Here is a 226,675-nt window from a genome sequence, read left to right as displayed (position 1 = left end):
GGCGTCCTCCACGAGACGGACGCGGGCCCGCTCGCACCGGGCGCGCACACGGTCCGCCTCGTCGCAACCGCCGAGCAGGGCCTGCGCTGGAGCTTCCGCATCGAGGCCGACACCGAGACCCGGGCCACCCCGCCCAGCGTCCACCAGCTGATCGGCATGGCCCCCTTCCAGGGCATCAGCATCGGCGTGGACCGCAAATCCCCCATCTCCTGGCCCCTCTACGAACGCCACCGCTCCTTCCGGTACGAAGGCCGCCTGCGTGCGGTGACGTACACCCCGGGAGCCCCGGGCCCGGACTCCCCGGAGGCGGTGGCCCAGGCACTGAAGGAGGCGGCAGCGGCATTCGAATGAGAGAGCACGAGTTCCAGCCCCGCCGGCGTTCGAGGAGCGGGGTCCGGGGCGGAGCCCCGGTTTCGGGAAGGGGCGGGTAGGGGACAAGGCCCGCCGCAGGCGCCCCCCCCAGAGATCGATTCGCGACGACCCCGGCCCAGGTCTAACGTCGGTGGGGTGAACGACCACGTTCACCCCACCGCACCAGCGGCACCGAACCCATGACCGGCTCCCACGCAACACCCACGCAAGCCACCGCACCCCCTCGGAGGGACCGCGGCGGCACCATAGCCCTGCTGGTCATCTGCTCGTGCCAACTGATGGTGGTCCTCGACATCACCATCGTGAACATCGCCCTCCCGCACATCCAGACATCCCTCGGCTTCTCCACCGAGAACCTGTCCTGGGTGATCAACGCCTACACCCTCACCTTCGGCGGCCTGCTGCTGCTCGGCGGACGGATCGGCGACATCCTCGGGCGGCGCCGGGTCTTCATGGCCGGCGTCGCCCTCTTCGTCATCGCCTCCCTGCTCGGCGGACTCGCCCAGGAATCCTGGCAGCTGCTCGCCGCCCGCTCCCTCCAGGGCGTCGGCGGCGCCATCGCATCGCCGACCGCGCTCGCCCTCATCACGACGACGTTCCACGAAGGCCCCGCCCGCAACAGGGCGTTCGGGGTGTTCGCGGCCGTCTCGGCGGGCGGCAGCGCCATCGGACTGCTCGCGGGAGGGGTGCTGGTCGAGTGGCTGGACTGGCGGTGGATCTTCTTCGTCAACGTGCCCATCGGCGCACTGATCGTGCTGGCGACCCGCCGCTACATCCAGGAGTCCGAACGCCACCCGGGCCACTTCGACATACTCGGCGCCCTGACGGCGACGCTCGGCATGGTGAGCCTCGTCTACGGGTTCATCCGCGCCTCCGAGGAGGGCTGGAGCGACACCCTCACCCTGATCGCGTTCGCCGCGGCGGTCGTCCTGCTCGGGCTGTTCATCGTCAACGAGAGCCGGTCCCGGCAGCCGATCACCCCGCTCTGGATGTTCCGCGACCGCAACCGCGCCGGCACCTACGGGATCATGCTGAGCCTCGCGGCGGCGATGTTCGGGATGTTCTTCTTCCTGACCCTGTTCGTGCAGAACATCCTCGGCTTCAGCCCGCTGCGCACCGGCCTCGCCTTCCTGCCGGTCAGCGTCATCATCGCGATCGGGGCCGGATTCACCTCGAAGCTGCTGCCGAGGTTCGGACCCAAGCCCTTCATGGTCACGGGCGCGGTCCTCGCGGCGATCGGGCTCGGCTGGCTCACCCAGACCGATGTCCACAGCTCGTACCTGGGCAGTCTGCTGGGGCCGGTGCTGGTGTTCGGGCTCGGCATGGGCCTGCAGTTCGTCTCACTGACGCTGATGGCACTCTCCGGTGTCGCGCCGCACGAATCGGGCGCGGCCTCCGGAATCCTCAACACCACGCAGCAGGTGGGCGGATCGCTCGGCCTCTCCATCCTGGTCACGGTCTTCGGTACGGCCAGCCGCAACGAGGCGACCGACCAGGTGCCCAAGTTCATGTCCGAGGCGACACCGGCGCAGCTCGCCCAGTTCCGGAAGACCGGACAGCTTCCCGGTCCCTGGGGCGACCAGGTCCTGGCATCGGGTGTGTCCACCGCGTTCCTGGCCGCAGCGGCCTTCGCCGTCGCCGCCGCGCTGATCGCGCTGTTCGTCATCCAGGTCCGCCCCTCGGACCTGGAACGGCTGCGCGGAAGCGGAAGCGGAAGCGGCCGGCCGGGCGAATGAAGACCCGGCCGACCGCACCCGCCCGACCGCTCCCGCGACCGGTCAGCCCTTGACGGTGAAGCCCGCCCGCAGCAGGTCGTCGTCGCGCGACGACGGACCGACGAGCAGTTCGAACGCCCCCGGCTCCACGACCCGGCGACCCTCGGCGTCCACCAGGGTGCACGCCGCCACCGGCAGCTCGATCACCACCTCGCGCGACTCGCCCGGCGCCAGCTGGATCTGCCGGTAGGTCTTGAGCTCCTTCTCCGCCCACGTCACGGACGTCACCAGGTCACTCACGTACGCCTGTACGGTCTCCAGCGCGGGGCGTCCGCCGGTGTTGCTCACGGTGACGCGTGCGCGCAGCGTGTCGCCTGCACCCAGGACGTCGGTCAGGACCTCCAGGTCCGTGTAGGCGACGGTCGTGTAGCTCAGGCCCTCGCCGAAGGCGAACGCGGGCCGCTGCGTCAGATCCGCGTACCGCGAACCATGCTGGCCGCGCAGCTGGTTGTAGTACGTGGGCTGCTGCCCGGCGTGGCGCGCGAAGGACACCGGCAGTCGGCCGGACGGCTCCACCAGGCCGAGGACCAGCTCGGCCACCGCGCGGCCGCCCTGCATGCCCGGGTTGAAGGCGTACACGATCGCCGAGGCGCGGTACGCGGACGGCGGCAGCACCAGCGGCTTGGAGGCGATGACCACCACGGTGAACGGCTTGCCCGTCGCGGCGAGCGCGTCCAGCAGCGCGACCTGGCCGCCGATCAGCTCCAGGGTCGCGGTCGAGCAGCCCTCACCGATCAGCTCGATGCGGTCGCCCACCACGGCGACGACATGGTCGGCGGCCTCGGCGGCGGCGACCGCCTCCGCGATCAGCTCCTCGGACGGCTCGCAGGGGACGACGATCTCGGGGCGCGGCTGCCCGTCCGGGAAGAACTCGCCCTCCGGGTCCGGGCCCACCGTCAGGATGTCGGCGCCGCGCGCGTGGGTGACGGTCCAGCCGGCGGGCACATGCTCCCGGAAGCCGTCGAGGACGGTACGGATCATGGCGCGCGGATGCCCGTCCGGCAGCCAGTCCGCCTGGCCGGAGGAGCCCGCCCAGTCCCCGAGCTGGGTCTGCGCGTCATCGGCGTTGGGGCCGATCACGGCGACCGTACGCGGCGCCGCGTCGGCCTCCGCGACCGCCCGGCCGTCCGCCCCGGCCGCGAAGCCGCCGTCGAGGGGCAGGGTGCCGTCGTTGGCCAGCAGGACCAGCGAGCGGCGGCCCGCTTCGAGGTTCAGCTCGGCGTGTTCGGCGCTGCCGATGACCGCCTGCTGCCGGGCCCGGTCGGGGTGGCGCGGGTTCTCGAAGAGGCCCAGCTCGAACTTGAGCGTGAGGATGCGGGCGACCGCCGCGTCGATGTCCGCCTCGTCGAGCCGCCCGGCCGCCACGGCCTGCTGCGCGCCCTCGAAGAAGTCGGGCGTGGTCATCACCATGTCGTTGCCGGCCCGGACCGCGGCGGCCGCCGCCTGGGTGTGGTCGGCGTACACCTTCTGCTCCCACACCATGCGCCCGACGTTGTCCCAGTCGGTCACCAGCGTGCCGGTGTACCCCCACTCGCCGCGCAGCACCTCGTTGAGCAGCCAGTTGTTGACGGTGACGGGGACGCCGTCCATCGACTGGTAGCCCAGCATGAACGTACGGCAGCCCTCCTTGGCGACCCGCTCGAACGGCGGCAGGAACCACGAACGCAGCTTGCGGCGCGAGATGTCGGCCTCGCTCGCGTCCCGGCCGCCCTGGGTCTCGGAGTAGCCCGCGAAGTGCTTGGCGCACGCCAGGATCGCCGTGGGGTCGTCCAGCCCGTCGCCCTGGTAGCCGCGCACCATGGCCGACGCCAGCTCGCCGATGAGGTGCGGGTCCTCGCCGAACGTCTCGCTGACCCGGCCCCAGCGCAGGTCCCGGGTGATGCACAGCACCGGCGAGAACGTCCAGTGCACGCCGGTCGCGGCCACCTCGACGGCCGTCGCCCGCGCCACCCGCTCCAGCAGCTCCGGGTCCCAGCTCGCGGCCATCCCCAGCTGCGTCGGGAAGATGGTGGCGCCCTCCCAGAAGGAGTGCCCGTGGATGCAGTCCTCGGCGACCAGGAGCGGGATGCCGAGGCGGGTGCGCCGGGTCAGCTCGGCGGCCTCCAGGACGCGTTCGGGCGAGGCGTGCAGGATCGAGCCCGCGTGCATGTCCTCGATGTGCTGCCGCACCCCGTCCTTGCCGTTCAGCTGGAGCATCTGGCCGACCTTCTCGGGCAGCGTCATCCGGCCCAGCAGGTCGGAGACGCGCTCCGGAATGGACAGGCGGGGGTCGAGATAGGGCAGGGAGGAGCCCACGGGAGTTCCTTTCACGACGTCGGCGACGTTCTCATCGTTCGGTACGCGGAGGCTGTGCGCTCCGGGCACCACCGTACGCCGAATACCGACCTAGTGGTAAGTAAGTAGGATGCAAACATACGCAGCGGTGCCTGCCGAGACGACCGGGGAGCGTGCGGAGTGACCGGCGACGAGCGGCGCGGATACGCGAAGGGCCGGGCCAAACGCGGGGAAATCCTCGATCAGGCCATGGCCATGTTCGGCGAGGCCGGCTACCGGGGCGCCTCGCTGCGGGTCATCGCCACCCGCTGCGGCATCTCACATCCCGGACTGCTGCACCACTTCCCGACCAAGGAATCCCTGCTGCTCGCCGTCCTGGAACACCGCGACGCCGTGGACGACCAATGGCTGGAGGCGGGCCGCCCCACCGGCGTCGACCGGCTGCGCCGGCTGGTCGGGCTCGCGGCGCTCAACGCGGAACGGCGCGGCATAGTCGAGCTGTTCTGCGTGCTGTCCGCCGAGGCCACTTCCGCCGACCACCCGGCCCACGCCTACTTCGTGGAGCGGTACCGCTGTTCGGTCCGGTCCACGGCGGTCTCGTACACGGAGGCGCGCGAGAAGGGCGTGCTCCGCGAGGGCATCGACCCGCGCGAGGCGGCGCAGCAGCTCATCGCGCTGATGGACGGACTCCAGACCCAGTGGCTGCTCAGCAACGGTGAGACCGATATGGCGGGGTGCTGTACGCGCATGTACAGGCGCAGTTGACGGTGCCGCTCTGAGTGCGGGCGGCAGGCGTCGCGAGACGGCTGCCCCGCACCTCTTTACGGGCTTGTCATGTGCCGGTAACTTCCGTGCTGCAAGAGATTGCAGCAACATTCCGGCTTGATTTACAAGCTCGCTCGGACCTTGAGGCGCGTCAGGGTCTCCGGCGGGACGGCACGGGCCCCACCTCCCGTGCCTCGGACGCCACGGCTTCGCCGCCGCCGTGGCCCTGCCCTGGAGACACCATGAAACGCAACGCCCACCGGTTGTTGAGACGCACCCTGGCGTCCGCCGCTGCCGCCGCCGCGGTGTGCGGGCTGCTCACCGCACTGCCGGACACCGGCCTCGAAGCGCAGCCCGTCGCGGCCTCCGACGCGACGACCACCGTCTTCTACTACACGAAGACCAAGAACTGGGCCGCCCACAACCTGCATTACGCCCCCGACGGCGGAACATGGACCACCGTGCCCGGCGTTGCCATGGAGGCCGCCTGTACGGACTGGGTCAAGAAGACCGTCCCGCTCTCCGGCGCCGGAGGCATCCAGGCGACCTTCAACAACGGCTCGGGCGTCTGGGACAACAACGGGGGCAAGAACTACGACCTGGGCAGCGGGAACATCACCGTCAAGGACGGGGTCGTCGCCCACAGCGACCCGTGCGCGGGCAGCGGCGACCCCGACCCGAGCCCCACCCCGTCCGACGCGGCGCACACCGCCTCGGTGTACTACTCCACCGCCACCGTCGGCTGGACCACCACCAACCTCCACTACCAGCCCGCCGGAGGCGCCTGGACGACCGTGCCCGGCGTCGGCATGGAGCCCGCCTGCACCGGCTGGGTGAAGAAGACGGTCGACCTCGGGACCGCGACCTCGATGAAGGCCGCGTTCAACAACGGCAACGGCGTCTGGGACAACAACAACGGCGGCGACTACACCATCCCGACCGGCCTCAGCACCGTGAAGGACCGCACCGTCGTCAAGGACGCCGGGGACCCGTGCGCCGCCGAACCCGCCGACACCGAGGCGCCCACCGTGCCGAGCGGAGTGACGGCGAAGGCCGACGGCGTCGCGGTCGTCCTGAGCTGGGAACCCTCCACCGACAACAACAAGGTGACGAGGTATCAGGTCACCCGTACGGGCGGCACCAAGGGCGGCGCCGTCACCGATGTGACCTCCACCGTGCTCTCCGAATCGGGCCTGGAGGAGCACACCGCCTACACCTACACCGTCAAGGCGATCGACGCGGCGGGCAACACCTCCGCCGCCTCCGCGCCCGCGAAGGCGACCACCGGCGCCACACCACCGGCGGCGGCCCAGGGCACACCCCTCGGCACCGACCCCCGCAAGGACCCGATCTACTTCGTCCTCACCGCCCGCTTCGACGACGGTGACACGAGCAACAACCGGGGCGGCAGCCAGGACGTCAAGTCCGGCAACGCGGCCAACAACGACCCCATGTTCCGGGGGACTTCAAGGGCCTGGTCAACAAGCTGGACTACATCAAGGGGCTCGGCTTCTCCGCCATCTGGATCACCCCGGTCGTCCTGAACCGGTCCGACTACGACTACCACGGCTACCACGGCTACGACTTCTACAAGGTCGACCCCCGCCTGGAGTCCGCCGGAGCCTCCTACCAGGACCTCATCAACGCCGCCCACGCCAAGGGCATCAAGATCTACCAGGACGTCGTCTACAACCACTCCTCGCGCTGGGGCGCCAAGGGCCTGTTCACGCCGACCGTCTACGGCGTCCGCGACACGCAGTGGAGCTGGTACTACGACGAGAAGAACGAGGGCTTCGCATACGACGGGCTCACCGTCGAGCCCAAGAGCGGCAAGTCCTACTACAACGGCGACCTGTGGTCCACCGCCGAACCCGCCGGCAACACCTGCCTCAACTGGGGCAAGCCCACCGGCGCCAAGTCCGCCGAGGGCTACACCATCTACAACTGCCAGTGGCCCAACCCCACATCGGGGATGTTCCCGAAGGAGTACTACCACACCTGCTGGCTCGGCAACTGGGAGGGCGAGGACTCCCGCTCCTGCTGGCTGCACGAGGACCTGGCCGACTTCGACACCGAGTCCGCACCGGTGCAGAACTACCTGATCGGCGCCTACGACAAGTACATCGACATGGGCGTGGACGGCTTCCGCATCGACACCGCCGTGCACATCCCGCGCACCACCTGGAACCGCCGTTTCCTGCCCGCCATCCAGGAACGGGTCACCCAGAAGTTCGGCGCCGAGGCCGCGAAGAACTTCCTCGTCTTCGGCGAAGTCGGCGCGTTCGTCAACGACAAGTGGAACCGCGGCTCGGTCAACCACTCGGCGCAGTTCTTCACCTGGAAGGAACGCAAGGAGTACGCCGCCGACGACGCCAAGGCCGCGCTGGAGATGTACGACTACGAGGAGCAGCTCGGCACCGGCAACCAGCCGACCTCCAGCAACGCGTTCCTGGACGGCAACAGCTACCACACCCCGGACCACAGCCGGTTCTCCGGCATGAACATCATCGACATGCGCATGCACATGAACTTCGGTGACGCCACCAACGCGTTCAACAACGGCAAGGACTCCGACGACTCCACCAACGACGCGACCTACAACGTCGTCTACGTCGACAGCCACGACTACGGGCCCAACAAGAGCGGCGAACGCTACGCGGGCGGCACCGACGCCTGGGCCGAGAACATGTCCCTGATGTGGACCTTCCGCGGCATCCCGACCCTCTACTACGGATCGGAGATCGAGTTCCAGGCCGGCAAGAAGATCGACTGCGGCCCCACCTGCCCCCTGGCCACCACCGGCCGCGCCTACTACGGCGACCACCTCGCGGGCAACGTCACCTCCTCGGAGTTCTCCCAGGTCGACTCCGCGTCCGGTGAGGTCGCGAACACCCTCGCCCAGCCCCTGGTGAAGCACCTCCAGCGGCTCAACCGGATCCGCCGCGCCGTACCCGCCCTCCAGATGGGCCAGTACTCCACGGAGGGCATCACCGGCCAGATGGCGTACAAGCGCCGCTACACCAGCGGTGCCACCGACAGCTTCGCCCTGGTCACCGTCACGGGCGGCGCCTCGTACACCGGCATCCCCAACGGCACCTACAAGGACGCCGTCACCGGTGACACCCGGGTCGTCAGCGACGGAAAGCTCACCGTCGACGCCCCGGGCAAGGGCAACATGCGGGTGTACGTGCTGAACGGCCCCGGAAAGATCGGCACCGCGGGCCCCTACCTCAAGTAGCCCCTACATGCGGGTGCCCCGCCGACCGGGGCACCCGCACACCGTCATACGCCCAGCAACCCCGCCCGGCCGATCATGGCCGTCGAGCCCGGAGCCGTACACGCGAAGGCACCCGACACCGCCCCCAGCCGGGCGCACTCGGCCGGCCCACGTCCGTCGAGCCTGCCGTACAGGAAACCGGTGACGAACGCGTCGCCCGCCCCGTTGCTGTCCACCACCGGCGCCGGCGGCACCACCGCCGGAATGCGCACCGGTTCGTCGCCGCCGTCGCGCGTGAGGAGGTACGCCCCCTCCGCGCCCGCCGTGGCCACCACGGCCCCGGCCCGGCCCTCGCGCAGGATCTCCCGCATCAGCGCGGGCGCCCGCTCGCCGGTCGTCGCCGCGCTGAAGAAGACCAGATCCGACCGGAGCGCGAACTCCCGCTGATGCTCGCTCAGTCCGTCCCAGTCGTGCAGATCCGTGGAGACCGGCACTCCCAGCGCCTCGATGTCGTCGTACAGGAACCGGGCGAAGTGCGTGATCGACAGATGGACGTGGCGGGCCCGGCGCAGGTGGGGCAGATAGAAGTCACGCGGCATCCGCAGATCCTCCGGGTCCCGGGCGTCGTAGAACGACATCCGCCGGCCCGTCGCGTCCACCAGGTTCACCGCGCGCCGGGTCCCGGCCGGCGAGATGACCGCGTGGAACTCCACACCGCCCTTCGCCAGGCGCTCGCGGACCTGCGCACCGAGCCAGTCGTCGCCGACGCAGTCCAGGAACGCCACGTCGAGCCCCAGCGCGCGGGCGCCGAGCGCCACATTGCCGCCGGTCTGGCCGGGCCACTCCCGGATCGGCCCGACCATGACGGAGTCCGCCGCCGGGACCGGCAGGGCGTCGACGCGGACGATCGTGTCCACCCCGCTGCCGCCGACCACCACGATGTCGTATTCCGTTGGCTGTTGGACCACTGAGCCCCCTCTCGCGTACCCGCCGCGCTCAGTATCGCCCACCCGCCCGGCCGCTCGACGCGCGCCCGGGGCACCCCCTGGCTAGGCTCGACCGGGGGCCGACGACCTGTTCCATGGAGGCTCACGCCATGATGCTGTTGCCCGAACCGCGCGATATCCCGCCGCGCCTCGCCACCGGCGCCTTCATCCTCAACTCCGGCCTGGGCAAGCTGAAGGCCGACGAGGGGACCGCCCAAGGGCTGCACGGTATGGCCAGCAACGCCTACCCGTTCCTCGGCAAGCTGGAACCTGCCCGGTTCACCCGGTTGCTCGCCTGGTCCGAGATCGCGGTCGGTGCCACCCTGCTGGCCCCGTTCGTGCCCACCCGGCTCGCCGGGCTCGCCCTCACCGGGTTCTCCGGCGGCCTCTTCGGGCTCTATCTGCGTACCCCCGGCATGCGGGAGCCCGGCAGCCTGCGGCCGACGCAGGACGGGATCGCGCTCGCCAAGGACTCCTGGATGCTGGGCATCGGCCTGGGCTTCCTCGGCGCCGGCGGCTACCGCGTACGCGCCACCGCGAAGTGCCGCACCCGGCGCGGGTGCTCGCGCTGACCGCACGCCGCCGTCACGCGTGGACCCGGGCGATCAGCAGCGCCACGTCGTCGTGGCCGTCCGGGTCCCGCAGCTCGCGCAGCAGCCGGTCGCACGTCGCGTCGAGCGAGGCGTCCGGAGTACGCAACAGCCCCAGCAGCTTCGCGAGGCGGCTGTCGATGTCGTCGTCCCGGGTCTCCACCAGGCCGTCCGTGTAGAGGACCAGCCGGTCGCCCGGGCCGAGCGGGACCGTGACATCGCTGAACGGCACCCCGCCCACCCCCAGCGGCGCCCCGGCCGGCAGGTCCAGGAGCACCGGCTCGCCGCCCTCCGGGATGAGCACCGGCGGCAGATGCCCTGCGGTGGACACCCGGCACCGCCCGGCGCCCGGGTCGTACGCGGCGTAGACACAGGTGGCGAACCACGGGTCGAGGCCGGCGGTGATCTCGTCCAGGTGCCGCAGCACCTCGGCGGGCTCCAGGGAGAGCCGGGACAGCGTCTGGGTGGCGGTGCGCAGCCGGCCCATCGTGGTGGCCGCGTTGATCCCGCTGCCCATCACATCGCCCACCACGAGGGCGGTCCCGTCGTCACGCAGCCCGATCACGTCGAACCAGTCCCCGCCGACCTCGTACCGCGAGGCGGCCGGCCGGTACCGGGACACCACGTCCAGGCCCACCGGGTCGTGATGGTTGCGCGGCAGCATGCTGCGCTGAAGCGTCAGCGCGGTCTCCTGCTGCTGCCGGTAGAGCCGGGCGTTGTCGATGCCGACCGCGGCCCGGGCCGCCAGCTCGGCGGCCAGCGCCTCGTCCTCCTCGGTGAACGGCAGCGGGTTGTCCGTCCGGATCAGGTCGATCGCCCCCAGCACCTCGCCCCGCGCGATCAGCGGCACCGCCAGATACGAGTGCGCACCGGCCTCGGCGAGCAGGGCGGCCGACCGCTCGTCGCGGGCCACCCGGGCCAGCTTCTCCGCGTCGAGACGGGGCACCCGCACCGGCCGGGCCGTCCGCACGCACCGGGTGACGAGGCGGTCGGCGCCGTAGCGGGCGGCCCGGCCCGGCGGGTCCGCCGCCTCCACCACGGGCGTCGGCCGGGCCGCGACGACGGCCAGGGCCTGGATGAGGAGCGGGCCGTCCGACGGTCCGGGGCGCCCCTTCAGGACGCTGTCCAGCACGTCCACCGCGGCGACGTCGGCGAGCTGCGGCACGGTGACCTCGGCCAGCTCCAGGGCCGTCTGCTCCAGGTCGAGCGTGGTCCCGATGCGCACCGATGCGTCCGCGATCAGCGCCAGGTGCTGCCGGGCCCGCTCCGCCTCGGCCGCCGCGCGGTACCGGTCGGTGACGTCGATCAGCGATACGGCGATGCCCAGCACCCGCCCCGCGGAGTCGTCCAGCCGGTACAGCGACACCGACCAGGCGCGGTCGCTGTCCGGTGCGGCGGGGGAGCGGCCGACCACCTGGCGCGACACCTGCGGGACACCGCTGTCCAGGACCTCCCGCGCGGCGGCCGCCAGGCCGTCGCGGCCCAGGAACGCCAGCGCCTCGCCCATCGGCCGTCCCAGGTGCTCGGCGGCGCTCATGCCGTCCATCCGTTCCAGCGCCGCGTTGGCGGACAGGAAGCGCAGATCCGGGTCCAGCACCGCGAGGCCGATCGGTGACTGGTCGACCAGGCCCACCGACAGCGCGAGGTCCCGCTCCGCCCGGCGCAGCACGTCCCCGTCGGCCGCGAGACCCAGCGCGTAGAAGCCGCCCCGGTCGTCCTGCAACCGCATGTTGCGGAACTCCAGCAGCCGCGTGGTGCCGTCCTTGTGCCGTACGGGGAAGACCCCGGCCCACGCCTCGCCGCTGCCCATCACCTCGCCGAACAGGCGCAGCACCAGCTCGAAGTGCTCCTCGTCGACCAGGACCCGGGCAGCGAACTCGCCCAGCGCCTCCTCGGCGGAGTACCCCAGGAGCCGTTCGGCCTGCGGGCTCCACAGGACGATGCGGCCCTGGGTGTCCAGAACGAGCGCCGCGACCCCGAGGACGTCGAGCAGACCGCTCTCGGACGACCGGCGCGCGCCCGCCCGGCGGGCCTCGCCCCAGCCGATCCGCATGTCATCAGTGCCGCCCACGGACGATCCTTCCCAGCCGTCACCGTGCCCGACGCAGGCCCGCCGTCTCCCATGATCGCCCCTGAGCCGCCGCCCCCGCAGCTTCGCGGAACGTGAAGAGGAAGCGAAGGAAGGGCCACCGGGGTTTCGCGGGCGAAATGCCGGTCACTCGCAGCGTACCGAGGCAAACGCGACGCACACGACCGTCAGGAGTGAGAGTCCATGGATAACTGGCGCATGCACGCGGCCTGCCGCGACGAGGACCCGGACCTGTTCTTCCCCATCGGAAGCACCGGCCCGGCGCTCGTCCAGGTCGAGGAGGCCAAGGCGGTGTGCCGACGCTGCCCCGTACAGCAGGAATGCCTGCGATGGGCCCTGGAGAACAACCAGGACTCCGGGGTGTGGGGCGGGCTCGGCGAGAACGAGCGCCGCGCCCTGAAGCGCCGCAACCGGCAGCGGACGCAACGCTCCGGATAAGGCAGGATGAAGCATGGACACCAAGGCTTGGATCATCGTCGGCGCGGCACTCGCGCTGCTCATGCTGGCCGTTGCCGGCATCCTCCTGGTGCGGGTGCTCAAGGCCAGGAAGCTGCTGGTGGATGCCGGTGTCCCGCTGCACAACAAGGCGCTGGTCTGGGCGGCGGTGCTGTACACCGTGTCGCCGGTCGACCTGCTGCCGGACCCGGTCTACCTCGATGACATCGGGTTCCTCCTGCTGGCCCTGCGCTCGCTGCACGCCGCGGCGCGGGCCGCAGGGGTGGGCGGCCGCCCGGAGCGCCCGGTCGAGTCCGGGCGCAACCTCGTTCCGTAACCCTTCGCGCACATTCCTGTGAACCCGGCGTGTCCTGATCGTTGACAGCTGGACGAGTACACGTCACTCTCCTGGGAGAGCGCTCTCCCAACCCGCCGCGGGACCCCCGTCCCGCACTCTTCCGCCAGGAGAGAATGTGCACAGAGCCGGTTCAGCCCTGCCCGCGAGACCCCGCGCGGGCACGCTGCTGATCACCCTTCTCGCCCTTGTCGCCTCATCGCTGGTCATACTGGCCGCGCCGGGCGCCCGGGCCGCGGAATCCCTGCTGTCGCAAGGGAAGACCGCCACCGCGTCCTCCTCCGAGGGCGCCGGCTACGCGGCCTCGGCCGCCGTGGACGGCAATCTCACCGGCACCCGCTGGGCCAGCCAGTGGAGCGATCCGCAGTGGCTCCAGGTGGACCTGGGCGCCACCGCGAGCCTCAGCAGGGTCGTCCTGACCTGGGAGTCCGCCTTCGGCAAGGCGTACGAGATCCAGGCATCCGACAACGGCTCCGACTGGCGCACCCTGAAGACCGTCACCAACGGCGACGGCGGCACCGACGACCTCGCGGTCAGCGGTTCCGGCCGCTACGTCAGGATGCACGGCACCGCCCGCGCCGGCGGCTACGGCTACTCCCTGTGGGAGTTCCAGGTGTACGGCACCACCGGCTCCACGAACCCGGACCCCGGCACCGGCGGGGCCGTCCGCGTCACCGGTTCGCAGGGCAACTGGCAGCTCACCGTCGGCGGCCAGCCGTACCAGGTCAAGGGACTGACCTGGGGCCCGTCGGTCAACGACGCGGCGCGCTACATGCCCGACCTGAAGTCCATGGGCGTCAACACCATCCGGACCTGGGGCACCGACGGCACCTCCAAGCCGCTGCTCGACGCCGCGGCGGCCAACGGTATCCGCGTCGTCAGCGGCTTCTGGCTGCAGCCCGGCGGCGGCCCCGGCAGCGGCGGCTGCGTCAACTACCTGACCGACGATGCCTACAAGTCCTCGTCGCTCACCGAATTCGCCAAGTGGGTGGACACGTACAAGAGCCACCCCGGTGTGCTCATGTGGAACGTCGGCAACGAGTCCGTGCTCGGCCTCCAGAACTGCTACAGCGGTGACGAGCTGGAGAAGCAGCGCAACGCGTACACCAGCTTCGTCAACGACGTCGCGAAGAAGATCCACACCATCGACCCGGACCACCCGGTGACGTCCACCGACGCCTGGACCGGTGCCTGGCCCTACTACAAGCGCAACGCCCCCGACCTGGACCTGTACTCGATGAACTCCTACGGAGACATCTGCGGGGTCCGCACCGCCTGGGAGTCCGGCGGCTACACCAAGCCCTACATCATCACCGAGGGCGGCCCGGCCGGTGAGTGGGAGGTCCCGGACGACGCCAACGGCATCCCGGACGAGCCCACCGACGTGCAGAAGGCCGAGGGCTACACCAAGGCGTGGAACTGCGTCACCGCCCACCAGGGTGTCGCGCTGGGCGCCACCTTCTTCCACTACGGGACCGAGCACGACTTCGGCGGCGTCTGGTTCAACGTGGTGCCGGACGGCAAGAAGCGGCTCTCCTACTACGCGCTCAAGAAGGCGTACAGCGGCTCCACCGCCGGTGACAACACCCCGCCCGTCATCAGCAACATGACGGTGCAGAACGCCGGTGGCGCCCCCGCGGGCAAGGAGTTCACCGTCCGCGCCGACGTCCGCGACCCGGACAACGACCCGGTCACCTACAAGATCTACCTGAGCGGCAACTACGCGACCGGTGACAAGGCCCTGGTGGAAGCCAACTGGCGGTCCACCGGAAACGGCACCTTCGCGGTGACCGCGCCCGCGCGGCTCGGTGTGTGGAAGGTGTACATCCAGGCCGAGGACGGGCACGGCAACGCCGGCATCGAGACCAAGTCGGTGAAGGTCGTGGTGCCCCCGGTCAGCGGCACCAACATCGCGCTCGGCCGCCCGGCCACCGCCTCCTCCGCCCAGGCCGGCAGCAGCGGTTGCCCCTGCACCGCGGCGATGGCGACCGACGGACGGCTGGACACCCGGTGGGCCAGCGACTGGAGCGACCCGCAGTCCATCCAGGTCGACCTGGGCGAGCGGAAGTCGTTCCGCCACCTCCAGCTGGTGTGGGACCCGGCGTACGCCAAGTCCTACGAGGTGCTGGTCTCGGACGACGGCAACTCCTGGCGGTCGGTGTACACCACGACCACCGGTGACGGGGACGCCGACGACCTCGACATCGCGCAGACCGCCCGCTACGTGAAGCTCAACCTCACCCAGCGGGGCACGGCGTGGGGCTACTCCCTCTGGGAGTTCGGCATCTACAGCTGACGACCGGGCGGGCACCGGCGGGCCTCCCCGCCGGTGCCCGCTCCGGCGCGTGTCGGTGGCCGCGCGGGGGAAGGCGAACGGCCATGGTTGAACGCATGAACGTCACCGACATCCTCACCGACGGATACTCCCGCATCCAGGAGACCGTGCACGCGGCCGTCGAGGGCCTGGCCCCCGACGACCTCCACGCCCGGCTCGACGACGGCGCCAACTCGATCGCCTGGCTCGTCTGGCATCTGACCCGCGTCCAGGACGACCACATCGCGGACGCGGCCGGCACCGAACAGCTCTGGACCGCCCAGGACTGGGCCGGCCGCTTCGACCTGCCCCTCCCCGCCGACGCCACCGGCTACGGACAGAGCAGCAAGGAGGTCGCGGCCGTCCGCGTGGGCTCGGCCGATCTGCTCCTCGGCTACTACGACGCCGTCCACGAGAACACGCTCGCCTACCTCCGCGGCCTGGACGGCCACGCGCTGGGCCGCGTCGTGGACGAGGGGTGGGACCCGCCGGTCACCCTGGGGGTGCGGCTGATCAGCGTCCTGTCGGACGACCTCCAGCACGCCGGTCAGGCCGCTTTCGTACGCGGAGTGCTCGAACGCCGCGCGTAGTGCCCCGGGCCCGTCCCCACGATCCGCTTGAAGTGGCGGGTCAGATGGGACTGGTCGTAGAACCCCGCCGACGCGGCGACCGCCGACGCCGGGACCCCGCGCAGCAGCAGCCTGCGCGCCAGGTCGACCCGTCGGCCCGTGACGTACTGGTGCGGTGCCATCCCGAACTCGCGGCTGAACGCCCGTACCAGATGGGCATGGTGGGCGTGCAGCCGCGCACCGGCCTCCTGGAGCGTGATGCCCTCGACGTACGTCGCGTCCAGCAGCTCCCGCAGCCGGTGCGCGAGTCTGCCGTCGTGGACGTACGGGACGGAGCCGACCCGGTCGCCCAGATGCTGTGCGAGCCGTTCCGCGACGAGGGCGAGCCGGCTCGCCGCCTCCAGCTCGTCACCCGGGTCCGCGAGCGTGCGGTGGAGGCGGTCGATACGGCTGCGCAGCGCCGGGTCGTGCAGCACCGGCCGGTCCACCGCCCGGCCGATCAGCCGTTCGTCCACCTGCCCGGTGTCCAGGTACAGCACGCGCTTGCGGAAGCCCCCGGGGGTGGCCGCCTCGCCGTTGTGCGGGACGTGCGGCGGCAGCAGCGTCACCGTGTGGGTGAGCACACCGTGTTCGTGGTGGTCCAGGTCGTAGCGCACCATGCCCTCGTCCACGACCAGCAGCGTCCAGGCGTCGTGCGTGTGCATGGGGTAGGCGTGGTCGGTGAAACGCGCGTGGAAGACCTCGGCGATCCCCTCCACGGGCGGCGACCACGCGGTGATCTCGGGACGTGCTGCGGCCATACGCCGATCGTACGCCGCGCCCCGGCGTGCAAAGTTCGTACAAGACCGGGCCCCGGGCGGCCCGGCAGGCTCGGGGCATGACAGCTGAGACCACCGCCCCCGCCCCCGTCCGCTTCGACACCAAGATCGCCGTGCTGCTCCGCGACGACCTGGAGACCTGGCAGCGGCTGAACGTCACCGCCTTCCTCGTCAGCGGCCTCTCCACAGCCGCCCCGGAACTGATCGGCGAGCCCTACACCGATGCGGACGACACCCCGTACCTCCCGATGTTCCGCCAGCCGGTCATGGTCTTCGAGGGTGCGAAGGAGATGCTCACCACCGCCCACACCCGTGCGGTCTCCCGGGGCGCCGCCCTGTCCGTCTTCACCTCGGACCTCTTCGCGACGGGCAACGACCGGGACAACCGCGCCGCGGTGCGCGCGGTGCACCGGGACGCGCTCGACCTGGTCGGGATCGCGGTGCACGGCCCCCGCAACGCGGTGGACAAGATCCTCAAGGGCGCGTCGATGCACCGGTGACGACGGCCGCGCCGCCCGCCCGAACGAGGGACGGCGCGGTGGTGTCACAGGGCGCGGTCCACGATGTACGGGAACAGCGTGAGCATCTCCTCCACGGCATCGGGCGCCGACGAAACGCTCTCCAGGCAGGCCCGCGCCCGCTCCAGATGACCGTGCGCCTCCGCCGTGGCGGCCGCCCGCCCGCCGGCCTCCTCCACCAGCGCGGCGGCCCGCCGCACCGACTCCTCGTCCAGCGGGCCGCCGCGCAGCAGCGCCGCCAGCTCCGTCGCGGCCGGGCCGCCGGCGGCGAGCGCGGCGAGCACCGGGAAGGTCTTCTTGCCGCGCCCGAGGTCCCCGTGCACCGGCTTGCCCGTGACCGCGGGATCGCCCCAGATGCCCAGCACATCGTCCGCCGCCTGGAACGCCACGCCCAGGTGGCGTCCCGCAGCGGCCAGCGCGTCGGCCTCCGTGCGCCCGGCGCCCCCGAGCAGGGCGCCCAGACCGGCGGCGCAGCCCAGCAGCGCACCGGTCTTGCGCTCGGCCATCAGCCGGTACTCCTGCGCCCGCACGGCGTCGGGACCGGTCCAGGGCCGCGACTCGAAGAGCAGGTCGTCGGCCTGGCCGTGCACCAGGTCGGTGAGGGTCCCGGCGAGCAGCCGCAGCGCCGGCGCGCACTGCCTGCCCGGCGCGTCGGTGAGGGTCCGCACCGCCTGGGCGAACAAGGCGTCCCCCGCAAGGACCGCCGGACCGGTTCCGTACGCCTTCCACGCGGTGGCCCGCCGCCTGCGCGTCTCGTCGCCGTCCATGATGTCGTCGTGGAGCAGGGAGAAGGTGTGGATCAGCTCGACGGCGACCGCTCCGGGGACCGCGTCCCGGGCCTCCGCCCCGACGGCCTCCGCGCCGAGCACGGCCAGTGCCTGGCGTACGCCCTTGCCGTGGGCGCCCGGCACGTCGTCGCCGTCCACCCCGTCCCATCCGAGCGAGAACGCGGTGATCTCGGCGTGCCACGGGTGCAGTTGGCGCACGGCCCGGGACAGGGCAGGGCGGACCAGGGCGCGGCAGCGGGCCAGGATGCGCGGTGCGGTCACCGGGGAGGCCGTCGGAGACGTCATCGCCCACCGCCCGCGTCCGCCGCCGTGTCCCCGGACCGCTCCACGCCCAGCTCGGTGTAGGCCCGGTCGACCATGTCCCGGGCGTTGAGCAGCCCGATCCGGTCGAGCGTGGCCCGCAGCGCGTCCAGGTCGGCGGCCGTCTCCCCGGCGTTCCGCCCGAGCCGGGCGAGCGACTTCACCAGCCCGAGCCGCGCCAGCGCCTCGCCCCGGGGCTCCGCCATCGCCCGGAACTCCTCCAGGGCCCCCGCGTAGCCCTGCCGGGCCTCCTCGTGGCGTCCGGCGCGGTAGAGCACGTTGGCGCGCATCTTGTGGTTGTACGCCAGGGCACTCGACAACTTCATCTCCCGGCAGGTGACCTCGGCCTCCGCCAGCAGCTCCAGCGCACGGTCGGCGTCGTTGTCCCGTACGGAGACGATGTCGGCGATGCCGCGCAGCGCCCAGGCCCGGCCCCTGCGGTCGTCGGCGTCACCGGCCAGCTGGGCCGCCTCCTCGAACATCGCCAGGGCGGTGTCGAAGGAACCGGTGTTGCGGTGGATCTGCGCGATGCCCTCCAGGGCCCACACGGTGTGGCGCGCCTCGCCGCGTGCCCGTGCCTCGGCGAGCAGTTGCTCGTGCAGCGCGGCGACGGTCCGGTAGTCGCCCTGGATGCGCCCGGTCTCCGCGAGACCGGCGAGCGAGTAGCCCCGGGCGACGACGTCCCCGCCCCTCTTGCCCAGGTCCGCCGCCAGGCCCAGGAGCCGGAACGCGAGCCGGAGCCGACCGCGCTGGCGGGCCAGCGTGCCGCCGCTCCACAGCGCCCAGGCCATCGCCCCGGCGTCGTCCGCCGAGCGCGCGGCGCGGTAACTCGCCTTCCAGGCGGAGTCGGCGTCCCGTACCTGGCCGAGCCTGCGGTGCGCCTCGGCCACGGCGAGACCCGCGCGGGCCACTTCCCGTGCGGAGCCGGAGCGTTCCGCCTCTTCCAAGTGGCGTACGCCCTCGGCGAGTACGTCGGTGAGCGACGCGTTCACGGACATCTTGGTGAGGGCGCCCTGGTATTCGGGCGCCAGTGCCTTGCTGTGCATGGAAGCCTTTCGCGCGGGCACGGGCGGCCTCGGCCATGACTATGCAGCGCATGTATACACATAGCGTATAGTTGGCCGGTTCTCCGGTCCGTGCTCAGGGGGGAGGGGCGAGGGTCGTCGTGTGTGCGGCGTGCCGCCTTGCTGTGGATCAAGACCGCGGATCGGCGCCCGGGGTTGCCTCGTGCCGGGAAAAGCCGTCCGGGCCCCGGCCGGGTGCGCCCGTGTCAGGCGGCCCGGCCGGTCAAGTGGCCGGTGAACCAGTCGCGCGCCCGCTCCGCGACCTCGTCCAGCGTGCCCGGCTCCTCGAAGAGGTGCGTGGCACCGGGGACGACGTCGAGGCGGCTCTCGCAGCGCAGCTCCGCCTGGGCCCGGCGGTTCAGGTCCAGCACCTGGGCGTCCCGGCCGCCCACCAGCAGCAGGGTGGGGGAGCGGACCTCGGTCAGGCGGGCCCCCGCCAGATCCGGCCGGCCGCCGCGCGAGACGACCGCCCCGATGCCCGTGTCCCGGCCCGCGCCCACGACGGCCGCCGCCTGGAGCGCGGCGGCCGCGCCCGTGCTGGCACCGAACACGCCGAGGGGCCCGGGCGCATGGCCCCGCACCCAGGCGGTGGCGTCCACCAGGCGGCCGGCGAGGGCCGAGATGTCGAAGACATGGCCGCCCTCCGCCTCCTCGTCCGCGGTGAGCAGGTCGAACAGCAGCGTGCCGAGGCCGGCCCGGTTCAGCGCCGCCGCGACCGACCGGTTGCGCGGGCTGTGCCGGCTGCTGCCGGAGCCGTGGGCGAACACCACGAGCGCCCCGGAGTCACCGGACGGGGTCAGGGTGCCGGGCAGATCGACCCCACCGGCCTCCACCAGGACGTCGCTGGTCAACCGGGGCCCGGTCTGCCGCGCGGCCCGGGCCAGCAGCGCGACGACCTCCTCGTCCGGCGTCTGCCCGAAGTCCCGGTACCACTCGCCCACCGCCGAGAACGCGGCCGGTGACGACAGGCAGACCAGCTCGTCCGCCTCCTTCCGCAGCCGGGCCGCGGCGGACGGCGGCGCGACCGGCACGGCCAGCACCACATGCGCGGCGCCCTGCGCCCGGGCCACCGCGCAGGCGGCGAGGGCGGTCGCGCCGGTGGCGATCCCGTCGTCCACGAGGACCACGGTGCGCCCGGCGAGCGGGACGCGCGGCCGCTCGCCCCGGAACTCCCGGGCGCGGCGGCGCAGTTCGGCCTTCTCCGCCTCCTGGACGGCCGCGATGTCGGAGTCCGACACACCGGCCCGGCGCACGATGTCGTCGCTGATGATCCGGACCCCGCCCTCCCCGATGGCCCCGAAGCCCAGTTCCGGGTGGCGCGGGACGCCCAGTTTGCGGACCACGATGACGTCGAGCGGGGCGCCGAGCTCCTGCGCGACACGGAAGGCCACCGGCACACCGCCGCGGGGGAGGCCCAGCACGACGGGATCGCTCTGCGCGAGGGGCCGGAGGGCTTCGGCGAGCCGCCGGCCCGCGTCGGTCCGGTCGGCGAACAGCACGGGACTCACCCCACATCGAGGACCACGCACGGCGGTCACCCGTCGGTTGCCGGGCGACGCACGTACCTCATTCCAATGAACCGCGCCCGCCGGGCCCAAGCAAATCGGCGGAAACGCGCGGAACCGTATGCGGGGCCGGGCACGCCGGAGCCCCCGCGCCTCAGCCGCCCTCGCCCCTCAGCGCCTCGATGAGGAGCAGCGCGATGTCGTCGCTGCCCGGCGTGACCTCCTTCGCGTACCGGACGAGGCTGTCGGCGACGGCCTCCATCGGGCGGCCGGTGTTCAGGCCGAACTGCTCGGCGAGCGCCGCCGTCGACCGGTCGATATCGGCGCCCGGCACCTCCACGAGCCCGTCCGTGTACAGCGCGAGCGCGGCGCCCGGCGGCAGCGGGATCTCGGTCGTCGGGTAGCGGGCGTCCCGGTCGACCCCGAGCAGCAGCCCGGGCGGCAGCCGCAGCACCTCCGTCTCCCCGCCGGGATGGCGCAGCAGCGGCGGTGGGTGACCGGCGGTGGCCAGCAGGGCGCGGTGGCCCGCCAGGTCCAGATGGACGTAGAGGCAGCTGGTGAACAGGTCGGCGTCGAGGTCGGCGAGCAGCCGGTTGGTGCGCGCCAGGACCTCGGCGGGCGGCGCGCCGGCCGAGGCGTGCACCGCCGTGCGCACCTGGCCCATCAGGGCGGCGGCCGTCACATTGTGGCCCTGTACGTCACCGATGGCCGCGGCGGCCGTGGTGGCGTCGAGCGGGATCACGTCGTAGAAGTCGCCGCCGATGCCCATGCCCCGGGTGGCGGGCAGATAGCGGGCGGCCACGTCGAGCCCGCCGATCCGGGGGAGCGTGTGGGGGAGCAGATGGGCTTGGAGACTGTGGGCCAGCTGCTCCTTGGTGTCGTACAGGCGGGCCCGGTCCAGGGCCTGGGCGATGAGCCCGGCGATCGAGGTGAGGAGGGCCCGTTCCTCCGGCTCGAAGGGGCGCGTGCGGTCGTAGCCGAACACCAGCGTGCCGACCGGGCGCCCGGAGGCGAACAGCGGCAGGAAGGCGCACGCGGCCAGGCCCTCCTGGAGGGACGCGGGCCGGAAGGCGCGCCGGAACTCGTCGAAGGTCCGGTAGAAGGCGGGCACGCCGGTGTTGAGCACCTGTGCCACGGGGGCGCCGGACGTCAGGGGCGCGCCCTCGAAGCACTCCATCAGCTCGTCGCCGAAGCCCCGGTGGCCCTCGATGCGCAGCCGCCCCTCCGCCACGGTCAGTACGGCGAGCGCCTGGATGCGGAACGCGGGCACCAGCTGTTCGGCGATCAGTTCGACCACGTCCTGGATGCCCACGGCCTCCGTGAGCGTCGCGGCCAGGTGCATCAGGTGGTAGAGCGCGACGGCGCGTCCCGGGGCGCTCGGCGATGCGGCGGCTCCCGTGGCCGTGGGGAGCGCCGGGGCGTGCGGCCCGCTGACGGGTGTGATGTACACGCTGATGCCGGAGGCGTCCGGGTACAGCCGGAACGACAGCCACTGGTCCGGCGGCCGCAGGGCCACGAAGGACATCGGCTCCCGGCTGATCATCGCGCCCCGGTACTGGTCCTCGAACAGCGGATCGGCCATCCAGCGCAGCGACTCCCACGGGAGCGTCCCCACCAGATCCTCCACGCGCCCGCCGACCAGTTCGGCGCCGGTCTCCGTGAGGAAGGTGATCCTGCCGTGCATGTCGAGGGTGCAGCAGCCGCCCGGCAGCCGGCCGAGGAAGTCCGCGGCGGCGACCGCCTCGGTGTGGGCGGGCGGCGGGGCGGTGACCGGGGGCAGCACCCGCGGTCCGGCGCCCGCCTTCACCGGGCGGCCCTGCTCCCGCGCCTCGTACAGCACCCGCGCCGCCTCGCCGCAGCAGTCGTGCACCGCCGCACGCTCCTGCGGCGTCAGCTGCGCCGGGTGCGAGCCGGGCCACAGCAGTACGAGACCGCCCAGCGCCTCCGCCCCGACGACCAGGGGCGCGGCGGCGAGCGCGAAGCGGTACGGCAGGACGAGCGCGGGGCGCGGATACCGCCTGGCCAGCTCCTCCTGGCTGCCGAGCCACACCAGGTGCCGGTCCTTCACCGCGTCCGACACCGGTATGGGCGCGGACAGCGGCACCCGCAGCCAGGGATCGGCGATCTCCGCCGGAATCCCGGCCAGCACGGCGAGCCGGAGCGTCGATTCGCCGGGTGGCAGCAGATAGAGCATGGCCACGGCGGCGCCCGTCTCGCGCACGGCACATGCCACCGCCTCGTCCAGACGCTCCTCCGCCGAGTCGATGGCGGGTCCGACATTGCCCATAAACGGACAATACGCCCGCACCCTGCCCCGGACACCGCGATGTCGTCCGTCCCGACGCGCTTCCTGCCTGTCAGCCCGCCGCCGCCTCCCGGCTGATCTGCTCGAACCGCGCCCCCATCTCCGCGGCCAGCGCCTGCGCGGCCGACAGGGGGCGGACCATCACCATGAGGTCGTCGATCAGGCCCTCCTCGTTCAGGTGCAGGAAGTCGCAACCGGTGATCTCCCGGTCGCCGACCTTCGCGGTGAAGACGAGCGCGTGGTCGCGCCCGTCCGGGCTCGCCATCTCCCGTACGTAGCGGAAGTCCCCGAACACCTCCGAGACGTGCCGCAGGATCGCGGCCGTGACCGGCTTCCCCGGATAGGGCTTGAACGCCACCGGGCTGGTGAAGACGACGTCATCGGCCAGCGCGGCCTCGACCGCCGCCAGATCGTGCGCCTCGACGGCCTTGCGGAAAGCGAGCATCCCGGTCTCCATAGTCAATTTGTTGAATAGGTGCGAACGACATTAATCACATGGGTGCTAGCGTGTCCAGATGTCCCTCAAGTACGCGGTCCTGGCAGCCCTGCTCGAAGGCGAGGCGTCCGGATACGACCTGGCGAAGGTCTTCGACGTCTCGGTGGCGAACTTCTGGTCGGCCACCCCCCAGCAGCTCTACCGGGAACTCGACCGGCTCGCCGAACACGGTCTGATCGAGGCGCGTGTGGTCGAGCAGGAGCGCCGGCCGAACAAGCGGCTCTTCACACTGACACCGGCCGGCCGCGACGCGCTCGGCGCTTTCACCGCCGAAGCGCCCCGGCCGACGGCCATCCGGGACGAACTGCTCGTGATGATCCAGGCCGTGGACATCGGCGACGCCGACGCGGTACGCGCTTCGGTCGAGGAGCGCATGGAGTGGGCGCGCGCCAAGCTCGCCCGCTACGAACGGCTGCGCCTGCGCCTGCTCGACGGCCGCGACGAGGCGGCGTTCCTCGCCGGGACCGACCGGGTCGGCCCCTATCTGACCCTGATGCGCGGCCGGTCCTTCGAGGAGGAGAACCTGCGCTGGGGCGGGCGCGTCCTGGAGATCCTGGAACTCCGTTCGCCGGCACCGGCGATGGGCGGCGCGGACGCGCTCTGAAGGCGTTGTCGGACCCCTCGGCTAGGGTCCCCGGCATGACTGATTTCGTACTGGTGGCAGGTGCCTGGCTGGACGAGACGGCGTGGGACGAGGTGGTGCCGGTGCTGCGCGCGGCCGGACACGGTGCCCATCCGCTGACCCTGTCCGGGCTCGGCGGCAAACGGGACCGTCCGGTCGGCCGGCAGACCCATGTGACCGACATCGTCGCGGAGGTGGAGCGCCTGGACCTGCGGGACGTGGTCCTGGTCGGCCACAGCTACTCCGGCATCCCCGTGGGACAGGCCGCCGAGCGCCTGGGCGACCGGCTGACCCGTGTCGTCTTCGTGGACGCCTCCGTCCCTGCCGACGGCGAGTCGTTCGTCTCCACCTGGTGGCAGGGGCCGGCCGAGCTCCAGGGGCAGCTCGACGCGAACGGCGGACTCTGGGCCGTACCGGAGGCCGAGGAGTTCGAGGGCCAGGAGCTGACCGGCGAGCAGATCGCACGGTTCCGGAAGGGCGCGACCCCGCACCCGGGCGCCGCCCTGGCCGACCCGGCCGTCCTGGACCGCCCGCTCGGCGAGCTGCCGGCGACCTACATCAAGTGCCTCCTCGACGGACCGGAACCGGCCGAGGCAGTGGCCCGGCTGCTGACGAGCGAGCGGTGGGAGCTGACCACCATGGACACCGGCCACTGGCCGATGTTCTCCCGCCCCGACGAACTGGCCGCGATCCTCGACAAGGCCGCCGCCACGTCCTGACCCGTGGGCGCTGTGGCCCGATCGGACGGCCCGGGCGCGCGCGTCCGGGCCGTCCGGGCTGCAATGGACGGGTGACCGCGCCTCCCGACGACTGCCTCGCGCGCAACGAGTGGGTCTGCGGCGCCTACCTCAGCAGCCGCCGCCACATCCTCTGGGAAGCCGCGCTGCAACACATCCAGCTGACCGCGGTCTCCGTGCTCATCGGCCTCGCCCTCGCCCTGCCGCTCGCCCTGGCCGCGCGCCGCTGGCAGTGGGCCGCCGGACCCGTCCTCGGCGTGACGACGATCCTCTACACGATCCCGTCGCTCGCCATGTTCTCCCTGCTGCTGCCGGTGTACGGGCTCTCAGCCTCGCTCGTCGTCGCGGGCCTCGTCCTCTACTCGCTGACCCTGCTCGTGCGCAACGTCCTCGCCGGGCTGCGCGCCGTCCCCGAGGAGACCCGGCAGGCGGCGCGGGGCATGGGCTACGGCCCCGTACGGCTGCTCGTCGCCGTCGAACTCCCGCTCGCCCTGCCCGCCGCGATGGCTGGGCTGCGCATCGCCACCGTCTCCGCGGTCTCCCTGGTCACCATCGGCGCGATCGTCGGCTACGGCGGGCTCGGCAACCTCATCTACGCCGGGATGAACACGTACTTCAAGGCCCAGGTGCTCACCGCGTCCGTCCTGTGCGTCGTCATCGCCGTCGCCGCCGACCTGCTCCTCCTGCTGCTGCAGCGCCTGCTCACCCCGTGGACGAGGAGCCGGTCATGAACACCCTGACGGACGCCTGGTCCTGGCTCACCACCTCCGCGCACTGGCAGGGCCAGGACGGCATCGGGGTCCGGCTCGGCCAGCACCTCTACCTCACCGCCGTCTGCCTGCTGATCAGCTGCCTCATCGCACTGCCCGTCGCCCTGCTCCTCGGCCACCTCGGCCGGGGCGGCGCGCTCGCCGTCAACATCTCCAACGTCGGGCGCGCCGTGCCCACGTTCGCCGTCCTGGTGCTCCTCCTGCTCACCCCGGTCGGCCGCTGGGGGGAGGGGCCCACGGTCGTCGCGCTCGTCCTCTTCGCCGTGCCCCCGCTGCTCACCAACGCGTACGTCGGCATGCGCGAGGTCGACCGGGACGTCGTCCGGGCCGCCCGGGGCATGGGCATGACGGGCCGCCAACTGCTCCTCCAGGTCGAGGTGCCGCTCGCCCTGCCCCTCATCATCACCGGGGTGCGCATCGCCGCCGTCCAGCTCGTCGCCACGGCCACCATCGCGGCCCTCGCTGGCGGCGGCGGGCTCGGCCGCATCATCACCGCCGGATTCAACCTCGCCTCCACCCCGCAGGTGGTCGCCGGAGCGGTCCTGGTCGCCGCGTTCGCGCTGGTCGTGGAGGGGGTCTTCGAGGCGGCCCAGCGGTTCGCGCCGCGCCGGTTCGGGCTGCGCGTGGCGGAGGCGACCGCATGAGGGCCGGACCCCGCGTCCGGGCGGGCCGCCCGCTCGCCGCGCTCCTGCTGCTCGCGGCCACCGCCTGCACCACCGGACCTGCGCTGGAGAACCAGGGCGCGGTCACCGCCCCGCCCGGCGACAGCAAGCACCTGACCATCGGTTCCGCGGGATTCACCGAGAGCGACCTCCTCGCCCAGATGTACGCCCTGCTGCTGGACCGCGCCGGATACTCCACCAAGATCATCTCCGTCACCAACCGGGAGATCTACGAACCCGCCCTGGAGAACGGCCAGATCGACGTCGTCCCCGAATACGCGGCCACCTTCGCCGACTGGCTCAACGCCAAGGAGCACGGCGCGGACGCCGCCCCCGTCGGCTCACCGGACCTCGCCGCCACGATGAAGGCCCTGCGCGCCCTCGCCGCACCGCGCGGACTCACCGTCCTCGACCCCGGCAAGGCGGTCGACCAGAACGCGTTCGCCGTCACCGCCGCCTACGCCCGCGAGCACCACCTGAAGACCCTCAGCGACCTCGGCCGCTCCGGCCTCCCGGTACGCCTCGCGGCCGGCGACGAGTGCGTCCAGCGCCCGTACTGCGCGCCCGGCCTGAAGAAGACGTACGGCATCGACATCACCTCCGTCGACCCGAAGGGCGTCGGCACCACGCAGGCCAAGCAGGCCGTCCAGAGCGGCCGCGACCAGATGGTGCTGACCACCACCACCGACGCAACGCTGGACGACTTCGGCCTCGTCATCCTCGCCGACGACAAGCACCTCCAGAACGCCGACTACCTCGTCCCCGTCGTCAACCGGGCCCGCGCGGGCGGCGCCGGGGTGCGCAAGGCCCTGGGCAAGCTGAACACCGTCCTGACCACCGCGGACCTGGCCCGGCTCAACGAACAGGTGGACAGCTGGCGCCGTCTCCCCGAGGACGTGGCCCGCGCCTATCTGCGCTCCGAACACCTCATCCCCGGTGAGAAGGGGTGAGCGCGGGAAGCGGCGCGCCGACCGATGAGTCCGGGCCGCCGCACCGGTCAACACATCGACAATCCCGGACAAGGCGGAGCGATGAGCACCCTGCGCGCAGTTCTCGAGAAGTACGTCCACGACGGATCGGTCCCCGGCGCCGTGGGCCTGGTGGCGCGCGGCGGACGCGTCGAAGTGGCGGCCGTGGGCGACGCCGGCACGGACGGCGGCGCCCCGATGGCCCGGGACTCGGTCTTCAGGATCGCCTCGCTCACCAAACCGGTCGTCGCCGCCGCGGCCATGCTGCTGATCGAGGACGGGCGGATCGCGCCGGACGACCCGGTCTCGTCCTGGCTGCCCGAGCTGGCGGCGCCCGTCGTCGTCCGCACCCCGGACGGCCCGGTGGACGACGTGGTCCCGGCGACACGCCCCATCACCCTGCTCGACCTCATGACCTCGCGCGCGGGGTACGGATTCCCGTCCGACTTCTCGCTGCCCGCCGCCCGTCTCCTGTTCAGCGAGCTGAAGCAGGGGGCGCCGCAGCCGCGCCGAGTCGCTGCCCCGGATGCCTGGATGGACACGCTCTCGCGCATCCCGCTGCTGGCCCAGCCGGGCCGGGAGTGGCTGTACAACACCTGCTCCGACATCCTGGGCGTGCTCATCGCCCGGGTCGCCGGGCAGCCGCTGCCGGATTTCCTCGCCGAGCGGATCTTCGGCCCCCTCGGCATGAACGACACCGGCTTCATGGTCCCGGCGGAGAAGCTCGACCGCTTCACCGCTCTGTACCGGCCCGGAGCGGACGGCGGAGTGGAGCTGATCGACGTCCCGGCCGGGCAGTGGAGCAGCATGCCGGACTTCCCGTCCGGGGCCGGCGGACTGGTCTCCACCGTGGACGACCTGCACACCTTCGCCCGCATGCTGCTCGGTGAGGGCGCGGTGGAGGGCCGGCGCCTCCTGTCACCCGCCTCCGTACGGCAGATGACGACGGACCACCTGACCCCCGCTCAGCGCGAGGCCAGCGGGCTGTTCACCGAGGGGCAGGGCTGGGGCTTCGGCGGCTCGGTGGACGTCGACACGACCGCCCCGTACAACGTGCCGGGGCGCTACGGCTGGGTGGGTGGCACCGGCACCACGGCACACATCGTCCCGGCCACCGGCACGGCCGCGATCATGCTCAGTCAGGTGGAGATGACCGGCCCCACCCCGCCGCCGCTGATGCGCGACTTCTGGCAGTACGCGGCGGACGCCTGACCGCCCCCGGCGCGCCCCTCAGGCGTCCGCCACCGAGTCGAACCGCACCTCGTCGCGCCCCACGCCCTGCGCGTCCGCGTCCACCGAACGGCGCAGGGCCTCGTGGAGCTTCGCCGGGGTCAGCACCCCGAGGAACCGCGCCCCGTCCAGCACCGCGATCCACCCCGCGTCCCGCTGAAGCATCTCGCTGAACGCCCGCTTCAGCGGCGCCCCCACCGGCACCCACGCGTCCATCCGGCGGGCCAGCTCACCCACCGTGCCCTCGTCCCCGGCGATCCGCAGCGCGTCCGCCGACACCCAGCCGTGCAGCTCGCCCGCCTCGTTCAGCACGACCGCCCAGCGCGCGCCGGCGGCGGCCAGCCGGGCCGCCGCCGCCCCGGCCGGCTCGTCGAGGCGGGCCAGCGGCGGCTGCTCCAGGTCGTCCGGCTCGATCGCGGTGACCGACAGCCGCTTCAGCCCCCGGTCCGCGCCGACGAACTCCGCCACATACGGGGTCGCGGGCGAGCCGAGCACCGCGCCCGGGGTGTCGAACTGCTCGATGCGCCCCTGCCCGTACACCGCGATCCGGTCACCCATCCGGACGGCCTCCTCGATGTCGTGGGTGACCATCAGGACCGTCTTCCTCACCCTCGACTGGAGCTTGAGGAATTCGTTCTGCAACCGCTCGCGCACCACGGGGTCCACCGCACCGAACGGCTCGTCCATCAGGAGCACCGGCGGGTCGGCCGCGAGGGCCCGCGCCACGCCGACGCGCTGGCGCTGGCCGCCGGAGAGCTGCGCCGGGTAGCGGGAGCCGTACACCGACGGATCGAGCCCCACCAGGTCCAGCAGCTCGGCCGCCCGCTCCCGGGCCCTGGACCGCTTCCAGCCCACCAGCGCCGGCACGGTCGCCGTGTTGTCGAGGACCGTCCGGTGCGGGAAGAGCCCCACCTGCTGGATGACGTAGCCGATGCCCCGCCGCAGCTTCACCGGATCGGTCTCCGCGATGTCCCGGCCGTCCACCAGGATGCGGCCCGAGGTCGGTTCGATCAGCCGGTTCACCATCATCATCGTGGTCGTCTTGCCGCAGCCCGAAGGGCCCACCAGGGTGACCAGTTCCCCCTCGGCGACCTCGAAGGACAGCGCGTCGACCGCGGTCGTGCCGTCCGGGTAGACCTTGCCGACCTGTTCGAACCGGATCATGAGAGCACGGTAGGAGCCCGGCGCCCCGGCCGCACACGGGCCGCGACCGTCCGGGGCACACCGGTGTGCTGAACTGTCCGGGAACCGTCCGATCCAGGAGCCCCCTTGAACAGCTACCGGCAGCCCGGTCTCGTCCTCACCGACCACCGCTTCACCGTCCCGCTCGACCACTCCGACCCCGGCGGTGAGCAGATCGAGGTCTTCGGCCGGGAGATCGTGGCCGCGTCCCGGGCCGGCCAGGAGCTGCCCTGGCTGCTGTATCTGGAGGGCGGTCCCGGCTTCGGCGCCCGGCGCTTCACCGGCGCCGAGGCGTGGCTCGGGCGGGCGGTGCGCGAATTCCGGGTGCTCCTGCTCGACCAGCGCGGCACCGGCCTGTCGACCCCGGCCAACCGGCAGACCCTCCCGCTGCGGGGCGGGCCGCGCGAGCAGGCCGACTACCTCGCGCACTTCCGCGCGGACAACATCGTGCGGGACTGCGAGTTCATCCGCCCGCAGCTGACCGGCGGCGCGCCCTGGACCGTGCTCGGCCAGTCCTTCGGCGGCTTCTGCGCCGTCCGCTATCTCTCGTCCGCCCCGGAGGGGCTGGCCACCGTCCTGATCACCGGCGGTCTGCCCTCCCTCGACGCCCACGCGGACGACGTCTACCGGGCCGCGTATCCCCGTATCGAACGGAAGGTCGCCGCGCACTACGCCCGCTACCCACAGGATGTCGAGCGCGCCCGGGAGATCACCGCTCACCTCGCGGAGCACCGCCCCGAGAGCGCCGGGCACCGGCTGACGCCCGAGAGCTTCCAGTCCCTCGGCATCATGCTCGGCGGCGGCAGCGGCAGCCACCAGCTGCACTACCTCCTGGAGAACGCCTTCGTCCGCACCCCGCACGGCACCGAGCTCTCCGACACCTTCCAGGAGGCCATGCGCGCCGCGACCTCCTTCGCCGGGCACCCCCTGTACGCCCTCATGCACGAGGCCATCTACGGCCAGGACGAGCGCCCCACGGACTGGGCCGCCGAGCGGGTCCGCGCCGAGTTCCCGCAGTTCGACGCCGCCACCGCCCTCGCGGGTGACGGACCGGTCCTGTTCACGGGCGAGTCCATCCACCCCTGGCACTTCGAGGTGGACCCCGCGCTGCGCCCGCTGCGCGAGACGGCCGCGCTCCTCGCCGCCCGCACCGACTGGGAGCCGCTGTACGACCCCGCGCGCTTGGCCGCCAACGACGTCCCGGTGGCCGCCGCCGTCTACCACGACGACATGTACGTGGACACCGCCCACGCACTGCGCACCGCCGCCGCGATCCGGGGGCTGCGCACCTGGGTGACCGACGAGTTCGAGCACGACGGGCTGCGCGCGGGCGGGCCCCGCGTGCTGGACCGGCTGCTCGCGCTGGTCCGCGACGAGGGCTGACCCGCGGCGTCCAGGGGCCGGCCGTACGGGACCGGCCCCGCGATGCCTCAGCCCTGGAGGGCGTCCAGCGTCGCGTTCAGGCTCGGCGCCGAGCGCGGCGCGCGGTTGTGCGGGAGCTTCGAGAGGGCCGCCGCCATCCCGCAGGTGTCGGTGACGGCGGAGAAGACGAGACCGGAGCCGACACCGGCGGACAGCCAGCGCGCGGCGGGATACCGGAGGCCCGCCAGCAGCCCGGCCACCACGAGCGAGCCGGCCGCCAGCCGGACCTGGCGCTCCATCGGCCAGGTGGCCCGCGCGCCCTCCGGACGCTCCAGGCCGTGGCCCTCGCTCGCCCAGGCGGAGGTGCCGCCGGTGAGCGTCGCCGCCTCGATGTCGGCCGCCGACAGGAGGTCGCAGGCGCGCGTCGAGCGGTTGCCGGAGGCGCAGACCACGAGCAGCGCGCCGCGGGCGGACGCGGACTTGAGCGCGGGCAGCGCCTCGTCGAGCCGGTCGAGCGGTATGTTCAGCGCCCCCGGTACGTGCCCCGCCGCGTACTCACCGGGTGCGCGTACGTCGATCACGGTGAACTCCGTGAGGCGGGCGGCCGCCTGGGCGGGGGAGAGGGATACGGGGCTGGTCACGAGCTGTGTTCCTTTCGTTCACCGGGGTACGGGACAGGTCTCGCGCTCTCCTGCCCCGGACCGCCAAGGATACCCCCCTGGGTATCGAAGCCCGTCGTGTCACGGGTCTCACCGTCGCCTTGCCCGTTAGCCTGCGGATATGACCGAGCAGCTGAAGCCCATGCCCGAGGACTGGCGGCGCGCGCTCGCCGTGGTCGCGCACCCCGACGACCTGGAGTACGGCTGCGCGGCAGCGGTGGCCGGCTGGACCGATGCCGGCCGCGAGGTCACGTATCTGCTCGCGACCAGGGGCGAGGCCGGTATCGACACCCTCGCACCCGAGAAGTGCGGGCCGTTGCGCGAGCGGGAGCAGCGCGCGAGCGCGGCGGCGGTCGGCGTCTCCCGCGTCGAGTTCCTGGATCACCACGACGGGGTGATCGAGTACGGCGTCCCGCTCCGCCGGGACATCGCGGCGGCCATCCGGCGGTACCGCCCCGAGCTGGTCATCACGCTCAACCACCGCGACACCTGGGGCGGTGTCGCATGGAACACGCCGGACCACCGCGCCGTCGGCCGCGCCACCCTCGACGCGGCGGCCGACGCGGGCAACCGCTGGATCTTCCCGGAGCTGGGGGAGCAGGGCCTCGAACCGTGGGACGGCGTGCGCTGGGTGGCCGTGGCGGGGTCGTCCACGCCCACCCACGCGGTGGACGCGACCGCTGGTCTGGAACGGTCGGTGCAGTCCCTCCTGGCCCACCGCACGTACATCGAAGTCCTCACGGACGAGGACCCCGAGACCTACTGCCGCAGCTTCCTCACCGGCAATGCCGAGGCCGCCGCCGAGCGCTTCGGCGGGCGTCCCGCCGTCACGTTCGAACTCTTCGCCCGGTAGTCGCGCACGGGCCAGTCGGCCGTAAAACCGCAGGTCCGCGCAGTGATGTTGTCCAGACCATTGACATGTCGGCGCCAGGATGTCGCATTCGGTCCCGTTGTGTTGCGCGACTTTGGTGTCTTGAGTGACCGATGGAGGACCTGTGACGCCTCGCCCGCCCCGCATCACCGCTCTCGCCGCCGCGGCGACCCTGCTCGCAGGCGGCATGCTCGCCGCCGGACCGGCCGCCCGGGCGGCCGACGCCCCGCCCGCACCGGCCAGGGCCCGGGACACACCCACGATCACCCCGACCCCGCAGTCCGCCGAGCCCCGCCCCGACCGGGTGACCGTCACCCCCACCGTCACCCTGATCGCCGGGGAGACCGCCGACGGACCCACGCTCGACGTGGTGGAGACGGCCCTGCGCAAGGCGGGCGCCCGGCACGTCGTCCGCGAGCGGCGGCCCGTCCCCGGCCGACTCACCGTGTACGCGGGTGACGCCGCCGCCCTCGCCGCGCAGAAGCTCGACGGGCCCGCCGAACTGCCCGCCGAGGGCTACGTCCTCGGGATCGGCGCCGACCGGATCGTCCTCGCCGGCAAGGACACCACCGGCACCTACTACGCCGCGCAGACCCTGCGCCAGGTCCTGCCGCACCGGGGGCACCCGGGCGGCAAGGTCGCCGGACTCGCCGTGCGCGACTGGCCCGGCACCGCGCTGCGCGGGGTCATCGAGGGCTTCTACGGCACCCCGTGGTCGCACGAGGCCCGCCTCGACCAGCTCGACTACTACGGCGAGCACAAGATGAACATCTACGTGTACTCGCCCAAGGACGACGACTACCTCCGGGCCAAGTGGCGCGACCCGTACCCCGCCGACCGGCTGGCGCAGATCAAGGACCTCGCCGACCGGGCGGCGCTGCGGCACGTCGAGTTCACCTACGCCCTCTCGCCCGGCCTCTCGGTGTGCTACAGCTCCGACGCGGACGTGAAGGCGCTCGTCGACAAGTTCCGGACGATGTGGGACATCGGCGTCCGCACCTTCGCGGTCCCGCTGGACGACATCAGCTACACCGACTGGAACTGCGAAGCCGACAAGGTGAAATGGGGGACCGGCGGTGGCGCGGCGGGCGCCGCCCAGGCCCATCTGCTCAACCGGGTCAACCAGGAGTTCATCGCCACCCACCCCGGCGCCCAGCCGCTCCAGATGGTCCCCACCGAGTACTACAACGTCAGCCCGTCGGCGTACAAGACGGCCCTGTCCGAACAGCTCGATCCCGATGTGCTCGTCGAGTGGACCGGTGTCGGGGTCGTCGCCCCCACCATGACCGTGGCTCAGGCGGACGCCGCCCGGAAGGTGTTCGGCCACCCGATCCTGACCTGGGACAACTACCCGGTCAACGACTACGCCACCGACCGCCTCCTGCTCGGCCCGTTCAACGGCCGAGAAAAGGGCCTCCCGGGGCGCCTGGCCGGCATCACCGCCAACCCGATGATCCAGTCGTACGCGTCGAAGCTCTCGCTGTACACCGTCGCGGACTACTCCTGGAACGACGCCGCCTACGACCCGCGCGAGTCCTGGGGCAAGGGCATCGAGGAGTACGCGGGCGGCGACGCCCGGACCGCGAAGGCGCTGCGGGCCTTCGCGGACGTCAACTACAGCTCCGCGCTCAACACCGCGAAGGCGCCCGAGCTGTCCGCCGCCATCGCCCGCTACTGGGAGTCCGGGGACGCGAGGCGGCTCGACTCCGTCCTGGCCTCGCTGGGCGCGGCCCCCGCCCGGCTGCGTGCGGCCCTCCCGGACCGGGGCTTCATCGCGGACTCCGGCCCCTGGCTCGACGTCACCGAGTCCTGGGCCACCGCCACACGCACCGCCCTGCGCATGGTCGAGGCCGCCCGCGCCGGGAAGGGCGCCCAGGCATGGAAGCTCCGGCAGCAGCTGCCCGCACAGGTGGAGCGCGCCGCCTCGTACACGTACACCGGGCTCGACGGGCGCAAGGTGCCGGTGCTGGTCGGCGACGGGCAGCTGGACGGGTTCACCGACGCCGCAACCGCCGAGTACGACCGGCTGCTCGGCGTGAGCGGCAGGCCCACGGCCTCGACCAGCCTGGGCACGTACCAGAGCAACACCGTCGCCCGGATGCTCGACGGCGACGCCTCCACGTACTTCTGGAGCGACGGCGCGCCCGCGGCCGGGGACCAGCTGACCGTCGACCTCGGCGAGCCCCGGGCCATCGGCTCCGTCACGCTCGCCATGGCCAAGCCGGGCAGCACCGACGACTACCTCCACGAAGGTGTCCTCGAATACTCGGCGGACGGCGAGAGCTGGCAGACGCTCGCGGACTTCTCCGGCGAGCCCGACGTCACGGCGGACCCGCCCGCCGGGACCAAGGCGCGCTATGTGCGGGCCCGGGCCACCGCCGGGCAGAGCAGCTGGGTGGTCGTCCGCGAATTCCAGGTCACGACCACGGACGGCGCGGTCACCGGCAACCCGCCCGCCGCCACCGGCTCCTCGCTCCGCGCGGCGGCCGACGGCGACCCGGGCACCGTGTACCGGGGCGCGCGGGCGGCCGGCAAGGGTGAGGCGCTGGAGGTGGACCTCGTCTCCGCGCGGCCGGTCGGCTCGGTGACGGTGCTGCGGCCGTCCGGCGCCGAAGGCACCGCCGACGTCCAGCTGCGCACGGCGGACGGCACCTGGCACACCGTGGGCGCGCTGCACGGCGCGTACACCGCCGTGGACACCGCCGGGCGCACCGCCGACGCGGTGCGGCTCGCCTGGAAGGCCGGATCGGTCGCGCCCCAGGTCGCCGAGGTGGTGGTGGGCGAGTAGCCCTCGCGTACGGCCGTGCGCCCGGCGCCCCCGCGTCCCTCGCGGACGGGCCGGGCGCACGGCCGTGTTCGGGACCGTTGTTCCGCAGGCTGTTCCCACGGGGACAAGCGACCGCTTAGTATGCGCCGGAGCAGTGGTAATGCCGACAGTGTTGTGGAGGCCCCTCATGCAGGCATGGCGAGTGCACCGGAACGGCGAGCCGAGCGAGGTGATGGAGCTGGAGGAGACGGACCGGCCGGTGCCCGGCGACGGGCAGGTGCTGGTCGAGGTGCTCGCGGCGAACATCAACTTCCCCGACGCGCTGCTCTGCCGCGGCCAGTACCAGGTACGGCCCCCGCTGCCGTTCACCCCGGGCGTCGAGATCTGCGGCCGCACCGAGGACGGGTGCCGGGTGCTCGCGACCCCCGCCCTGCCGCACGGCGGTCTCGCCCAGTACGTCGTCGCCGACGAGGCCGCCCTGCTGGACGCCCCGGAACCGCTGGACGATGCGGAGGCCGCGGCCCTGCACATCGGCTACCAGACCGGCTGGTTCGGGCTCCACCGGCGCGCACGGCTCAAGGCGGGGGAGACCCTGCTCGTGCACGCCGCCGCGGGCGGGGTGGGCAGCGCCGCCGTCCAGCTCGGCAAGGCCGCCGGTGCCACGGTCATCGGCGTCGTCGGCGGACCGGAGAAGGCGAAGACCGCCGCCGCGCTCGGCTGCGACCTGGTCATCGACCGGCGCACCGAGGACATCGTCGCCGCGGTCAAGGAGTTCACCGGCGGCCGGGGCGCCGACGTCGTCTACGACCCGGTCGGCGGCGACGCGTACGCCAAGTCCGTGAAGTGCATCGCCTTCGAGGGGCGCATCGTCGTCGTCGGCTTCGCCTCCGGCACCATTCCCACCCCCGGGCTCGACCACGCCCTCGTGAAGAACTACTCCGTCCTCGGCCTCCACTGGGGCCTCTACAACACCAAGGACCCGCAGGCCGTACGCGACTGCCACCGGGAGCTGACCCGGCTCGCCGCCGAAGGCGTCATCAAGCCGCTGATCAGCGAGCGCGTCCCGATGCGCGAGGCGGCGGCCGCCGTCCAGCGCGTCGCCGACGGCACCAGCACCGGCCGCATCGTCGTCCTCCCGTCAGGAGCCGCCCGATGACCGCACCCGACGCCGCCGAACTGCGCCGCCGCACCCGCGAACTGCTCGCCGCGCACCCTCCGGCCACCACCGGGCGCACCGACTTCCTGAAGGCGCGCTTCGACGCCGGACTCGCCTGGGTGCACTACCCGGCCGGGCTCGGCGGCCTGGACGCCCCGCGCTCCCTCCAGCCCGTGGTCGACGCCGAACTCGCCGCCGCGAACGCGCCCGACAACGACCCGCGCCGCATCGGTATCGGCCTCGGCATGGCCGCCCCGACCATCCTCGGCTTCGGCACCGACGAGCAGAAGCAGCGGTTCCTGCGGCCCCTGTGGGTGGGGGAGGAGGTCTGGTGCCAGCTCTTCAGCGAACCGGGCGCGGGCTCCGACCTCGCCGCCCTCGGCACGCGCGCCGTGCGCGACGGCGAGGACTGGGTGGTCGACGGGCAGAAGGTGTGGACCTCCAGCGCCCATCTCGCGCGCTGGGCGATTCTCATCGCCCGCACCGACCCCGACCTGCCCAAGCACCGCGGCATCAGCTACTTCATCTGCGACATGACCGACCCCGGCGTCGAGGTCCGGCCGCTCCGTCAGATCACCGGCGAGGCCGAGTTCAACGAGGTCTTCCTCACCGGAGTGCGCATCCCCGACAGCCACCGGCTCGGGCCCGTCGGTGAGGGCTGGAAGGTCGCCCAGACCACCCTCATGAACGAGCGCGTCTCCATCGGCGGCTCCCGCACCCCCCGCGAGGGCGGCATGATCGGCCCGGTCGCCAGGACCTGGCGCGAACGGCCCGAGCTGCGCACCCACGACCTGCACCAGCGCCTGCTCACGCTGTGGGTCGAGGCGGAGGTCGCCCGGCTCACCGGTGAACGCCTGCGCCAGCAACTCGTCGCAGGCCAGCCGGGGCCCGAGGGCTCCGGCATGAAGCTCGCCTTCGCCCGCCTCAACCAGGAGATCAGCGGCCTCGAAGTCGAACTCCTCGGCGACGAGGGCCTGCTGTACGGCGACTGGACCATGCGGCGGCCCGAACTGGTCGACTTCACCGGCCGCGACGCGGGCTACCGCTACCTCCGCTCCAAGGGCAACTCCATCGAGGGCGGTACGAGCGAGGTGCTGCTCAACATCGTCGCCGAGCGCGTACTCGGTCTGCCCTCCGAGCCCCGCAACGACAAGGACGTCGCCTGGAAGGACCTCTCCCGATGACCGCACAGCCCGAAGCCGGCCAGGCCCCCGACCTCCTCTACTCGGAGACCGAGGAGGACCTGCGCGCCGCCGTCCGCTCCCTGCTGGCGGACCGCGCCGACGCGCCGTCGGTGATCGCCCGCACCGAGTCCGACACGCCGTACGACCCGCAGCTGTGGAAGGCGCTCGCCACCGGCATCGGCGCCGCCGGCCTCCTCGTGCCCGAGGAGCTGGGCGGCCAGGGCGCCACGCACCGCGAGGCCGCCGTCGTCCTGGAGGAGCTGGGCCGCAGCGTCGCGGCCGCGCCGTTCCTGACCAGCTCCGTCGTCGCCACCGAGACGCTGCTCGCGCTCGGCGCGCAGGGCGGGCCGACTGCGGAACTGCTCTCCGGGCTCGCCGAGGGGCGGCAGGTCGCGGTGGTGGCCGTGCCGTTCGCGGCCTCTTCGGCCGACGCGGCGGGCGGGTACGCCTCGGCGGTGAACGCCTCACTGGGTGGGACGCTGGGCCCGGTGGCCGACGCGGCCGTGGCCGACGTGCTCCTGGTCCCCACCGCCGACGGGCTGTACGCCGTCGCCACCGACGCGCCCGGGGTGCGCGTCGAACCGCTCGTCGCGCTCGACCTCACCCGCCCCCTCGCCACCGTCACGCTCGACGGCGCCGCCGGAACCCGCCTCGCGGACGCCGGGGCCGGACGGCGCGCGGTGGACCGCGGGCTGCTCGCCGGTGCCGGGCTGCTCGCCTCCGAACAGCTGGGACTCGCCGAGTGGTGCCTCACCGAGACGGTGCGACACACCCGGGAGCGCCACCAGTTCAACCGCCCCATCGGCTCCTTCCAGGCGCTCAAGCACCGCATGGCGCAGCTCTGGCTGGAGGTGGTCTCGGCCCGGGCCGCCGCGCGGAACGCCGCCGATGCCCTGGCTACGGGCAGCCCCGACGCGCCGTTGGCCGTGGCCGTCGCACAGGCGTACTGCTCGAAGGTCGCGGTCCACGCCGCCGAGGAGTGCGTGCAGTTGCACGGCGGGATCGGGATGACGTGGGAGCACCCCGCGCACCTGTACCTGAAGCGGGCCAAGGCCGACGCCACCGCGTACGGCACGGCGGGACGCCACCGGGACACCGTCGCCGCGCTCATGGAGCTGCCGGCGCCCTGAGGTTTCGCCGCAGGGGGCGCGGGAACACCCCGCGCCTCCCTCAGCGATCCGCTCCTCTTCCCCGCTCAGGCGGCCTCGACCCAAGCCCTACCCGTTTGGCGGACACGCCGATGCGCCGGACGGCCCGCGGGCTGCGCCACACTGACGCCGAATGCCGCAAATCAGGCGCGGCGGAGGAGGTTGGCCATGGCAATTTCGATCTCAGTGGTGCTGCTTCTGCTGATTCTCGCGGTGGTCTTCCTCCGCAACGGCGGAATGAAGCTGTCGCACGCGCTGGTGTGCGGAATGCTCGGATTCCTTCTCGCGGGCACCAGCATGGCCCCCACGATCCAGGACGGCATCACGGCCACCGCCGACGTGGTCAGCGGCATCCGCCCCTGACCGCTCGCACGGCACACCTCGGTGACCGGTCCCGTATCCGTACGGGCCCGGTCACCGGTCATTCGGAGCCCGCAGCCTGTTCGGGGTCGAGTCGGAGTACGGGGACGGTCGCCGCCGAGCCCTGCCGGACCGCCTCCACGGCGGCCGCGTGCAGGGCGCGGCTCGCCTCCTCCGACGGACAGGGCACGGGGCTGCCCGCCATGGTGAACCAGTCGGCCGCGTCGGTGTACTGCACGGTGATCTGCGCCGTGCCCTCGGCCCAAGTGGTGTGGATGGTCAGGTCACCGGACAGCGGCCCGACCTCCTCGGTGAGCACGCCGCCGTGCCCCGAATACACTCCGCGTGTTGTCCAGGACGCCCAGGTCATGCTTTCAGGCTCGCACCAAAGCCGCCGGATCGCGACCCGCGTGACCAGGGAATTCGGACCGTCGTCGCATCTTCGCCCGGCGTGCACGAAATCCCCTCGAACCCCGGCGACACGCGGGACCGGGACGGGATGGCGGTCGATCGGGTGACACTGCCCGGTCATTCCACATGCCGGAGCCGCGCGGCGGTTAAGCATGCGGGCATGACATGTGACTCCCCCTCCAAGAACACCGGATTCCTCCGTGCCCACCGCGTACGCGCCGCGGGTGTCGCCTGCGTCGTGCTCAGCGCGGCCCTGCTGACCGGCTGCGGCCAGGACAGCGGCAGCACCTCCGCGAGCACGAAGACCTCGGAGGCGGCCCGCGCCGTGCCCGAGGCGACGACGAGCCCGTCCCCCACCGGGAGCGAGAGTGCCTCGCCGGGCCAGATGACGGAGGACCAGCAGGAACGCAAGGACCTGATCTCCGCCACCAAGGTCACCTATGACAAGGCCATCACCACGGCCGAGGGCGAGGTCAAGGGCGGCAAGCTCGTCGATCTCGAACTCAAGACCGCCGAGGACGCCGCAGACGACGACGAGAGCGCCAGCCCCTCTCCGACGGGCAGCCCCTCGCCCACCGGCAGCCCCTCGCCGACGGGCAGCGCCGCGGCCGGCGCCCCGCAGTGGGTCGCGACCGTCGCCGCCAAGACCGGGACCAAGCACAAGGTCCACATCGACGCGGTCTCCGGCAAGGTCCTCAGCTCGTCCGAGGACGCCGACCAGAGCACCTCGGACAAGGCCAAGACGGCCAAGCGGACCACCCAGGCCAAGCAGACCCCGCAGCAGGCGGCGAAGGCCGCCCTCGCGAAGCAGCAGGGTACGGTGACCGCCCTCGACCTGGACGACAACGACCAGGGCACGCTCGTCTGGAAGACCGACGTCGTGACGAAGGACTGGAAGAAGACGACCTTCGACATCGACGCGTCCAACGGCTCGGTCACCCACCAGGAGACCGACAACGACTGAGCACCCCCCGCTCCCGGCGCCCCCGGTCCGCACGGACCGGGGGCGCCGGCGTTCAGACGGACCGCACGGGCTCCTGCTCGCCCGCCGAGTCCGGCGAGGCGAACTGCGTCCGGTACAGCTCCTCGTACCGGCCCCCCGCCGCCAGCAGCGCGGTGTGCGTCCCCCGCTCCACCACCCGGCCCTCCTCGACGACCAGGATCAGATCCGCGGCCCGCACCGTGGACAGCCGGTGCGCGATCACCAGGGCGGTGCGCCCCTCGAGCGCCTCGGCCAGGGCCTCCTGCACGACCGCCTCGGAGGTGGAGTCGAGGTGCGCGGTCGCCTCGTCCAGGATGACCACCCGCTGCCGGGCCAGCAGCAGCCGGGCGATCGTCAGCCGCTGGCGCTCACCGCCGGAGAGCCGGTAGCCGCGCTCGCCCACGACCGTGTCGAGCCCGTCCGGCAGCGAGGCCACCAGGCCGTCGAGCCGGGAGCGCCGCAGCGCGTCCCAGATCTCGTCCTCGGTGGCGGCGGGCCTGGCCAGCAGAAGGTTGGCGCGCACCGAATCGTGGAAGAGGTGCCCGTCCTGGGTGACCATGCCGAGCGTGTCCCGGATCGAGTCGGCGGTCAGATCGCGTACATCGACGCCGTTGAGCCGTACCGCGCCCTCATCGGTGTCGTACAACCGGGGCAGCAGCTGGGCGATCGTCGACTTCCCGGCGCCCGACGAGCCGACCAGGGCGACCATCTGGCCGGGCTCGGCCCGGAACGAGACCTCGTGCAGCACCCGCGTACCGCCCCGGGAGTCCAGCGTCGCGACCTCCTCCAGCGAGGCGAGCGACACCTTGTCGGCCGACGGATAGCCGAAGGAGACCCCGTCGAACTCCACGGACACCGGCCCCTCGGGCACCGTACGGGCGTCCGGCCTCTCGGCGATCAGCGGCTTCAGGTCCAGGATCTCGAAGACCCGCTCGAAGCTCACCAGCGCGCTCATCACCTCGACCCGGGCACCGGCCAGCGCCGTCAGCGGGGCGTACAGCCGGGTGAGCAGCAGCGCCAGCGTCACGACCGCGCCCGGCTCCAGGCTGCCGCGCAGTGCGTAGTAGCCGCCCAGCCCGTAGACGAGGGCCAGGGCCAGCGCGGACACCAGGGTCAGCGCCGTGATGAACGTGGACTGCGCCATCGCCGTACGGATGCCGATGTCCCGCACGCGCCCCGCCCGCGCCGCGAACTCGGCGGACTCGTCGGCGGGCCGGCCGAAGAGCTTCACCAGGGTCGCGCCCGGCGCCGAGAACCGTTCGGTCATCTGCGTGCTCATCGCCGCGTTGTGCGCGGCCGCCTCACGCTGCATGCGCGCCATCCGCGAGCCCATCCGCCGGGCCGGCACGACGAACACCGGCAGCAGCACGAGCGCGAGCAGCGTGATCTGCCAGGAGATCGTCAGCATCACCGCGAGCGTCAGCACCAACGTCACCACATTGGAGACCACCCCGGACAGAGTGTTGCTGAACGCCCGCTGCGCGCCGATCACATCGTTGTTCAGCCGGCTCACCAGCGCCCCCGTCCGGGTCCGGGTGAAGAAGGCCACCGGCATCCGCTGCACATGGTCGAAGACCGCCGACCGCAGATCCAGGATCAGCCCCTCACCCAGCGTGGCCGACAGCAGCCGGGTGAGCAGTCCGAGCCCGGCCTCCGCCACGGCGATCACCGCGATCAGCAGGGCGAGACGGACGACCGTGCCGCTCTCCTTTCCCTGGTCGATCGCGTCGATCACCCGGCCCGCCAGCACCGGCGTCGCCACGGCCAGCAGCGCCGTGATCACGCTCAGCAGCAGAAAGCGGTAGAGCTGCCGTCGGCGGGGCCGGGCGAACGAGGCGATCCGGCGCACGGTGGCCCGGGAGAAGGGGCGGCGGTCCGCTTGCGCGTTGATCGTGCTGTGCAGCGACGACCACGCGGTGACTTCCATGCTCATACGGGTGCCTCCGGGGCAGAACGGATCGGTACGGCCCCGGCGGCCGGTGCGGACCGGGGGTGTGGAAGGAACGCTAGAAGCTCAAGCGAGCTTGAGGTCAAACGTGCGGTGCCCCGTGCGGGCCCGGCATCGGACCTGCGTAGAATCGGCCCCTGTTTCCGGCCGGACCACGGCAGACACGACCGATTGAGGCAGTACGACGTGAGTTTCACAGACAGTTCCGACGCACCCATCTACGCCGGTCTCGTGGAGGAGCACGGGGATGTGATGGCAGAGGTGCGCCGGGTGGCTGAAGAGACCATGCGGGAGGCCGACCGCGCCATCGACTTCAGCGATATCCGCAGGTCACCGGCGTACCGCTAGCCCACGAACCGTCCCGCCCCGGGCGTACGCCCGAGCGCTTCCGCACCCGCCGGTGCCCCCGGCCGGCCCGCGCCGACGGCCCGTCCGTCCTACCCGTCCGGCACATTCCGGTGGTGGTACGGGGATGTCTCGGACTGCGGACCCGGCTCTCCCGTCGGAGCATGGAACGAACAGGCGCCGACGACTTCGGGACGAAGGGAAGCCGGATGGGTGGTGAACGGCATGAGCCACCGACCGACGCGTTCGAGGCCGAGCTGGACCAGATCGAGGCGCTGAACCGGTTGCAGGCGCCGGGCCCCGACCCGGCGCTCCCCCGGGACCCGACCGGGGGACCCGGGGCGAGGGCACACCGGAAGAGGCCAGGCGCCGCGACTCGCTGCTGCTCTCGGCCGGACACGCGGTGGCCGCCGCCGACACCCTCGACGAGGCCCTGAGACTCGCCGCCGGCCTCTACGCCCCAGATTTCCCGCTGGACGGCCAGTGCGTCTTCGGCGTCGCCGAAGGCAACCTCACCGCTCTCGGACAGTACGGATTCCGGCCCGGTGGTGCGGGCCGCGGCTTCCGCATGCCCATGAACACCGGTTACCCGGCCGCCGAGGTGGCCCGCACCGGGCGCGCCGTCTACCTGGGGTCCACGGAGGAGTACCGCCGCCGCTTCCCGGCCACCTGGCACCTGTCCGCGCGCAAGGGCCGCGAGGCGTGGGCCTTCCTGCCGCTGGTGACCGCCGGCCGGGTCGTCGGGGTCTGGCTGGCGGCCTTCCGCACCCCCTGGACTTCACGGCGAGCGAGCGCGCCCTGCTCACCGTCACCGGACGCATGATCGCCCAGGTCCTCGAACGCGCCCGGGCGAGCCGCGCCGAACTGGAACTCTCCCGGGGACTGCGCCGCAGCATGCACACCGCTGGCGCGGCCCTGACCGGGCTCAGCGTCGCCACCCGCTACGTGCCGACCGGCGGCGGCCTCATGGTCGGCGGCGACTGGTACGACAGCATCGACCTGCCGAACGGCCGGATGGCCGTGGTGATCGGCGACGTCCAGGGCCACGACGTGCACGCTGCGGGGCTCATGGCCCAGCTGCGTACCGCTGTGCACGCGTACGCGGCCGAGGGGCACGGGCCCGACGCCGTCCTGGCACGCGCCTCCCGCTTCCTGACCACCCTGGACGAGGACCGCTTCGCGACCTGCCTGTACATCGAGGCCGACCCGTCCACCGGCGATCTGCACATCGCCCGCGCGGGCCACCCGCACCCCGTCCTGCGCATGCCGGACGGCACCTGCATGCTCAAGCACGTCAGCGGCGGGCTGCCGCTCGGGCTGATGCCCGGCGAGGAGGACTACCCCATCGACACCGTGCGCCTGCACGAGGGCGAGATCCTCATGCTGTGCACCGACGGGTTCATCGAGAACGGCGGCCACGACATGTACACCGGCTGGGTACGGGTGCGCGACGCGTTCTCGCCCGGCCCCGCCGACGACCTCGAGGGCATCGCCGACCGGCTCATGGCGGCCGTCCTCGACCCCGGCCCCGGCTCCCGGGAGGAGGCAGTCGCCCGCGACGGCGACGACATCGCCCTCCTGCTGCTGCGCCGCGACGCCATCCACGCCCGCGCCGAGGTCAGCCAGCGCCGGCTGATGCTCACCGTCGGCCAGGACCAGGGCGAGGGGCTGGCCGAGGCCCGCGCGGAGCTGAAGGCGCTGCTGCACGACTGGGCGCGCCCGGACCAGGTGGACACCGCCGTGCTCCTGGCCACCGAACTCCTGGGCAACGTCCTCGTGCACACCGACCAGGACGGCGCCCTCAACGCCACCGTCTCCGGGGAGACCGGCACCCGCCGGCTGCTGGTCGAGGTCATGGACCGCGGCGACGAACTGCCCCACCAGCGCACCCCCGGCGAGCTCGCCTCCTCGGGCCGCGGCCTGCTCCTGCTGGACATCCTGGCCGACCAGTGGGGCGTACGGCCCGAGCCGGAGGGGAAGACCGCCTGGTTCGCGCTGAACGAGGCCGCCCCGGCCGACGGCGGAGACATCCCGAGCATCTGAGACCGGGGCCCGGCTGGACAGGTCAGACGCTGTCGGCCGGCCGCTGCGCGAGCACCGCGCCAAGGAGCAGCCCGACGCCGATCGCGGTGACGAGGGTGACCAGCTCCGTGAGGTCGCGGAAGCCCTCGATCGCGTACCCGCCCGCCAGCGCCGTCAGTCCGCGCATCCCCAGCGAGCCCACCGTCAGCGTGAAGAAGCCCGGCAGCACCAGGACCAGCCGGGGCGGGCGCCCCGGACGGCGGGCCAGCCAGGTCGTGACCGCGCCGAGCACGACCGCCGCCGTGAACGTGCCGCCCACGTCGCCGAGCAGCTTCGTGAACCCCGTCTGCACGCCCACCGTCAGATACACGAGCACCAGGAGCATGCCCAGCAGCCGGGCGGGTACGGCGAAGGCCAGCAGGGCGCCCACGGTGAAGACGATCCAGCTCGCGAACAGCACCCAGCGCGGCAGGTCCGCCCCGGCCGCCACGTCGAACAGGTCCTGCCGCGGCCGGCCCGTGATGACCAGCCCCAGGATCACGCCCACATAGAGCTGGACCAGGAGCGCGACCGCGTACACCAGGCGCACGGCACCGGTCGTGAGGTGTCCGGCGGCCAGCTCGGCCGCTGCCGCGCTGAGGTAGTCACCGGGGACGAAGAAGAACAGCGCCGGAAGCATCAGCAGCACCGGCCCGCCGTGCGCGGGGGAGCGGGCGAACACCTCGAGCGCGAGCAGGGACACGGTCACCGCCGCGACCAGCGGCAGCACCTTCGCCAGCCGGGGCAGCCGGTCCGCCGCGACGGCCAGGCACGCCGAGAGCGTGGCGAGGACCGCCGTGCTCCCGACCTCGTACCAGGTCGGCTGCATCAGCGGCGCGAAGCCCACCGAGAACAGCACCACGCCCAGAAGCTTCGCCCACCAGGGGTACGGGGGAGCGGCGCGGGTGATCGTCGCGAGCCGGGCGCTCGCCCCGCGTACGTCCAGCCGGCCCGCCGTCACCTCGTCCAGGAGCGGCTTGAGCGCCACCACCCGGTCCATCCGGAAGACTTCCGGGAAGCCGCGCACCACGATGGCCGAACTGCGGCCGTGCGAGGTCACGGCGACCGTGGCGGCGTCGGGCAGCACCGCCACCGACGCGGTGCCGCCGAGGCCGCGGGCCGCCGCGGTGACGGACCGCTCGACCTGCTCCGCCCCCTCGCCGCTCGTCCCCAGCAGGAGCCGGGTCAGCCCGTCGAGGAAGCCGACGAGGGCGTCGTGCCCGTCGGCTTCCTCGACGGGCTCCGTTCCCGTCACCGCGTTCAGCGCGGCGCGCGGGCGAAGGCGTGGAGGAAGAGGGCCTCCACCTGGGCCATGTGCTCGATCTCCGTCGGGTCGACGCTCTCGTTGGGCGCGTGGATGAGGCACCGCGGCTCCTCGACGCCCATCAGGATGATCTCGGCCGACGGGCAGACCTCCGCGAGGACGTTGCAGAGCGGGATGGACCCGCCCTGGCCGAGGTACGCCATCGGCTTGCCGTACACCGTCCGCATCGCCTCGCCGAGCGCGCGGTACGCCGGACCGTCCGTCGCCGCGCGGAACGGCGCGCCGGACTGCTCCGGCTCCACCCCGACCCGTACGCCCCAGGGGGCAGCCCAGGTCAGATGGTCCGTCAGCGCGCGCCGGGCGGCGTCCGCGTCGGTGCCCGGCGGAATGCGCAGGCTCACCCGGGCCCGGGCGGTGGGCGGGACCGAGGCGGAGGAGCCCACCACGGGCGGGCAGTCGATGCCGAGGACGGTGACGGCCGGGCGGGCCCACAGCAGATCGGACACCGAGCCGGTGCCCGTGCCGGTGAGGGGCACGCCGTCGAGGACGCCCGCGTCCTCGCGGAACTGGTCCTCCTCGTAGCGCGCCCCCTCCCAGCTGCCCGAGGCGTCCAGGCCGCGTACGCGGGTGGCCCCGGTTTCGGGGTCGCGCAGGGTGGAAAGCAGCTGGATCAGCGCGGCCAGCGCGTCGGGGGCCGGGCCGCCGAACATCCCGGAGTGCACCTCGCCGGCCAGGGTGTCGACGGTGACCACGACGTTCACCACACCGCGCAGGGACGTGGTGGCGGTGCCCACGCCGACGGCCGCGTTCCCCGTGTCGCAGATCAGGAGGGCGTCGGCGGCGAACTCCTCGGGATGCGCGGCCGCGTACGCTTCGAGGCCGCCGGTGCCCTGTTCCTCCGAGCCCTCGGCGACGAACCTCAGCCCGACGGGGATGTCGTCGCCGAGCGCGCGCAGGGCGGTGAGGTGCATGACGATGTTGCCCTTGCAGTCGGCCGTGCCCCGCCCGTACCAGCGGCCGTCGCGCTCGGTCAGCGTGAAGGGCGGTGTGGTCCACGCGTCGTCGTCCAGCGGGGGCTGCACGTCGTAGTGGCAGTAGAGCAGTACGGTCGGCGCGCCGGGCGGGGGCGGGCGGTGCCCGATGACCGCGTTGCTGCCGTCCGGGGTCTTCGCGAGGCGTACGTCCTGGAGGCCGGCCTCGGTGAAGGCGTCGGCCACCCACTGCGCGGCCCGCTCGCACTCCTCGGGCGGGTACTGCCGGGGGTCGGCCACCGAGGGGATGGAGACCAGTTCGGTCAGGTCCGTCCGTGCGCGGGACATCAGGCCGGAGACGCGTCCGGCGAGTTCGTCGGTGGCCATCAGCGCCTCACTGTGTTCTCGGTCTTGAGGTCGGCGATCTTGTCCTCGATCTCGTCCAGCTTGTCCGGGCAGTAGATCTCGAGGATCTTCGCCTCCGCCCGGATCGTCTCCGTGTCGCCGATCACGGGGCGCATGCCGGGGCCGGTGGCGCCGTTGGAGATGTTCATCTTCCACAGCGCCGACTTGAGCGAGGAGCCGGGCTTCTCGCACACCTGGCCGCCGTCGTCGCCCAGCGTGCGCTTGATGGTGCCCACATCGGGCCGGGGATAGCCGGCCGCCTCGGCGGCGTCGGCCAGTTGCTCGGCCTTCTCCGTCGCCTTGTTGTTCGTCCTGACCTTCTCGTACCGGATGATGCCGACGACCACGAGCGCCACCAGGAGGACGATCGCGCCGATGTAGAGCCAGCGGTGCTCGGAGGCGAAGCGGGTCGGGCTCATGACGCGGCCTCCTCACCGGCCGCAGCCGTGCGCCAGCCGGGTTTGCGCAGTTTCAGGAACAGCCACGGGATCAGCAGCCCGAGGACGACGAGCCCGCCGCCGACGATGGCCACGTACACGCCGACGCTGCCGCCGCCGAACTGGGAGGGCGGCACGAAGCCGATGGCCAGGGCCGCGAGCGAGGCCAGCAGGCCGACCCCGCACAGCAGGCCGAGAGCGGGGACGCGGTAGCCGCGCGGGTGGTCCGGCTGGGTCTTTCGCAGCCGTACGGCCGCCACGAACATCAGCAGGTAGACGATGAGGTACACCTGCGTCGTGATGGTGGAGAAGATCCAGTAGACGCTCGACACGTTCGGGATCAGCGCGTACAGCAGCGCGATGACGGTGGTGACGATGCCCTGTGTGACCAGGATGTTCTGCTGGATGCCGTTCTTGTTGAGCCGCTGGAGATAGGGCGGCAGATAGCCCTCGCTGCGGGAGATCTCCAGCAGGCCCTTGGACGGCCCGGCCAGCCACGTCAGCATCCCGCCGAGCGCCGCCGACACCAGCATCACCGCGGCGATCGGCGTCATCCAGCCGACGTGGAAGTGCGCGAAGAACGCGTCGAACGCCTGCATCACACCGGCCGTCAGGCTCAGCTGGCTGGAGGGCACCACCCAGCTGATCGCGAGCGCCGGCAGGATGAAGATCAGCAGCACCAGACCCATCGCCAGGAACATCGACTTCGGGTACTCCTTCGCCGGATCGCGCAGCGACGAGACGTGCACGGCGTTCATCTCCATGCCGGAGTACGACAGGAAGTTGTTGACGATGAGCACCAGGCTGGCGAGCCCCGTCCACTGAGGGAGCAGATGCGCCGAGGTCATCGGTGCGGCGGAGCCGTTCCCCTGTCCGAGGAAGACGATGCCGAGCACGACCAGCACCGTGCCGGGGACCAGCGTGCCGATGACGAGCCCCAGGAGGACAGGCCCGCCAGGGCCTTGGTGCCCCGGGACGAGACCCAGACGCCGGTCCAGTAGAGCACCATGATCACGATCGCGGTGTACAGGCCGTTGGACGCGAGCGAGGGATCGATGACGTACGCGATCGTGGACGCCACGAACGCCAGGAGGCTCGGGTAGTAGAAGATCGTCATCGCGAACTGGCACCACACGGCGAGGAATCCGAGCGGCTTGGACAGCCCCTCGCTCACCCAGCGGTAGACGCCGCCGGGCCAGCCCGAGGCCAGCTCGGCCGAGACGAGCGCGGTCGGCAGCAGGAACACGACGGCCGGCAGGAGATAGAGGAAGACGCAGGCCAGCCCGTAGACCGCCATCGTCGGTGCGGCCCGCAGGCTCGCCACCGACGCCGTGGTCATCAGCGCGAGCGTCAGCCAGCTGATCCTCGGAGCCGCCGGCCGGTCTCTGGCGGCGGTGCGTGCCGAGTCCTTCGGCAGATCCGCCGGCATGTCCATCGCGCTCATCTGTACCTCCGGTCGCGACGCCACAGGTGTGTCCGGGACGCCAGCCTTGGCCGGTTCGGGCCCGTCCGCGCGCGGGGTCACCCGAACGGGTGGCCGATGCGGTGTTTGTCGGCGGCCGCCGCAGTGAAGTGGGCGTGCCGCAACCGTTGACAGCTCTCCCGGGAACTGGCTTCATGAGCAACGCCCTTGGGAGCGCTCCCACGCCTCCGGGGTCACGCACGCACCCCCGCACACCCGGCACCCCCACCGACGTGACGAAGGGAAAGTCCGTTGCGCTCGCTCACCCTCACCGCCCCGCGAAGGCGGTCCCGAAGACCAGGCCCACTCGGAGCCGTCGCCCTGGCACTCGCCGTCGGCGCCGGCCTGCTGCTGCCGCTGTCCCTGCCGGCCGGCGCGGCGGCCGCCCCCGCGTTCGATTACGGCGAGGCGCTGCAGAAGTCCGTCCTCTTCTACGAGGCCCAGCAGTCCGGAAAGCTGCCCGACACCAACCGCGTCTCCTGGCGCGGCGACTCCGCCCTGGACGACGGCAAGGACGCCGGCCTGGACCTGACAGGCGGCTGGTACGACGCCGGGGACCATGTGAAGTTCGGCCTCCCCATGGCCTACTCGGCCACCATGCTCGCCTGGGGCGGTACGGAGCAGAGGGCGGCGTACCAGGCGTCGGGCCAGCTGCCCTACCTGCGCAACAATCTGCGCTTCGTGGACGACTACCTCCTGAAGGCCCACCCCTCGCCCAACGTGCTGTACGGGCAGGTCGGCAACGGCGGCGACGACCACAAATGGTGGGGCCCCGCCGAGGTGATGCCCATGAAGCGCCCGGCGTACAAGATCGACGCCTCCTGCCCCGGCAGCGACCTGGCCGGCCAGACCGCCGCGGCCCTGGCCTCCTCCTCGATGGTCTTCTCCGACAGCGACCCGGCGTACGCGGCGAAGCTGATCACCCACGCGAAGCAGCTGTACACCTTCGCCGACACCTACCGGGGCAAGTACAGCGACTGCATCACCGACGCGCAGAGTTACTACAACTCCTGGAGCGGGTACAACGACGAACTCGTCTGGGGCGCCATCTGGTTGTACAAGGCGACCGGCGACACCACGTACCTCGCCAAGGCCGAGGCGTACTACGACAACCTCTCCACCGAGCCGCAGACCACCACCCGGTCCTACCGCTGGACGCTCTCCTGGGACGACACCTCCTACGGGGCCTACGTGCTGCTCGCCCAGCTGACGGGCAAGCAGAAGTACGTCGACGACGCGAACCGCTGGCTGGACTGGTGGACGGTCGGCGTCAACGGGCAGCGGGTGCCCTACTCACCCGGCGGCCAAGCCGTGCTGGACAGCTGGGGTTCCCTCAGATACGCCGCCAACACCGCCTTCGCCGCGCTGAGCTATTCCGACTGGCTGACCGGCGACGCCACCCGCAAGGCGCGCTACCACGACTTCGCGGTCCGCCAGATCGACTATGCGCTGGGCGACAACCCGCGCGGATCGAGCTACGTCGTCGGCTTCGGCGAGAACCCGCCGACCAAGCCGCACCACCGCACGGCCCACGGCTCGTGGACCGACCAGATGAACAACCCGGTGGAGAGCCGGCACACGTTGTACGGGGCGCTGGTGGGCGGTCCGAGCGCACCCAACGACTCGTACACCGACGACCGCGGCAACTACGTCAACAACGAGGTCGCCACCGACTACAACGCCGCCTTCACCGGAGCGCTGGCCCGGCTCTACGCGGAGTACGGCGGAGCCCCGCTCACCGGCTTCCCGCAGCCGGAGGAGCCGGACGGGCCGGAGATGTCCGTCCAGGCGTCGGTGAACGCGGCCGGAGCGAACTTCACCGAGATCAAGGCGTACCTGATCAACCGCTCCGCGTGGCCCGCCCGCGCGCTCACCGACGCCTCGGTCCGTTACTACTTCACGCTGGAGCCCGGCGTCGCACCCCGCGACATCAGCTTCACCACCAACTACAACCAGTGCGGCAAGGTGACGGGCCCGACGCATCTGGAGGGCGACGTCTACTACGCGACGGTGGACTGCTCGGGTACGGACATCGCACCGGCAGGCCAGTCCGCGTACCGCAAGGAAGTGCAGTTCCGGATCAGCTCGGCCGGCGCCTGGGACCCTGCGAACGACTGGTCCTACCCGTCGACGGCGACGACCCCGGGCGGCACGCCGGTCGACGCCCCGCACATGGTGCTCCTCGACGGGTCGGCGCCCCAGTGGGGGAGCGCACCGGACGGCACGGACCCCGGTCCGGACCCCGACCCCTCGACGACCCCCGACCCGACGACCACCCCCGATCCCACTCCGACGCCCGACCCGACGGACACGCCGGATCCCGAACCGGGGGCCTGCGATGTCACCTACCGGGTCAGCCAGGCGTGGGGCACTGGTTTCACCGCCGATGTGACGGTGAAGAACACCGGCTCGACGCCGCTGGACGGCTGGCAGCTGGCCTTCGACTTCCGGGGCGCCGAGAGCGTCAGCAACGCGTGGAACGCCACCGCCACGCAGAGCGGCACCCGGGTCACGGTCAAGAACGCCGGCCACAACGGCTCCGTCCCGGCGGGCGGCAGCGCCTCGTTCGGCTTCCAGGCGAACGGCGCGCCGGCGGCCGACCCGGACACCTTCACGCTCAACGGGAAGGAGTGCGACTGACGGCGCTCACCTGGGGCAGCTCCAGTGCCCCTTCACCCAGTGGGTGTCCCAGTGGCCGGGGACGTACACCTTGGTCCAGTGGCCCTTGACCCACTGGGTGTGGTGGGTCCAGTGACCGGGCTTCCAGTGCCCGTGCCGGTCGTAGTGTCCGGGGTGCCAGACCTTGTGGTCGGCGTAGTGGCCCTTGTGCCACTGCTTCGTCCAGTGGCCCTTGACCCACTGCTTCTGCCAGTGGCCCTGCTGCCAGGTGCAGTGGCCGTGGTGGTGGGTCGCGGCGGATACGGCGGCCGGTGCGGGGGCCGGGGCGGCCCCCGCCGCGCCGGCGGTCCCCAGGGCGGCTCCGCCGGCGAGCAGACCGGTCGCGGCGGCGCCCGCCAGCAGGCGGCGGACTCGGGTGGAAGCGGTCATCGGACGCACCTTCCTCCTGTTGGAACGGATCCCCGAGCCCAGTGAAGGGAAAAGCTACGAAGACATAAATATAGCCCGAATGGGGGAATATGGCCGTTCCGTCCGAAAGTGCCCGTTCACGACTCGGACGGCGTCCTGAGTGCCGCGTACGTCCCCGACACCGCCGCCAGCAGCATCACGCAGCCCGTGAAGACCAGCCCGGCGTCGCGCAGCCCCACCGCGGTCGCCAGTGCGCCCACACCCACCACCGGCAGGGAGATCCCGGTGTAGGCGACGACGAAGAACGCCGAGATCGTGCCGCCCCGGTGCTCGGCGGGGGCCGCCTCGCTCACGAGCGTCAGCGCGGCCCGGAAGGCGAGCCCCTGCCCGATGCCCCCGCAGACCGCGCCCAGGACGAGCAGCACCAGAGACTTCGCCAGCAACGACGACGCGACCAGCGCGAGCCCCACGATCAGCACGGCACAGCCCAGCGGCAGCGCGCGGCGCGCCCCGATGCGCGGGGCCAGCGACTGCCCGACCGTCGAGGCGCAGAACACCGAGAACACCACCGCGCCCGTCACCGCCAGGTTGTGCACGTCCAGCGTCTCGGCCGCGAAGCTGGGCGCGACCGCCGTGAACAGGCCGAGCAGCGCGAAACCGGCGAAGGCGGCCAGCGAGGCCGGCACGAACACGCCCTTCACCTCGGCGGGCACCCTGACACCCTGCGGTTCGAGCCGGGGCCACCGACGCGGCTCGGCCACCGTCTCCGCCAGCCGCCAGGTGATGACGCAGGCCGCGGCGACCAGACCCAGGTGCACCCAGAACGGCAGGGACAGCGGCCAGGGCGTGTACTCGGCCAGCACACCGGAGAGCAGCGGGCCGCAGCCGAGACCGCCCATGTTCGCGGCCGTCGCGGCGAACCCGGCGCGCGCCTTCTGCCCCGGGGACGCCAGCTCGATGACCGCCGCCGTCGCAGCACCGCTCAGCAGCCCGGCCGCGCCGCCGGACAGCACCCGCCCGGCGAAGAGCAGGGGCAGCCCGCTCTCCAGCAGGAAGCACCCCGCACTCGCGGCGGACAGCACCATGGCGGCCAGCAGTACCGGCCTGCGGCCCACCTTGTCCGAGTAGTTTCCCGCCACCAGGAGTACGGAGATGACCGCGACCGCGTACACCGCGAAGACCACGGTCACCATCAACTCGGAGAAGCCGATCTCCTTCTGGTAGAGCCCGTAGAGCGGGGTCGGCAGCGTGGTGCCGGCCATCCCGATGGCGAAGACCACCGCCGCTGCCAGGTATCCCGCGCGGCGCCCGCCCGTCCGTCCCGTATCCTCACGCACCATCACGCACGCCACTCTATGCAGCGGGCGGCCCCCGGTCAGGGCGACGGGCGCCGGCCCGCCGCAGCCCGAAAGAGAGCCACCATGAGGATCGCCGACGCGCAGGTCGTCGTCACCAGCCCCGGCCGCAACTTCGTGACGCTGAAACTGACGACGGACGAAGGAATCACCGGTCTCGGCGACGCCACGCTCAACGGCCGGGAACTCGCGGTCGTCAGCTACCTCACCGACCATGTGGTGCCCCTGCTCACCGGCCTGGACCCGCACCGGATCGAGGACACCTGGCAGTACCTCTACCGGGGCGCGTACTGGCGGCGCGGCCCGGTCACCATGGCCGCCATCGCCGCCGTCGACGTCGCCCTGTGGGACATCAAGGCGAAGGCCGCCGGGCTGCCCCTCTACCAGCTGCTCGGCGGCGCCTCCCGCGACCGCCTCGCCACCTACGGCCACGCCAACGGCCGCGACATCCCCGAACTCCTCGACTCCGTACGGCAGCGGCTGGCCGAGGGCTACCCCGCCGTCCGCATCCAGACGGGCATCCCCGGCCTCAAGGCCGTCTACGGCGTGCACACCACCGACGAGCAGGGCGAGCGCGTCCTCCACCAGCAGATCCGGCCCCTGGTCGAGGACTGGGACACGGACGCCTACCTGCGCCACACCCCCGCCGTGTTCGAGGCGGTACGCGCGGAGTTCGGCGCCGGGATACCGCTGCTCCACGACGCCCACCACCGCCTCACGCCCATTCAGGCGGCCCGGCTGGGCAAGGACCTGGAGCCGTACCGCCCGTTCTGGCTGGAGGACTGCACCCCCGCCGAGAACCAGGAGGCCCTGCGGCTCGTACGCCGCCACACCACCACGCCCCTCGCGCTCGGCGAGGTCTTCAACACGGTGTACGACTACCAGACGCTGATCACCGAGCAGCTGATCGACTACGTGCGCAGCGCGGTCACCCACTTCGGCGGGGTCACCCCGCTGCGCAAGCTCTTCGACTTCGCCGCCCAGTACCAGATCAAGAGCGCGATCCACGGCCCCGAGGACATCTCCCCGGTCGGGATGGCCGCCGCCGTCCACCTCGGCTTCGCCGTGCACAACTTCGGCATCCAGGAGTACTCGGGCCACAACGCCCTCACCGAGGAGGTGTTCCGGCACGCGTACACCTTCACCGACGGCTTCCTGCACCCCGGCGAGGCGCCCGGCATCGGTGTGGAGCTGGACGAGAAGCTCGCGGCGGCCCACCCGTACGAGCAGACCTATCTGCCCGTGAACCGGCTCCGGGACGGCACCGTCCACGACTGGTGAGCGTTGGTCGGGGTCCCGGGCGCCCGGGACCCCGACGCCGTCACGGGAACGCCGGCTGGAGGCCCGCGTACACCCCGTGGCGGCCCAGCAGCTCCTCGTGCGTGCCGACCTCCGCGACCCGCCCGCCCTCCATGACCACGATCCGGTCGGCGCCCTGGATGGTGGAGAGGCGGTGCGCGACGACGAAGACGGTCCGGCCGTGCACCAGTCGGGACAGCGCCTCCTGCACCAGCGCCTCGGAGCGGTTGTCCAGCGCCGAGGTCGCCTCGTCGAGCACCAGGACCCGCGGATCGCGGATCAGCGCCCGGGCGATCGCGAGCCGCTGCTTCTGGCCGCCCGAGAGCCGGGCGCCGCGCTCACCGACCACCGTGTCCAGGCCCTGGGGCAGCCGGCGGACGAACTCCATGGCGTTGGCGTCCTCCAGGGCGCTCAGCAGCGTCGCCTCGTCGGTGTGCCCGAGCCCGTACGTCACGTTGTCGCGGATGCTGCCCTCGAACAGGATCGACTCCTGCGGCACGACCGAGAGGAACCTCCGGTAGCTGCGCAGATCGAGCCCGGCCATGTCGGTGCCGTCCAGCAGGATGCGCCCCGCGGTGGGCCGGATGAACCCGATGAGCAGGTTGAGGACCGTCGACTTGCCCGCCCCCGACGCGCCCACCAGGGCGATCGTCTCGCCGGGCCGGGCGGAGAGCGTGAACCCGTCGACGGCGGGCCGCTCGTCCTCGTACGCGAAGGAGACGTCCTCGAAGCCGATGCGCCCGGTGACCCGCTCCACCTGTGCCTTGCCCGCGTTGTGCTCCAGGTCGGGTGCCTGGAGCACCTCGCCCGCCGAACGCACCGACTCGAGACCCTTGGTGAGGATGGGAGCGAGCCCGAGCAGCGTGGTCACCGAGCCGGTCAGGACGGTGAAGAAGGCGCTCAGCATGACGACGTCACCGGCGGTGACGTCCAGCCAGCCGTGGTATGCCACCAGCGCGGACCCGGTCAGGCAGAGCACGCCCAGCGTGTTGAGCAGGACCCAGGCCAGTGAGCCGAAGCGGCCGTTGAGCATGTCCAGGCGCAGACCGGCGGCGAACACCTGCCGCAGGGAGCCGTCCACACGCCCCAGCGCGGTCCGCTCCAGACCGTGGGCGCGGGTGATGGGGATGAGGGTGGTCATCTCGCCGACCCGGGAGGACAGCTGTTCCACCTCGCGCCGGAAGGACTCGTTGTGGCTGCGCAGCCTGCCCCTCAGCTTCATCACGAGGAACCCGGCGGCGGGGACGACGACGAGGAAGACGGGCAGGAACGAGGGGACCCGGACGCCGATGACGACGAGCCCGCCGACCAGGGTCACGACGGCCCCGAGCCCCATGTCGGCGCTCTGCTGCACCATCTGCTCGACGGCTTCGACGTCGCGTACCACCTTGGCCTGGAGCACGCTGGAGCTGACCCGGGCGTGGTAGCCGACGGACAGTTGCTGCATCCGGCGGCAGAGCGCGGAGCGCAGGGTGATGCCCATGCGGCGGATGCTGCCGCCGAGGCAGCGCACGTACCACTGATGGAGCGGGTAGTTGAGGACGAGGATGAACAGCAGGAGGCCGGTGGCCTTCCAGAGCTCCGACTCCGCGCCGTGCTGGACCACCACGTCCAGCACGGTGGCGGTGATCAGGGGGAGCAGCCATATGGGGCTGTGCTTCACGGTGAAGAGGACGACGGCGAGAGCCAGCCGCCCCCGGTCCGGGCGGAAGAGGAGCGCGAGGGTGCGGACCGGGTGTTCGCCGCGGTAGCGGTGGTCCAGGTGGTCGAAGGGTGCCAGGGATTCGGCGGAGGGTGGGGATACCGCTTTCTGCATGGCACCATCCCACCCCGCGACCGATGCCCGGGGCAACTGTGTTCCACGTAGGGGACAGGGGGCGTGCGGGGGTGCGGGAGCGGTCAGCGAACGGGGAGTTCGGCCGGCCGCGGCTCCGGTGCCGGTTCCTCCCCGCGCGGGCGTCCCACTGTGGCGATCGCGCTGGTGACGAGGCCGGCGAGCAGCCCCCAGAACGCCGAGCCGATGCCCAGCAGGGTCACGCCCGAAGCGGTGGCCAGGAAGGTGACGACGGCCGCCTCGCGCGACGCCTTGTCGGCGAGAGCGGTGGCCAGCGAGGACTCGATCGTCGCGAGGAGCCCGATCCCCGCGATCGCCATGACGAGTTCGTGCGGCATGGCCGTCAGCAGTGAGGCGACGGTCGCGCCGAGGAGCCCCACGCACAGATAGAAGAAGCCCGCCCACACCGCCGCCAGATAGCGCTTGTCCCGGTCCGGGTGCGCCTCGTCGCCCGTGCAGATCGCGGCCGTGATGGCGGCGAGGTTGAGCCCGAACGCCCCGAAGGGCGCCAGTACGGCGTTGGCCGCGCCCGTCCATGTCATCAGCGGGGACACCGGCACGTCGTAACCGGAACCGCGCAGCACGGCGACACCGGGGAGGTTCTGAGAGGCCATGGTCACGACGAACAGCGGCGCGCCGACGCTGACGAGCACCTTCCAGTCGAACTCGGGCGCGGTGAAGACCGGTGTGGCCAGGGAGAGCCGGACCTCGCCGGTCCGCCAGCCCCCGGTGAACAGCGTGGCCGCCACCCCCGCGGCCAGCGCCAGCAGCACCGCGTAACGCGGCAGCAGACGGCGGCCCAGCAGGTAGATCACGAACATCGGGAACGCGACCGCGAAGCTCCGGTGCATGGTGCTGAACAGGCCCGTGCCGAACCTCAGCAGCACCCCGGCGAGCAGTGCGGCGGCCAGCGGTACGGGGATGCGGTTCATCACCCGGGCGAACCAGCCCGTGACACCGCTCACCACGATGAGCAGCGCCGAGAAGATGAACGCGCCGACGGCCTGCGCCATGGAGACCCCGCTCAGCCCCGTCGTCAGCAGCGCCGCGCCGGGCGTCGACCAGGCGGTCACGACCGGTGCCCGGTGGCGCAGCGACAGACCGGCACAGGTGCAGGCGAGTCCGACGCCGAGCGCCAGCATCCAGGAGGAGATCTCGCGCGCGTCCGCCCCCGCCGCCTTGGCGGCGGTGAAGACCAGCGCGGCGGAGCTGGTGACCCCGACCATGACGGCGATCAGCCCGGCCGCCACGGCGGAGGGAGGTGCGGCTGAACGTATGCGGGTCAACGCGGACATGAGTGAGCCACTTCCGGGATGCTGCCGGGCGTTCCGTATACGGAACGTTCTGTTTGTGGAACACTAGAGACGCGGGCCGGTGCCCGTCAACCGGATGGGCGAGCGGGCGGACGGCGATGGGGCTGAACGAGGACGTGGGGCGCAGGCTGCGGGCCCTGCGCCACGGCATGGACGTCTCGCTCTCGGAGCTGTCGCGGCGCTCCGGGGTCGGCAAGGGCACGCTCTCGGAGCTGGAGAGCGGCCGGCGCAACCCCACGCTGGAGACCCTGTACGCCCTCACCACCGCCCTCGGCCGCCCCCTCAGCGCGGTCCTGAGCGACCCGCTGCCGGAGGGCGCACCCTCCGGGCAGCGGGCGGGCGTCTCCGGAAGCGCGGTGACCGCCGTGCTGATCGAGCGGTACGAGGACGGGGAAGCGGTCACCGACGTGTTCCGGGTGACCATCCGCGCCGGCGCGGTCCAGGAGTCGGAGGCCCATGTGCCGGGTACGTCCGAGAGCCTGATGGTCCTCGCCGGCACCGCCGTCGTCGGGCTGCCCGACGACCTCGGCACCGTCGGGCCCGGGGCCTCCGCCCGGTGGCGGGCCGACGTACCCCACGTCTACAGCGCGCCCGACGGCGATGTGCAGGGGATCCTCTTCGTGCGCTGCCCGGTCAGCCCGCGCCGAGGAGATTGACCAGGCGGATGTAGCGGACCCAGTCCCAGTGCGGACCCGGGTCGGTGTGGTCGGTGCCGGGGACCTCGACGTGTCCGAGGATGTGGGCCCGGTCCTTGGGAATGTTATGACGGTCGCAAATATTCGCCGTGAGCAGCGCCGACTGCTCGTACAGGGAGTCGGTGAAGTACGCGGGCTGGTCCACCCACCCCTCGTGCTCGATGCCGATGCTGCGGGTGTTGTAGTCCCAGTTCCCCGCGTGCCAGGCGACGTCCTTCTCCCGCACCATCTGGTTGACGTACCCGTCGCCCGAGCGCACCACATAGTGCGCGGAGACCTGCTTCGCCGGGTTCTGGAAGATGGACACCGTCTTGGAGAACGTCTCCTGGGTGACATGGATGATGACGTACTGGACGGGGTACGCCGAAGGGCGCGAAGAGGGCGTGTAGTTGGACGCCGAAGCGGGAACCCAGTGCGACGCCGGATAGTCCGTGGCACCCGTCGTCGCGGCGGCGGCGCGGACGGAGGCGGGCAGCAGCGCTCCCGCCGCCGCGACCGCGGCGCCCTGAAGGATTCTTCTGCGTTCCATGCGAACTCCTGTGGGGGTGGGACGGGCAGGGATACGGAAGGCGCGGCGCGGAGTGCGGGCCCCACCGTACGGGCGACACGCACGTCACGGAAGACGGCCGGTTCCCCAAATCCTGCCCATGCAAGGGGCGTTCAGGCGAAGCCGACACACCGTCAGACGCCCTGCGCCTCCGCCCAGGCGGCCGCCGGATCGTCGTCGGACGGACCCGCCGGGAACCACTGACCGCTCTCCCTCCGGTACGGATACCAGCGCCCGTCCGGTCCGTAGCGGAGCTGGAGGCCGCCGTCCGCCGAAGTCCAGCGGTTGCGCTCGGCCCGCAGCCGGGGCGCCTCGTCCTCCTCCCACGCCTCGGCCAGCCGGGTCCTGGCCCGGGCCAACGCCTCGCCGTCCAGGGGCCGGTCCTCGTCGAGCACGGCGAGCGCGGTCGCCCCACCGTACCGCCAGGCCGCGACCGCGGCGGGGAGCCCGGCGCGCGTCTTCCCCGCGCCGCTCGCCAAGCGGTGGACGATCCACGGCTCCGGTCGTGCTTCGGCGGCCAGCCTGACCGCGTCCTGGCGCGCCGTCAGCACCCCGGGCACCGGACGCCCTTCATGACCCGGCGCCAGCGCGTCGGCGAGCATCCGGTGCGCCCGGGCCGCCGCGTCCCGCGCCAGCATCTCCAGCGCCGTCGGGTCCACCCCCGCCTCGGGGTCCGTCTCCGTGTCGAGCGAAGGGGCGGCGCCCGGCTCCCCGGGAAGCTCCGGAGGCGCCGGCAGCGGGGTCCGGGCGGAGCCGGCGGCGTACGCCTGCTCCGCCGGCACGCCGGACACGCCCGGGTCCGGCGCCGGCTGCTCGGCCTCGGCCGTGACGTGCGGCGCCCCGGCCGTCGCCGCGATCCGCTCCTGGAGCCCGTCCAGCAGCATCCGTTCGCCGCGCCCCCGCATCAGCAGCAGCACGAACGGGTCCTGGTCCAGCAGCCGCGCCACCTGGTAGCAGAGGGCGGTGGTGTGCAAGCAGTGGTCCCACGCCTCACAGGTGCACCGCGGCTCCAGGTCGCCGATGCCCGGGAGCAGATCCATGCCGGCCGCCGCGGCGTCCTCCACCAGGTGCGGCGGCATCTCCCGGTCGAGCAGCGCCGCGATGTGCCCCGTCCGCTCGGTCGCCATGCCCAGGAAACGGTCCCACTCCTGCTCGTCCAGCTCCTGGAGCAGCACATCGCTGCGGTACGTGCTCCCGTCCCGCTCACGCACCACCGCCGTGATCCGGCCGGGCCGTACGGACACGGCACCGACCCCGCCCTCCCGGGCCACGCGCCGCCCCGCCTTCAGCTGCCGCAGGTCCAGCGCGGTGTCCTCCAGCGCCTTGAGCCACGCCTTTCCCCACCAGGAAGCGGCGAAACCGCGCCCGGGGGCCGGAGGCAGGGCGGCGAAGGTGCGCTCCTGCGCGGCCGCCCCGTCCTCCCGTCCGTCGCCGCCGTCGGCGAACTCCTCGGCCTCGTATCCGTCCGTCATCGCGTCCCCCCTCGAAGCGCCACCAGATCGGCCAGCTCCGCGTCGCTGAGCTCGGTCAGCGCGCTCTCACCGGACCCCAGCACCGCGTCGGCCAGCCCCTGTTTGCGGGCGAGCATGTCCGCGATCCGGTCCTCGATCGTGCCCTCGGCGATCAGCCGGTGGACCTGCACCGGCTGCGTCTGCCCGATCCGGTAGGCACGGTCGGTGGCCTGCGCCTCGACCGCCGGGTTCCACCAGCGGTCGAAGTGCACCACATGAGCGGCCCGCGTCAGGTTGAGCCCCGTGCCCGCGGCCTTCAGCGACAACAGGAAGACCGGTGCGTCGCCGGCCTGGAACCGGTTCACCATCTCCTCCCGCGCGGCCACCGGTGTGCCGCCGTGCAGGAACTGCGTGCCGATGCCCCGCGCCGCCAGATGCCGTTCGAGAAGCCGGGCCATTCCGACGTACTGCGTGAACACCAGGACCCCGGCCCCCTCCGCCACCATGGTGTCCAGGAGTTCGTCGAGCAGTTCCAGCTTCCCCGAGCGGCCGGCGATGCGTGGGTCGTCCTCCTTGAGGTACTGCGCCGGGTGGTTGCAGATCTGCTTGAGCGAGGTCAGCAGCTTCACCACCAGACCGCGCCTGGCCATGCCGTCGGCCTCGGCGATCGCCGCCAGCGTCTCCCGCACCACCGCCTCGTACAGCCCCGCCTGTTCGGGCGTCAGCGACACCGCCCGGTCCGTCTCCGTCTTCGGCGGCAGCTCCGGCGCGATGCCGGGGTCCGACTTGCGGCGGCGCAGCAGGAACGGCCGCACCAGCGCGCCCAGCCGCTCCGCCGCCGCCGGGTCCCCGCCCTCCACCGCCCGCGCGTACCGGGTGCGGAACGTGCCGAGCCGCCCCAGGAGCCCCGGTGTCGTCCAGTCGAGGATCGCCCACAGCTCGGAGAGGTTGTTCTCCACCGGGGTGCCGGTCAGCGCCACCCGCGCCCCGGCGCCGATGGTGCGCAGCGCGCGGGCCGTCGCCGAGTACGGGTTCTTCACATGCTGCGCCTCGTCCGCGACGACCATGCCCCATCGCACCGAGGCGAGCCTCGGAGCGTCCAGCCGCATCGTCCCGTACGTGGTGAGTACGAACCCGTCCTCCGCCAGGTCGTCCAGGGTGCGGGACGCGCCGTGGAAGCGGCGGACCGGGGTGTCGGGGGCGAACTTCCCGATCTCGCGCTGCCAGTTGCCCATCAGCGAGGTCGGGCAGACCACGAGCGTGGGCCCGGCACCGCCCTCCAGGGTCTGGCGGTGCAGGTGCAGCGCGATCAGGGTGATCGTCTTGCCGAGGCCCATGTCGTCGGCGAGGCAGCCACCGAGCCCGAGCGAGGTCATGGTGTGCAGCCAGTTCAGACCCCGGAGCTGATAGTCCCGCAGGGCCGCGGCAAGCGCGGCCGGCTGACCGACTGCCGGCACCTCGGCCCCGTCCTGCCCGGCCGGGTCGGCGACGCGCTCGCGCAGCCGCTCCAGCCAGCCGGTGGCCCGGACCTCGACCCGCCGGCCGTCCACCTCGGCGGAACCGGTCAGCGCCGCGCCCAGCGCGTCGATCGGGGTGACCTTGCGGTCCCGCGTCTCCCGGGCCCGCCGCGCCTCGTCCGGGTCGATGAGCACCCACTGGTCGCGCAGCCGCACCAGCGGACGGCCCGCCTCGGCCAGCCGGTCCAGCTCCTCGCGGCTGAGCTGCTGGTCGCCGAGGGCGAACCACCAGTTGAAGGTCAGCAGCGCGTCGGACGACAGCAGCGGCGCGGCCTCCGACGCGGTGCGCGCGAGACCCCGGGGCGCGCCGCCGTCCGCCTCCTCGTCGTCCGGTCCGATCACGGCGCGCGCCGTGAGCGTGCGGGCGCTCAGCTCCCTGGGCCAGTGCACCTGGACGCCCGTCGCGGCCAGCGCCCGAGCGGCGGGGCCGAGGAGCTCGGTGATCTCCTCGTCGGCGGGGTCCACCGCGTCCGGCACGGCCGCCGAGAGCAGCGGAGCGAGCGTCGGCCAGGCGCGGGCGGCCCGGCGCAGCATCAGCAGGGTGTCCATCCGGGCGCGCGGCCCGAACGCCTCCGCGGCCGGGCCACCGCCCGCCCACATCTCGGCGGCATCGGCCACCACGGCCGGGTCGCTGACGCTGTGGATCTGCGGCACCACGCGGAACGAGGGCCCGTCGCCCTCGTCGAGCCCCGCGACCTCCACGCGCAGCGACAGCCGGACACCCGCGTCATGTCCCGCCGCCACATCGGCGGCCCAGGCCCGGTGGCCGGGCAGATGCTGCGGCTCCCGCGCGGCGAAGGCCGGTCCGCCCGCGGCGAGCGGGGCGGCGGGGGTCCGGGGCAGGGAGTCGGCGACCGCGTCGAGGAACGCCCGTACCAGGCGCTCCGGTTCGGGCAGGAGCAGCGGCCGGGCCGCCGGGTCGACGGGCACGGCGTGGGCGGTGGGCGGCATGGAGGCGGCCAGGGTACGGACGCGCATCAGGTCGTCCGGGGTCAGCGGACCGGACCGCCAGCTGTCGTGGTCCGTCGCGCTCAGCCCCGGAAGGAGCAGGCCCCGGGCGGCGAACTGCAGGGCGAGCAGCCCCGCCGCGCCCCAGAACGCCACGGCCGCGGAGGCGTGAGCCGCCGACCGCGCACGGGTGAGCACGGGCAGCCCGTCCGCGACGGACAGCAGACGCCCCGGCACCTCGTACGGCAGGGCGTCGGGGCCCGTCACCGTCAGGGTGCCGGGCTCGCCGGGGCCTTCGGGCGGGGTGCTGCCGTCGGGGTGCCAGAAGGCGAGGCGGCCGGCGCGGGCGGGATCCGAGGGCAGGAAGACCACGGAACAGCCGGCGAGTGCGGAGATTTCGGAGAGGGAAGCGGAGGAGGGGCTGTGCACAGCGATGTCAGAGTCCTCAAATTTGACTAGCCGACCGAGGTCGCCGAGGGTACCTGAACCTTCGAACCGGCGGACCTCCACTGTGTGTGAGGTGCGTCACGCGGTGGTACGGGCGCCGTTCCCCGGTGCAGTCGGCCCCCCACCCCAGGAGGGTGCTGGCACCACCATGCCTCGGGTGGTGGCGCCATGGTTCCGAGCACTCCGTGAACCGTACGTTTCCTGAGGTCGGAGCGGATTCGAGACCGGAGACACCATGCCCCAGGCCACCCTTGCCGCAGCGGAATCGTCACCTGACGGCGCCCGAAGCCCCGGAAGCGACTTCGCGCCGCTGCTGCGTGACGTCAGGGCACAAGGACTCCTCGAACGGCGCACGGGCTGGTACGCCGTCGGCATCACCGTCAATCTGCTCGCCCTGGCGGCCGTGATCACCGGCATCGTCCTCCTGGGCAACACCTGGTGGGTGCTGCCGCTCGCCCTGCCCCTGGCGCTCCTCTGGGCCCGTACCGCCTTCGTGGGACACGACGCGGGGCACGCCCAGATAACCGGCAACCGCAAGGTGGGCCGCGTGATCGGCCTTCTCCACGGCAACCTGCTGCTCGGCATGAACGACGCGTGGTGGAACGACAAGCACGTACGCCACCACGCCAACCCCAACCACATCGACAAGGACCCCGACGTCGGCGTGGGCGCCCTGGTGTGGACCCAGAAGCAGGCCGCCCAGCGCGAGGGCTTCGCCCGCTGGCTCACCCGCAACCAGGCCAGGCTGTTCTTCCCGATGCTGCTCCTCGAAGGCATCGCCCTCAAGGTCTCCGGCTTCCAGTACCTGAAGCACCAGCCCCCGCGCGAGCGCGCCCTGTCCGGCCTCCTGCTCACCGCGCACCTCGGCCTCTACGCCGGCCTGCTCCTCGCCGTCATGTCCCCGGGGAAGGCGGTCGTCTTCGCGCTCCTGCACCACGCGCTGTTCGGACTCCACCTCGGCATGGCCTTCGCCCCGAACCACAAGGGCATGGAGATGCCCGACCCCGACGGGGACCGCTGGGACCACCTGCGGCGCCAGGTCCTCACCTCGCGCAACGTACGCGGAGCCGCCCTCACCGACTGGTTCCTCGGCGGCCTCAACTACCAGATCGAGCACCACCTCTTCCCGAGCATGCCCCGCCCGCACCTGCGCCTGGCCCAGCCCCTGGTCAAGGCCCACTGCCAGGCCGTCGGCCTGCCGTATACGGAGACCGGCCTCGCCGAGTCGTACCGGCAGGCGCTCACCCATATGCACGAGGTCGGTGCGCCGCTGCGGTGACCGGGCGCTGCCCGTACGAGGGAGCGGGAACCAGGAACCGATGAGGGCGCACGGACGTTCTCATCATCAGAGGCGGCCACGGGTCGCGGAGGAGGTACGGACGATGTCGAACAGCGCCAAGGTTGCCATCGGGGGAGTCGTCGTCGCGGTCGTCCTGATGCCGTTCATCGGGTTCTGGCTGTCCCTGCTCGTGCTCGTCGGAGTCCCCACGCTCGCGTATCTCGCCCTGGACCCCGGCCAGCGCCGACGGCTCCGTAGGATCACACGCAAGGAGATCGGCCGCTGAGGGCCGGACGCTGAGAGGGGTATCCGCCGTGAGTGGCACCGTGACCGCCGTCAGCAGGAACGAGACCTACAGCTTCACCAAGCCGAACCGTGACAGCGTCACCCTGCTCGCCGGCCTCGGCGTGGAGGGCGATGTGCACGCGGGGGTCACGGTCAAGCACCGCTCCCGGGTCGCGCAGGACCCCACCCAGCCGAATCTGCGCCAGGTGCACCTCATCCAGGAGGAGCTGTTCGAGGAGGTCCGCGTGCTGGGCTTCGAGGTGAAGCCCGGCGACCTCGGCGAGAACATTACGACCCGGGGCATCGATCTGCTGGCCCTGCCGGTCGGCACCCTGCTGCGTCTCGGTGACGAGGCCGTCGTCGAGGTGACCGGGCTGCGCAATCCGTGCATGCAGATCGACAACTTCCGCAGCGGCCTCCTCAAGCAGGTCGTCGGACGGGACGAGGCGGGCAACATCGTCCGCAAGGCCGGCATCATGAGCGTCGTCACGGTCGGCGGCGAGGTCGGGCCCGGAGACCGGGTGAGGATCGAGCTCCCCGCCGAACCGCACCGGCCGCTCGAACGCGTCTGATTCCGCCGGTGGTGGTCCCGCCCGCGGTCAGGACGGGCGTACGGCCATGGCGTCCAGGGCCTTGAGGAGACCGGGCAGTTCCGGCCCGCGCCTGACCGGCAGGATCTCGCCCGGGACCTCGTCCAGGAGCAGGAAGGCGATGTCGTCGGTCCTGGCCACCATCGACCAGCCGGGGCCGTCGGCCCGGATCATCCGGGCGTCCCCGGGCGCGAAGGAGGACCGGATGCGGCCCGGCGGCGGCGGATCCTCCAGATAGCCGCGCGCCTCGGCCAGCGCCAGCCGGATACCGGGGTGCGGGCCGGCGGTCTGCGGCCGTGGTGCGTCGTCCGTGGCGGAGTCGTCGTCGGCGTCGTCGTCCATCTGGTCGCGCCAGTCGGCCCACTGCGAGGCGATGGCGTCCGCGCCCATGCGGCGCTGGGCCGGCCCCCACACATCGGTGTCGGGAGGCGACAGGGGGGACCGCTCCTCCCCGTCCGCCTCCGGACCGGGTTCCGGGTCGTGCGGGGCCGGTACCCCCGGCGCGGCGACGGCCACGGCGAGCGGCCAGCCGGGGAGCGCGCCGACCACCGAGCCGTCGTCCGGCGACAGTTCGTACTCCATGCCGCAGTCCCACGACGCGATGGCCACCGCCACCAGGGACACGTCGTCCACGACGACGGTCCACCGGGCGCCGTCCGAGTCCTGGCCCAGGACCAGCCCGTACCCCTCGGCGTACGGTTCGAGGCCCAGTGCCTCGCAGGCCGCCGGATAGTCGTCGCCGAGCACACCGGGGAACTGCGCGGGCGTCAGCAGGACCGCGGTCAGCACATACAGCGCGTCGTCGTCGGCGACTGCCTCGTCCGTCCCGGTCACTGCGTTCTCCTCGTCCGTCATCGTTTCCGTCGGCGCACCCTAACCAGTGGGTAACCCCGCCGTCGAGGCCCTGACGAGCACGGATGTCCCGGAGAGCGGCCCCGGCTCAGGCCCCGGCTCAGGCTTCGGACAGGCCGAGCAGTTCCCGTGCCACGACCTGCGGCGATTCGTTCCGTTCCCGGGCCAGCGCGATCACCGCCCGGCAGGCCAGCTCGCTGACGCCGAAGGAGAGCTGCTCCGGCGACACCCAGCCGCTCGCCTCGTCCATCCGCTCCTCGTCGTCCTCGGCCGACGCCGCGACGAACACGGCCGCCGCCTCGAAGAGGTTGTGCTGCCTGCGCCCGGCCGCGGCGGGTGCTGTCGCCGGGCGGGCGGCCCTGCGGCCCGTGGCCACGGCTTTGCGCAGGACACCGAATATCGCGGTCATGGGAAACCCCGCCTTCCGTCAACACGTCAACACGTCAACGCGCGTGCGTCGCGCGTACTCACCGTCTTGCCCCCGGACGTAGGCTGGGACACTCGACCTGGACAAGGGGGACGGTGCGGTGAAGCGTTACGACCGGCTGAAGGAGATCCAACGCCTCGATCCGGAACGGGACTTCCTGGAGATCTACCGGATCACCGTCACCTACGAGTTCCCCTGGGACATCACCCGCGCCCTCGAACTCGCCCTCTACCGCACCTATGCGGTCCCCAGCATCGGCCGTCTCCTGTCCGAGACAGCGGAACTGACGGACCGTACGCAGAAACGGTACGACGACACCGCACTCCTCCTGGACACCGTCGTCGAGCACGGCTTCGACAGCGATCCGGGGCGCACCGCCCTCCGCCGGATCAACCGGATGCACGGTGCCTACGACATCAGCAACGACGACATGCGCTACGTCCTGTGCACCTTCGTCGTCACGCCGAAGCGGTGGCTCGACGCGTACGGCTGGCGCCAGCTCTGCGACCACGAACTGCGCGCGTTCGCCGCGTACTACAGGACGCTCGGCGCCCGCATGGGGATCAAGGACCTGCCGCAGACGTACGAGGACTTCGAGCGCACCCTGGACACCTATGAGGACGCGCACTTCGGCTGGGACCGGGGCGCGCGCTCGGTCTCCGACGCCACGCTGGACCTGATGGCCTCCTGGTATCCCCGCCCTCTCGCACCGCTCGTACGCGGCGCGAGCCTCGCGCTCCTGGACGACTCGCTGCTGCGCGCCTTCCGCTACGAGCGCCCGGCGCCCCTGGCGCGGAGCCTCACCCGGGGCGCGCTGCGGCTGCGCGCACGCGCCGTACGCCTGCTGCCGCCGCGCACCACACCGCACTACGCCCGGCAGAATCCCGAGATCAAGGGCTATCCGAACGGATACGAGGTGGCGGCCCTGGGAACGTTCCCCGCCCCCGGGGTGCGCGGCTGCCCGGTCCGCGATCTCGCGCCCTAAGCGCCCGGGCCGGTGCGGCGCAGTTGGGCCAGTTCCTCGTTCATCGCCTGCAGGAAGCGGATCACGACACGCAGCTCGTCGTCGGCGAACTGCCTGCGCGCCGCTTCCGTGCCCGCCGCCAGCGGCCTGAAGAAGTCACGGGCGACATGTTTCGCGGCGGCCGCGTAGTGAAGATGCACCACACGCCGGTCGCCGCTGTCCCGTACCCGGCGGATGTGCCCCGCGCGTTCCAGCCGGTCCAGACACGCCGTCACCGCCCCCGAGGTGAGGTTCAGCTGTTCACGCAGGCGCCCCGGTGTCATGGCGTGGTCGCCCTCGCCCCGGTCCGCGTCGAGGATGGCGACGAGGGCCTGCATGTCCGTCGGGTGCAGGCCCTGGGCCTGGGCGAATTCATGTGCGATGCGGTTGAACTCGCCGTTCATACGGCGCAGCAGCACAGCGAACGACTGGAGGCTCGTGGGCCCGTCGTCCGTGCCTCTGTCCGGGCTCTCGTCTGTGGTGCGCATGCCTCTACAGTAATATCTCTTGATCATTGAGATAATGAATGACCGAGAGACTTCGGGTCATGTGTGTCATGTGTCGATCCCTGAGGAAGCAATGAAGCCCCCACCGAGGCACCGCATCGTCCGCTGGCTCCTCCCCGTAGCGCTGCTCGTCGTCTGGCTCGGAATCGGCGGGGCACTCGGCCCGTACGCCGGAAAGCTCGGCGAGGTGGCGACCAACGACCGGGCGGCGTTCCTGCCGCGCAGCGCCGAGTCCACCCAGGTCGCGGACGAGCAGAAGGCGTTCCAGCGGTCCGGGACCGTGCCGGCGATCGTCGTCTGGACCGGCGACGACGGAGGACTCCCGGACGGCGCCCGCGCGTCCGCCACCCGTGCGCTGGCCTCCTTGTCCGGGAAGCCCGGAGTGGTCGGCACACCGTCGCCCGCGCTGCCGTCCGAGGACGGCGAGGCCCTGTCGGGCGTCGTACAGCTGCGCTCCGACCTCGGCGACGAACTCCCGGACACCCTGGACCGGGTGCGCGAGGCCGCCGGTTCGGTGGCGGGCACGAGCGCCGAGATCGCCGGCCCCGCGGCCACCCAGGCCGACCTCAAGGACGCGTTCGCCGGGATCGACGGGCTTCTGCTGGGGGTGGCGCTCGCCGCCGTCCTCGTGATCCTGCTGCTGGTCTACCGCAGTGTGCTGCTGCCCTTCCTGATCATCATCAGCGCCGTCTTCGCCCTCGCGCTGGCCTGCGCCATTGTCTACGTCCTCGCGGACAACGACGTCGTCCTCGTGGACGGCCAGGTCCAGGGCATCCTGTCGATCCTGGTGATCGGGGCGGCCACCGACTACGCGCTCCTGCTGACCGCGCGTTTCCGCGAGGAGCTGGCGGCCCACGGCGACCGTACGACAGCCGCCCGCGCGGCCCTCCGCCGCTCCTTCGGCGCCATCGTCGCGAGCGCCGCCACCGTGGCGCTGGGGCTGCTCGCGCTGCTGCTCAGCGACCTGACGAACAACCGGGCCCTGGGGCCGGTCGGCGCGATCGGCATCGTCTGCGCGGTGCTGAGCACGATGACCTTCCTGCCCGCCGTGCTGGTGCTGTGCGGACGGGCGGCTTACTGGCCGGCCAAGCCGCGCCCCGTGGACGAGGCGGCCGGCGGGCACGGGATCTGGCGCCGGGTCGCCGCACGCGTCGACGGGGCCCCGCGCAAGGTGTGGCTCTCCTGCGCGGTCCTCCTGGTCGCCTGTGCCGCGTTCGCCCCCACCCTGAAGTCGCACGGCGTCCCGCTGGACGAGATCTTCGTGAACGACGCCCCCTCCGTCTCCGCCCAGGCCACCCTGAGCAAGCACTTCCCGGGCGGCTCGGGGAATCCGGCCGTCGTGATCGCCGACGCCGACAGCGCCGACAAGGTGACCGCCGCCGCCGAGGCGACACCCGGGGTGGCCTCCGCCGCGCCCGTCACGGCGTCGGGCCGGCCCGGCAGGGGCAAGCCGCTCGTGGTCGACGGCCGCGTGCGCGTCGACGTCACCCTGAAGAACGCGGCGGACAGCGAAGCGGCGACGGAGACCGTCAAGCGGCTGCGTACCGCTGTGCACGCCGTACCCGGGGCGGACGCGCTCGTCGGCGGCTACACGGCACAGCAGTACGACACCCAGCGCACGGCCGAGCGTGACCGGGACATCATCGTTCCGGTGGTGCTCGTCATCATCCTGCTGATTCTCATGGGCCTGCTGCGGTCGGTCCTGGTGCCGGTGCTGCTGGTGGCCACCGTGGGCCTCAACTTCCTGGCGACGCTCGGGGTCTCGGCCCTGGTCTTCAAGCACGCCTTCGGTTTCAGCGGTACGGACGCCTCGGTGCCGCTGTACGGATTCGTCTTCCTGGTGGCCCTCGGCGTCGACTACAACATCTTCCTGATGTCGCGGGTGCGCGAGGAGGCGCTGGCGCACGGAGCGCGTCAGGGCATGCTGCGCGGCCTGGTGAGCACCGGAGGCGTCATCACATCGGCGGGCGTGGTGCTGGCGGCCACCTTTGCCGCGCTGATCGTGATCCCGCTCGCCTTCCTCGCGCAGATCGCGTTCATCGTGGCGTTCGGCGTCCTGCTGGACACGCTGGTGGTGCGCTCGCTGCTGGCGCCCGCGCTGGTCGTGGACATCGGGCCCAGGGCGTGGTGGCCGAGCGCCATCAGCCGTACCGCGCGGGAAGGGGAGCCGTCGCACTCCGGGTGACGGCGGCCCGGACGGAGCCGGCCCGGCCACCGCTGAGGCGGAGCCGGGCCGGTGGGGCGGTCACCTCAGACGTTCACGCCGAAGTCCTTCGCGATACCCGCCAGGCCGGAGGCGCAACCCTGGCCGACCGCGCGGAACTTCCACTCGCCGCCGTGCCGGTACAGCTCGCCGAACACCATCGCGGTCTCCGTCGAAGCGTCCTCGCTGAGGTCGTACCGGGCGAGCTCCACCCCGTTGGCCTGGTTCACGACGCGGATGAACGCGTTGCGCACCTGGCCGAAACTCTGCCCCCGGCTCTGCGCGTCATGGATGGAGACCGGGAAGACTATCTTCGCGACGTCGGCGGGGACCGCCGACAGGTTCACGTTGATGGACTCGTCGTCGCCGTCGCCCTCACCCGTCAGGTTGTCCCCGGTGTGCTGGACGGAACCGTCCGGGCTGTTGAGGTTGTTGTAGAAGACGAAGTGCAGGTCGGAGACCACCTTTCCGTGATCCGCGCACAGCAGCGCACTGGCGTCGAGGTCGTAGTCGGCCCCCGTCGTCGTGCGTACGTCCCAGCCCAGGCCGACCGTCACCGCGGTCAGGCCGGGCGCCTCCTTCGACAAGGAGACGTTGCCGCCCTTGGCCAGGGTCACACCCATGAACTTCCTCCAATGATCCAGTGGTTCACCGACCGCGGCCCGTACGTTCCAACCGGCCGCGGTCCGGCCGTCGCCCGGAACGGACGGCGGCTGTCCCTCACTCTTCAGGAAACGCGAGGATTTGCCCAGGGCGCGGATGGCGTCCGACACGATTCATCGCGGGGCGCGCGGGGAACACGCCCTGCGCCCCACCGGATTCCGGTGTCTTCCGGTCAATGTTTCCCGCGGCCCTGTGGGGAGAGGGGATCGGACTGACGATGGTCAGGTCCGGGGGCGCACGGAGCCACCGCACGTCACGACCAGAAAAACGCACAACTGCACGACCGTACGGGCGCCGCCGGGAGGCGGACCCGCGCGGCAGCCGTACGAACGGGGTGGCCCATGGCAAGCAGGAACAGAGCGACAGGGGCGGGGAGGAGGGGGAGCCGGCTGCGGCGGACAGCCGTGTCCGCGCTGTCCTTCCTCGTCCTGCTGGTCGCCGGGATCGGCTGGGGATATCTGAAACTCACCGGCAGCATCGACACGTTCAGCGCCGACGGCGTCTCCGGCGACCGGCCGCCAGGCTCCTCCGGCGGGCAGAACGTCCTCGTCATCGGATCGGACACCCGCTCGGGCAAGAACAAGGGGCTGGGCGGAGCCACCGGTGAGGTCGGCCGCTCGGACACCGTGCTCCTGCTGCATGTTTACGCCGATCGTAAACATGCGGTGGCCGTATCGGTTCCCCGTGACGCCATGGTCGACATCCCGGCCTGCCGCAAGCCCGACGGCAGTTGGACCGCCCCGCGCCACCACAGCCAGTTCAACGGGGCGTTCTCGGTGGGGGAGACCGTCGAGGGCAACCCGGCCTGCACCCAGAACACCGTCGAGCAGTTGACCGGACTGCGCGTCGACCACACCGTCGTCATCGACTTCGCGGGGTTCTCCGCGCTGACCTCCGCCGTCGGCGGAGTGCCCGTGTGCCTGCCGAACGACATCTATCAGCGCGACCTGAATCCCAAGCGCACGACCCGGGGCACCCTGGTCTTCGAGAAGGGCGCGCAGACGGTCTCCGGCCAACGCGCCCTCGACTACGTACGGCTGCGGCACGGCATCGGCGACGGCTCCGACATAGGCCGGATCAAGAGGCAGCAGGCGTTCATCGCCTCCCTGGTCAAGAAGATCAAGTCACGCGGCATGAACCCCACGACCCTTCTGCCGCTGGCCGACGCCGCCACCGACGCGATGACCGTCGACCCCGGGCTCGGCTCGGCCGACAAGCTGCTCGCCTTCGCCCTCTCGATGAAGAACATCGACCTGCACAACACCAAGTTCGTGACCGTTCCCTGGCGGTACGAGGGCGAGCGCGTCGCCGTCGTGGAGCCGGACGCCGACGCGCTGTGGGCCGCGCTGAAGGCCGACCGCCCCCTCGACGCCAAGGCGGGCGCCACCGCGTCCCCCAAGGCTTCGCGGTCTCCCGTATCGGGCGCGGGCATCCAGGTCTCCGTCTACAACGGCACGACGGTGCCCGGGCTCGCGGCCAAGGCGGCCGGGCTCCTGCGCGCGCAGGGCTTCACCGTCACCAATACGGCCACCGCCCAGGACCAGACCCGCTCCGCGACCGTCGTCGCGTACGGCCCCGGGCTGCGGGACGAGGCCCGCACCACGGCGGGGCTCTTCCCCGGCGCACGGATCACCGAGTCCGCCGACGCGGGAAGCGGCATCCAGGTCACCGTCGGCCAGGACTACGCGGACGGGCCGTCCGCCGCGCCCGACGCCGCGTCCGCCACGCCGGAGGTGCCGGCCGCGATCGCCGACGAGGCCCGGTCGGCGGACGACGACCCCTGCGAGAACCTCTCCTACGGCTGAGCGGAGGTGGCCGCTTCCCGCCCTGTGCGGGGAGCGGGGTGCTTGCCCCTGCGTGACCCGTGCGCAAGGCTTGCCACGAGCGAGGCACGGGGAACGCGTGAACGGGGAGGAAACAGAATGGCGATGGACAGGGGACTGGACTGGCTCCTGGACGATCTCACCCAGCGGGTCGCGCACATACGGCACGCCCTGGTGTTGTCGAACGACGGTCTGGTGACCGGTGCGAGCACCGGGCTCGCCCGTGAGGACGCCGAGCACCTGGCGGCCGTCTCGTCGGGGCTGCACAGCCTGGCCCGCGGCTCGGGCCGGCACTTCCGTGCCGGAAAGGCCCGGCAGACCATGGTGGAGTTCGACGAGGCGCTGCTCTTCGTGACGGCGGCGGGGGAAGGCAGTTGCCTGTGCGTGCTGAGTGAGGCGGAGTCGGACGTCGGTCAGGTGGCGTACGAGATGACGCTTCTGGTCAACCGGGTGGGACAGCACCTCGGCGTGGACTCACGTCAGGACGGGACCGGGGGAGTCAACCGGCTCTGACGCGCCTGATGTGCTCCGGCCGCCGCCGGGTCCGTGGAGTTATCCACAGGCTCGGCGGCGGTTGACTTTCCCGGCCTACTCTGGTTGCAGTGAGTAATCGAGAGTCGCGGGGGAGTGACGTCATGACAACGACGAATCAGCTGAACAGCGGGGTGTATGGGGCCGATTCACGCCCTACGGAGATGCCGGGGCCGGAGACCGTGCGTGACGAAACGGGCTGCACCTTCGGCGCGGCCCGCGCCGCTTCGGATCTCGGCCTCAAGCGCAACGAGTTCGAACTCGCCGTCTACCTGGGGGCGGTCCGGGTGCGGAGCGGACCGGACGGCCGGCCCAGGATCGACCACGAGGAGATCGCGCGCCTGCGGGCCCAGGACGGATTCCCCGGCGCTCTGCGCGAACGGGTGCGCACGGTAGGGACCGCCGAGGGGGCCCGACTGCTCGGGATCAGCCCGGCGCGGTTCACCCGGCTCGCCCGGGCCGGATGCCTCACACCCGTCGCCTTCTACCTCAACCGGTACCGGGCGGTGGTGTGGGTCTATCTCGCCCAGGAACTCGAAGCGCTGGCTTCCCGGTCGCCGGAGCTGTTGGTGGGCAACAGCCCGCCCTGGATGCGCGGCCGGCTGGACGCGGGGGCCGACTGGCGGCCGCGCAACTGGCGCTCCCGGCGGATCGAGCGCCTGCTCGCCCTCACCGACGACCCATGGGTGCGCGCGGCGATCGTCGCCCAGGGCCTGGATCCGGTCCAGTTGGCGGAGGTGGTGGACGACCCCTACGAGCGAGCCCACTTCACCAGGATCAGGCCGGAGGCGGTGTTCGGGCGACGAGGATCGGTGGCCGGCCGCGAGGCGATGGCGCGGCTGATGACCGCCGACGAGCCGGACGAGATCCTGTGGCGCCGTATCAGCCTGATCACGGAGCTGGACGCCGCCCGGGAGGCGCGGCCGGCGCCGCGACCGGGGGATGCGGTGGACGAGGCGCTTTCCGGTCCGCCTGTCTCGGTGCGGCCGCGTGAGCAGGGCGTGGCGGCGCTGCCCGCCGATCCTGCAGGGCCCGGACCGGGGCCCGTCGAACCCGGACCCGAGGCTTCCGGACCGGTGCCCGCGCTCGTCGGGCACGCCCGCCCCGAAGGCCCGCTGAGGCTGCTGGCCCGGCTGCGGGGGCGCGCGGCCCGGGGGTTGGGGCTCCGTCGACCCCGGCACGGCGGGCTGCCACGCGCGGTGCGGCCCGGCGGGGGTGGAGCGGGGCGCTCCGGATAACGGCTGGTGATCGCGGGTCCGGCCAGGCATCCTGAGCGGCATGTTGATCAGGGAAGCCACCCCGAGGACTGGCCCGCCATCTGGCCGTTCTTCCATGAAATCGTCGCCGCCGGCGAGACCTTCACCTACCCCCTCGACCTCCAGGAGGCGGACGCCGCCGACTGGTGGCTCCTGAAGCCACCCAACCGGACCGTGGTCGCGCTCGCCGACGACGGCACCGTCCTCGGCACGGCGAAGATGAACAAGAACCACATGGGCAACGGATCGCACATCGCCAGCGCCAGCTACATGGTCGACCCCCGGCACTCCGGGCGCGGTGTCGGACGCGCCCTGTGCGAGTACAGCATCGACTGGGCACGCACGGCCGGATACCGGGCCATGCAGTTCAACGCGGTGGTGGAGACCAACACCCACGCGGTGAAGCTGTACCGCTCGCTGGGCTTCGACATCCTGGGCACCCTGCCCGAGGGGTTCGACCACCCGGTCGAGGGCTTCGTGGGGCTGCACATCATGCACCGGCGGCTCTGAGGACAGGACGGGGCGCCGGGGACGAGCGGGCAGCGCCGGCCCGTGTCCGGCATGTCCCAACCGGCGATGGTGTGGGGGTGGTTGTGACGCGGATACGGCTGTGGGGCGGGTGCACACGGTGGGGAAGGGGGCAGTACTGTGCGCTGCACCGCCCATACGGGCGCGAAACATCTGCGGAGGAAATATCCATGACCATACCCAGGAGATCGTGGCGCGCAGCGGGAACTCTCGTCGCCGCCGCGGTGGTCGGCCTCTCCGGCGCGGTCCTCACCGCCGGTCCGGCCGCAGCTCACACCCCCACCTGGGACGTGACCTGTGACGAAGTGAGCCTGCACCTCACCCAGTACAACCCCGGTGTCACCAACGAGGTGACCGTCACCGTCGACGGCAACGCGCTGCTGCCGACGGAGAAGTTCGGCAAGGACTTCGAGAAGAAGCTCACGCTGCCGGAGCACGACCAGCCGCTGACGGTCTACCTGGTCGTCAAGGCCGGGGACGGCGACCAGTACTCGAAGGAAGACACCAAGCAGGCGCCGGTGTGCGAGGGCACCCCGCCGTCGAAGCCGACGCCGAGCCCGTCCGAGACGAAGCCGTCCGAGACACCCACCACGGCGTCCCCCAGCCCCACCGTCAAGCCGAGCGAGTCCGCTCCGTCGTCGTCCGCGCCCGCCGTGGCGACGCCGAGCCCCAGCTCGCCGGACCTGGCCGAGACCGGCTCCTCGTCCGCCACCCCGATCATCGGTGGCGCGGCGGTGGCCGTGCTGCTGGCCGGCGGCGGCATCATGTGGTCGGTGCGCAAGCGTCGCACCGCACAGCACTGACGTAGACCGCGCCGCCCGGACGCGTACAGCGAAGGGGCGGCGGGGCCGAGGGGCGTACCGTCACGCGCGACGTGGCGGTGCGCCCCTCACCGTTGTCCGCCCCCGCCTCGCGGGCCGCCCGAGGCGTGCCGGTGCACGGGGGGTGTGGTGGGAGGCGCGCTCGGACCGATCTCGCACCAGACCGCCTTGCCCTCACCCCGGGGCTCGATGCCCCAGCGCGTGGAGACGGCGTCGAGCAGCAGCAGCCCCCGGCCCGAGGTCGCGGTCTCGCCCGGTGACCGGCGGCGGGGCCATGCGCTGGAGCGGTCCTGCACCGAGAGCCGCACCCGGCGGACCGGCTCGGGCAGCACCTCCAGGGTCAGGACGGCCCCGCCCTCCGTGTGGAGCAGCACGTTCACCAGCAGCTCCCCGGTCACCAGCTCGGCGTCGTCGGCCAGTTCCGCCATGTCCCAGTCGGTCAGGGCCTGGCGCACGATGGTCCGCGCCTCGGACAGCCCTTCCGGGTCGGCCTGGTGGATGTACTGGTGGAGCCTCGGTGCCTTGGGCGACCCCGGGTCCGGGCTGCGGCGCAGCACCAGCAGGGCGACGTCGTCGCCGGAGCCCCACCGCTCCCACAGCCGGTCCGACAGATGGTCGGCCAGCGCCTCCGCACCCGCCGGCCCCGCGCTGACCTCGGTGATCAGGGTGCGCACCCCCGCGTCGATGTCGGCGCCCGGCTCCTCCACCAGCCCGTCGGTGTACAGGACCAGCGTCTCGCCCGGCACCAGGTCGAGCCGGGTCTCCGGATACTCCTCGTCGCCGAAGTCGGTCGAGATGCCCAGCGGCATGCCGCCACGCACCCGGGGGCTGCCGACCCGGCCGTCCATGTGCCGGATCAGCGGCCCGAAATGACCGGCCCGCACCACCCGCACGGTCCCGGTCGCCAGATCGACCTGAGCGTAGGCGCACGTCGCGAACCGGTCCGTGTCCAGCTCGGCGAGGAACCGCGAGGCACGGGCCAGCACCGTGGAGGGCGGATGCCCCTCGGCGGCGTACGCGCGCAACGCGATCCGGAGCTGCCCCATGATCGCGGCCGCGTGCGTGTCGTGTCCTTGGACATCGCCCACCACGATCCCGAACCGCCCCTTGGGCAGGGCGATCACGTCGTACCAGTCACCGCCGACCTGGCGGCCGCTCCACGCCGCGTGATAGCGGACCGCGATCTCGCCGCCCTCGACGTCGTGGATGCGGCGCGGCAGCATCGCGGATTGCAGCCCGGTCGCGAACTCGCGCTCCTCGTCGAACAGCTTGGCCCGCTGGAGGGACTGGGCCACGATCGCGGCGAGGCCGAGGCACAGATTGCGCTCGTCGGCCGTGAACGCGGTGCGCTGCCGGTAGAAGAGGGCCAGTCCGCCGAGCGTCCTCGCCTGGGCGACGAGCGGCAGATACGCCGCGGCCTGGAATCTCAGCCGGCCCACATGCGGCTCCAGCACCGGATAGCGCCGCGTCAGCGCCGCCAGCGAGCCGACGAAGCGCGGGCGCCCGCTGAGCACGGTGTCGGCCAGCGGATACGTCGGGTCGAGCCGACCCGAGCCCAGGTCGTCCAGGACCTCCAGGGACTCACCGCTCAGCGCGATGACGTTCAGCGCCGCGTTGTCCAGCAGCCCGAGCGCCAGCCCGTCCGCTCCCAGCCGCGCCAGCCCGCCGGGACCGGTCAGAGCGGCCGTCACATCGTCCACCGTCACCGCGCGCGACAAGGCACTCGTCGTACGTTCAACTATGTCGGTCTGCCGGCGTCGCCGTTTCTCCAGCTCCAGCACGAAGTCCGAATGGGTGACCTCGGCCGTCGCGTCCCGCACCAGACCGATGACCCGGAGCGCCTTCCCGTCCCCGCCGCGCAGGATGCGCCCCTGGACATGCGTCCACTGATCCCTGCCGTCCGCGAGCGGAATCCGGAAGTGGACGCTGTACGAGCTGCCCGCGCCGTTCAGCGCCTCCTCCGTCGCCACACCCAGACGGTCGCGCTCCTCCGGTTCCAGCAGCTCCGCCAGGGACTCCGGGCGCGCGTCGAACGCGGCAGGGTCCAGACCGAAGACCAGCAGGCCCGCCTCGTCCATATCCAGGGTCCAGGCATCGAGGTCCCAGTCGAAGCTGCCCGTCCGGTTCATGGCGAGCCGCTCCGCCGTGCCGGTCTCGCCGACCGGCGTCCTGCCCTCCGGCCGGCCGGGCGGGCCGGGAACGACCGGGGGCCGGTTCTGATCGGTCATTCCAGCTCCGAGGATCGTCCGGCGGGTCCGCCGTACGGCGTGCCTCAATTGTCCGGCGGGTCCGGCGCGCCTGCCACAGCGGAACCACCCCGCACCGCCCGCCCCACCGGGGCCCGCGCACAATGGCAGCGGAAGATCGTCCCCCGACCGGCGGACGGCACGGCACCCGGGCTGAGCGGAGCGCGCGCATGAACCACGAGGACCCCGTCCTGCTGCACACCGAAGGACGCGTCCGACACCTCACGCTCAACCGGCCCCGCGCCCTGAACGCGCTCGACCACGCCATGGTGCGGCTCATGGCCGACGCGCTCGACGCGGCCGGGAGCGACGAGGCCGTCGTCGCCGTGCTGCTCACCGGCGCGGGGGAGCGCGGCCTGTGCGCCGGCGGCGACATCCGTGCCGTCCGCGACGACGCCCTGGCCGGGGGCACCGCCTCGCTGGACTTCTGGCGGGACGAGTACCTGCTCAACGCACGGATCGCCCGCTTCCCCAAGCCGTACGTCGCCCTCATGGACGGCATCGTGATGGGCGGCGGCGTCGGGGTCTCCGCACACGGCTCCGTCCGGATCGTCACGGAGCGCTCCCGCATCGCCATGCCGGAGACCGGGATCGGCTTCGTCCCGGACGTCGGCGGAACGTATCTGCTGGGGGCCGCACCCGGCGAACTCGGTACGCATCTCGCGCTTACCGGCGAGGCGGTCGGGGCGGCCGACGCGCTGCTCTGCGGGCTCGCCGACCACTTCGTGCCCGCCGAAGGGCTCGCCGCCCTCGTCGCCGCGCTCGCCGAGTGCACGACCCCCGAGGCCGTCACCGCGACCGTCGAGGACCACGCCCGCCCCGCCCCCGGCGGCGAGCTGGCCGCCCACCGCGCCTGGATCGACTCCTGCTACGCGGCGGACACGGTCGAGGAGATCCTGGACCGCCTCGCCGGCCACGGGGACCCGGCCGCCGAACGCGCCGCGGCGACCATCCTGGCCAAGGCGCCCACCTCGCTCAAGGTGACGCTCGAAGCCGTGCGCCGGGCGCGCCGCCTCGGCGGGCTGGAAGCGGTCCTCGACCAGGAGTACCGCGTCTCGACCGCCGCCTTCGCCGGGCCCGACCTGGTGGAGGGCGTCCGCGCCCAGATCGTGGACAAGGACCGCGACCCCCGCTGGCACCCCGCCGAGCTCGCCCAGGTCACCGCCGAGGACGTGGCCCGCCACTTCGCGCCCCTCGGCGACCGCGAACTCGGCCTCGCACCGCTCCCCGTGAGCGGCTGAGGCACGACCGGCGGGACCGCCCCGGCGCTCTCCTCAGTGGCCGCTGCCCGTCAGACTCGGCCGGAGCGAGCCGACCAGTTCGAAGAACCGCGTCTCGTTGCCCGCGAACCCGGCTCGCCGGAGCGCCCCGTCGGCCTCCTCCATCGGTGACGTGAGCAACGGCAGGTACACCGGGGCGTCTTCCGGGTCGGAGAGGGCGGCCCGGGTGGCCTCCAGTAAACGGACATACGCCTGCGCTGCCGCGAGTTCGTCCTTGCGCATCTCAGCATCTCCAGGTCAGAGGTGTCGGACTCCACCAGCATCCCCCATGGGTCTGACAACGGCGGCCGGCGAGCGGCACGGCACGGCGACTATCGGCCGTCCGGCCGACCCGCCGGCGGCTCGACCTCCAGGAACCGGCGACCGCGCGGCCCCCGGTACAGCAGCGCGGTCCACCCCAACTCCCGTAGCGCCCCCACGCACCGGGGCAGCTCGCTCTCCTCCTCGTACGCCGCCCCGCTTCCGGCCGGCCCCAGCCACTCCACTCGCACCGTGCCCGGCGCCGCCCCCTCCGTCACCCGATAACCCTTCCCCGTGCGCTCCCCTGACGGGCCGACGGCCGAGGGGGGCAGCCCCGCAGCCTCCAGGGCCAGGGCCACGGCCCGTACCGGACGGTGCAGTTCCCACGGCGCGGGCACCGACTCCGGGTCGGACCTGCCGCTGTTCGCCAGCCGCCTGATCTGCACCAACCCGGCCCACGCCGACCGCACCGAAGCGGCGCGCGCCGCCGCGTCCCCGGGTGCCGGCGGGCCGTCCCCGGTCGCCGGTTCGAACCCGCTCTCCTCCTCGCCGCCCATCCGCGACGCCCTCCGTCCCGTCCCCGTACAGCACTGCTGCCAGTGTGCGCCGCCCCACCGACAACGGCCGACCGACGCGAAGCCGATAGGCTCCGGTGCTGCTCGTCAACATCGCGCTCCGAAGGATCCACCCCTGTGCCCGACACCGACCGGCCCTCCGGCACCGAACGACGGGGCGGCGACGGCCGTGACGCCCTGCGCGCCGACTGCGGCAGCTGCTTCGCCCTGTGCTGCGTCGCGCTGACGCTCACCCGCTCCGCCGACTTCGCCGTCAACAAGGCGGCGGGCACACCCTGCCGGAACCTTCAGGAAGATTTCCGCTGCGGCATCCACTCCCGGCTGCGCACCGAGGGGTTCCCCGGCTGCACCGTCTACGACTGCTTCGGGGCCGGTCAGAAGGTGTCGGTGGAGATCTTCGGCGGCCGGGACTGGCGCGCCGCACCGGAGACCGCGCAGCGGATGTTCGAGGTCTTCCCGGTCGTCCGGCAACTCCACGAACTGCTCTGGTACCTGACGGAGGCGGCCACCCTGGCCCCCGCCCGCTCCCTGCGCGGCGAGATCCGGCGCACCCTCGAAGCGACCGAAGCCCTGACCCGCCTCGACGCCGCCGCCCTGGCCGAGCTCGATGTGGCCGCCCACCGGGGCGAGGTCGCCGTGCTCCTCGGACGCGTGAGCGAACTCGTGCGCGCCACGGCCCCGGGCCGCAAGAAGCGCAGCCACCGGGGCGGCGACCTCATGGGCGCCCGGCTCGGGAAGGCGGACCTGCGGGGCGCCGATCTGCGCGGCGCCTACCTCATCGCGGCGGACCTCGGCGGCGCCGACCTGCGCCTCGCGGACCTCATCGGCGCGGACTTCCGGGACGCGGACCTGTCCGGCGCCGACCTCACCGGGGCGCTGTTCCTGACCCAGGCGCAGGTCAACGCGGCCCGGGGGAGCGGCACCACCCGGCTCCCGGCGTCGCTCGGCCGCCCCGCGCACTGGACGGCGTGATCCGTCAGGCGTCCGGGGACGAGGACTCCAGCGCCGCCTTGAGGCGTTCGAGCGTGGTGCGGATGTTCCGGCGCTGGAACACGGCGAAGGTGTGCCCCCGCGTGGCCACCCGGTCGAAGGCATTCGCCACGACGTCCGGCCAGGCGCGGCGGTCGTCCGTCCAGATCTCCGTGACCCGGGTGCCGCCCTCCACCGCCTCGAAGCGGTACTCCCATGTGGCGATCGGCCCGCGCAGCAACGGCCGCCGCGCACCGATCGCATGGACCCGGAACGCGAACCGCCGCCCCGGATCGGCCGCCGTCACCGTGCACCGTGTCGTCCAGCTCACCGGCCCCCGCTTGTTGCGGCCGTCGAAGACCATGCCGACGTACGCCTCCCGGCGCTCACCGCGCACCCGCGCGCCCAGGTTCTCCGGGCTCCAGCGGCCCATCGCCGTGGGATCGCTCAGCCGGGCGTACACCTCCAGCGGTCCGGTGTGCACGACGATGCTGTCCGACACGGACATGGTGCGGGGCATGGAGCACTTCCGTTCCGCGGCCGGCGGCGGTCACCAGCGGGCGTCGGACCGGCCGCACGGCCGACGGGCTCCCGCCCCCACACCTTACTGACCGGTCACATAGGATTCGGAGGCGGGGAGTGACGCATCCGGCAGCCGGGAAGAGAACGCCCCGCGGCCGTGGTTCGTTGCACAGACGTCGCATCCGGAACACGCCGACGACCGACCGAGGAGCCCGCACATGCCCAGCCGCACCGATCCCGACCGCACCGAGCCCGGCACCGCAGACCGCACCCGACTCGTCGAACTGCTGATGGAGCAGTTCCCGGACGTGCCGCGTGAGGCCGTCATCAAGGAGGACCTGCTGCGCGGCGGCGTCGCCTTCGACGAGTCCGCGCTCAGCGACAACGAGGGCGGCGACGTCAAGCCGAAGTCGTACTTCATCTTCTCCTTCGACCACGGCACCCTGCCCGAGCTGGGCGCGGCCGCCCTGCGCCGCCCGCCGGAGGAGATCGTGCTCACCGGCGGCCCGTACGAGCTGCGGCGCACCGTCGTCTCCGTGCGCGTCAACCCCGCCTCCCCGTACCGTGTCGCGGCGGACGCGGACGGGATGCTCGGGCTCTACCTCGACGGCAGGCGCATCTCCGACGTCGGGCTGCCGCCGATGCCCGACTACTACCGGCACACGCTCGCCAACGGGAAGTCCGTGATGGAGGTGGCCCCGACCATCCAGTGGGGCTACCTCGTCTACCTCACCGTCTTCCGCGTCTGCCAGTACTTCGGCGCGAAGGAGGAGTGCCAGTACTGCGACATCAACCACAACTGGCGCCAGCACAAGGCGGCGGGCCGCCCGTACACCGGGGTGAAGCCCGTCGAGGAGGTGCTGGAGGCGCTGGAGATCATCGACCGGTACGACACGGCGAAGACCTCCACCGCGTACACCCTCACCGGCGGCGCCATCACCTCGCACATCGGCGGCCGGGACGAGGCCGACTTCTACGGCCAGTACGCCAAGGCCATCGAGGAGCGTTTCCCGGGCCGCTGGATCGGGAAGGTCGTCGCCCAGGCCCTGCCCAAGGCAGACGTCCAGCGCTTCCACGACTACGGGGTGCAGATCTACCACCCCAACTACGAGGTGTGGGACCGGCGCCTCTTCGAGCTGTACTGCCCCGGCAAGGAGCGGTACGTCGGCCGTGACGAGTGGCACCGCCGCATCCTGGACTCCGCGGACGTCTTCGGCGCCCGCAACGTCATCCCGAACTTCGTGGCCGGTGTCGAGATGGCCGAGCCGTTCGGTTTCACCACGGTGAAGGAGGCCATCGACTCGACCACCGAGGGCCTGCGCTTCTTCATGTCGCACGGCATCACCCCGCGTTTCACCACCTGGTGCCCGGAGCCGACGACCCCGCTCGGCAAGACCAACCCGGACGGGGCGCCGCTGGAGTACCACATCCGGCTCCTGCAGTCCTACCGCGCGACGATGGAGGAGTTCGGGCTCACCTCGCCCCCCGGTTACGGCCCGCCCGGAGCGGGGAACGCGGTGTTCTCCGTCAGCTCCTTCATGGACAGCCTGCCGGCCGCCCCGGAGGACGCCCCCGCGGCGGAATGAGCGCTTACGCCTCCGAGGCGAGCTGCCGCACCACACGGGCGAAGCCCCGTACCAGTGCGGTGTCCGCGCCGTCCGCCCAGGCCAGGACCACGCGCAGTGGCTCGACATCGGTGAGCGGCACCCAGGACAGATCGGGGCGGGCGTAGTAGCGGGCCATGCTCTCGGGGGCGAAGCAGATCGCGGACCCCTGCGCCACCTGCTCCAGCATCTCCTCGACGTTGTCGTTGGTCGGCCCCCAGACCGGGGCCGACCCGTCGGGGCGCGGGTTGACGGCCCACCAGTCCACCCATTGCCGGGGCGCCCGCCGGGTCCACAGCAGGGGTTCGTCCTTGACATCGAGGATGGAGACGCCGTCGCGGGCCGCCAGCGGATGCGCCGTGGGCAGGCCGACGACGCGGGGCTCGCTGTGCACCGCCTCGTACGTCAGCCCGGTCAGGTCGTTGGGCAGCCAGACGAACGCCACGTCGGTGAGACCGTCCCGCAGCGCGTCGGCCTCCTGACCCCAGTCGTACCGCTTGGGCGCCACCCGCACCCCGGGATGGAGGCGGGCGAACTCCGCCCGCGCCCTGGTGGTCAGTTCGCCCGCCCCGCTCGCCTCGAACCCCACCCGCAGCACACCCGTCTCGCCCCGCGTGTGCCGCTCGGCCGCCGCGGTCACCCGCTCGGCCTGGCGTACGGTGAGCAGCGCCTCGGCGATCACATCGCGCCCCGCCGGGGTGGCCGAGACCCCGCCCGCGTGGCGGTCGAACAGCTTCACGCCGAGTTCCGCCTCCAGACTCTTGAGCGCGTACGAGAGAGCCGGCTGGCTGACGAAGAGCCTGCGGGCGGCCCGGCCCAGGTTCTCCTCCTCGGCTATCACCGTGAGGTAGTGCAGCTGGCGCAGTTCCATGGCGCGATCATAAGTCGTCTTTATCGCTCCGGAGAATCCATGTCTTGGACCGTTCATGGGCGCGGGTGACATAAATGGATCACCGCAACGCGCCGACAGAAAAACGGAGTTGGACATGAACACCGCACCCGCCACCCCCGCCCGCGACAAGGCCCAGGGCCGCGTCTGGCTGATCACCGGCGCCTCTTCCGGCTTCGGCCGGTCCATCGCCGAGGCCGCCCTCGCCGCCGGGGACACGGTCGTCGCCACGGCCCGCAGGCCCGAGGCGCTCGACGCCCTCGTCGCCGCACACCCCGACCGCGCGGTCGCCGTCCAACTCGACGTCACCGACACCGCCCGCATCGCCGACGTCGTCGCGGACACCGTGCTCTGGTACGGGCGGATCGACGTGCTCGTGAACAACGCGGGCATGGGGCTCGTCGGCGCGGTCGAGGAGACCACCGACCGAGAGCTGCGCGACCTCATGGACCTCCACTTCTTCGGTCCCGCGGCCCTGGTCCGGGCCGTGCTGCCGCACATGCGCCGCAACGGTTCGGGCGCCGTGGTCCAGATGAGCAGCATGGGCGGCCGGTTCACCTTCCCCGGCGTCGGCGGCTACTCCGCGACGAAGTTCGCCCTGGAAGGCCTGTCCGAGGCGCTGGCCGCCGAGGTGGCCCCGCACGGCATCAAGGTCCTGATCGTCGAACCCGGCTCCTTCCGTACCGGTTTCGCGGGGGGCGGCGCCCTGCGCCAGTCCGCGCCCCTCGACGCCTATGCGGACTCCGTCGGCCCGGTCCGCAGCGGCCTGCCCGAGTCGGACGGCAAGCAGGAGGGCGACCCGGCCAAGGCCGCCGCTGCCATCCTGACCGCGCTGGCCGCCGAGGACACCCCGCTGCGGCTGCCGCTCGGCAACGACGCGACGGACGCCGTGCTCGGCGCGCTCGACGCCTCCCGCGCCGAAACGCTCGCCTGGGAGAAGGTCAGCCGCTCCACCGGCTTCGACGACTGATATCCGCGCGCGTCACCCGCGCGTGTGTGCCGGAGCGCGCGCCCCGGCACACACGCGCATTCGTGCTTCCGGCGAGGGTGAAGGGCGGGCGGGAGGGGAAGGTAAGCGGAACAGAGCCAGCCATTTGTAAAGGCGGTGCCCATGCTGCACGGTGTCGATGTCAGCGCCCATCAGTCCTCGTTCGACACGGATGGACTGGACTTCGTCCTCATCAAGGCCACCGAGGGCCGTTCGTACGTCAATCCACGCCTGACCGACCAGACGAAACGGGCCCGCGACGCCGAATGCGTCGTCGGCTTCTACCACTTCCTGTGGCCCGGAAACATCACGGCGCAGGCCGAGTACTTCCTCAGCAAGGCGCCCGAGAAAGCCGGTGACCTGCTCGCCGTCGACTGGGAGCAGAACGGCGAGGGAACCCGGGCGAGCAACGCCGAGAAGGACCGCTTCATCCGCGAGGTCAAACGCCTGCGGCCGCACCACCGCGTCCTGCTCTACTGCAACCGCTACTTCTGGCTGAACCACGACACCACGTCGTACGCCGGGGACGGGCTCTGGATCGCCGACTACGTGAAGGCGGGCAAGCCGCGCATCAAGGCGACCTGGCGCATCCACCAGTACACCGACCAGCCGCTCGACAAGGACGTCGCCGACTTCTCCTCCCGCTCCGCCATGCGGGCCTGGGCGCGGAAGTGACGTCCACCGGCACCGGTCAGTAGGACTGCAACTCCACGAGATGCCCCTCGGGGTCGCGTACATGGGCGGTGCGCAACCCCGGTCCCCACTCCGGGCGGTCGGACGCGGGTGCGGTCAACTCGGCTCCGTGGCCTAGGCAGAGGGCCAGCCCCGCGTCGACGTCCGCCACGCGCAGGACGAACATCGACCGGTCCTGGGTCGGCGCCGGGTCCGCGGGCAGGTGCTCGGTACCGGCGACCGTCGCCATCGCACCCCGGTCGAACAGCACCAGCACGCCCTGGCCCTCGACGTCCCAGTGCGCGTACGGCCCCGACGCGTTGCCACTGGCCCGTACGGCACCGATCAGCTCCGGCAGCACGGCGTCGTAGAAGCGGAAGCAGTCGGCGAACCGGTCGACCAGCAAGCGGGGATGCAACGCGTCCACGGAATCTCCTTCGGTAGGTGCACACCCATCATGGGGTTGGCCCTACGATATACCTGATGAACGAAACCCCTCCCAGTCTCCTGGGTATGACGACCTACCTCATGTCCAAGACCGGCAAGACGGCGCGCGGCAGGCTCGCCGACCGGCTGGCCGAACGCGGGCTGAGGCTCTGGCACATGGCGGTCCTCGCCGCGCTCGCCGACTTCGGCCCCCATGTGCAGCGCGAACTCGCCGCGCGGCTCTCGATCGACCGCAGCGACGTCGTGAAGATCGTGGACGGGCTCGGCTCGTCCGGCCTGGTGGAGCGGGCCCGCGACACCGCCGACCGGCGACGCGTCACGGTCACCGTCACGCCGGCCGGCCGCGCCCTGCTGGAAAGCCTCAAGTCCGAGGCGCTGGCCGTGCAGGAGGACGTCCTCGCGCCTCTGACCTCCAGCGAACGCGCCCAGCTGACCGCCCTGTTGCTCCGCGTCCACGACGGCGCGCGGGAGACCGCCCCGGCACGGCCAGGTCGCTGACCCCTTCGAGGCGCCCGGTGCGGCAGAATTCCCCGGTGACCACACCCGCGGCCCAGCCGCCTCGTGACCGCGCGCTCGGGCGCGGCATCACCACCCTGATCCCGCAGGCCGCGCCCGCGACCCCGGCCGAACAGGCGGCGGCCGTACTGACGGCCATGCGGACCGTTCCGGTGCGCGTCGGCGTACTCCAGGCGGCGGTGGTGCTGTTGGAGGAGCGGGTACGCGCCACGGAGGACGAGGCGGAGCGGGCCGCCGCGGCGACCACCGTGGCCATGCTCCGCAGCGCCATCGGACAGGCCGGCTGACCGCCTCCCTGATCACTTCCGTCGAATTCCCTTCGCGCGGCCCCCGGAAGTGAGCCATCCTGATCACCGCTTCCGCCCGGGAGCGGTGATCGAAGGGCAGTTGGGGCGCGTTGACGAACAGCGGTGTGTACGAGACGGCAGGCGGTGCGGTACGCGGACGCGCACCGCACCAGGGCGTCGTCTCCGTCCTCGGAATCCCTTACGCCGAGCCGCCGTTCGGCGAGAACCGCTTCCGGGCCCCGCGCCCGCGCGCCCCGTGGCCCGGAGTCCGCGACTGCACGGAGTTCGGCCCCGTCCCTCCCCAGTCCGCCGAACTGCCGGGCGCCCCCACCTGGTCACCCGGTGACGAGGACGTGCTGAGCCTCAACGTCTGGACCCCCGCGACCGCCCCGGGCCCGCTGCCCGTGCTGGTCTGGATCCACGGCGGCGCCTACACCTTCGGATCGAGCGCCCAGCCGGACTTCGACGGTACGGCGCTGGCCCGCACCGGCCTCGTCGTCGTCACCCTCAACTACCGCGTCGGCTTCGAGGGCTTCGGCCAGGTCCCGGACGACACCGGCCCGCCCAACCGCGGCCTGCTCGACCAGATCGCCGCCGTCGAATGGGTCCGCGACAACATCGCCGCGTTCGGGGGAGACCCGGACAACGTCACCCTGGCCGGGCAGTCGGCCGGAGCGACGTCCGCGGTCTGCCTGATGGTGATGGACCGCGCGCACGGGCTCTTCCGGCGGGTGATCGCCCACAGCGCGGTCGGCCCCGTCTTCGCGCAGGAACTCGCCGAGCGGGTCACCGCCCGCGTCACCGCAGCCGCGGGGACCCCCGTGACCGGGGCCGCCCCGCAGGAACTGCTCGCGGCCTCGGACCGGGTCGTCGGGGACTATCGCGAGGACCCCGGCTCCGGGGCGCTGCACTGGGACCCGGTCATCTACGGACCGGTCGCCGACGGGGAGGTTCTGCGCGACGACCCGCTCGCCCTCGTCGCCGCCGGAGCGTCCCGGGATGCCGAACTGCTCGTCTGCCACACGACCGAGGAGTACTGGCTGATGGACGCCGTCGGCAGCGCCTGCCAGGTCCCCACGGACGAACGGTTGCGGCGCTTCGCCGCCGACTTCGGCCTGCCGTCCGGGCTCATCGACGGGTACCGCGCGCTCATGCCCGGCGCCGGACCGCACGAGCTCCACCTCGCGGTCTACGGGGACCTGATGTTCGGCGAGTACAGCAGCCGGCTCGTCGAGGCCCACACGGCGGCGGGCGGCCGCGCCTTCCTCTCCCGGTTCGACCGAAGGGGCGGGGGAGTGCGCGCCTGGCACTGCGCCGACGTGCCCTTCGCCTTCGGCAATGTGGACGACGAGCGCATCCGGTTCCTCATCGGAGGCGCCGCGCCGACGCCCGAGGACCGGGCCCTCGCGGACCGGATGACCTCGGCCTGGGCCGGGTTCGCCGCCACCGGCGACCCGGGCTGGGGGCCGGGCGCCGGCCACGGCAGGGTGTGGGGGACGCCGGACCGTGCGGCGGCCTCCGGGCACTGGCGGGACGGCGACGCGGTCCGGGCGCTGTGGGACACGTACACCTACCGCCCCGCCCGCTCCTGAGCGCCGGTTCACATCGGGGGCAGTTGCAGTGGTCCCCGGCCCTCGCGGACCTTGCCGATCTCCCGCAGTTCGCCCCGCAGGCGGCCGTGGAGGTCGGTGGTCGCCAACACGGCCCGGTCGCCCAGACACGACTTGTCCCCGTCGGGCTCCTCGCAGTAGAGGACGTACCCGGTGAGCCGGTCGACGGTCCCCGGCTCCAGGCGCCAGATCCACTCGTAGTCGCTCACCTGTACGCGGGGGTGGGCCGCCCGGAGCCGGTCCTCGACGGCGCTGTGGACGGCGGCGGCGAACTTCTGCCGTTCGGCGAACGGGCGGACGATGCGGGCGCTGCCCGACGCCGGGTCGACCCGCCCGTCCCTCGCCGCGTAGCCGACGCTGTAGTACGCGTGCGAGCCGAGGGCGGCGAGCAGCGGGGTGGCGCTCAGACGCATGGCCGTCGGTTGCGACTTCTTGCCGGTGGGCCGCTTCTCGGCGACGGCAGGGGCGACCAGGTTGACCGACGCGCCCTTCACCCCGGTCCCGTCCTTCCACTCCCGCGCGCATGCTCCGATGTCCTTGAGCAGCCCGGAGACCGTCGCGTTGGTGGGGGAGGCGGCGATCCAGGGCGCCCCGGTCTGCGGGTCGACGGCGATCACCTCGTGGCCGCAGCGCCGGAACGCGCCGAGGAGCATCCGCAGCGCCGCCGCCTCGCGACGGCCGCGCTCCACCGCCTCGTCCATCACGCCCCGGCAGTCATGGGTGTTGCAGGTCCCCGCGTCGGCGTCCACCCTCATCCGGACCACGGCGTCGGGATCGTCGGTCATCGCGAAGGTGATCTCCGAACCACTGGAGTGCGGGATCAGGGTGTGCGCCTCGATGACGCGGAGGGCGCCCGGGTAGTACTTCTCGGCCAGCTTCTCGGCGTACGCGCGGTCCTCCTTCGTCGTGGTCACCAGCCCGCACCCCGTGAGCGCGGCGGCGAGTCCGAATGCCAGTGCTCCGGCCATCCCGGCCGCCGTCCTGCGCCGTCTCGGCGATCCGCCCATCTCCGCCCGCCCCCTGCTCGTGCTCCGGCCCGTCAACGGCCGGACCTGCTTCTTCATCTGATGTGACGGTAGGACGGAGGCGCGCTCGGGGAATGAGTACCGCTACTCAGCGGGCGGCCCGTTCGGTCACCCATGTCATTGGCATGGACCTGCTAACGACTTCTCCGCTACAGTCCGGAACGGCACACTCTGAGAGCGCTCTCAAAGAGGCGCCTCGGACGCCTGCTGTTCCTCCCCCACCCAGCCGGAACAACAGAAGGGCCAAGACCTTGAGACGCTCCACAGCCTTGAGGACCGCACTCTCCGCCGTACTGCTCCTCGGAGCCTGGGCGGGCGCGGGCTTCCCCTCGGCCTCCGCCGCCGACACCCCCGCCGCCGCTCCCGCGCCCGCATCCGACGGCCTGCTCACCGCCATGCAGCGGGACCTCGGCCTGACCGCGAGCCAGGCCAAGGTGCGGCTCTCCCAGGAGAAGACCGCCACCGCCCTCCAGCCGAAGGCGCGCCACGCCGCCGGGGCGGCGTACGGCGGCTCCTGGTTCGACCCGGCGACCGGCGGCCTGACCGTCGCGGTCACCGACGCCGCACAGGCGGACGCCGTACGGGCCACGGGCGCCGCCGTGCGCATGGTGACCCACACCGAGAAGCGCCTCGACTCGGTCAAGGCGAAGCTGGACAAGCTGGACGCCCCGCAGGGCGTCAGCAGCTGGCACGTCGACCCCCGCACCAACTCGGTCGTCGTGGACGTCGTCGCGTCGCAGCGCACTGACAACGATGTCCAGGCGTTCGTACGGAAGGCCCGGGCGGCCGGTCCGGTCACCGTCGAGCAGACCACCGAGGCGCCCCGGACCTTCTCGGCCGGGACCGTCGGCGGCGACCCGTACTACACGGGCAACGTACGGTGCTCCATCGGCTTCTCCGTCTACGGCGGCTTCGTCACGGCCGGCCACTGCGGCCAGGCGGGTGCCGGGGTCAGCGGCTGGGACGGCTCCTTCATCGGCAACTTCCAGGGCTCGTCGTTCCCCGGCGACGACTACGCGTGGGTCAGCGTGGGCAACGGCTGGTGGACGGTCCCCGTCGTCCTCGGCTGGGGCACCGTCTCGGACCAGCTGGTCCGGGGCTCCAACGTGGCCCCGATCGGCGCCTCGATCTGCCGCTCCGGCTCCACCTCGCACTGGCACTGCGGCAATGTCCTCGCCACCAACGACACGGTCAACTACGCCCAGGGCGCGGTCTACCAGATGACCAAGACCAGCGTCTGCGCGGAGGGCGGCGACTCCGGCGGCTCCTTCATCAGCGGTGACCAGGCGCAAGGTGTCACCTCGGGTGGCTGGGGCAACTGCAGCTCCGGCGGCGAGACCTGGCACCAGCCGATCAACGAGATCCTGAACCGGTACGGGCTGACGCTCCACACCGCCTGACCGCGTTCCGCGCGACCCGGGGCCTGCCGAGCGGGACGGCGGGCCCCGGTGCGCGTGCGGGCCGGGCCGTCAGGCGAGCCGGAGGTCGATGAACGGCACGGTGTCGCCCGGGAGGACGTACCGCTCGGTCTCCACGAAACCGTTCCGCAACGCGAACCTCAGGCCCTCGGGGTTCGACTCCAGGACACATGTCTCGATGACCTCGGCACCGAGCCCCCGGGCCAGCTCGAGGCCGTGCGCGTACAGCTGCCCGCCGAATCCCCGGCCCCGGTGCTCGGGCAGGACGCGGGCGATCACGGTTCCCACCGGGTTGTCCGCGCCGGGCGGGCGCACCGTGGAACACCCCACGAGCACGTTCCCCGCGTACGCGACGCACAACCGGTTGCGCCCCGCGCGCTCCGTCACTTCCGCGAACGACAGGGGAGCCGTGGGGATGATGGCGTTGTGGACGAACTGCCAGTCCAGGAGCGAGGCGTCACTGTCCACCTGCTCGATACGGAGATCGGTCATCGCGCCAGGAAACCGGTCCCGAGGGACGCGCGTCAACCGAAAACGGACGCGGGGACGGGCCGACCGGATCCGGGTCACACCCCGGGCTCCCCGCGCACCTTCATGGGGCGGGAGAGACCCGAGGAGGCCCAAGTGACCACAGTGACCGGAGCCGGCTCCGTGCAGACCGGCGTCGTGCCTGCGCCCATCCGGCGGGTGCGTGAAGTGCCCGTATTCCGCAACCGCTTCGGCACGTTGTACAACGACGACGTCGTCGCCCCGTCCGGGGCCACCGGCCAGTACCTGCGGTGGCAGGCGCGTAAGGAAGGGGCCGTCGTCGTACCGGTCGGCCCGGCCGGGTACGCGTTCGTGTCCCACTACCGCTACCCGATCCAGGCCGCCTCGCTCGAATTCCCCCGGGGATCGAGCGAGGACGAGGAAGGGCTGGCGGCGGCCGCCGTCCGCGAACTGCGCGAGGAGACGGGGCTCGTCTGCGCGTCGCTGCGGCCCCTCGGCACCATCCACGCCGACACCGGCATCCTCGCCGCCCCGATCCGGGTGTACGCCGCCGAGGTGGACGTGGCGACCGCCGAGTCGGCGGAGCCCGAGGCGATGGAATCCCTCACCGAACCCGTCTGGGTCACGCCCGAGGACCTGCCGGGGTGGCTGGCCGAGGGACGTATCACCTGCGGCATCACCCTCGCGGCGCTCGCGCTCCTCCAGGCCCACCATCAGGCCGGGCGGTCCTGACGCCCTCACCTCGCCGCGGGCGGCCGGTCAGGCGGCCCAGGTCCCGCGCAGCGCGGCCGTGGCGAAGCCCGGCCCGTACGCGACGGTGATCCCCTCGGCACCGGCCGGCGGCGGTTCGGCGTGGGTGCGTTCGAGGATGCGGAGCACGGAGACACCGCCGAGGTTGCCCTCGTCGGCAAGGGTGGCGGCGGAGTGCCGGGTGCCGTGGGCGTCGAGGCCGAGGGCCGTCGCGGTGTCGCTGATGATGCGCGTACTGCCGGGATGGATGACCCCGAAGTCCACGGAGGACCGGCCGAGCCAGGTCAGCAGACCGGGCAGCACGTCGTCCGCCGCGCTCAGCGCCTCCTTCGTGCTGTCGAAGTGGAACCCGGCCGGATCGACGCGGCCGGCGTACCGGGTGAGGCTCTCCGGCAGGACGTGCTCGTAGGTGTCGGCCGGGGAGCCCACGCGGAGACCGGGGCCCAGCGGGGCGTCGGTGACGAGGGTCGCCGCCGCGCTGTCCCCGAACAGGACCTTGTAGATCATGTGCTCGACGGCGTCGTCCTGATGGTTGTACACGGCGGAGATGACCTCGGCGGCGACCACCAGGACGGTCGCCCCGGGTCTCGCGGCCAGCAGGTCGACGGCCCGGATCAGCGCCTGGGTGCCGCCCGCGCACGCCAGCGTCGTCAGCGCGATCCTGGAGACGTTCTGGCGCAGGCCCAGCCGGTTCATCAGGTGGATGTCCATGTTGGGCACGGACCAGCCGGTCGAATGCGTCGTGATGATCGCGTCCACATCGCCCGGACCCAGCCCGTACGCCCCGAGCACACCCCGTGCCGCCTGCTCCGCCATCTCCAGCGCGTCGGTGAACGCCGCCTCGGCCCGGGCCGTGACACCGGCGTCCCCCGACACCGTGGGCGCCGCCAGCGGCCGGGTGAAGTACCTGCTGCGCACGCCGGTGTTGGCCACGATGCGGAGGATCGCGGCGAGCCGCGGGTGGTCCTGGTGATGGGCGCGGATGTCGTCCGCGATCTCCCCGGTGGTCACTTTGTGGGCGGGGAACACGGTGGTGGGGCGGGCTATGTAGGCGGGCACGACATCCTCCGGCGGGCACGGTGCGGCGGCGATGTGGGGGTGGGCACAACCTAAGCCACAAACGGCCGTACCGCCCTGATCAGAGCACCGCGAAACCCTGGAGGGAAGCCCCTACGGAGCGCGCAGTACCGGCACGCGGGTGTGCGAGCGTCGCGCGCCCGCGTGGAAGACGAGAACGATCATGCGCGCGCCCGGAGCCGCCATGGGCTGAGCTGCGCACATCGTCACCCACCCCGGACCGTCGATGGCGTGCCGGATGGGGCGTTCGTCGCCGTCGGGGTGGATGTGCGCGCCGCCCGACTCCCAGATCGGCGCACACTGCGGGTCGGCCAGCACGTCCTTCTCCAGCCGGCGGAGCACCTCGTCGTCGGACCGGCTGGCGAGCGCCGCCCGCAGCTGCGGCACGACCAGCGGTGCCCAGGCGGTGTCCCAGTCGATGAGCATCTCGCGGCCCTGCGGTTCGAGGAGCATCCACCGCATGGTGTTCGTGGGCACCTCCCCGCCGGGGAACAGCCGCGCGAACTCGTCGTTGTGCGCGATCAGCTCCCAGGAGGCGTCGGTGATGTACGCGGGATGGGTCATCCCGTCGATGGCCTCCTGCCACACACCCGGCACCTCCTTGCCCGAGCGGGCGGTGAGCGGGCCCGGCGGGTCGCCTATTCCGGCGTACCGGCACAGCGACACCCACTCCTGCTCGTTGAGGGCGAAGAGCATCGCCACGTCACGGAGGAAACCGGTGTCCGGCCGCGGCCAGGCGCCGGACTCCAGCCGGCGGTAGGTGCCGGGGGTGCGGTGCAGCAACTGGTCGACCTGGTGCTGAGACAGGCCGGGTGCGCGGCGACCCTGGCGGGACGAACGGTGGAAACCGTGCCCGGTGGGGTCGATCAGTGCGCGACGGACTCTGAGCAGTGTCCGAAGTGCCGTCTTGTCCGTGTTGGTCATGCGATCAAATCCCCCGCGTATGGGCCCGGTTGCGCGGGCGTGAGCCTAATTGGCGCGACGTGGCTTAGCGCTAAAAACTGGACGTAGAAAACAGTCTGTTTACCTTCCATGCTGGAGCCCGTGAGGCAGCGGACCGCGGCTCTTCGGGGCGGTGGGCCCGCGCCTGACGCGCGGTCTTCCTGCTGTCCTCTCCTGGCAATGTTCGCAGCCGGAATTCCGCGCCCGTTCAGAACGGTGGCGGGAAGGGCTTGACCAGCAGACCGTATTTCGTCCCCCGGCGGGGCGGACTGCGCACCACGGTCCGCTGATCTGGCTCTTTCCGTCACCCACCTCGGTCTCCCGGGCCGAGGCGGGGCGGTACTCGGTGCGGTCGGCAGCCCCCCTGCCGGCCGCACCATTTTCGTCCCGGTGGGCACTGCTCCATCCGGAGCCGGCTCGTCCCCCCTCCAGTGCTCCGGTCCGGTGACACCGCTGCGGGCGTTCCGCTCGCCATCGGCCTCCGGATCCCCGTGACTACGGCCCCATCAGCGGCTTTCGCCGACATCCGGCGCGACGCGAAGTCGTTGCTCTCTGGTGGAGAGGGGTTTCGCCATGTAGCGTCACTGCCGGAAGTCGTGGTTCGCCGAAACCGCCCGTGCTCCGGCGCGGGCGCCTTGCTGTGCAGGGGGCGGACCAGGACGCCACTGGGACCGCGTGGTGCGGCTCCCGATATCGACTGAGAGGCACCGGCATGGCCAGCGGAACCGTCAAGTGGTTCAACGCCGAAAAGGGTTTCGGCTTCATCCAGCAGGACGGCGGCGGGCCGGACGTCTTCGCTCACTACTCGAACATCAACGCCTCCGGCTTCCGTGAGCTCCAGGAGGGCCAGGCGGTGACCTTCGACATCACGCAGGGCCAGAAGGGCCCGCAGGCGGAGAACATCACGGCCGCCTGACGCCGTAGTACCACCGTCCGGCCCCCGGGGAGCACGCTCCCCGGGGGCCGGACGTGTGTCACGGACTCGCGCGCCGCTCAGCCGGCCGCCGGAGGCTCGTCGCCCTCGGACGCGACCGGCGCGGTCGCGGTGTACATGGCCGTGCCCTTCTGGATTCCCTTGCCGACGACCCCGCGCTTCACCAGGGTCTCCAGGGTGTTGCGCACCACCTGCACCGATGTGCCGCGCTCCGGGTGCGCCTCGGTCAGATCCGCGTGCACCTCGCGCACCAGGCGCGGCTCGCCCAGGGGCATCAGGCCGCGGATGAGCTGGTGCAGGGGAGTGGCCGCGGCGGGGGCCGCCTTCCTGCCGCCGGTCCTGGCCCGGGACGGCCGCGCCTTCGCGCGCCCGGCGGGCCGGGGGCCCGGGACGGGGGTGCCGGCGGGGGCGTCACCTTCGGCCGGCTTCGCCCCGGTGCGCGGTGCGCGGCGCGGCCGTGGGGCGCCGTCTCTCCCGGCAGCGCGGCCTGCATCCCGGTCAGCCAGGTCTCGTCGGCCCTCAGCTGTTCCAGGCGGCCCCGCAGCCGTTCGATCTGCGCGGTGAGTTCCTTCTGCTCCGCACGGTTGTCGGTGAGATCGGTGGCGAATCGCTCGGCATACATCGTCCGCACGCTCTGCGACGCACTGTCCGCGTTGTTCATGGTGGTCCACGCTCCTCGGGCCGGGGGTTTGCTGTCGCACGCCCCCATTCACCACCCGGAAGGACGCGAAAGGTGCAATTTGTGCCCAAGATCCAGCCGAAGGGATGAACGCCCGGCCCGGGTCCGGGGTGATCTCGCCGGACGGGCCGCATAAGCGGGTCGGATTTCCCAACTCCGTTTGTGTGTACAGGTCTTGCATTGACGCATGCGTGTGCTGTTCATAACATCGCAACACCTGAAGCCGCGAATGACCGGATCTCGCCGATGACGAGACCGTTCGGCCGCCGCGGTATCCCCGTACCGCCGCGTCGCCCCGTCCCCCACATGCTCCACACGTCCCCATTGACCTGAAGCAACCGCACACCACGCCGCTCGGCGTGCGCGCCGAGGGAGTCGGATGAGTACCCAGGCCGTTCAGTCGTACCTGACGCATGGCCAGAAACGGCTGTGGTTCCTGCACCAGATGGACCCCGATGACGCCTCGTACAACATTCCGCTCGTCCTGCGCCTCTCCGGAGAGCTGTCCGAGCCCGCCCTCCGCGCGGCGTTCGACGCGGTGGCGGCCCGGCACGAGGCGCTGCGCACCCGCTTCCCCGCCGAGGACGGCGAACCGGCCGCACTGGTGGCCGCCCCGGCCCCGGTCGACGTCGAGTGCCGCGACCTGCGCGGTGAGCGGGACCGGCTCGAACCGCTGATCGCCGAGCGCACCAACCGCGCCTTCGACCTCGCCCGGGGCCCGCTGCTGCGCGTCGCCCTCTTCCGTACGGGAGACACCGAGCACGTCCTCTGCGTGGTCCTGCACCACATCGTCGCCGACGGCTGGTCCCTCAACGTCCTGCGCGACGAGCTGGCGGCGCACTACACCGCACACCTCCGGGGCGGGACCGCCCACCTGCCCGCCCTGCCCGCGCACCCGTACGGGCAGGAGCCGGACGCGGACGAGGCGCAGGCGCGCGAAGCCCTCGCCTACTGGCGGGAACGCCTGGACGGCGCACCTGCCCTGGAGCTGCCCCTCGACCGCCCCCGCCCCGAACACCCGTCGCCCGAGGGCGCCTTCCACACCCAGATCCTCACCGGCGCCGGACCGATGATCGACGCCCTGGCCCGGGCCCGGCGCTGCACCCCGTTCATGGTGCTGCTCGCCGCCTACCAGGCGACCCTGCACCGCCGCACCGGGCAACGCGACTTCTGCGTCGGCGTTCCCACGGCGGGCCGCTCGGGCCCCGACGCCGAACGGGCCATCGGCTACTTCTCGCGGACCCTGGTCCTGCGCTCCGACCTGACCGGGACGCCCACCTTCGCCGACCTGCTCCGCCGCGCCCGCACCACGGTGCTCGGCGCCTTCGCGCACGACCGCATCCCCTTCGAGGAACTGGCCGAATCCCTGCGCCTCGACCGGGACCCCGGGCGCACCCCGCTCTTCCAGACGATGCTCACCGTCCACACCCAGGACGCAGGGCTGCTCCGCGACGCGTCCTTCGCCGGTCTCGGCTGCACCGAACTGGACCCCGCCATGCGGGCCTGCAAGTTCGACCTCACCCTCGACGTGCGGCGGGACGGCGAGGACGTGGTCGCCGTCTTCGGCTACCGCACCGATCTGCTGGACGAGGAGTGGGTCGCCCGCCTCGCGCGCTGGTTCGAGACGCTGCTGCGCGCAGCGGCGGACGGCCCGGACACCCCGGTCCACCTCCTGCCGCTGCTGGACGAGGACGAGCGCGCCGCCCTGGACGCGGCCGGCCGGGGCCCCGCCCTGCCCGAGGGCCCGTCCACCGTGCACGAGGCCATCGCCAGGACCGTACGCGACCGCCCCGGCGGCGAGGCCCTGCGCGGGCGCGACGCCTCGCTCTCGTACGCCGGACTCTGGGACGGCGCGGGCGCGCTGGCCCGACGGCTGACCGCCGAGGGGGTGCGGCGCGGGGACACCGTCGGCGTGCTGCTGCCGCGCGGACCGCAGGCCGTCGTGGCCATGCTCGCCGCCTGGCGCGCCGGCGCCGCCTACCTTCCCCTGGACCCCGACTATCCGCCCGCCCGGATCGCGTACATGGTCGCCGACAGCGGCGCCCGCACCGTCCTGACCACCCGCGGCACCACATCGCCCGAGCCGCCCGGGAGCGTCCGGACGCTGTACGTGGAGGACGCGGACGACGCCGGTCCGGCGGGGGAGAGCCCCCTCGCGCCCCGCCCCGACGACCCCGCGTACCTCGTCTACACCTCCGGCTCGACCGGCAGACCGAAGGGTGTCCTCGTCCCGCACCGGGCGCTCGCCGAGCGGGTGCGCTGGATGCGCGAGGGGTACGGGATCACCGCCGAGGACCGGGTCCTGCACTGCGCCTCACTCAGCTTCGACACCTGCGCCGAGGAGCTGTTCCCCGCGCTGGCCGCCGGGGCCACCCTCGTCGTGGCCGACCCCGGCGCCCCCCTGCCCGACCAGCTGGCCGAGGACTTCGCCTCCGACGTCACCGTCATGGACCTGCCCACCCCGTACTGGCAGCACCTCGTCGGCGACCCGGACGTCGTCCCCTGGCCGGACGGGCTGCGGCTGCTGATCCTGGGCGCCGACCAGGTCCAGGCCGCCGCCGTCGAGGCCTGGCGCGAGCGGTTCGGCGACCGGGTCCGCCTCGTCAACTCCTACGGGCCCACCGAGACCACCGTCATCGCCACGACCGCCGATCTGGGCGACGCGGACGCCCGCGCCCGTCCGCCCATCGGCACCCCGATCGGCGGCGTCACCGCGACCGTGTGCGACGAGCACGGCGGCCCGGTCCCGCCCGGCACCCCCGGCGAACTCCTCATCGGCGGTACGGGGGTCACCTACGGCTACACCGGCCGGCCCGGCGCCACCGCGCGCGCCTTCGTCCCCGACCCGTACGGCCCGCCGGGCTCCCGCCGCTACCGGACCGGAGACCTCGTGCGCCGCCGGGCCGACGGCGCCCTGGAATTCCTGGGCAGAATCGACGGCCAGCTCAAGGTGCGCGGCTACCGCGTCGAGCCCGGCGAGACCGAGAGCGCGCTCCTCGCCCGGCCCGGGATCACCGAGGCGGTGGTCGTCGCCCACCGCGACACCCTGGTCGCCTACGTCGTCCCCGCAGCCGCGGGCCTCGATCCCGCCGCAGTGCGGAGCGCCGTGGGAGCGCTCCTACCGGCCCACCTCGTGCCCTCCGCCGTCCTCGTCCTGGACCGGCTGCCGCTCACCCCGAACGGCAAGCTGGACCGCGCCGCCCTGCCCGCGCCCGAGCAGCGCCCCGAACTCCGCGCGAGCCACCTGGCCCCGCGCACCGAGGCGGAGGAACTGGTCGCCGACATCTGGCGCGAGGTGCTGGACGTGGAACGGGTCGGTGCCCTGGACGACTTCTTCGACCTGGGCGGGCACTCGCTGCTCGCCACCCGGGTCATCGCCCGCGTCCGGGCCGCCGCCGACCTCACCGTCCCCCTGCGCACCCTCTTCACCCACCGCACGGTCGCCGCCTTCGCCGAGGCCGTGGAGGCCGCCCTGACGGCCGAGATCGACGCCCTGTCCGAGGAGGAGGCCGCCGCTCTCCTCGCCTCGGAGGGCGGCGCCCTGGAAGGAACCGGAACGCCGTCATGAGCGACACCACCACACCCCCGGCCGGGCTCTCCGACGCCAAGCGCGCCCTGCTCAGCCGCCGGCTCAAGGCCGGCCGCGCCGCCGCGTCCCGCCCGGTCGTCCCCCGGAGACCCGAGGGAGACGTGCCGCCGCTCTCCTTCGCGCAGGAACGCCTGTGGTTCATGGAGCAGTTCGCGCCCGGCACCGCCGCGTACAACATCCCCGTCGCACGCAGGCTGCGCGGCGAACTGGACCGGGAGGCGCTGGCCCACGCGCTGGACACCGTGACCGCCCGCCACGAGACGCTGCGCTCCCGCTATCCGGTGACCGACGACGGCCGCCCGGTGCTGGAGATCGCGGAGCCCGCGCCCGCGCCGCTGCCCTGCGTGGAGGCGCGGGACGAGGAGCACGCGGTCCGGCTCGTGGACGAGGCGGGGGCCGAGCCCTTCGACCTGGCCGCCGGTCCACTGCTGCGTACCCTGCTCGTACGCGTATCCGACCGGGACCACATCCTGCTGCTGGTCGTCCACCACAGCGTCAGCGACGGCTGGTCCAGCGAGATCCTGATCTTCGAGATCCTGCGCTGCTACGCGGCCCGCATCGCTGGTTCCGATGACCCGCTCCCCGAACTGCCCGTACGGTACGGGGACTTCGCCCAATGGCAGCGCGACCGGCTGAGCGGGGACGCGCTCGCGGCCGAAGTCGCCTACTGGGCGGACGAACTCGCCGGAGTGGAACCGCTCGTCCTGCCCACCGCCCGGCCCCGCCCGGCACGGCAGACCTTCGACGGGGCCGGCTACGGATTCCAGGTGGAGCGTGAACTCCTCGACCGGCTCGCCGCGCTCGGCAAGGCGCACGGCGCCACGATCCACATGGTGCTGCTCGCCGCCTTCCAGGAACTGCTGGCCCGGTTCAGCGGCCAGCGCGACTTCGCTGTCGGATCACCCGTCGCCGGCCGTCCCGAACCCGAACTGGAGGGCCTGGTCGGCATGTTCGTCAACGTCCTGGCCCTGCGCGCCAGGCTCGACGGCGACCCGACCTTCGCCGAGCTGCTGGAACGCACCCGCGAAACCTGCCTGGAGGCGTACGCGCACCAGGAGTTGCCGTTCGCGCAGCTGGTCACCGAACTGAACGTGGAACGCGATGTCTCCCGCTCCCCGGTCTTCCAGGCGGTGCTCGCCGTGCAGAACTACGCCACCGGGCGCCAGGCCACCGTCGGTCCGGGGCTCGATGTGGAGACCTACGGCCTGCGCGCCTCGGGTACCCGTTTCGATCTCGAACTGTTCCTGATGGAGTGGCCGGACGGGCTGCGCGGCGCCTTCAACTACAACACCGACCTCTTCGCCGAGGCGGACATCGCCCGGCTCGCCGCCCACCTCGACCGGCTGCTGCACGGGGTGGCCGACGAGCCCGACGTACCGCTGTCCGGACTCGACCTGCTCTCGGACGACGAACGCGCGCTGGAAACCGATGACTTCAACCGCACGGAGGTGCCGGTCCCGGCCGATGCCACCCTGGTCTCCCTCATCGCCGAGCAGATCGCGCGCACCCCCGGCGCCACCGCCGTGACGGCCGACGACCGCAGCCTCACCTACGCCGAACTGGACGCCGCCGCCGACCGCGTCGCCGCCCGGCTCCTCGCGGCGGGCACCGGCCCCGGGGACGTGGTCGCCGTCGGCGCGGAACGCTCCCTGGAACTGGTCACCGCGCTCCTCGGCGTCCTGCGGACCGGGGCCTGCTACACCCCGCTCGACACCGAGTATCCGCCCGAACGGCTCGCGTTCATGCTGGACGACAGCGGGGCGCGGGTGCTCCTGACCCAGCGGGGCATCCCCGTTCCCGACGGCTGCAAGGCCACCATCCTCCACCTCCAAGACGACGGCGACCTGACTTGCGGGAGCGCTCCCACGCCATCGCTGAATACTCCGGCACCCGACGACCCCGCCTACCTCATCTACACCTCCGGCTCCACCGGCCGCCCCAAGGGTGTGCCCAACACCCACCGCGCCATCGTCAACCGCCTGCTGTGGATGCAGCGGAGCTACCCCATCGGGCCCGAGGACTCCGTGCTCCAGAAGACGCCGGCCGGATTCGACGTCTCCGTCTGGGAGTTCTTCTGGCCCCTGATGACCGGCGCGCGCCTCGTGCTGGCCCGTCCCGGCGGCCAGAAGGACGCCGCCTACCTGACCGGGCTCATCCACTCCGCACCCGTGACCGTCGCCCACTTCGTCCCCTCGATGCTGCCGCTGTTCCTCGCCGATGAGGGGGCGGGGCGGTGCACGGCCCTGCGCCGTGTCGTGTGCAGCGGCGAGGCGCTGCCGCCCGACACGGCCCGCGCCTTCCGCGAGGCGCTGCCCGGCTGCGCCCTGGCCAACCTCTACGGGCCCACCGAAGCGGCGGTCGACGTGTCGGCCTGGGAGTGCGAGGGGCCGTTGGACGTGGTTCCCATCGGCTTCCCGGTCGACAACATCCGCCTCTACGTCCTCGACGCGGCACTGCGGCCGGTGCCGCCCGGCGCCCCCGGTGAGATCCACATCGCCGGGACCGGTGTCGCCCTCGGCTACCACCGCCGACCGGGGCTCACCGCGAGCCGGTTCGTCCCCGACCCGTACGGCCCGCCGGGAACGCGCCTCTACCGCACCGGCGACCTGGGCAGGCGCCGCCCCGACGGAGCCCTGGAACACCTCGGCCGCATCGACCAGCAGGTCAAGCTGCGCGGCCTGCGCATCGAACCCGGCGAGATCGAGTCGGCCCTGCGCGCCCTGCCCCGGGTGAGCGAGGCGGCCGTCGTCGTACGCGAGGACGCCCCGGGCGACAAGCGGCTCGCCGCCTACGTCGTGACCACCGGCGAGGAGCCCGCGCCCGACCCGCAGGAGCTGCGCACCGCCCTCAAGCAGGTGCTGCCCGACTACATGGTGCCCGCCTCCTTCACCGCACTGCCCGCCCTTCCTCTGACGCCCAACGGCAAGCTGGACCGCCGGGGGCTGCCCGCCCTGCGGATCCACCGGGCGACCGGCGCGACCCGTGCACCCGGGACTCCGGCGGAGCGGGTGCTCGCCGCGATCTGGTCCGATGTGCTCGGGCTGGACGAGGTCGGTGTGGACGAGGACTTCTTCGACCTCGGCGGGCACTCGCTGCTCGCCACCCAGGTCGTCGCCCGCGCCCGCAGACTGCTCCCGGAGGCGGGTGCCAGGCCGGTCAGCGTGATGGACCTGTTCACCTGCCGTACCGTCAGGGAGCTCGCCGCGCTCGCGGACACACCGGAGGACGCCCGGGGCCCCCGCAGACTGCTCCACCGCCTCACCCCGCAGGCCCCGGCCGGACGCCCGCGCGCCACCCTGGTCTGTGTCCCGTACGGCGGCGGCAGCGCGGTCGTGTACCAGCCGGTCGCCGATCTCCTGCCCGAGGGCTACGAGTTGTGGTCCGTCGCCATACCGGGCCATGACGTCGGAGTGACGGAGGAGCATCTGCCGTTCGGGGAACTCGCGGAGCGCCTGGCCGCCGAGATACGCGAACGGGTCCGGGGCCCGCTGATCGTGTACGGGCACTGCGGTGTCGGCACCGCGCTGGCCGTGGCGACCGCACGGCTGCTCGAAGCGTCGGGGCGTGACCTCGAAGCGGTGTACGCGGGTGCGCAGTTCCCCTTCGCCAAGCCGCGCGGACGGGTGCTCGGCGCCCTCTCGAAGGCGGCCTCGCTGGAGTCGCTGCTCGGCAACCGGGTGTACGTCAACTGGCTCACGGGCATGGGCGTCGACACCTCCCAGCTGGACCGGGAGCAGACCGAGTTCATCGTGGGCAACATGCGCCGCGACAGCCAGGCCGCCGAGGAGTACTTCACCGGGGCCATCGCGGACGTCGAGGCCGGCGCCCCCAGGCTGCGGGCCCCGCTGGTGTCGCTCGTCGGCGACCGCGACCCGGCCGCCGACTTCTACCAGGAGCGCTACCGGGAGTGGCTGCTCCTCGCGGAGCGCTCGGCGGTCGCGGTCATCGACCAGGGCGGCCACTTCTTCGTGAAGTACCGGGCCGCCGAGGTCGCCGAAGCGGTGACGAGCGTCCACGAGGCGGTCCGCGCGGAGACCACCGCGGCCCTGCCCGCGCGCTCGCCGGACGCGGCCTGGTGGTTCCACGCGGAGACCGGGCCGCCCGGAGACGACGAGGCGGGCGCGGCGGACGAGAGCCACACGAAGGATTCGGGCGCCCCGGCCCCGGGCGCCGCGCGCTTCCTGACCGTCGTGCTCGGGCAGTTGGGGTCGATCGTGGGTTCCGCGCTCACCGAGTTCGCCCTGCCCATCTGGATATTGCTGGAGACGGGCTCCCTCGCCCGGTTCGCGCTGTACTCCGTCGTGGCGATGCTGCCCGGCATCCTCGTCGGCCCGCTGGCCGGAGCCGTCGTGGACCGCTTCGACCGGCGCAAGGTCATGCTCGCGGGCGACCTCGCGGCAGGGCTCAGCCAGGTGGCCATGCTGTGCCTGCTGCTCGGCGGGGTGCTGGACACCTGGTATCTGTACGTGCTGCTCGGCGGCCTCTCGGTGGCGCTCACCTTTCAGCGCCTCGCGTACAGCTCGGCGATCCCGCAACTCGTCCCGAAGCGCTATCTCGGCCATGCCAACGGCATCGTGCAACTCGCCTTCGGCGCTGCTCAGTTCGTGGTGCCGCTCGTCGCGGTGGCGCTGATGGCGGGCATCGGTCTGCGCGGCATCCTGATCCTCGACATCGCGAGTTACGTCGTCGCGGTCGCCGTACTCGTCTGCGTGAGGTTCCCCCGCACCCTGCCCTGGACCCGCAGGGAACCGGTCGTCGAGGAGATCAAGCAGGGTTTCGCCTACACCTGGCGGCACCGGGGCTTCCGCTCGATGCTCCTGTGGTTCGCCGCGCTCAACCTCTTCCTGTCGCCGCTGTTCCTCCTCGTGACGCCCCTGGTGCTGTCCTTCGACACCCTGGACGGGGCGGCGGCGGTCGCCACGGCGGGCGGGGCAGGGGCCGTCGCGGGCGGGCTGATCATGGGGGTGTGGGGAGGGCCCCGCAGACACCGGGTGCGCGGGATGCTCGCGCTGGCCGGGGTGTTCGCGCTGGCCGGGGCGGTGACCGGGCTGCGCGCCGACCTCTGGGTGATCGGTGCCGGTGCCTTCGGGATGTCCTGCGCCATCGCCCTGGTCAACGGGGTGTACTCGACCATCGTCCAGGTGAAGGTCCCGCAGCGCTTCCACGGCCGCGTCTTCGCCCTGAACACCATGGTCGCCTGGTCCACCCTGCCCATCGGCCACGGACTCGTCGCACCCCTGGGCGCCCGGCTCTTCGATCCGTTGCTGGCCGACGACGGGGTGCTGGCCGACAGCGTCGGACGGGTGCTGGGCACGGGGCCGGGGCGCGGGATCGGGCTGATGTACCTGCTGTGCTGCCTGGTCATGCTGGCGCTGGTGGCCCTGGCCCTGCGACTGCCGGTCCTCGCCCGCTTCGACCGCGATGTGCCGGACGCCGAACCCGACGACCTCATCGGCCTCCGGGAACGCGCGGCCGCGCTCGCCGCCTCCGCGGGGACGACCGATGACCCGTGTCGCGCCCCCGGGCTCCCTGATCGAACTGCTGGTCCACCGCGCCGCCCTCCACCCGGACCGCGTTGCCCTCCGCAACGGCCCGCGCGCCCTGGACTTCGGCACCTGGCGCGACCGGGCCGCCGCCCTCGCCCACGGCCTCCTCGCCCGTGGCCTGCGCCCCGGCGACCCGGTCGGACTGCGCTACGGCAGTACGGGGTGGACCGACTACGCGGTCGCCTACTGCGGGGTGCAGTGGGCGGGCGGCATCGCCGTACCCCTGTCCGACCGGCTGGCCCCGGCCGCCGCCGCGCACATCGTCGAGGACAGCCGGTGCGCCGGAGTCCTGCACGGCGAGGGCGGGCCACCGCCCCGGCTGCCCGCAGGGGTGTGGCAGGCGACCGCGGCGGACACCGAGACCGGGGCGACCGGTGCCGTGGACGGGCTGCCGCTGCCCGACCCGGCCGCACCCGCGCAGTACCTCTACACCTCCGGCACCACCGGCCTCCCCAAGGGCGTCCGGGCCACCCACGCCAACCTCGCCCACGGCTGCACCCTGGACGAACGCCGCAGGCCCCTGCGCCACTCGCGCACCTTCCTGCACAGCTTCCCCATCGGCACGAACGCCGGGCAGACGATGCTCGTGAACTGCCTGGACACGGCGGCCACCGGGGTCGCGGCCCCGCAGTTCACCCCGCTGAGGTTCGCCCGGCTCATCGAGGAACATGCGGTCGGCAGCGTCTTCCTGGTGCCTGCCACCGCCATCGAACTGCTCGCGTCCACCGCCCTCGCCCGCCGCGACCTCGGCACGGTCAAGCTGGTCGGCTCGACGGCGGCGGCCCTGCCGCAACCCGTCGCGCTCCGGCTGTCCCAGGCGTTCCCCGGAGCGCAGATCGTCAACTACTACACGTCCACCGAGGCCGCCCCCGCCCAGATCACCCTGCTCTTCGACCCCGACCACCCCGACTCACCCGGCCGCCCCGCCGCACTCGACCACCTGCGCATCACCGACTCCGAAGGGCGCCCGGCGGCCCCCGGTGAACCCGGCGAGATATGGCTCCGCTCACCCACCGCGCCCCGCGCCTACCTGGGCGCCCCCGACGCGGACACCGAGGTCTTCCGGGGCCGCTGGGTGCGCATGGGGGACATCGGGCGGCTCGACGCGGACGGCTACCTCCACCTGCTCGACCGGGAGCGCGACGTCATCAAGTCCGGCGCCCACAAGGTGTCCACGATCCAGGTCGAGAACGCGCTGCACGCCCACCCGGACATCGCCGACGCCGCCGCCTTCGGCATCCCGCACCCCGTGCTGGGCAGCGTCGTCGCCGCCGTCGTCGTGCCCCGGCACGGCGAACCGGACACCACCCGGCTGCGGGCCTTCCTGCTCGACCGGCTCGCCGCGCACGAACTGCCGGCCCGGATCCTCTTCCGCCCTACCCTCCCCCGCAACGAGGGCGGCAAGGTCCTCAAACGCGAACTCCACCGGCTCCTGGACGACGAGGCGACCCCATGACCCCCTCCTTCGCATCACCGGCCCCGCTCGACCCGGCCCAGCACGGCCTCTGGGTCACCGAGCGGACGCTCGACACCGGTTCTGCCTACCACCTCGGCCTGGCCCTGCACTTCCGAGGGCCCCTGGACCCGGCGGCCCTGGCGGTGGCCTGGGCCGATCACGTACGGGCCACTCCCGTGCTCGCCGCCCGGACCGATCCCGCCGGGCCCGGCCTGGTCCCGGGCGAGGCACCGCCCCTGCGGCAGGTCACCGCAGCGCCCGACGACCTCGGCAAGCTCCGCGACGAGGAGACCGCCGCCCGCTTCGGGCCGGACGAGGCCCTGATACGCGCCACGCTGTTCACCACCGCCCCGGACCACCACCTGCTGCTCGTGGTCGCCCACCACCTCGTCTTCGACGGCGAGTCCAAGGACCTCCTGGTCACCGGGCTGGCCCAGGCATACCGGGCGGTGACGGGGGAGGGCCGGCCACCCTCGTCGGCCGGGGCGTCGGCACCCCCGCCGCCCGTCTCCGAAACGGCCGTCAAGGACGCGGCCCGCTTCTGGGCCGACCGCTGGCGCGACAGCCCCGCACCCGCGCTCCCCGGCCTCACCGCCCACCACGCAGACCCCGTCACCCCGGCCCCTGGCAGCGCGTGCGGCTTCCGGCGCGACGGGGAGTGGCACGCCCGCCTGGTGACCACCGCCGCGACGCTCGGCGTCACCCGCTTCGAACTCCTCACGGCGGCCTGGCACACCCTGCTGCTCCGCTACGGCAACACCGCCCCGGCCACCGCGATCGAACTCTCCACCCGCGTGCCCGGCGCGCCCCGGCAGACCGGCCTCCACGTCAACGAACTGCCCCTCTTCACCCACCCACGCCCGGACCTCACCTTCGCGGACTTCGCCCACGAGGTCCGGGCCGAGCTGCGCGCCCTCTACGCCCACCGCACCGTCCCCCTCAGCCGTGCGGTGCGCGGACTCACCCCGCGCACCGCGCTGTGCCCGGTCTCCCTCAGCTACCGGCGGCGCGACACCTCCCGGCCCGCCGACTTCGGCCCCGGCCTCGACGTACGCACCGAGTGGACCGGCTTCGCGCGCACCGCCCGGAACATCGCCCACCTCCAACTGGTCGACGGCCCCGACAGTTTGGAAGGCAGCCTCCAGTACCGCACCGCCGCCTTCGAGAGCGAGGCGCCCGCCTGCGTCCTGGACCACTTCCTCACCCTCCTCGACGGCGCCCTGGCCGCCCCGGACACCGCCCTCGGCCTGCTGCCGGTCCTGCCGCCCCGGGAACGCGCGACGCTGGTCGCCGACACCACCCGCGCCCCCGGCAACGCCCCCGCCACCCTGCCCGAACTGTTCGCCGCCCAGGCCGCCGCGACCCCGGACGCCGTCGCCGTCATCGAGGGCGACACCACCCTCACGTACGCCGAACTCGACGCGGCCGTCCGCCGACGCGCCCACCGGCTGCGCGCCCAGGGGGCCGGGCCCGGTGCCCTCGTCGGCATCGCACTGCCCCGCTCGGCCGCCCAACTCGTCGCCGTCCTCGGCACGCTCACCGCAGGGGCCGCCTACCTGCCGCTCGACCCGGAGCACCCGGCGGAGCGCCTGGCGTTCCTGCGTGCCGACTCCGGGATCACCCTGGAGACCGCCGCCGATCCGGGGCCCGAGGACCTGGACCGGCTCCCCGACGCCCCGTCGGCGCCCGCGCCGCCCGCCCGCACGGACCCCGCGTATGTGCTGTACACCTCCGGCTCCACCGGTGTGCCCAAGGGCGTCGAGGTGTCGCACGCGGCCCTCGCCAATCTCCTCGCCGCCCTGCGGGACACCACCGGCACGGGTTCCGGCAGCCGCTGGCTCGGGCTCACCTCGCTCTCCTTCGACATCTCCACCGTCGAACTCTTCCTGCCCCTGGTCACGGGCGGCACCGTCGTCCTCGTCCCCGAGGGCCGCCACCGCGACGGCACGGCACTCGCCGAACTCGTGGACCGGCACCGCCTCACCCACGTACAGGCCACCCCCAGCGGCTGGCGCACCCTGCTCGCCGCCGGGCTCCACGCACCGGAGCTGGTGGCCCTGACCGGGGGAGAGGCGCTGCCCGATGCCCTGGCCCGCGAACTGCACACCGCCGTCGGCCGGTTGGTCAACGTGTACGGGCCGACCGAGACGACGGTCTGGTCCACGGCCGCCGCGCTCGGACCCGACGACCCCGTCACCATCGGCCGCCCGCTGGCCAACACCCGCACCTACGTCCTGGACGCCCGCCTTCAGCCGCTGCCGCAGGGGCTGACCGGCGAGCTGTACATCGGCGGCGACGGCGTCGCGCACGGCTACCGGGGCCGCCCCGGCCTCACCGCCTCCCGCTTCGTCCCGGACCCGTACGGCCCGCCCGGCGCCCGCCTCTACCGCACGGGCGACCTCGTCCGGCTCACCGCCGACGGCCGCATCGCCTTCGCGGGCCGCTCCGACACCCAGGTGAAGGTGCGCGGCCACCGCATCGAACTCGGCGAGATCGACACCGCCCTCGGCAGCCACTCACAGGTCGCGCAGGCGGCGACGGTGCTGCGGGAGGCCCCGGACGGCGAGCCCGGACGGCTGGTCGCCTATGTGGTGCCCGCGCCCACCGGCGTACCGCCGACACCCGAAACCCTGCGCGATCACCTGGCCCGCCGGCTGCCGGCGGCGGCCCTGCCCGACGCGTACGTGACCCTCGACGCGATGCCGCTCACCCCCAACGGCAAACTCGACCGGTCCGCCCTGCCCGAACCACCGCGTGAACGGACCACCGGCGAAACCCCTGTCGCGGACGCGAGCGACGAAGGTGTCACCGGCACCGTCCTCGCCATCTGGCGCGACGTGCTCGATCTCGACGACCTCGGCCCCGACGAGGACCTGTTCGACCTCGGCGGCCACTCCCTGACCGTCACCGCCATCGCGGGCCGCATCCGCAAGGAGTACGGCGTGGCCGTGCCCTTCGACGTCTTCTTCGACAGCCCCACCGTCCACGGCGTCGCCGCATGCGTTGCCGCACTCATCGAGGAGAACCAGTGAACACACCCGCCCTCCGCTACCTGGTGGCGGTCAACGACGAGGAACAGCACGCCCTTTGGCCCGCCGGAACCCCCCTGCCCGCAGGCTGGCGGCCCGAGGGGTTCAGCGGCACGGAGGACGAGTGCATGGCCCATGTCGACCAGGTGTGGCCCGACATCAGGCCCCTGAGCCTGCGCCGCCGACTGGCCGGGGAGGACAGTTGAGCACCGCCCAGGACCCGGCAACCGATCCACGCGCACGGCTCGCCGGGCTCATCAGCGACGCCATGGACGGGCAGCTCGCCGCGGCCGACATCCTCACCGCCCGGGGCACCCTCACCGAACTCGGCGTCAGCTCCCTGGCGCTGCTCCGGCTCGCCGACACCCTGGAGGACGAGTACGGCATAGAACTCGACCTGGCCGACCCGGCGTTCTACCAGGAGAGCGTCGACAGCCTGGCGGCCCGGCTGGTGACAAGGTGAACGGCCTCGCCACCGCCCGCACCCTGCACATCCCCTTCGCGGGCGACCGGGCGGGCACGGCACCCCTCACCTGGGGCCAGCGGGCCATCTGGAACGCGATCCTGCGCACCGCGCCCAACGACATCTACTTCAACATCGGGCGCCTGCTCCCGCTGGGCGAACGCGGCCGGGTCACGGACCTGCCCCGGCTCGCCACCGCGCTCACGAACCTGATGGAACGTCACGAGGCGCTGCGCACAAGGTTGTACGACGGCGAGGACGGCGATCCCCGCCAGTCGCTCACCGACTGCGGCGCCCTGCCGGTCACCGTGGTGGACGAGCCCGACCCCGACCGGACCGAGGCCACCGCACGCGGCCTGCTGGACGAACTGACCGCCACCCGCTTCGACTACGTGCGGGAATGGCCACTGCGCGTCGGCGCCGTCTGCCACCGGGGCCGGGTCACGCACGCGGCGCTGGTCCTCTGCCACCTCGCGGCCGACGGCCACGCCGCCGAGCAGGTCGTGCGCGACCTGAGGCTGCTGGTGCGCCGGGGCTCGGCCGGGCGGCCCCCGCGCACCAACCCACTCGACCTCGCCCGGGACCAGCACACACCGGCCGGTGTACGCCGCAGCGAACGGGCCCTGGCTCGCTGGGAGTCCTTCTACCGGACCATGCCCCCGACGATGTTCCCCCGGCAGGCCGCCCCACCCCGCACACCCCGCTTCTGGAGCGGCCGACTGGTGTCCGAGGCGCTGATGAGGGCGACGGACACGCTCGCGGCCGCGCACCGGATCAGCGGATCGACCGTCCTGATGACCGCCCTGGCCGCCCTGGTCGCCGCCGAGGGGGGCCACCCGGCGGCGGCCATGATGCCCATCGTCGCCAACCGGGCCGCCGAGGACCGGCGCGATCTGGTGGCGATGCTGTCCCAGGACGCGCCGTTCCTGCTCGACACGGCCGGCGCCGAACGGTTCACGGACCTCCTGCCGGTGGCGTGGCGCGCCGCCCTGGCGGGCTACCGGGCCGCGTCCTACGACCCGGTCGCCTGGGAGGCCCTGCGCGAGCGCGTCGGCCGGGAGCGCGGCACCCCCGTACACCCGTACTGCTGCTACAACGACCAGCGGTTCTTCGTACGCCCGCCGGACGAGGGCCCGCCGCCCAGCGCGGCGGAGCTGCGCGCCGCACGGTCCCGTACGGAGTTCGGCTTCCCGGCCACCGAGGACAAGCTCGGCTGCCGGTACTGCGTCCACGTCACCGAGCAGGAGGGCATCCTCGCCGTCATGCTCACCGCCGACACCGCCTACCTCCCCCCGCCCAGGATCAGGGCACACCTGTGGGCACTGGAGGAGATGGTCGTCGCCTCCGCGTGCGGCGAGGCCCCGCTCCTCGCCGGACTCCCGGCGCTTCTTGCGCGCGCGGAAGCGGCGGCCTGACGGGTGAACGGCCCCCGCCTACGGCTGTCGCGGGCGGCGCCCCCACGCGGAGATCATCGGCGCGGTCGCGAGGTCGAGGCGGCCGGTCTCGACGTGTTCCAGATGGCGGTCGATCTCCTCGTCGGTGGCCAGCCCCGCCGCCACCAGGCGGCCCCGGATCTGCCGCACCGTCGCCGCCTCCAGGACCGTGCACGCCGGTGAGGTGATCGGGAAGTACGCGTCGGCCCGGACGTCGTCGAGACCCGACTCGCGCAGCAGCCGGGGCAGCGTCCTGCCGTACTCCAGGTCCGCGCCGCGCCCGGCCATCAGCGACCGGAAGCCCGAACGCAGCCGGTTGGCGAGCCGCTGCTCCGGCCCCGACTCGTCCGGGCACAGCAGCGGCTGCAACCCCGGATCCGCGTCCTCCAACAGCAGCACACCGCCCGGCCGCAGCGCCCCGACCATCCGGCGCAGCGCCTCCGCGCGGTCGGCGACGTGCACCAGGACCAGCCGCGCGTGCACCAGGTCGAAACCGCCCCCCGGCGGCGGGTCGGCGGCCACGTCGTGCTCCAGCACCTCGATCACCCCGCCGGCGATCCCCTCCGTCCACGACACATCGATGTCGGTGGCCACCACCGCCCCGTCCGGGCCCACCCGCTCGGCCAGACCGCGCGGCACGGACGGCCCGCCCGCACCGATCTCCCAGCACCGCATGCCGGGCCCGATGCCCAGCTGGTCGACATGGCGGAACGTCACCGGGTCGAAGAGTTCGGAGAGCGCGCCGAAGCGGATGCCCGCCTCCGACTGCCGGTTGTCCAGGAGATAGCCGTGATCGGATGTGTGCTGAGCCATGGCGTAATTCTGACAGCCTGGCCGGAAATGGCCGCATGGTCCCGGAAAACGGCTCGACAGGCGGGCACGCGCGACCGTGTGATGGTCCGGACCGCCCGCCGCACGCAGTGGGCCGAGGACAGGGAACCGCCGTTGGCATCCACGAGCGACCGCCCCGCGATCGACACCCCCCTGGTCAGGCGGCTGGTCGACAGCCAGTTCCCGCAATGGGCCGGACTGCCGCTGGAACGGCTGCCCCAGGCCGGCTCGGACCATGTGATCCACCGGCTCGGCCGCGAGCTCTCCGTACGGCTGCCGCGCTACGCCGGTGCCATTGGGCAGGCCCGCAAGGAGTTCACCTGGCTGCCCCGGCTCGCCCCGCACCTCCCGCTGGCCGTCCCCGAGCCGGTCGCGGTGGGGGAGCCGGACCTCGGATACCCGTGGCCCTGGGCGGTGACCCGCTGGCTGGACGGCGAGCCCGCCACCGTCGAGGCCCTGGGGGACTCGGAGGAAGCCGCCGTGGCCCTCGCCGGATTCCTGACGGCCCTGCGACGCTTCGAGCCCGGCGGCCTCCCGCTCACCCCCGACATCGACCGCACGGCGGACTCCCTGCACGGCCGGGACCGGGCCACGCGCGCGGCGATCGCCGCGCTGGGCGGCGTGTTCGACGCCGGGGCCCTGACGAAAGTGTGGGATGCGGCACTGGAGGCGCCCGCCTGGGACCGGCCCCCGGTCTGGGTGCACGGTGACTTCCACACCGGCAATCTGCTCACCCGCGACGGCCGCCTCAGCGCCGTCATCGACTTCGGCGGCTTCGGCCTCGGCGATCCGGCCTGCGACCTGATGATCGCCCACACCCTGCTGTCGGCGGGCAGCCGGGCCGCCTTCCGCGAGGCGCTCGGCCCGGACGACGCGACCTGGACGCGGGGACGCGGCTGGGCCTTGGCCACGGGGCTGAATGCCTACTCCTTCTACGGCGCCACCGACCCGCGCATCGCCGCGCAGACGACCCGGCAGATCCACGCGGCCCTGGAGCCTGTCTGACCATTCCCGGACCCGGTCGCCCGCGCGCGACACCGGCAGGCAGACTGGGGCCCGTGACGACGACACTGAGCAAGGGCGCCAACATGCCGGTTGCCGCATCCGCCGTCCGCGCCGTGCTGAGCTGGACGGCGGGGCCCGGTGTGCCCGACGTCGACGCCTCCGCGCTGGTGCTCGGCGCGGACGGGCGAGTCCGCTCGGACGGCGACTTCGTCTTCTACAACCAGCCCCGGCACGCCTCCGGGGCCGTCCGCCACCTCGGCAAACAGCCCGGCTCCGACACCCTGGAGGCCGATTTCGCCGCGCTGGGCGCCGATGTGGACCGGGTCGCCCTGTGCGCCTCGGCGGACGGCGGCACCTTCGGGCAGGTGCCCGGGCTCCATCTGCGGCTGCTGGACGCCCTGTCCGGCGCGGAACTGGCCCGGTTCGACATGGCGGCCGGCCCGGAGACCGCCTATGTGTGCGGGGAGCTGTACCGGCGGTCCGGCGGCTGGAAGTTCCGGGCCGTGGGCCAGGGGTACGCGAGCGGGCTCGCCGGCCTGGCGACGGACTTCGGCATCACCGTGGACGAGCCCCGCACCACACCGCCGCCCGCCGCTCCCGCTGCGCCGCGCCCCGGCAAGGGCGAGGAGCACCTGCCGGTCGACATGCGCAAGCGGCTCTCGCTGCGCAAACAGCAGGTGGCCGTCAGCCTGAGCAAGCACGGCCTGGACCGGCTGACCGCCCGGGTGATCCTCGTCCTCGACGCCTCCGGATCGATGAGCGGCCTCTACACACGCGGCACCGTCGCGGGCGTCACCGAACGCATGGCGGCCGTCGCCGCTCAGCTGGACGACGACGGCGAGATGCAGGCGTGGACCTTCGCCTCGAACCCGGCCCGGCTCCCGGACCTGACCATCGGCGAACTGCCCGAGTGGCTGCGGCTGCATGTGCGGGTCGGCCAGGTCGGCCTCTTCGGGCGGAAGAAGCCGCCGAAGGGACTGGTCCCCGGGCAGGTCGACATGCGCGCGGTCGGCATCCAGAACGAGGAGCAGAAGGTCATCGCCGAGGTCCGGGACTACGTGCGCTCCCATCCGGTGCCCGCACCCACACTCGTCCTGTTCTTCTCCGACGGCGGTGTGTACCGCAACGACGAGATCGAGCGCGAGCTGCGCGCGGCGGTCGAGGAGCCCGTCTTCTGGCAGTTCATCGGCCTCGGCCGGGCGCAGTACGGAGTGCTGGAGCGGTTCGACACCATGCCCGGCCGCCGGGTGGACAACGTCGGCTTCTTCGCCGTGGACGACATCGAGCAGGTCTCCGACCAGGAGCTGTACGACCGCCTCCTCTCGGAGTTCCCCTCCTGGCTGCGGGCCGCCCGGCAGGCCGGGATCCTGCGCTGAGCCGTACGGGTCATGAGCTGCCGGACGGCCGGGTTACGGCACCTGCGGCCGGGAGCCCCGGGCTTACGGTGGCGGCCGGCCACCCCCGGCTCACGGAAGGCACGTCCATGAAGATCACGGTCATCGGCGGTACCGGACTCATCGGCTCCCAGCTCGTGCCGAAGCTGCGCGAGGCCGGGCACACGGTGGAACCCGCCTCCCTGTCCACCGGTGTCGACCTGCTCACCGGCAAGGGCCTCGCCGACGCGCTCACCGACGCGGAGACGGTCGTCAACGTCACCAACTCGCCCACCTTCGACGCGGCGTCCCCCGACTTCTTCCGCACGACCATGGGCAACCTGCTGACGGCCGGTGAGCAGGCGGGCGTACGCCACCAGGTCGTGCTGTCCATCGTCGGAGTCGACCGGGTGCCCCAACTGGACTACTACCGGGCGAAGACGCTCCAGGAGGAGCTGCTGCGCAACGGGCCCACCGCGTACTCGATCGTGCGGGCCACGCAGTTCTTCGAGTTCGTCGACGCGATCATGTCGTGGACCTCCGACGAGGACACCGTCCGGCTCCCCGCCACACGCCTCCAGCCCATCGCGGCGGCCGACGTGGTCGCCGCCCTCGCGGCCACCGCCACCGCCGCGCCGCTCAACGGGACGCTCGACGTGGCCGGGCCCGACGTCTACGCCCTCGACGAGCTCGGGCGCCGCACGCTGGCCGCCCGGGGCGACCGCCGTACCGTCGTCACGGACGACCGGGCGGGCATGTTCGCGGCCGTGCAGGGCGACATGCTGATCGCGGGACCCGGGGCGAACATCGCCCCCACCTCGTACGAGGCATGGCTCGCCGCGACCCGGTGACACGGGAGGGCGGCCACAGGGTGCGGGCCGGAGCCCGCACCCTGTGGCCGCCCTCGTGCCGGCCGGTGTCTCAGGTGTTGTTGGCCAGAGCCAGCAGCCGGGTGGCGTCGCCGTTGAACCGGTCGCGGTCCACGGCTCCCGAAATGCCGCCCACCGAACCGGAGTCGGTGTACTGCCAGAACGTCCAGTACGGGAAGCCCTTCGGGATGGTCGGGCTCGCCGCGCTCGTCCAGTGCGCGGTGAACAGCGGGCTGCGCGCCGACATGCCGCTCCAGCCGCCCGTGCACGAGTTCCACCAGCTCGCGCTGGTGTAGATGACGACGTCGCGGCCCGTCTTGGCCTTGTACGTGTTGTAGAAGTCGAGGATCCACGACTGCATGGCGGAAGCCGACTTGCCGTAGCAGCCGCCCTCCAGGTCGAGCATCCCCGGAAGCGTCAGGTTGTCCCGCGACCACGCGCCACCGTGGCCGGCGAAGTAGGTGGCCTGGGCCGCTCCGCTGGACAGGTTGGGACGCGCGAAGTGGTACGCGCCCCGGATCACCTTCGCGTTGTAGGCGTTGAGGTAGTTGGCGTTGAAATTGGGGTCCTTGTACGTGGTGGACTCGGTGGCCTTGATGTAGGCGAACTTGATGCCCGCCGACTTCACCGACGACCAGTTGATCGAGCCCTGGTAGTGCGAGACGTCGATGCCGGGAAGCATCGTCGCCTGGATGGAGGCGCTGCTCTCCGGAGTGAGATCGACGTGCCGGTTGTCCGGGGCGAACGTGTCGCCGTCGGCGAGGTAGCCGGCACCCATGTACCCGTCACCGAGCGGGATGGACCCACTGGACGAGGCGGGCGGCTGCGGCGACGCCGAGGCCGGCACGGCGGTCACGGTGGGCACCGCCACCATGCCGAGGCCGACGGCTCCGAGGGCCACCAGCTTGCGGAGTGCGGGTCTGCGGCTGCGGATCGATAACACGGGAGCCTCCTGGGGTGAGCGGCACGAAGGGGGTCTACTCGCGTAGCACGTGGAGCGGTTCCGAGCGTAGCGGCGGGTGCGGGGGATGGCCTGTCACGGAGTGCGGGGGTGCCACTCGCTTGACGAGGGCACGACACGAGTGACGCATGAACTCCACTGTGTCGTAAAGGGTTTTGAATCGGCCTCTGTGGTCCAGTCCAGTGAAGAATCCGCCGAGCTGGGGCGACACCGCCAACCGGGTGAGAAGTTTCACTCCGCTGAAACCCCGGCGTGCGCCCGGCGGCCCGGGAGGCGGACACCACGGCCCCCCGCCGCGAGCAGCGCGACCGCGATATACACCGCCTGCTCGGGGATACGGAACCACAGCGGCGTCGCCGGATCATCGCCGAGCGGGACCTCCGCCACGGCGGCGTACACATTGGCGGGCAGCATCAGCACCAGCAGCACCGCCAGACCCAGGCCGGCCACGGGCCGCGTCTCCGTCCGTACGAGCCCGGCGGCCCCCAGGAGCTCCAGCAGCCCGGTCCCGTACACCACCAGGTGGGGGAGCGGTACGAACGGCGGAACCATCGCCGTCAGGTCGTCATGGCTGGGCATCACACCCCCGCCGTCCGGGACGAAGTGCGCCGCGCCGCTCGCCACGAAGAGCACCGCCAGACCGTGCACGACGGCGGCCCGCCACGTTGCGAACCGGCCGACACCCAGCGCGCCCAAGAGCCGGAACACCAGCGTCGGAACGGCGAGAAGCATGAGCGATTCGAACATCAGGTCCTCCGAGAACGGCGATCGGCACAGGCACACCGAGCCCGGCCGGCGGACGCCCGGCACGGCACGGGCACGACCGCCATGCTTCCCCGGCCGCACGGGCCGCGGCCCCAACCGGCCGCGCGGAGACGGCATTCGACACCGGCCTACACTGCCCGGATGGAATCGGTCACGCTGGACGCACTCGACCTGCGGCTCCTGCACGCCCTCCAAATCGACGGCCGGGCCCCCTTCAGCAGGATCGCCGCCGTGCTCGACGTCTCCGACCGCACCGTCGCCCGGCGCTTCGGCAAACTCCGGTCCGCCGGCATCGCCCGCATCGCCGGAGTGACCAACAGCCACCGCCTCGGCCACGCCGAATGGCTCGTCCGGCTGCGCGTACCGCCCGCCCGGAGCACCGCCCTCGCCCGCGCCCTGGCCCACCGCCCCGACACCGCCTGGGTGGCCGCGCTGTCGAGCGGCACCGAGATCGGCTGCGTCTTCCGCGTCGCGGGAGAGGGCCCAGCGCCGCTCGCCGCGCTCGGCCGCCTGCCGTACGTCGGCCACGTCGAGGCACACCGGGTGCTGCGCCCGATCATGGAACGGCGCTGGGCCGGCCGGAACCTGGCGCTGACCGACGACCAGATCGCCGCGCTCACGCCCGCGCCGACCGCCGACCCCGCGCCGGTGGAGCTGACCGACCTCGACCACCGGCTGCTGCCCGCCCTGGCCGCCGACGGCCGCGCGGCCTATCCGGACCTGGCCCGGCGGATCGGCTGGTCGGAATCCGCCGTACGCCGACGGCTGCACGAACTGCGCCGCATGGGCGTGCTCCAGCTCGACGTCGAGATCGACTCCGGCCTCTTCGGCTTCTCCGTGCAGTGCATGCTGCGGCTCTCCGTCGCGCCCGGCAGCCTCGCCCAGGTGGCCCGGGCCCTGGCGGAGGACACCGAAGCGGCGTTCGTCGGCACCATGACGGGTTCCCACAACCTGGTCGCCGTCGCCGTCTGCCGGGACGCATCGGCTCTGGACACGTACCTCACCGAACGCGTCGGCACCCTCGGCGGTGTCGAACGCGTGGAATCCGCCCTGGTCACCGCCTACTTCAAGCGGGCCGCCCCGGAGGGCTGAGGCCCGCGGCTCAGCGCTCCGGGGCCGAGCCCGTCAGCTCGGGCTCCAGACCCTCCGTCACCTCGCTGCGGCCCAGTCCGGATTCGGCGCGCCACGCCTCGAAGGCCCACGCGGTCCACGCCACCACGGCGAGCCCCAGCAGCCAGCCGCCGACCACATCACTGAACCAGTGGACACCCAGCGCGACCCTGGTGAAGCCGACACCGAGCACCGACAGCACCGCCACCGCCCAGCACACCACCCGGCCGCGCCGGGGCACCAGCGGCAGCAGGACCAGCAGCAGCACCGCGAACGTCGTCGTGGCGGTCATCGCGTGCCCCGACGGGAACGAGAAGCCGGGCGCCCGCGCCACCGGATCCTCCAGCGACGGCCTGGCCCGCTCGACCACCACCTTCACCAGCAGGCCCGTCAGCCCTCCGGCCACCGCCGTGACGGCGGACCAGGCCGCCAGCCGCCAGGCCCGCCGGTACAGCAGCCAGCCGGTCAGCAGCGCGACCGCGCAGCGCAGCGTCAGCGGGTCCCAGACCCAGTCCGACAGGAAGCGCAGCGCACTCGTCCAGGCCGGGTGGTCGAGCGCCGCCCGGTGCAGCCGGTCGGCCGCACCCGAGTCGACCGCCCGCAACGGCCGCCAGTGCCCCTCCACGAGGACCAGCACCAGCGCGAACGGCACCGCGCACACCGCCGCGACGGCGGCCGCACCGAGCAGGCGCACCCCGAACGCACGGTCGGTGGCCCGGCGTCGGTGCCGTCGCAGCAGGCGTGTGGTGGCTCGTACAACCATTCATGCTCCCGGATCGTCTTGAATCGGCCCGGGCCGGCGGGCGCGGGCAGCCTCCAGCTGCGCCGCGAAGGACAGCCCGAGGAACAGGGCTATGGAGGTCAGATACGCCCACAGCAGCAGCGACATGAACGCGCTCAGCGGGCCGTACACCGTGTCGAAGGAGCCGCTCAGGGAGAGGTACTGGCTCAGCAGATAGGTCAGCGCCGTCCACAGCACCAGGTACAGGGCCGCCCCGAAGGCCAGCCAGGTGTAGCCGGGCTGGTTGCGGCGCGGGGAGCGGCGGAAGATCGCGCTCGCCGACATCAGGGCCAGCAGCAGACCGATCGGCCAGCGGAGCAGGTCCCAGGTGAACCGCGCCGTGTCACTGAGGTGGTAGACCGTCGCGGCGGCCGTGACGAGGTCGCCTCCGACGACCATCAGGATGAACCCGAGGCCCAGCGGAATGCCGGCTGTCAGCGACATCACCAGGCCCCGGAAGTACTTCTGGTGGAACGGCCGGTCGCGCTCGACCCCGTATATCCGGTTGGCCCCGCGCTCTATCTGGCACATCGCCGTCGTCACGTTGACCAGCGAGAAGAGCAGGCCGAACCAGAGCGTGAGCTGAGAGCCCTCACCGGCCCGCCGGCGGCTGCGTTCGAGAGCGTCGTCCACCACCTCGGCGCTCGGCCCCGCCGCGATCCGATGGATCGTCAACTCCGCCAGCCTGCCCACGTCCTCGGTGTGCAGCGACGCCGAGAGACCGACGAAGGCGATCACCAGCGGTATCACCGCGAGGACCGTCTGCAGCGCGAGCGCCCGCGAGTGGCTGAAACCGTCCGCGTAACGGAAGCGTACGAACGAGTCGCGCACCAACGGCCAGCGGCCGTAGCGTCGCAGCGACGCCAGCGCCTCGTCCGCGGACAACTCGTCGCCCGCCATGTGACGGGTCTGCGGGACCCGCGTCGCCGTACCCATCACTCACCCCCCGACGGCAGCAGGACGGTGAGCGCCCCCGGACGCACCTCGGCCACGAGCCGGCGGCCCCGGTCGACCGGGTCGCCGTCCAGCTCCCTCGACTGCGGTGAGGCGAAACGGAGTTCGGCGCGCCGGAAGGTGAAGTACTCCACGGGCGTGTCGGTGGAGCCGCCCGGCTTCGGACGCCCGCGCAGCACCGCCCCGACGGCGCGCAGCCAGCCGGTCGGGCCGTGCGGGTCGAACACCGCGAGGTCCAGGAACCCGTCGTCCGGCTCGGCGGCCGGGACGAGCGTCGCCCCGCCCTGTACGTCCCCGATGTTGGCGAGCAGCACCATCCGCGCCGTACGGCGCAGCACCGGCCCGTCGTCCAGCTGGAACGACAGCGACATGCGCGGCGCCCGCAGACTGCGCAACCCGGCGACGACGTACGCGGGCCAGCCGATCGCGGCCTTCGCCGCACTGCCGGTGTTCTCCAGCATGGCGGCGTCCAGGCCCGCCCCGGACATCGCCGTGAAGTGGGTGGCGGGCAGGCCGTCGCCCTCGATCCGGCCGAGGTCGATCCGGCGCTCGCTGCCCGTCAGCGCGGCGGCCAGCGCTTCGGCGGGTGCCACCGGCAGGCCCAGGTTCCGGGCGAGCAGATTGCCCGTGCCGCACGGGACCACGGCCAGCGGAACGCCCGTCCCGGCCAGCCGGTCGGCCGCCGCCCGGATCGTCCCGTCGCCCCCGCACACCACGACGAGCGACGCGCCCTCGCGCACCGCTGCCGCCGCCTGACCGCCGCCGGGGTCGTCGGCGGTCGTCTCGACGAACTCCGCGGCGTGGCGCCCGTGTTGCTCAAGGACGAGCCGCAACGTCTCGCGCTGCTCCTCGTCGGCCACCGTCGGATTGACCACGACCACCGTGCGGCCCGCGATCCGCTCGGCACGCTCGGCGGCCGCGTCCTGGGCTATCTCCATCGCGTTCTTCGGGACCGGGGCGGGGCTCGTGCCCTCGGCCAGCAGGGCGCGGCCCGCCACCAGGAGGGAGAGGGCGCCATTCAGCATGCCGCCGAGCACATCGGTCGGGTGGTGCATCCCCCGGTAGAGCCTGGCGAGCCCCACGAGCAGCGGGATGAGCAGCAGCAGCCCGGCGAGCACCTTGTGGCGTCGGCTCCGGCCGCCGGGGAGGAGGGCCAGCACGGCGAGACCCGCGTAGAGGGCCGTCGCCGCCCCGGTGTGCCCGGAGGTGTAGCTCGCCGTCGGCGGAGACGCGTCGAGCCGGTCCACATCGGGCCGGTCGCGGTCCACGCATATCGTGATGATCAGGAACACCAGGGACTGGAGCGAGACGCCGACGGCGAGGAAGACGGCCTGCCGCCACCTCGGGAGCCGGGGGAGCACCACCAGGCCCAGGCAGACCAGCACGGTGATCGCGATGATCGTGAGGGTGTTGCCGGCCTCCGACGCCACGAACGACATGTCGGTCAGGGGGCCGGTGCGCAGGTGCTCGAACCCCTCATTGACCTCGTCCTCGACGCTCAGTGGCCAGATCGCGTGCCCGGGCCCTGTGATCAGGAGCCCGAGCCCCACCATCAGCGCCGCCTGCCCGACGGTGAGCGCGGCGAGGCGCAGCCCTGCCGTGCGGACGCCGGTCGTCAGGGCGGGGGAGCGGCCCGGACCGGCGGGGGCACGGGGCTCCGTCGGCCGGACGGGTCTATCCGGCTGGGTGGCAGACATGGGTTCCCCCCTGTTCGGCGATGGGGAAGGCTTCGGCCTTCCGGTGCACCGCCGTCTGCCCCGTAATCCGTCCCGCAGGCATCGAACGGGCGACGGCCACGGAATCGCAGGTGACCGGGTGTGACCGGAGAAGGCGCGGGTACGCGGAACGGCGTCCGGAGGAACGAGCAACCGCGAACAGGAGGACGGTCATGGCGGTGCCGAAAACGGGTCTGCTGGTGCTGGACTGCGCCGAACCGCAGGAGCTGGCGGACTTCTACGCCGCCCTCCTGGGCGCCGAGGTCCGTCCCGGCGCCGAGCTCGATGTCATCGAGGTGGTGGGCGCGGCCGGAATCCACCTCGCCATACGCATGGACCACGGCTACGCACCGCCGAGCTGGCCGAGGCCCGACGATTCGCAACAGGCCCATCTCCGCATCCTGGTCGCCCGCGAGGACATGGACGAGGCGGAACGGGAAGCGGTCGGCCTCGGCGCACGCCCCCTGGACACGAAGAACAACGGCGGCGCACGCGACACCCGCCTCTACTCCGATCCCGCCGGACACCCCTTCACGCTGGCCACGCGCTCCTAGCGCCGCCGGCACCGAACGCACCTACCTACGACTAGGAGTCCCCATGTCTTCCTCGATCGTCGAGACCGTCGATATCAAGGCCCCGGTCGCCGTGAGCTGGGCCCTGTGGAGCGACGTCGCCCGCTGGCCCTCCTTCCTGAGCCACGTCCGCCGCGTCGACCCGCTGGACGCGCGCCGGTTCGCCTGGCAGCTCTCCCTCCCCGGTGCCGACAAGGAGTTCGTCGCCGAACTCACCGAGGTGATCCCGGAGAACCGGATCGCCTGGAAGACCATCGAGGGCGTTCACCACGCCGGGGTCGTCACCTTCCACCGGCTGGACGACGAGTCGAGCCGGGTGGCCCTCCAGATCGAGTACGAGCCGCAGGGTTTCGTGGAGTACCTGGGCGCGCTCACCAGCCTGGACTCGGTGCTCGCCAATTACGACCTCGGTGAGTTCCAGAAGCTGGCCGAGCGGACCGCGCGGGGCGACTTCTGACGGTCCGCGCTCAGTCCACGGGGTGGCCCGGTGGAATGTCGATGGCACCGCTGACCGACAGGAACGGGAAACCCCCGTCCGCCGGGTGGCGCACCTCCTCCGGGGCGAGCAGATGCCCGATGTGGTCGCCGCCGCCGACGCGCCGCTCGACGCGGCCGACGAACCAGGCCGGCGCCTCGTCCAGCACCGGCACCCCGCCCGGACCGGGGTGCCAGGCGACCTGCGCGAACTTGTCCGTACGGTCGCCGGTCTCGCCGCCGAAGAGCCGGGCCAGCCGGTCCTGGTCGCGGCGGAGCAGATGGACGGCCAGCCGGTCGGCGCGGGCCGCGATGCGGCAGGTCCGGTTCAGCTCCGACAGCCACACCATGAAACGGGGCGGCCGCATCGAGCACTGCGACCCGAAGCCGACCAGGCAGCCGGCCCGCTCACCGTCCGCCGCGGCGGTCACGACATACATCGGGTAGTCCAGCGCGTCGGTGAACCGGTCGAATGGGTGCACGGCGGGTCGCTCCTTGCCGGGGTTTCGGGTCTCTGACGGCACCACCCCGCCGGTTCGCGAACCGGCGGGGTGGTGGTGCGACGTCACACGTTACCCAGAGACGTGGACGGCGGCTCAGGCCATCTCGGGCTGCGGCTCCAGCTTCGGAACGGCAGCCGCCTTCGGCTCCCAGCGCCGGTCGATCCGTACGTACGCGTAGATCACCGAGCACATGGCCAGGATGACCAGCGGTCCGAACACCCACGGGTGGTGGGCCATCTCCAGCGACAGATAGCGGTACGAGACCAGGAGCGCGGCGAAGACCGCGGTGCCGGAGGCGACCAGTCCGACGGCCGGCCGGTCCCAGCCGCGCTCCAGCGCGCGCATGCCCGTCTCGATCGTCAGCGTGAACACCACACCGGCGACGAGGTCCGCGCCGTAGTGGTAGCCGAAGCCCAGGGTCGCGGCGAGCGTGGCGACGAGCCAGAAGGTACCGGCGTACCGGAGGAACTTCGGGCCCTTGCGGGAGTGGATGAAGATCGCGGTGGCCCACGCGGTGTGCAGGCTGGGCATGCAGTTGCGCGGGGTGATCTCGTCGAACGGCATGTGGTGCGGGGTGCCGATCGGCACGGCCGTCTCGGGCCACATGTCGGCCACCGCCCAGTGGCCGCCGTCGGAGCCGAACGCGAAGATCGGGCCGACCACCGGGAAGATCATGTAGATCGCCGGGCCGAGCAGGCCGATCACCAGGAAGGTGCGCACCAGGTGGTGGCCGGGGAAGCGGCGGTCCCTGGCCACGTTGCGCAGCTGGTACACCGCGACACAGACCGCGGCGACCGCCAGCTGCGCGTAGACGGCGTTGAGGAAGTGGGCGCCGGCCGAGCCGGTCGCGTTCACCAGGCGGCCCACCACCCAGGACGGGTTGCCGAGCGCGTGGTCGGCGTTGGCCATGTACTGGTCGAGCACCTCGGGACGGGTCTTGGACGTGATGACCAGCCAGGTGTCACCGGTCTTCCGTCCCGCCACCAGCAGCAGTCCCAGCCCCACCCCTTCAGGAGCAGCATGCGCTCCTGGCCCGTGCGGCGGGTGAGGGCGATGACCGTGACACCCACGATCACCCACAGCGCGCCGTTGCCGAAGGGGTGACCCTCCTTGACCGGGGCATCGGCCACCCACCTGATCAAGGCGATCACGACGTCGATCCCCACGGCCGCACCGAGCGCGACGAACCGCTGCCGCCAGGTGAGGACCACCATCATCAGGCCCATGCTGGCGTACAGCAGGAAGCCCGATTTCGGGGCGATCACGACTTCTTGGACCTGGGTGGTGACCGGCCCCGGCAGTCCGTAGTGGCGTGCGGCGATCTCCAGCGCGACGAGGAACGCGAGTGTCACCACCGCCGCCGCGCCCCATAGGATCACTCGTGGCTCGCGCCATGCGGCGAAGGGTATTCGGCGGTTTGTTCGCGAAAACACCCGCGATGTCCTAGATATCAATTCTCTGGCCGATGTCCTGGGTTTTGGTCAAATAGGTCGCTTTTCATGCCACATGGCATGGTGTGCGGGCGATGAGGGTGGTCGCCGGGGCGGGATCATGCTAACCGAGGCGTTTCGACGGGTATTTCGGTGGTCGTGTCCGCGTTCGAAAGCGGGTGTTCCGAATGCGGTGTAGCCCGCCACGACGGGCGGGCTACGGTGCTCCCTTCCGGAGCGGGTCGTGCGGACGGGACGGTCAGGACAGCGTGCAGCTCACGGTCGGCACGGCGCCGGCGGCCGGTGTGCCCTGGAAGCCGAAGCTGGTGTGCGCTCCCGCCGCGAGCGCGCCGTTGTAACCGGTGCTGGTGACGGTGACGGAGGCGCCGCTCTGTGTATAGGACGCGTTCCACATGTTGGTGATCTTCTGGCTGCCGCCGTAGGTCCAGGTCAGCTTCCACGAGGTGGCCGGTGCCGTGCCGGTGTTGGTCACGGTGACGTCCACACCGAAGCCGCTGCCCCAGTCCCCGTTCACCGTGTAGACCGCCTTGCAGCCGGTGTTGCCGCCGGAGCCCGTGGTGGTGGCGGTGACGGACGCCGAGGGTGCGGAGGTGTTGCCCGCCGCGTCGCGGGCCCGGACGGTGTACGTGTACGAGGTGCCGGACGTCACACCGGTGTCGGTGAACGTGGTGCCGGTGGCGGTGCCGGCCTTGGTGGAGCCCCGGTACACGTCGTAGACGGTGACCCCGGTGTCGTCGGACGCGGCCTTCCACGACAAGGAGACGGAGGTGCCGGTGGTCCCGGTGACGGCGAGGCCCGTCGGGGCGGTGGGCGCCTGGGTGTCGCCATCACCGCCGCTGCCGCCGCCGTTGCCGAAGCCGGGCGCCTTGATGCTCGCCAGGTAGCCGTCCTTCACGGTGTCGACCGAGGTCCAGTCGTCCTTGAGGATGCCACCGGTGTCGCCGGAGTTCGGGTTCCACGACCAGAAGGTCCACGAGAAGCTGTCGCCCCCGTACTGGCTGGTGGGCCGCAGATAGTCGGCCAGGGCCTTCAGCCACTTCTGGTCGGTGGTGGACTGGAGCGTCGTACCGAACTCGCCCACCCAGACCGGGGCGATGTTCTGCTTGAAGATGTAGCCCCAGTACTTGTCCCAGACGCTGGGCATGTTGGCCGGGAACGAGGAGTCGGTGAACCAGGGCTGCTGGGCGACGCTGGTGGCGTAGTCGTGCGCCGAGTACACCACCTTGTGCGGCACGCTCAGCTCCACCGGATACTGCCCGACGCCCATCAGGTTGCCGCCCCACCAGCCGGACACCCCGTCGAAGGTCTGCACGCCCTCCACGAAGACCAGCAGGTCAGGGTTGGCGGACAGCACGGCGTTCCCGCCGCGCTGCGCCGCCAGCCGCCAGTCCTTCGTGGTGTCGCCGCAGCCCCAGCAGGCGGGGTCGTGGGGCTCGTTGTGCAGGTCGATGCCGACCACCGCGTCGTTGCCCGCGTACCGGGCGGCCAGCGACTTGAGGTGGGCGAGCCAGGTGGACTCGGGGACGGCCGAGGTGTACCAGAGCGCCGACTGGCCCGCCGAGTCCGGGCGGTGCCGGTCCAGGATGACCTTCATGCCGACGCTGCCCGCGTGGTCCACGATGCGGTCCATGACCTGGAGCGAGTTCAGGCCCGCCAGGTCGGTGTTCATCCCGGCGGAATAGTTGATGCTCGCCGGTTCGGTGCCGGCGAAGATGTCGTCGCTGTAGGGCAGCCGGATGGTGTTGTAACCCAGCGACCGCATCTGGTCGATCATGCTCTTGTAGTCGCGGGACCAGAGGCCGTGGGGCACGTAGTTGGCGGTCTCGAAGCCGAACCAGTTGATGCCAGCGATGCGGACCGGCTGGTTGCTCGCATCCAGGATCTGCCGCCCGCTGGTGTGCCAGTAGCCGGAGCCGGCGGCGGCCGCGGTCGCCTCGCCGGCGGACGCGGTGTGGACGCCGGCGAGGGGCAGGAGCAGGGCCGCCGAGGCGACGGCGACGGTTCTGGCGGCTCTTCGGAAGGTGCGGAGAGGGTGAAGCACGGTGCTGGTTCCTCTCTCGGAGGCGCGGTGCGGGGCACGGGTGGAGATGGGAGCGCTCCCATCTCGCGCCATAAAAGCGATAGAGCAATGAGCATGTCAATGGACGCGCGGCGTTCATGTGTTGAACGCGAGCGGAGTGCCGATCCGGAGGTGACTGCGGAGGGGGCTCGTGCTGCGGAAAGGGGTGGACGTACACCCCTCCGCGCTGCAAGGATATGTCACATGACGCATAATCATGCATTTCCAGCAGGTGGCGAACCGACCTGGCCCACCGGCTTCCGCGGGTACACCGGTCACGGCGGTCTGCGCGACTCCGGGGACGACATCTCGATCGTCGCCTCGGACCGGCCGGCGACCAGCGCCGCCGTGTTCACACGGAGCCTTTTCGCGGGCCCGGCCGTCCTGCTCAGCCGCAAGCACGCCGCAGGGCGCGGCCTCCGTGCCGTCACCACCCTGGCGCAGAACGCCAACGTCGCGACCGGTCGCCGGGGCGAGGAGAACGCCGCCGAGGTCGTCCGGCGTGTGGCCGGAATCCTCGGCGTCCCCGAAGGCGAAGTGCTCATCGGCTCCACCGGTGTCATCGGCCGCCCCCTGCCGATGTCCACCATCCTCCCGCACTTCGACAGGACCGCCGAGCGGGGCCTCGCCGCGTTCACGGCCGCGCCCCGGGACGTGGCCCGCGCGATGATGACCACCGACACCCGCCCCAAGACCGCCTCCCGCACCGTCGGGCGGGCGCGCCTCGTGGCCGTGGCGAAGGGCGTCGGCATGCTGGAGCCCGACATGGCCACGATGCTGGCCTACGTGTTCACCGACGCCGCGCTGTCACCGGCCGACCTGGACACCGCGCTGCGCGGAGCCGTGGACCGTACGTTCAACTGTCTGAGCGTCGACACCGACACCTCCACCTCCGACACCGTGGCCGTCATCGCCAACGGGGCGGCCGGACCGGTCGACCCCGCGCTGTTCGCCGAGGCGCTGGCCGACCTCTGCCTGGACCTCACCCTGCAACTGGCGAGCGACGGTGAGGGCGCCACCAAGCTCCTGCGCGTCACCGTGGGCGGCGCCCGCGACCACGCGCAGGCCAAGCGCGTCGCCAAGAGCGTGGTGAACTCGCCCCTGGTCAAGACCGCCGTCCACGGCGCGGACCCCAACTGGGGGCGGGTGCTCATGGCCATCGGCAAGTGCACCGACGAGACCGATATCGACCCGGCCCGCGTCACCGTGAAGTTCGGTGACACCGAGGTGTATCCCGAGGAGCCCGAGGTGGACACCCTCGGTCAACTCGTGGACCTCATGCGCGGGGACGAGGTGGACATCGCCGTCACCCTCGGCATCGGGACGGGCGAAGCGACCGTGTACGGCTGCGACTTGTCGGCCGACTACATCCGCGTCAACGCCGACTACACCAGCTGACCGAAGGCGGGCCGGCTCACACCCGTACGAAGCACCCCACGAGCACCGCCGACGAAACCACCAGCATGCCGAGGCAGTTCACCCAGAACGTCGTGTTCAGCGCCCGGGCGCGGATGTGTGCCGCGGCGGCAGCGAGGAAGTAGACCACGATCGCCGCGGTCGTCGTCATGGCCACACCGGGCACCCGGAAGCCGACGACGAGCCCCACGACCGAGGCGGTCTTGGCGGTGGTCAGCACCCACCACCACTCGCGCGGAAGCAGCACGCCCTCCAGGCAGTCCACGATGAACTTCGGCGGGCGCAGCATCATCGCCGCGTCACCGGCCTGGATGGCGAGCAGCACCACCACCGGCCATACGGGGGAGGGGAGTTCGAGTAGCGACACGGGTCAGTTCCCTTCCTGCGCGGTGACGAAGGCGGCGATCGTTCCGAGCCTCGCCGCGGTCTGCCGGGGTTCGGTCGTTCCGGCGGCGAGCAGCATCAGTTCGCCCAGATAGCCGGCGAACATCACCTGCGCCCCGAGCCGGGCGCGCGCCTCGTCCATCCCGTCGTTCACCATCGCGGCGGTCAGGTTGCCCTCGGAGAGCGTGCGGAGTGTGCCCAGGGCGGCGTTCTCCGGCCTGCCCCGGGCCAGGGTGCGGAAGTACGCCCTGGCCAGGTCGTCGTTCTCGGCGAACAGGGCCAGGAACGGGTCGAAGTAGTGCGTCAGATAGTCGACGGCGGGCGGTGCGGCCCCCGCTTCCACCGGCTCGGGCGGGGCCGGGATCCGGTCGGCGATGGCCTGGTCGTACACCAGGCTCAGCAGCGACTCCTTGTCTCCGACCGCCATGACCGCGCCCACCGAAACCTCGGCCTCCGACGCGATCTGACGCACCGTCGTGCTCTGGAACCCCCGCTCGTGGAAGAGCCGGGCGGCGGCCCGGACGATGCGGGCTGCGGTCCGCCGCTTCTGCTCCGCACGGGTTGAGTGAACGTGTTCACCGAACATGTTCATAATGTACGAGTACGGCTCCGCGCATGCAAGAGCCCCGGCCCGCGGGGTCGCGGACCGGGGCTCCGACGCCCTCCGTTACAGCTCGTCGCCGAACGCGTCGGCCAGCTCGCGGTACTCGGCCAGCGGCAGCCCCGTCCTGCCCTCGTCCGCCGTGACCACCTGGAGCGCCACATGGTCCGCGCCCGCGTCCACGTACGCACGCGTCCGCTCCTTCACCCGCTCGACGTCGCCCAGCGCGAAGAGGGCGTCCAGCAGACGGGCGCTGCCCCCGCCGTCGAAGTCGCCCTCCGTGAAGCCGAGGCGCAGCAGGTTCCCGGTGTAGTTCGGCAGCTTGAGGTACATCGCCAGCATCCCGCGCGCCGTGTCGCGGGCCCGGTCGAGATCGGTATCGAGCACCACGGACAGCTCGGGCGCCAGCAGCGCTTCCGGGCCGAGCGCCTGCCGCGCCTCCGCCGTGTGCGCGGCGCTGACCAGGTAGGGGTGCGCGCCCAGCGACCGGTCGGACGCCAGCTTCAGCATCTTGGGACCGAGCGCCGCCAGCAGCCGGTGCCCGGCGCCCACGGACGGGTCGGCGGCGTCCAGCGCGTCGAGGTACTCCACCATCGCGCTGTACGGCTTCGCGTACTGCGGGGCCAGCGCGTCGTGGCTGACACCCAGGCCGAGGACGAAGCGACCCCGGGCGCTCGCGTCGATCGCGGAGATCCGGGCCGCCACCTCCTCGGCGGTGTGGTCCCAGATGCTCAGGATGCCGGTCGCGACGGTGATGGTCCGGGTGGCGTCGACGAGTGCGGCGGCGTCGTCGGGCGAGGGGCTGCCGCCGAGCCACAGCGTCCCGTACCCCAGCTCCTCGATCTCGGCGGCCGCCTCCGCGATCGCCTTCCTGCCGTCGGCGTCCACCCGCGACGCGTGCAGGGCGCCGCTCCAGATGCCGATCCGGCCGAACGTCTCACGCTTGTCAGAAGTCATGCCGGGGACAACAGCGCTCGCCCCGCACTATTCCCGTGCCTGCCACGAACGGGAGCGCCGTCGCGCGACACGCCGTCAGGGGGCCATGCGCGGGGCCCATGTGGCTCAGTCGCCGCGTGTGCGGCGGCGGCGCCGGGGCAACTGGCGGATATTGGATGCCCTGCGGCTCCGCAGGACGCACCCGCCCGGACGAGGAGGTAGCTGCCGTGACGACCCCCGCCGCATCGGAGGGACCCGGAGACAGGGGACATCGCCCACCCGGGGGAGGGGACCGGGGGCCCGACCGGCGCGACGAGGCGGCGGCGCCCGGCGACTCCGGACTCGGCACCGTCACCACCGCCGTACCGGCCAGACTCGACCGGCTGCCGTGGTCGCGCTGGCACTGGATGATCGTCATCGGCCTCGGCACGGTGTGGATCCTCGACGGCCTCGAAGTCACGACGGTCGGCAACATCGCGAGCCGCCTCTCGGAGGACGGGTCCGGACTGGATATCACGTCCGCCCAGGTCACCGGGCTCGCCGCGGCTCTCTATGTGGCGGGTGCCTGTACGGGGGCGCTGTTCTTCGGCTGGCTCACCGACCGCTACGGCCGCAAGAAGCTGTTCATGGTGACGCTCGCGGTCTACCTCGCAGCCACCGCCATGACCGGTCTGTCGTTCAGCGCCTGGTGGTTCTTCCTCTTCCGCTTCCTCACCGGCTTCGGCATCGGCGGCGAGTACGCGGCGATCAACTCGGCCATCGACGAGCTCATCCCCTCGAAGTACCGGGGCCGGGTCGACCTCATCATCAACGGCAGCTACTGGCTGGGCGCGGTCGGCGGCGCGCTGCTGTCGATCGTCATGCTGAACACGGACATCTTCCCCAAGGACCTCGGCTGGCGCCTCACCTTCGCGCTCGGCGTCGTCCTGGGCCTGGTGATCCTCCTCGTACGCCGGCACGTCCCGGAGAGTCCGCGGTGGCAGTTCATCCACGGGCACGGCGACCAGGCCGACGAACTGGTCGACTCCGTCGAGCGGGAGATCGAGGAGGAGAAGCACGAGAAGCTGCCGCCGCCGGCCGGAGAGATCACGATCCACCAGCGCAAGAGCATCGGCTTCGGGCTCATCGCCAAGACCGTCTTCCACAGCTACCCGAAGCGCGCGGTGCTCGGCCTCTCCCTCTTCATCGGGCAGGCGTTCCTCTACAACGCGATCACCTTCGGGTTCGGTGCGATCCTCACGACGTTCTACGACGTGCAGAGCGGGCACACCGGCTACTACTTCGCGGTGATCGCGGCGGGCAACTTCGTCGGCCCGCTCGTGCTGGGCAAGCTGTTCGACACCATCGGACGGCGCGTCATGATCGCCACCACGTACATCTTGCCGGGCATCCTGCTCTTCATCACGGCCTGGCTGTTCGACCGGGGCTCGCTGACGGCCAACACCCTGACCGCGTGCTGGTGCGTGGTGCTGTTCTTCGCGTCGGCCGGTGCGAGCAGCGCGTATCTCACGGTCTCCGAGGTCTTCCCCATGGAGACCCGCGCGATGGCCATCGCCTTCTTCTACGCGATCGGCACCGCGGCCGGCGGGATCAGCGGCCCCCTGATCTTCGCCGACCTCACCGAGTCCGGCGTCCCCGGCGACACCGCCCTCGCGTTCTCCATCGGCGCGGCCCTGATGTGCGCGGCAGGACTGGTCGCCGCCTTCCTCGCGGTCGACGCGGAACAGCGCTCCCTGGAGGACATCGCCAAGCCCCTGTCCCAGACCTCGTAACGCCCCCGGGGCGTATCCCTCAGGCCGGACCCGGCGTCGCGGACGCGGGTCCGGCCGGTCCGTGCAGCAGCAGCCGGGTCAGCGTGTCGACGATCTCGCGTCGGAGACCTCCGGCAGCCCGGGCCCGACCGGGCCCACCTCGTCGCCGCCGTCCACCGCTCGGCGTTCCCGGGCTCACGGTTCACGGACGCGGGATGGCGCGCGATGGCCGAGGGGCCGCTGTTCACCGATGCCCGCTGCCTGATCGGGCGCGACGAGCGGGGCCACGGGAACTCGGCGCGTCGAGCGCGCTCGTCTGCACTCCGAGTGCCAACACGGGCGGCGGCGCCGCGTACGTGTCGGCGGACTTCGAGCGGCGACCCGAGATCCACGACCGGTTCCGGGCCGGCTGAGGCGGACGCCGCTCGCTGATCATGGACGGCGCTGTTCGGGGCACATGGCGGGCGACGACATTCGCGACCCGCCGAAGGAGACGCCGGTGCCGATACGCAGAACGAGAGGCGTCACACCCCGCCCCCGCGCCACGGGCGCGCTGCGGAGCCCCCTGCTCACCCTCGCCCTCGCCGGCGCCCTGATCGGCGCCGCGATCCTGCTGTTCGTCCGCTTCGCGCACTGGGCCGACGCCCATCCGGTCATCGCCGTGCTGCTGGCGCTGCTCGCCCTGCCCGTGCTCTACGTCCTGTTCCGGGCCATGCCCCGCGCCAGTGAGCTGCGCCGGGCGGCCCGCGCGGGCATGATCCCGCCGGTCGGGGAGGAACCCGCTCCAGAACCGGCTCCCACCCCGCAGGTCCTGCACATCCCCGCCGACGCGCACGACGGGCTCACCGCCGTACTCCCGCCGCCCGCCCCGGTCTTCACTCTTCCCGACTTCACCGCCCTCGACCCCGACGGCTTCGAGGCCGCCGTGGCCGCACTGTGCGAGCGGGACGGCTGCCGGGAGGTCGAAGTAGTGGGCGGAGCAGGCGACTTGGGCGCCGACGTCCTCGCCACGGCCCCGGACGGCCGCCGCGTCGTCGTGCAGTGCAAGCAGTACGGACCCGACCACAAGGTGGGCTCCCAGGACCTCCAGCGCTTCGGCGGCACCTGCTGGACGGTCCACGGCGCCCAGCTCGCCACCGTGGTGACGACCAGCGAGTTCACCGCGCCGGCCCTGGAGTACGCGGAGGCGTGCGGCATCCGCTGCGTGGACGGCACCGCACTCGCGGCCTGGGCGGAGGGCTCGGGCGCGGCCCCCTGGGGCCCGGCGATGCTGGACACCGCCTGAGGCTGTTCCGCCTGCTCGACCGCGTCTACCGGAGCGCGGCGCTGCCCTCGTAACCCGGCGGGATCACCGCCGGGGCCGAACTCCGGTCGAGGGGCACGCCACGGTGCCTACGGCAACGCGGTCCGCGCCTCCGGCCCTGCCTCGCCGTCCCCCTCGTCCCCGTCCGGCTCGCCCACACTGATCAGCCCCGTCTCGTACGCGACGATGACCGCCTGGACGCGGTCCCGCAGGCCGAGTTTGGCGAGGATGCGGGCGACGTGGGTCTTCACGGTCGTCTCGGCCAGGTGGAGGCGCGCCGCGAGTTCCGCGTTGCTCAGGCCCCGGGCGAGCAGGCACAGGACCTCCAGTTCGCGCGGGGTGAGCGCGGCGAGGTCGCGGTGCGGGGTGGCCGTGTCGCCGCCCCGCCGGGTGAACCGCTGAACGAGGCGGCGGGTGATGGCCGGGGCCAGGAGGGCGTCCCCGGTACGGACCGTGCGCACCGCCGCCGTCAGCTGCTCCGGCGTGACGTCCTTGAGCAGGAAGCCGCTGGCCCCGGCCGAGAGGGCCGCGTACACATAGCGGTCCAGGTCGAACGTGGTCAGGATGATGACGCGAGGCTGCCCGGCCGCCCCCGTGAGGATGCGGCGGGTGGCCTCCAGGCCGTCCATCTCGGGCATCCGGACATCCATCAGCACCACGTCCGGCCGGGTGCGGCGCACCGCGTCGACCGCCTCCGCGCCGTTCACGGCCTCGGCGACGACATCGATGCCGTCCGCGCCGAGGATCAGCCGGAAGCCGGTGCGTACCAGGGTCTGGTCGTCGGCGATGAGTACACGCGGGGCTCGGTCACGGCGTCTCCAGGGGGATCAGGGCCTCCACACGGTAACCGCCGCCCGGCAGCGGCCCGGTGCTCAGGGTGCCGTCGTGCACGGCCAGGCGCTCACGCAGTCCGATCAGGCCCCGGCCGCTCCCGGCCCCCGCGCCCGGGCGCCCGCCGGTGTCGGTGACCTCCACCCGCAGCCTGCGGGGCCCGTACGCGACGGACACCGCCGCCGAAGCGCCGGACGCGTGCTTCACCGTGTTCGTCAGGGCCTCCTGGACGACCCGGTACGCGGCGAGTTCGATCCCCGGCGGCAGCGGGCGGGCCCGCCCCGTCACCGCGAGCCCGACCGGCAGCCCGGTGTCCCGGACCCGCCCCACCAGCACCTCCAACTGGTCGAGCCCGGGCTGCGGCGCCGGCACCACAGCACCCGAGTCCGCCTCCCCGTCCTCGGCGGTCGCGGTCAACAGGCCCATCACATGCCGGAGTTCGGTCATCGCCGCCCGGCCGCCCGCCTCCACGGCGAGCAGCGCCTCACCGGCCAGCTCGGGCGAGGACTTCATGATCGTGCGGGCGGCACCCGCCTGGATGATCATCACGCTGACGTTGTGCGTGACGACATCGTGCAACTCACGGGCGATCCTGGCCCGTTCCTGCTCCACCGCGCGGCGCAGCGCCTCCTCCTGCTCGCGCTCCAGGACGGAGAGCCGCGCCCGCCCCTCGTCGGACCGCAGCTTCCACGTCCGCAGACCCACGGCGGCCACGGCCATCGGAATCAGGATCAGCAGCGCGATGTACTCGTTGGGGACGATCGGCGTCACCGAATTCCCGGAGGTCCCCACCAGCACCACCGACACCGGCAGCGCCACGAGCGTCGCCACCCGGTACGGGCTGTACACGGCCGCGCTGTACACCGCGATCACGAACGCGTAGAACGTCAGGCGCATCACGCTCTGCGGGGTCGCCAGCGTCGCGGCCGTCACCACGCACAGCACGGCCAGCGGGCAGCGGCGGCGCAGCACCAGGGCGCCCGAGGCGACGGCCGCGAGCGCCACCATGAAGGCCATCCCGCCCGTGCCGGACGGGCGTTCCAAGGCGTAGGCCGTGCCGCCGACCACCCGCACCACCACGTTGTCCGCGTTGTCCACGCCGTAGTACACGGTGGCGACGCCCAGGACCAGCGCCACCAGCACGTCGAACCACCGGGCACGCGCGGTGGGCCGGGGCGGCGGACCGCCCGCCCGTACCGCGTCCTCCCACATCCGGCCCAGCTTCGTACGTACATCCGTCACCGCTTCATTGTCCCGGCGGCGCGGACCCGGGGAGTCCGCCCCCGTACCCATTCCGGCGACGGGGCGTACATCGCCCGCCTACATCGCGAGGACGACGGGCGCGCCGCTCATCCCGGCGCCGGACCGAGAAGGGGGCCGGGCGGCCGACGCGCGCGGGCCCGGTCCGCTCCTAGCGTTCGCACCACCGAACGGCACATCACGAGGAGCACCACCATGACCAGCCCGCTGATCGAACTGCGCGAGGTGAGCCGTCGCTACGACGACGGACCGCCCGCCCTGCACGAGGCATCGCTCACCGTGCTGCCGGGGGAGGCCGTCGCGATCCTCGGCCCCTCCGGCAGCGGCAAGTCCACGCTCCTCAACCTCCTCGCCGGCCTCGACCGCCCCGACACCGGCACGGTCACCGTCGACGGCGTGCGCGTCGACCAGCTGGGCGAGGCCGCGTCCGCGCTGTACCGGCGCGCCCGGATCGGCATGGTCTTCCAGTTCTTCCACCTGCTGGACGACCTGACCGTCGCCGACAACGTCGCCCTGCCCGCCCGCCTCGCGGGCCTGCCCCGGGGCGAGGCGGCCCGCCGGGCCGCCGAACTCCTCCAACGGCTCGGCATCGACCGCCACGCCCGCGCCCACCCCGGCCGGCTCTCCGGCGGCCAGCGCCAGCGCGTCGCCGTGGCCCGGGCCCTGATGAACCGCCCGGCGCTGCTCCTGGCCGACGAGCCGACCGGAGCCCTGGACACCGCCGCCGGACAGGACGTCAGCCGACTGCTCACCGAACTCAACGCCGAGGGCCAGACCGTCGTCCTCGTCACCCACGACCTCGCGCTCGCCCGCTCCTGCACCCGCCGCACCATCCGCATCGCCGACGGCCGCATCACCCACGACCTGCCGTCACGGTCCGTCGCCCCGGAGGCCGCCCGATGAGCGCCCTCGGCCGGGTGGTGCGCTCCGGAGTGGCGCGGCGCCGCGTCCAGACCCTGGTCGTCGGACTCGCCACGATGATGGCCGTGGCCGCGTCCGTACTCGCCGGATCGCTGCTCGTGGTCTCCGGCGCCCCCTTCGACGACGCGTTCGCCCGACAGCACGGCGCCCACCTGTCCGTGCGGTTCGACGCGGACGAGGTGAGCGCCGCGCGGCTGGCGGAGACCGCGCACACCGAAGGCGTACACGCGGCGGCGGGCCCCTTCCGCACGGCCACGATCACCCCGCGCGCCGACGCCACCGGCCCCGGCTGGCCTCTCACCGTGACGGGCCGGGCGGACCCGGGCGGCGACGTGGACGAGGTGGCCCTGACCGAGGGACGCTGGGCCGCGCGCCCCGGCGAGATCGTCCTCTCCGCCGGCTCCTCCCTCTTCCCCGTCCTGGGCAAGGAGATCCGCTTCACCGGAGCGACCGGCGACCCCGCGCTGACCGTCGTCGGTGTCGCCCGCTCGGCCACCGGCACCTCCGACGCCTGGGTGGTCCCCGCCCAGATGCCGGCCCTGACCCCGCCCGGCACCGGCGGCTACCAGATGCTCTACCGCTTCACCGAGGCGGACACCGCCGCGCGGATCTCCGCGGGCGCCGCGCGCGTCAAGGCGTCCCTGCCCGCCGGGGCAGCCACCGGCGAGCAGTCCTGGCTGACCGTCAGGAGGAACGCCGAGCAGGACACCGCCCTGTACGTCCCCTTCCTCCTCGCGTTCGGCGCCCTGGGCCTGGTCATGTCCGTCCTCACCGTCGGCAACGTCGTCGCCTCCGCCGTCGGTACGGGGACACGCCGCATCGGCATCCTCAAGGCCGTCGGCTTCACCCCCGCCCAGGTCGTACGGGCTTACGTGGGCCAGGCGCTGATCCCCGCGTCCGCGGGGACCGTCCTCGGCATCGTCGCGGGACACCTGCTCGCCGTCCCCGTGATGGCCGAGACCGAAGAGGCGTACGGCACCTCGTCCCTGGCCGTCGCGCCCTGGGTCGACGCGGCGGTCGTCGCCGGGGCGCTCGGCCTCGTCTCGGCGACCGCGTGGGCCGCCGCCCGGCGGGCGGGCCGGCTGCGTACGGTCGACGCGCTCGCCGTGGGACGTGGCGCCTCGGCGGCGCGCGGCCGGTGGGCGGCCAGGGCCGCCGGACGCCTGCCGCTGCCGCAGCCCGTCGCGCTCGGCCTGGTCCGGCCGTTCGCCCGGCCCGCCCGCGCGCTGGCCATGGGCGCCGCGATCCTCTTCGGCACCGTCGCCGTCACGTTCACCGTGGGGATGGCCGCCTCGCTCGGCGAGGTGATGAAGGCCAAGGCGCACGACGCCGCCGACGTCGTCGTGCCCGCGCCGCTGCCGGACTTCGGGCCCCCGGGAGCCGACCGCCCCGCGCGGCGCGACCCGGCCGACCCGGCGGCCGTCGCGGCCGCGATCGAGGCGGCCCCGGGCACCGGGAAGCACTACAGCGCCGCCACGGTCCGCGCCACCGTGGACGGGCTCACCGGCACCACCGACGTCGTCGCCTTCACCGGCGACGCCTCCTGGGGCGGCTACACCATGGTCGCCGGCCGCTGGATCGCCCGGCCGGGCGAGGCCGCCGTCCCGTCCCCGTTCCTCACCGCCACCGGCACCCGCATCGGCGACACGCTCACCCTCGGCGGCCTGGGCGCACCCGTCACCGTACGGATCGTCGGCGAGGTCCTGGACCCGCGCAACGACGGCATGCAGGTCTTCACGGACGCGGCGACCCTCGATGCGGCCCACCCGGACCTGACGGAGACCAGCCACCACATCGCGGTCGCCCGGGGCACCGACGCGCACGCCTACGCCGACGCGCTCGACAAGACCCTGCGGCCCCTGGGCGCCACGGCCAGGGCGGGCGGGCTCGGCGCGGGCGGCGACATGGTCGCCACGCTCGACGCCCTGTCCGCGATCCTCACGCTGATGCTCGTCGCCGTCGCCGCGCTCGGCGTGCTCAACGGGGTGCTTCTCGACACCCGCGAGCGCGTCCGGGAGATCGGCATCCACAAGGCCCTCGGCATGACGCCCCGCCAGACCGTCGCCATGGTCCTCACCTCGGTCGCCGTCACGGGCCTCGCCGCGGGCTGCCTCGGCGTTCCGCTCGGCATCGCCCTGCACCGCCGCGTCCTGCCCGCGATGGGCGGCAGCGTGGGCCTGCGCCTCCCCGACTCCGTACTCGCGGTCTATCCCCCGGCCGGACTGCTCCCGCTCGTCCTCGGCGGCCTCGTCATCGCCGCCCTGGGCGCCCTGCTGCCCGCGGGCTGGGCCGCCAGGGCCCGTACGGCGGTGGCCTTGCGCACCGAGTAGCCGGCACGCCCGTCCCGCGAGCGGCCGGCCAAAGGCGTTGAGCGGGCGGATCAAGATCTGCCCGTACGGACGGCCGCACGCGGCGCGGGCCCTAGGAGACCCGCTCCCGCCGCCGGTCCAGGTGCCGGATCACCGGGGTCGCCGTCGCACCGTGCAGGAGCACGGAGACCAGCACCGTGAACGCCGTGACCGCCCACAGCTCGTCGGCGTACCGTGTGAACGGCCCTTCGCCGAGCGCGTACGCCAGGTAGAAGAGCGAGCCGATGCCCCGGATGCCGAACAGGGCCGTGACCGCCCGCTCGCGCGGCTCGGCCGGGAACCCGAGTTGGGCCGCGGCGCCGGCGGCCGGGCGGATCACCAGGATCAGCGCCAGGCCGAGGAGCGCGCCCTGCCACGGAAGGTCCGCCAGACCGTCGGCGACCAGATAGCCGCCCAGCAGGAACAGCAGCACGGCGGTCAGCAGCCGCTCGATCTGTTCGCTGAAACCGTGCAGCACCTGGTGGTAGCCGTGGCTGCGCTCGGCGCCCCGGATGGTGCACGCCGCGACGAACACCGCGAGGAACCCGTATCCGTGGAGCAGCTCGGTCAGCCCGTACGCGGTGAACGTGGCCCCGAGCGCGGTGAAGCCCTCCATCTGCTGCGAGAGGCGGGCGTGCCGGGAGCGGAAGAACAGCCGGCCGAGCAGCCGTCCCACGGCCACCCCCGCGACCAGTCCGACCACCGCCCGCATCAGCACATCGGCCAGCAGCCAGTGGCCGACCCACCCCGCCGACCAGCCGCCGCCCGCCGCGGCCAGCGCAACGGCGGCCAGCACGAACGGCATCGCGAGCCCGTCGTTGAGACCGGCCTCCGAGGTCAGCGTGAACCGGACCTCCTCCTCGTCCTCCTCGTCGTCCCCGCTGGTCGGCTCCCCGACCCGCACCTCCGCCGCCAGCACCGGATCGGTCGGCGCCAGCGCACCGGCCAGCAGCAGGGCCACCGCCGGCGGCCAGCCCATGAGCCACCCGCCGAGCAGCGCCACACCGCCGACGGTGAGCGGCAGGGCAAGCCCCAGGAAGCGCCAGGCACCCGCCCAGGTACGCCATCCGAAGGGCCGGTCGATCGCGAGCCCGGCCCCCATCAGCGAGACGATCACGCAGACTTCCGTCACATGCTCGACCCACACCCGGTCCCGCACGGGATCCACGACGGGCACACCGAGCGGCAGCAGGGCGATCGCCGCACCCGCCAGCAGGAACACCATGGGTATGGAGAACGGCCGTCGACGGACCAGTGGGGGAAGGACAGCGGCCATCAGGATGCCGATTCCCGCCGCCGCGTATATGCCGTGCACCAACGTCATCCGGTACCGCGTCCTCCATCGGGTCGGCCGCCGCCGGCCAGGCCGGCCTCGTATGCGGCGAGAGGAATCCCGGGTACCCGGCGGCCCGGCTCCCATACCCCCGGATGCATGGGCGCGGGCGCCGGGGCAACGTGAGGGACATGACGACGAAGCTCGGTGCCTTTGTGCTCGGTACGCCCGACCCCACCGCCCTGGCCGATTTCTACCGCGCCCTGCTGGGCTGGGAGGAGGCCGAACGGGACCCCGAGTGGGTCCGGCTGAGGGCTCCCGAACAGGAGCGCCCCAGCCTCAGCTTCCAGCTCGAGGCGGACCACACGCCTCCGGTGTGGCCGCAGCTCCCGGGCACCCAGCAGATGCAGGCGCACCTGGACCTGGAGGTGGACGACCTGGAGGCGGAGACCCGGCGGGCGTGTGCCCTGGGCGCGACACTGGAGGAACTCCAGCCGCAGAAGGACGTACGGGTCCTGCGCGACCCCCACGGCCACCCGTTCTGCCTGTTCCTGCCGGGCGCCTGACGTTCCGGCGACCCAGGGCCGTCACACACCGGCCGCCGGCGCCCCGGATCTCCCGGGACGCCGGCGGCCGGCTCCTTGCGCGGGGCGCGCCTCAGACGGGCACCGCCCCCGAGTGGTCCGCCCGGTCGGCGTCCGCGACCGAGGTGCCCCGGCTCAGCAGGGCGTCGGCGGTGCTCAGGGCGTCGCGCACGTCACTGACGCCCGTCATGACGCACAGGGTGTACGCGGTGTCCTCCCGTTGCCGGATGGTGTCCGGGGTGGAACGGCGCTCGTCCTCGATCACCGCGTCGGCATAACGGGACAGCGCGGCACGCAGATCTGCGGGCGTGGGAAGCAGCACAGCCAACTCCTCTACTGAACTGACCCTCCCGAGCCGATGGGGCGGCCGGGGCAGGGGCGTCGCTCACGACGATCATCGGATTCCCCGTCATACGCAGACCATTCCCACCGTTTTCGGCCGAAGAAGAATTCCCGCGCCACCCGTTGACAACGCCGCTACGGGGCACACGAGCCTCATGGCCGGGGCGGCCGCCCTGCGGATGTGGACACCCAACCCCGCACGGCAGGCCCCCCGGTCATCTGTCCGTCCAGGCCGACACGGCCTCGCCCGACGCCCCGGTGGCCACCGCGGTCCGGTCCTCGCACGGGTGGCCGAAGCGTGCCAGGCAGTGCCACACCTTCTTGACCGCCTGCGGATCGAAACGCCCCGCGCGCGCCGCCTCCCCGACGATACGGGGGTCGAGGACGCCGTCCACGGCGATGGCCGCGCCCAGCTCCACGTACTCCTGCCCCCGGTAACCGGGATGCCGGCGCAACTCGTCCACCGTGAGCCGGAACCCGGAGTGCCACTCCACCGGGCAGCCCAGGCGCCCGGCGGCGGCCTCCACATCGGTGCCCCGGTAGCAGGGGTCCAGGACCAGCGCCTCCGCATCGCGGGCCGGGCGCACCGGCCCGTGGACCTGCGCCTCGATGTAGTCGTCGAGCACGTCCCGCTCATCGGCCCGCGCGAGGGCGATCAGACCCAGGCGCGCGGCGACCCCGAAGTCCGTCGGTTCCAGGAAGCTGTCCGGATAGCAGAAGGTCGTACGCTCCAACGCCCCGGCGTCCAGCCGGAAGTGCGCGGAGCCGAACCTCGGCGCCCCGCCGACCGCGTACCGGCGGAAGTTCAACGCCCCGTAGACGGGCCGCTCCCCGGCCGCCGCGCCGTCGTACGCACCGCCGAAGATCCTGCTCTCCCACCGCCACCGGTCGCCGCCCGGATGCGCCGTGAGACCGCCGTTGCTCGTGCCGGTCACGAACTGCGAGGAGTAGACACCGGTCCCGGCCATCGCGTCCAGCATCGGCCTGCCGTCCAGCAGCCGGTCCGGGTGGAAGTTGAGGGTCACGCGCAGGGCCGGGTCCGCCGCAGGGCCCGAGGAGAGCGCCGCGACATGGGCGAGGGCGCGCCGCTGGAGCGTGGGCAAGGAGAGGGAGTCCATCCGCACAGTGTTCCCGCACGCGCCCGACGGGCGCACGGAGATATTCACCCCACAGCGGGCGGCGCGGTGCCGTTATGGTTTCTCCGCCGTGCCGCACGACCGACCGGGGGGCCTTCGTGAGTCCGACCGCACAGATACTGCCGCTCGTGGGCGTCGCCCTGGGCGCCGTCACCTCGTTCCTGGTGACCAGCGCCAACGAGCGTACGAGATGGCGCAGACAGCAGGCCGTCCGGTGGGACGAACCCCGGCTCACCGCCTACGCCGAATACGCCCACGCCGTCAAGGAACTGGCGGCGCGCTACCAGATGCTCGCCGCCGGCCGGGGGCTCACGACCGGCCCCATCCCGGTGGAGGCGACCCCCGAGGTCCTGGCCGAGATCGGGCAGTTGGAGTCGCGGCGCTCCGCGCTCTCCGAGACGCTCGGCCTGCTCGGCGAGACCGAGGCGAACACCGCGTCCAAGACCGTGGACCACTGCCTGTGGCGCCTCGAGGCCCTGGCCCGGGGCGTCCAGACCGCGGTCGAACAGGACTGGGACCAGGCGTACCGGCAGTTCCGGCAGGCGCGCGACCGCTTCGTCGACCGCGCGCGGGCCAGCCTGGGCGTGCCGGGGGCCGCCGCCCGCGCCGTGCCCTGGCCGGACGACTGGCGGCCCTCCGCCGGCTGAGCGGCACCGGCGCGTCGTGCGCTACCTTCCTGGGGATATGGACGACGACGCCGAGGCCGCCTTCACCGAGGCGCCCTTCATCGACCCGGAGTCGGACTACCCGTGCTGCTGGTTCTGCCCGGCACTGCGGCTGCCGCGCACCGGCTTCCTCGTCGCGGACCGGCCCAGCCGGGACTGGCCCTTCGACGCGGCGGACGGCTTCCGGTACACCGTGGACACCCGGACCCCGGTCTGCGTGCACCCCGGCCGCGTCGGCCTGGCGGCGGAGCGCACCGCCCGGACCTACGTGGACCCGCCGCTGCCGGACCCCGTGCGGGACGAGTCGGACGGGCGGGGGCGCCGGTGGTGGTGGCGGCTGCGGCGGCCCGCCTTCCGGGCCTCACCGGCGCGTCGGTAGCCTGGGGCGCCATGACGCGTGCCTGGCTGCTGCCGACCCTCTTCCTCGCCTCCGGAGCGGCCGTCGCCGCCGGGCTGATCGTCCGGGGGAGTACCCGCGAAGGCGTCATCCTTCTGGTGGCCTTCACGTTGCTCGCGGCCCTGAACTCGCCCCTGGTCTTCCCGAGGTCGCTCAGCGCGGCGGAGGCCCGACGCCGCAGCGCGGCCGACGGCCGGCCGATCGTCTTCTGGCGGCCCGGCTGCGCGTACTGCCTGCGGCTGCGGTTCCGGCTGCGCCGGCACGCCCGACGGCTGCACTGGGTCGACATCTGGCGCGACCCCGAGGCCGCCGCCGCGGTGCGGGCGGTCAACGACGGCAACGAGACCGTGCCGACCGTCTTCGTGGCGGGGCAGCCCCACACCAACCCGGACCCGGCGTGGGTACGCGCCCGGATCGCCCGGCCAGGCCGCTAGTCCTCCACGCGCAGCCCCAGCCGGTCCGCCACCGTCCCCAGGGCCGCACCCAGCGGGAGCCCGATCCGTGCGACGGCCTGGCCGTCGCCCCGGGTCGGCTCCCGGTTGACGATGAGCACCGGCTTCCCGGCCTGCGCCGCCTGCCGGACGAACCGGAGCCCGGACATCACCGTCAGCGAGGACCCCAGGACGAGCAGCGAGGATGCCGTACGGACCAGCTCGCGGCAGTGCTCGACCCGCGCCGGGGGCACCGACTCGCCGAAGAACACCACGTCCGGCTTGAGGACGCCGCCGCAGACCTCGCACGGCACCACCCGGAAGTCCCCGACCTGCTCGTCGGTGAGATCGGCGTCGCCGTCCGGATTGACCCCGGCGGCCACCGGCTGGAAACCGGGGTTCGCCTCTTCGAGCCGCCGGGCGACCTCGCGGCGCGCGACGAACGTCCCGCAGTTCAGACAGACGACCCGGTCCAGGCCGCCGTGGAGCTCCACCACGTCCTCGCTGCCGGCGGCCTGGTGCAGCCCGTCCACGTTCTGGGTGATCACCCCGGCGAGCGCGCCCCCGCGCCCGAACGCGGCGACCGCCCGGTGACCGGCGTTCGGAAGGGCCCGCCGGAACGTCTTCCAGCCGAGGTGGCTGCGCGCCCAGTACCGGCGGCGGGCCTGGGCGCCGGAGGTGAAGTCCTGGTACGTCATCGGGGTGTGCCGGCTCAGGCTGCCGCCCTCGCCCCGGTAGTCGGGGATGCCGGACTCCGTCGAGATCCCGGCCCCGCTCAGCACCAGCACACCGCCCCGGCCGAGCGCTTCGACGACGGGTTCCAGGTCGGTGGTGGCCGGGGGCAGCCCCGCGGTGGGGGTCCAGCTCAGAGTGGGGCGCATGCGCATGCGTCCAGGGTACGGAACCGGCCACCCACCGCCCCGGCGTCAGGACAGCAGCTCGATGTACCCGTCGGTGCCGTGGACGCGGATGCGCTGCCCGTCCCGGATGCGCCGCGTGGCGTGCTCGACGCCCACGACGGCCGGAAGACCGTACTCCCGGGCGATCACCGCGCCGTGCGTCATCAGCCCGCCCACCTCGGTCACCAGGCCGGCGATCCCGACGAACAGCGGTGACCAGCTGGGGTCCGTGAAGGTGGTGACCAGGATGTCGCCCGCTTCGAGATCCGCCTCGGCCACGTCCAGGATCACGCGGGCCCGCCCCTCGACGGTCCCGGCGGAGACCGGCAGCCCGTTCAGTGCGCCCTCCGGCACGTCGTCCCGCCGGTACGCCCCGTTCACCGCCTCGCCGTCCGAGGTGAGCACCCGGGGCGGGGTGAGCGCGCTGTACGCCCGGAACTCCTCCTTGCGCCGCCGGATCAGCCCCTGGTCCACCGTGCCGGAGCGCACGGCGTCACCGAACTCCTCGAAGGTGAGGTAGAACGCGTCCTCCCGGTCGGCCAGCACCCCGGCACCGGCCAGGCGGTCGGCCTCCCGCAGGAGGGCCTGCTTGTAGACGAAGTAGCGCTGGATGATGCCGTACTTCGGGTACTCGCGGTATCCGATGAAGGTCCGGACCCGGTCGATCATCCGCTTGGTCTCGTCGGCCTTGCGGTCCCCTTCCGGAAGGGCCCGCAGCCGTGCGAGGACGTCCCTCTCCTTCGCCAGGGCCTTCTGCCGCCCCTCCTCGAAGCGCCGCGCGGCCGTGCCCGGTCCGAAGAGGCGTACGTTGTCGAGGATCACCGGCACGAGCGCGCCGGGGCGCTCGCTCCAGCGCGGCCGGGTGATGTCGATCTCGCCGACGCACCGCATGCCGTACCGGTCGAGATACGCCTCGATGGCGGCGCGCGCCTCCGCCCCTCCGGCCACCTTCGCCAGCCCGTCCAGGAAGCCGTCGTCGTCCGCGACACCCCGCAGATACGCCACCGCCTCCGGATGCGGTCGGATCGCGTCGGCGACATCGAGGAGCGCGAGGCCCATCTCCGAGGTCACGTTGTCGGGGGCGGAGAGGGTGAGCGTGTCGGCGGCGTTCTTCTCGCCGAGCCATTCCAGCAGTTTCTCGTTGAGCCACCAGGTGGACTCCATGCCCGCCATGATCGCCTGGATGCTCACGGGGTCGCCGAGCACCCGCTTGTGCTCCTCGAAGGCCGCCGACAGGAAGTCGAACAGTGCCGGCCCCGAGTGCGTCCGGATGTCCCGTGCCAGGGCGGCGACGGACGCCTCGCTGCGCGCGATCAGCCCGGCGACGACGGCCGGGTCGGTCGCGATCGGGGCGGGCGCGCCGGTGGCCGGTGGCGCGGCGGGCGCCGGGTCCGGGAGCGTCGGGACGAAGCCGGGGTGTGCGAGGACGGTCTCCAGGGCGTCCCGGACCAGCGGGTCGCCCTTGCCCATCAGGTCGAGGAGCCCGGCCCGGACGGAGGGCGGGCCGAGGCGCCGGGTGACGTCCACGAACAGCCGCCCGCCGGCTTCCAGCATCGGAGCCATGGCCGTCAGCCGCCACATCGACAGGCCCAGGGGCTTCATCGCGTCGGTCATCATCTGCTGATGCCCGACGGAGACGTAGACGTGGTTGTCGTCGTCCGCCACCTCCGGAACGGGGAACAGCGTCGTGATCGGCCGGCTCTGGACGATCCGGAAACCGTCGTCGGACAGGCACCACTCGATGTCCTGCGGGCGGCCGAAGTGCGCCTCGATCCGCCGCCCGAGCCGGACGAGCCCGAGGACCTGTTCGTCCGTCAGCGCCGGCTCCTCCCGCCGCCGCGCGTCCACCGCGACCTCCCGCGTGCCCCCGCCCTCCAGCGCCTCGACGGCACGCTCCTTGGCGGCGATCGACCGGCTGGTGATCTCGCCGTCGCGCACGGTGAAGACGTCCGGGTTGACCAGGCCGGAGACCAGGGCCTCGCCCAGCCCGAAGCCGGCGTCCACCGTGGCGTCCCTGCGGTTGCCCGTCACCGGGTCGGCCGTGAAGAGGATGCCCGACGCCCGCGGGAACACCATCCGCTGCACGACGACGGCCATGTGCACGGTGCGGTGGTCGATGCCGCCCCGCCGCCGGTATGTCACGGCCCGCTCGGTGAACAGCGACGCCCAGCACCGGCCGATGTGCCGGAGCACCTGCTCCGGGCCCACGACGTTCAGATACGAGTCCTGCTGGCCCGCGAAGGAGGCCGTCGGCAGGTCCTCCGCCGTCGCGCTGGACCGTACGGCGTACGCGGCGTGCTCGCCGTGCCGGGCGAGCACTCCGGTGACCGCCGCCACCAGTTCCTCCGGCAGGGCAAGGCCCTCGACGGTCCGCCGGATGTCCGCGCTCAGGGTGCGCACGGCCTCCCGGTCGTCCGGGTCCACGTCCGCCAGCCGGTCGAGCTGTTCGGCGACCGCCGGTTCCGAGGCCACGACGTGCCGGTAGGCGTCCGTCGTGATGCAGAACCCGCCGGGCACCCGGACGCCCTCGATCCGCGACAGCGTGGCCAGATGCGCGCCCTTGCCGCCGACGGCCGCGACCGGCGCCCCGTCGGCCTCGTTCAGATCCCACACGTACCGCTCGCGCACGCAGCGTCCTCATTTCCGCAGGTCGGGGTGGTCAGGCCGATGATTCTGCGGCACCACCCGGCCCTTGCCGCAAGCCCCCCGGTGCGCTATAAGTTGGTTACGGCAGGGAGAGAGTTCTCCCTGCTTCCTGTTTTTGTACGCCCTGCTTCCTGTTTTCTACGCCGTGCCGGGCGCTCCGCCCGCCACCGGCGCGCGCCCCCGCCTCCTGATCGGGTCATGAAGCGGGCTTCCCCCTCCGCAGAAGCACCGGCCGCAGCCGGCTGTAACCGCGCACCGACACCGGGCGCAGTGGCCGCAGCGTGTACCCCGCCACCCCCGCCAGCTCCCCGGCGAGCGCGGTGTTGACCAGGACGGACGCGGGGCGGGCCACCGCCGTGAGCCGCGCCGCTATGTTGACCGCTGCCCCGTAGACGTCCCCGAAGCGGCCGATCACGGGGCCGTGGGCCAGCCCCGTCCGTACCTGCGGCAGCTTCGGATCGGCCTGGGCCCGGGCCGTCAGTTCCAGGCCGATCCCGGCGGCGTCGGCCGCCGACTCGCAGACGAAGAGCACCTCGTCGCCGATGGTCTTCACCACCTGGCCCCGGCCCTCGGCCACCACATCGCCGGTCGTGGCCTCGAACCGGTCGAGCACTCCCACCAGTTCGGCGCCGTCCAGACCACGGGTCATCCTGGTGTAGCCGACCATGTCGGTGAATCCCACCGCGCGCTCCCGGACATGCGCGCCGTCACCGGCCAGGGCGCCGTCCTCGCGCTCCTCGGTCAGCAAGTGCCCGGCATGCGCGACGAGATGGCGGCGCCAGACGTACCGCTGAAGGCGCTCGATCTCCGGCAGCAACGCCGCCATGTGCGCCAGGAGGGCGTCCCGGCCGGGCGAGGGCTCCGTGCCGCGCTCCATCCAGTCCCGCAGGGTGTCCACCTGCCAGTCGGCGAGCCGGGAGAGGTGGTGGCCGAGGGCCCGGGCCATCAGGGTCTCGCTGTGCTCGGTGATCAGCCCGGCCGCGATGAGGCGTTCCCCCGCGCGCAGGGCCTCCACATCGGCATCGGTGAACACCTCGGCGTCGTCGTCCACCGCCGGGAACCCGAGCGCGCGCCACACCCGTACGGCCCGCTCGAACTCCACCCCGGCGCGCGCCGCGACGTCCCGCCGCGTCCACACCCGGCCCCCGCCGAGCAGCACCTCCTCCACGGACGCGGGCCCGGCGCCTTCCGGCTCCCCGTTCATGTGGTGTGCACGATCAGGACGTCGAGGCCGGCCTTCCTGGCGACATCCGCCGGCACGGAGCCGAGGAGCCGCCCCGCGAGCGACCGCAGCCCCCGGTTGCCGACCACCAGGAGGTCGGCCGAGCACTTCCGGGCCGTCCGCACGAGCGAGGGCACCGGCTCACCCTCCACGGCGACCGTGCGCACCTGCGACGCTCCCTGGAGCCGGGCGCGGTCCCTCGCGGTCCTCAGCGTCTCCTCGGCGGGCGCCGAGCCCACCACCTGGTACGCCTCCGCACCCAACTGATCCTGAGCAGCGGCGAGTTCCGGTCCGCGCATGGGGGCGTACGCGCAGGTGACGACCAGCTCGGCGCCGCATACGGCGGCGAGGCGTGCGGCGGCCTCGACGGCGGCGTACGAGGACTCGGATCCGTCCGTGCCGACCAGCAGGGTCCGATAGGCGGTCAAGGCAAACTCCTTACTCCGAAGTAAACTTACTTCAGAGTAAGGTACGGGCCTCGTCACACCCGGGCAAGAGTGCGGCGGCTCAGCCCCCTGGAGGGGCCGTTCCTCGCCTGAGGACCTGAGGAACGGCCCGTCACACCGTCAGTGCGCCTACCACCAGGGCTTGTTGACGCCGAACGCCCGAGTCACCGTCTGCCTGGCCCTGCTGCCGTCACTCGCCGTGACCGTGGCGCGCAGCGTGGCGTACGAGGCACGGAGCGGCGCGATCAGCAGGGCGTGCGAGGGCTTCCCGTTCCGGCCGTCGGTGACCTTCACCGTGCGCCAGGTCCCGCCGTCGTCCCAGCTGACCTCCAGCTCGACGGGGCCGACCGTGGCCTCGGCGGCTCCCGGAGCCCGCTGCACCTTCAGGTCCACCGGCGTCGGGACGAGACTCAGCGCCCTCCCCGAGTCGTCCAGGCCGTACGGGGTGAAGCGGACGCCCATCAGGGGCAGGATCGTCCCGGCGCCGTCGTCGGTGTCCGAGTCGAACGACCACTCCGACCGCACCCGGGTGGACAGCGCGGCGTACGCCTGGTCACGGGTGATGTCCGCGCTCAGGGTGTACCGCCCGGGCCCGGCCGGGACGGTGACCGTCTTCCCACTGCCGATCGCGTTCCAGGTGCTCACCTGCTGCCCGTCCTCGGCCAGGATGAGGGTGCCGGTCGCGCTCCAGTCGGAGCCGCCGCGCGTGCCGTCGCCGTCGGCGAACCACGGCGTTCCGGCCCAGACCACGGAGTTGTTCACCCGGTACGCGGGCGCCGCCGGCAGCCCGGGCCCCACCACCGCGGCCGCGAAGTCCAGGCGGTGCACGGAGCGCCCGTCGAACTTCTCCGTCGAGGTGGCGAGGGACTGGCGGCCGGCGATCGTGGCCCGGTCCAGCCACTCACCCGGCGTCCGGTAGTCACGCACGATCGACGGGAAACGCACCGACTGGTCGATGAAGAGCGGAAGCAGCACATCGTCGTCCGGGGTCGCCGCCGAGGTGCCCGCCGCCGGAGCCCCCTGCGCGTTGAAGTGCTCGCGCACCTCGGTCAGGTCCTTGCGCTCGACCGAGAACGACGGCTTGGCCGGCACACCCGCGTCCCAGGTCCGCGCGACGTGGTAGAAGAACGGGCTGGGCGCCTGCGAGGACGCGCCCTCGGACGCGAACACCGCGAACGTACGGTACGTGGCGTCCTCGTCCGCGAACGGCGTCGCGTACAGCGACTCCCCGGCGCGCTCACCGGTGGTGACCACACTCAGCGTGTACGACCCCGTGCCGGCGGGCACGGCCAGCGCCGCCTGCACGGCCGTCGCCCGCGCCGCGTCGTCGTGCACATCGGCCCCCACCGGTACGGCGGTGCGCGCGTCCAGATCGACGTCGGTGTCGGCGAGCGGGGTGACCGACGTGACGGCCATGGTGGTCGAGCGCTCCGCACCGGCACCGCTCATGATCGTCATGCCGACCCAGTACTGGGCCTCGGGCACCGTCACCGTACCGGTGCCGGAGGTGATGCGGACCGGGTAGCGGTCACCGGTCCAGCGGTTCACCATCAGCGCCGAACCGGTCGCCGGAGTGCCGTCCCGCTGCTCCGCGTGGAGCGTGACCCGGTGGCTGGGCACGGCGCTGTCGACCGCGAGAATCGTACGGGTGAGGGGCTGCGCGCCCTTCGAAGCGGTGAGCACCGCGGACCACGGGCCATGGGGGAGCAGCGTGGCACGGGTGGTGACGGTGGCCGTGGCGCTGCCGTGCGCCGGGACCGTGACCTGGTCGCGGTCCACCGAGAACTGCTCCGCGTTGCCCGGCTGGGCGGTCGGCGACAGCGGCTTCTCGACGGCCAGGTCGAGCGTGGTGGCGCTGTCACCGGAGTTGGTGAAGGTGACGGTGTGCTCGGTGTCCCTGCCCGCCCCGCCCGCCCAGTCGGCGGTGGTCGTCGGATTCGCGGGGGAGGCGAGGACCGTCTGCCGCTCGGCGCGGGCCACGTCCACCCTGCCGGTGCCCTGCTGGTACGCGGAGCGCTTCGCGTTCGGTACCGCGCTGTTCATCAGTGCGGTCTTGATCTGCTCACCGCTCCAGTCCGGGTGCGCCTGGGCGACCAGCGCGGCGGAGCCCGCGACGTGCGGGGTGGCCATCGACGTACCGCTCTTGGCGGTGTGGCCGCCGCCCGCCTTCGCCGCCACGATCGCGACGCCGGGCGCGGTGAGGTCGGGCTTCACCGCGTTGTCGCCCGGGCGCGGGCCCCTGCTGGAGAAGGGGGCGAGTTCGTCCTCGGAGTCGACGGCGCCCACGGCCAGCGCGGCGTTCGCGATGGCGGGCGCGCCGACGGTGCCGGTGCCGAACTCGCCGTCGTTGCCCGCCGCGACCACGAAGAGCGTGCCGGTGCTCGCTGACAGGTCGTCGATGACCGCGATCGCCGGGTCCGTCTCGTCGGCGGGGCCGCCCAGGCTCAGGTTGACCACCTTGGCGTGCACGGTGTTGACCGCCCAGTCGATCCCGGCCAGCAGCGCGGAGGTCGGGCAGGTCCCGGTGCTGTCGCACACCTTGCCCACGGCGAGCGAGGCGTCCGGGGCGACACCCCGGTATGTGCCGTCCACCCCCGCGATGGTGGAGGCTACGTGCGTGCCGTGCCCGTTGTCGTCCTCCGCGCTGTCACCACCGAGGAAGTTCGCCGATACGGTCACCCGGCCGGCGAGGTCCGGATGGTCGGAGTCGTAACCGCTGTCGAGGACGGCGACCGTGACGCCCTTGCCGGTGTAGCCGTCGGCCCACGCCTGCGGGGCGTCGATCTGCGGCACGCTCTTGTCGAGGGCGACGCGCATCCGCCCGTCGAGCCAGAGCTTGGTCGCACCGCCCGCCAGCGAGCGCCCGGCGCCCTTGGTCAGGCGCTTCCAGGTGGCGGCCGCGTCCGCGCCGTCGTCCGGGTCGAGCGCGGTCAGGCCGAGCCGGTCGATGGCCCGTCCGGGCCGCGCCGCACCGCCGACGGCGTCCCGCGCCCTGCTCGCGGCGCCCTTGCCCCTGCCGTGCTGGACGATCACGCCCAGGGCGCCCCGGGCCGTGGCCCCCTGGACGCCGTAGCCCGCGTCCAGCAGGGCGCCGATGTCGAAGAGGCGGGGATCGACGCGTCCGGCGGCGAGCAGCGGCTCGGCGTCCTCCGGCACGACGCTGAGGTCGCCGTCGCCCACCGAAGCGGTGGTGAAGGAGACCCCCTCACGGCCGGCGGCCGGGGTGACCGTCGCCGAACGGAGATCCTTCCCGGCGCGTTCGACGGTCACCGAGTCACCGGTGGGCAACGGCACACTGAACGTGGTGACGGCGGCAGCCGCACGCGGGGCGGCGGCCGGGGCGGAGGGCCCCGCCGCGTGTGCGGAACCGACGGGTATGAGCGCCGCCACCAGACCGGCGGCAGCCGCGATGCATCTGACCTGCACGGAGAGAACCCCCAAGGATCACAGAAGCGGGAACGCCCTGATCCTGGCAGCGCCGCATCACTCAACGGCGCGTCTGGCGTGGCGACTTGACGACGCGTCGCAGACCCGCCACCGGCCCGGTCAGCCGTAGAGCGAAGCGGCCCCCGGGCTGCCGGCCGCGAAGCGCTGACCCGCGGCGATCTCCTCGGCGACCACCGACCACACCGACTCCTCGTCCCCGAAGGGCAGCGGGTCCACCGCGCTCGTCGTCCGCCGGATGTGCGCCACCTCGCGCTCCAGGCGCTCGAAGCCGGCTTCCTCGTCGGCGTCTGCACCGCCGAAGGCGAACTCCTCCAACAGCCGCTGGAATCGCAGGGTGACGTGGACGAGGGAGGAGGCATCGGTGTGCAGCGGCTGCGCCGTCTCCTCGTCCGGGTCGAAGGCGTACACCGTCCCGGAGTCCGGATCGAGCGCGAGGTGCGCGTTGAGCAGCCAGCCGATCACCGGCCACCCGCCCGCCTCCTCGTCGGCGTCGGCCACCTCTCGTACGAGGGGGAGGAGGCCCGACTCCGGATCGGGGCCCCGGAGCGAGAGCGTCCCGGTGGGCACGCCCACGGTTCGCAGAAGGCGGGCGCCCTCGGTGCGGGCGGCGTGGGGCGGAAACGCGGCGGCGGGCAGGGTGGCGATCCGGTCCTCGCCGAAGCGGGCGACGAGTTCGGTACGGGTGATGTCGAACAACACGGTGAGCACTCCGGAGTCGGCGGCGGGCAGGGGAACAGCATCGCCCAGGCCCGGTGACGGCAGAGCCCCGGCCCGGCGACGGCCGTTGGGGTAGGTTCCCGACCATGGCTGAACCGAGCTTCCCGCCCTGGCCGCCCGCGCCGATACACACCGCACGGCTCGTACTGCGCGCGTCCGAGAGCCGGGACCGCCCGGCCTTCGTCGAGCTGTTCGCGTCACCGGAGGTGAACACCTACCTCGGCGGCGCCCGCCCGCGTGACGAGTGCGAGCAAGCCCTGCCCGAGACGCCGGGGAGGCGGCCCGGACACTTCGTGATCGAGCGCGACGGGGCGATGATCGGCACCGTCGAACTCAAGCGACGCGACCTCGAACACCCGGACGCGGTCCGCCCCGACGCCGGGAAGGCCGAGCTGGGCTACCTGCTGCTGCCGGAGGCGTGGGGCCAGGGGTACGCCGCCGAAGCGTGCGCGGCGGTCCTCGACCGGTTCGCCGAGACCTGCCCCGGCGAACCCGTGGTGCTCTTCACCCAGACCGCCAACGCCCCCTCCATGCGCCTTGCCGAAAAGCTCGGCTTCACCGAGATCCACCGCTTCGAGGCGTGGGACGCCGAGCAGTGGATGGGCGTACGGCCCCCGGCCGCGTAACCCGTCGCACCACCGGTGTCAGGCGTCGAGCACCGCGGCGACCGCCTCGATCTCGACCAGCTGGTCCTGGTAACCCAGCACGGTGACGCCCATCAGCGTGCTGGGCACGTCATGGTCGCCGAAGGTGTCCCTGACCACCTGCCAGGCCGCCACCAGATCCTCCTGGCGGCTCGACGCCACGAGCACCCGGGTGCTGATGACGTCCCGGAGCGACGCGCCGGCGGCACGGAGGGCGACCTCCATGTTCTCGACGGCCTTGCTCGCCTGGCCCGCGTAGTCCCCGACGGCCGCCGTCGAACCGTCCTCGTTCAGCGGGCACGCCCCGGCGAGAAAGATCAGCCGGGACTCGGCGGGCGCCGTGGCCGCGTACGCGTACTCGGCGACATCGGACAGGGCGGCCGAGCGGATCAGGGTGACGGCGCGGGGCATGGTGCGGGTCCAATCGCGTAGAGAGCCGAACCCGCCCATCCTGCCAACGCGGCCCGCCCCCGTCTCCTTCTTTTCCACCACCCCGGCCTCTAGTGCGTCTCGCCCGCCGCCCACCGCAGCCCGCCCAGCAGGTGCGCGCGGAACGCCGGGTCCGTGTAGGCGGCCTCCGCATGTCCGAGGGACGTGTAGAACGAGCGGCCCGCGTCCGACTCCCGGCACCAGACCAGGGGTGGTCGGCCCCCATGCCCCCGCCCTCGTAACCGGTCTCCTCGATGGTCGCCAGGACGCGCACCCCAGGGAGGCGGCGCGGGTTGCTCCGGAAGTCGTACCACTCGTCGTTCCAGTCCCAGCGCGGCGGCAGATGGCGCGTCGACGGGTGCTCCGGGTCCTCGATGACCACGGTGCCGGGCTGGAAGGCGGGATGCCCGGCGAAGCGGGCCCCGACCAGTCCCCCGTAGTACGGCCAGTCGTACTCGGTGCACGCGGCGGAGTGGACGCCCAGGAAACCGCAGCCCTCGGCGAGCCGGCGGCGGAGCGCGTCCTGTCCGTCCGGCGTGAGCACGTCCCCGCTGGTGGACAGGAAGACCACCGCATCGCGCCCCGCCAGGGACGCGTCCGTGAAGACCGAGGGGTCCTCGGAGCACTCCACCTGGAACCCGTACTCCTCGCCCAGCTCGCGCAGGGCAGCCCGTCCGGCGGGGATCGAATCATGGCGGTAGGCCGAAGTGCGGGTGAAGACGAGAACGTCCGACAGGCGGCCGGTACGGGGCATGCTGCGACTCCGGGGTCCGGGGGGTGCACGAGGGCGACGGTCGACGTCAGTCTGCCCGCTGCGCCGGGCACCCCACGCGTACGTAGCGGTTGGGCAACCGTTCGAAGCCGCGGGTCCTCCCCGCCGGGGCGCGTCCCTAGACTCGCGGCATGAACAACCTCACATGCACCCACTGCGGAACCGTCGGCCTGCAGGAAGGCTTCATCGAGGACGCCGGCGAACACTCGCGCGGCTACGCCCGCTGGATCGAGGGCGCGCTGGAGCGCGGGGTCTTCGGCGGCGCCAAGCGCATGGGCCGGCCGCGCCGGCAGGTCGAGGCGTACCGCTGCCCGAAGTGCGGACACCTCGACCTGTTCGCCACCAACCACGTCTGAGCCCCGTCCGCCGGACGGCCCCGTTTCGGATACACCGACGATATGCGGCGGCTCGTAGCATGGCCGCATGCGTGTGCTGATCGTCGAGGACGAACCGTATATGGCGGAAGCCATCCGCGACGGTCTGCGTCTGGAGGCCATCGCGGCGGACATCGCGGGCGACGGCGACACCGCGCTCGAACTGCTGAGCGTCAACAGCTACGACATCGCCGTCCTGGACCGGGACATCCCCGGGCCCTCCGGCGACGAGATCGCCCAGGGCATCGTCGCCTCCGGGAGCGGCACGCCGATCCTCATGCTCACCGCCGCCGACCGCCTGGACGACAAGGCGTCCGGCTTCGGGCTCGGCGCCGACGACTACCTCACCAAGCCCTTCGCCATGCGGGAACTGGTCCTCAGGCTCCGGGCGCTCGACCGCAGACGCGCGCACAGCCGCCCGCCCGTGCGGGAGGTGGCGGGCCTGCGCCTGGACCCCTTCCGCCGCGAGACCTACCGCGACGGCCGGTACGTCGCGCTGACCCGTAAACAGTTCGCGGTGCTCGAAGTCCTCGTCGCCGCGGAAGGCGGTGTCGTCAGCGCCGAGGAACTCCTGCAACGGGCGTGGGACGAGAACGCCGACCCGTTCACCAATGCCGTACGCATCACCGTCTCCGCCCTGCGCAAGCGGCTCGGCGAGCCATGGATCATCGCCACCGTGCCGGGCGTCGGCTACCGCATCGACACCGCGCCCGCACCGGACGGCGAGGCGACCGGCCGTGGCTAGACAGCCCGGCATGAGCATCCGCCTCAAGCTCACCCTCAGCTACACCGGGTTCGTCCTGCTGGCCGGCATCCTGATGCTCGTCACCGGATGGCTGTTCCTGACGCGCTCACGGCACATCGGACTGGTCTTCGTGCCCGACTACCGACTCGCCGTCGCCCGCGACTTCGCCCCGCTGGCGGCCATGACCCTGTTGTTCCTGCTGGTGTTCGGTCTCGGCGGAGGATGGTTCCTGGCCGGACGCATGCTCGCCCCGCTCAACAGCATCACGCACGCCACCCGCACGGCCGCCGCCGGATCACTGTCCCACCGCATCCAACTCCCGGGCCGTCAGGACGAGTTCCGCGAGCTCGCCGACGCCTTCGACACGATGCTCGCCCAACTCGAAGCCCACGTCGGCGAACAGCGGAGATTCGCCGCCAACGCCTCCCATGAACTGCGCACCCCGCTCGCCGTGACGAAAGCCCTGCTCGACGTGGCCCGCGCCGACCCCGACCGCGCCACCGACCCGCTCATCGACCGCCTCCACACCGTCAACACCCGGGCCATCGACCTCACCGAGGCGCTGCTCCTGCTCAGCCGGGCCGACCGGCAGACCTTCACACGCGAGCACGTCGACCTCTCCCTCGTAGCGGAGGAAGCGACCGAAACGCTCCTGCCGCTCGCCGAGAAACACGGTGTCACCCTGGAGACCGCCGGCGACATCGCCCCCACGACCGGCTCGCCGGCCCTCCTGCTCCAGCTGACCACCAACCTCGTGCACAACGGGATCGTCCACAACCTGCCCGAACACGGCAGCGTACGGATCACCACCGAGGTGCGCCCGTACACCGTGGCCCTCACCGTCGAGAACACCGGCGAACCCGTGCCCCCGGGCCTCGTCCCCCGCCTCACCGAACCCTTCCAGCGCGGCACCGAGCGCGTCCACACAGACCACCCCGGCGCAGGGCTCGGACTGGCCATCGTCCGGTCCATCACCCACGCCCACCACGGCACGCTCACCCTCGCAGCGCGCCCCACCGGCGGACTGCGCGTCACGGTCGAACTGCCGGCCGGCGCCGCGCCACGGCCCTGAGCGCACCTATCGCCCGCGTATCGAAATACGCATACGCTCCGGCAACCGCCCCGCGTATTGGGTAGAGGCATGGACCAGAACACCGCACTGCCCACCTCGCCCCGTCGTGTACGAAGAGCCGTCCGCCTGGTCGTGCTCACCGCCCTCGGCGCCGCCGCGGCGGCCTTCGCCCCGTTCGTGCTGCGCATGTTCGTGGTGTCCGTGCCCATGGTCGTGCGCGGTGGCTGGTACGCCTGGTTCTGGACGTTCAACGGCGTGATGCTGACCATGGTGGCCGCGCTGCCGCTGTCCGCGCTGACCGTGTGGTTCCTGACGCGCAGGCGCAGGGCGGCGGGCCTCGATCCGGTCCGGGCACGGCGCGCCTCGCTGGCCGAGGTGGGCATGGTGCACGGGACGGTGCCGTGGGTGTGGCTCATCATGATGCCGGGGGCGCACGCGGGTGAGGTCCCCGGCCGCGTCAGCCTGGTCCCGCTGGTGGACCTGGTCACGATGGGGCCGCTCGGGCTGGCCGGCAATCTGCTGGTGTTCGCGGCGCTCGGCTTCTTCGCCCCGATGCGGTACGCCGCGCTGGCGTCGCTGCCGCGCGTTCTGGCGCTCGGGGCGGGCCTGTCCGCCCTGTTGGAAACCCTTCAGTACGTGCTCCGGCTGGACCGGGTCTCCTCGGTGGACGACGTCCTGGTCAACGCGACCGGCGCCGCCCTGGCCGCCCTCGCGTCCACCCGGTGGTGGCTGCCGCGCGAGGGGGCCGCGAAGTGACCGGCCGCCCGAACGCGCCCCGCACCCACCGGGCTTCGGCCCGGCGGCGCCCCCGGGCAGCCGTCACTCCGGTGCTGCTGGCCCTCGCCGCGGCCGCGCTCTGCCTGCTCGCCGGCCACGGACTGCCCGGCACGTCAGACCCGGCTGCGACGCCCGTCGCCGTCCACGGGGACACCCGCAGCGAGACCCCCGAGGCGACCGCCACTGCCTCCGTACCGGAGTCCGGACCCGGCACCTTCACCGTCGCGAGGGCCGACGCGCACCGCACCGGCGGGGGCCGGCCGTACCGGGTGGAGGTCGAGGACGACATGGGGGTGGACCCGGACGAGGCCGCCGAGCAGATCGCGGCGATCCTCGACGACGAACGGGGCTGGGCACACGGGGCCGGTGTCACCTTCCGGCAGGTCGCCGACGACAGCGCCACCCTGGTCATCCGCATCGCCACACCGGACACGGCCGACGCCATCTGCGCCACCGGCGGCCTGGACACCGAGGGCGAACTCAACTGCCGGGTGGGCCGGACGGTGGCCGTCAACCTCAAGCGCTGGCAGCTGGGCTCACCCGAGTTCGCCGGGCCGCCCGAGGAGTACCGGGCGCTGATCATCAACCACGAGGTCGGCCACTGGCTGGGCTACGGCCACCGCGAATGCCCCGGTCCAGGTCAACCGGCCCCGGTGATGATGCAGCAGATCAAGGGCCTGCACGGCTGCGTGTCGAACGCCTGGCCGTACGCGGCGGACGGCAGCTTCCTCGACGGCCCCAAGGTGCCCTGAGCCAACGGGAGTTCACGCATAGGCGGCCAGGAAGGCGCGGATGCCGCCGTCCGCGTAGCGGTCCAGGTCGGCGTCGGTGTGCTGCGCGCTGCCGTGGAACATCGCCTGGTTCACCGGGATCCACAGCAGCAGCCCGGAGAAGTGGTGGGCGGCCAGCAGCGGGTCCGGGGTCTTGAGGAGCCCTTGATCGGTGAGCCGGCGGAAGGTGTCCGCCAGCGTGGCGAGGACCCGCTCGAACCCCTCCTCGTACCAGGCCGCGCCGAGCTCCGGAAAGGTGTCGGCGTTGGCGATGATCAGGCGGCGCAACTGGATGACCTGGGGCCGGGTGAGACCCGTGAGGAACTGCCGGGCGAGCCGGGTCAGGTTCTCGCCGAGGGTTTCCGCGTCGGCGGGGATGTCGGCCACCAGGTTGACCAGGGCGTCGATGCGGTCCGTGGTGGCCAGCACGATGTCGGCGAACAGCTTCTCCTTGTCCGCGAAGTGCTTGTAGACGGTCTGCTTGGAGACCGCGGCCAGCTTCGCGATGTCGTCCATGCTCGTGCCCGCGTATCCCTTGTTCAGGAACACCTCGGTCGCGGCCTCCAGGATCGCCTGGTGCTTCCGCGCTGACCGGCTGTCCATCATCGGCTCCCTCTCCCTGTCCGCGTCTGCCTAGCCGAAGAGTACTGGACTGATCAGTACTCGTGTGAGTACTGTACCGTCCAGTTCCAGAACGCGGCTCGCCGCCGCCTGGAAATCGTGTCAACCATGCAGCTATGGGGGTATTTCGCATGAGCAGGACTGTGGACAAGGTCGTCTCCGCCGACGGCACGGCCATCGCCTTCGAGAAGCAGGGCACCGGCCCGGCCGTGGTGCTCGTCGGCGGCGCCTTGATGACCCGGGGCGCCTCCGCCGAACTCGCCGCACTGCTGGCCGAGCGCTTCACGGTGATCACGTACGACCGCCGGGGCCGGGGCGACAGCGGGGACGCCCCCGCGTACGAGGTGCGGCGCGAGATCGAGGACATCGACGCGCTCATCGAGGGGCCGGGCGGAGGTTCGGCGATGCTCTTCGGCATGTCCTCGGGTGCCGTACTCGCCCTGGAGGCGACGGCCCGGGGGAGTGCCGTACCGCGTCTCGCGCTGTACGAGCCGCCGTTCATCACGGACGGCAGCCGGTCGCCGCTGCCCGCCGATTACGTGGCGCACCTGACCGAGCTGACCGGCCGCCAGGCTTACGGGGACGCCGTCGCGTACTTCATGACGGCGGCGGTCGGCGTCCCCGGCGAGGTTGTCGCGGGCATGCGGCAGGCCCCGTTCTGGGCGGACATGGAAGCTGTCGCCCACACCCTTTCGTACGACGGCCGGATCATGGGCGACACCATGTCCGGCCGCCCGCTGCCGGTCGAGCGCTGGGCTTCGGTGACCGTGCCGGTGCTCGTCGGCAGCGGGGACCTGGGCGATCCGCACATGCTGACCGGTGCCCGCGAACTCGCGGCGACGGGCGACAACTTCACCCTCCGGGTCTTCCCGGGGGAGGAGCACAACATCGCGGCGCAGACCCTGGCACCGGCCCTCGCCGACTTCTTCGGTGGCGAACAGGCGCGCTGACCAGCACGCACGACCACCCTTCACCCTCACCGGAAGGAGCCACCGCATGACCGCACAGGCAAAGGGACCCGCCAGCTACTTCCCCTCCATCGAGAAGAAGTACGGCCGCCCCATCGACGAGTGGAAGAACCTGATCCGCGCGTCCGATCTGACCAAGCACATGGAACTCGTCGCCTGGCTCAAGGCCGAACACGGCCTGGGCCACGGCCACGCCAACGCCCTGGTCGCCCACACGCTGGCCGAGCAGGGCAGGTGAACGCGGCGCGCCCGCTCCTCGGACCGGGGAGCGGGCGCGCCGGAGTGGGGGAGAGCACTCACACCGGGTTGGGCGCACCGTCCCGGGTGGCCTCCTCGGCCGGGGCGGCGGCATGCAGCGCCGCTTCGACGCGGCGGTTGTTCGTCATGGAGGCGGTGACCGCCGTCATCGTCAGGAGCAGCGCGGCGGCGGTGTAGAGCGGGGTGCGGATGTCGTAAGCGGTCGCCAGCCAGCCGCCGATGAACGCGCCGAGGGGCGCCGCGCACATCGCGAGCATCCGGGAGGTCGACGCGACCCGGCCCATGAGGTGGCCCGGGACGATCGCCTGCCGGAGCGAGGGCCCGAGCACCATCGTGGCGCCCATGGCCGCCCCGCAGACGGCGAGCGCCAGCCCGGCCACGTACGGGTTCGAGGCGGAGGCCAGGCCCAGGATCGCCAGGCCCTCGACGGCGGCCGTGCAGGTCAGGGCGGTGCCGGTGCCGAGTCGCCGGCCCAGTTGCGAGGCGATGGCCGCGCCGAGCAGGCCGCCGGTGGCCTCCGCCGTGAGCAGCAGACCGAAGCCGTACGTGCCGATGCCTAGGCGGTCGTGGGCGAAGATGACGAGGACCGTCTCCACGGCGAGGAAGGCGATGTTCCCGACCGCGGGGCGCAGCGCGAGCCCCAGCAGCAAGGGGTTGCGGAAAACGTAGGACGCGCCGGCCCGGGCCTGCCCGAGCAGCGACTCGCGGGCCTCCGGCACGGGCCGGGGCATGGCGGGCAGCGTACGCACGAGCAGGGCGGAGACCGCGAAGGACACGGCGTCGGCGACCAGCGGAACCGCCCGCCCGAGCGCCAGCAGCGCGCTGCCCGCAGGCGGCCCGGCGAACCCGGACATCGCTGTCTGCGCCCCACGCAAGCGGGAGTTGGCGCGCTCCAGCTGCGCGGGGTCGCGGCTGAGCAGGTCCGGCAGGTAGGCCGTGGCGGCGGTGTCGAAGAAGAGCCCGCCGAGGCCGAGCAGGAACGCGACGGCCGCCAGCAGCGGAATGCTCAGCACATCGAGTCCGGCCGCCACCGCGGGTATCGCGAGCAGCACCGCCCGTGCCGTGTCCGCCACCCACATCGTGCGCCGGCGGTCCCAGCGGTCCACCAACGCACCGCCGAGGATCCCGAAGAGCAGCCACGGGAGCGTCCCGGCCGCCGTGACGACGGCCAGGGCGAGCGGGTCCCGCGTCAGGGTGAACGCGATCAGCGGCAGCGCGGCGTGCGTGATCCCGTCACCGAGCGAGGAGATCGTCTGAGCGGACCACAGCCGTCCGAATCCGGCCGGCAACTTCTTTGCACTGATCGTCACTTGGTGTCCTCCTCGGTCTGCCGGATCTGCGCGGGACGGAACAGCGCGAACACGAGCGAGGTGTCCGGCAGCGACGGATCGGACAGCTCCCGGTACTCGTCGGCCAGGGCCTGCAACCGCGCCCCCAGCTCCGCGAACTGCTCGTCGGTGAGCCGCAGATGCGCCATCCGCACCTGCCGCTCGCCGTCCGCCGGGGACGCCTCCAGGTCCGCCACCGCGTGCCGCATCAGCACATCCGGCCCTCCGTCGCCCGGATCCGGCAGCTCGATCGACCGGGCGGCCATCGCGTAATACCGCTCCATGACGCCCCGGACCTTGCGCGTCCGCACCACTTTCACCAGGCCGGCCCGTTCCAGGAGCCGGACGTGGTAGCTGGAACTTCCCTTCGCGAGGCCCACCCGCTCCGCGATCTGCGTGATCGTCGCGGGCTCGAAGCGGAGCACGGCCATGATCCGGTGGCGCGTCAGATTGGAGACCGCGCGCAGCTGCTCGTCGGTGGTGACATGAAACGTCTCGGGGACGTCGTCGGTTGGCATGCTCGCAATGGTCAACGTTTCTTGACCATTGCGCAAGGGGTTTCCGCGAGCAGGCGTCGAAAAGGCCCCGGGTGGCGGAAATCCGCACGGCCCGGGGCCTGTTGAAGGGGGTTACTCGCTCGCCGCGTCCTCCGGATCCCAGTGCAGCAGGTCGCCGGGCTGGCAGTCGAGCACCTCGCAGAGCGCGGCGAGCGTCGTGAAACGCACCGCCTTGGCGCGGCCGTTCTTGAGTACCGCCAGATTGGCGGGCGTGATCCCCACGCGCTCGGCCAGCTCGCCCACGGACATTTTCCGCCTCGCCAGCATCACGTCGATGTCGACGGTGATCGGCATCAGATCACCTCGCTCAACTCGGCCCGCATCCGCGCGGCCTGGGCGAGCAGCGCCCGCAGTACGAGCACGATGAGCGCGACCCCCAGGATGCCCACGCCCACCCCGGCCATGATGACGGTGACCCCCGGGTCGTCCCGCTGCCCCGGGGCGTTCACGGCCGTGACCGTGAACCACACGAGGGCCGCCGAGGTGATCGCGCCGATCACGCCGTCCACGTAACGGAAGGCGGCGTGCGAGAACACCGTGCCGCGCCGCGCCATCGCCACGAGCCGCCAGACGCAGACGGCGACGACCTGGACCGAGACCATCCCCAGGATCGTGAGCACGCGCATCGCCGTCAGTGGCATCGAGCCGTCCTCCGGATCGTTCCCGCTGATCAGTGCCCACGCCATGCCCACCTGTACGAAAAGAGTGCCGGCGCACACCACTACGAGCATGGCGCGCAGAGCGCCCACGGTCAGCCGTCCCATGATTCACCTTCCATCGATCAACGATGGAAAGCTATCGAAAAACGATAGGAGTGGCAAGGTGTGGATACGCACCGCCCTCAGCGGAAGGCGTCGGCGTGCTCCATGGCCCACTGCCGGAACGGCCTGGCCGGGGTGCCGGTGACGTGCCGGACGGTGTCGCGTACGGCCAGCAGTTCCTCGTTGGCGTCTCCGCCCATGACATCGAGCACCGCGTCCGCGTCCTTCTCCCCGACCGCGCCGGCCATCCACGGGCGGGCCTCCTGCCGGCCGATCTCCGTGAACGGCACCGGGCGCCCGATCGCCGCCGCGACGGCCCCCACCTGGCGCCGGGCCGGCATCGGCTCCGGACCGGTCAAGGCGTACGTGCGCCCGCGGTGGCCGGGCTCGGTGAGTGCGACCCGGGCCACCGACGCGATGTCCGCGGGGTGGATCGTGGGCAACCCGGTGTCCGCGAACGGCGTGCGGACGGTTTCCCCCGCGCGGATCGAGGCGGCCCACAGCAGCGCGTTCGAGGCGAACTGGGTCGGCCGCAGGACGGTCCACGCCATGCCGCTGTCCTTGAGCAGCTGCTCCACCGCCAGGTTCTCGGCGGCGGGGCCGAGGTGCGGGTGGGTCAGGGCGGTGATGGACGACACCAGCACGACGTGCTCCACGCCCGCCCGCCGCGCCGCCGCGATGATCTCCGCGTCCGGCCCCACGCGCGACGGCAGGAACAGAGACCGTGCCCCGGTCAGCGCGGGCTCCAGGGACTCCGGCACCGCGAGATCGCCCTCGACGGCCTCGACTCCGGCGGGGAACGCGGCCCGCGAGACATCACGCGTCAGCGCCCTCAGAGGGCCCGCCCCATGGGCGTACAGCTCCCTCAGTAAGGCGCTTCCGATGTTTCCGGTGGCTCCGGTCACAAGGATCATGGGGTGTGCTCCCGTCGTCAGGCGGTGGACTCGGGAACACGCTAGGAACTCAAGGGCGCTTCAGGTCAAGCAGGCGCCTCGCGGCACCTCACCGGTCAGCAGGCGGCCGCTTCCTCGACCGTGCCCCGTACGTACAGGACCGCGTCGAGCCCCGTGATCCGCAGCAGCCGCTGGAGATGGGGCCCGGCTCCCGCCACGCGCAGGGCGACCGACCGATGGGTGAGGATCAGCAGGTTCAGGAGCGACGAGTCCGCGAAGGTGATCCCCGACGCGTCCAGCACCACCTTCGGCTGCGTCCAGGCCGCCGTCGTCAGTGCCTCCTCGAGCCGCGCGATCGACTGCGCGTCGCAGGAGCCATGGGCCGCGACGACCCATACGCCGTGCCGCGCGTACTGCGTCACCACGGCCTGCGGCGGACCCGCCGAGGGTGCACTGCTTGCCCCGACGCCGCTGATGCGTGCTACCGGGACGGCTTCGCCGTACGACACCCCGAGCCTCCTGTGACTCTCACCATGTCAATGGATACACGAAAAGTATGTCATGTAGTTGAGGTCGGGCAAGGGGTCGCGCTTAGATGGAGGCATGTCTGGAGTACCCGAATCCCACACCGGATGGACGTTCATCACCAACCACGCGCGCGTACTGGCGACCATCGCCGAGGACCCGACCGTCCGGATCCGTGACATCGCCGCGCGCTGCCGGCTCACGGAGCGCGCGGTCCAGCGGATCATCGCCGACCTGGAACAGGACGGGTACCTCTCCCACACGCGAGAGGGCCGCGCCAACACGTACCGCATCGAACCGGACAAGGTGCTGCGCCACCCCGCCGAGGCCGGCCTGTCCGTGGCCTCGCTGCTCACCCTCCTCGTACAGGACGAGACGGACCGTGGCAGAGAGCCCGTGAAGGCGCCGTGAAGGTCGCGTATCAGGGTCGTGTCCGGACCGTAGAGGTGTAACTCTGCGTCACCTTCGCGGGGGGTGGGTCGATTGCCATCGAGGGCCGCCCTGCGCGATAGTTGCCGCTAGGCAATGCTTGTCCGTCCAGTTGGAAGGTGGTGCGGCTCGCCGCAGGCGGGTCCCCCTTCATGGCTCCTCCCCAGGGAACTCCCGTTACGAAAACCGACGAACGCCCGGCATCCGGCGCCTGGTCCACGGCCCCGTACCCGGTGATCGAGAGCGGTGCGAACGGGGCGCTGACCGGGCTGAACCCCGCGGCCTCCCGGCTTCTCCCGGCCGCACGACCGGGGAGCACGATGGCCGAAGCGGTCCCGGCCTGGCTCGCCCGGGCCGACCGGGAGCTGCGCGATCCGACGGCCCGCATGTCCACCGACCCCCGCGGGGAAACGGCTCCGCCGACGTCGGGGTGGATCGGCGGACGCAGCTACGAGGCGCACCCCGGCCACGGCGAGAACGGTGACGTGGTGTGGTGGCTGGTGGACGATACCGACCGCCGGCTCGCGGAAGAGGCACTGGCCACCGAACGTGAACGGACCGCGTTCCTCGCGGAGGCGTCCAACGTCCTGCTGGCCTCGTTGAACACCGACCGGTGCGTGTCCGCGACGGCCCGGCTCGCCTCCCAGTACCTCGCGGAGGCGGCGGTCGTCGTCTCCCCCGCGAAGGGGGACAACCTGCCGCTGGCCCACGCGGTCGGCGGCCAGGAACCCGTACGCGGACTCGTCGCGGCCGACCCGTGCGAGGTGCCGGGTCTGGACGAAGCGCTCCAGGGCTTCCCGCCCGTTCCCTCGCGCTGGATCGACCCCGCGTCGCTGCCGGCGTGGGTGATCCCCGAGGGGTACACCGGCACGATCACCTCGGTCGTCGTCGCACCCCTGCCCGGCCAGGGAGTCCCGGCGGGCGCCCTGGTCCTGCTGCGGAGCGGCGGCCAGTTCACCGAGGACGAGCAGACCGTCGCCCGGCTGTTCGCCGCGCGCGCCGGGGCCGCCCTGTCGGCCGCCCACCTCTACGCCGAGCAGAGCGCCATCACCCGCACCCTGATGCAGGACCTGCTGCCGCCCCGGCTGCACCGCGTCCACGGCGTCGAATTCGCCGGCGGCTACCGGCCCGCCGCCGCCCGGGAGCGCGTCGGGGGAGACTTCTACGACGTCCACCCGGCCGGCGCCGAAGAGGACGGCTCCGCGCTGGTGGTCCTGGGCGACGTGTGCGGCAAGGGACTGGACGCGGCCGTGCTCACCGGCAAGATCCGCAACACCCTCCAGGCGCTCATCCCCATGGCGGACGACCACCAGAAGGTGCTGCGGCTCCTCAACGACGCGCTCCTCAACTCCCACCACACCCGCTTCGCGACCATGGTCCTGGCCTCGGTCCGGCGCACGGACCACCAGGTGCGCCTGCGGCTCACGGCCGCCGGACATCCCGTACCGCTGGTGGTGCGGGCCGACGGCCGGGTCGAGGAGATCCGGACCCACGGCACCCTGGTCGGGGCGCTGCCCGACATCGAGTCCCGTACCGCCGAAACCGTCCTGCGGCCCGGCGAGACGTGCCTGCTCTACACCGACGGATTCACCGAGGCCCGGGGCGGCCCGCTCGGCGACGAGATGTTCGGCGAGGCGAGACTCAAGCGGGCGCTCTCGGAGTGCGCGGACATGCCCGGCGAGGCCGTGGTCGAGCGCATCCAGATGCTCGCCGCCCAGTGGGTGCGGGGCGGCGGCCACGACGACATGGCCGTCGTCGCGATTACCGCCCCCAGGACCACCCATCTCAGTGCGGTGGACGGGCACACCCGGGGCAGGTACACCGCATGACAGCCTGCCTCCCCGCACTGCCCGAACTGCGCGACCGCCTCATCGCCGCGGCCGCCCTGGACCGCGACGAGTTCGCCGCCACCGGACTCGTCACCGGCGCCCTCGACGACGGGGTGCCCGCCGAGACGGTGCTGCTGGACCTCATCGCCCCCGTACAGGCGACGGTCGGTACCGAGTGGGCGGCCAACCGCCTCACCGTGGCCCAGGAGCACGCCGCCAGCGCCATCGTGGAGCGGGTGATCACCGCGCTCGCCCACCACCCGGCCGCCCGCACCACACCCCGGTACGGGAAGGTCACCGTCGCCTGCGTGGAGCAGGAATGGCACTCCCTGCCCGCCCGCCTGCTGGCCGAGGTCCTCACCCTGCGGGGCTGGGAGGTCGACTTCCTGGGAGCCCAGGTCCCCACCCCCCATCTCGTCGCCCACCTCCACCACACCGGCGCGGACGTCGTCGCCCTCTCGTCCTCCCTCCCCACCCGGCTGCCCTCCGCCCACGCGGCGATCACCGCCTGCCAGTCCGTGGGAGTGCCCGTCCTCGTCGGAGGGGCGGCCTTCGGGCCCGACGGCCGCTTCGCGCGCCTGCTCGGCGCGAACGCCTGGGCCCCCGACGCCCGCACCGCCGCCGACCTGCTGGCCGCCGGCCTCGCCCCGCCCGCCCCCGCCGACGTACGGCAGCAGATCGACGACCTGCCGCACCTGGTCGACCAGGAGTACACGTTGGTCGCGCGCTCGCAGGGCCAACTGGTCAAGCAGGTGCTGACGCGACTGGACGACCGGTTCCCGGCCATGGCCACGTACACGGACGCGCAGCGCGAGCGCACCGCCGAGGACATCGCGCACATCGTGGAATTCCTCACCGTGGCCATCTACACCGACGATGACGAACTGTTCACCAGCTTCATCACATGGACCGCGGGCATCCTCACCGCCCGCCACGTCCCCGCCCACTCCCTGCGGCCCGTCCTGGACATCCTGGCGGCCGCGCTCAAGGACTTCCCCCGGGCCGTCCGGCCGCTGGAGCGGGCGAGAACCGTCCTGGCCGACGCCACCGCAGCACACCCCGGAGCACCCGCATGAGCGTCCCGTCCCTCAGTCTCACCGTCGAAACGGGCGAGGGAACCACCAGGCTGCGTCTCGCGGGCGTCCTCGACTACGACACCAGTGACGCCTTCGGCATACGCGCCACGGCATGCGTCGACGCGGACCCCAGGCCGGCCGAACTGCGCCTGGACTGCGCGAAGCTCCGGCTCTGCGACTCGATGGGGCTCGCCGTCCTGCTGATGATCCACCGGCGCACCGCCGCGCGCGGGATCACCCTCGTCCTGGACGACCCGCCGGCCTCCATGGAGCGGATGCTCCGGATCACCGGGACACGGCACCTCTTCGCACCGGGGGCCGGGGAGTCGAGGGGCCCGGACGAACTGAGCGAGACGACCGACTGAGAGCCCTGCCCCCGCGCCGGTCATGGCCGCGCGGGCAGCTCCATCAGCACCGTGATCCGTTTGCCGTCCGGAAGGACGCTGACGGAGACCCGGTCGGCGAGCAGCCGCACCAGCGGCCAGCCGTAGCCGCCGATCCTGGGCGCCTCCGCCCGCACCCGCGGCCCCGTCGCGGGCAGCTCGGCCGGGCTCTCGCTGCTGGCGTCGCCCACCACGATGCGCAGCCCGGCGCCCGTGATCTCCGCCTCGAACGCGGTCAGCCGGCCGCCGTGCCGGAACGCGTTCGTCACCAGCTCCGACGTCACCAGCAGCGTGTCGTCCACCACATGGGCCGGCCATGCGTCGAGCGCCGCCCCGAAACGCGCCGCCAGCAGCTCGGTCACGATGCCCCGCGCCGCCGCCGCGTTCCGCGGAACGGCCGAGAGCGCATCTTCCGCTTCCCCGCCCACTTCTACCGCCACCGGCACACGCCCCCGCCCCGGCCGGCCGACGCCCTCAGCACTGGAGCGCGGAATCGACGTCGTCCGCGAACCGGAACGCGCCGGCCGTACCCGTGACCTCGAAGAGCCTGCGCACACCGGAGTGCAGGGGACCGGCCAGGACGAGCGGCACGCCCGCCTTCACATGTTCCCGCAGACCCTCCAGCAGGGAGTGGAGCGCCGCGGAGTCGGCGAACGTCACCCCGGACAGGTCGACCACCGTACGCACGCCACCGTCCGCCACCGCGCCGGTCAGCGCCGCCGACAGGTCACCGCTGCCCGACCACCCGTCCAGGCTGCCCCGGACCCGGATCAGCACCACGTCGTCGGCCGTCTTCTCGGAACCGACTCCCCGCTCATCTTCCGCCATGAGCCGTATCCTCCTACGCCGCACGCCCGGACCGGCGCCCGGGGGTCCGAAGCCCTTCCGAACGGCTCCCGGAGCGTGCGCCGCCTCGTGCGCCGGGCGCCGCCGGACCCGGTCAGCGGAGAACCCCCACGCTCGCTGGAGCAGGTGATTCCGGCCCGGGCGCGTTCCGCCCACCCATGACATGGGCAATTTCCGACCAGCGGTCCTCACCGTTGGGAGGGACACCCCACATGACGAGTCACGCGACCGAAGCCGCACTCGAAAGCCTGCTGAACCGAGCGTTTCAGGCCACCCGCACCGGCGACCGCTGGACGACCGGGACCGACGAGGCATGGTGCCGCGTCGCCCCCCGTTCGGCGACCCGGCGCGACCAGGGCTGGAAGCTCCACCTGTCGGCAACGGCCGCCTCCGCACCGACGGTCCTCGTCAGGGCCCTGGACGTCCTGCTGCCGGACACCTCGGCGTTCAAGTTCGCCCGCTCCCTCGACCAGGTGAGCACCCTCAACTCCCGCGCCACGCCTCGGGGCAGCTCCGGAAAGTTCATCACCGTCTACCCGCGCTCGGACGCCGATGCGGTCCGCCTCGCCCGCGAACTGCACGCGGCGACGGCCGGACTCGTCGGCCCCCGCATCCTCTCCGACCAGCCCTACGCGCCGTACAGCGTGGTGCATTATCGCTACGGCGCCTTCACCGGGCGCCAACGCCTCTCGGATCAGGGCCTGTTGATCTGGTACATCGAGGACCCCGACGGCAACCCGGTGGAGGACGAGCGCAGCGGCCGCTACGCCCCGCCCCCGTGGGCCGTCTGCCCGTTCCCCGCCACGGTGCCCCTCCCGCCCCCGGCGGCGGAGGCGGCGAGCGGCCCGGTCCTGCTCGGCGGCCGCTTCGCGGTACGGGAGGCGATCCGGCACACCAACAAGGGCGGCGTCTACCGGGGCACCGATGTCTCCACCGGCGCGCCCGTGATCATCAAGGAGACCCGGCCCCATGTGGAGGGCGACGCCTCCGGGCGCGACGTCCGCGACTGGCTGCGCGCCGAGGCCCGGATGCTGGACAGGCTGAAGGGCACGGGGCTCGCCCCGGACGCCCTCGCCCTCTTCGAGCACGGCCGGCACCTGTTCCTGGCCCAGAGCGAGATCCCGGGCGTCAGCCTGCGGACCTGGGTCGCCGAGCGCTTCCGCGACCTCGGGGGCGGGGAGTACCGCCGCGAGGCACTGGCCCTGCTCGCCGGGCTCGTGGACCTCGTCGAGGCGGCCCACGCCCACGGCTGCGTCCTGCGCGACTTCACACCCGGCAACGTCATGGTCCGCCCCGACGGCGAACTGCGCCTCATCGACCTCGAACTCGCCGCCGAGGTCACCGGCTCCTGCCTGCCGACCCGGGTGGGCACCCCCGGCTTCAGCGCCCCCGAGCGCCTGAGGGACGCGCCCGTGTCCGTGACGGCCGACTACTACAGCCTCGGCGCCACCGCGTGCTTCGTCCTGACCGGCAAGGTGCCCAACCTGCTGCCCGAGGAGCCCGCCACCCGGACCGGTGAGGAACGGCTCGCCTCCTGGCTCGGCGCCTGTACCGGAGCCGCGAAGCCCCCGGACGCCGTGACGGAGATGATCACCGGGCTGATGAAGGACGAGCCCGCCGCCCGCTGGGACACCCGCCGGGCGCGCGAAGCCCTCCGCGCGCCGGACACCGCCCGCCCCACGCGTACCGCACCGGCACGGGCGGCCCGGGGCGAGGAGCTGGACGATGCCGTCGCCGGCCTCGTGAACCACCTGCTCGACACCGTGACCCCCGGGGACGACCGGCGCCTGTGGCCCGTGTCCACCGCGTCCGGCGAGACCAACCCGTGCACCGTGCAACAGGGAGCGGCCGGCCCCCTGGCCGCCCTGACGCGGTACTTCGAACTGACCGGGGACCCCCGCCTGCCCGAAGTCCTCGCGGCGGCCGGCCACTGGATCGCGGACCGCACCCGCCCCCGGACCATCCGCCCCGGCCTGCACTTCGGGGACCTCGGCACCGCCTGGGCGCTGTACGACACCGGCCGGGCCCTCGCCGACCAGGCGCTCATCGACCACGCGCTCACCCTCGCGCTGACCCCGCAGGAGCCCACGCTCCACCACGACATCACCCACGGCACCGCCGGCAGCGGCATGGCCGCCCTCCACCTCTGGCAGCGCACCGGAGACCCGCGCTTCGCCGCACTGGCCGAGGACGCGGCCGACCGGCTGGCGTCCGCCGCCCGGCGCGACCCGTCGGCGGTCAGCTGGCCGGTCCCCGCCGAAGCGGTCTCCGGCGAGGCCGGCAAGCAGTACCTGGGCTTCGCCCACGGCTCCGCCGGCATCGGCTGCTTCCTCCTGCTCAGCGCAGCCGCCTCCGGGCGCCAGGACCACCTGCGGCTCGCGCAGGAGGTCGGTGAACACCTCCTGCGCAGCGCCGTACGGATCGGCGAGGCGGCCCAGTGGCCCGCCCAGGCCGGCGACGAACCCACCGCCCCGTACTGGTGCCACGGCTCGGCCGGCATCGGCACGTTCCTCGTACGGCTCTGGCAGGCCACCGGCGACGACCGGTTCGGCGACCTCGCCCGCCGCAGCGCCCCGGCCGTCACCGAACGCGCCTCCCGCGCCCCGCTCTCCCAGTGCCACGGCCTCGCGGGCAACGGCGACTTCCTGCTCGACCTGAGCGCCGCCACGGGGGAGTCCGCCCACCACACCCTGGCCGAAGCGATGGGCCGCCTCGCCGTCACCGAAGGCGCCCGCCGCCACCGGCACCTGGTCTTCCCCAACGAGTACGGAGACGTCTCGACCAGCTGGAGCGACGGATCGGCCGGAATCCTGGCCTTCCTCCTCCGTCTCCGCCACCCGAGCTCCCGGCACTGGCTCGCCCAGCTGCCGGGCTGAGCGGCAGAGAACCTGCCGCCGAACCACAAGAAGAAGGAGAGAACCATGGAAAACCAGACCCAGGACCTCGAACTCCTCGCCCACCTCCACGCCCTCCCCGAGACCGACCCCGTCGGCGCCGAAGCGGGCTTCTCCGCCACGTGTGAGTGCGTCGGCCTGCTGACGGTCCTCAACACGGTCTGCATCGGCATCAGCTGCGCCTAGGACCGGCCCACCGTCCGGCCGGCGGCTGTCCCGGGACAGCCGCCGGCCGGACCCACCGGCGAACCAGAGCTGAGGACCGCACCATGCGACTTCACACCGGCGGCGAGGAAATCGCCCCCCAGCACACCCCCGCCACCCTCGGCCCGCCCGAGTACGCCATCAGCACCCGCGACCTGGCCAAGAGCTACCCCGGGCCCAAGGGCACCACCACGCACGCCGTGAGCGGCCTGGACCTGGACGTCCACCGCGGCGAGACCTTCGCCTTCCTCGGGCCCAACGGCGCCGGGAAGTCCACCACCATCGCCATGCTCTGCGCCCTGGCCCGCCCCACCGCCGGCCACGCCACCGTCGCGGGCGCCGACGTGCGCACCCAGCCCCACCAGGTACGGCAACGCGTCGGCATGCTGTTCCAGCAGAGCGCCCTCGACCCGGACCTGACACCCGAACAGAACCTCCGCATCCACGCCCGCCTCTACGGCCTGCGCCGCGCCCACGTCCACCGGCGCACCGCCGAAGTCCTGGAGGTGGCCGGACTCACCGACCGGCGCTCCTCTCCCGTACGCACCCTGTCGGGGGGCATGCGCCGCCGCCTGGAAATCGCCCGCCAGCTCCTGCACGCACCGGGCGTGCTGTTCCTGGACGAGCCCACCACCGGCCTCGACCCCCACGCCCGCGCACAGATCTGGGACCACCTGTACGCCCTCCGGGAGCGGAACGGAAGCACCCTCTTCATCACGACCCACCAGCTCGACGAGGCGGCCAACTGCGACCGCGTCGCCATCATCGACCGCGGCCGGCTGGTCGCCCAGGGCGCGCCCGGCGCACTCAAGGCCGCCATCGGCGACGACCGGGTCCTGCTCCGCACCGACCAGGACGAGCGCGCACACCGCGTCGTCCACCGCATGGTCCCGCGCGGGCACTCCGTCACCCGGCAGACCGACGGCATCTGCCTGCGGCTGCCCGACGGCAGCTCCTGGATTCCCCGCCTCTGCGCGACACTGGAGAGCCACGGCATCGCCGTCCGCGCCGCGTCCGCCACCCCGCCCACCCTCGACGACGTCTTCTTCCACCACACCGGCCGCAGCATCCACGGCACCCAGCACGGCGGTGGCCGATGACCGCACTCCCGCTCCACACGACCGGCACCGGGGAGAGCACCCGTCCGGCCCGGCTGCGGCACGAACTGCGCGCCGTACACGGCCTGATCCACCGGGACCTGCTCCGCCTGGCCGGCCAGCGCGCCCACACCGCGCTGATGCTGCTCCACCCCGTGCTGTACCTGCTGATCCTGGGCGGCGGGCTCGCCGCGCTCATCCCCGACTCCACGCTGGGCGTCGGCTATCAGACCTACCTGTTCCCCGGCATGCTGATGATGACGGTGCAGACCCCGGCCATCCTGGTCGGCATCCGCCTGATCACCGACCGCCGCAGCGGCTATCTGCGCGAACTCCTCATGGCCCCGGTCAGCCGGGCGACCCTGCTCCTGGGCAGCTGCGCCGGCGGCACCCTGGTCGCCACGATCCAGGGCGCCGTGCTGCTGAGCCTGGCCGGAGTCGTCGGCCTGCCCTACGACCCGCTCCTCCTGGCGCTGCTCCTCGCCGGCATGACCCTGATCTCCTTCACGATCACCGCCCTCGCCCTCACCCTGGCCGTGGGCCTGAGCAGACCCGAAACGTTCCACACGCTGCTCGGCGTCATGATGATGCCCCTGCTGTTCCTCTCCGGCGGCTTCTTCCCCCTTCAGGCGCTCCCGGGCTGGACCCACGCCCTGGCCGCCGTGAACCCGCTCGCCCACGGAGTCGACATGCTGCGCGGCAGCATCGCCCTGCGCGCCCCGGACGCGGCGGCCGCCGGCGGGATCACCTGGGCCGGCCACCCGGTCCCGCTCCCCGTGGAGGCCGCCCTGCTCCTGATCAGCGGCGCGGGGGCCCTGCTCTGGGCCGCCCGCCGGTTCGCACGGCAGGAGTGACAGGCCCTGGTCCGAACGGGTGGGTACGGCACCGGCCATGCGTGTTCTCTCCGTGACGCACGGGCCCGGCGTGAGGATGTCGGCGGAATGGGTGCACCGGTCAATCACGGCTGAGAGCGGGGACGTCGCATGGCGGATGCAAGGGGCTCGACAGCGCAACTCGGCGCGTGGGCGGAGATGCGGGACGCGATCACCACCCGAGCCGTGCTCGTCATGGTGGGCGTGCTGCTGCTCCAACTGGGCTTCGCCCTCTCGTACATGGGGGCGTTCCACGCTCCCGAGCCCCACCGCATCCCGATCACCCTGGTCGCCCCGCGCCCCGTGGAGGCCGATCTGGTCGCCCGGCTCAACTCACTGCCGGGCGACCCGGTGCACGTCACCGCCGTACAGGACCGCGCGCAGGCCAGGGCCCGGCTGCTGGAGCGCAAGACCGACGCCGCGCTGATCGTGGCGGTGACCGGGCGCACCGACACGCTGCTCGTCGCCTCGGCCGGCGGCCCCTCGGCGGCCGACGCCGCCGCGAAGGTCGTGGCGACCGTGGAGCGTACGCAGAACCGGGCGCTGACCGTACGCGACATCCACCCGCCCGCCGCGGGGACAGCCGGGGGCTGTCGTCGTTCTACCTGGTGCTCAGCTGGACGATCGGCGGGTACCTCGCCGCCTCGGCCCTGAACATGGCGGCCGGGTCCAAGCGGCCCACGCTCCGGCGCTCCATCGTGCGGCTCGCCGCGATGGTGCCCTACGCCTTCGTCTCCGGAATCGGCGGAGCCATCATCGTCGGCCCCGTGCTGCACTGCCTGCCGGGCGCCTTCTGGGAACTCGTCGGCATCGGGACCCTGGTCGTCTTCGCCTCCGGTGCCGTGGGCGTGGCGCTCCAGTCGCTGCTGGGCACGATCGGGCTCGGCCTGACCATCCTCATCTTCACGATCCTCGGCAACCCCAGCTCCGGCGGCGTCTACCCGGCCTCCCTGCTGCCGCCCTTCTGGGCCGCGATCGGCCAGGCCCTGCCACCCGGCGCCGGGACGACCGTCGTCCGGAACACGGTCTACTTCGACGGCAACAACACCACGGGCGCCCTGTGGATCCTCGGCGCCTGGGCGTTCGCCGGAATCGTCGTGGCCCTGGTGGCCGCCGCCCTGCGCGGCCGGCGGGGCCGTACGGAAACCCGTTGGGCGACCGCTGCGGCACCCTGCTAGATTCTTCCCGGCCGTGCGAAAGAACAAGGAGGTGGTACCCGTGAACGCAGTATCGACATGGGTGCTCCCCTCCGGGGTCACGGTCGGGCGATAGGCAGGTCGTCCGGGAGCGCCGTTCTGTGCACTCCCGAAAGGCACGACCATGCATTTCACTTCCGAGCAGCGCCTGGACGACGGCGTACTCGAACGCTCCTTCACCCTCGATGACATCTCGGGCATCCTCTGGACACCCGAGTCGGCGTCGGCGTCCGCACCCGTGCCGCTGATCCTCCTCGGTCACCCCACGCTCGGCCTGGACAGGATGTACCCGCGGCTGGTCGACCGGGCCCGGCACTCCGCGGCGGACGGCTTCGCCACGGCCGCCATCGAACTCCCCGGCTGCGGCGACCGGCCCCGGCTGCCGGCCCTCGACCGGGCCCGCGCCGACATGCGCCGGGCCCTGCAGGCGGGCGAACCGGTCACCGACGAGATCATCGACGCCGTCGTCCTCCCGCTGGTCGACCAGGCGGTCCCGGAGCTGCGGGCCGCCATGGACGCGATCCTGGAGCTCCCCGAGGTCACCGGCCCCGTCGGCTACTCGGGCGGTGTGATCTCCATCGGCGTCCGGCTCGCCGCGGTCGACCCGCGCATCGCGGCCGCCGGCCTCTTCGCCGGCAGCTTCATCCCGCGCTCCACGTACGACGAGGCCCGCCGGCTCACCATCCCGCTGCACGTCCTGTTGCAGTGGGACGACGAAGGGAACGACCGGCAGGCGGCGCTCGACCTGTTCGACGCCTTCGGCTCCGAGGAGAAGGCTCTGCACGCCAACATGGGCGGCCACACCGGCGTCCCGGCTTACGCGGGGGCCGCGGCGGCCCACTTCTTCACCCGGCACCTGAAGTAGGACCGCGGGGGCACGACCCGTCCCACCTCGCCGAACGACACACAGCTCCGGTGTCTAAGGTGTCTGCTGGACGGGCGTGCCCCCGCACGCGCGGACGGCAACGAAGAAATGAGGTGACGTGATGCTCCGCAACGGCTTGGAACCGTGGCACCTGCTCATCGTGGCGTTGGTGGTCATCATGGTGTTCGGCTCGAAGAAGCTCCCCGACATGGCGCGCTCCCTGGGCAAGTCGGCCCGCATTCTCAAGAGCGAGGCCAAGGCGATGAAGGCCGAGGCGGCGAGCCCGGATCCCGCCGCGCCGGGGCACTCGTAACACCCGCGCCGACAAGGGGCCGGGACAGCGGCGGACCATCCGCCGCTGTCCCGGCCCCTTCGCGTGTCCCGGGTCCCTAGCCGGCGCGCACGACGGCCTCGATGTGGCCGAGGTGGGCGGCCAGGATGTCCTCGAAAGCCGCCCGGTGGTCCGTCTGGAGGGGGCGGAGGTCACGGGCGAAGTGAGCCAGGGCGGGGAAGCGCTCGGGGTCGGCGCCCAGGACCGCCACCCGGAACAGCTCCTGGCCCTGCTCGCGCTCCTCCGGGGTGAGGGTGTCGGCGCCGGCCTCCGACGCGATCAGCGAGGCGATGAGGACCACGATCCGGTGGTAGCGGACCGGGATCTCCTCGTCGGGCAGGCCCGAGGCGCGCAGTGCCTGAAGGACCTCCTCCACGACGAGCCGTGAACCCGCTCCGCTCGACACGTAACGCGCCCAGACCGCGGCGAGCTGCGGTTGACGGCGGAAGGCGTCCCGCACGCGCAGGGCCAGGGCCGTCAGGCGCTGCTTCCAGTCGCCCTCGGGACGGTAGCCCTCCATGGCGGTCAGCAGGACCCGGTCGGCCACCGCGCGCAGCAGCTCGGTCTTGCTGCGGAAGTGCCGGTAGAGGCTCGACGAGTCGGTCCCGAGGACCGCCGCCAGTTTCCGCACGCTGAACGACTCGGTCGCGCTCGTGCGCAGCAGTTCAGCGGCCGCGTCCAGGATCTCTTCGCTCGTCCAACGCCTTCGGCCTGCCATGTCGCTCCTCTCACCGGCCTCCAGCCTAACCTATGCACTTGGTGTTGCACGCAGCGCGTGCATAATGGGGTGCATGAGCCTGCCGGGCAGCCCGGCAGGGGGTGGGCCGTCGTGTGCGACCGCCGGCCCCGGGGGCTACGAAGGGACGTACGACGTGACGAACCCACTGGATTCCACGGCACTGGACGCCGCCATCGAGAACGTGCACCGCGCGGGCATGCCGGGCCTGTTCGCCGAGGTCCGGCACGGCGACCGGGTCTGGCGCGGCGCCGCAGGGGTCGCCGACACCGCCACCGGCCGCCCCGTCGACGCCGGGATGCGCCACCGGGTCGGCAGCGTCACCAAGACGTTCACCGCCGCCGCGGTCCTGCGGCAGGCCGAGCGCGGCCGGATCGAACTCGACGCACCGGTCGGCCGCTACCTGCCGGACCTGGTGCCGGGGGAGAGGGGCGAGGCGATCACCGTACGGATGCTGCTCGACCACACCAGCGGCCTCGCCGAATACCTTCCGTACGCCTATCCCTCCCTCAAGGCGTTCCCCGTCATCGCCGAGACCGGCCCCGAGAGCCTGGACGACCACCGGTACACGCGGTGGGAACGGACGGATCTGATCGCCATGGGCGTCGACGCACCCGCCGCCGGCGCTCCGGGCAGTGCGCCGGGGCTGTACTCCAACACCAACTACCTGCTGCTCGCCGAACTCCTGGCGCAGGTGAGCGGCACCACGGCCGAGGAGTGCATCACCCGCGACGTCATCGAGCCCGCCGGGCTCACGGACACCGCGTTCCCCACCGGGCCGGAGATCGACGGACCGCACGCACGGCTCTACGAGGCCTGGTTCGGCAAGATCGACCCACCGCGTGACTACAGCGTCTTCGACATGTCCTGGACGGGCCCTTCGGCCTCCCTCATATCGACCGTCGCAGACCTCAACCTCTTCTACGCCCAGCTCCTGGCCGGAAAGATCATCACCCGGTCCTCACTGGACCGGATGCGGCGCACCAACCCGGTCATCTCCCAGGAAGGCCGGATCATCGAGTACGGTCTCGGGCTGCACCCGACGGAAGCACCGGGCCAGGACACCTTCTGGGGCCACGGGGGTACGGTCTGGGGCGGTGGCACCCTGGCCATGACCCGCGCCGACGGCCAACGGCAGATGACGGTGGCGGTCAATCTCCAGCGGTGGAACACCCTGGACGCCTCCGGCAGGCCGCAGCCCCACCCCATCGACGCCGCGCTGGAGGCCCTGTACCGGATCGCGATGTACGGCTGACCGGTCACCCGCACAGGTGGCGCGGACCGAGTGCGCGCAACTCGTCCAGCACAGGGCCCTTCCGGGCGGGGGCGTGAAGATCCGCAGGCGCTGGTCCACCGCCGGGGTGGCCGGCATTCACGAGGTGCTCGGTGTCACTCGAAGAACTTGAGGCTGAACCCGGTGTCGGTGTTGGGGCCGGGGACGTTGGCGCGGCTGTAGGTGGTGTTGCCCCACCAGCAGAAGGAGCCGGTGTACCAGTAGCGGTTCTCCCAGCTGTACGGGGTGCCCTTGGCCACCGCGTGGAACATCAGCGGGAACGTGGGCCCGGCCGGCGGACTGGTCGCGATGTCCCCGTCGAGCAGTACGAAGGTGTGGTGGCCCGGGCCGTTCACGTTCAGGGTGGGGTCCCAACCGGACATCATGGTCGCGCGGTTGGAGCCGAAGAGGCAGCCGTTGGACTTGTACCAGTCCCATACGTACGTCGGGTCGCCGCCCGCCCGGAGCCGCAGTTCCGCGATGCAGTACTGATCGCTCCAGCTGCCGTTGGCCGAGTAGGTGATGTGCAACTGCCCGTTCGGGTCCTTGATCGCTTCGGGGCCCTCGTTGATGAAGGGGTTGCCGACGACGCGCTCCCAGCTCTCCCTGGGCTGGGAGATGATGTACCGGGCACCCGCGGGGGTGGTCGGGCTGCTCATCCGTGCGATGTAGAGGTTCTGCTCGACGTTGGTGGTGCCGGCCCAGCCCGACCAGACGAACCAGCGCTGTCCGTTGAAGGTGAACATCGTGCCGTCGATCGCCCACTTGTCGTCGGGCAGGGCCAGCTTCGTCGCGGCGGTGTAGCCGGTGTCGGGACTGGCGGAGCTGATCACGTACATGCGGTGCGCGGCGCCCCGGCCGGCCGAGAAGTAGACGTAGTAGCGGCCGCCGTCCCGCACGATCTCCGGGGCCCAGATCTCACCGAGGTTTCCGGTGTCCGACCACACCTGCCGGGCCGGGGCCGAAGCCAGGCCGCCGGTCGAGGACGCCTGCCGGACATTGATCGCGGCACCGGTCGACTGGACCGAGATGTACGTACCGCCCACGCGCAGCACGCTGGGATCGGCGCCCCGGATGGCCGTCTGCCCGGCCTCGGCGGGCCGGGCGGAGGTGAGCGACATCGTGAGGGCCAGCAGCATGGACAGCGCGAAGGCTGCCACACCGGACATCCGGGAGAGTCTCATGGCTTCCCTTTCCCGTGCGGGGGTTCATGGGGGACGGACGGATTCCATGACCCTATCCACGGAGAGTCGTGTTCATGTCAAGAAGCTCGGCCCATCCCCGTAATCCTCGATGAGTCGGCTGATGACGCCGTGCAGCACATCCGCCCTGGCCCGGTCCTCCCGCTGTCCGCGCAGCGCGCGTTCCGCCGCCCGGAGCCTCTGCCACGCCTCCGGGCCCGCGTCCATGACCTCGTCCACCAGCGGCGAGGAGACCAGCGCCAGGCACTCGGCCAGCCGCAGCCGGGTGGCCGGGGCCGGCGGGCCCGAAGGGGGCTCGGCGAACCCGTCCGTCAGGTACCGCGCGGGATCGCGGAGGCGCCATCCGGCCACCGCCCCTTCGTGAACCAGGAGGTCCACATCGGGGGCGACCCCGAGCCGCGCGTCGGCTTCCCGGCCGAGGAGGCGGGCGTCCGCGAGGCAGCTCAGCGCGCGGGCCTCGGCGTCGCAGTGGAAGACCGTGGCCGGGGGCATGCCGAACTCCACGACGGCGTCCGCGCGGAGTCCGGCCGCCCGCGTCCGCGGCCCGTGATCCGGGGCCTCGGAGACGTACCGCGCGGGCACGAAGAACGTGAGGCTGCGCAGCTCGCGGCTGTCGCGGTCGAAGCGGACGTAATCGTCCTCCGACCACAGCCACCGCATGCTGCCGAATGTCTCCGGCAACTCCCTTTCGCGTCCCGCCGGGTCCGCGTACCCCGCGACGATCAGCTGGAGATCGCGGAAGTCGAAGCGGGGGGTGAACGGGAGGGGCATGCCCGTCGCCGTGGCGGCCATGCCGTCGCCGATGGTGACCTTCACCGTGGTCGTCGCCTCACTTGATGCGCCTCGCGGCCGGCAGGTGGCCGCCCTTGGTGTCGCGGATCTGCCCGTTCACGATGTCCTCGTGGGTCACCGGGGGCTGCGGGTCGTCCGGCGAGCCGCCCAGCGCCTTGGCCCCGGACTCGCCCTTCTTGCCGGAGGGGCCGTAGCCCGTGATGACGTCGCCGGCCCCGGCGCCGGGGCCCTTCGTCACCACGATGTCCTCGCCCTTCCGGAAGATGAGGTTCCCACGCTGTCCCTGGGAGAGGTACACCGCGTCCGGGGCCTTCAGGATCTCCGCCACGCGTTCGTCGCTGAAGTGGGGGTGGTAGTTGCTGGACTTGCGCACCTTGCCGTCCCCGGCTCGGTCGATGACGGTCTCCGCGGCCTTCACCGCCTTGGCGTCGGGGCACTTGGCGCCGGCGAGGAACCCGGCCCACACGGAGGGGTGGTGGTGCGCGACGGCGGTGGAGTGGAACAGCCCGGCCGGCACGGTGACGCCTCCGGAGCGGGCCGCCGCGCCCGAGGCGCGGGGCGCGCAGCCGCCTGCGTCACGCTCCTGACGCACCCGGTCGACCAGCTTCTTGACCTCGGTCCTGGCCAGGGCATAGGCGTTGATCAGGGTGTCGGCGCGGTACGGGATCCGGTACTGGACGAGCCGGCCGCCGCTGGCGCGGGAGCGGGCCCGTGCCTCGTTCTTCTTCTGCGCCTCGACCGAGGAGAAGGTGGGCCCGGCACCCGGGTTGGAGCAGGACAGGCTGCCCGAGACGGACGTTCCGGAGACCGCGAAGGAGCTCTGCGGACTGGTGCACCGGCCGGCGGACCTGCCGTCGATGCTGAAGGAGGCGGTCATCACCGCGGTGACCTTGCCGCTGACCAGGCGGCTCCTGGCGCTGGTGGTGATGTGTCCGGAAAAGCTGTTCTTCGCCGTGCAGCCACCGGAGCCGCACTTCACCGTGCCGCCGCTGCTGAGGGTCAGGTTGATGCCGCTGTCGGTGGCGTTCTTCAGCTCCTCCGTCTGCTTCTCCAGCGTGTCGAACATGGGGTCGACGGCGTCCTCGGCGACCGGCGCCAGGTCCAGCCCCTCGGAATCGCTCTCCGACAAGGGGCCGTCCGTCAACTCGGGGATCTCGGGCGGATCCTCGTCCTCGGAGCCCGCCCGCGCGGTGACGGTCGTCAGCCGGACCGGGGCCGCATCGGCCGAACCGCCGGACGACCCTCCGGAGCGCGCGGCACCGTACGACTCAAGACGCAGCACACGGTGGGGCTTCCGCTTCGTGACGAGCAGCCGGCCCGCCGAGGTGTCCACCGCGAGGGCCGGGGTGCCGTCGACGGCGGGCGGGGGCGCGGACCCGCTGGGGGCCGGTGTGCCCTCCAGCCGGTCGAGCGCCTTCGCGAGCGCGGTCGCCAGGTCGGGCGGGGCCGGCATGTGCCCGACCGTCTCCCGCGTGACGCTGTCGCTCTCGTCGGCGGCCGCCCACGCGCCGGAGACCGAGTCCTTCGCCCGGGTGAAGGTCCTGCCGCCGATGTGCAGAACCTCGCGGGCCAGTCCGGAGCTCCCGGCCTCCACGGCACCGAAGCGGCTGCCGGACGCGGTGACGGTGATGTCCCGCTTCACCGGGTCGTCGCCGGAGTCCCGGTACCGCAGACCGGGCGCGTCCGCCAGGGCGGCTACCGCCTGCCGGAACGGCGCCAAGTCCCGCTTGGCCACCGGCTCTTCCGACCCCGTCCCGCCGCCGTGCCAGACCAGCAGCCCGGCCACGAGCCCCGCGGCCAGCACCCCGATCCCGCCGAACAGCAGCAGCCGCTTGCGCCGCCGTGCGGGCGGCGGCTGCCCCGGCCCGTACTGCGGCGGACCGTACGGGTATTGCGGCGGGGGGCCGTAGGGCGAGCGCGGCGGCGGCACGGCCTGCGGTGGTCCGAAGGCCCCCGGCGGGGCGGCGTACGGTTCGGGCGGACCGAAGACCCCGGCCGGCGGGCTGTACGGGGCGCCCTGCGGCGGCCGGTCCGCCGGGGGCCGGTACGCGTCTTCGTGGTCCGTCATGAACTTCCCCCGTGGCTGGTCCGTGTTCCGCTGATCGCTACAGGAACAGTGTGAGGGCGACGCCCCCTGGCGCCACCGGAATTCGGACACCGGACCCGGGTCACGGCAGCCGGTCGACCAGCCCGTCGACGTACTCCGGAGTGAGCGGGCCCATGCCGAACAGGACGCGGCTGTACATCGGGGCCAGCACGTAGTCCAGCACGGTGAGCGCATCGGGTGCGGACTCGCCCCGCTCGTGGGCGCGGTCGAGCATGGACTGCAACTGCCGGACGCGCTCGGTCCGCAGGGCGTCGCGCGCCTGTACGCCCCGCTCGCCCGCGTTGGCCAGGGCGACCGCCAGGTGCAGGACCGCCGGCCCTTCCGGCCCGGTGATCTCACGGGCCACCTGGGAGGCGTACGTACGCAGGTCGCCGTCCAGACTCCCGGTGTCGGGCATGGGGGAGCGCGAGTTGAGGCGGTTGAGCGCCACGTCGCAGAGCAGGGCCTCCAGATCGCCCCACCTGCGGTAGATGCTGCTGTCGGCCACGCCCGCGCGGGCCGCCACCTCGCCGATGGTGAAGTTCCCGTAGCCGCGCTCGCTGATCAGCTCGGTGACGGCCTGATGCACCTGCGCGCCGACCCGGGCGCTGCGCCCACCCGGCCGCCGGGCTCGCTGTTCGTCCATGCGACCACTTTAACGCAGTCGCCACTTGCGTTTACGAACCAACCTCCCTTATGGTCGACTAACGCAGTCGCAGGCTGCGTTAGGAAGTGAGGGGATTTCCATCACTGCATCGCATGCGGCCGCAGACGGTCGGCCGAACCGCGCCGTGCTGCTCACGGTGACCTGCCTGGGCCAGTTCATGGTTCTGCTCGACAACACGATCGTGGGAGCGGCGCTGCCCGACATGCGGCACCGCCTGCACCTTCAACTCACGGGCCTGCAATGGATCGTCGACGCGTACGTCCTGCTGGTCGCCATGCTGCTGCTGTCCGGCGGCATCTTCGCCGACCGGTTCGGCCGCAAACGCGTCTTCCTGACCGGCGTCGCGGTGTTCACCGCCGCATCGGTGGTGTGCAGCCTGGCGCCCTCGCTCGGCTGGCTGATCGCCGGCCGGGTGCTCCAGGGCATCGGAGCCGCGGCGCTCAGCCCCGCCTCGCTCACCCTGCTCGCGGCGGCCTACCCCGCGCCGCAGGAACGCGTGAAGGCGATCGGGCTCTGGGCCGGGCTCAGCGGAGTCGGCCTGGCCGCGGGCCCGGTGGCCGGCGGCGTGCTGACCGACGCCTTCGGATGGCCGGCCATCTTCCTGGTCAACCTGCCCATCGGCGCGGCCCTCCTCCTGGTCGGCCTCCGCCATCTCGAGGAGGCCCGCAATCCGGACGCGCCCGCGATCGACATCCCAGGGACGGTGCTGTCCGTCCTGGGGGTGGGGGCGCTGACCTACGGGGTGATCGAGGGCGGGGCGCGCGGCTGGACGTCGCCGGTGATCCTCGGCAGCTTGGCCATCGCGGTGCTCCTCCTCGGCGCCTTCGTAGCCGTCGAAGCCCGCCGCCGGGCACCGATGCTGCCGCTGCGGCTGTTCCGGGAGCGCCTGTTCACCGTCTCCAACACCGCCATGGCCGTGGTGGGTTTCGCGCTCATGGGCTCGACGTTCTTCTTCTCCCAGTTCTTCGTGTACGTCCAGGGCAGCTCGATCCTGCGCGCGGGCCTGCAAACCCTGCCCGCCACCCTGGCCATGGTGATCGTCAGCCCGTACGCGGGAAGGCTCGCCGCCCGGCACGGCTTCCGCGTCGTGGTCACCGTCGGCCTGGCCCTGGCCGGCCTCGGACTCCTGGCCCTCGGCACGGTGCACGCCGACACGGGTTACGCGAATGTGTGGTGGCGGCTGGCGGTCGTGGGCATCGGCTTCGCCCTGACGATGTCCCCGCTGACCGGCGCCGCCATCCAGGCCGTCAGCCCGCAGGAAGGGGGCCTGGCCTCGGGCATCAGCAGCACCACCCGGCAGATCGGCGCGGTGCTCGGCGTGGCGGTCCTCGGAGCCGTGGTCCGCGCCAGGCAATCGGGCGGAGCCTCCTTCGAGACCGGCCTCGACAGCGCCTTCCTGGCCGCGGGTGCGCTCACTCTGGCCACCGCCGTGTTCACCGGCCTCCGGCTGACGAAGACGGGCGCTGTCGCGCCGGTACGGTCTACCGAGACGCCGAAGGCCACCGTCGCGGACAGCCTTTGAGAGGCCGCGCATACATCCCGGCCCCGCCAACGAGTACGAGCAAAGGAACCCCAGTGCACGACGCGACCCGGGTATCGATCGAAGAGCACACGGTGTCCGGCCCCGAGGCCGGACCGTACACCCTCACCGCGGGCCCGGACGGCGCCCTGTGGTTCACCCTCGTCCACAGCGGCCGGATCGGCCGCCTCGTCCCCGGAGAGGAACCGACGGAACACCGCCTCGACCCCGACAGCGGGCCGACCGTGATCACCCCCGGCCCCGACGGCGCCCTGTGGTTCACCGAGTACCGCGCCGACCGGATCGGCCGGATCACCACCGGCGGCGCGATCACCGAATGCGACCTACCCGGCTCCGGGTCCGGCCCGTTCGGCATCGCGGCGGGCCCGGACGGCGCGCTCTGGTTCACCGAGACCGCCACCGACCGCATCGGCCGCATCACCGTCGACGGCGACACCACCTCGTTCCCGCTCCCCGCCACCGGGGCGTTCCCGTCCGCGATCACCGCCGGGGACGACGGCGCGATGTGGTTCACCCTCAACCAGGGCAACGCCATCGGGCGGATCGGCATGGACGGCACGGTCGTCCTGCATCCCCTGCCGACGGAGGCGGCGGGCCCGGTCGGCATCGCGGCGGGCCACGGCGGGGCGCTGTGGTTCACCGAGATCGCCGCCGGTCAGATCGGCCGGATCACCCCCGACGGGCGGATCACGGAATTCCCGCTGCCCGACCGCGCCGCCCGGCCGCACGCCGTCACCGTCGACGGACAGGGCGCCGTGTGGTTCACCGAGTGGGGAGCCAACCGCGTCGCCACGATCACCCCGGACGGCCACGTCACCGCCCACAGCCTGCCCACCCCCGACTCGGAACCGCACGGCATCGCCCTCGGCCCCGACGGCGCCCTGTGGACCGCGCTGGAGACGGGCTCACTCGCCCGCATCGCCCCGTAGGACGCCGACGGGCCCCCGGCCGGGGGTGTTGGTGCAGCGGTGGTCGGCTGCGGGCTGCTCGAGCCGGCGCAGACGTGCAGCCCGCCCTATCAGGTACCGCTGCTCCGGCGTGCTGGTGGTCCGGGCGGCGGCGGCCCGGTACTCCTCGACGGCCGCCGGGATCTCGCCCGCGCGCTCCAGGAGATGGGCGCGCACGGCGTGCAGCCGGTGGTGGCCGCTGAGGGGACCGTCGCCGGAGTCGAGGGCGTCGAGAAGGGCGAGCCCGGCGGCGGGCCCTTCGCACATGGCCACGGCGACGGCGCGGTTGAGGGCGACCATGGGGTTGGCGCCGTCCGCCAGTTGATCCAGCAACGCGTACAGGGCGGCGATCTGCGGCCAGTCCGTGTCCTCGGCGCGGGCCGCGTCGTCGTGCAGGGCCGCGATGGCCGCCTGGAGGCGGTACTCGCCGGGGCGGCCCCGGCCCAGCGTGCTCGCGAGCAGGGCGGCACCCTCGCCGATGAGCCGCCGGTCCCAGCGGGTGCGGTCCTGCTCGGCCAGCGGGATCAGCTCGCCGCTCGGGCCGGTGCGGGCGGGCCGCCGGGCCTCGGTCAGCAGCATGAGCGCGAGCAGCGAAGCCGCCTCGCCCTCCGCGGGCAGGGCCCGGTGCACACCCCGGGCGAGCCGGATCGCCTCGGCCGCGAGATCCGCGCGGTGCAGCGCGGGGCCCCGGCTCGCGGTGTACCCCTCGTTGAACATCAGATACAGCACCCGCAGCACCGAACCGAGCCGCGACTCCCAGTCGGCCATGCCCGGTTCGGGTACGTCGAACGCCACACCGGACGTTTTGAGACGCTGCTTGGCACGGCTGATCCGCTGCGCCATGGTCGCCTCCGGGACGAGATACGCACCGGCGATCTCGGCGGTGGTCAGACCGCCGACCGCCCGAAGGCACAACGCGATGGCCGAGGCCGGGGTGAGCGCCGGGTGACAGCACATGAACAACAGCGTCAACGAGTCGTCCTGCCCGGCGGCGGCCCCGGCAGCCGGCTCCCGGGCGGCCTTCTCCTCCCGCTCCCGGCGCGCGCGTTCACTGCGTACATGGTCGGTGTGGCGGCGCAGCGCGACCTGGACCAGCCAGCCGAGCGGATGATCGGGCAACCCCTCCTCGGGCCACGTACCGGCCGCGGTGACCAGCGCCTCCTGCACCGCGTCCTCGCACGCCGCGAAGTCCCCGCGGCGCCGCACGAGCACGCCCAGGGCCTGCGGAGCGAGCGAGCGCAGCAGGTCCTCGACGCGCACCGGGTCATTCACGGGGCGCCCACCCGGCTCACAGCTCACCGTGCTCGTCGGCCATGACCCGCCGCACCTCGACCGGCTGCTGCGTGGGCACACCACCGGGGCCCGGGACGGCGGAGATACGGGCGGCGATCTCCAGCGCCCGCTCCTCCGACTCGACCTCGAAGACGTTGAAGCCGGCCAGGACCTCCTTGGACTCCGCGAACGGCCCGTCGGTCACCACCGGGGGCGCGACGCCGTCCGCACGCACCGTACGGGCCTGCCGAGGATCGTCCAGCGCCATGAACTGGACCAGCTCCCCGCTCTCGGTCAGCTCCTTGGTCAACAGGGCGTAGTAGTCGAAGTGGGCGGCGATGTCACCCGGCTGCCAGGTGTCCATCGGCTCCTCGAAGACCCCGCCGTCGTGGTTGACCAGCAGCATGAACTTCGCCATCACGTACTCCCGTTGTCAGTTGTCCGTGGATTCCGGAAAGGAGAAGTAGAGCGCGTCCGCGTAGAACGACGCGAAGTGCCGCTGCCAGTCGGCCCGTACGGAAGCGAGCCAGCTGTCGTTGCGGCCGGAGACCGCCGCCTCGGCGAGGGCGACGGCCTCGGGGACGTCGACGGACGCCAGCCGCCGCACGCTCTCCGCCGGGTCGTCGTCCGTCATCGAAACGATCTCGCCCGTTTCGAGCAGGAAGTACTTCGCCTCCTGCTTCTCCAGGTGGGCCGTGGTCCTGGCCACGCACTCGGCGAACTCGGTGTCGTCCTCCAGACCGTTGCCGACCGCGCGCAGGACGTCGCGGAGCAGCGCCGCCCCGGCGGCGTAATCCGCCGCGACACAGATCGGGTGGTTCCAGATCATGGACGGCACGACCGTCGTCCCGTGCCCCACCAGGAGCTTGTGCGCGAGCGGGATGTCCCAGTTGTGCTCGGATATGCAGCGGATCCGCTGCGGGATGTCCGCGTCGCTCGGAACCGAGTCGGCGGAGTAGAGATACGAACGATTCGCCATGGTGGCGACGCTAGCACCGGGGACCGACAGCGTCGTCGGACAACTCCCGCACAGCCGGAGGAGTCAGGGCATGATGACCCCATGAGCGCGCCTTCCGACGTCACCGTCACCCTCGTACGGGGAGACATCACCCGCCAGTCCGTCGACGCCGTCGTCAATGCCGCGAACTCCTCGCTGCTCGGCGGCGGAGGCGTGGACGGAGCCATCCACCGCCGGGGCGGCCCCGCGATCCTCGCCGCCTGCCGGGAACTGCGCGCCTCGCGGTACGGCAAGGGGCTGCGCCCGGGGCAGGCCGTCGCCACCACCGCCGGAAAGCTCGACGCCCGCTGGGTCGTGCACACGGTCGGCCCGGTGTGGAGCAGGAACGAGGACCGTTCGGCCCTGCTGGAGTCGTGCTACCGCGAATCCCTGCGCGTCGCGGCGGAACTCGGGGCGCGTACCGTCGCCTTCCCCGCGATCTCCACCGGCGTCTACGGCTGGCCCATGGACGACGGAGCCCGCATCGCCGTCCGCACCGTGCTGGCGGAGGCCGCGCCGCCCGTCGAAGAGGTGCGGTTCGTGCTCTTCGACGCGGACGCGTACGGGGAGTTCGAGGAGGCCCTGGCAGCGGCGAGGCCCTGAGAAAGCCCCGATCCGCGCCGGTGCCGGGAGTATGAAGCAGTCGTGAAGGCCCTGTGGAGCCGTTGTCGGTGGGGCCGCTTATGCTGCACCGAACGATCAAGCGGGACCAGGGGAGGGCGCGGCATGTTCGGCAAGCTGTTCGGCAGGGCTGAGGAGAGAACGGCGGCCGGCCCGCACGCGCTTCCCGCTCCGCACAAGCAGAACGGGATGTACACCCTGCGGGCCCTGGGGGACACCCGGGTCCTCGCCCTCGTGGGGGCGGCCCGCTTGGGGGACTGGGAGGCGGTCAAGGCGGCACTGGCACCCTTCGACCTCGGCCGCGACCACCAGATTCTGAACGAACTCGAAGAACTCGGCCGCCTGCAGACCTGGATCGGCCGAGCGGTCGAGGAGGACAAGGAGCACCGGGCGACCGCCCTGCTCATCTCGGGAGCCCGCCACATCCAATGGGGCTGGGAGGCGCGCACCGCCGCCCGTGCGTCCCAGGTGACGGAGCAGCAGTGGCGGGTCTTCCACAAGCGGCTCCGCATCGGTGAGGAGCAGCTGCTCGAAGCGGCCGAGCTGAGGCCCGAGTGGGTCACCCCGTGGCGCCGGCTCCTCACCTCGGGCCGCGGCATGTCCCTCGGCCCCGACATCACGGAGGCCCGGCGCGACGCGGCCCTGCGCCGCGCTCCGCTGGACCTGGAGACCCACATCGAATGGATCTCCCAGTTGCAGCCCCGCTGGGGCGGCGAACCGGGCCAGGCCCTGCGGTTCGCCCGCGACACGTACGCCGACGCGCCGGAAGGCGACCGGATCGGCTGCGTGATCCCCATGGCGCACATCGAGGACTGGGTCGAGTCGGACGAGACGGGCTGCCTGAAGACCGACGAGATACGGGAAGAGCTGCGCCGCGCCGCCGAGCACAGCATCCTCCACCCCGGCTACGAACGGCGCCCGGGCTGGCAGCACGACTTCAACATCTTCGCGATGGCCCTCTCGCTGGCAGGCGAGCGGCAGACGGCGAAGCGGGTCTTCCGCGCGCTCGACGGTGCCTTCACCAGCTGGCCGTGGGCCTATTTCGGCGACCCCGAGAAGCAGTTCGCCCGCCACCAGCGCCGCGCCTGACCGCCCACAGGCCCCTCCCATCCGCCCGCTCCTCCCTCTCCGGACTGCCTGATGACAGCACCCGACACCACCTCGCGACCCACCGGCGACGACCGCACCTTCCAGGTGGACCTGCGCGGTCTCGTCGACCTCCTCTCCCACCACCTCTACTCCAGCCCGCGCGTCTACCTGCGCGAACTCCTGCAGAACGCCGTGGACGCGCTGACCGCCCGGCACAGCCTCGAACCCGGCGCCACCGCCGACGCGTTCGGCATCCGCCTGTACGCCGACGGGGCCGTCGTCCGCGTCGAGGACGACGGCGTCGGCCTCACCGAGACCGACGTCCACGCCTTCCTCGCCACGATCGGCCGCAGCAGCAAGCGCGCCGAACGGATCGCCGAGCAGCGCGGCGACTTCATCGGCCAGTTCGGCATCGGACTCCTCTCCTGCTTCCTCGTCGCCGACGAGATCCACGTCCTCAGCCGCTCCGCCCGCACCCCCGGCGCACCCACCGTGGAGTGGCGGGGCCGCGGCGACGGCAGCTACACCGTCCGCACCCTGCCCGCCTCCGCCCGCCCGGAGCCCGGCACCACCGTCACGCTCACCCCGCGCTCCGACGCGGGCGAGTGGACCCGCCCGGCCCGGGTCGCCGCCCTGGCCCGGCACTTCGGCTCCCTGCTGCGCCACCCGGTGACGGTGGACGACGGCAAGGGCGGCCCGGCCGCGCGGATCAACCCGGAGCCCGGCCCCTGGGCCCGTAGCCACCCGACCCCGGGAGCCCGCTCCCGCGCCCTGGCCGCCTACGGCACCGAGGTCTTCGGGTTCGAGCCGCTGGACACCCTCGATCTCGACCTGCCCGCCGTCGGGCTCAAGGGCATCGCCTGCGTGCTGCCCGAGGCGGTGCCGACCGGCCGCCGCCACGGCCACCGCGTGCACGTCAAGGGCATGCTGCTGTCGGAGCAGGCCGAGGAGATCCTGCCGGACTGGGCGTTCTTCGTCCGTTGCGTGGTCGACGCGGAAAGCCTGCGCCCCACGGCCTCCCGGGAGTCCCTGTACGAGGACGACACCCTCGCCGCCGTCCGCGACGCCCTCGCCGCGAAGCTGCGCGACTGGATCGCCCGCATCGCCGCGAGCGACCCGGAGCTGCTCGCCCGCTTCCTGGGCGCCCACCACCTGGCCGTGAAGTCGCTCGCGGTGCACGACGACGAGATCCTGCGGATGCTGCTGCCGTGGATCCCGTTCGAGACCACCGACGGCTCCACCACCCTCGACGAGTTCGCCCGCACCCACCGCACCGTCCTCGTGACCTCCAGCGTGGAGGAGTTCCGGCAGGTCGCGGCCATCGCCTCCGCCGCCGGGCTCGGCGTCGTCAACGGCGGCTACACGTACGACAGGGAACTGGTCCACCGGCTGCCCGAGCTCCGGCCCGAGGTCAGCGTCGCCGACCTCGACCCGGCGACGCTCACCGCCCACCTGGACCCCGTCGACCGCGAGACGGAACTCGCGGCGGCGCCCTACCTCGCCCTGGCCCGCGACGCCCTCGCGGTCTTCGACTGCGACGTCGCCCTGCGCACCTTCCAGCCCGCCTCCGCCCCGGCCCTCCTCATCGACAGCCGCGACGCCCGGCACGAACGCACCCGCTCCCAGCTCGCCCGCGAGCAGCAGGGCGGACTGTGGGGCGACATCCTCGGCGCCCTGCGCCAGGAGGTCCCGCGCGCCCAGCTGATCCTCAACCAGCTCAACCCGCTGGTCCGCACCGCCACCTCCATCGACGAGCCGGAGCTGGCCCGGACCAGCGCCGAAGCCCTGTACGGGCAGGCCGCGATGCTGTCCCGGCGCCCGCTCAGGCCCGCCGAGACGAGCCTGATCAACCGCTCCTTCCTCGATCTCCTCGCCCACGCCCTCCGCAAGGACAGCTGACGATGCCGACCGCACCCCAGAACACCGACGAGCTGTACGACGCGCTCCAGGAGAACCAGCGGCGCCCCTACGGCCGTGCCCGCACCGTCGCCGCCGAGGAACTCGCGGAAGCCGCCGAGCGGTTCGAGGACCCCCTCGCCCTCGTCCGTGCGCTCTTCGAGCTCCAGGAGGCGTACACGTACGGCTCCGAGCCCCGCAAGTCGCCCGTCGTCTTCGCCCGTCTGCTCACCCTCTTCGACGAGCAGCCCGACGTGTTCACCGACCGGCTGCGCCATCTGCTGTTCTGGCGGTTCAAGTGGGTGGCGAACTCCCTGCGCGCGCTGCCCGAGATACCGCTGACCAGCCTGCGCCAGTGGCTCACCGAGATGCGCGGCCGGTACGAGAAGGCGGGCCTCGGCCTCCAGCCGTACTACGCGCAGACCTACCAGCTCGCCGCCCACACCGGCGAGGACACCGCCCCGCCTACGAGCTGTGGGCGGCCCGCACCCGCACCCCGTTCAGCGACTGCGAGGCCTGCGAGATCTGCGAACGGGCCCTGTACCACCTCGCCGCCGGCGACGACGCCCGCGCCCTGCGCACCTGGGAACCCGTCCTCGGCGGCAAGGAGAGCTGCCAGGAGGAGCCCGCCCGCTCCCTCTCGTACGCCCTGCTGCCCCTGCTGCGCACCGGTGACACCGACCGCGCCCGCGAACTGCACCTCGCCGGCTACCGGGGCTGCCGCCGCAACCCCTCGATGGCCGGGGAGGTGGGACGGCACCTGGAGTTCTGCGCCCTGACCGGCAACGAGGCCCGCGGGCTCGAACTGCTCGCCGAGAACCGCGTCCTGTTCTCCGAGGTGGACTCACCCCTGGACCAGTTCGACTTCCTCACCGGCGTGGAGGTCCTGCTGCGGCGCGTCGAGTCCCTCGGCCACGGTGAGCTGCCGGCCGCCGGATACCCGGGCCGCACCTGGACCGTGGCCGGACTGTGCGCCGAGGTCCGGGAGCGCGCCGACGACCTCGCCGCCCGCTTCGACGCCCGCAACGGCACCACGGCCCACGCCGACCGGCGCACGGCCCGCCTCGACCGCGCACCCCTGCTCGACGCGCTGGAACTGACCCTGCGCACCCGCGTCCTCGACGACCTGTCCCCGGCCGCCCCGGCCCCCGCACCCCCGCCCACCAGGCCCCCGCCGTCCCCGACACCGTCCCCGAGCTGATCGCCCGGGCCCGCGAACTGGACGAGCAGGGGCACCCCGACGCACAGCCCTGCTGGGACCGGCTGCGCACTCTGGTCGCCGCCCGCGACTACACCCACCCCGAGGACCCGGCGGTGGGCCCCTTCGCCAGGCTGCGCGCGGACCTGCTGTCCGACGAGGCCGCCGGTGCCGCCCACCGGGACGACGACGCGCAGGCCGCCGCCCTCTACGCGGAAGCCGCCGCCCTGTACGAAGCGGCCGAGCTGCCGGGTGAGGCGGCGGTCGTCCATGCCGCCGCCGCGCTCGCCAGGAGCGAGGCCGACTGCGAGGCCGCCGACGCCGAGGAGAAGGCCGAGGGGCTGACCGCCGGCCACGCGCACGTGGTCCGGCTGCACGAGGAGACGCCGGGGCTCACGCCGCGTCAGGAAGGCCGCCTGCTGCGCATGCGCGCCAGCGCGCTCTGCCTGCGCGCCCAGCTCACCGGGAAAGAGGAACACCTCGCGGCGGCAGCCGCCGAAGTGGAGCTGCTGCACACATACGCCACCCGGCACGACCTGTCGGCCCAGATATCCGGGGCCGTCCTGCTGCGGGCCGGCACCCACGCCCTCTCCGGCGACCTGCCCACCGCGCTCAGCGAGCTCGACGCACACCTCGACCGGCTGCGGCAGCACGGCCCCGCCTGGCATCTGCCGCGCACCCTCGGACTGCGTGGCCGGTTCCGGATGGGCGTCCGGGACGCGCAGGCCGCGTACGCGGAGCTGTCCGAGGGGATACGCGTGGCAGCCGAGTGGCCGGCCAGGGTCGCCGACACCGCCAATCTCCACGGCGACCTGGCCGAGGTGTGCATGCATGTGGGCCGCCCCGACGAGGCCCTGCGCCACCTGACGCGCTCCGCCGAACTGGACCTCCGGCACGGCAAGCGGACCGGCGCCTTCTGCACCTACAGCAACGCCGCCCAGCTCAGCCTGGACCTGGGCCGGGTCGAGGACGCCATCGCCCTCCTCGACTCCGTCCTGGCCGAACCGGACGTAGCCGCCGGAGAGCTGGACGACCGGCTCACGGCCCAACTGCGCCTGATCCGCGCCCGCGCCCTGCACGCGGGGGAGGACCTCAAGGCCGCCACGGCGGAGTTCGTCGCCCTCGCCGCCGAGTCGGCGGAGTGGGAAGACGACCCCGGGAGCCACGCCATGATCGCCGCGGAGACGGCCGTGCTCCTCGCCGAGGCCGGCGACTTCGACCGGGCCGCAGAGGCCGTCGGGCAGGCGCTCGCCGCCCACTCCCGCGCCCCGCGCTACGAGCAGCTGAGCAACGCGCTGCGCGAGATCGCCCGCCTCCAGGCCGAACAGCAGGGCGCCGACGGCCTCCCCGGCGCCCTCGCCCGCCTCGCGGACGCCGACCGGGTGGCCGACGAGGCCCGCGCCGCCGGGTACGAACCCCGCGGCCGCTCCCTGGAGACCGCCCTCGCCTACGAACACGGCCGGGTCAACGCCTACGCCGGAGAGTACGAGGACGCCCTGACCGCCTTGGAGAAGGCCCTCGGCGGGCTCGGGGAGCCGGGACCGGAGAACGCCGGCGAGTGGGCCGAGTGCGTCCGGCTCGCCGGCGTCGTGGAGGGCATCTACCTGGAGCGGACCACCCCCGCCCTCACCCGCCTCGACGCGGCGATCCCGCGCCTGACGGCCCTGGGCCGCACCGAGGAGACGGAGCCCCTGACCGCGCTGGCGGCCCGGCTGCGCGACGAGAAGTGACACCCCGAACTCACCGGAGCGCGGGCATCTTCACGAACGCCGCGGTGTGACCTCCACGGAGAGGTCGTTGTCGAGGGTGTAGTACGGGCGCACCGACACCCCGCCCAGCGTGGTGGCCGGGTAGACGAACACCGTCTTCCGGTCCGCGACATCGTCCAGCAGCCGGGCGACCCGCACCCGGGGCGCACCGGCGCGGGGCTGGACGAACACGTCCCAGACCGCCGGTGCGCCGCCCGCCCCGTCCGCCAGGAGGTCCGCGTAATCGACCGTGAACGAGAAGTCCCGGCCACCCTCGACGGCCAGTGCGCCCCGCGCCACGGCGGACCCTCGGCCGCGCCGCACCAGCGACACCTCCGCGCCCTCGCCGAGCCCGGCACCGTACAGCCGCGCCGACACCGTCATCGCGCCGGATCCGACGGTGATCCGGCCGGCCTCCGCGTGCGCGGCGCGCCGCCAGGCCCGTATGGCGAGCCGGCCGTCCTTGGTGGCGTACGGGATCCGGACCGCCAGGGGGGCGTCCCGTACAGCGCCCTCGCCCGGCATCAGCCCGCGCAGATCGCGCAGGCCGGGCAGCAACGGCACGCGCTCCTCGTCCGGCCCGGTCACGACATAGGCGTCCCAGCGGCCTTCCTCAAGGACGGCATCGGACTCCAGCACCGTCTGCCACTCGTTCCGCCCCGCAGGCTCCAGTACGAGAGAGCGGCCGGCCTCCGCCGCCCGCCCCTTCTTCGGGCGCGGCTGAAGCAACAGCCGCGGCTGCGCCGAGGCGGGCAGCGGCAGCCGGACGCGTACGAGCAGACGCCCTCCGTCCCGCACGGTCACCGCGCCACGAGGTTTCTCCGTCAGCCCGCTCACGCCGTCACCACTCATCGCCGGGCCTTCCGCGCGGCCCTCACGACCCTGCCGGCCGCGATGAGCATGGTGTCCCTGGCCGCGAAACCGCTGCTCGCCAGGGCGCGTCGCGTGCCGGTCACCGTCCGGCCCTCACGCCGGGCGGACAGCAGCTCCTCGAACAGCCGCTCCGCCCGGGCCACGACGGTCGCGGGGCCGTAACGCCGGGAATTCTCCAGCGCGTTACGCCCCATGCGGCGGCGCAGCTCGTCGTCGCGGACGAGGTCCAGCAGGGCGCCGGCCAACGCGTCCCGGTCTCCGACGGGCACCAGTCGGCCGTCCTCCCCGTCGGCGATGATCTCGCCGGGGCCGTACGGGCAGTCAGTGCTCACGACCGGCAAACCGCAGCGCATCGCCTCCACGATGGTCATGCCGAAGGACTCGAAATCCGAGGTCACCGCCGCGATCGACCCCTTGACCCACTCGGCCTCCATCGGGCTCGCGGCGCCCATCAGGAAGACGTTGTTGTACAACCCGAGCCGGTCGATGAGCGCGCGCAGCGGCTCCCGTTCCTCGCCCCGGCCGTAGATGCGCAACTGCCAGTCGGGATACGCCGCCGCGACCGCGGAGAAGGCATCGATCAGCAGGTCGAACCGCTTCACCGGCGCCAGCCGCCCGGCGGCGACCACGATGCGCCCCCTGCTGTCCGCCGGAGCGAGGGCCGGGGCGGGGACACTGTTGGGAAGCGCCTCCACCCGTACACCCGGCAGCCGCATCTTGCGCCGGTAGACGGCCGAGTCGGCCTCCGTGACAGGGGTGATCGCGTCCAGCCGCGGATACGCGCGGCGCAGCGCCCTGCGTAACCGCGGAGGGTGGTGGTCGAGCGCGAGATGCTCCTGCCCGACCCGCACCGACCGCGCCGGCGCGTGGAGCGCCAGGTGGACATTGAGCCCGGGGCGCGTCCCCACGACGACATCGGCGTCGAGCGAGGTCAGCGCCTTGCCGAGGCGTTCATCGGTGAGCGCGCTGTACTCGCCGTAGCGGTACTCGGAGGAGGGAAACACCTTCGCCGGTGCGAGGTGTCGCGGGTCGTCCTTCTCGTGCCGCAGATCCACCAGGGGGCGTAACCGCACCCGCGGATCGAGTGCGATGCTGGGCCGTTCCCTGTTCCGCAGCACGGAGATGATCTCCACATCGTGCCGATCGGCCAGTGCGCCTGCCAGGTTGAACGTGGTGGTGATCGTCCCTCCGATCGCGTACGCGTTGTGGATGAGGAATGAGATTCGCATGCAGTACAGGACGGTCGGCCCGTACGGAAGGTTGCCCGCACGACGGCCTGCCGTGCCCGGAACGGTCACTGGGGCCGGATCGGCTGCGTGAGGTTCACCGGGTTGCCGCCGCTGACCGATCCTCCCAGCGCCTCCACCCGCCCGAGCGTCGCGTCGACGTCGTGGGCGGTGAGGATGACTGGCGTCCTATCGGATTCGTCCGCCCGGCGCGGCCCGGGACAGCCCCTTCCAGGCGCCCGGTGCACTGCTCACCGGGCCCGCGGCCGGGGCGGGCGGTGGAGTGGCGGTGGGGGCCGCGTAGGGCCGTAGCGGGGCGTTCCGGCTGTTGGCGCACATGGGGTGACCTGGTCTTTTGTCGTTGGGGCTCCTAGGGTCGGACGTGATCGAAAGGGGGCCCGGATGGACCGGACCGTGCGTACCGTCGAGGATGTTCTCGCACTCCTGGACGAGTTGTTCGTCTCCGAAGACGGGAGCGGCCCGTTGGCGGCCGGGGACGGAAAGGAATTCTGGGACCGGTTCTACGCCGACAGGTCGAAACCCGTCCCGTTCTTCCCGGCGAAGCCGGACGAGAGCCTGGCCGGCTACCTCGATCAGGGCCTGGTCGCGCCCGGGGGGCGGGCCCTGGATCTGGGATGCGGGGCCGGGCGCAACGCCTTGTACCTGGCTTCGCGGGGCTTCGAGGTGGACGCCGTGGACCTCTCCCCGGTGGCCCTCGCCTGGGCCCGGGAGCGCGCGGCCGACGCGGGGGCGGAAGCCCGCTTCGTGTGCGGCGACGTGTTCACCCTGGCGGCCACGGAGCTGAGCGGACCGTACGACCTGGTCGTGGACTCGGGATGCTTCCACCACCTGCCACCGCACCGCAGGGTGAGCTATCTCGACCTGCTCGACCGTGTCCTGGCCCCGGGCGGCCACCTCGCTCTGACCTGCTTCGCGGCCGGTGAGGACGGAATGGGCTCCGAGGTCGCCGACGCGGACCTGTACCGCCAACGGCGGCTGCACGGCGGCCTCGCCTACACCCCTGAATCGCTGCGCCGGATCTTCTCCGACCTCGTGGAGGTCGAACTGCGTCGCATGCGGGTCGAGCCTCCCGAGTCGCCCCTGTTCGGCGCGGGCTTCCTGTGGACGGCCCTGTTCCGTACTGCCTAGCGCCCAACCACGTTGACCGGCTCCGGCGGCTGGTGCTTGGGTCGGTACGTGGACAGCATCTCCGGCAACAGGCGGTTCTGGAATCAGATCAGCGGCGCCTACCAGCAGAAACACGACGCGCGGATCGGCGCGACGCCCCGCCTGTGGGGCACGTACGCGATCCCCGACACGCACCTGCGGGTGCTGGGCGACGTCACCGGCAAGCGCGTCCTGGAACTCGGCTGCGGCGCCGGCCAGTGGTCCAGGGCGCTCGCCGCCGAGGGGGCCTCGGTGGTCGGGTTCGACCTGTCCGAAGAGCAACTCGCCGCGGCGGCGCGCGCGATGGGGACGGCGCGCTACCCGCTGGTGCAGGGCGCCGCCGAGCACCTCCCGTTCGCCGCCGGCAGCTTCGACCTGGTGTTCTGCGACTACGGCGGGCTCAGCTGGGCACCCCCGCACCTGGCCGTACCGCAGGCCGCGCGCGTACTGCGGCGCGGTGGGCGTTTGGTGTTCAACGTGGCCAGCCCCTGGTTCGAAGCCTGCTACGACGAAGCCGCCGGCCGCGCGACGACGACGCTGCGACAGGACTACTTCGGCCTGGACACCATCGACGAGGACCAGGGAGCGGTCAGCTACCAGCTCACCTACGGCGACTGGATCAGGGTCCTGCGCGGCGCGGGTCTTGTCATCGACGACCTCATCGAACCACGACCGGCCCCCGAAGCGGCCAACGGCTACAACAAGACCGACCCACCCGACTGGGCCCACCACTGGCCGGCGGAAGCGCTCTGGGTGACCCACAAACCGTAATCCCCACCGCAGCCTCCGCGTCGGGCCAGGACCGCATCCCAGGCCGGGAGTTCGGAGGCGGTGACATTGCTGCGGATGCCCGGGTCCGCCCGCCGGGCCGGGACAGCTGACTGCCCGTCTCGCCCCAGGCATCCACGGGCAGCACCCGGTCCCGGTGACCTTCACTCCGGGGAAGATCCCCTCTTCCCCCGCGTGGCCCCAGAAGCGTGGCTCCGCAGAGCATCCGCCCTCACGGCGGAGTCGCCAGGCAGCAAGGAGAACAGAACGAGGTCGACCCGGCCGTCGTGCACGAAGCCCGCATTGCGCAGGATGCCTTCGCGGCGGAATCCGGCGCTGATGGCGACCTTCTGAGACGAGATGTTGCCGGTGGCGGCTCGTAGCTCCAGCCGCTGGAACTGCTGCTCCGTCAGAAGCCACCGCGCCACTGCCCGCGTAGCTTCAGTCGCGAAGCCCTTTCCGCGAGCCCATGGAGAGATCCAGTATCCGACCTCGCTCGTACGGGCCCGCCAATCGGTCTTCTTCAGGCCGACGGTGCCCATGAGCCGTCCGGTGGGCAAGTCGGTGACGGCGAAGTGGATGCCGTCACCGGATTCACGGAGGGCCGGGGCCACTGTCGTGCACCAGGAGGTGGCGTCGTCCAGGGTGTAGGGCTGGGGGAGTGGCAGCCACTGCTGGATGAGCGAATCCGAGCAACTTGCCTGGGTGTCGGGGATGTCGCTGCTGCCGAACGGGCGAAGGAGCAGCCGTTCGGTATGCAGCACCGTCTCGGGAAACATGTCCCTCCGGGGTATCGACACGCCGGGGCTCGATCGATCGGGGCCCTTCCGTCACAAGCACCGTAACGCCCCGTCGAACGGGCCGGCCGTCCCCTCGGCGGCGTGCGAGGGGTGTCCCCGTGACGCTACTGGACGGTAATCTTCGGATCCGTCCGCGACCCGGGGGAGTGGCATGGACGCCGTCACCGAGCACCAGAGGACCCGCGACGCCCCGCCGCGCCCCTACGACTGCCGGATGCGGGCGGGCGGCCGCAGACCCTGGCCGGCCATGCGCCGCGGGCAACTCGTCGCCAGTCCCTGATCAGCCTTCGACGCACCATGTACACCTCCGAGCGAAAGCGGACCGACACCACCATGACCGAGAACACCGGTGAACCCATGGACCGGAGTGCGACCGGCACGTCGAGCGGTGCGGTGTGGCTCAAAGGGGCCCTGCTGGACATCGCGTCGGTGGTGCGCCCGGACCGCGGCCCGACGGTCGTCCGCGAGTGGAGTGACTCCGTACGGCTCCTCGACCCCGAACCGGTGGGATTCCGCTCGCTGTTCCTCATCGGGATGAGCTGGGACGGCCGCCCCGCGCTTTCGAAGTTCGGCGCGACCTTGACCGCCTTCACAGAGGCGGGCTGGGACGTACACCCAGACGCGACGGACCAGGACGGGGAGAGTTGGGCGACGGCCCGGCACGAGCAGTTCGAGGTGAGGGTGTACGAAGGCAGCGGGACCGGGCTCGTGACGCTCACCGGGTGGACGCCCGTGGTGTACCCCGAACTCCGGCTCGGGCAACCGCCCTTCACGCGCAGCACGGCCGGTGGTGTCCTCTGCTACGACTGCCACGGCTGGGGTGTGTGCCTGACCTGCGAGGGCCGCCCGTACGAGAGGCGTGACCAACGATGCTGGTGCATCGCGAACAACGCCGGTCCCGGCAAGTGCGTGGAGTGCGCGGGCAGGGGACTCCGCAGTCCCGCGACCGTGCCGTGGTGGCGGCCGCAGCACCCGCTGCACGGTGCGGATATGGACTGCGCGGCGCCCGAAGCGGGGCACGCAACCGCCTTGTCCGCTCTCTCGGACGTCGCTCAACGGGCCTGCGTCTGCGGAGAGTTCCGCTGCTCCTGGCGCAACGTCCTCGAGGAGGAGGGCGGCCGCCTCCTCGCCCGCTTCGTGGGCGCCTGCCAGGGGTGCGACGTACGGCGCACCCATACGTTCACACTCGCCCGGTCTTGACCACGGTCCCGGCGGGACCGTCACACGCCAAGTTCCTCACACAGCTCGACGTACGCGTCAAGGTATTCCGGGTTGTGCCGGAACCCGGTCAGGCCGATCACCTCGAACTCATCCATCGTGCCGGTCGCCCGTACGCCGAGGGCGGCCAGCGCTTGATTGATGGATGCCCGCTCGGGCGTCAACCGCTCCTCACCGTCGAACGCGACAGCACCCTGGTCACCGACCCCGCCGAAGTAGTTCGTCTCGATGATCGCGAACCGCCGCCTGTCCGTAACCGTCACCTCGCAGACGAGGTCACGCAGCACCGCTTCTGTCGGAAACACGAGGGAAAGGCCCTCGGGCAGATCGAGCAACGCACTGTTTCCGCGCTTCGCCGCCCAGTACGCGGAGAAGTAGTGGTTGATCGGAAACACGCTGACGCCCTCATGAACGAGCACGGCCCGAAGGCCCACGGAGTGGGCCTTCGACGCATCGACCTGCCCGGCTACGACGAGTGCACAGATCTCATGAGACATGCCCGCATGCTACGGCTTCGATCTCGATGAGCATGTCCGGATCGGACAGCGCGCTGACCTCCGCCAGCAAGCTGGTCGGCCGGCAGCCCACGGCCGCGAGTCCGTCCAGGAGCACGTCGTAATGCGCCTTGCACGAAGCGAGGTCGGTGGTGACGATCCGGATCTGCACCACGTCGCCCATCGTCATCCCCGCCTCTGCCACGGTTTCACCCAACCGCCGCAGCGTCAGCCGCATCTGACCGGCCATGTCACCGCGGTGGGCGATGCGGCCGTCGTCGTCCCGGGCTTCGTGTCCGGAGAGGAACAGCCAACTGCGTGGTTCGTCCACGCGGACGGCTCGGTTGTACATCAGCCGCTCGCCCACCATGCGTGGGCCGATCTCATGGGTGGTCATGCCGTTCCCTATACCGGGGTGGACGCCGGTTCAATCAGCGCGGCCGCGTCCAGTCCGCGAGACCACGGCGACCCGGGGGTGTACGGGCGTACGCTCCCTCTGCTATGAATATCGACCAAGTGGTAAGTATTTGATTCCGATGGCGCCGCGGGCAGCCCAATCGAAAGGACCGGGCGTGGAGAGCATCACGAAGAACCGGCAGTCTCCCGACGTACTGCGCGCCATGATCGAGCGCGCCTACGGGCCCGGGCAGGTCCCCACGGGGGAGGGCTGGGCCGACGAGCTGGGGCACGGCTGGTTCAACGTGGCCTACCGCATCCGGCTGCGCGACGGTGCCGACGTCGTCCTGAAGATCGCCCCGCCACCGCACATCGAGGTGATGACCTACGAACGCGGCGCCATGTCGATCGAGCTGAACACGCTGGACCTCATACGCACCCAGACCTCGGTGCCGGTCCCCGAAGTGCACTTCGCCGACCGGAGCCGCGAACTGTGCGACGCCGACTACTTCTTCATGCCGTACATCGACGCCGACAACCTCGGCATCGTCTCCGGTGAACTGCCCGCCGCCGAGCGCGACGCCTTCATGGCACAGCTCGGCGCGGCCAACCGCGAGATCAACTCCATCGGCGGCCCCGGCTTCGGTCCGCTCGCCGGTCCGCACGACACCAGCTGGCGGCGCGTGTTCACCGGCATCGTCGAGGACGTGCTGACCGACGGCGAACGGCGCGGTGTCGACATCGGCTGGGACTACGACACCGTGCGCGCCGTGATCACCGAGCACGCCGCAAGCCTCGACGAAGTGACCGAACCCCGCCTGGTCGAGTGGGACCTGTGGGACAGCAACGTCATGGTCCGCGACGGCCGCATCGCCTGCGTCATCGACCACGAACGCGCCTTCTACGGAGACCCGCTGATCGAGGCGGGCTTCACCGGCACCCAGCTGTCCGCCTTCGGCGACCCGGCACCCTTCATGCGCGGCTACGGCCACCCGGAACTCACCGCCACCCAGCAGGTGCGCCGCCGCCTGTACTGCCTCCACCTCATGCTGATCATGGTCATCGAGACCGTGTACCGAGGCCACACCGACACCAAGCAGTACGACTTCGCCCGCCCCCTCCTCGACGAAGCGATGGCACTGCTCGGCCGCACCCGCCGATGACACCCCGGCCCACCACCCCCGCACCCGCCGACCACACCACCCGCCTCGGCACCGAACCGGTGGGCCGACTGCTCTGGCGAGCCTGCACCCAGACCACCGCCGCCGTCGGCGTCTACGGCATCTACGCCCTGACCAACGCCTGGTTCGTCGGCCACGGCGTGGGCGACACCGCGATGGCCGCGGTCAACCTGGCCGCCCCGCTCCTCCTGCTGCTCGGCGCGGTGTCCACCACCGTCGGCGCCGGTGGCGCCTCGCTGATCTCCCGCGCCCTGGGCGCGGGGGACCGGCAGGCCGCCGCCCGCGCGGCGGGCAACTCCTTCACCCTCTTCTGGTCCTGTGCCGCGGCCACCACCGTGCTCGGCCTGACCTTCCTCGACCCCCTCCTCGCCCTGCTGGGGGCCCACGGCGAGCTACGGGACAGCGCACGCCCCTACGCCGTCGTGCTGCTGTGCGGGGCACTCGTCTCCACCGGCTTCTCCAGCCTGGTGCGCGCCGAGGGGCGGATGGGCTACTCGACCCTCCTGTGGCTCGTCCCCGTCGCCGTCCAGATCACGCTCGACCCCCTGCTGATCTTCGGGCTCGGCATGGGGGTACGCGGCGCCGCCCTCGGCACCGTCGGCGGCCAGGCCGTCTCCGCGGCGATGAGCCTCTGGTTCTTCTTCGGCCGGAGCGACCGCCCCTACCGCGTCGCCCCGCGCGACCTGTTGCCCCACGGTCCGACCCTGCGGGCCCTCCTCGGCATCGGCCTGCCCTCGTTCCTGGCCGGAACGGGCGTCACCCTCCTGGCCGTCCTCGTCAACGCCACCCTCGCCGCCACCGGGTCCGCCGTCGCGCTGGCCGCGTACGCCGTCTGCGCCCGCCTGCAAACCTTCGCGATGATGCCCCACACCGGCATCAGCCAGGGCCTTCAGCCCATCGCCGGCTACAACACCGGCCGCGGCCTGACCAGCCGGGCCCTGCGCGCGCGCAACCTCGCGCTGCTCGCCTCCCTGCTCTACGGACTGCTCACCGCGGCCGTTCTCGCCCTGCTGGCCGAACCCCTCGCCGGCCTCTTCCTCCACGACCCCGCCGCCGTCACCACCGCCGGCCGGGCCCTGCGGATCATCGCCCTGGGCCTGACCGTCGCCGGGATCGGGCCCCTGGTGGCGGCCTACTCCCAGTCCCTCGGCCGCCCGGCGCCCGCCTACCTGATGTCCATCGGCACCCTGCTCCTGGTCAAGGTCCCCCTGATCGTCGCCCTCGGCCGACTGGGCACCGGCGGCGTCTGGGCGGGACTGGCCACCGGCGAACTGGCCACCGCCGCCGTCGCCCTGGTACTTCTCCGGCGGCTGAGCCCCCCTACTCCAACGGCTCCTTGAGGAGCTGCTGCACGAACGCCCGCAGGACCCCGGCCATGTCCACCTCATCAGGACTCGTCAGCCACTGCACCTGCAACCCGTCCATCAGCGCCACGAGGCCCACGGCCGCGGTCCGGGCATCGACCCCGTCCCGCAACGCACCCTGCACGGCCAGCTCCTCCAGCGCGCGGTGCGCATAGGAGCGGACCATCTCGTAGTGCCGCTCGAAGTAGCCGTGCGCCGGATGATCCCCGGGGGTCGCCTCGGCCGCCAGCCGTACGTACAACTCGACCATCCCCGCATGACCGGCGTTGCGGCCGGCCAGGTCCAGCAGATGCAGCATCGCGTCCCGGGGCGAGGACACCACCGGCGCGCTCCGCGCGGCCTCCTCCTCGTCCCGCCGCTCCAGCACCGCGGCCAACAACGCCTCACGGCTGGGGAAGTAGTACATCAACCCCACATGACTGATCCCGGCCCGCTTCGCGATCTCCCGCAACGAGGCACCGCGATACCCCACATCCCCGTACACCTCGGCCGCCGTCGCCACGATCTGCTCCCGACGCGCACGCCCCTTCGCGTAACCGCCCGAGGACCCGGACCCCTTGGACTCACCAGCAGACATGCGCCCATCATCGCAGCAGAGGGGGAGGGGCGGCGCCCAGCCGGTGCACCGGCTGGGCGCCGCCCCTCCCCGAGGAACCCTGCCTCGGCGTCAGCCGCGCGCGAACCTCAGCGTCACCAGCTCGAACGGCCGCAAAGACAACCGCACGCCCTCCTCGTCGCTCTCCGGTGCCGGGGCGTCGGACAGCGGTCGCTCCAGCAGGTCCGTCGCCACGGCACCGGAGGCGCGGAAGCCGGTGGTCAGGGTGGTCTTCGCCCGGCCGCCCGTCGACTCGTAGAGCCGTACGACGACGTCGCCGCTGCCGTCGTCCGCCAGCTTGACCGCGCTCACCACGACCGCGTCGTTGCCGACGGCCACCAGCGGCGCCACCTCGTGCTCACCGGTGATCCGGCGCTCCGGCAGGTTGACCCGGAAGCCCTCGCGGACCGCGTCGCCGACCGCCGCGCCGGGCACCAGCGCGTGCCGGAAGCGGTGCACGCCCTGGTCGGTCTCCGGGTCGGGGAAGCGCGGCGCGCGCAGCAGGGAGACCCGCACGGTGGTGGTCGTCCCGGCGTCCGACTCCCGGACGGTGCGCGTGACGTCGTGACCGTACGTCGAGTCGTTGACGAGGGCGACGCCCCAGCCCGGCTCCTCCAGGTGGACGAAGCGGTGGTTGCACGCCTCGAACTTGGCCGCCTCCCAGCTGGTGTTCGTGTGCGTCGGCCGGTAGAAGTGCCCGAACTGGGTCTCGGAGGCGTACCGCTCGGCGTGCACGTCCAGCGGGAACGCGGCCTTGAGGAACTTCTCCGTCTCGTGCCAGTCCACCTCGGTGTCGATGTCGAGCCGCTTGGCGCCCGGCTCAAGCGTGAGCAGCTGGGTCACCTTCGAGTCCCCGAAGCCGCGTACGACTCGCACGCCGCCGGCCACCGGGGCCAGCTCGTCCACATCCGTCAGGTCCGTGACCGTGTTGCGGTAGAACGCGTCGACGTCCCACGCGTCCCACATGTTCGGGAAGTCGGGGTGGATCTGGAGGAGGTTCGCGGCCGCGCCCGGTGCCACTGTCTCCCGGTCCGCGGCGATGTCGTACGCCGAGACGACCAGGCCCCGCCCGTCGATCTCCACCCGGAGCAGGCCGTTGTCGAGCACAAAGCCGCCGCCCTCGCGCGGGGCGGGCTCGGTGGTCTCGGCCGTCGCGGCGACGGCCGCCGCTCCGGCGGGAACGCCGTCGCGCGCATGCGGCGCGGCGTTGAACACGAGGGCCCGCCCGCCCGCCGGGTCACCGGCCAGCGCACGCTGCGCGGCATCGATGATGCCGGTCAGCTCCCCGGCGACGGCCGCGTACGTCTTCTCCGCCTCACGGTGCACCCAGGCGATCGAGGAGCCGGGCAGGATGTCGTGGAACTGGTGCAGCAGCACCGTCTTCCAGATCCGGTCCAGCTGCTCGTACGGGTAGGCGAAGCCGGCCCGCACGGCGGCGGTGGCGGCCCACAGCTCGGCCTCGCGGAGCAGGTGTTCGCTGCGACGGTTGCCCTGCTTGGTCTTCGCCTGGCTGGTGAGTGTCGCGCGGTGCAGCTCCAGGTAGAGCTCGCCGACCCAGACCGGAGGGTTGGCGTACTCCGCCTCGGCCTTGGTGAAGAACTCCGTGGGCGTCTCCCACGTCACCGTCGCCGAGCCCTCCAGGCTGCGCAGCCGGGCCGCCTTGGCGATCATCTCGCGGGTCGTGCCGCCGCCCCCGTCGCCCCAGCCGGTCGGTGCGAGGGAGTGCTGGGCGACGCCCTTGTCCTTGAAGTTCGTCGCCGCGTGGGCGATCTCGCTGCCCTTCATCGAGCAGTTGTACGTGTCGACGGGCGGGAAGTGCGTGAAGATCCGGGTGCCGTCGATGCCCTCCCAGTTGAAGGTGTGGTGCGGGAACTTGTTGGTCTGGCTCCACGAGATCTTCTGCGTGAGCAGCCACTTGGAGCCCGCCGCCTTGATGATCTGCGGCAGACCGGCCGCGAACCCGAACGTGTCCGGCAGCCACGCCTCGTCGTTCTCGATGCCGAACTCGTCGAGGAAGAACCGCTTGCCGTGCACGAACTGCCGGGCCATCGCCTCGGACCCCGGCATGTTCGTGTCGGACTCGACCCACATGCCGCCGGACGGCACGAACCGGCCCTCCGCGACCGCCGCCTTGACCTTCGCGTAGACCTCGGGCGGTGCTCCTTGATCCAGGCGAACTGCTGGGCCTGCGACATCGCGAAGACGAAGTCCGGCTCGTCCTCCAGCAGGGCGGTCATGTTGGACGTCGTACGGGCCACCTTGCGGACCGTCTCGCGCAGCGGCCACAGCCAGGCGGAGTCGATGTGGGCGTGGCCGACCGCGCTGATGCGGTGGGCGGAGGGCGCGGCGGGCGTCGCGAGGACATCGGCCAGCTCCGCGCGGGCGGCGGCGGCCGTCCCTGCCACGTCCTGGAGGTCGACCGCGTCCAGCGCCCGGCCGACGGCACGCAGGACGTCCCAGCGGCGGGCGCCCTCCACGGGCAGCTCCTGCATCAGCTCACCCAGCACCTCCAGGTCCTGCACCAGGTTCCACACGTCCTCGTCGAAGACGGCGAGGTCCATCCGGGCCAGCGTGTACTGCGGCTCGCTGCCGGCGGTCTCCTTGTCACCCAGCTGCGTCGGCAGGAAGGGGTGGTAGTCGAGGATCACCGGGTTGGACGCCGCCTCGATGTGCAGCAGCACCTCCTCGCCGCCCGCCACCGGGGCGCCCACCCGCACCCACTGGTTGCGCGGATTGAGGCCCTTCACCGGCGTGCCGTCCGGGCGGTAGACGAGGCCCTCGCACTGGAAGCCCGGCATGTTCTCGTCGAAGCCGAGGTCGAGCAGCGCCTCCACGGTCCGGCCCGCCCACGCCTCCGGCACGGTGCCGGAGACCTTGAACCAGGAGGTGCCCCACGGAGCGCCCCACCGGTCGCCGACCGCGATCGGCTCGGTGGGCCCGGCCAGGCCCTCGGCGACGGGGACCGGCTCGCCCGGCGCGTTCCAGACGGCGACGTCCAAGGGGACGGACTCCGGGTAGACGGCGGGCCGGATGCGCTCGTCGAGGACGCGCTTGAGACGGGCTTCGACCAGGCTGCGGTCGTCGTGCATGAGGGTGACTCCGTTGTAGGTGGTGGGTCGGGTGGGGGTGGTTACCAGCGGTGCGCGGTGGAAGCGGCGCCGGAAGTCGTGTACAGCTCGCCCACGGCCCTGACCTGGAAACGAGCGGCTTTCTCGCCCGGTTCCCGGCGCAGGCCGGGCACGAGGAACGCGGTGGAGGCGGTGGCGCCCAGGAAGCGCCGGGTGCCGTCGGGCAGGACGCGGTGCAGTTCGTAGTGGCGCGGGGCACCGGGCGCCCGGTGCCAGCGCAGACGCAGGTCCGTGCCGTCGGCGCCCAGGGACGCCCCGGTGACACGCAGTCCGGTCGGCGCGGCGGTCGTCTCGGCCCGGTCGCGTACGGCCAGCGCACCCAGTCGCCAGCGCACCGGACCGGCCGCGGTCAGGCGCACCCCGAGCGCGCGCACCGTACCGGACAGGGAGTTCAGCCGGAGCGTGGAGGTGGTCCACCCGCTGCCGCCCGCCCGGAGTTCGCCCGCCGGGATGTACGTGTACGCGACCGGGTCGCCCGCCCGGTCCGGCTCGCGCAGGGCGACGGCCAGCTCGACGGTGACCGGACCGGAGCCCGCGTCCGCGCGGTGGGTCAGCTCCACGACCGTGCGCCGCGACAGCGGCAGCCGGGTGCGGTGGAGTTCCACGGTGACCGGGGCGTCGATGTCCCCGGCGACCAGCAGGCTGCTGCCCCCGCGCCAGGCGTCCTCGAAGTCGAAGCCCACGGACGGGCGTCGGCCCTCGGTACGGACGACCCAGCGGCGGCCCGGCAGCCGGTCCTGCACCCCGAGATGGTTCCACTCCGCGTCCGAGGCCACCCGGCCGTTCTCGTACCAGCGCACACCGTGGCCGGTGTTGAACGTGGTGGCGAACGGCAGCCGGTCCACCGTCGAGCGGTCGGCCACCGCCGTCGCGGGAGCCCGCCAGGGGTCCGTACGGTCCGGCCGGGCCGGATCAAGCGACCGCCCGGACCAGAACCGCTGGTCGGCGGCGTGGAACTGAGCGGGAGTACGGTCCTCCGGCAGGTGGCTGCGGGTCCACTCCGGCCGGTAGAAGCCGTAGCCCACGGTGTGCGGGCGGTCCGCCGGAATGATCGCGTCCCAGTCGACCGAGGCGTTCCAGCCGTCGGACTCGACATCGACACCCGCCCACAGGTCGTAGCGGCTGCGCCCGACGGCCTCGGCGTTCTCGGCGGAGGAGGCGAGCGTCCCGGGCGTCCAGCGGAAGTCCACGAACATCGAGTCCCCCTCCCGGAACAGCGCGGCGTTCTCGGCGTTGAGCGCGCCCTGCCAGCCGACCTCGCCCTTCACCGTCATCGCGTCGTACCAGGTGATCCGCAGCCCCGCCGCGTCGCTGCGCGCCCGGAGGTCGGTGACGAAGGCGAGCATCTCGGCGCCGAGCGCGGCGTCCCCGCCCTCGGTCTCGGCGTTGAGGAACCAGCCGTCGAAGCCGTGCGCCATGGCCGCCTCCACCAGCTTCGCGGCCAGCGGGAAGCGCCCTGCCGCGTCGCGCTGCACCAGGTCCCGGGTCCACCGAAGGTCGCCGCCGTGGTGCACGGGCGGCAGGAACACGGTGCCGAGGACGGGCACGCCGTGCCGGTGGGCCGCGTCCACGACCGGGGCGTTCGGCGCCAGGATCAGGCCCTCCCCGGCCGAGCCGCCCCAGAAGACCAGTTCGTCGATGTACGCCCAGTGGTTCATGGCGTAGTAGTCGGCGGTGGCCGAGCCCTGCGACGGGTTGCCCGCGGTGTTCCCGAAGGCCACCAGGGAAGTGATCCGCGCCTGGTCGGTCCGGGCCGTGGTGTTGGCCGGGGCCGGGGTGAAGCGGTCGGCGAGCGGCACGGACGCGGTGTTGAACGGCAGATCGGGATCGGTTTCGGGGCGCCACGCCTTCAGGCTGCGCCAGACGATGCCGTCGCCGGGCGTACCGGCGGGCAGCGAGTCGGGGAACCAGTACGAGGCGCAGGGCCGGTCAGTGGCAGGGGCCGCCGCGTGGGCGGTCGTGGTGAGGCCGGGCGTCAGGAGGGCGGCGGCGGTTCCGGCTCCGGCGAGGACCACCGTGCGGCGGCTGGGGGCGGACGGGTGGCGCTGGATCATGGTGTGCTCCGTATCGTGCGCGGTTCGATTCCGGTGCGGTGCGGGGTGACGTGGGCTCAGCGGACCTCTTCGGGCGTGACGACCTTCGTGATGCCCCGGGCGGCCAAGTGGTCCGGGTCGTCGGCACGGCTCGCGAGGACGGTGGTGGGGCGGACGCCGTCGGCGGTGAGCCGGGCGAACGCTTCGAAGACCGCGCCGCCGGGGGCGCAGACGGAGCGGTGGGGCGCGGTCTCGTCGTCGCCCGTGTCCACGACGAGGGCGGTGGTCCGGGGCGCGGGCCGGTGGGTGCGCCCGCGCCACTCCTCGACGATGCGGGCGATGGTCCGGCCGGCCGGCTTGACCTGGCGGTCGTTGGTGAGCAGCCCGAGGCTGTACTCCAGCTCCGGGAAGTCGGCCAGCGAGCGCGACACGTCGTGGGAGCACCACCAGGTGACGCCCCACACGTCCTCGCAGTCCAGGGCGTTGGCGACGGTCGCCTCGGTGAACGCGGCGGCGTGCTCGGCGGGGATCAGCGGGGCGGGCGCGCCGACCTCCTGGAGCCAGACCGGCCGGTGCGGGTCGAGCGCCCACGCCTTGGAGAGTTCGATGAGGTAGGCGGCGTGGTGCTCGGTGGCGGTGCCGGTACGGCCGTGGCGCTGGGCGGTGCCGTTGAAGACCCAGGAGTGCACGGCGGTGACGGCGCCCTTGCGCGCCGCGTGCGCCGGGGTGAAGGCGTGGTCGTCCTGGTACCAGGCGGCGTCGTACTCGGCGTGCAGGTGGAGCTTGCCCGGCGCCCCCTCCTCGCAGGCATCCAGCATCCGGGTCAGCCAGGCGTCGGCCTGCTCGGGCGTGATGCGGTCCGGGTCGGGGTGCGGGTCGCCGGAGAACTGGTTGATCTCGTTGCCGAGGGTCATCCCGATGAAGTGCGGCCGGTCGGCGAGGGCGGCGGCCAGGGTGCGCAGGTACTCGGCCTGCCCGGCGAGGACGTCCGGGTCGGTGAAGAGGTTGCGCCGGTGCCACGTACCGGTCCAGGCGGGCAGGAAGTCGAAGCTCGACAGGTGGCCCTGGAGCCCGTCCACGTTGACGTCGAGGCCGCGTTCGGCGGCGGCGTCGGCGAGCTGCACGAGCTGCTCGACGGCGCGCGGGCGGATCAGGGTGCGGTTGGGCTGGAAGAGCGGCCAGAGCGGGAAGACCCGGATGTGGTCGAGCCCGAGGCCGGCGATCGAGTCCAGGTCGGCGCGTACGGCGTCGAGGTCGAAGTCCAGCCAGTGGTGGAACCAGTCCTGGCTGGGCGTGTAGTTGGCGCCGAAACGCAAGGGGGAGGTGCTCATACGGAACAGGAGTCCTGGTTCTAGTGGTGCGTGGGGGCGGCCGGTTCAGCCCTTGACGGCGCCTTCGCCGACGCCCCGGAAGAAGAAGCGCTGCAACCCCGCGAAGAGGATGATGAGCGGCAGCACGGCGATGATCGTGCCCGCCGCGACGAGCCGTTCGTCGTTGGCGAAGGTGCCGTGCAGGTAGTTCAGGCCGATGGTCAGGGTGAAGTTCTCCGGATCGCTGAGGACGATCAGCGGCCACAGGAAGTCGTCCCAGGAGCCCATGAAGGCGAAGATCGCGACGACGGCGAGGGTGCCCTTGACGGAGGGCAGCGCGATCCGCAGGAAGCGCTGCCAGACGTTGGCCCCGTCCACGAACGCCGCTTCCTCGATCTCCACGGGCAGGTTCAGGAACGCGTTGCGCATCAGCAGCACGTTCATCGCGCCGACCGACCCCGGCAGCAGCACGCCGAGCAGGGTGTTGTTCAGCCCCAGGTCACGCATGGTGGTGAACTGGGCGATGATGATGCCCTCCACGGGTACGAGCATGGCGAGGATGAACGCCAGCGTCGCGGCCCTGCGCCCCCGGTAGCGGAGCCTCGCCAGGGCGTACCCGGCGAGCGCCGAGCCGACGCAGTTGGTGACCACGTTGGCGGAGGCGACCTTGAGCGAGTTCAGCGCGTAGTCCCAGACCGGGATCGTGTCGGCGACCCGGCTGTAGTTGTCCAGCGTCGGATCGCTGGGGAAGAACTTCGGCGGAGAGCTGAAGATGTCCTCGTTCGGGCCCTTCAGCGAGGTCGACAGCTGCCACAGGAACGGCCCGACGGTCAGGGCCAGGACCGCCAGCAGCAGCACGTACCGCAGCACGAGCTGCCAGACGGGGACGCGCCGGCCCTCGGCGTCGGTGGTCTTCAGGAAGCTCACGCGTCCTCCTTGCGGTCGGCGCGCAGCACCAGGAGCATCAGGCCGACGGTGACGACGAAGATGACGACCGAGATAGCGGAGGCGTAACCGACCCGCCCGCTCAGCCCGGTTCCGACCCGCTGGACGAGCATCACCAGGGTGGTGTCCTCACCGGCCGGTCCACCCGACGGGCCGGCCATCAGATAGACCTCGGAGAACACCTTGAAGGCGGAGACCGAGGAGAGGGCCGCGACCAGCACCATCGTGGAGCGGATGGCCGGCACGGTGACCGTGAAGAAGCGGCGTACGACCCCGGCGCCGTCCACGGACGCGGCCTCGTGCAGCTCCCTCGGCACGTTCGCCAGGGCGGCCAGATAGATGATCATGTAGTAGCCGAGGCCCTTCCAGACCGTAACCGTCATCGCGCTGCCCAGCAGCAGCCACTGGTCGCTCAGGAAGCCGACCTTGCCGATGCCGACGGCCTCCAGGACCGCGTTGATCAGCCCGCGGTCGTCCAGCATCCACACCCAGATCAGACCGACGACCACGATGGACGCGACGACCGGGGTGTAGAAGGCCGAACGGAAGAAGGTGATGCCCGGAATGTGCCGCTGGACGAGCATCGCCAGCAGCAGGGGCAGGACGACGAGCGCGGGGACGACGCCGACGACGTACAGCACGCTGTTGCGCAGGCCGGTCCAGAACATCTCGTCGTGCAGCAGCTCCCGGAAGTTCGCCAGGCCGACGAACGAGCCGGGGACCAGCGTCCGCCGGTCGGTGAAGGAGTTCACCAGCGTGCTGAAGAACGGATAGAGGCTGAAGGCGCCGACCACGATCAGGCCGGGCGCGGCGAACAGCCAGGGGCTGAGGGGCAGATGGCGGCGGATCCGGCCGGAGGGCCGGTCCGCCGCGGCGGTGGGGGAGGGGGAGTTCACGAGAGGGCTCAGCTCTGCTGCAACAGCCGGTCACACGCCTTGACAGCGTTGTCAAGAGCTTCCTTGGGGCTCTGCTTCCCTTGCAGTGCCTTGGCTATCTGGTTGCGCAGCTCGGTCTTCATCTGCTCGCTGAACAGCACCGGGGTGTAATTGACGGCCGTCTTCAGGGACTTGGCGGCGGCGACCCGGACGCGGGTCTCGTCCGTCCCGTCCTCCTTGGTGAAGTACGGGTCGTCGAGCGAGCCGGCGGTGCTCGGGAAGATGGCGACCTGCTTGGCGAACTCCATCTGGCGGGTCGCGTCGGTCACGAAGTGGGCGAAGGCCACGGCGGCGGGCTTGCGCTTGGACTGCGCGTTCACCATGACGCCCATGACGTACATGTTGGCCTTGCCGGTGCTGCTGACCTGGTCGGTGATCCCGATGTTCTTGTAGAGGCTCGGGGCCTGCTTCTTGAAGTTGGCCAGGTCGAGCGCGCTGCCCGGGTTCATCGCCACGGACTCGGTGAGGAACTTGTGGCCCGAGGACTCGGGGGTAGCGGTCAGCGCCTGCGGGTCGAGTGCCTTGGCGTCGTACAACTCCTTGTAGTGCGTGAGGAGTTCGACGCCCTTCGCGTCATTGAAGGCGAAGCCCGTGCCCTCCTTGTTCATCAGCTGACCGCCGTACCGGCCGAAGTCCTCGATGGTGGGGACGTTGGCGAGCGTGGCGACCTTGCCGTGGCTCTTCTCCGCCAGCTTCAGACCGTCCGCGAAGACCTCGTCGTAGGTGGTCGGCGGCTTCTGCGGGTCGAGTCCGGCGTCCTTGAACAGCCGCTTGTTGTAGAACATCGGGCCGGTGTTGAGGTACCAGGGGAAGGCGTACGTGCCCTCCGTGCCGGGTATCTGGTGGCTCTTCCAGGCGCCGTCCAGGTACTCCTTGCGGTACTTCGGTGCGGCCTTGTCGAGGTCGAGCGCGAGGCCGGCCTTGGCCAGCGGAGCCACCAGGTCGGGGGAGACGTTGACGACGTCGGGCAGAGTGCCGCCCGCCGCGTCCGCGCTGATCTTGTCCGCGTAGCCCTCGCCGGGGCGGTCGACCCACTTGACCTCGGTGCCCGGGTACTTCTTCTCGAAGTCCGCGATCACCCCGTTGAAGTAGTCCTTGAAGTTTGCCTGGAGGTTCCAGGTCTGGAAGGTGATCTTCCCTTCGACCTTGCCCGAGGCGTCGGACGAGTCCGAGCCGGATCCCCCGCCGCACGCGCTCAGCGGCAGGACGGTGGCGAGGACGGCGGCAGCGGCGACTGCTCTGCGGGAGATGTGCACGGTGAACGGCTCCTTTGCTCGGACCAGGCGCGCGAACGGTGGCCCCGGGGTCCCTGACCCGGCGGGCCGCGTTCGCCCGACAGACCCTGCAATGTGTCGGTGCTCAAAGTCAATACATTCACCGGAACGTAATCTCTGAACCCGGCATCAGTGCAGGTCAGGGCTTTGTGATCGGCTATTGACGCGGGCTTACTAATGCGCTTTAGATGGACATTGCTCAAGCGCTTTAGTCCTCCAGGGCCGGGGCGCTCGACCAATACGCGGGGAAGCTCTACGATGCCCTCGGGCGAGCGAACCCGACGGCCCGTCAGTACCCCATGCGCGGCAGGAAGTGAGGCACGGGTGGCTCCGAAGCGGCCGACCATGAAGGACATCGCCCAACGGGCCGGTGTCTCGGAGAGCGCCGTATCCTTCGCGCTCAACGACCGGCCCGGTGTCTCCGAGGTCACCCGAGCCCGGGTGCGGCGCGTCGCCGAACAGCTGGGCTGGCGCCCGAGCGCCGCCGCCCGAGCCCTCTCCGGCGAGGGCTCGGCCACCGTCGGCCTCGTCGTGGCGCGTCCGGCGGCCAACCTCGGGGTGGACTCCTTCTTCCTCCAGCTGATCTCCGGCATCCAGGAAGTACTGTCCGAGCGCCATCTCGGCCTGCTGTTCCAGGTGGTGGACGACGTGGCGGACGAGTGCGGCGTCTACCGCCGCTGGTGGGCCGAGCACCGCGTCGACGGCGTACTCGTCGTGGACCCGCGCACGGACGACCCCCGCGTCGCCCTCCTCGACGAACTCGGCCTGCCCGGCGTCGTCATCGGCGCTCTCCCCGGCACCGACACGGGTCCCCACCCCGGCCTCTCCCAGGTCCGCGCCGACGACGCCGGCGCGATGGCCGCGATCGTGGGCCGTCTGCACGAGCTGGGGCACCGCCGCATCGTGCACATCGCCGGCCTGCCCTCACTCGCGCACACGGACCGCCGCATCCGCTCCCTGCGCCTGGAGGCCGACCGGCGCGGCCTGACCGGGGCGCACTCGGCGACCACGGACTACTCCGACACCGAGGGCGCCGCCGCCACCCGCCGCGTTCTGGAGCGCGACGACCCGCCGACGGCACTCATCTACGACAACGACGTGATGGCGGCCGCCGGGGTGGCCGTGGCGGCGGGTCTCGGGGTCCGGGTCCCGGACGATGTGTCGGTGGTGTCCTGGGAGGACTCCGCGCTGTGCCGGCTCACCGCCCCGTGGCTCACCGCGCTCTCCAGGGACCCGGTCGCCTTCGGCCGCCTCGCGGCACGAGAACTCACGACCCTGCTCGACGGCGGCGCGCCCCGCACCGTACAGGTGCCCCTGCCCGACCTCATCGAACGCGGCAGCACGGCGCCCGTATCGCCGTCGACGCACGCCGCGAGCGGAGGACCCGGAAATGGGGTGCGGCCGGCTGTGCCGAGGTGATAGCCAAGCGATGTGACAAACCGTCTTGAATATTCTGACCTGCTGCGCCTGATCGACGAGCGGTCGGCCGCCTTCCGGAACGCGGTTGCCGCCGCACCCGGCCTTGACGCGCCGGTGCCGTCCTGCCCCGGGTGGACGCTGTTCGATCTGGTGCGGCACCTGGGGGCGGGCCAGCGCTGGTGGGCCGCGATCGTCGCCGCGGGCCGGGCCGAGGCTCCGCCGGCCAAGGACCCCGTCCACGCGCCGGGCGAGCCCAACGCGCTGCTGGCCTGGTACGCCGAGTCGAATGAACTGCTGCTCAGCGCGCTGCGCGAGGCCGGCCCGGAACGTGCGTGCTGGACGTGGTGGAGGGCGGGTGTGTCACCGGCCAATGCCTGGGGCGTCGCCCGGCGCCGGGTGCACGAAGTGCTGGTGCACACCTACGACGCCCAGCTCGCCGCCGGAGCCGTGCAGCCGATGCCCGCCGACCTCGCGGTCGACGGCGTCGCCGAGTTCCTCGACACCTGCAACTCCACCCCGGCGCCCTGGCCGCACGAGCCCGCCACCATCCACTACCACGCCACCGAAGGCCGCTCCTGGCTCCTCACCCTGGACGGCACCGGCGCCTGGCCCGCACCCCTCGCCGACGACGCCGCGCCCGCCTCCGCCTCGGCCACCGGCACGGCCGAGCAACTGCTCCTCTTCGTCTGGGGCCGCCTCACGCTGAGCGACCTGAAGACCGAGGGCGACCTACGGGTCTTCGAGCACCTGATCGCCTGGGAACCCGAGGAGTAGCCGGCGCACGCCACCGGCGGCACGGAACGCGTGCGGGCTACCCGAGCGGGAACGAGTGATGCGTGTACGAGAACTTTGCCACCAGCACGGTGGACACCGGCGACGCTTCCATCTTCGTCCGTCACGGGGGAGAAGGCCCTCCCCTTCTCCTGCTGCACGGCCATCCGCGCACATCGGCGACCTGGCACAAGGTCGCGCCGCTCCTCGTCCGACGCGGCTTCTCCGTCATCTGCCCCGACCTGCGGGGCTACGGTCGCTCCCGCGGTCCGGCGCCCTCTCCTGACCACGCCCCGCACTCCAAGCGGGCGGTGGCCGGGGACCTGGTCGAGGTCATGCGAGCGCTCGGGCACCAACACTTCGGGCTCGTGGGGCATGACCGGGGAGCCGCGGTGGCGCTCCGGCTGGTGCTGGATCATCCGTCCGCGGTGACCCGGGTGGCGTTCCTGGACGGCCTGCCCCTGAGCGAACACCTGGCACGCGCGGACGCCCGCTTCGCCACCGCGTGGTGGCACTGGTTCTTCTTCGCCCAGCCGGAGATCCCCGAACGCGTCATCAACGCCGACCCCGACGCCTGGTACCACGGCGACCCCTCGGTCATGGGGCAGGCGAACCACGACGAGTGGCGGGCGGCCACCAGGAACCCGGATGTCGTGCGCGCCATGCTGGAGGACTACCGCGCCGGGCTGACCATCGACCGGCGCCACGAGGAGTCTGACCGGGCACGCGGTGCCCGGATCGGATGCCCCACCCTCGTGCTGTGGTCGCTCCGGGACGACCTGGAGGACTTGTACGGCGACCCGCGCGACATCTGGCGCGACTGGGCCGACGACATCCGGGGCCACGGCATCGACGCCGGCCACCATGTGGCCGAGGAGGCTCCCGGCCCGCTCTCAACGGCCCTGGGCGACTTCTTCGACCAGGGCCGCTGATCCGTCACCAGACCGTATGCCCGGAGGACACCCGGTCGGCGCTGTCGGCGAGGGCCAGCCGGACGACCAGCCGTTTCCCGACCGGCTCCCTGCGGACCTCGAAGCTCTGGCAGACCATGAGCACGACCTCCAGGCCGTGCCGCCCGATGCGCGTCGGGTCGGCCGGTGAAGCGGCGGGGAGCACGGCGCCGGTGTCCCACATGCTGATAGTGAGCACGGCACCGTCGGATTCCAGGTCGAGCAGGCACGGCCCGGGGGCGTACTTGCAGACGTTGGTGGCCAGTTCACTGACGACGAGCTGGGCGACGTCCACCGCCCGGTCGGAAGCGGCCCACCCGCGCAGTACCTGTGCTTCGGAGAGGAAGCCGCGTACGAACTCGCGGGCCCGGGCGATCTCACCGGAAGCCATCTCGTACGCGGCGCTCCGGCGCAGGGTGTTCTCCCCGCCGAACTCCTGGTCGACGCCGTCGTGAAGCTGCTGCTGTTCCATGGATCCCCCGTACGGCAAACTGATTTTTCCGGCTCTCAGCCCGCTACCCCGGCATACGTATTTCACGCCACCCTCACCGAGTGATCGGCACCACGGCCGCAGGGGGGCCGGTCAACCCTCCTGGTTCGCCAGTGGCGGGCGGAAGCAGGCGATGACCATCTTGCCGTCGGCGCAGGGGCGGGTCTCCCAGTCGTCGGCCAGGGCGTCGACGAGGAACATGCCCCGTCCGCCCGGCCGGTCGGGGCTGGGCGGACGCGGTGTGGGCAGCGTGGTCGACGAGTCGTGGACGGCGACGTGCAGACAGTGCTCGTCCCAGGTCATCACCAACTGCGCACTGCTGTCGGCATGTACGTGGGCGTTGGTGACCAGCTCCGAGACGGTCAGCAGCACATCGTCGACCACCTCTGAGGCGTCGTCGGCCCACGGCAGTGTCTTCAGATGGTCACGCGCCCATTCCCGCGCGATCCTCACTTCGCTGTGGAGCGGCAGCGATCGCGCCCAGCCCACTGCACGCAGTGATTCCCCCATGATGTTCCCTTCATCGGTCCGGTGGCTACGCCTCGCGTGTACCCCCGGCCGAAGCGCTGACGCGGCACGGTCCTCGACCGGCGAAAACCTTCCGTCCGAATCCGCGGAAACGACCGGACCGCCGGAGCCGATAGCGCCCCGGAGGCGACGCATCCGGTCACTCACCGCCACCGGGGCAGCGACGCCCCAGGAGATCGCGGTCAGCGCGTCGGCGGAACGAACTCGGGCTGGTCGAGCAACCGCAACCAGCTCCCGTCGGGCTGGCGCCTGACGACCTGCGCCCGTGCCCCGGCCCCGTCCCCGGGCGGGGTCGAGGTGAGGGCAATGTCGCCGCTGACCAGCGTCGGCAGCGGCTGCTCCGGCTCGAAGTGGGGCCGGTTGGCCAGCACCTTCTCCCAGAGGGCACGGATCGCGTCGCGCCCGACCGTCTGCGCACCGGGCGGGTAGGCCATCACCGCGTCCTCCTCGTACAGCGCGGCGACCCCGGCCGCGTCACCGGCATTGGACCGCTCGACGAACAGGCGGGTGATGTCCTCGGGCCGCATAGCCTTCTCGTACTCCGGCATGGGTTCCTCCTCGCATGGGGTTCCGGCACTTCCCAGCGTGATCGCCCGCCTTCCAGAAGTCCAACAGATGGTTCTTCTGCAAACTAGAATGTGCAGGCATGGAACTGAGACAGCTGGAGTACTTCGTCGCAGTCGCCGAAGAGCAGAACTTCACCCGCGCCGCCGAGCGGGTGCACATCAGCCAGTCGGGCGTCAGCGCCCAGATCCGCCAACTCGAACGAGAACTCGGGGCGGAGCTGTTCGACCGGACGGCCCGCACGGTCACCCTCACCGTCGCGGGGAAGGCCGCGCTCGAACACGCCCGCGCCGCGCTCGCCTCAGCGGGAGCGGTCGGCCGGTCGGTGGACGAGGTGACCGACCTGGTACGGGGCCGGCTCACCGTCGGCATGGTCGTCGGCTGCACCCTCACCCCGCTCTTCGAAGCGCTCGCCGCCTTCCACGACGCCCATCCCGGCGTGGAGCTGGCACTGCTGGAGGACAGCTCCGACCGGCTCACCGAAGGGGTACGAACCGGCGTACTCGACCTGGCGCTCATCGGGACAGCGACAGCCGCCCCCGACGGGCTGCACGCGCTGACGATCATCAGCGAACGGCTCGTCGCGGCAGTCCCCGCCGGGCACCCTCTGGCCGAACAGCGGCGGGTCGTCCTGAGAGACCTGGTCGCCCACCCCCTCGTATGCATGCCGCCCGGCACCGGCCTGCGCGCCGTACTCGACCAGGCATGCGCCGCCCAGCACCTCCGCCCTTCGATCGCGATGCAGGCCGGCGCCGCGGACGCCATCGCGGACCTCGCCGCCCGCGGCCTCGGCGTGGCCGTCCTCAGCGAATCGATGGCCGCGTCCCACCGCGACCGCCTCACCGCCCGCACGATCGACGACGTTGGGACACCGGCACTCCTCGCCCTGATCTGGAAGAGCGCACACAACCCCGCGATACGGGAACTGCTCGCGCACAGCCGAAAAGCCTTCACCGGTTCCCACGGCAGGGAATAGCCGAGAATCAGAGCGCCGCGACTGGGTACCCGATCTTTGCAGCCGCTCGCATACAGCAAAGGACGGAATCATCGTGACATCAGAAGAAGGCCAACGGGCTCAACGATTCTGCAAGGCGTGCGGTACGCCCGCCGGCGACGAGAAGCTGTGCGAAAAGTGCGGAGCCGTGCTGGGAATGCCCGACGCGGTGGGTCTGGTGGACGACGAGGCAGCAGTGGCGCGGCGCGTCTTCGAGGAAAGGAACCGGTAGTCACATGACCAGTTTCGTCATCACCGTTCCCGGCACCTTCGGCGTCGACATCACGGACTCCACGAAGTCCACCCTGGAGAGTGCACTGGCTTCGCAGCACACGGATGTGAGCGAGAGCGAAGGATTGGACCTGCTCACGCTCAACGAAGACGGCACCTTCTCCGTCCGTCTGGAAGTAGAAGCGCCGGACCGCTATGAGGCCGAACTCAATGCCAGCAGGATTCTCACCGCGGCCTTGAAAAAGGCAGGAATCGAAGAATCCGACGCCCCCCTCGGCCCACCCGCGGTAACCGGAATCGACAGCGACATCTGAGCCCCGGGCGGAGGCCGCCGGTGCTCTCAGGTGCCCGCCACGCGCGCTCCCAGCACCGGCAGCAGCCGCAGCTTCTCGTCGTCCGCCGAACCCGGAGTGGCGGTGTATACCAGCAGCGTCTGGTTCTGCTCCGGGTCCAGCAGGACTTGGCACTGAAGGGTGAGAACGCCCAGCTCGGGGTGGCGTACCAACTTGGGATCCACACGCGGTACGTCGATCTCGTGTGCGCTCCACAGGCCGGCGAACTCCGGGCTGCGCTCCAGCAGGAGGTCGCGCAGGTGCTCCGCGCGACCGCCCGCACCCTGCCGCGAGTAGGCGGCGCGCAGACCGGAGGTGAAGAAACGGCTGTGGAGCGGATGGTCCTCCTCCGGATACAGCAGCCGGGCGCGGGGATCGGTGAACCACCGGTAGGTGAGGCTTCGTTCAGGCCCGGTGAATCGCGTCTGGTCGCCGAGCAGCGCGATGGCCGCCGGTGTCTGGGCGAGGGTCTCCGCCACATCGCTGACGACCTGCGCCGGGGTGTCGTCCAGCCGCCCGAGGATGCGCATCAGACCGGGCGTGATGTGGTCCGAGCGGAGGTTGCCCGGCCGGGAGGGGGTGTTGTGCCCGGCGATACGGAACAGATGGTCGCGCTCCGCGAGGGAGAGGCGCAGACCGCGGGCCATGGCGGCGAGCATCGGCTCCGAGGGCTGCGGCCCGCGCTGCTGCTCCAGCCGGCTGTAGTAGTCGGTGGACATCCCGCTCAGCGTCGCCGCCTCCTCCCGGCGCAGACCCCGGGTACGGCGGCGCGGCCCGCGAGGCAGTCCCACGTCCTCCGGTTGCAGGGCTTCGCGCCGGGTGCGCAGGAAGTCCGCGAGTTGAGCTCGATCCACGGTTCCAGTCTCCCTCGTGGCCCCGGTGGCTGACATCCGGGGCGTGGTGGTGGAGGTGTACGGGCCCGGGCGGGCCGCGTGCTTCAGAGCAGCATGCCGCCCGACGCCTCGATGCGCTGCCCGGTGATCCAGGTGGTGCCCTCTGCGAGCAGCGCGGCAGCGGCGGCGCCGATGTCGTCGGGCTCACCGGGGCGTCCCATCGCGGTGACACCGCTCAGCATGGAGCGCATGCCCTCGTCGTCGCGGACCCCGCCGCCCCCGAAGTCGGTGCCGGTGGCGCCCGGTGCGAGGGCGTTGACCGCGATGCCGCGCGGCCCCAGTTCCTTGGCGAGGTAACGGGTGAGGATCTCCACGGCACCCTTGGCCGCGGCGTACGCGGCGGTCGGCGCGGCGATGAAGCGGGTCAGACCGGTGGAGACGTTGAGGATGCGGCCACCGTCCTTGATCAGGGGCAGCAGGGCCTGGGTGAGGAAGAAGACGCCCTTGACGTGGACGTCCATCAGCCCGTCGAACTGCTCCTCGGTGGTCTCCTCGAACGGCGCGTGGACGCCGTGGCCGGCGTTGTTGACGAGAATGTCGAGGTCGTCGCGGCCCCACTCCCGGGCCAGCGTCTGACGCACCTGCGCGGTGAACGCGGGGAACTCGGCGATGTCCCCGGTGTCCAGTCGCAGGGCGATCGCCGTACGGCCCAGCTTCCTGGCCTCCTCGACGACGGCCTCGGCCTCGTCGGCGTGCGAGCGGTAGGTGAGGATCAGGTCGGTGCCGGCCTCGGCGAGGTGCAGGGCGGTGCTGCGGCCGAGGCCCCGGTTGGCGCCGGTGATCAGGGCGATGCGGGGCATGGTGGCTCCATTCGGTTCGAGGCGGGCGAACCGGCCGGTCCGCCGCTGTTCTCAACGATCGCGCGCCCCGGGGCCCGGATGAAGGCCGCAATTATCCAGGGATCGCCAATCCCTGCTTCAGCGTCTCCGACCGGGAGCACGGCCGGTCAGGGCAGTTGGCCGAAGGCATGGTCGGCATCGGCCACGGCCTCGGGGTGGACGTCGCGGGCGGACCGGCCGTCGGCGATCTTCTTCCAGTTGGCCCGGGCGAGTACCCGTTGGACCGCGAGTATCTGGGCGGCCAGCAGCCGTGCCCGGATGCCTTCGCCGAGGGCGTCCGCCAGCGCCTCTTCGTCCTCGAGCTGGTACCGCGTGAGCCGTCCCGCCAGGCTCGGCGTGGTGAAGACCAGCCGATGGAACGCCACCACCTCGGGGTGATCGCTCAGGCCGGTGACGGGGTCGTGCCGATCGAGGGCGGCCAGGAAGTGCAGGTGCAGCGCCGTCACCGGCTCGGTGCCGGGGCCGCGGTCGCGCACGACGCGGGCAGCCTCGCCTTGGTGGTCCGCGAACCGGTGCAGCACCAGGTCTTCCTTCGTGGGGAAGTACCGGAAGAGGGTCGGCTTGGAGATCTCGGCCGCCGCGGCGATGTCGTTGACCGAGACGCTGTCGAAGCCACGCTCCAGGAACAGCGAGACGGCGGCATCGCCGATGGCGTCACGCGTCCGCTCCTTCTTGCGGGCCCGCAGCCCCGTCGACTCGCTCATGTGACCACCGTAACACTTGTTACCAAGTTGCTTTTGTAACTGGGTAACGCTTTCATGGGCGGCATGAATCAGACAGACATTCCTCCCGTACTCGTCACCGGCGCGACGGGCCGGGTAGGCCGCGTCGTGGTCAATGAGCTCCTAGACGCGGGCGTGCCGGTCCGTGCCCTCATCCGCCGCCCTGAGGCGGCGGCGACGCTGCCGGCGAACGTCGAGGTCCACATCGGTGACCTCACCGTGCCCGAGTCGCTCGATCCCGCGTTGAAGGGCGCCGGTGCGGTCCTCCTCGTCTGGACCGCACCGCCCCGGACTGCAGAGGCGGTCATCGAGCGGCTGGCAGCCCACGTACGGCGGATCGTCTTCCTCTCCTCCCCGCACCGGACTCCGCACCCCTTCTTCCAGCAGCCCAACCCCATGGCGGTGCTGCACGCCGACATCGAGCGGCACATCGCGGCCACCGGACTGGAGTCGACGATCCTCCGGCCGGGGATGTTCGCTTCGAACGCGCTGGCCTGGTGGGCCCCCGCAATCCGGGCCGGCCAGGCCGTCCGGTGGCCGTACGGCGCCGCTGAGTCGGCACCGGTCGACGACCGCGACATCGCAGCCGTCGCAGCGCGAACGCTCTATCAGGACGCATACGTCGGAGGCGACTACGTGCTCACGGGCCCCGAATCGCTGACCCAGGCCACGCAGCTGGACGTCATCGGTGACGCCCTGGGCCGCCGGATCGCATTCGAGGAGATGACACCGGACGAGTTCCGACGCCTTTGCGCGGGTACGGTGCCCGACTCGGCCGTCGACATGCTGCTCGCCGCGTGGAGCGCGGCGGTCGGGCAGCCCGCGTACATCACCACGGCGGTGGCCGACATCCTCGGGAGGCAGCCACGAACCTTGCGTCAGTGGGCAGCCGACCACGCCACCGAGTTCACGCAGGGCCCGTAACCACGACGGCGGCCACGCCGCAGCCCACCGCCCGGTCAGGCCGGGTATCGGCCCGAGCGCGTGGGCGCGCATCGGACCGTCGGCTCCGGATCCGCCGACGGCGCGAGCCATTACGAGGCGGCCCCGGCGGTCGGCGCCGGGACCGCCCACTCCAGGCCTGCGCTACGCGAGCTTCCGGTCCGTGATCGTCCGCAGGGCGCTCGTCCCGGCACGATCCGCCCGGGCCTGTTCCAGGCGCAGCCGCGCCGACCGGCCCCGGAAGGTCAGCGTCATGATCTGGTTGCCGAACCAGGGACCCCCGGTCCTGCGCCAGCTCACCGCCGGCGGCGCGCAGCGTCCGTGCCGGGCGATGCGCCGGCCGAGGGCCCGTGCCAGGGCGCTCCAGCCGAAGCGGAAGCCGAGGCGCATCGAGAGCGGCACGGAGTTGTGGACGGGCGAGCAGGTCAGCTGGGCCACCCGCGCGTCGGGCGCACGCCCCGGCCAGGACGGCTCGGCGATGTAGGCGTGGTGCACGTCGCCCGACAGCACGCTCACCGTCGCGGGCGCCTCCGGTCCCGTACCGGCCTCGGCGATCAGGTCGCCCAGCGCTTCGAAGGAGGAGGGGAAGGCGGCCCAGTGCTCCAGGTCGGCCCCGCGCCGGATCCGTTCCCCGCGCTCGGCCCAGCGCTCGCCGCGCTCGCCGCCGCACATCGCGGCGTTCCAGGCTTCGACGTCGTGCACCAGGTGGGGCAGCAGCCAGGGCAGGGAGGTGCCTATCAGCAGGTGGTCGTACGAGCCCCGCTCGTCCAGGATCTGCTCGCGCACCCAGGCGGCCTCCTCCGGGTCGAGCATCGAGCGGCGGTCCTCCGCCAGGACGCGGGCCGCGCGGGAGTCCACCATCAGCAGCCGGGTGCGGCCGAAGTCGCGCCGGTAGCTCCAGCGGACGGAGGCCGCATCGGCGTCGGCCCGGGTGGCGAACGCGCGCAGGTCGGCGGTGCCGTCGGATGCCTCGCGGACGGCCGCGTACAGCGGGTCGGCGGCCAGCTCGGCCGGAGAGAGGTTGCCCAGCTGCTGGTACACCCAGTAGGACATGAGCCCGCTCAGCAGCCGCTCCTGCCACCAGTCGGTGGCGCGCATGTCGGTGAGCCAGGCGGCGGAGGTGTTCCAGTCGTCGATGACGTCGTGGTCGTCGAAGATCATGCAGCTCGGCACGGTGGACAGCAGCCAGCGCACCTCCGGGTCGAGCCAGGACTCGAAGTAGAGGCGGGTGTACTCCTCGTAGTCGGCGACCTGGTCGCCGGGCGGTTCGTCCAGGTCGCGGCGGTCGCCGATCCAGCGGCGGGTGGCTTCGGACACCTCGTCGGCGTACACCTGGTCGCCGAGCAGCAGCAGGACGTCGGGGCGGTCGCCCTCGGGGTCGGCCGCCATCCGGGCGGCGAGGGTGTCCAGGGCGTCCGGGCCCACCGGGTCCTTGCCGCCGGCCGGAGGCGCGGCCCAGCGGCAGGAGCCGAAGGCGACGTGCAGCCCGTCGTCGTCGGTGGGCGTGGCGATCACCGAGGGCGGGAAGGGCGAGTCGGGCGGCGGCCACACGCTCGCACCGTCGAGGAGTACCTCGTACGGCGTCGACGTGCCGGGGGTCAGACCTTCCACCGGGACCAGGGCGTAGTGGTGGCCGCCCACGAGGAAGGTGCCGGCCGTGCCCCGAGCACCGTCGGCGCAGCGCACCTCGGCTGAGCAGGGGCCACTCGTCTCGACCCAGACCGTCGCGCACGAACCGTCGGTGTACCTCAGCAGTGGCCCCAGGCGCAGTCCCGCCATGATGATCCTCTCCTTCGTCGCCCCGTACGGTACGGGGCGACGAAGGCTGGTGGGAGGGCCGGGGCCGAACGGACGGCGGACAGCCGGCGTCAGCAGCTCGCGAGGTAGCCCAGCGGGGCAGACTTCTCCGCCGAGCCGACCGAGAGGCCGTAGGAGTACTTCACCTGCACCCAGGCGCGCA

At 72.4% G+C, this 226,675-nt stretch carries 204 protein-coding genes and 10 pseudogenes (1 of these 214 only partly in view); 112 read left to right on the top strand and 102 right to left on the bottom strand.

Annotated elements, in window-relative coordinates:
- Positions 1-351, top strand: the final stretch of a protein-coding gene (locus NEH16_RS01600) for an arylsulfatase (RefSeq protein ID WP_265538586.1). The gene continues 1,965 nt to the left of window position 1, outside the view; 351 of the gene's 2,316 nt are visible here — the last part of the coding sequence; its start codon lies off the left edge, out of view; it ends in the stop codon at positions 349-351.
- A 200-nt stretch (positions 352-551) separates the two neighbouring features.
- Positions 552-2,108, top strand: a complete 1,557-nt coding sequence (locus NEH16_RS01595) for an MFS transporter (RefSeq protein ID WP_265538585.1) — start codon at positions 552-554, stop codon at positions 2,106-2,108.
- A gap of 42 nt (positions 2,109-2,150) precedes the next feature.
- Here NEH16_RS01595 and NEH16_RS01590 read toward each other — a convergent pair whose 3' ends face one another.
- Positions 2,151-4,442, bottom strand: coding sequence for a glycoside hydrolase family 3 N-terminal domain-containing protein (locus NEH16_RS01590; RefSeq protein ID WP_265538584.1), 2,292 nt, complete (start codon positions 4,440-4,442; stop codon positions 2,151-2,153).
- 159 nt (positions 4,443-4,601) lie between these two features.
- Here NEH16_RS01590 and NEH16_RS01585 point away from each other — a divergent pair.
- Both NEH16_RS01585 and NEH16_RS01580 read left to right on the top strand, forming a co-directional pair.
- Positions 4,602-5,200 (top strand): annotated as a pseudogene (locus NEH16_RS01585) (TetR/AcrR family transcriptional regulator).
- A 228-nt stretch (positions 5,201-5,428) separates the two neighbouring features.
- Positions 5,429-8,424: pseudogene (locus NEH16_RS01580) on the top strand (carbohydrate binding domain-containing protein).
- Between the two features lie 44 nt (positions 8,425-8,468).
- Here NEH16_RS01580 and NEH16_RS01575 read toward each other — a convergent pair.
- A complete protein-coding gene (locus tag NEH16_RS01575) occupies positions 8,469-9,371 on the bottom strand; it encodes a carbohydrate kinase family protein (protein ID WP_265538583.1) in 903 nt (300 codons plus the stop codon).
- A 128-nt stretch (positions 9,372-9,499) separates the two neighbouring features.
- Here NEH16_RS01575 and NEH16_RS01570 point away from each other — a divergent pair, with 128 nt between their 5' ends.
- Complete coding sequence (locus NEH16_RS01570) at positions 9,500-9,961, top strand: hypothetical protein (protein ID WP_265538582.1); 462 nt, start codon at positions 9,500-9,502, stop codon at positions 9,959-9,961.
- A gap of 13 nt (positions 9,962-9,974) precedes the next feature.
- Here the strand turns inward: NEH16_RS01570 and NEH16_RS01565 are convergent, their stop codons facing one another.
- On the bottom strand, positions 9,975-12,032 hold the full coding sequence (locus tag NEH16_RS01565) for a SpoIIE family protein phosphatase (RefSeq protein ID WP_073967077.1): 2,058 nt from the start codon (positions 12,030-12,032) through the stop codon (positions 9,975-9,977).
- Between the two features lie 219 nt (positions 12,033-12,251).
- Here NEH16_RS01565 and NEH16_RS01560 point away from each other — a divergent pair, with 219 nt between their 5' ends.
- The 4 genes from NEH16_RS01560 to NEH16_RS01545 all read left to right on the top strand — a co-directional run bounded on the left by NEH16_RS01560 (position 12,252) and on the right by NEH16_RS01545 (position 15,762).
- On the top strand, positions 12,252-12,506 hold the full coding sequence (locus NEH16_RS01560) for a WhiB family transcriptional regulator (protein WP_073967076.1): 255 nt from the start codon (positions 12,252-12,254) through the stop codon (positions 12,504-12,506).
- A gap of 13 nt (positions 12,507-12,519) precedes the next feature.
- The gene (locus NEH16_RS01555) at positions 12,520-12,840 is read left to right on the top strand and encodes a YkvA family protein (RefSeq protein WP_265538581.1); all 321 of its coding nucleotides are present in this window, start codon (positions 12,520-12,522) and stop codon (positions 12,838-12,840) included.
- Between the two features lie 136 nt (positions 12,841-12,976).
- Positions 12,977-15,154, top strand: coding sequence for a discoidin domain-containing protein (locus tag NEH16_RS01550; protein ID WP_265538580.1), 2,178 nt, complete (start codon positions 12,977-12,979; stop codon positions 15,152-15,154).
- A gap of 95 nt (positions 15,155-15,249) precedes the next feature.
- The gene (locus NEH16_RS01545) at positions 15,250-15,762 is read left to right on the top strand and encodes a mycothiol transferase (protein WP_073967073.1); all 513 of its coding nucleotides are present in this window, start codon (positions 15,250-15,252) and stop codon (positions 15,760-15,762) included.
- Here NEH16_RS01545 and NEH16_RS01540 read toward each other — a convergent pair.
- Positions 15,720-16,541: an AraC family transcriptional regulator gene (locus NEH16_RS01540; RefSeq protein WP_265538579.1), complete on the bottom strand. Its 822-nt coding sequence runs from the start codon at positions 16,539-16,541 to the stop codon at positions 15,720-15,722. The genes NEH16_RS01545 and NEH16_RS01540 overlap by 43 nt on opposite strands.
- Positions 16,542-16,618: 77 nt before the next feature.
- Here NEH16_RS01540 and NEH16_RS01535 point away from each other — a divergent pair, with 77 nt between their 5' ends.
- On the top strand, positions 16,619-17,059 hold the full coding sequence (locus NEH16_RS01535; RefSeq protein ID WP_073967071.1) for a DUF2000 domain-containing protein: 441 nt from the start codon (positions 16,619-16,621) through the stop codon (positions 17,057-17,059).
- A 44-nt stretch (positions 17,060-17,103) separates the two neighbouring features.
- Here NEH16_RS01535 and NEH16_RS01530 read toward each other — a convergent pair whose 3' ends face one another.
- The 5 genes from NEH16_RS01530 to NEH16_RS01510 form a co-directional block, all read right to left on the bottom strand.
- Positions 17,104-18,150, bottom strand: coding sequence for a polyprenyl synthetase family protein (locus NEH16_RS01530; RefSeq protein WP_265538578.1), 1,047 nt, complete (start codon positions 18,148-18,150; stop codon positions 17,104-17,106).
- Entirely contained in the window at positions 18,147-19,211 is a 1,065-nt protein-coding gene (locus NEH16_RS01525; RefSeq protein ID WP_265538577.1) for a tetratricopeptide repeat protein, read from the bottom strand. The genes NEH16_RS01530 and NEH16_RS01525 overlap by 4 nt, the downstream gene beginning before the upstream one ends.
- Before the next feature lie 224 nt (positions 19,212-19,435).
- The gene (locus tag NEH16_RS01520; RefSeq protein ID WP_265538576.1) at positions 19,436-20,728 is read right to left on the bottom strand and encodes a phosphoribosyltransferase; all 1,293 of its coding nucleotides are present in this window, start codon (positions 20,726-20,728) and stop codon (positions 19,436-19,438) included.
- 160 nt (positions 20,729-20,888) lie between these two features.
- On the bottom strand, positions 20,889-23,021 hold the full coding sequence (locus NEH16_RS01515) for a SpoIIE family protein phosphatase (RefSeq protein ID WP_265538575.1): 2,133 nt from the start codon (positions 23,019-23,021) through the stop codon (positions 20,889-20,891).
- Positions 23,022-23,091: 70 nt separating this feature from the next.
- Positions 23,092-23,484, bottom strand: coding sequence for a nuclear transport factor 2 family protein (locus NEH16_RS01510; protein ID WP_265538574.1), 393 nt, complete (start codon positions 23,482-23,484; stop codon positions 23,092-23,094).
- A gap of 70 nt (positions 23,485-23,554) precedes the next feature.
- Here NEH16_RS01510 and NEH16_RS01505 point away from each other — a divergent pair, with 70 nt between their 5' ends.
- From NEH16_RS01505 to NEH16_RS01480, 6 genes are all read left to right on the top strand, one after another.
- Entirely contained in the window at positions 23,555-24,139 is a 585-nt protein-coding gene (locus NEH16_RS01505; RefSeq protein WP_265538573.1) for a PadR family transcriptional regulator, read from the top strand.
- A gap of 35 nt (positions 24,140-24,174) precedes the next feature.
- Positions 24,175-24,876 (top strand): alpha/beta fold hydrolase, encoded by a 702-nt coding sequence (locus NEH16_RS01500; RefSeq protein WP_265538572.1) that lies wholly within the window; start codon positions 24,175-24,177, stop codon positions 24,874-24,876.
- Positions 24,877-24,947: 71 nt separating this feature from the next.
- A complete protein-coding gene (locus tag NEH16_RS01495; protein ID WP_265538571.1) occupies positions 24,948-25,625 on the top strand; it encodes an ABC transporter permease in 678 nt (225 codons plus the stop codon).
- Positions 25,622-26,308, top strand: a complete 687-nt coding sequence (locus NEH16_RS01490) for an ABC transporter permease (protein WP_265538570.1) — start codon at positions 25,622-25,624, stop codon at positions 26,306-26,308. The genes NEH16_RS01495 and NEH16_RS01490 overlap by 4 nt, the downstream gene beginning before the upstream one ends.
- Positions 26,305-27,276 carry an ABC transporter substrate-binding protein gene (locus tag NEH16_RS01485; protein WP_265538569.1) on the top strand — a complete coding sequence of 324 codons (972 nt, stop codon included), beginning with the start codon at positions 26,305-26,307 and terminating at the stop codon, positions 27,274-27,276. Before NEH16_RS01490 ends, NEH16_RS01485 begins: the two co-directional genes overlap by 4 nt.
- Positions 27,277-27,357: 81 nt before the next feature.
- The gene (locus NEH16_RS01480; protein ID WP_265538568.1) at positions 27,358-28,506 is read left to right on the top strand and encodes a serine hydrolase domain-containing protein; all 1,149 of its coding nucleotides are present in this window, start codon (positions 27,358-27,360) and stop codon (positions 28,504-28,506) included.
- Positions 28,507-28,524: 18 nt separating this feature from the next.
- On the opposite strand, the gene NEH16_RS01475 is transcribed toward NEH16_RS01480, so the two are convergent.
- On the bottom strand, positions 28,525-29,688 hold the full coding sequence (locus NEH16_RS01475; protein ID WP_265538567.1) for an ABC transporter ATP-binding protein: 1,164 nt from the start codon (positions 29,686-29,688) through the stop codon (positions 28,525-28,527).
- A gap of 105 nt (positions 29,689-29,793) precedes the next feature.
- On the opposite strand from NEH16_RS01475, the gene NEH16_RS01470 reads away from it, so the two are divergent.
- On the top strand, positions 29,794-31,089 hold the full coding sequence (locus NEH16_RS01470) for an alpha/beta fold hydrolase (protein WP_265538566.1): 1,296 nt from the start codon (positions 29,794-29,796) through the stop codon (positions 31,087-31,089).
- Between the two features lie 47 nt (positions 31,090-31,136).
- Here NEH16_RS01470 and NEH16_RS01465 read toward each other — a convergent pair whose 3' ends face one another.
- Positions 31,137-31,709, bottom strand: coding sequence for a rhodanese-like domain-containing protein (locus NEH16_RS01465; protein ID WP_265538565.1), 573 nt, complete (start codon positions 31,707-31,709; stop codon positions 31,137-31,139).
- Positions 31,710-31,848: 139 nt separating this feature from the next.
- On the opposite strand from NEH16_RS01465, the gene NEH16_RS01460 reads away from it, so the two are divergent.
- The 6 genes from NEH16_RS01460 to NEH16_RS01435 all read left to right on the top strand — a co-directional run bounded on the left by NEH16_RS01460 (position 31,849) and on the right by NEH16_RS01435 (position 39,216).
- A complete protein-coding gene (locus tag NEH16_RS01460; RefSeq protein ID WP_265538564.1) occupies positions 31,849-32,580 on the top strand; it encodes a PIG-L deacetylase family protein in 732 nt (243 codons plus the stop codon).
- 142 nt (positions 32,581-32,722) lie between these two features.
- Entirely contained in the window at positions 32,723-35,386 is a 2,664-nt protein-coding gene (locus tag NEH16_RS01455) for a beta-N-acetylglucosaminidase domain-containing protein (RefSeq protein ID WP_265538563.1), read from the top strand.
- 166 nt (positions 35,387-35,552) lie between these two features.
- The gene (locus NEH16_RS01450) at positions 35,553-36,521 is read left to right on the top strand and encodes an NADPH:quinone oxidoreductase family protein (protein WP_265538562.1); all 969 of its coding nucleotides are present in this window, start codon (positions 35,553-35,555) and stop codon (positions 36,519-36,521) included.
- On the top strand, positions 36,518-37,705 hold the full coding sequence (locus NEH16_RS01445) for an acyl-CoA dehydrogenase family protein (protein ID WP_265538561.1): 1,188 nt from the start codon (positions 36,518-36,520) through the stop codon (positions 37,703-37,705). The genes NEH16_RS01450 and NEH16_RS01445 overlap by 4 nt, the downstream gene beginning before the upstream one ends.
- Positions 37,702-38,835: an acyl-CoA dehydrogenase family protein gene (locus tag NEH16_RS01440; RefSeq protein ID WP_265538560.1), complete on the top strand. Its 1,134-nt coding sequence runs from the start codon at positions 37,702-37,704 to the stop codon at positions 38,833-38,835. The genes NEH16_RS01445 and NEH16_RS01440 overlap by 4 nt, the downstream gene beginning before the upstream one ends.
- Positions 38,836-39,021: 186 nt before the next feature.
- On the top strand, positions 39,022-39,216 hold the full coding sequence (locus NEH16_RS01435) for a hypothetical protein (RefSeq protein ID WP_026171777.1): 195 nt from the start codon (positions 39,022-39,024) through the stop codon (positions 39,214-39,216).
- A gap of 58 nt (positions 39,217-39,274) precedes the next feature.
- Here the strand turns inward: NEH16_RS01435 and NEH16_RS01430 are convergent, their stop codons facing one another.
- Positions 39,275-39,583 (bottom strand): hypothetical protein, encoded by a 309-nt coding sequence (locus NEH16_RS01430; protein WP_265538559.1) that lies wholly within the window; start codon positions 39,581-39,583, stop codon positions 39,275-39,277.
- Positions 39,584-39,784: 201 nt separating this feature from the next.
- Between NEH16_RS01430 and NEH16_RS01425 the strand changes: the two genes are divergently transcribed.
- Entirely contained in the window at positions 39,785-40,588 is an 804-nt protein-coding gene (locus NEH16_RS01425) for a PepSY domain-containing protein (RefSeq protein WP_265538558.1), read from the top strand.
- A gap of 52 nt (positions 40,589-40,640) precedes the next feature.
- On the opposite strand, the gene NEH16_RS01420 is transcribed toward NEH16_RS01425, so the two are convergent.
- Positions 40,641-42,539: an ABC transporter ATP-binding protein gene (locus NEH16_RS01420; RefSeq protein ID WP_265538557.1), complete on the bottom strand. Its 1,899-nt coding sequence runs from the start codon at positions 42,537-42,539 to the stop codon at positions 40,641-40,643.
- 201 nt (positions 42,540-42,740) lie between these two features.
- Between NEH16_RS01420 and NEH16_RS01415 the strand changes: the two genes are divergently transcribed.
- From NEH16_RS01415 to NEH16_RS01405, 3 genes are all read left to right on the top strand, one after another.
- A complete protein-coding gene (locus NEH16_RS01415; RefSeq protein ID WP_164629374.1) occupies positions 42,741-42,902 on the top strand; it encodes a hypothetical protein in 162 nt (53 codons plus the stop codon).
- Positions 42,903-43,302: 400 nt separating this feature from the next.
- Positions 43,303-43,722: a GAF domain-containing protein gene (locus tag NEH16_RS01410; RefSeq protein WP_265538556.1), complete on the top strand. Its 420-nt coding sequence runs from the start codon at positions 43,303-43,305 to the stop codon at positions 43,720-43,722.
- On the top strand, positions 43,719-44,942 hold the full coding sequence (locus NEH16_RS01405) for an ATP-binding SpoIIE family protein phosphatase (RefSeq protein ID WP_265538555.1): 1,224 nt from the start codon (positions 43,719-43,721) through the stop codon (positions 44,940-44,942). Before NEH16_RS01410 ends, NEH16_RS01405 begins: the two co-directional genes overlap by 4 nt.
- Positions 44,943-44,964: 22 nt before the next feature.
- Here the strand turns inward: NEH16_RS01405 and NEH16_RS01400 are convergent, their stop codons facing one another.
- The 4 genes and pseudogenes from NEH16_RS01400 to NEH16_RS01385 form a co-directional block, all read right to left on the bottom strand.
- A complete protein-coding gene (locus NEH16_RS01400; RefSeq protein ID WP_265538554.1) occupies positions 44,965-46,215 on the bottom strand; it encodes a threonine/serine ThrE exporter family protein in 1,251 nt (416 codons plus the stop codon).
- A gap of 5 nt (positions 46,216-46,220) precedes the next feature.
- A complete protein-coding gene (locus NEH16_RS01395; RefSeq protein ID WP_265538553.1) occupies positions 46,221-47,582 on the bottom strand; it encodes a dipeptidase in 1,362 nt (453 codons plus the stop codon).
- Positions 47,582-48,019, bottom strand: a complete 438-nt coding sequence (locus NEH16_RS01390) for a hypothetical protein (RefSeq protein ID WP_073967045.1) — start codon at positions 48,017-48,019, stop codon at positions 47,582-47,584. Before NEH16_RS01390 ends, NEH16_RS01395 begins: the two co-directional genes overlap by 1 nt.
- Positions 48,016-49,481 (bottom strand): annotated as a pseudogene (locus NEH16_RS01385) (APC family permease). Before NEH16_RS01385 ends, NEH16_RS01390 begins: the two are co-directional and overlap by 4 nt.
- 270 nt (positions 49,482-49,751) lie before the next feature.
- On the opposite strand from NEH16_RS01385, the gene NEH16_RS01380 reads away from it, so the two are divergent.
- Entirely contained in the window at positions 49,752-52,139 is a 2,388-nt protein-coding gene (locus NEH16_RS01380; protein WP_265538552.1) for a glycoside hydrolase family 9 protein, read from the top strand.
- 6 nt (positions 52,140-52,145) lie between these two features.
- Here the strand turns inward: NEH16_RS01380 and NEH16_RS01375 are convergent, their stop codons facing one another.
- On the bottom strand, positions 52,146-52,547 hold the full coding sequence (locus tag NEH16_RS01375; protein ID WP_265538551.1) for a hypothetical protein: 402 nt from the start codon (positions 52,545-52,547) through the stop codon (positions 52,146-52,148).
- A 116-nt stretch (positions 52,548-52,663) separates the two neighbouring features.
- The gene (locus NEH16_RS01370; RefSeq protein ID WP_265547025.1) at positions 52,664-53,866 is read right to left on the bottom strand and encodes an MFS transporter; all 1,203 of its coding nucleotides are present in this window, start codon (positions 53,864-53,866) and stop codon (positions 52,664-52,666) included.
- 81 nt (positions 53,867-53,947) lie between these two features.
- Here NEH16_RS01370 and manD point away from each other — a divergent pair, with 81 nt between their 5' ends.
- A complete protein-coding gene (gene manD, locus NEH16_RS01365) occupies positions 53,948-55,162 on the top strand; it encodes a D-mannonate dehydratase ManD (protein ID WP_073967040.1) in 1,215 nt (404 codons plus the stop codon).
- Positions 55,163-55,202: 40 nt separating this feature from the next.
- On the opposite strand, the gene NEH16_RS01360 is transcribed toward manD, so the two are convergent.
- Together NEH16_RS01360 and NEH16_RS01355 are read right to left on the bottom strand one after the other, a co-directional pair.
- The gene (locus tag NEH16_RS01360; RefSeq protein WP_265538550.1) at positions 55,203-56,996 is read right to left on the bottom strand and encodes an ABC transporter ATP-binding protein; all 1,794 of its coding nucleotides are present in this window, start codon (positions 56,994-56,996) and stop codon (positions 55,203-55,205) included.
- A gap of 83 nt (positions 56,997-57,079) precedes the next feature.
- Entirely contained in the window at positions 57,080-58,309 is a 1,230-nt protein-coding gene (locus NEH16_RS01355) for a benzoate/H(+) symporter BenE family transporter (RefSeq protein WP_265538549.1), read from the bottom strand.
- A gap of 116 nt (positions 58,310-58,425) precedes the next feature.
- On the opposite strand from NEH16_RS01355, the gene NEH16_RS01350 reads away from it, so the two are divergent.
- Complete coding sequence (locus NEH16_RS01350; protein WP_265538548.1) at positions 58,426-58,983, top strand: helix-turn-helix domain-containing protein; 558 nt, start codon at positions 58,426-58,428, stop codon at positions 58,981-58,983.
- Here the strand turns inward: NEH16_RS01350 and NEH16_RS01345 are convergent.
- The 3 genes from NEH16_RS01345 to NEH16_RS01335 form a co-directional block, all read right to left on the bottom strand.
- The gene (locus NEH16_RS01345; protein ID WP_073967036.1) at positions 58,961-59,551 is read right to left on the bottom strand and encodes an N-acetylmuramoyl-L-alanine amidase; all 591 of its coding nucleotides are present in this window, start codon (positions 59,549-59,551) and stop codon (positions 58,961-58,963) included. The genes NEH16_RS01350 and NEH16_RS01345 overlap by 23 nt on opposite strands.
- A gap of 152 nt (positions 59,552-59,703) precedes the next feature.
- Positions 59,704-61,041 (bottom strand): SWF or SNF family helicase, encoded by a 1,338-nt coding sequence (locus NEH16_RS01340; protein ID WP_265538547.1) that lies wholly within the window; start codon positions 61,039-61,041, stop codon positions 59,704-59,706.
- A complete protein-coding gene (locus NEH16_RS01335; protein ID WP_265538546.1) occupies positions 61,038-63,914 on the bottom strand; it encodes a DEAD/DEAH box helicase in 2,877 nt (958 codons plus the stop codon). The genes NEH16_RS01340 and NEH16_RS01335 overlap by 4 nt, the downstream gene beginning before the upstream one ends.
- Before the next feature lie 253 nt (positions 63,915-64,167).
- Between NEH16_RS01335 and NEH16_RS01330 the strand changes: the two genes are divergently transcribed.
- The 3 genes from NEH16_RS01330 to NEH16_RS01320 all read left to right on the top strand — a co-directional run bounded on the left by NEH16_RS01330 (position 64,168) and on the right by NEH16_RS01320 (position 66,068).
- Positions 64,168-65,211, top strand: a complete 1,044-nt coding sequence (locus NEH16_RS01330) for an acyl-CoA desaturase (RefSeq protein WP_265538545.1) — start codon at positions 64,168-64,170, stop codon at positions 65,209-65,211.
- A 103-nt stretch (positions 65,212-65,314) separates the two neighbouring features.
- Positions 65,315-65,497, top strand: a complete 183-nt coding sequence (locus NEH16_RS01325; RefSeq protein ID WP_073967032.1) for a hypothetical protein — start codon at positions 65,315-65,317, stop codon at positions 65,495-65,497.
- Between the two features lie 28 nt (positions 65,498-65,525).
- Complete coding sequence (locus tag NEH16_RS01320) at positions 65,526-66,068, top strand: MOSC domain-containing protein (protein ID WP_265538544.1); 543 nt, start codon at positions 65,526-65,528, stop codon at positions 66,066-66,068.
- Positions 66,069-66,095: 27 nt separating this feature from the next.
- Here NEH16_RS01320 and NEH16_RS01315 read toward each other — a convergent pair whose 3' ends face one another.
- Together NEH16_RS01315 and NEH16_RS01310 are read right to left on the bottom strand one after the other, a co-directional pair.
- Positions 66,096-66,920 carry a hypothetical protein gene (locus NEH16_RS01315; protein WP_265538543.1) on the bottom strand — a complete coding sequence of 275 codons (825 nt, stop codon included), beginning with the start codon at positions 66,918-66,920 and terminating at the stop codon, positions 66,096-66,098.
- A gap of 118 nt (positions 66,921-67,038) precedes the next feature.
- Positions 67,039-67,347, bottom strand: a complete 309-nt coding sequence (locus tag NEH16_RS01310) for a hypothetical protein (protein WP_265538542.1) — start codon at positions 67,345-67,347, stop codon at positions 67,039-67,041.
- Positions 67,348-67,465: 118 nt separating this feature from the next.
- Between NEH16_RS01310 and NEH16_RS01305 the strand changes: the two genes are divergently transcribed.
- The gene (locus NEH16_RS01305; protein ID WP_265538541.1) at positions 67,466-68,350 is read left to right on the top strand and encodes an oxygenase MpaB family protein; all 885 of its coding nucleotides are present in this window, start codon (positions 67,466-67,468) and stop codon (positions 68,348-68,350) included.
- Here the strand turns inward: NEH16_RS01305 and NEH16_RS01300 are convergent.
- Positions 68,347-68,856: a MarR family winged helix-turn-helix transcriptional regulator gene (locus tag NEH16_RS01300; RefSeq protein ID WP_073967028.1), complete on the bottom strand. Its 510-nt coding sequence runs from the start codon at positions 68,854-68,856 to the stop codon at positions 68,347-68,349. The genes NEH16_RS01305 and NEH16_RS01300 overlap by 4 nt on opposite strands.
- A 91-nt stretch (positions 68,857-68,947) precedes the next feature.
- Between NEH16_RS01300 and NEH16_RS01295 the strand changes: the two genes are divergently transcribed.
- Complete coding sequence (locus NEH16_RS01295) at positions 68,948-71,059, top strand: MMPL family transporter (RefSeq protein ID WP_265538540.1); 2,112 nt, start codon at positions 68,948-68,950, stop codon at positions 71,057-71,059.
- A 65-nt stretch (positions 71,060-71,124) separates the two neighbouring features.
- Here NEH16_RS01295 and NEH16_RS01290 read toward each other — a convergent pair whose 3' ends face one another.
- On the bottom strand, positions 71,125-71,700 hold the full coding sequence (locus NEH16_RS01290) for a TerD family protein (protein WP_265538539.1): 576 nt from the start codon (positions 71,698-71,700) through the stop codon (positions 71,125-71,127).
- A 444-nt stretch (positions 71,701-72,144) separates the two neighbouring features.
- On the opposite strand from NEH16_RS01290, the gene NEH16_RS01285 reads away from it, so the two are divergent.
- The 5 genes and pseudogenes from NEH16_RS01285 to NEH16_RS01265 all read left to right on the top strand — a co-directional run bounded on the left by NEH16_RS01285 (position 72,145) and on the right by NEH16_RS01265 (position 76,681).
- Complete coding sequence (locus NEH16_RS01285; protein ID WP_308286031.1) at positions 72,145-73,545, top strand: LCP family protein; 1,401 nt, start codon at positions 72,145-72,147, stop codon at positions 73,543-73,545.
- A gap of 117 nt (positions 73,546-73,662) precedes the next feature.
- Positions 73,663-74,076, top strand: coding sequence for a roadblock/LC7 domain-containing protein (locus tag NEH16_RS01280; protein WP_073967023.1), 414 nt, complete (start codon positions 73,663-73,665; stop codon positions 74,074-74,076).
- A gap of 122 nt (positions 74,077-74,198) precedes the next feature.
- A complete protein-coding gene (locus NEH16_RS01275) occupies positions 74,199-75,332 on the top strand; it encodes a DUF6397 family protein (protein ID WP_265538537.1) in 1,134 nt (377 codons plus the stop codon).
- 40 nt (positions 75,333-75,372) lie between these two features.
- A pseudogene (locus NEH16_RS01270) lies at positions 75,373-75,860 on the top strand (N-acetyltransferase family protein).
- A gap of 188 nt (positions 75,861-76,048) precedes the next feature.
- Positions 76,049-76,681: an LAETG motif-containing sortase-dependent surface protein gene (locus NEH16_RS01265; RefSeq protein ID WP_265538536.1), complete on the top strand. Its 633-nt coding sequence runs from the start codon at positions 76,049-76,051 to the stop codon at positions 76,679-76,681.
- Positions 76,682-76,767: 86 nt separating this feature from the next.
- Here the strand turns inward: NEH16_RS01265 and NEH16_RS01260 are convergent, their stop codons facing one another.
- A complete protein-coding gene (locus NEH16_RS01260) occupies positions 76,768-78,927 on the bottom strand; it encodes a SpoIIE family protein phosphatase (RefSeq protein ID WP_265538535.1) in 2,160 nt (719 codons plus the stop codon).
- A 188-nt stretch (positions 78,928-79,115) separates the two neighbouring features.
- Between NEH16_RS01260 and NEH16_RS01255 the strand changes: the two genes are divergently transcribed.
- Positions 79,116-80,186, top strand: coding sequence for an enoyl-CoA hydratase/isomerase family protein (locus tag NEH16_RS01255; RefSeq protein ID WP_265538534.1), 1,071 nt, complete (start codon positions 79,116-79,118; stop codon positions 80,184-80,186).
- Between the two features lie 33 nt (positions 80,187-80,219).
- Here the strand turns inward: NEH16_RS01255 and NEH16_RS01250 are convergent, their stop codons facing one another.
- Positions 80,220-80,447, bottom strand: coding sequence for a hypothetical protein (locus NEH16_RS01250; RefSeq protein ID WP_265538533.1), 228 nt, complete (start codon positions 80,445-80,447; stop codon positions 80,220-80,222).
- Positions 80,448-80,536: 89 nt separating this feature from the next.
- Positions 80,537-81,022, bottom strand: a complete 486-nt coding sequence (locus tag NEH16_RS01245) for a hypothetical protein (protein WP_265538532.1) — start codon at positions 81,020-81,022, stop codon at positions 80,537-80,539.
- Positions 81,023-81,157: 135 nt separating this feature from the next.
- On the opposite strand from NEH16_RS01245, the gene NEH16_RS01240 reads away from it, so the two are divergent.
- Positions 81,158-82,012 carry a pentapeptide repeat-containing protein gene (locus tag NEH16_RS01240; RefSeq protein ID WP_265538531.1) on the top strand — a complete coding sequence of 285 codons (855 nt, stop codon included), beginning with the start codon at positions 81,158-81,160 and terminating at the stop codon, positions 82,010-82,012.
- 4 nt (positions 82,013-82,016) lie between these two features.
- On the opposite strand, the gene NEH16_RS01235 is transcribed toward NEH16_RS01240, so the two are convergent.
- A complete protein-coding gene (locus tag NEH16_RS01235; RefSeq protein WP_265538530.1) occupies positions 82,017-82,529 on the bottom strand; it encodes an SRPBCC family protein in 513 nt (170 codons plus the stop codon).
- A gap of 220 nt (positions 82,530-82,749) precedes the next feature.
- Between NEH16_RS01235 and NEH16_RS01230 the strand changes: the two genes are divergently transcribed.
- Entirely contained in the window at positions 82,750-84,117 is a 1,368-nt protein-coding gene (locus tag NEH16_RS01230) for a radical SAM protein (protein ID WP_265538529.1), read from the top strand.
- A gap of 4 nt (positions 84,118-84,121) precedes the next feature.
- On the opposite strand, the gene NEH16_RS01225 is transcribed toward NEH16_RS01230, so the two are convergent.
- Positions 84,122-85,006: a LysR family transcriptional regulator gene (locus NEH16_RS01225; RefSeq protein ID WP_265538528.1), complete on the bottom strand. Its 885-nt coding sequence runs from the start codon at positions 85,004-85,006 to the stop codon at positions 84,122-84,124.
- Between the two features lie 115 nt (positions 85,007-85,121).
- Here NEH16_RS01225 and NEH16_RS01220 point away from each other — a divergent pair, with 115 nt between their 5' ends.
- Together NEH16_RS01220 and NEH16_RS01215 are read left to right on the top strand one after the other, a co-directional pair.
- Positions 85,122-85,994 carry an oxidoreductase gene (locus NEH16_RS01220; protein WP_265538527.1) on the top strand — a complete coding sequence of 291 codons (873 nt, stop codon included), beginning with the start codon at positions 85,122-85,124 and terminating at the stop codon, positions 85,992-85,994.
- A gap of 141 nt (positions 85,995-86,135) precedes the next feature.
- Positions 86,136-86,687, top strand: a complete 552-nt coding sequence (locus NEH16_RS01215; RefSeq protein ID WP_265538526.1) for a glycoside hydrolase family 25 protein — start codon at positions 86,136-86,138, stop codon at positions 86,685-86,687.
- A gap of 16 nt (positions 86,688-86,703) precedes the next feature.
- Here the strand turns inward: NEH16_RS01215 and NEH16_RS01210 are convergent, their stop codons facing one another.
- Positions 86,704-87,111, bottom strand: a complete 408-nt coding sequence (locus tag NEH16_RS01210) for a VOC family protein (protein ID WP_265538525.1) — start codon at positions 87,109-87,111, stop codon at positions 86,704-86,706.
- A gap of 56 nt (positions 87,112-87,167) precedes the next feature.
- On the opposite strand from NEH16_RS01210, the gene NEH16_RS01205 reads away from it, so the two are divergent.
- The 3 genes from NEH16_RS01205 (at position 87,168) to NEH16_RS01195 (ending at position 89,526) form a co-directional block, all read left to right on the top strand.
- On the top strand, positions 87,168-87,629 hold the full coding sequence (locus NEH16_RS01205; protein ID WP_265538524.1) for a MarR family winged helix-turn-helix transcriptional regulator: 462 nt from the start codon (positions 87,168-87,170) through the stop codon (positions 87,627-87,629).
- A 35-nt stretch (positions 87,630-87,664) separates the two neighbouring features.
- Entirely contained in the window at positions 87,665-87,934 is a 270-nt protein-coding gene (locus tag NEH16_RS01200) for a hypothetical protein (RefSeq protein WP_073967007.1), read from the top strand.
- 125 nt (positions 87,935-88,059) lie between these two features.
- Positions 88,060-89,526, top strand: coding sequence for a carboxylesterase/lipase family protein (locus tag NEH16_RS01195; RefSeq protein ID WP_265538523.1), 1,467 nt, complete (start codon positions 88,060-88,062; stop codon positions 89,524-89,526).
- 8 nt (positions 89,527-89,534) lie between these two features.
- Here the strand turns inward: NEH16_RS01195 and NEH16_RS01190 are convergent, their stop codons facing one another.
- Positions 89,535-90,608, bottom strand: coding sequence for an SCO7460 family lipoprotein (locus NEH16_RS01190; protein WP_374215685.1), 1,074 nt, complete (start codon positions 90,606-90,608; stop codon positions 89,535-89,537).
- A 212-nt stretch (positions 90,609-90,820) separates the two neighbouring features.
- Between NEH16_RS01190 and NEH16_RS01185 the strand changes: the two genes are divergently transcribed.
- Positions 90,821-91,969 (top strand): S1 family peptidase, encoded by a 1,149-nt coding sequence (locus NEH16_RS01185; protein WP_199879131.1) that lies wholly within the window; start codon positions 90,821-90,823, stop codon positions 91,967-91,969.
- A gap of 69 nt (positions 91,970-92,038) precedes the next feature.
- Here the strand turns inward: NEH16_RS01185 and NEH16_RS01180 are convergent, their stop codons facing one another.
- On the bottom strand, positions 92,039-92,479 hold the full coding sequence (locus NEH16_RS01180) for a GNAT family N-acetyltransferase (protein ID WP_265538522.1): 441 nt from the start codon (positions 92,477-92,479) through the stop codon (positions 92,039-92,041).
- A 132-nt stretch (positions 92,480-92,611) separates the two neighbouring features.
- Here NEH16_RS01180 and NEH16_RS01175 point away from each other — a divergent pair, with 132 nt between their 5' ends.
- Positions 92,612-93,208, top strand: coding sequence for an NUDIX hydrolase (locus NEH16_RS01175; RefSeq protein ID WP_265538521.1), 597 nt, complete (start codon positions 92,612-92,614; stop codon positions 93,206-93,208).
- A 27-nt stretch (positions 93,209-93,235) separates the two neighbouring features.
- Here the strand turns inward: NEH16_RS01175 and NEH16_RS01170 are convergent, their stop codons facing one another.
- Together NEH16_RS01170 and NEH16_RS01165 are read right to left on the bottom strand one after the other, a co-directional pair.
- Entirely contained in the window at positions 93,236-94,285 is a 1,050-nt protein-coding gene (locus NEH16_RS01170; RefSeq protein WP_265538520.1) for a PhlD, read from the bottom strand.
- A gap of 111 nt (positions 94,286-94,396) precedes the next feature.
- Positions 94,397-95,227 carry a helix-turn-helix domain-containing protein gene (locus NEH16_RS01165; protein ID WP_073967001.1) on the bottom strand — a complete coding sequence of 277 codons (831 nt, stop codon included), beginning with the start codon at positions 95,225-95,227 and terminating at the stop codon, positions 94,397-94,399.
- 730 nt (positions 95,228-95,957) lie between these two features.
- Here NEH16_RS01165 and NEH16_RS01160 point away from each other — a divergent pair.
- Positions 95,958-96,161, top strand: a complete 204-nt coding sequence (locus NEH16_RS01160; RefSeq protein ID WP_018104984.1) for a cold-shock protein — start codon at positions 95,958-95,960, stop codon at positions 96,159-96,161.
- 77 nt (positions 96,162-96,238) lie between these two features.
- Here NEH16_RS01160 and NEH16_RS01155 read toward each other — a convergent pair whose 3' ends face one another.
- Positions 96,239-96,454 (bottom strand): hypothetical protein, encoded by a 216-nt coding sequence (locus NEH16_RS01155; protein ID WP_265538519.1) that lies wholly within the window; start codon positions 96,452-96,454, stop codon positions 96,239-96,241.
- Complete coding sequence (locus tag NEH16_RS01150; RefSeq protein WP_265538518.1) at positions 96,454-96,840, bottom strand: hypothetical protein; 387 nt, start codon at positions 96,838-96,840, stop codon at positions 96,454-96,456. Before NEH16_RS01150 ends, NEH16_RS01155 begins: the two co-directional genes overlap by 1 nt.
- 397 nt (positions 96,841-97,237) lie before the next feature.
- Here NEH16_RS01150 and NEH16_RS01145 point away from each other — a divergent pair, with 397 nt between their 5' ends.
- From NEH16_RS01145 to NEH16_RS01115, 7 genes and pseudogenes are all read left to right on the top strand, one after another.
- Positions 97,238-100,426, top strand: a complete 3,189-nt coding sequence (locus tag NEH16_RS01145) for an amino acid adenylation domain-containing protein (protein ID WP_265538517.1) — start codon at positions 97,238-97,240, stop codon at positions 100,424-100,426.
- Positions 100,423-105,606, top strand: a pseudogene (locus tag NEH16_RS01140) (amino acid adenylation domain-containing protein); the annotation flags it as partial. The gene NEH16_RS01145 and the pseudogene NEH16_RS01140, both read left to right, overlap by 4 nt.
- A gap of 343 nt (positions 105,607-105,949) precedes the next feature.
- Positions 105,950-107,449 carry a class I adenylate-forming enzyme family protein gene (locus NEH16_RS01135; RefSeq protein WP_265547022.1) on the top strand — a complete coding sequence of 500 codons (1,500 nt, stop codon included), beginning with the start codon at positions 105,950-105,952 and terminating at the stop codon, positions 107,447-107,449.
- Positions 107,446-110,481: a non-ribosomal peptide synthetase gene (locus NEH16_RS01130; RefSeq protein WP_265538516.1), complete on the top strand. Its 3,036-nt coding sequence runs from the start codon at positions 107,446-107,448 to the stop codon at positions 110,479-110,481. Before NEH16_RS01135 ends, NEH16_RS01130 begins: the two co-directional genes overlap by 4 nt.
- Positions 110,478-110,684: an MbtH family protein gene (locus NEH16_RS01125; protein ID WP_242442133.1), complete on the top strand. Its 207-nt coding sequence runs from the start codon at positions 110,478-110,480 to the stop codon at positions 110,682-110,684. The genes NEH16_RS01130 and NEH16_RS01125 overlap by 4 nt, the downstream gene beginning before the upstream one ends.
- The gene (locus NEH16_RS01120; RefSeq protein ID WP_265538515.1) at positions 110,681-110,941 is read left to right on the top strand and encodes an acyl carrier protein; all 261 of its coding nucleotides are present in this window, start codon (positions 110,681-110,683) and stop codon (positions 110,939-110,941) included. The genes NEH16_RS01125 and NEH16_RS01120 overlap by 4 nt, the downstream gene beginning before the upstream one ends.
- Positions 110,938-112,356 carry a condensation domain-containing protein gene (locus NEH16_RS01115; RefSeq protein ID WP_265538514.1) on the top strand — a complete coding sequence of 473 codons (1,419 nt, stop codon included), beginning with the start codon at positions 110,938-110,940 and terminating at the stop codon, positions 112,354-112,356. The genes NEH16_RS01120 and NEH16_RS01115 overlap by 4 nt, the downstream gene beginning before the upstream one ends.
- Before the next feature lie 18 nt (positions 112,357-112,374).
- Here the strand turns inward: NEH16_RS01115 and NEH16_RS01110 are convergent, their stop codons facing one another.
- Positions 112,375-113,187 carry a class I SAM-dependent methyltransferase gene (locus NEH16_RS01110; protein ID WP_265538513.1) on the bottom strand — a complete coding sequence of 271 codons (813 nt, stop codon included), beginning with the start codon at positions 113,185-113,187 and terminating at the stop codon, positions 112,375-112,377.
- An 81-nt stretch (positions 113,188-113,268) separates the two neighbouring features.
- Here NEH16_RS01110 and NEH16_RS01105 point away from each other — a divergent pair, with 81 nt between their 5' ends.
- From NEH16_RS01105 to NEH16_RS01095, 3 genes are all read left to right on the top strand, one after another.
- Positions 113,269-114,210, top strand: a complete 942-nt coding sequence (locus NEH16_RS01105) for an aminoglycoside phosphotransferase family protein (protein WP_265538512.1) — start codon at positions 113,269-113,271, stop codon at positions 114,208-114,210.
- Between the two features lie 65 nt (positions 114,211-114,275).
- Positions 114,276-115,586 (top strand): VWA domain-containing protein, encoded by a 1,311-nt coding sequence (locus NEH16_RS01100; RefSeq protein WP_265547021.1) that lies wholly within the window; start codon positions 114,276-114,278, stop codon positions 115,584-115,586.
- Positions 115,587-115,693: 107 nt separating this feature from the next.
- The gene (locus NEH16_RS01095) at positions 115,694-116,434 is read left to right on the top strand and encodes an SDR family oxidoreductase (RefSeq protein WP_265538511.1); all 741 of its coding nucleotides are present in this window, start codon (positions 115,694-115,696) and stop codon (positions 116,432-116,434) included.
- 70 nt (positions 116,435-116,504) lie between these two features.
- Here NEH16_RS01095 and NEH16_RS01090 read toward each other — a convergent pair whose 3' ends face one another.
- Positions 116,505-117,395 carry a GH25 family lysozyme gene (locus tag NEH16_RS01090; protein WP_265538510.1) on the bottom strand — a complete coding sequence of 297 codons (891 nt, stop codon included), beginning with the start codon at positions 117,393-117,395 and terminating at the stop codon, positions 116,505-116,507.
- Between the two features lie 249 nt (positions 117,396-117,644).
- The gene (locus NEH16_RS01085; protein WP_265538509.1) at positions 117,645-118,160 is read right to left on the bottom strand and encodes a hypothetical protein; all 516 of its coding nucleotides are present in this window, start codon (positions 118,158-118,160) and stop codon (positions 117,645-117,647) included.
- 159 nt (positions 118,161-118,319) lie between these two features.
- Here NEH16_RS01085 and NEH16_RS01080 point away from each other — a divergent pair, with 159 nt between their 5' ends.
- Positions 118,320-119,270 (top strand): Lrp/AsnC family transcriptional regulator, encoded by a 951-nt coding sequence (locus tag NEH16_RS01080; protein ID WP_265538508.1) that lies wholly within the window; start codon positions 118,320-118,322, stop codon positions 119,268-119,270.
- A 10-nt stretch (positions 119,271-119,280) separates the two neighbouring features.
- Here NEH16_RS01080 and NEH16_RS01075 read toward each other — a convergent pair whose 3' ends face one another.
- Genes NEH16_RS01075 through NEH16_RS01065 form a run of 3 tightly spaced genes read right to left on the bottom strand, consistent with a single transcriptional unit; the run spans position 119,281 to position 122,720 of the window.
- Complete coding sequence (locus NEH16_RS01075) at positions 119,281-120,051, bottom strand: phosphatase PAP2 family protein (RefSeq protein ID WP_265538507.1); 771 nt, start codon at positions 120,049-120,051, stop codon at positions 119,281-119,283.
- Positions 120,052-121,005 (bottom strand): YihY/virulence factor BrkB family protein, encoded by a 954-nt coding sequence (locus NEH16_RS01070; RefSeq protein ID WP_073966986.1) that lies wholly within the window; start codon positions 121,003-121,005, stop codon positions 120,052-120,054. It lies immediately after the preceding gene.
- Positions 121,005-122,720: a diacylglycerol kinase family protein gene (locus tag NEH16_RS01065; RefSeq protein WP_265538506.1), complete on the bottom strand. Its 1,716-nt coding sequence runs from the start codon at positions 122,718-122,720 to the stop codon at positions 121,005-121,007. Before NEH16_RS01065 ends, NEH16_RS01070 begins: the two co-directional genes overlap by 1 nt.
- 191 nt (positions 122,721-122,911) lie before the next feature.
- Here NEH16_RS01065 and NEH16_RS01060 point away from each other — a divergent pair, with 191 nt between their 5' ends.
- Both NEH16_RS01060 and NEH16_RS01055 read left to right on the top strand, forming a co-directional pair.
- Entirely contained in the window at positions 122,912-123,292 is a 381-nt protein-coding gene (locus NEH16_RS01060) for a VOC family protein (RefSeq protein ID WP_073966984.1), read from the top strand.
- A gap of 43 nt (positions 123,293-123,335) precedes the next feature.
- Complete coding sequence (locus NEH16_RS01055; protein WP_073966983.1) at positions 123,336-123,767, top strand: SRPBCC family protein; 432 nt, start codon at positions 123,336-123,338, stop codon at positions 123,765-123,767.
- A 10-nt stretch (positions 123,768-123,777) separates the two neighbouring features.
- Here NEH16_RS01055 and NEH16_RS01050 read toward each other — a convergent pair whose 3' ends face one another.
- The 4 genes and pseudogenes from NEH16_RS01050 to NEH16_RS01040 form a co-directional block, all read right to left on the bottom strand.
- A complete protein-coding gene (locus NEH16_RS01050; RefSeq protein WP_265538505.1) occupies positions 123,778-124,266 on the bottom strand; it encodes a flavin reductase family protein in 489 nt (162 codons plus the stop codon).
- A 114-nt stretch (positions 124,267-124,380) separates the two neighbouring features.
- Positions 124,381-125,271 carry a phosphatase PAP2 family protein gene (locus tag NEH16_RS01045; RefSeq protein ID WP_430523775.1) on the bottom strand — a complete coding sequence of 297 codons (891 nt, stop codon included), beginning with the start codon at positions 125,269-125,271 and terminating at the stop codon, positions 124,381-124,383.
- 21 nt (positions 125,272-125,292) lie between these two features.
- Positions 125,293-125,639 (bottom strand): annotated as a pseudogene (locus NEH16_RS33810) (DUF5933 domain-containing protein); the annotation flags it as partial.
- Between the two features lie 337 nt (positions 125,640-125,976).
- Positions 125,977-127,779 carry a cellulase family glycosylhydrolase gene (locus tag NEH16_RS01040; protein WP_265538504.1) on the bottom strand — a complete coding sequence of 601 codons (1,803 nt, stop codon included), beginning with the start codon at positions 127,777-127,779 and terminating at the stop codon, positions 125,977-125,979.
- Positions 127,780-128,001: 222 nt separating this feature from the next.
- Here NEH16_RS01040 and argJ point away from each other — a divergent pair, with 222 nt between their 5' ends.
- Positions 128,002-129,195, top strand: coding sequence for a bifunctional glutamate N-acetyltransferase/amino-acid acetyltransferase ArgJ (gene argJ / locus NEH16_RS01035; RefSeq protein ID WP_265538503.1), 1,194 nt, complete (start codon positions 128,002-128,004; stop codon positions 129,193-129,195).
- Positions 129,196-129,211: 16 nt separating this feature from the next.
- On the opposite strand, the gene NEH16_RS01030 is transcribed toward argJ, so the two are convergent.
- The 3 genes from NEH16_RS01030 to NEH16_RS01020 all read right to left on the bottom strand — a co-directional run bounded on the left by NEH16_RS01030 (position 129,212) and on the right by NEH16_RS01020 (position 131,155).
- A complete protein-coding gene (locus NEH16_RS01030) occupies positions 129,212-129,580 on the bottom strand; it encodes a DoxX family protein (protein ID WP_265538502.1) in 369 nt (122 codons plus the stop codon).
- Positions 129,581-129,583: 3 nt separating this feature from the next.
- On the bottom strand, positions 129,584-130,183 hold the full coding sequence (locus NEH16_RS01025; RefSeq protein ID WP_265538501.1) for a TetR/AcrR family transcriptional regulator: 600 nt from the start codon (positions 130,181-130,183) through the stop codon (positions 129,584-129,586).
- 81 nt (positions 130,184-130,264) lie between these two features.
- Entirely contained in the window at positions 130,265-131,155 is an 891-nt protein-coding gene (locus NEH16_RS01020; RefSeq protein ID WP_265538500.1) for a TIGR03620 family F420-dependent LLM class oxidoreductase, read from the bottom strand.
- Positions 131,156-131,361: 206 nt separating this feature from the next.
- Here NEH16_RS01020 and NEH16_RS01015 point away from each other — a divergent pair, with 206 nt between their 5' ends.
- Entirely contained in the window at positions 131,362-132,906 is a 1,545-nt protein-coding gene (locus NEH16_RS01015) for an MFS transporter (protein ID WP_073966975.1), read from the top strand.
- Between the two features lie 478 nt (positions 132,907-133,384).
- Positions 133,385-134,170, top strand: a complete 786-nt coding sequence (locus tag NEH16_RS01005; protein WP_265538499.1) for a restriction endonuclease — start codon at positions 133,385-133,387, stop codon at positions 134,168-134,170.
- A gap of 107 nt (positions 134,171-134,277) precedes the next feature.
- Here NEH16_RS01005 and NEH16_RS01000 read toward each other — a convergent pair whose 3' ends face one another.
- Together NEH16_RS01000 and NEH16_RS00995 are read right to left on the bottom strand one after the other, a co-directional pair.
- Positions 134,278-134,976, bottom strand: a complete 699-nt coding sequence (locus tag NEH16_RS01000) for a response regulator (protein WP_265547020.1) — start codon at positions 134,974-134,976, stop codon at positions 134,278-134,280.
- A 19-nt stretch (positions 134,977-134,995) separates the two neighbouring features.
- Positions 134,996-136,231 carry a sensor histidine kinase gene (locus NEH16_RS00995; RefSeq protein WP_265547019.1) on the bottom strand — a complete coding sequence of 412 codons (1,236 nt, stop codon included), beginning with the start codon at positions 136,229-136,231 and terminating at the stop codon, positions 134,996-134,998.
- Between the two features lie 243 nt (positions 136,232-136,474).
- Here NEH16_RS00995 and NEH16_RS00990 point away from each other — a divergent pair, with 243 nt between their 5' ends.
- Positions 136,475-137,182 (top strand): ABC transporter ATP-binding protein, encoded by a 708-nt coding sequence (locus tag NEH16_RS00990; protein ID WP_265538498.1) that lies wholly within the window; start codon positions 136,475-136,477, stop codon positions 137,180-137,182.
- A complete protein-coding gene (locus NEH16_RS00985) occupies positions 137,179-139,530 on the top strand; it encodes an ABC transporter permease (RefSeq protein ID WP_265538497.1) in 2,352 nt (783 codons plus the stop codon). Before NEH16_RS00990 ends, NEH16_RS00985 begins: the two co-directional genes overlap by 4 nt.
- 91 nt (positions 139,531-139,621) lie before the next feature.
- On the opposite strand, the gene NEH16_RS00980 is transcribed toward NEH16_RS00985, so the two are convergent.
- Positions 139,622-140,872 (bottom strand): cation:proton antiporter, encoded by a 1,251-nt coding sequence (locus tag NEH16_RS00980; protein ID WP_265538496.1) that lies wholly within the window; start codon positions 140,870-140,872, stop codon positions 139,622-139,624.
- A gap of 140 nt (positions 140,873-141,012) precedes the next feature.
- Here NEH16_RS00980 and NEH16_RS00975 point away from each other — a divergent pair, with 140 nt between their 5' ends.
- Positions 141,013-141,387 carry a VOC family protein gene (locus NEH16_RS00975; RefSeq protein WP_265538495.1) on the top strand — a complete coding sequence of 125 codons (375 nt, stop codon included), beginning with the start codon at positions 141,013-141,015 and terminating at the stop codon, positions 141,385-141,387.
- Positions 141,388-141,478: 91 nt separating this feature from the next.
- Here the strand turns inward: NEH16_RS00975 and NEH16_RS00970 are convergent, their stop codons facing one another.
- Together NEH16_RS00970 and NEH16_RS00965 are read right to left on the bottom strand one after the other, a co-directional pair.
- Positions 141,479-141,727 carry a DUF5133 domain-containing protein gene (locus NEH16_RS00970; RefSeq protein ID WP_073966968.1) on the bottom strand — a complete coding sequence of 83 codons (249 nt, stop codon included), beginning with the start codon at positions 141,725-141,727 and terminating at the stop codon, positions 141,479-141,481.
- Between the two features lie 235 nt (positions 141,728-141,962).
- Positions 141,963-142,865: a DUF3626 domain-containing protein gene (locus tag NEH16_RS00965; RefSeq protein WP_265538494.1), complete on the bottom strand. Its 903-nt coding sequence runs from the start codon at positions 142,863-142,865 to the stop codon at positions 141,963-141,965.
- A gap of 116 nt (positions 142,866-142,981) precedes the next feature.
- On the opposite strand from NEH16_RS00965, the gene NEH16_RS00960 reads away from it, so the two are divergent.
- Genes NEH16_RS00960 through NEH16_RS00950 form a run of 3 tightly spaced genes read left to right on the top strand, consistent with a single transcriptional unit; the run spans position 142,982 to position 144,379 of the window.
- Positions 142,982-143,530, top strand: coding sequence for a hypothetical protein (locus tag NEH16_RS00960; RefSeq protein WP_265538493.1), 549 nt, complete (start codon positions 142,982-142,984; stop codon positions 143,528-143,530).
- A gap of 37 nt (positions 143,531-143,567) precedes the next feature.
- Positions 143,568-143,927, top strand: coding sequence for a hypothetical protein (locus NEH16_RS00955; RefSeq protein WP_265538492.1), 360 nt, complete (start codon positions 143,568-143,570; stop codon positions 143,925-143,927).
- 11 nt (positions 143,928-143,938) lie between these two features.
- Complete coding sequence (locus NEH16_RS00950) at positions 143,939-144,379, top strand: glutaredoxin domain-containing protein (RefSeq protein WP_265538491.1); 441 nt, start codon at positions 143,939-143,941, stop codon at positions 144,377-144,379.
- Here the strand turns inward: NEH16_RS00950 and NEH16_RS00945 are convergent.
- The 6 genes from NEH16_RS00945 to NEH16_RS00920 all read right to left on the bottom strand — a co-directional run bounded on the left by NEH16_RS00945 (position 144,376) and on the right by NEH16_RS00920 (position 153,735).
- Entirely contained in the window at positions 144,376-145,263 is an 888-nt protein-coding gene (locus NEH16_RS00945; protein WP_265538490.1) for an NAD-dependent protein deacetylase, read from the bottom strand. The genes NEH16_RS00950 and NEH16_RS00945 overlap by 4 nt on opposite strands.
- A 39-nt stretch (positions 145,264-145,302) precedes the next feature.
- Positions 145,303-147,903 (bottom strand): rifamycin-inactivating phosphotransferase, encoded by a 2,601-nt coding sequence (rph, locus tag NEH16_RS00940; RefSeq protein WP_265538489.1) that lies wholly within the window; start codon positions 147,901-147,903, stop codon positions 145,303-145,305.
- Positions 147,904-148,117: 214 nt separating this feature from the next.
- A complete protein-coding gene (locus NEH16_RS00935; RefSeq protein ID WP_265538488.1) occupies positions 148,118-149,125 on the bottom strand; it encodes an adenylate/guanylate cyclase domain-containing protein in 1,008 nt (335 codons plus the stop codon).
- Positions 149,122-149,571: a universal stress protein gene (locus NEH16_RS00930; protein ID WP_073966962.1), complete on the bottom strand. Its 450-nt coding sequence runs from the start codon at positions 149,569-149,571 to the stop codon at positions 149,122-149,124. The genes NEH16_RS00935 and NEH16_RS00930 overlap by 4 nt, the downstream gene beginning before the upstream one ends.
- A gap of 147 nt (positions 149,572-149,718) precedes the next feature.
- The gene (locus NEH16_RS00925; protein WP_265538487.1) at positions 149,719-153,015 is read right to left on the bottom strand and encodes a S8 family peptidase; all 3,297 of its coding nucleotides are present in this window, start codon (positions 153,013-153,015) and stop codon (positions 149,719-149,721) included.
- A gap of 120 nt (positions 153,016-153,135) precedes the next feature.
- Entirely contained in the window at positions 153,136-153,735 is a 600-nt protein-coding gene (locus tag NEH16_RS00920; protein WP_265538486.1) for an SUKH-4 family immunity protein, read from the bottom strand.
- 104 nt (positions 153,736-153,839) lie between these two features.
- On the opposite strand from NEH16_RS00920, the gene NEH16_RS00915 reads away from it, so the two are divergent.
- Positions 153,840-154,379 carry a GNAT family N-acetyltransferase gene (locus NEH16_RS00915; protein ID WP_265538485.1) on the top strand — a complete coding sequence of 180 codons (540 nt, stop codon included), beginning with the start codon at positions 153,840-153,842 and terminating at the stop codon, positions 154,377-154,379.
- An 18-nt stretch (positions 154,380-154,397) separates the two neighbouring features.
- On the opposite strand, the gene NEH16_RS00910 is transcribed toward NEH16_RS00915, so the two are convergent.
- Together NEH16_RS00910 and NEH16_RS00905 are read right to left on the bottom strand one after the other, a co-directional pair.
- Positions 154,398-154,808, bottom strand: coding sequence for a RidA family protein (locus NEH16_RS00910; RefSeq protein WP_073966959.1), 411 nt, complete (start codon positions 154,806-154,808; stop codon positions 154,398-154,400).
- Between the two features lie 119 nt (positions 154,809-154,927).
- Positions 154,928-155,580 (bottom strand): annotated as a pseudogene (locus NEH16_RS00905) (ThuA domain-containing protein); the annotation flags it as partial.
- Between the two features lie 149 nt (positions 155,581-155,729).
- Between NEH16_RS00905 and NEH16_RS00900 the strand changes: the two are divergent.
- The 5 genes from NEH16_RS00900 (at position 155,730) to NEH16_RS00880 (ending at position 159,318) form a co-directional block, all read left to right on the top strand.
- Positions 155,730-155,954 (top strand): hypothetical protein, encoded by a 225-nt coding sequence (locus NEH16_RS00900; RefSeq protein WP_073966956.1) that lies wholly within the window; start codon positions 155,730-155,732, stop codon positions 155,952-155,954.
- 67 nt (positions 155,955-156,021) lie between these two features.
- Positions 156,022-156,717: a response regulator transcription factor gene (locus NEH16_RS00895; RefSeq protein WP_265538484.1), complete on the top strand. Its 696-nt coding sequence runs from the start codon at positions 156,022-156,024 to the stop codon at positions 156,715-156,717.
- Positions 156,718-156,727: 10 nt separating this feature from the next.
- Positions 156,728-157,789 carry a sensor histidine kinase gene (locus NEH16_RS00890; RefSeq protein WP_276104767.1) on the top strand — a complete coding sequence of 354 codons (1,062 nt, stop codon included), beginning with the start codon at positions 156,728-156,730 and terminating at the stop codon, positions 157,787-157,789.
- A 69-nt stretch (positions 157,790-157,858) separates the two neighbouring features.
- A complete protein-coding gene (locus NEH16_RS00885; protein ID WP_265538482.1) occupies positions 157,859-158,545 on the top strand; it encodes a VanZ family protein in 687 nt (228 codons plus the stop codon).
- Positions 158,542-159,318 (top strand): DUF3152 domain-containing protein, encoded by a 777-nt coding sequence (locus NEH16_RS00880; RefSeq protein WP_265538481.1) that lies wholly within the window; start codon positions 158,542-158,544, stop codon positions 159,316-159,318. The genes NEH16_RS00885 and NEH16_RS00880 overlap by 4 nt, the downstream gene beginning before the upstream one ends.
- Before the next feature lie 12 nt (positions 159,319-159,330).
- Here the strand turns inward: NEH16_RS00880 and NEH16_RS00875 are convergent, their stop codons facing one another.
- Positions 159,331-159,939, bottom strand: coding sequence for a TetR/AcrR family transcriptional regulator (locus NEH16_RS00875; RefSeq protein WP_265538480.1), 609 nt, complete (start codon positions 159,937-159,939; stop codon positions 159,331-159,333).
- A gap of 149 nt (positions 159,940-160,088) precedes the next feature.
- On the opposite strand from NEH16_RS00875, the gene NEH16_RS00870 reads away from it, so the two are divergent.
- Together NEH16_RS00870 and NEH16_RS00865 are read left to right on the top strand one after the other, a co-directional pair.
- Positions 160,089-160,907 (top strand): alpha/beta fold hydrolase, encoded by an 819-nt coding sequence (locus NEH16_RS00870; protein ID WP_242442127.1) that lies wholly within the window; start codon positions 160,089-160,091, stop codon positions 160,905-160,907.
- Positions 160,908-160,953: 46 nt separating this feature from the next.
- The gene (locus NEH16_RS00865; protein ID WP_073966949.1) at positions 160,954-161,163 is read left to right on the top strand and encodes a DUF4287 domain-containing protein; all 210 of its coding nucleotides are present in this window, start codon (positions 160,954-160,956) and stop codon (positions 161,161-161,163) included.
- Between the two features lie 58 nt (positions 161,164-161,221).
- Here the strand turns inward: NEH16_RS00865 and NEH16_RS00860 are convergent, their stop codons facing one another.
- The 6 genes from NEH16_RS00860 to NEH16_RS00835 all read right to left on the bottom strand — a co-directional run bounded on the left by NEH16_RS00860 (position 161,222) and on the right by NEH16_RS00835 (position 165,147).
- The gene (locus NEH16_RS00860) at positions 161,222-162,472 is read right to left on the bottom strand and encodes an MFS transporter (RefSeq protein ID WP_276105174.1); all 1,251 of its coding nucleotides are present in this window, start codon (positions 162,470-162,472) and stop codon (positions 161,222-161,224) included.
- A gap of 17 nt (positions 162,473-162,489) precedes the next feature.
- Entirely contained in the window at positions 162,490-163,029 is a 540-nt protein-coding gene (locus NEH16_RS00855; RefSeq protein ID WP_073966948.1) for an ArsR/SmtB family transcription factor, read from the bottom strand.
- A gap of 111 nt (positions 163,030-163,140) precedes the next feature.
- A complete protein-coding gene (locus NEH16_RS00850; protein ID WP_265538478.1) occupies positions 163,141-163,362 on the bottom strand; it encodes a helix-turn-helix domain-containing protein in 222 nt (73 codons plus the stop codon).
- On the bottom strand, positions 163,362-163,832 hold the full coding sequence (locus NEH16_RS00845; protein WP_265538477.1) for a DUF2975 domain-containing protein: 471 nt from the start codon (positions 163,830-163,832) through the stop codon (positions 163,362-163,364). The genes NEH16_RS00850 and NEH16_RS00845 overlap by 1 nt, the downstream gene beginning before the upstream one ends.
- A 77-nt stretch (positions 163,833-163,909) precedes the next feature.
- On the bottom strand, positions 163,910-164,743 hold the full coding sequence (locus NEH16_RS00840) for an SDR family oxidoreductase (protein ID WP_265538476.1): 834 nt from the start codon (positions 164,741-164,743) through the stop codon (positions 163,910-163,912).
- A gap of 95 nt (positions 164,744-164,838) precedes the next feature.
- The gene (locus NEH16_RS00835; protein ID WP_242442126.1) at positions 164,839-165,147 is read right to left on the bottom strand and encodes an STAS domain-containing protein; all 309 of its coding nucleotides are present in this window, start codon (positions 165,145-165,147) and stop codon (positions 164,839-164,841) included.
- A gap of 178 nt (positions 165,148-165,325) precedes the next feature.
- On the opposite strand from NEH16_RS00835, the gene NEH16_RS00830 reads away from it, so the two are divergent.
- From NEH16_RS00830 to NEH16_RS00815, 4 genes are all read left to right on the top strand, one after another.
- Positions 165,326-165,658, top strand: coding sequence for a helix-turn-helix transcriptional regulator (locus NEH16_RS00830; protein ID WP_265538475.1), 333 nt, complete (start codon positions 165,326-165,328; stop codon positions 165,656-165,658).
- 170 nt (positions 165,659-165,828) lie between these two features.
- Positions 165,829-167,505 (top strand): PP2C family protein-serine/threonine phosphatase, encoded by a 1,677-nt coding sequence (locus NEH16_RS00825; RefSeq protein WP_265538474.1) that lies wholly within the window; start codon positions 165,829-165,831, stop codon positions 167,503-167,505.
- Positions 167,502-168,581 (top strand): cobalamin B12-binding domain-containing protein, encoded by a 1,080-nt coding sequence (locus tag NEH16_RS00820; protein WP_265538473.1) that lies wholly within the window; start codon positions 167,502-167,504, stop codon positions 168,579-168,581. Before NEH16_RS00825 ends, NEH16_RS00820 begins: the two co-directional genes overlap by 4 nt.
- Positions 168,578-168,946: an STAS domain-containing protein gene (locus NEH16_RS00815; RefSeq protein ID WP_265538472.1), complete on the top strand. Its 369-nt coding sequence runs from the start codon at positions 168,578-168,580 to the stop codon at positions 168,944-168,946. Before NEH16_RS00820 ends, NEH16_RS00815 begins: the two co-directional genes overlap by 4 nt.
- Before the next feature lie 20 nt (positions 168,947-168,966).
- Here the strand turns inward: NEH16_RS00815 and NEH16_RS00810 are convergent, their stop codons facing one another.
- Both NEH16_RS00810 and NEH16_RS00805 read right to left on the bottom strand, forming a co-directional pair.
- Positions 168,967-169,326 (bottom strand): ATP-binding protein, encoded by a 360-nt coding sequence (locus tag NEH16_RS00810; protein WP_374215686.1) that lies wholly within the window; start codon positions 169,324-169,326, stop codon positions 168,967-168,969.
- 112 nt (positions 169,327-169,438) lie between these two features.
- The gene (locus NEH16_RS00805; protein ID WP_265538470.1) at positions 169,439-169,792 is read right to left on the bottom strand and encodes an STAS domain-containing protein; all 354 of its coding nucleotides are present in this window, start codon (positions 169,790-169,792) and stop codon (positions 169,439-169,441) included.
- 230 nt (positions 169,793-170,022) lie between these two features.
- On the opposite strand from NEH16_RS00805, the gene lanL reads away from it, so the two are divergent.
- The 7 genes and pseudogenes from lanL to tatA all read left to right on the top strand — a co-directional run bounded on the left by lanL (position 170,023) and on the right by tatA (position 177,251).
- On the top strand, positions 170,023-172,686 hold the full coding sequence (gene lanL / locus NEH16_RS00800) for a class IV lanthionine synthetase LanL (protein WP_265538469.1): 2,664 nt from the start codon (positions 170,023-170,025) through the stop codon (positions 172,684-172,686).
- 45 nt (positions 172,687-172,731) lie between these two features.
- On the top strand, positions 172,732-172,890 hold the full coding sequence (locus tag NEH16_RS00795; protein WP_018104907.1) for a VenA family class IV lanthipeptide: 159 nt from the start codon (positions 172,732-172,734) through the stop codon (positions 172,888-172,890).
- A gap of 83 nt (positions 172,891-172,973) precedes the next feature.
- On the top strand, positions 172,974-174,008 hold the full coding sequence (locus NEH16_RS00790) for an ABC transporter ATP-binding protein (RefSeq protein ID WP_265538468.1): 1,035 nt from the start codon (positions 172,974-172,976) through the stop codon (positions 174,006-174,008).
- Complete coding sequence (locus tag NEH16_RS00785; RefSeq protein ID WP_265538467.1) at positions 174,005-174,859, top strand: ABC transporter permease; 855 nt, start codon at positions 174,005-174,007, stop codon at positions 174,857-174,859. The genes NEH16_RS00790 and NEH16_RS00785 overlap by 4 nt, the downstream gene beginning before the upstream one ends.
- 129 nt (positions 174,860-174,988) lie before the next feature.
- Positions 174,989-176,055 (top strand): annotated as a pseudogene (locus NEH16_RS00780) (DUF3533 domain-containing protein).
- A gap of 142 nt (positions 176,056-176,197) precedes the next feature.
- Positions 176,198-176,938: a dienelactone hydrolase family protein gene (locus tag NEH16_RS00775; RefSeq protein ID WP_265538466.1), complete on the top strand. Its 741-nt coding sequence runs from the start codon at positions 176,198-176,200 to the stop codon at positions 176,936-176,938.
- A 118-nt stretch (positions 176,939-177,056) separates the two neighbouring features.
- Positions 177,057-177,251 carry a Sec-independent protein translocase subunit TatA gene (tatA, locus tag NEH16_RS00770; protein WP_308286033.1) on the top strand — a complete coding sequence of 65 codons (195 nt, stop codon included), beginning with the start codon at positions 177,057-177,059 and terminating at the stop codon, positions 177,249-177,251.
- 76 nt (positions 177,252-177,327) lie between these two features.
- Here the strand turns inward: tatA and NEH16_RS00765 are convergent, their stop codons facing one another.
- Entirely contained in the window at positions 177,328-177,987 is a 660-nt protein-coding gene (locus NEH16_RS00765; RefSeq protein WP_265538465.1) for a TetR/AcrR family transcriptional regulator, read from the bottom strand.
- Between the two features lie 154 nt (positions 177,988-178,141).
- On the opposite strand from NEH16_RS00765, the gene NEH16_RS00760 reads away from it, so the two are divergent.
- Positions 178,142-179,260, top strand: coding sequence for a serine hydrolase domain-containing protein (locus tag NEH16_RS00760; protein WP_265538464.1), 1,119 nt, complete (start codon positions 178,142-178,144; stop codon positions 179,258-179,260).
- A 134-nt stretch (positions 179,261-179,394) separates the two neighbouring features.
- On the opposite strand, the gene NEH16_RS00755 is transcribed toward NEH16_RS00760, so the two are convergent.
- The 4 genes from NEH16_RS00755 to NEH16_RS00740 all read right to left on the bottom strand — a co-directional run bounded on the left by NEH16_RS00755 (position 179,395) and on the right by NEH16_RS00740 (position 184,004).
- Complete coding sequence (locus NEH16_RS00755; protein ID WP_374215687.1) at positions 179,395-180,447, bottom strand: glycoside hydrolase family 43 protein; 1,053 nt, start codon at positions 180,445-180,447, stop codon at positions 179,395-179,397.
- Between the two features lie 87 nt (positions 180,448-180,534).
- Complete coding sequence (locus NEH16_RS00750; RefSeq protein ID WP_265538462.1) at positions 180,535-181,296, bottom strand: hypothetical protein; 762 nt, start codon at positions 181,294-181,296, stop codon at positions 180,535-180,537.
- 13 nt (positions 181,297-181,309) lie between these two features.
- Positions 181,310-183,340 (bottom strand): hypothetical protein, encoded by a 2,031-nt coding sequence (locus tag NEH16_RS00745; RefSeq protein ID WP_265538461.1) that lies wholly within the window; start codon positions 183,338-183,340, stop codon positions 181,310-181,312.
- A gap of 100 nt (positions 183,341-183,440) precedes the next feature.
- Positions 183,441-184,004 (bottom strand): TetR/AcrR family transcriptional regulator, encoded by a 564-nt coding sequence (locus NEH16_RS00740; protein ID WP_265538460.1) that lies wholly within the window; start codon positions 184,002-184,004, stop codon positions 183,441-183,443.
- A gap of 178 nt (positions 184,005-184,182) precedes the next feature.
- Between NEH16_RS00740 and NEH16_RS00735 the strand changes: the two genes are divergently transcribed.
- The gene (locus NEH16_RS00735; protein ID WP_374215712.1) at positions 184,183-185,547 is read left to right on the top strand and encodes a DHA2 family efflux MFS transporter permease subunit; all 1,365 of its coding nucleotides are present in this window, start codon (positions 184,183-184,185) and stop codon (positions 185,545-185,547) included.
- A 53-nt stretch (positions 185,548-185,600) separates the two neighbouring features.
- Positions 185,601-186,494 (top strand): virginiamycin B lyase family protein, encoded by an 894-nt coding sequence (locus NEH16_RS00730; RefSeq protein ID WP_265538459.1) that lies wholly within the window; start codon positions 185,601-185,603, stop codon positions 186,492-186,494.
- On the opposite strand, the gene NEH16_RS00725 is transcribed toward NEH16_RS00730, so the two are convergent.
- From NEH16_RS00725 to NEH16_RS00715, 3 genes are read right to left on the bottom strand one after another with little or no spacing between them, the layout of a single operon-like run.
- The gene (locus NEH16_RS00725) at positions 186,471-187,784 is read right to left on the bottom strand and encodes an RNA polymerase sigma factor (RefSeq protein WP_265538458.1); all 1,314 of its coding nucleotides are present in this window, start codon (positions 187,782-187,784) and stop codon (positions 186,471-186,473) included. The genes NEH16_RS00730 and NEH16_RS00725 overlap by 24 nt on opposite strands.
- 16 nt (positions 187,785-187,800) lie before the next feature.
- Positions 187,801-188,202, bottom strand: coding sequence for a YciI family protein (locus NEH16_RS00720; RefSeq protein WP_073966924.1), 402 nt, complete (start codon positions 188,200-188,202; stop codon positions 187,801-187,803).
- Positions 188,203-188,217: 15 nt separating this feature from the next.
- Positions 188,218-188,763, bottom strand: coding sequence for a hypothetical protein (locus NEH16_RS00715; RefSeq protein ID WP_265538457.1), 546 nt, complete (start codon positions 188,761-188,763; stop codon positions 188,218-188,220).
- 81 nt (positions 188,764-188,844) lie between these two features.
- Here NEH16_RS00715 and NEH16_RS00710 point away from each other — a divergent pair, with 81 nt between their 5' ends.
- From NEH16_RS00710 to NEH16_RS00695, 4 genes and pseudogenes are all read left to right on the top strand, one after another.
- Positions 188,845-189,384, top strand: coding sequence for an O-acetyl-ADP-ribose deacetylase (locus NEH16_RS00710; RefSeq protein WP_073966922.1), 540 nt, complete (start codon positions 188,845-188,847; stop codon positions 189,382-189,384).
- A gap of 123 nt (positions 189,385-189,507) precedes the next feature.
- Positions 189,508-190,491 carry a hypothetical protein gene (locus NEH16_RS00705; RefSeq protein ID WP_265538456.1) on the top strand — a complete coding sequence of 328 codons (984 nt, stop codon included), beginning with the start codon at positions 189,508-189,510 and terminating at the stop codon, positions 190,489-190,491.
- A gap of 51 nt (positions 190,492-190,542) precedes the next feature.
- On the top strand, positions 190,543-192,390 hold the full coding sequence (locus NEH16_RS00700) for an HSP90 family protein (protein ID WP_265538455.1): 1,848 nt from the start codon (positions 190,543-190,545) through the stop codon (positions 192,388-192,390).
- A gap of 2 nt (positions 192,391-192,392) precedes the next feature.
- A pseudogene (locus tag NEH16_RS00695) lies at positions 192,393-195,315 on the top strand (tetratricopeptide repeat protein).
- Between the two features lie 30 nt (positions 195,316-195,345).
- Here NEH16_RS00695 and NEH16_RS00690 read toward each other — a convergent pair.
- Positions 195,346-196,185 (bottom strand): hypothetical protein, encoded by an 840-nt coding sequence (locus NEH16_RS00690; protein ID WP_276104770.1) that lies wholly within the window; start codon positions 196,183-196,185, stop codon positions 195,346-195,348.
- Positions 196,182-197,435 carry a glycosyltransferase family 4 protein gene (locus NEH16_RS00685; RefSeq protein WP_265538453.1) on the bottom strand — a complete coding sequence of 418 codons (1,254 nt, stop codon included), beginning with the start codon at positions 197,433-197,435 and terminating at the stop codon, positions 196,182-196,184. The genes NEH16_RS00690 and NEH16_RS00685 overlap by 4 nt, the downstream gene beginning before the upstream one ends.
- A gap of 399 nt (positions 197,436-197,834) precedes the next feature.
- Here NEH16_RS00685 and NEH16_RS00680 point away from each other — a divergent pair, with 399 nt between their 5' ends.
- Both NEH16_RS00680 and NEH16_RS00675 read left to right on the top strand, forming a co-directional pair.
- Complete coding sequence (locus tag NEH16_RS00680; RefSeq protein ID WP_265538452.1) at positions 197,835-198,581, top strand: class I SAM-dependent methyltransferase; 747 nt, start codon at positions 197,835-197,837, stop codon at positions 198,579-198,581.
- 48 nt (positions 198,582-198,629) lie between these two features.
- Positions 198,630-199,370 (top strand): class I SAM-dependent methyltransferase, encoded by a 741-nt coding sequence (locus NEH16_RS00675; RefSeq protein ID WP_265538451.1) that lies wholly within the window; start codon positions 198,630-198,632, stop codon positions 199,368-199,370.
- A 161-nt stretch (positions 199,371-199,531) separates the two neighbouring features.
- On the opposite strand, the gene NEH16_RS00670 is transcribed toward NEH16_RS00675, so the two are convergent.
- Complete coding sequence (locus tag NEH16_RS00670) at positions 199,532-200,146, bottom strand: GNAT family N-acetyltransferase (protein WP_265538450.1); 615 nt, start codon at positions 200,144-200,146, stop codon at positions 199,532-199,534.
- A 172-nt stretch (positions 200,147-200,318) separates the two neighbouring features.
- On the opposite strand from NEH16_RS00670, the gene NEH16_RS00665 reads away from it, so the two are divergent.
- The gene (locus NEH16_RS00665; protein ID WP_265538449.1) at positions 200,319-200,447 is read left to right on the top strand and encodes a hypothetical protein; all 129 of its coding nucleotides are present in this window, start codon (positions 200,319-200,321) and stop codon (positions 200,445-200,447) included.
- Between the two features lie 53 nt (positions 200,448-200,500).
- Positions 200,501-201,367: a hypothetical protein gene (locus tag NEH16_RS00660; protein ID WP_265538448.1), complete on the top strand. Its 867-nt coding sequence runs from the start codon at positions 200,501-200,503 to the stop codon at positions 201,365-201,367.
- Between the two features lie 20 nt (positions 201,368-201,387).
- Here the strand turns inward: NEH16_RS00660 and NEH16_RS00655 are convergent, their stop codons facing one another.
- On the bottom strand, positions 201,388-201,882 hold the full coding sequence (locus tag NEH16_RS00655) for a hypothetical protein (protein ID WP_265538447.1): 495 nt from the start codon (positions 201,880-201,882) through the stop codon (positions 201,388-201,390).
- Positions 201,872-202,276, bottom strand: a complete 405-nt coding sequence (locus NEH16_RS00650) for a Rid family hydrolase (RefSeq protein WP_265538446.1) — start codon at positions 202,274-202,276, stop codon at positions 201,872-201,874. Before NEH16_RS00650 ends, NEH16_RS00655 begins: the two co-directional genes overlap by 11 nt.
- 175 nt (positions 202,277-202,451) lie before the next feature.
- Here NEH16_RS00650 and NEH16_RS00645 point away from each other — a divergent pair, with 175 nt between their 5' ends.
- Together NEH16_RS00645 and NEH16_RS00640 are read left to right on the top strand one after the other, a co-directional pair.
- The gene (locus NEH16_RS00645; RefSeq protein ID WP_265538445.1) at positions 202,452-203,438 is read left to right on the top strand and encodes a phosphotransferase family protein; all 987 of its coding nucleotides are present in this window, start codon (positions 202,452-202,454) and stop codon (positions 203,436-203,438) included.
- Positions 203,435-204,796 carry an MATE family efflux transporter gene (locus NEH16_RS00640; protein WP_265538444.1) on the top strand — a complete coding sequence of 454 codons (1,362 nt, stop codon included), beginning with the start codon at positions 203,435-203,437 and terminating at the stop codon, positions 204,794-204,796. The genes NEH16_RS00645 and NEH16_RS00640 overlap by 4 nt, the downstream gene beginning before the upstream one ends.
- Here NEH16_RS00640 and NEH16_RS00635 read toward each other — a convergent pair.
- From NEH16_RS00635 to NEH16_RS00605, 7 genes and pseudogenes are all read right to left on the bottom strand, one after another.
- Positions 204,777-205,397: a TetR/AcrR family transcriptional regulator gene (locus NEH16_RS00635; protein WP_265538443.1), complete on the bottom strand. Its 621-nt coding sequence runs from the start codon at positions 205,395-205,397 to the stop codon at positions 204,777-204,779. The two genes, NEH16_RS00640 and NEH16_RS00635, sit on opposite strands and share 20 nt — an antisense overlap.
- Before the next feature lie 90 nt (positions 205,398-205,487).
- Positions 205,488-208,504 (bottom strand): annotated as a pseudogene (locus NEH16_RS00630) (alpha-mannosidase).
- A 41-nt stretch (positions 208,505-208,545) separates the two neighbouring features.
- Positions 208,546-210,597, bottom strand: a complete 2,052-nt coding sequence (locus NEH16_RS00625; RefSeq protein WP_265538442.1) for an endo-beta-N-acetylglucosaminidase — start codon at positions 210,595-210,597, stop codon at positions 208,546-208,548.
- A gap of 56 nt (positions 210,598-210,653) precedes the next feature.
- Positions 210,654-211,907: a glycoside hydrolase 5 family protein gene (locus NEH16_RS00620; protein WP_265538441.1), complete on the bottom strand. Its 1,254-nt coding sequence runs from the start codon at positions 211,905-211,907 to the stop codon at positions 210,654-210,656.
- 45 nt (positions 211,908-211,952) lie between these two features.
- The gene (locus tag NEH16_RS00615; protein WP_018524349.1) at positions 211,953-212,813 is read right to left on the bottom strand and encodes a carbohydrate ABC transporter permease; all 861 of its coding nucleotides are present in this window, start codon (positions 212,811-212,813) and stop codon (positions 211,953-211,955) included.
- Positions 212,810-213,727, bottom strand: a complete 918-nt coding sequence (locus tag NEH16_RS00610; protein WP_265538440.1) for a carbohydrate ABC transporter permease — start codon at positions 213,725-213,727, stop codon at positions 212,810-212,812. The genes NEH16_RS00615 and NEH16_RS00610 overlap by 4 nt, the downstream gene beginning before the upstream one ends.
- An 8-nt stretch (positions 213,728-213,735) precedes the next feature.
- Positions 213,736-215,022, bottom strand: a complete 1,287-nt coding sequence (locus NEH16_RS00605) for an ABC transporter substrate-binding protein (RefSeq protein WP_265538439.1) — start codon at positions 215,020-215,022, stop codon at positions 213,736-213,738.
- Positions 215,023-215,385: 363 nt separating this feature from the next.
- Here NEH16_RS00605 and NEH16_RS00600 point away from each other — a divergent pair, with 363 nt between their 5' ends.
- From NEH16_RS00600 to NEH16_RS00590, 3 genes are all read left to right on the top strand, one after another.
- Positions 215,386-216,459: a LacI family DNA-binding transcriptional regulator gene (locus NEH16_RS00600; protein WP_265538438.1), complete on the top strand. Its 1,074-nt coding sequence runs from the start codon at positions 215,386-215,388 to the stop codon at positions 216,457-216,459.
- A gap of 12 nt (positions 216,460-216,471) precedes the next feature.
- Entirely contained in the window at positions 216,472-217,233 is a 762-nt protein-coding gene (locus tag NEH16_RS00595) for a maleylpyruvate isomerase family mycothiol-dependent enzyme (protein WP_265538437.1), read from the top strand.
- Positions 217,234-217,295: 62 nt separating this feature from the next.
- Complete coding sequence (locus NEH16_RS00590) at positions 217,296-218,162, top strand: alpha/beta fold hydrolase (protein WP_265538436.1); 867 nt, start codon at positions 217,296-217,298, stop codon at positions 218,160-218,162.
- Between the two features lie 4 nt (positions 218,163-218,166).
- Here NEH16_RS00590 and NEH16_RS00585 read toward each other — a convergent pair whose 3' ends face one another.
- The 3 genes from NEH16_RS00585 to NEH16_RS00575 all read right to left on the bottom strand — a co-directional run bounded on the left by NEH16_RS00585 (position 218,167) and on the right by NEH16_RS00575 (position 219,746).
- On the bottom strand, positions 218,167-218,652 hold the full coding sequence (locus tag NEH16_RS00585; RefSeq protein WP_265538435.1) for an ATP-binding protein: 486 nt from the start codon (positions 218,650-218,652) through the stop codon (positions 218,167-218,169).
- Between the two features lie 111 nt (positions 218,653-218,763).
- Entirely contained in the window at positions 218,764-219,180 is a 417-nt protein-coding gene (locus NEH16_RS00580) for an ATP-binding protein (RefSeq protein WP_073966900.1), read from the bottom strand.
- A gap of 200 nt (positions 219,181-219,380) precedes the next feature.
- Positions 219,381-219,746, bottom strand: a complete 366-nt coding sequence (locus NEH16_RS00575) for a YybH family protein (RefSeq protein WP_265538434.1) — start codon at positions 219,744-219,746, stop codon at positions 219,381-219,383.
- Positions 219,747-219,844: 98 nt separating this feature from the next.
- On the opposite strand from NEH16_RS00575, the gene NEH16_RS00570 reads away from it, so the two are divergent.
- The 3 genes from NEH16_RS00570 to NEH16_RS00560 all read left to right on the top strand — a co-directional run bounded on the left by NEH16_RS00570 (position 219,845) and on the right by NEH16_RS00560 (position 221,301).
- The gene (locus NEH16_RS00570) at positions 219,845-220,738 is read left to right on the top strand and encodes a LysR family transcriptional regulator (RefSeq protein ID WP_265538433.1); all 894 of its coding nucleotides are present in this window, start codon (positions 219,845-219,847) and stop codon (positions 220,736-220,738) included.
- Between the two features lie 73 nt (positions 220,739-220,811).
- Complete coding sequence (locus tag NEH16_RS00565) at positions 220,812-220,988, top strand: hypothetical protein (protein ID WP_242442122.1); 177 nt, start codon at positions 220,812-220,814, stop codon at positions 220,986-220,988.
- Positions 220,989-220,992: 4 nt separating this feature from the next.
- On the top strand, positions 220,993-221,301 hold the full coding sequence (locus NEH16_RS00560; protein ID WP_073966896.1) for a hypothetical protein: 309 nt from the start codon (positions 220,993-220,995) through the stop codon (positions 221,299-221,301).
- 26 nt (positions 221,302-221,327) lie between these two features.
- Here NEH16_RS00560 and NEH16_RS00555 read toward each other — a convergent pair whose 3' ends face one another.
- The 3 genes from NEH16_RS00555 to NEH16_RS00545 all read right to left on the bottom strand — a co-directional run bounded on the left by NEH16_RS00555 (position 221,328) and on the right by NEH16_RS00545 (position 223,755).
- Positions 221,328-222,173, bottom strand: a complete 846-nt coding sequence (locus tag NEH16_RS00555) for a helix-turn-helix transcriptional regulator (RefSeq protein WP_265538432.1) — start codon at positions 222,171-222,173, stop codon at positions 221,328-221,330.
- 83 nt (positions 222,174-222,256) lie between these two features.
- Positions 222,257-223,012, bottom strand: a complete 756-nt coding sequence (locus NEH16_RS00550) for an SDR family NAD(P)-dependent oxidoreductase (RefSeq protein ID WP_073966894.1) — start codon at positions 223,010-223,012, stop codon at positions 222,257-222,259.
- Between the two features lie 146 nt (positions 223,013-223,158).
- A complete protein-coding gene (locus tag NEH16_RS00545; protein WP_265538431.1) occupies positions 223,159-223,755 on the bottom strand; it encodes a TetR/AcrR family transcriptional regulator in 597 nt (198 codons plus the stop codon).
- A gap of 63 nt (positions 223,756-223,818) precedes the next feature.
- Between NEH16_RS00545 and NEH16_RS00540 the strand changes: the two genes are divergently transcribed.
- Positions 223,819-224,697, top strand: coding sequence for an NAD(P)H-binding protein (locus NEH16_RS00540; RefSeq protein WP_265538430.1), 879 nt, complete (start codon positions 223,819-223,821; stop codon positions 224,695-224,697).
- Between the two features lie 162 nt (positions 224,698-224,859).
- On the opposite strand, the gene NEH16_RS00535 is transcribed toward NEH16_RS00540, so the two are convergent.
- Positions 224,860-226,494 (bottom strand): alkaline phosphatase D family protein, encoded by a 1,635-nt coding sequence (locus tag NEH16_RS00535; RefSeq protein ID WP_265538429.1) that lies wholly within the window; start codon positions 226,492-226,494, stop codon positions 224,860-224,862.
- Between the last annotated feature and the right edge of the window lie 181 nt (positions 226,495-226,675).

The sequence above is a fragment of the Streptomyces drozdowiczii genome (assembly GCF_026167665.1).
In the GTDB taxonomy this organism is placed as follows: domain Bacteria; phylum Actinomycetota; class Actinomycetes; order Streptomycetales; family Streptomycetaceae; genus Streptomyces; species Streptomyces drozdowiczii_A.
The sequence above is the reverse complement of the archived record's forward strand: the minus strand, read 5'-3'. Positions and strand labels throughout refer to the sequence as shown.

What these genes read in the sequence shown, in the direction of transcription:
- NEH16_RS01595 (WP_265538585.1), top strand. Translation starts at nt 552, where the DNA reads ATGACCGGCTCCCACGCAACACCCACGCAAGCCACCGCACCCCCTCGG.
- NEH16_RS01570 (WP_265538582.1), top strand. Translation starts at nt 9,500, where the DNA reads ATGATGCTGTTGCCCGAACCGCGCGATATCCCGCCGCGCCTCGCCACC.
- NEH16_RS01565 (WP_073967077.1), bottom strand. Translation starts at nt 12,032, where the DNA reads ATGCGGATCGGCTGGGGCGAGGCCCGCCGGGCGGGCGCGCGCCGGTCG.
- NEH16_RS01560 (WP_073967076.1), top strand. Translation starts at nt 12,252, where the DNA reads ATGGATAACTGGCGCATGCACGCGGCCTGCCGCGACGAGGACCCGGAC.
- NEH16_RS01555 (WP_265538581.1), top strand. Translation starts at nt 12,520, where the DNA reads ATGGACACCAAGGCTTGGATCATCGTCGGCGCGGCACTCGCGCTGCTC.
- NEH16_RS01545 (WP_073967073.1), top strand. Translation starts at nt 15,250, where the DNA reads ATGAACGTCACCGACATCCTCACCGACGGATACTCCCGCATCCAGGAG.
- NEH16_RS01540 (WP_265538579.1), bottom strand. Translation starts at nt 16,541, where the DNA reads ATGGCCGCAGCACGTCCCGAGATCACCGCGTGGTCGCCGCCCGTGGAG.
- NEH16_RS01535 (WP_073967071.1), top strand. Translation starts at nt 16,619, where the DNA reads ATGACAGCTGAGACCACCGCCCCCGCCCCCGTCCGCTTCGACACCAAG.
- NEH16_RS01530 (WP_265538578.1), bottom strand. Translation starts at nt 18,150, where the DNA reads ATGACGTCTCCGACGGCCTCCCCGGTGACCGCACCGCGCATCCTGGCC.
- NEH16_RS01525 (WP_265538577.1), bottom strand. Translation starts at nt 19,211, where the DNA reads ATGCACAGCAAGGCACTGGCGCCCGAATACCAGGGCGCCCTCACCAAG.
- NEH16_RS01515 (WP_265538575.1), bottom strand. Translation starts at nt 23,021, where the DNA reads ATGGGCAATGTCGGACCCGCCATCGACTCGGCGGAGGAGCGTCTGGAC.
- NEH16_RS01510 (WP_265538574.1), bottom strand. Translation starts at nt 23,484, where the DNA reads ATGCTCGCTTTCCGCAAGGCCGTCGAGGCGCACGATCTGGCGGCGGTC.
- NEH16_RS01505 (WP_265538573.1), top strand. Translation starts at nt 23,555, where the DNA reads ATGTCCCTCAAGTACGCGGTCCTGGCAGCCCTGCTCGAAGGCGAGGCG.
- NEH16_RS01500 (WP_265538572.1), top strand. Translation starts at nt 24,175, where the DNA reads ATGACTGATTTCGTACTGGTGGCAGGTGCCTGGCTGGACGAGACGGCG.
- NEH16_RS01490 (WP_265538570.1), top strand. Translation starts at nt 25,622, where the DNA reads ATGAACACCCTGACGGACGCCTGGTCCTGGCTCACCACCTCCGCGCAC.
- NEH16_RS01485 (WP_265538569.1), top strand. Translation starts at nt 26,305, where the DNA reads ATGAGGGCCGGACCCCGCGTCCGGGCGGGCCGCCCGCTCGCCGCGCTC.
- NEH16_RS01480 (WP_265538568.1), top strand. Translation starts at nt 27,358, where the DNA reads ATGAGCACCCTGCGCGCAGTTCTCGAGAAGTACGTCCACGACGGATCG.
- NEH16_RS01475 (WP_265538567.1), bottom strand. Translation starts at nt 29,688, where the DNA reads ATGATCCGGTTCGAACAGGTCGGCAAGGTCTACCCGGACGGCACGACC.
- NEH16_RS01460 (WP_265538564.1), top strand. Translation starts at nt 31,849, where the DNA reads ATGACCGAGCAGCTGAAGCCCATGCCCGAGGACTGGCGGCGCGCGCTC.
- NEH16_RS01450 (WP_265538562.1), top strand. Translation starts at nt 35,553, where the DNA reads ATGCAGGCATGGCGAGTGCACCGGAACGGCGAGCCGAGCGAGGTGATG.
- NEH16_RS01445 (WP_265538561.1), top strand. Translation starts at nt 36,518, where the DNA reads ATGACCGCACCCGACGCCGCCGAACTGCGCCGCCGCACCCGCGAACTG.
- NEH16_RS01440 (WP_265538560.1), top strand. Translation starts at nt 37,702, where the DNA reads ATGACCGCACAGCCCGAAGCCGGCCAGGCCCCCGACCTCCTCTACTCG.
- NEH16_RS01435 (WP_026171777.1), top strand. Translation starts at nt 39,022, where the DNA reads ATGGCAATTTCGATCTCAGTGGTGCTGCTTCTGCTGATTCTCGCGGTG.
- NEH16_RS01430 (WP_265538559.1), bottom strand. Translation starts at nt 39,583, where the DNA reads ATGACCTGGGCGTCCTGGACAACACGCGGAGTGTATTCGGGGCACGGC.
- NEH16_RS01425 (WP_265538558.1), top strand. Translation starts at nt 39,785, where the DNA reads ATGACATGTGACTCCCCCTCCAAGAACACCGGATTCCTCCGTGCCCAC.
- NEH16_RS01420 (WP_265538557.1), bottom strand. Translation starts at nt 42,539, where the DNA reads ATGAGCATGGAAGTCACCGCGTGGTCGTCGCTGCACAGCACGATCAAC.
- NEH16_RS01405 (WP_265538555.1), top strand. Translation starts at nt 43,719, where the DNA reads ATGATCGCCCAGGTCCTCGAACGCGCCCGGGCGAGCCGCGCCGAACTG.
- NEH16_RS01395 (WP_265538553.1), bottom strand. Translation starts at nt 47,582, where the DNA reads ATGGCCACCGACGAACTCGCCGGACGCGTCTCCGGCCTGATGTCCCGC.
- NEH16_RS01390 (WP_073967045.1), bottom strand. Translation starts at nt 48,019, where the DNA reads ATGAGCCCGACCCGCTTCGCCTCCGAGCACCGCTGGCTCTACATCGGC.
- NEH16_RS01375 (WP_265538551.1), bottom strand. Translation starts at nt 52,547, where the DNA reads ATGACCGCTTCCACCCGAGTCCGCCGCCTGCTGGCGGGCGCCGCCGCG.
- NEH16_RS01370 (WP_265547025.1), bottom strand. Translation starts at nt 53,866, where the DNA reads ATGGTGCGTGAGGATACGGGACGGACGGGCGGGCGCCGCGCGGGATAC.
- manD (WP_073967040.1), top strand. Translation starts at nt 53,948, where the DNA reads ATGAGGATCGCCGACGCGCAGGTCGTCGTCACCAGCCCCGGCCGCAAC.
- NEH16_RS01360 (WP_265538550.1), bottom strand. Translation starts at nt 56,996, where the DNA reads ATGCAGAAAGCGGTATCCCCACCCTCCGCCGAATCCCTGGCACCCTTC.
- NEH16_RS01355 (WP_265538549.1), bottom strand. Translation starts at nt 58,309, where the DNA reads ATGTCCGCGTTGACCCGCATACGTTCAGCCGCACCTCCCTCCGCCGTG.
- NEH16_RS01350 (WP_265538548.1), top strand. Translation starts at nt 58,426, where the DNA reads ATGGGGCTGAACGAGGACGTGGGGCGCAGGCTGCGGGCCCTGCGCCAC.
- NEH16_RS01345 (WP_073967036.1), bottom strand. Translation starts at nt 59,551, where the DNA reads ATGGAACGCAGAAGAATCCTTCAGGGCGCCGCGGTCGCGGCGGCGGGA.
- NEH16_RS01340 (WP_265538547.1), bottom strand. Translation starts at nt 61,041, where the DNA reads ATGACGGACGGATACGAGGCCGAGGAGTTCGCCGACGGCGGCGACGGA.
- NEH16_RS01330 (WP_265538545.1), top strand. Translation starts at nt 64,168, where the DNA reads ATGCCCCAGGCCACCCTTGCCGCAGCGGAATCGTCACCTGACGGCGCC.
- NEH16_RS01325 (WP_073967032.1), top strand. Translation starts at nt 65,315, where the DNA reads ATGTCGAACAGCGCCAAGGTTGCCATCGGGGGAGTCGTCGTCGCGGTC.
- NEH16_RS01310 (WP_265538542.1), bottom strand. Translation starts at nt 67,347, where the DNA reads ATGACCGCGATATTCGGTGTCCTGCGCAAAGCCGTGGCCACGGGCCGC.
- NEH16_RS01300 (WP_073967028.1), bottom strand. Translation starts at nt 68,856, where the DNA reads ATGCGCACCACAGACGAGAGCCCGGACAGAGGCACGGACGACGGGCCC.
- NEH16_RS01295 (WP_265538540.1), top strand. Translation starts at nt 68,948, where the DNA reads ATGAAGCCCCCACCGAGGCACCGCATCGTCCGCTGGCTCCTCCCCGTA.
- NEH16_RS01290 (WP_265538539.1), bottom strand. Translation starts at nt 71,700, where the DNA reads ATGGGTGTGACCCTGGCCAAGGGCGGCAACGTCTCCTTGTCGAAGGAG.
- NEH16_RS01280 (WP_073967023.1), top strand. Translation starts at nt 73,663, where the DNA reads ATGGCGATGGACAGGGGACTGGACTGGCTCCTGGACGATCTCACCCAG.
- NEH16_RS01275 (WP_265538537.1), top strand. Translation starts at nt 74,199, where the DNA reads ATGACAACGACGAATCAGCTGAACAGCGGGGTGTATGGGGCCGATTCA.
- NEH16_RS01265 (WP_265538536.1), top strand. Translation starts at nt 76,049, where the DNA reads ATGACCATACCCAGGAGATCGTGGCGCGCAGCGGGAACTCTCGTCGCC.
- NEH16_RS01260 (WP_265538535.1), bottom strand. Translation starts at nt 78,927, where the DNA reads ATGACCGATCAGAACCGGCCCCCGGTCGTTCCCGGCCCGCCCGGCCGG.
- NEH16_RS01255 (WP_265538534.1), top strand. Translation starts at nt 79,116, where the DNA reads ATGAACCACGAGGACCCCGTCCTGCTGCACACCGAAGGACGCGTCCGA.
- NEH16_RS01250 (WP_265538533.1), bottom strand. Translation starts at nt 80,447, where the DNA reads ATGCGCAAGGACGAACTCGCGGCAGCGCAGGCGTATGTCCGTTTACTG.
- NEH16_RS01245 (WP_265538532.1), bottom strand. Translation starts at nt 81,022, where the DNA reads ATGGGCGGCGAGGAGGAGAGCGGGTTCGAACCGGCGACCGGGGACGGC.
- NEH16_RS01235 (WP_265538530.1), bottom strand. Translation starts at nt 82,529, where the DNA reads ATGCCCCGCACCATGTCCGTGTCGGACAGCATCGTCGTGCACACCGGA.
- NEH16_RS01230 (WP_265538529.1), top strand. Translation starts at nt 82,750, where the DNA reads ATGCCCAGCCGCACCGATCCCGACCGCACCGAGCCCGGCACCGCAGAC.
- NEH16_RS01225 (WP_265538528.1), bottom strand. Translation starts at nt 85,006, where the DNA reads ATGGAACTGCGCCAGCTGCACTACCTCACGGTGATAGCCGAGGAGGAG.
- NEH16_RS01220 (WP_265538527.1), top strand. Translation starts at nt 85,122, where the DNA reads ATGAACACCGCACCCGCCACCCCCGCCCGCGACAAGGCCCAGGGCCGC.
- NEH16_RS01215 (WP_265538526.1), top strand. Translation starts at nt 86,136, where the DNA reads ATGCTGCACGGTGTCGATGTCAGCGCCCATCAGTCCTCGTTCGACACG.
- NEH16_RS01205 (WP_265538524.1), top strand. Translation starts at nt 87,168, where the DNA reads ATGAACGAAACCCCTCCCAGTCTCCTGGGTATGACGACCTACCTCATG.
- NEH16_RS01190 (WP_374215685.1), bottom strand. Translation starts at nt 90,608, where the DNA reads ATGAAGAAGCAGGTCCGGCCGTTGACGGGCCGGAGCACGAGCAGGGGG.
- NEH16_RS01180 (WP_265538522.1), bottom strand. Translation starts at nt 92,479, where the DNA reads ATGACCGATCTCCGTATCGAGCAGGTGGACAGTGACGCCTCGCTCCTG.
- NEH16_RS01165 (WP_073967001.1), bottom strand. Translation starts at nt 95,227, where the DNA reads ATGACCAACACGGACAAGACGGCACTTCGGACACTGCTCAGAGTCCGT.
- NEH16_RS01160 (WP_018104984.1), top strand. Translation starts at nt 95,958, where the DNA reads ATGGCCAGCGGAACCGTCAAGTGGTTCAACGCCGAAAAGGGTTTCGGC.
- NEH16_RS01155 (WP_265538519.1), bottom strand. Translation starts at nt 96,454, where the DNA reads ATGCCCCTGGGCGAGCCGCGCCTGGTGCGCGAGGTGCACGCGGATCTG.
- NEH16_RS01150 (WP_265538518.1), bottom strand. Translation starts at nt 96,840, where the DNA reads ATGAACAACGCGGACAGTGCGTCGCAGAGCGTGCGGACGATGTATGCC.
- NEH16_RS01145 (WP_265538517.1), top strand. Translation starts at nt 97,238, where the DNA reads ATGAGTACCCAGGCCGTTCAGTCGTACCTGACGCATGGCCAGAAACGG.
- NEH16_RS01135 (WP_265547022.1), top strand. Translation starts at nt 105,950, where the DNA reads ATGACCCGTGTCGCGCCCCCGGGCTCCCTGATCGAACTGCTGGTCCAC.
- NEH16_RS01130 (WP_265538516.1), top strand. Translation starts at nt 107,446, where the DNA reads ATGACCCCCTCCTTCGCATCACCGGCCCCGCTCGACCCGGCCCAGCAC.
- NEH16_RS01110 (WP_265538513.1), bottom strand. Translation starts at nt 113,187, where the DNA reads ATGGCTCAGCACACATCCGATCACGGCTATCTCCTGGACAACCGGCAG.
- NEH16_RS01105 (WP_265538512.1), top strand. Translation starts at nt 113,269, where the DNA reads ATGGTCCGGACCGCCCGCCGCACGCAGTGGGCCGAGGACAGGGAACCG.
- NEH16_RS01095 (WP_265538511.1), top strand. Translation starts at nt 115,694, where the DNA reads ATGAAGATCACGGTCATCGGCGGTACCGGACTCATCGGCTCCCAGCTC.
- NEH16_RS01085 (WP_265538509.1), bottom strand. Translation starts at nt 118,160, where the DNA reads ATGTTCGAATCGCTCATGCTTCTCGCCGTTCCGACGCTGGTGTTCCGG.
- NEH16_RS01080 (WP_265538508.1), top strand. Translation starts at nt 118,320, where the DNA reads ATGGAATCGGTCACGCTGGACGCACTCGACCTGCGGCTCCTGCACGCC.
- NEH16_RS01075 (WP_265538507.1), bottom strand. Translation starts at nt 120,051, where the DNA reads ATGGTTGTACGAGCCACCACACGCCTGCTGCGACGGCACCGACGCCGG.
- NEH16_RS01070 (WP_073966986.1), bottom strand. Translation starts at nt 121,005, where the DNA reads ATGGGTACGGCGACGCGGGTCCCGCAGACCCGTCACATGGCGGGCGAC.
- NEH16_RS01065 (WP_265538506.1), bottom strand. Translation starts at nt 122,720, where the DNA reads ATGTCTGCCACCCAGCCGGATAGACCCGTCCGGCCGACGGAGCCCCGT.
- NEH16_RS01060 (WP_073966984.1), top strand. Translation starts at nt 122,912, where the DNA reads ATGGCGGTGCCGAAAACGGGTCTGCTGGTGCTGGACTGCGCCGAACCG.
- NEH16_RS01055 (WP_073966983.1), top strand. Translation starts at nt 123,336, where the DNA reads ATGTCTTCCTCGATCGTCGAGACCGTCGATATCAAGGCCCCGGTCGCC.
- argJ (WP_265538503.1), top strand. Translation starts at nt 128,002, where the DNA reads ATGACGCATAATCATGCATTTCCAGCAGGTGGCGAACCGACCTGGCCC.
- NEH16_RS01025 (WP_265538501.1), bottom strand. Translation starts at nt 130,183, where the DNA reads ATGTTCGGTGAACACGTTCACTCAACCCGTGCGGAGCAGAAGCGGCGG.
- NEH16_RS01020 (WP_265538500.1), bottom strand. Translation starts at nt 131,155, where the DNA reads ATGACTTCTGACAAGCGTGAGACGTTCGGCCGGATCGGCATCTGGAGC.
- NEH16_RS00995 (WP_265547019.1), bottom strand. Translation starts at nt 136,231, where the DNA reads ATGTGGGAGGACGCGGTACGGGCGGGCGGTCCGCCGCCCCGGCCCACC.
- NEH16_RS00990 (WP_265538498.1), top strand. Translation starts at nt 136,475, where the DNA reads ATGACCAGCCCGCTGATCGAACTGCGCGAGGTGAGCCGTCGCTACGAC.
- NEH16_RS00985 (WP_265538497.1), top strand. Translation starts at nt 137,179, where the DNA reads ATGAGCGCCCTCGGCCGGGTGGTGCGCTCCGGAGTGGCGCGGCGCCGC.
- NEH16_RS00980 (WP_265538496.1), bottom strand. Translation starts at nt 140,872, where the DNA reads ATGACGTTGGTGCACGGCATATACGCGGCGGCGGGAATCGGCATCCTG.
- NEH16_RS00975 (WP_265538495.1), top strand. Translation starts at nt 141,013, where the DNA reads ATGACGACGAAGCTCGGTGCCTTTGTGCTCGGTACGCCCGACCCCACC.
- NEH16_RS00965 (WP_265538494.1), bottom strand. Translation starts at nt 142,865, where the DNA reads ATGGACTCCCTCTCCTTGCCCACGCTCCAGCGGCGCGCCCTCGCCCAT.
- NEH16_RS00955 (WP_265538492.1), top strand. Translation starts at nt 143,568, where the DNA reads ATGGACGACGACGCCGAGGCCGCCTTCACCGAGGCGCCCTTCATCGAC.
- NEH16_RS00950 (WP_265538491.1), top strand. Translation starts at nt 143,939, where the DNA reads ATGACGCGTGCCTGGCTGCTGCCGACCCTCTTCCTCGCCTCCGGAGCG.
- NEH16_RS00945 (WP_265538490.1), bottom strand. Translation starts at nt 145,263, where the DNA reads ATGCGCATGCGCCCCACTCTGAGCTGGACCCCCACCGCGGGGCTGCCC.
- NEH16_RS00935 (WP_265538488.1), bottom strand. Translation starts at nt 149,125, where the DNA reads ATGAACGGGGAGCCGGAAGGCGCCGGGCCCGCGTCCGTGGAGGAGGTG.
- NEH16_RS00915 (WP_265538485.1), top strand. Translation starts at nt 153,840, where the DNA reads ATGGCTGAACCGAGCTTCCCGCCCTGGCCGCCCGCGCCGATACACACC.
- NEH16_RS00910 (WP_073966959.1), bottom strand. Translation starts at nt 154,808, where the DNA reads ATGCCCCGCGCCGTCACCCTGATCCGCTCGGCCGCCCTGTCCGATGTC.
- NEH16_RS00900 (WP_073966956.1), top strand. Translation starts at nt 155,730, where the DNA reads ATGAACAACCTCACATGCACCCACTGCGGAACCGTCGGCCTGCAGGAA.
- NEH16_RS00895 (WP_265538484.1), top strand. Translation starts at nt 156,022, where the DNA reads ATGCGTGTGCTGATCGTCGAGGACGAACCGTATATGGCGGAAGCCATC.
- NEH16_RS00890 (WP_276104767.1), top strand. Translation starts at nt 156,728, where the DNA reads ATGAGCATCCGCCTCAAGCTCACCCTCAGCTACACCGGGTTCGTCCTG.
- NEH16_RS00885 (WP_265538482.1), top strand. Translation starts at nt 157,859, where the DNA reads ATGGACCAGAACACCGCACTGCCCACCTCGCCCCGTCGTGTACGAAGA.
- NEH16_RS00875 (WP_265538480.1), bottom strand. Translation starts at nt 159,939, where the DNA reads ATGGACAGCCGGTCAGCGCGGAAGCACCAGGCGATCCTGGAGGCCGCG.
- NEH16_RS00870 (WP_242442127.1), top strand. Translation starts at nt 160,089, where the DNA reads ATGAGCAGGACTGTGGACAAGGTCGTCTCCGCCGACGGCACGGCCATC.
- NEH16_RS00865 (WP_073966949.1), top strand. Translation starts at nt 160,954, where the DNA reads ATGACCGCACAGGCAAAGGGACCCGCCAGCTACTTCCCCTCCATCGAG.
- NEH16_RS00855 (WP_073966948.1), bottom strand. Translation starts at nt 163,029, where the DNA reads ATGCCAACCGACGACGTCCCCGAGACGTTTCATGTCACCACCGACGAG.
- NEH16_RS00850 (WP_265538478.1), bottom strand. Translation starts at nt 163,362, where the DNA reads ATGCCGATCACCGTCGACATCGACGTGATGCTGGCGAGGCGGAAAATG.
- NEH16_RS00845 (WP_265538477.1), bottom strand. Translation starts at nt 163,832, where the DNA reads ATGGGACGGCTGACCGTGGGCGCTCTGCGCGCCATGCTCGTAGTGGTG.
- NEH16_RS00840 (WP_265538476.1), bottom strand. Translation starts at nt 164,743, where the DNA reads ATGATCCTTGTGACCGGAGCCACCGGAAACATCGGAAGCGCCTTACTG.
- NEH16_RS00830 (WP_265538475.1), top strand. Translation starts at nt 165,326, where the DNA reads ATGTCTGGAGTACCCGAATCCCACACCGGATGGACGTTCATCACCAAC.
- NEH16_RS00825 (WP_265538474.1), top strand. Translation starts at nt 165,829, where the DNA reads ATGGCTCCTCCCCAGGGAACTCCCGTTACGAAAACCGACGAACGCCCG.
- NEH16_RS00820 (WP_265538473.1), top strand. Translation starts at nt 167,502, where the DNA reads ATGACAGCCTGCCTCCCCGCACTGCCCGAACTGCGCGACCGCCTCATC.
- NEH16_RS00815 (WP_265538472.1), top strand. Translation starts at nt 168,578, where the DNA reads ATGAGCGTCCCGTCCCTCAGTCTCACCGTCGAAACGGGCGAGGGAACC.
- NEH16_RS00805 (WP_265538470.1), bottom strand. Translation starts at nt 169,792, where the DNA reads ATGGCGGAAGATGAGCGGGGAGTCGGTTCCGAGAAGACGGCCGACGAC.
- lanL (WP_265538469.1), top strand. Translation starts at nt 170,023, where the DNA reads ATGACGAGTCACGCGACCGAAGCCGCACTCGAAAGCCTGCTGAACCGA.
- NEH16_RS00795 (WP_018104907.1), top strand. Translation starts at nt 172,732, where the DNA reads ATGGAAAACCAGACCCAGGACCTCGAACTCCTCGCCCACCTCCACGCC.
- NEH16_RS00790 (WP_265538468.1), top strand. Translation starts at nt 172,974, where the DNA reads ATGCGACTTCACACCGGCGGCGAGGAAATCGCCCCCCAGCACACCCCC.
- NEH16_RS00785 (WP_265538467.1), top strand. Translation starts at nt 174,005, where the DNA reads ATGACCGCACTCCCGCTCCACACGACCGGCACCGGGGAGAGCACCCGT.
- NEH16_RS00775 (WP_265538466.1), top strand. Translation starts at nt 176,198, where the DNA reads ATGCATTTCACTTCCGAGCAGCGCCTGGACGACGGCGTACTCGAACGC.
- NEH16_RS00765 (WP_265538465.1), bottom strand. Translation starts at nt 177,987, where the DNA reads ATGGCAGGCCGAAGGCGTTGGACGAGCGAAGAGATCCTGGACGCGGCC.
- NEH16_RS00755 (WP_374215687.1), bottom strand. Translation starts at nt 180,447, where the DNA reads ATGTCCGGTGTGGCAGCCTTCGCGCTGTCCATGCTGCTGGCCCTCACG.
- NEH16_RS00745 (WP_265538461.1), bottom strand. Translation starts at nt 183,340, where the DNA reads ATGACGGACCACGAAGACGCGTACCGGCCCCCGGCGGACCGGCCGCCG.
- NEH16_RS00740 (WP_265538460.1), bottom strand. Translation starts at nt 184,004, where the DNA reads ATGGACGAACAGCGAGCCCGGCGGCCGGGTGGGCGCAGCGCCCGGGTC.
- NEH16_RS00735 (WP_374215712.1), top strand. Translation starts at nt 184,183, where the DNA reads ATGGTTCTGCTCGACAACACGATCGTGGGAGCGGCGCTGCCCGACATG.
- NEH16_RS00720 (WP_073966924.1), bottom strand. Translation starts at nt 188,202, where the DNA reads ATGGCGAAGTTCATGCTGCTGGTCAACCACGACGGCGGGGTCTTCGAG.
- NEH16_RS00715 (WP_265538457.1), bottom strand. Translation starts at nt 188,763, where the DNA reads ATGGCGAATCGTTCGTATCTCTACTCCGCCGACTCGGTTCCGAGCGAC.
- NEH16_RS00710 (WP_073966922.1), top strand. Translation starts at nt 188,845, where the DNA reads ATGAGCGCGCCTTCCGACGTCACCGTCACCCTCGTACGGGGAGACATC.
- NEH16_RS00705 (WP_265538456.1), top strand. Translation starts at nt 189,508, where the DNA reads ATGTTCGGCAAGCTGTTCGGCAGGGCTGAGGAGAGAACGGCGGCCGGC.
- NEH16_RS00700 (WP_265538455.1), top strand. Translation starts at nt 190,543, where the DNA reads ATGACAGCACCCGACACCACCTCGCGACCCACCGGCGACGACCGCACC.
- NEH16_RS00690 (WP_276104770.1), bottom strand. Translation starts at nt 196,185, where the DNA reads ATGAGTGGTGACGGCGTGAGCGGGCTGACGGAGAAACCTCGTGGCGCG.
- NEH16_RS00685 (WP_265538453.1), bottom strand. Translation starts at nt 197,435, where the DNA reads ATGCGAATCTCATTCCTCATCCACAACGCGTACGCGATCGGAGGGACG.
- NEH16_RS00680 (WP_265538452.1), top strand. Translation starts at nt 197,835, where the DNA reads ATGGACCGGACCGTGCGTACCGTCGAGGATGTTCTCGCACTCCTGGAC.
- NEH16_RS00670 (WP_265538450.1), bottom strand. Translation starts at nt 200,146, where the DNA reads ATGTTTCCCGAGACGGTGCTGCATACCGAACGGCTGCTCCTTCGCCCG.
- NEH16_RS00665 (WP_265538449.1), top strand. Translation starts at nt 200,319, where the DNA reads ATGGACGCCGTCACCGAGCACCAGAGGACCCGCGACGCCCCGCCGCGC.
- NEH16_RS00660 (WP_265538448.1), top strand. Translation starts at nt 200,501, where the DNA reads ATGACCGAGAACACCGGTGAACCCATGGACCGGAGTGCGACCGGCACG.
- NEH16_RS00655 (WP_265538447.1), bottom strand. Translation starts at nt 201,882, where the DNA reads ATGTCTCATGAGATCTGTGCACTCGTCGTAGCCGGGCAGGTCGATGCG.
- NEH16_RS00650 (WP_265538446.1), bottom strand. Translation starts at nt 202,276, where the DNA reads ATGACCACCCATGAGATCGGCCCACGCATGGTGGGCGAGCGGCTGATG.
- NEH16_RS00640 (WP_265538444.1), top strand. Translation starts at nt 203,435, where the DNA reads ATGACACCCCGGCCCACCACCCCCGCACCCGCCGACCACACCACCCGC.
- NEH16_RS00635 (WP_265538443.1), bottom strand. Translation starts at nt 205,397, where the DNA reads ATGTCTGCTGGTGAGTCCAAGGGGTCCGGGTCCTCGGGCGGTTACGCG.
- NEH16_RS00625 (WP_265538442.1), bottom strand. Translation starts at nt 210,597, where the DNA reads ATGATCCAGCGCCACCCGTCCGCCCCCAGCCGCCGCACGGTGGTCCTC.
- NEH16_RS00620 (WP_265538441.1), bottom strand. Translation starts at nt 211,907, where the DNA reads ATGAGCACCTCCCCCTTGCGTTTCGGCGCCAACTACACGCCCAGCCAG.
- NEH16_RS00600 (WP_265538438.1), top strand. Translation starts at nt 215,386, where the DNA reads ATGAAGGACATCGCCCAACGGGCCGGTGTCTCGGAGAGCGCCGTATCC.
- NEH16_RS00585 (WP_265538435.1), bottom strand. Translation starts at nt 218,652, where the DNA reads ATGGAACAGCAGCAGCTTCACGACGGCGTCGACCAGGAGTTCGGCGGG.
- NEH16_RS00580 (WP_073966900.1), bottom strand. Translation starts at nt 219,180, where the DNA reads ATGGGGGAATCACTGCGTGCAGTGGGCTGGGCGCGATCGCTGCCGCTC.
- NEH16_RS00575 (WP_265538434.1), bottom strand. Translation starts at nt 219,746, where the DNA reads ATGCCGGAGTACGAGAAGGCTATGCGGCCCGAGGACATCACCCGCCTG.
- NEH16_RS00570 (WP_265538433.1), top strand. Translation starts at nt 219,845, where the DNA reads ATGGAACTGAGACAGCTGGAGTACTTCGTCGCAGTCGCCGAAGAGCAG.
- NEH16_RS00560 (WP_073966896.1), top strand. Translation starts at nt 220,993, where the DNA reads ATGACCAGTTTCGTCATCACCGTTCCCGGCACCTTCGGCGTCGACATC.
- NEH16_RS00550 (WP_073966894.1), bottom strand. Translation starts at nt 223,012, where the DNA reads ATGCCCCGCATCGCCCTGATCACCGGCGCCAACCGGGGCCTCGGCCGC.
- NEH16_RS00545 (WP_265538431.1), bottom strand. Translation starts at nt 223,755, where the DNA reads ATGAGCGAGTCGACGGGGCTGCGGGCCCGCAAGAAGGAGCGGACGCGT.
- NEH16_RS00540 (WP_265538430.1), top strand. Translation starts at nt 223,819, where the DNA reads ATGAATCAGACAGACATTCCTCCCGTACTCGTCACCGGCGCGACGGGC.
- NEH16_RS00535 (WP_265538429.1), bottom strand. Translation starts at nt 226,494, where the DNA reads ATGGCGGGACTGCGCCTGGGGCCACTGCTGAGGTACACCGACGGTTCG.